This is a genomic window from Paenibacillus campi (assembly GCF_034659835.1).
Lineage (GTDB): Bacteria > Bacillota > Bacilli > Paenibacillales > Paenibacillaceae > Saccharibacillus > Saccharibacillus campi.
Genome location: NZ_JAXSQZ010000007.1, coordinates 57,672 through 278,233 on the forward strand (window position 1 = coordinate 57,672; position 220,562 = coordinate 278,233).

At 47.2% G+C, this 220,562-nt stretch carries 159 protein-coding genes, 1 tRNA gene and 1 pseudogene; 113 read left to right on the forward strand and 48 right to left on the reverse strand.

Features of this window, described 5'->3' with window-relative positions; all coding sequences use genetic code 11:
• Nucleotides 1–2: 2 nt before the first annotated feature.
• From U1I11_RS16430 to U1I11_RS16465, 8 genes are all read left to right on the forward strand, one after another.
• Entirely contained in the window at nucleotides 3–1,247 is a 1,245-nt protein-coding gene (locus tag U1I11_RS16430; RefSeq protein WP_322907222.1) for a mechanosensitive ion channel family protein, read from the forward strand.
• A 1,165-nt stretch (nucleotides 1,248–2,412) separates the two neighbouring features.
• Nucleotides 2,413–3,231: a methyl-accepting chemotaxis protein gene (locus U1I11_RS16435; RefSeq protein ID WP_322907223.1), complete on the forward strand. Its 819-nt coding sequence runs from the start codon at nucleotides 2,413–2,415 to the stop codon at nucleotides 3,229–3,231.
• 488 nt (nucleotides 3,232–3,719) lie between these two features.
• Nucleotides 3,720–3,920 (forward strand): cold-shock protein, encoded by a 201-nt coding sequence (locus U1I11_RS16440; protein WP_322907224.1) that lies wholly within the window; start codon nucleotides 3,720–3,722, stop codon nucleotides 3,918–3,920.
• 88 nt (nucleotides 3,921–4,008) lie between these two features.
• Nucleotides 4,009–4,221, forward strand: a complete 213-nt coding sequence (locus U1I11_RS16445; protein ID WP_322907225.1) for a cold-shock protein — start codon at nucleotides 4,009–4,011, stop codon at nucleotides 4,219–4,221.
• 391 nt (nucleotides 4,222–4,612) lie between these two features.
• Nucleotides 4,613–5,284: a PspA/IM30 family protein gene (locus U1I11_RS16450; protein WP_322907226.1), complete on the forward strand. Its 672-nt coding sequence runs from the start codon at nucleotides 4,613–4,615 to the stop codon at nucleotides 5,282–5,284.
• A gap of 435 nt (nucleotides 5,285–5,719) precedes the next feature.
• Nucleotides 5,720–6,754, forward strand: coding sequence for a TFIIB-type zinc ribbon-containing protein (locus U1I11_RS16455; protein ID WP_322907227.1), 1,035 nt, complete (start codon nucleotides 5,720–5,722; stop codon nucleotides 6,752–6,754).
• Complete coding sequence (locus U1I11_RS16460) at nucleotides 6,751–7,779, forward strand: TPM domain-containing protein (protein ID WP_322907228.1); 1,029 nt, start codon at nucleotides 6,751–6,753, stop codon at nucleotides 7,777–7,779. The genes U1I11_RS16455 and U1I11_RS16460 overlap by 4 nt, the downstream gene beginning before the upstream one ends.
• 80 nt (nucleotides 7,780–7,859) lie before the next feature.
• A complete protein-coding gene (locus tag U1I11_RS16465) occupies nucleotides 7,860–8,942 on the forward strand; it encodes an SPFH domain-containing protein (protein WP_322907229.1) in 1,083 nt (360 codons plus the stop codon).
• Between the two features lie 76 nt (nucleotides 8,943–9,018).
• Here the strand turns inward: U1I11_RS16465 and U1I11_RS16470 are convergent, their stop codons facing one another.
• From U1I11_RS16470 to U1I11_RS16490, 5 genes are all read right to left on the reverse strand, one after another.
• Nucleotides 9,019–10,533, reverse strand: a complete 1,515-nt coding sequence (locus U1I11_RS16470) for an HNH endonuclease (RefSeq protein WP_322907230.1) — start codon at nucleotides 10,531–10,533, stop codon at nucleotides 9,019–9,021.
• Nucleotides 10,534–10,552: 19 nt separating this feature from the next.
• Nucleotides 10,553–10,780 carry a helix-turn-helix domain-containing protein gene (locus U1I11_RS16475; protein ID WP_322907231.1) on the reverse strand — a complete coding sequence of 76 codons (228 nt, stop codon included), beginning with the start codon at nucleotides 10,778–10,780 and terminating at the stop codon, nucleotides 10,553–10,555.
• Nucleotides 10,781–10,866: 86 nt separating this feature from the next.
• Nucleotides 10,867–12,033 (reverse strand): TRM11 family methyltransferase, encoded by a 1,167-nt coding sequence (locus U1I11_RS16480; RefSeq protein ID WP_322907232.1) that lies wholly within the window; start codon nucleotides 12,031–12,033, stop codon nucleotides 10,867–10,869.
• The gene (locus U1I11_RS16485; protein WP_322907233.1) at nucleotides 12,033–13,250 is read right to left on the reverse strand and encodes a hypothetical protein; all 1,218 of its coding nucleotides are present in this window, start codon (nucleotides 13,248–13,250) and stop codon (nucleotides 12,033–12,035) included. The genes U1I11_RS16480 and U1I11_RS16485 overlap by 1 nt, the downstream gene beginning before the upstream one ends.
• 26 nt (nucleotides 13,251–13,276) lie before the next feature.
• Nucleotides 13,277–13,534, reverse strand: coding sequence for a DUF1413 domain-containing protein (locus U1I11_RS16490; protein WP_322907234.1), 258 nt, complete (start codon nucleotides 13,532–13,534; stop codon nucleotides 13,277–13,279).
• Between the two features lie 251 nt (nucleotides 13,535–13,785).
• Between U1I11_RS16490 and U1I11_RS16495 the strand changes: the two genes are divergently transcribed.
• The 3 genes from U1I11_RS16495 to U1I11_RS16505 all read left to right on the forward strand — a co-directional run bounded on the left by U1I11_RS16495 (nucleotide 13,786) and on the right by U1I11_RS16505 (nucleotide 19,886).
• Complete coding sequence (locus tag U1I11_RS16495) at nucleotides 13,786–16,200, forward strand: polyprenyl synthetase family protein (RefSeq protein ID WP_416235630.1); 2,415 nt, start codon at nucleotides 13,786–13,788, stop codon at nucleotides 16,198–16,200.
• Nucleotides 16,201–16,397: 197 nt separating this feature from the next.
• The gene (locus U1I11_RS16500; protein ID WP_322907235.1) at nucleotides 16,398–16,631 is read left to right on the forward strand and encodes a hypothetical protein; all 234 of its coding nucleotides are present in this window, start codon (nucleotides 16,398–16,400) and stop codon (nucleotides 16,629–16,631) included.
• 390 nt (nucleotides 16,632–17,021) lie between these two features.
• A complete protein-coding gene (locus tag U1I11_RS16505; protein ID WP_322907365.1) occupies nucleotides 17,022–19,886 on the forward strand; it encodes a glycoside hydrolase family 3 C-terminal domain-containing protein in 2,865 nt (954 codons plus the stop codon).
• A 139-nt stretch (nucleotides 19,887–20,025) separates the two neighbouring features.
• On the opposite strand, the gene U1I11_RS16510 is transcribed toward U1I11_RS16505, so the two are convergent.
• The gene (locus tag U1I11_RS16510; protein ID WP_322907236.1) at nucleotides 20,026–20,787 is read right to left on the reverse strand and encodes a helix-turn-helix domain-containing protein; all 762 of its coding nucleotides are present in this window, start codon (nucleotides 20,785–20,787) and stop codon (nucleotides 20,026–20,028) included.
• A gap of 209 nt (nucleotides 20,788–20,996) precedes the next feature.
• Between U1I11_RS16510 and U1I11_RS16515 the strand changes: the two genes are divergently transcribed.
• Both U1I11_RS16515 and U1I11_RS16520 read left to right on the forward strand, forming a co-directional pair.
• Nucleotides 20,997–21,080, forward strand: a tRNA-Leu gene (locus tag U1I11_RS16515).
• A 314-nt stretch (nucleotides 21,081–21,394) separates the two neighbouring features.
• A complete protein-coding gene (locus tag U1I11_RS16520) occupies nucleotides 21,395–22,783 on the forward strand; it encodes an MATE family efflux transporter (RefSeq protein WP_322907237.1) in 1,389 nt (462 codons plus the stop codon).
• A gap of 79 nt (nucleotides 22,784–22,862) precedes the next feature.
• Here U1I11_RS16520 and U1I11_RS16525 read toward each other — a convergent pair whose 3' ends face one another.
• The 3 genes from U1I11_RS16525 to U1I11_RS16535 form a co-directional block, all read right to left on the reverse strand.
• Complete coding sequence (locus U1I11_RS16525) at nucleotides 22,863–24,110, reverse strand: SpoVR family protein (protein WP_322907238.1); 1,248 nt, start codon at nucleotides 24,108–24,110, stop codon at nucleotides 22,863–22,865.
• A 312-nt stretch (nucleotides 24,111–24,422) separates the two neighbouring features.
• Entirely contained in the window at nucleotides 24,423–25,676 is a 1,254-nt protein-coding gene (gene yhbH / locus U1I11_RS16530; RefSeq protein ID WP_322907239.1) for a sporulation protein YhbH, read from the reverse strand.
• 22 nt (nucleotides 25,677–25,698) lie between these two features.
• Entirely contained in the window at nucleotides 25,699–27,600 is a 1,902-nt protein-coding gene (locus tag U1I11_RS16535; RefSeq protein ID WP_322907240.1) for a PrkA family serine protein kinase, read from the reverse strand.
• 582 nt (nucleotides 27,601–28,182) lie between these two features.
• Here U1I11_RS16535 and U1I11_RS16540 point away from each other — a divergent pair.
• A complete protein-coding gene (locus tag U1I11_RS16540) occupies nucleotides 28,183–29,760 on the forward strand; it encodes a right-handed parallel beta-helix repeat-containing protein (RefSeq protein ID WP_322907241.1) in 1,578 nt (525 codons plus the stop codon).
• A 264-nt stretch (nucleotides 29,761–30,024) separates the two neighbouring features.
• Here U1I11_RS16540 and U1I11_RS16545 read toward each other — a convergent pair whose 3' ends face one another.
• Nucleotides 30,025–30,384 (reverse strand): DUF1304 domain-containing protein, encoded by a 360-nt coding sequence (locus U1I11_RS16545; protein WP_322907366.1) that lies wholly within the window; start codon nucleotides 30,382–30,384, stop codon nucleotides 30,025–30,027.
• Nucleotides 30,385–30,605: 221 nt separating this feature from the next.
• On the opposite strand from U1I11_RS16545, the gene U1I11_RS16550 reads away from it, so the two are divergent.
• The gene (locus tag U1I11_RS16550; RefSeq protein WP_322907367.1) at nucleotides 30,606–31,547 is read left to right on the forward strand and encodes an NAD(P)-dependent oxidoreductase; all 942 of its coding nucleotides are present in this window, start codon (nucleotides 30,606–30,608) and stop codon (nucleotides 31,545–31,547) included.
• 150 nt (nucleotides 31,548–31,697) lie between these two features.
• Nucleotides 31,698–32,204: a hypothetical protein gene (locus tag U1I11_RS16555; RefSeq protein ID WP_322907242.1), complete on the forward strand. Its 507-nt coding sequence runs from the start codon at nucleotides 31,698–31,700 to the stop codon at nucleotides 32,202–32,204.
• 111 nt (nucleotides 32,205–32,315) lie between these two features.
• Here U1I11_RS16555 and U1I11_RS16560 read toward each other — a convergent pair whose 3' ends face one another.
• Together U1I11_RS16560 and udk are read right to left on the reverse strand one after the other, a co-directional pair.
• The gene (locus tag U1I11_RS16560) at nucleotides 32,316–32,873 is read right to left on the reverse strand and encodes a 5' nucleotidase, NT5C type (protein WP_322907243.1); all 558 of its coding nucleotides are present in this window, start codon (nucleotides 32,871–32,873) and stop codon (nucleotides 32,316–32,318) included.
• Nucleotides 32,874–33,232: 359 nt separating this feature from the next.
• Nucleotides 33,233–33,880 (reverse strand): uridine kinase, encoded by a 648-nt coding sequence (udk, locus tag U1I11_RS16565; protein WP_322907244.1) that lies wholly within the window; start codon nucleotides 33,878–33,880, stop codon nucleotides 33,233–33,235.
• A gap of 554 nt (nucleotides 33,881–34,434) precedes the next feature.
• On the opposite strand from udk, the gene U1I11_RS16570 reads away from it, so the two are divergent.
• On the forward strand, nucleotides 34,435–35,667 hold the full coding sequence (locus U1I11_RS16570; protein ID WP_322907245.1) for a Zn-dependent hydrolase: 1,233 nt from the start codon (nucleotides 34,435–34,437) through the stop codon (nucleotides 35,665–35,667).
• A gap of 313 nt (nucleotides 35,668–35,980) precedes the next feature.
• Here the strand turns inward: U1I11_RS16570 and U1I11_RS16575 are convergent, their stop codons facing one another.
• Both U1I11_RS16575 and U1I11_RS16580 read right to left on the reverse strand, forming a co-directional pair.
• On the reverse strand, nucleotides 35,981–36,517 hold the full coding sequence (locus tag U1I11_RS16575; RefSeq protein ID WP_322907246.1) for a chromate transporter: 537 nt from the start codon (nucleotides 36,515–36,517) through the stop codon (nucleotides 35,981–35,983).
• Nucleotides 36,518–36,732: 215 nt separating this feature from the next.
• Complete coding sequence (locus U1I11_RS16580) at nucleotides 36,733–37,401, reverse strand: chromate transporter (protein ID WP_322907247.1); 669 nt, start codon at nucleotides 37,399–37,401, stop codon at nucleotides 36,733–36,735.
• A 379-nt stretch (nucleotides 37,402–37,780) separates the two neighbouring features.
• Between U1I11_RS16580 and U1I11_RS16585 the strand changes: the two genes are divergently transcribed.
• The 4 genes from U1I11_RS16585 to U1I11_RS16600 all read left to right on the forward strand — a co-directional run bounded on the left by U1I11_RS16585 (nucleotide 37,781) and on the right by U1I11_RS16600 (nucleotide 41,666).
• The gene (locus U1I11_RS16585) at nucleotides 37,781–38,269 is read left to right on the forward strand and encodes a PTS sugar transporter subunit IIA (protein WP_322907248.1); all 489 of its coding nucleotides are present in this window, start codon (nucleotides 37,781–37,783) and stop codon (nucleotides 38,267–38,269) included.
• Between the two features lie 419 nt (nucleotides 38,270–38,688).
• Entirely contained in the window at nucleotides 38,689–39,519 is an 831-nt protein-coding gene (locus tag U1I11_RS16590) for an endonuclease/exonuclease/phosphatase family protein (RefSeq protein WP_322907249.1), read from the forward strand.
• Between the two features lie 51 nt (nucleotides 39,520–39,570).
• Nucleotides 39,571–40,191, forward strand: a complete 621-nt coding sequence (locus tag U1I11_RS16595) for a peptide-methionine (S)-S-oxide reductase (RefSeq protein ID WP_322907250.1) — start codon at nucleotides 39,571–39,573, stop codon at nucleotides 40,189–40,191.
• Nucleotides 40,192–40,676: 485 nt separating this feature from the next.
• On the forward strand, nucleotides 40,677–41,666 hold the full coding sequence (locus U1I11_RS16600; protein WP_322907251.1) for a LacI family DNA-binding transcriptional regulator: 990 nt from the start codon (nucleotides 40,677–40,679) through the stop codon (nucleotides 41,664–41,666).
• Nucleotides 41,667–42,269: 603 nt separating this feature from the next.
• Here the strand turns inward: U1I11_RS16600 and U1I11_RS16605 are convergent.
• Together U1I11_RS16605 and U1I11_RS16610 are read right to left on the reverse strand one after the other, a co-directional pair.
• On the reverse strand, nucleotides 42,270–45,449 hold the full coding sequence (locus U1I11_RS16605) for a DEAD/DEAH box helicase (RefSeq protein WP_322907252.1): 3,180 nt from the start codon (nucleotides 45,447–45,449) through the stop codon (nucleotides 42,270–42,272).
• A complete protein-coding gene (locus U1I11_RS16610) occupies nucleotides 45,446–46,705 on the reverse strand; it encodes a hypothetical protein (RefSeq protein WP_322907253.1) in 1,260 nt (419 codons plus the stop codon). The genes U1I11_RS16605 and U1I11_RS16610 overlap by 4 nt, the downstream gene beginning before the upstream one ends.
• A gap of 373 nt (nucleotides 46,706–47,078) precedes the next feature.
• Here U1I11_RS16610 and U1I11_RS16615 point away from each other — a divergent pair, with 373 nt between their 5' ends.
• Nucleotides 47,079–48,398, forward strand: a complete 1,320-nt coding sequence (locus U1I11_RS16615; protein WP_322907254.1) for a diguanylate cyclase domain-containing protein — start codon at nucleotides 47,079–47,081, stop codon at nucleotides 48,396–48,398.
• Between the two features lie 171 nt (nucleotides 48,399–48,569).
• Here U1I11_RS16615 and U1I11_RS16620 read toward each other — a convergent pair whose 3' ends face one another.
• Nucleotides 48,570–48,929, reverse strand: a complete 360-nt coding sequence (locus U1I11_RS16620) for a YidH family protein (RefSeq protein ID WP_322907255.1) — start codon at nucleotides 48,927–48,929, stop codon at nucleotides 48,570–48,572.
• 347 nt (nucleotides 48,930–49,276) lie between these two features.
• Here U1I11_RS16620 and U1I11_RS16625 point away from each other — a divergent pair, with 347 nt between their 5' ends.
• Both U1I11_RS16625 and U1I11_RS16630 read left to right on the forward strand, forming a co-directional pair.
• Nucleotides 49,277–50,863, forward strand: a complete 1,587-nt coding sequence (locus tag U1I11_RS16625; protein ID WP_322907256.1) for a response regulator transcription factor — start codon at nucleotides 49,277–49,279, stop codon at nucleotides 50,861–50,863.
• 42 nt (nucleotides 50,864–50,905) lie between these two features.
• Nucleotides 50,906–52,720 (forward strand): sensor histidine kinase, encoded by a 1,815-nt coding sequence (locus tag U1I11_RS16630; protein ID WP_322907368.1) that lies wholly within the window; start codon nucleotides 50,906–50,908, stop codon nucleotides 52,718–52,720.
• Nucleotides 52,721–52,955: 235 nt separating this feature from the next.
• Here U1I11_RS16630 and U1I11_RS16635 read toward each other — a convergent pair whose 3' ends face one another.
• Complete coding sequence (locus tag U1I11_RS16635; protein WP_322907257.1) at nucleotides 52,956–53,573, reverse strand: DedA family protein; 618 nt, start codon at nucleotides 53,571–53,573, stop codon at nucleotides 52,956–52,958.
• A 577-nt stretch (nucleotides 53,574–54,150) separates the two neighbouring features.
• On the opposite strand from U1I11_RS16635, the gene U1I11_RS16640 reads away from it, so the two are divergent.
• The 9 genes from U1I11_RS16640 (at nucleotide 54,151) to U1I11_RS16680 (ending at nucleotide 66,492) form a co-directional block, all read left to right on the forward strand.
• Nucleotides 54,151–55,074 (forward strand): copper amine oxidase N-terminal domain-containing protein, encoded by a 924-nt coding sequence (locus U1I11_RS16640; RefSeq protein ID WP_322907258.1) that lies wholly within the window; start codon nucleotides 54,151–54,153, stop codon nucleotides 55,072–55,074.
• Nucleotides 55,075–55,550: 476 nt separating this feature from the next.
• The gene (locus U1I11_RS16645; RefSeq protein ID WP_322907259.1) at nucleotides 55,551–56,840 is read left to right on the forward strand and encodes an ABC transporter substrate-binding protein; all 1,290 of its coding nucleotides are present in this window, start codon (nucleotides 55,551–55,553) and stop codon (nucleotides 56,838–56,840) included.
• A 164-nt stretch (nucleotides 56,841–57,004) separates the two neighbouring features.
• Complete coding sequence (locus tag U1I11_RS16650) at nucleotides 57,005–57,937, forward strand: carbohydrate ABC transporter permease (protein ID WP_416235472.1); 933 nt, start codon at nucleotides 57,005–57,007, stop codon at nucleotides 57,935–57,937.
• On the forward strand, nucleotides 57,930–58,754 hold the full coding sequence (locus U1I11_RS16655) for a carbohydrate ABC transporter permease (RefSeq protein WP_322907260.1): 825 nt from the start codon (nucleotides 57,930–57,932) through the stop codon (nucleotides 58,752–58,754). Before U1I11_RS16650 ends, U1I11_RS16655 begins: the two co-directional genes overlap by 8 nt.
• 428 nt (nucleotides 58,755–59,182) lie before the next feature.
• Complete coding sequence (lacZ, locus tag U1I11_RS16660) at nucleotides 59,183–62,275, forward strand: beta-galactosidase, LacZ type (protein ID WP_322907261.1); 3,093 nt, start codon at nucleotides 59,183–59,185, stop codon at nucleotides 62,273–62,275.
• Nucleotides 62,276–62,598: 323 nt separating this feature from the next.
• Entirely contained in the window at nucleotides 62,599–63,204 is a 606-nt protein-coding gene (locus tag U1I11_RS16665) for an esterase/lipase family protein (protein ID WP_322907370.1), read from the forward strand.
• A 143-nt stretch (nucleotides 63,205–63,347) separates the two neighbouring features.
• Nucleotides 63,348–64,160, forward strand: coding sequence for a helix-turn-helix transcriptional regulator (locus tag U1I11_RS16670; RefSeq protein WP_322907262.1), 813 nt, complete (start codon nucleotides 63,348–63,350; stop codon nucleotides 64,158–64,160).
• Between the two features lie 414 nt (nucleotides 64,161–64,574).
• Complete coding sequence (locus U1I11_RS16675) at nucleotides 64,575–65,582, forward strand: proline dehydrogenase family protein (RefSeq protein ID WP_322907263.1); 1,008 nt, start codon at nucleotides 64,575–64,577, stop codon at nucleotides 65,580–65,582.
• Between the two features lie 280 nt (nucleotides 65,583–65,862).
• Complete coding sequence (locus U1I11_RS16680; RefSeq protein ID WP_322907264.1) at nucleotides 65,863–66,492, forward strand: VC0807 family protein; 630 nt, start codon at nucleotides 65,863–65,865, stop codon at nucleotides 66,490–66,492.
• 146 nt (nucleotides 66,493–66,638) lie between these two features.
• Here U1I11_RS16680 and U1I11_RS16685 read toward each other — a convergent pair whose 3' ends face one another.
• A complete protein-coding gene (locus U1I11_RS16685) occupies nucleotides 66,639–67,127 on the reverse strand; it encodes a PLAT/LH2 domain-containing protein (protein WP_322907265.1) in 489 nt (162 codons plus the stop codon).
• Between the two features lie 521 nt (nucleotides 67,128–67,648).
• Between U1I11_RS16685 and U1I11_RS16690 the strand changes: the two genes are divergently transcribed.
• Nucleotides 67,649–71,434 carry a DEAD/DEAH box helicase gene (locus U1I11_RS16690; RefSeq protein ID WP_322907266.1) on the forward strand — a complete coding sequence of 1,262 codons (3,786 nt, stop codon included), beginning with the start codon at nucleotides 67,649–67,651 and terminating at the stop codon, nucleotides 71,432–71,434.
• Between the two features lie 19 nt (nucleotides 71,435–71,453).
• Here U1I11_RS16690 and U1I11_RS16695 read toward each other — a convergent pair whose 3' ends face one another.
• Nucleotides 71,454–72,572 (reverse strand): HD-GYP domain-containing protein, encoded by a 1,119-nt coding sequence (locus tag U1I11_RS16695; protein ID WP_322907371.1) that lies wholly within the window; start codon nucleotides 72,570–72,572, stop codon nucleotides 71,454–71,456.
• 908 nt (nucleotides 72,573–73,480) lie between these two features.
• On the opposite strand from U1I11_RS16695, the gene U1I11_RS16700 reads away from it, so the two are divergent.
• Nucleotides 73,481–73,798: a cupin domain-containing protein gene (locus tag U1I11_RS16700; protein ID WP_322907267.1), complete on the forward strand. Its 318-nt coding sequence runs from the start codon at nucleotides 73,481–73,483 to the stop codon at nucleotides 73,796–73,798.
• A gap of 273 nt (nucleotides 73,799–74,071) precedes the next feature.
• On the opposite strand, the gene U1I11_RS16705 is transcribed toward U1I11_RS16700, so the two are convergent.
• A complete protein-coding gene (locus tag U1I11_RS16705) occupies nucleotides 74,072–74,395 on the reverse strand; it encodes an MGMT family protein (protein WP_322907268.1) in 324 nt (107 codons plus the stop codon).
• Between the two features lie 387 nt (nucleotides 74,396–74,782).
• Here U1I11_RS16705 and U1I11_RS16710 point away from each other — a divergent pair, with 387 nt between their 5' ends.
• The 5 genes from U1I11_RS16710 (at nucleotide 74,783) to U1I11_RS16730 (ending at nucleotide 83,712) form a co-directional block, all read left to right on the forward strand.
• Complete coding sequence (locus U1I11_RS16710) at nucleotides 74,783–76,288, forward strand: methyl-accepting chemotaxis protein (RefSeq protein ID WP_416235631.1); 1,506 nt, start codon at nucleotides 74,783–74,785, stop codon at nucleotides 76,286–76,288.
• 475 nt (nucleotides 76,289–76,763) lie between these two features.
• A complete protein-coding gene (locus U1I11_RS16715; protein WP_322907270.1) occupies nucleotides 76,764–78,266 on the forward strand; it encodes a PAS domain-containing protein in 1,503 nt (500 codons plus the stop codon).
• A gap of 387 nt (nucleotides 78,267–78,653) precedes the next feature.
• Nucleotides 78,654–80,150: a methyl-accepting chemotaxis protein gene (locus U1I11_RS16720; RefSeq protein WP_416235632.1), complete on the forward strand. Its 1,497-nt coding sequence runs from the start codon at nucleotides 78,654–78,656 to the stop codon at nucleotides 80,148–80,150.
• 125 nt (nucleotides 80,151–80,275) lie between these two features.
• The gene (locus tag U1I11_RS16725; RefSeq protein ID WP_322907272.1) at nucleotides 80,276–81,829 is read left to right on the forward strand and encodes a methyl-accepting chemotaxis protein; all 1,554 of its coding nucleotides are present in this window, start codon (nucleotides 80,276–80,278) and stop codon (nucleotides 81,827–81,829) included.
• A gap of 350 nt (nucleotides 81,830–82,179) precedes the next feature.
• Entirely contained in the window at nucleotides 82,180–83,712 is a 1,533-nt protein-coding gene (locus U1I11_RS16730) for a PAS domain-containing protein (protein WP_322907273.1), read from the forward strand.
• A 357-nt stretch (nucleotides 83,713–84,069) separates the two neighbouring features.
• On the opposite strand, the gene pyk is transcribed toward U1I11_RS16730, so the two are convergent.
• The gene (pyk, locus tag U1I11_RS16735) at nucleotides 84,070–85,485 is read right to left on the reverse strand and encodes a pyruvate kinase (RefSeq protein WP_322907274.1); all 1,416 of its coding nucleotides are present in this window, start codon (nucleotides 85,483–85,485) and stop codon (nucleotides 84,070–84,072) included.
• 280 nt (nucleotides 85,486–85,765) lie between these two features.
• Here pyk and U1I11_RS16740 point away from each other — a divergent pair, with 280 nt between their 5' ends.
• The 3 genes from U1I11_RS16740 (at nucleotide 85,766) to U1I11_RS16750 (ending at nucleotide 88,834) form a co-directional block, all read left to right on the forward strand.
• On the forward strand, nucleotides 85,766–86,806 hold the full coding sequence (locus tag U1I11_RS16740) for an AraC family transcriptional regulator (protein WP_322907275.1): 1,041 nt from the start codon (nucleotides 85,766–85,768) through the stop codon (nucleotides 86,804–86,806).
• A 98-nt stretch (nucleotides 86,807–86,904) separates the two neighbouring features.
• Nucleotides 86,905–88,176: an AAA family ATPase gene (locus U1I11_RS16745; RefSeq protein ID WP_322907276.1), complete on the forward strand. Its 1,272-nt coding sequence runs from the start codon at nucleotides 86,905–86,907 to the stop codon at nucleotides 88,174–88,176.
• The gene (locus tag U1I11_RS16750; RefSeq protein ID WP_322907277.1) at nucleotides 88,160–88,834 is read left to right on the forward strand and encodes a retron system putative HNH endonuclease; all 675 of its coding nucleotides are present in this window, start codon (nucleotides 88,160–88,162) and stop codon (nucleotides 88,832–88,834) included. Before U1I11_RS16745 ends, U1I11_RS16750 begins: the two co-directional genes overlap by 17 nt.
• A gap of 28 nt (nucleotides 88,835–88,862) precedes the next feature.
• Here U1I11_RS16750 and U1I11_RS16755 read toward each other — a convergent pair whose 3' ends face one another.
• Nucleotides 88,863–89,705: an AraC family transcriptional regulator gene (locus U1I11_RS16755; RefSeq protein WP_322907278.1), complete on the reverse strand. Its 843-nt coding sequence runs from the start codon at nucleotides 89,703–89,705 to the stop codon at nucleotides 88,863–88,865.
• A 368-nt stretch (nucleotides 89,706–90,073) separates the two neighbouring features.
• On the opposite strand from U1I11_RS16755, the gene U1I11_RS16760 reads away from it, so the two are divergent.
• From U1I11_RS16760 to U1I11_RS16775, 4 genes are all read left to right on the forward strand, one after another.
• A complete protein-coding gene (locus U1I11_RS16760) occupies nucleotides 90,074–90,595 on the forward strand; it encodes a hypothetical protein (protein WP_322907279.1) in 522 nt (173 codons plus the stop codon).
• A gap of 31 nt (nucleotides 90,596–90,626) precedes the next feature.
• Nucleotides 90,627–91,706 carry a C40 family peptidase gene (locus U1I11_RS16765; protein WP_322907280.1) on the forward strand — a complete coding sequence of 360 codons (1,080 nt, stop codon included), beginning with the start codon at nucleotides 90,627–90,629 and terminating at the stop codon, nucleotides 91,704–91,706.
• 721 nt (nucleotides 91,707–92,427) lie between these two features.
• Entirely contained in the window at nucleotides 92,428–94,935 is a 2,508-nt protein-coding gene (locus U1I11_RS16770) for a LamG-like jellyroll fold domain-containing protein (protein ID WP_322907281.1), read from the forward strand.
• A 311-nt stretch (nucleotides 94,936–95,246) separates the two neighbouring features.
• Nucleotides 95,247–95,594, forward strand: coding sequence for a magnetosome magnetite crystal formation protein family (locus U1I11_RS16775; RefSeq protein WP_322907282.1), 348 nt, complete (start codon nucleotides 95,247–95,249; stop codon nucleotides 95,592–95,594).
• A gap of 221 nt (nucleotides 95,595–95,815) precedes the next feature.
• On the opposite strand, the gene U1I11_RS16780 is transcribed toward U1I11_RS16775, so the two are convergent.
• A complete protein-coding gene (locus U1I11_RS16780; RefSeq protein ID WP_322907372.1) occupies nucleotides 95,816–96,253 on the reverse strand; it encodes a DUF6376 family protein in 438 nt (145 codons plus the stop codon).
• A 170-nt stretch (nucleotides 96,254–96,423) separates the two neighbouring features.
• Between U1I11_RS16780 and U1I11_RS16785 the strand changes: the two genes are divergently transcribed.
• Nucleotides 96,424–96,570, forward strand: coding sequence for a hypothetical protein (locus U1I11_RS16785; RefSeq protein WP_322907283.1), 147 nt, complete (start codon nucleotides 96,424–96,426; stop codon nucleotides 96,568–96,570).
• Between the two features lie 52 nt (nucleotides 96,571–96,622).
• Here the strand turns inward: U1I11_RS16785 and U1I11_RS16790 are convergent, their stop codons facing one another.
• The gene (locus U1I11_RS16790; RefSeq protein ID WP_322907284.1) at nucleotides 96,623–96,811 is read right to left on the reverse strand and encodes a hypothetical protein; all 189 of its coding nucleotides are present in this window, start codon (nucleotides 96,809–96,811) and stop codon (nucleotides 96,623–96,625) included.
• 398 nt (nucleotides 96,812–97,209) lie between these two features.
• On the opposite strand from U1I11_RS16790, the gene U1I11_RS16795 reads away from it, so the two are divergent.
• The 3 genes from U1I11_RS16795 to U1I11_RS16805 all read left to right on the forward strand — a co-directional run bounded on the left by U1I11_RS16795 (nucleotide 97,210) and on the right by U1I11_RS16805 (nucleotide 101,914).
• Nucleotides 97,210–97,917 carry an FHA domain-containing protein gene (locus U1I11_RS16795; protein WP_322907285.1) on the forward strand — a complete coding sequence of 236 codons (708 nt, stop codon included), beginning with the start codon at nucleotides 97,210–97,212 and terminating at the stop codon, nucleotides 97,915–97,917.
• A gap of 138 nt (nucleotides 97,918–98,055) precedes the next feature.
• Nucleotides 98,056–100,083 carry an ABC transporter ATP-binding protein gene (locus U1I11_RS16800; RefSeq protein WP_322907286.1) on the forward strand — a complete coding sequence of 676 codons (2,028 nt, stop codon included), beginning with the start codon at nucleotides 98,056–98,058 and terminating at the stop codon, nucleotides 100,081–100,083.
• The gene (locus U1I11_RS16805; protein WP_322907287.1) at nucleotides 100,064–101,914 is read left to right on the forward strand and encodes an ABC transporter ATP-binding protein; all 1,851 of its coding nucleotides are present in this window, start codon (nucleotides 100,064–100,066) and stop codon (nucleotides 101,912–101,914) included. Before U1I11_RS16800 ends, U1I11_RS16805 begins: the two co-directional genes overlap by 20 nt.
• A gap of 369 nt (nucleotides 101,915–102,283) precedes the next feature.
• On the opposite strand, the gene U1I11_RS16810 is transcribed toward U1I11_RS16805, so the two are convergent.
• The 3 genes from U1I11_RS16810 to U1I11_RS16820 all read right to left on the reverse strand — a co-directional run bounded on the left by U1I11_RS16810 (nucleotide 102,284) and on the right by U1I11_RS16820 (nucleotide 103,859).
• Nucleotides 102,284–102,736: a TM2 domain-containing protein gene (locus U1I11_RS16810; RefSeq protein WP_322907288.1), complete on the reverse strand. Its 453-nt coding sequence runs from the start codon at nucleotides 102,734–102,736 to the stop codon at nucleotides 102,284–102,286.
• Between the two features lie 41 nt (nucleotides 102,737–102,777).
• Nucleotides 102,778–103,128 carry a TM2 domain-containing protein gene (locus U1I11_RS16815; RefSeq protein ID WP_416235473.1) on the reverse strand — a complete coding sequence of 117 codons (351 nt, stop codon included), beginning with the start codon at nucleotides 103,126–103,128 and terminating at the stop codon, nucleotides 102,778–102,780.
• Nucleotides 103,129–103,349: 221 nt separating this feature from the next.
• The gene (locus U1I11_RS16820) at nucleotides 103,350–103,859 is read right to left on the reverse strand and encodes an antibiotic biosynthesis monooxygenase family protein (RefSeq protein WP_322907289.1); all 510 of its coding nucleotides are present in this window, start codon (nucleotides 103,857–103,859) and stop codon (nucleotides 103,350–103,352) included.
• A gap of 173 nt (nucleotides 103,860–104,032) precedes the next feature.
• Between U1I11_RS16820 and U1I11_RS16825 the strand changes: the two genes are divergently transcribed.
• From U1I11_RS16825 to U1I11_RS16875, 11 genes are all read left to right on the forward strand, one after another.
• Nucleotides 104,033–107,149, forward strand: coding sequence for a lantibiotic dehydratase (locus tag U1I11_RS16825; RefSeq protein ID WP_322907290.1), 3,117 nt, complete (start codon nucleotides 104,033–104,035; stop codon nucleotides 107,147–107,149).
• Nucleotides 107,140–108,978 (forward strand): ABC transporter ATP-binding protein, encoded by a 1,839-nt coding sequence (locus U1I11_RS16830; protein ID WP_322907291.1) that lies wholly within the window; start codon nucleotides 107,140–107,142, stop codon nucleotides 108,976–108,978. The genes U1I11_RS16825 and U1I11_RS16830 overlap by 10 nt, the downstream gene beginning before the upstream one ends.
• Nucleotides 108,960–110,297 carry a lanthionine synthetase C family protein gene (locus U1I11_RS16835; RefSeq protein WP_322907292.1) on the forward strand — a complete coding sequence of 446 codons (1,338 nt, stop codon included), beginning with the start codon at nucleotides 108,960–108,962 and terminating at the stop codon, nucleotides 110,295–110,297. The genes U1I11_RS16830 and U1I11_RS16835 overlap by 19 nt, the downstream gene beginning before the upstream one ends.
• Before the next feature lie 188 nt (nucleotides 110,298–110,485).
• A complete protein-coding gene (locus U1I11_RS16840) occupies nucleotides 110,486–110,659 on the forward strand; it encodes a gallidermin/nisin family lantibiotic (protein ID WP_322907293.1) in 174 nt (57 codons plus the stop codon).
• 157 nt (nucleotides 110,660–110,816) lie between these two features.
• Nucleotides 110,817–111,308 carry a NisI/SpaI family lantibiotic immunity lipoprotein gene (locus tag U1I11_RS16845; RefSeq protein WP_322907294.1) on the forward strand — a complete coding sequence of 164 codons (492 nt, stop codon included), beginning with the start codon at nucleotides 110,817–110,819 and terminating at the stop codon, nucleotides 111,306–111,308.
• Between the two features lie 12 nt (nucleotides 111,309–111,320).
• Nucleotides 111,321–112,037 carry a lantibiotic protection ABC transporter ATP-binding protein gene (locus tag U1I11_RS16850; RefSeq protein WP_322907295.1) on the forward strand — a complete coding sequence of 239 codons (717 nt, stop codon included), beginning with the start codon at nucleotides 111,321–111,323 and terminating at the stop codon, nucleotides 112,035–112,037.
• Nucleotides 112,034–112,786, forward strand: coding sequence for a lantibiotic immunity ABC transporter MutE/EpiE family permease subunit (locus U1I11_RS16855; protein WP_322907296.1), 753 nt, complete (start codon nucleotides 112,034–112,036; stop codon nucleotides 112,784–112,786). Before U1I11_RS16850 ends, U1I11_RS16855 begins: the two co-directional genes overlap by 4 nt.
• Nucleotide 112,787: 1 nt before the next feature.
• Nucleotides 112,788–113,558: a lantibiotic immunity ABC transporter MutG family permease subunit gene (locus U1I11_RS16860; RefSeq protein ID WP_322907297.1), complete on the forward strand. Its 771-nt coding sequence runs from the start codon at nucleotides 112,788–112,790 to the stop codon at nucleotides 113,556–113,558.
• A gap of 39 nt (nucleotides 113,559–113,597) precedes the next feature.
• On the forward strand, nucleotides 113,598–114,260 hold the full coding sequence (locus tag U1I11_RS16865; protein ID WP_322907298.1) for a response regulator transcription factor: 663 nt from the start codon (nucleotides 113,598–113,600) through the stop codon (nucleotides 114,258–114,260).
• Nucleotides 114,251–115,666 carry a sensor histidine kinase gene (locus tag U1I11_RS16870; RefSeq protein ID WP_322907299.1) on the forward strand — a complete coding sequence of 472 codons (1,416 nt, stop codon included), beginning with the start codon at nucleotides 114,251–114,253 and terminating at the stop codon, nucleotides 115,664–115,666. The genes U1I11_RS16865 and U1I11_RS16870 overlap by 10 nt, the downstream gene beginning before the upstream one ends.
• Nucleotides 115,667–115,862: 196 nt before the next feature.
• Nucleotides 115,863–117,116: a DUF445 domain-containing protein gene (locus U1I11_RS16875; protein ID WP_322907300.1), complete on the forward strand. Its 1,254-nt coding sequence runs from the start codon at nucleotides 115,863–115,865 to the stop codon at nucleotides 117,114–117,116.
• Between the two features lie 196 nt (nucleotides 117,117–117,312).
• Here the strand turns inward: U1I11_RS16875 and U1I11_RS16880 are convergent, their stop codons facing one another.
• Complete coding sequence (locus tag U1I11_RS16880; RefSeq protein ID WP_322907301.1) at nucleotides 117,313–119,049, reverse strand: glycoside hydrolase family 13 protein; 1,737 nt, start codon at nucleotides 119,047–119,049, stop codon at nucleotides 117,313–117,315.
• Between the two features lie 327 nt (nucleotides 119,050–119,376).
• On the opposite strand from U1I11_RS16880, the gene U1I11_RS16885 reads away from it, so the two are divergent.
• From U1I11_RS16885 to U1I11_RS16895, 3 genes are all read left to right on the forward strand, one after another.
• Nucleotides 119,377–120,330 carry a CorA family divalent cation transporter gene (locus tag U1I11_RS16885; RefSeq protein ID WP_322907302.1) on the forward strand — a complete coding sequence of 318 codons (954 nt, stop codon included), beginning with the start codon at nucleotides 119,377–119,379 and terminating at the stop codon, nucleotides 120,328–120,330.
• A gap of 439 nt (nucleotides 120,331–120,769) precedes the next feature.
• Nucleotides 120,770–123,493, forward strand: a complete 2,724-nt coding sequence (locus tag U1I11_RS16890; RefSeq protein ID WP_322907303.1) for a copper amine oxidase N-terminal domain-containing protein — start codon at nucleotides 120,770–120,772, stop codon at nucleotides 123,491–123,493.
• A gap of 613 nt (nucleotides 123,494–124,106) precedes the next feature.
• Nucleotides 124,107–125,084, forward strand: a complete 978-nt coding sequence (locus U1I11_RS16895) for an aldo/keto reductase (RefSeq protein ID WP_322907304.1) — start codon at nucleotides 124,107–124,109, stop codon at nucleotides 125,082–125,084.
• A 919-nt stretch (nucleotides 125,085–126,003) separates the two neighbouring features.
• Here U1I11_RS16895 and U1I11_RS16900 read toward each other — a convergent pair.
• Nucleotides 126,004–127,128, reverse strand: coding sequence for a GGDEF domain-containing protein (locus tag U1I11_RS16900; RefSeq protein WP_322907305.1), 1,125 nt, complete (start codon nucleotides 127,126–127,128; stop codon nucleotides 126,004–126,006).
• A gap of 601 nt (nucleotides 127,129–127,729) precedes the next feature.
• On the opposite strand from U1I11_RS16900, the gene U1I11_RS16905 reads away from it, so the two are divergent.
• From U1I11_RS16905 to U1I11_RS16970, 14 genes are all read left to right on the forward strand, one after another.
• Entirely contained in the window at nucleotides 127,730–127,930 is a 201-nt protein-coding gene (locus U1I11_RS16905; protein WP_322907374.1) for a cold-shock protein, read from the forward strand.
• Nucleotides 127,931–128,117: 187 nt separating this feature from the next.
• Nucleotides 128,118–129,350, forward strand: a complete 1,233-nt coding sequence (locus tag U1I11_RS16910) for a GntR family transcriptional regulator (protein WP_322907306.1) — start codon at nucleotides 128,118–128,120, stop codon at nucleotides 129,348–129,350.
• Between the two features lie 238 nt (nucleotides 129,351–129,588).
• Entirely contained in the window at nucleotides 129,589–130,899 is a 1,311-nt protein-coding gene (locus U1I11_RS16915; RefSeq protein ID WP_322907307.1) for a glycoside hydrolase family 125 protein, read from the forward strand.
• An 84-nt stretch (nucleotides 130,900–130,983) separates the two neighbouring features.
• Nucleotides 130,984–132,369, forward strand: coding sequence for an extracellular solute-binding protein (locus U1I11_RS16920; protein WP_322907308.1), 1,386 nt, complete (start codon nucleotides 130,984–130,986; stop codon nucleotides 132,367–132,369).
• Between the two features lie 200 nt (nucleotides 132,370–132,569).
• Complete coding sequence (locus U1I11_RS16925; RefSeq protein WP_322907309.1) at nucleotides 132,570–133,478, forward strand: carbohydrate ABC transporter permease; 909 nt, start codon at nucleotides 132,570–132,572, stop codon at nucleotides 133,476–133,478.
• A 14-nt stretch (nucleotides 133,479–133,492) separates the two neighbouring features.
• Complete coding sequence (locus U1I11_RS16930) at nucleotides 133,493–134,365, forward strand: carbohydrate ABC transporter permease (protein ID WP_322907310.1); 873 nt, start codon at nucleotides 133,493–133,495, stop codon at nucleotides 134,363–134,365.
• Between the two features lie 304 nt (nucleotides 134,366–134,669).
• The gene (locus tag U1I11_RS16935) at nucleotides 134,670–135,698 is read left to right on the forward strand and encodes an agmatine deiminase family protein (protein WP_322907311.1); all 1,029 of its coding nucleotides are present in this window, start codon (nucleotides 134,670–134,672) and stop codon (nucleotides 135,696–135,698) included.
• Nucleotides 135,699–136,679: 981 nt separating this feature from the next.
• Nucleotides 136,680–137,558, forward strand: coding sequence for an N-carbamoylputrescine amidase (gene aguB, locus U1I11_RS16940; protein WP_322907312.1), 879 nt, complete (start codon nucleotides 136,680–136,682; stop codon nucleotides 137,556–137,558).
• A 578-nt stretch (nucleotides 137,559–138,136) separates the two neighbouring features.
• Nucleotides 138,137–138,991, forward strand: a complete 855-nt coding sequence (locus U1I11_RS16945; protein ID WP_322907313.1) for an aldo/keto reductase — start codon at nucleotides 138,137–138,139, stop codon at nucleotides 138,989–138,991.
• 839 nt (nucleotides 138,992–139,830) lie between these two features.
• Nucleotides 139,831–140,331 carry an SRPBCC family protein gene (locus tag U1I11_RS16950; RefSeq protein WP_322907314.1) on the forward strand — a complete coding sequence of 167 codons (501 nt, stop codon included), beginning with the start codon at nucleotides 139,831–139,833 and terminating at the stop codon, nucleotides 140,329–140,331.
• A gap of 44 nt (nucleotides 140,332–140,375) precedes the next feature.
• On the forward strand, nucleotides 140,376–140,837 hold the full coding sequence (locus U1I11_RS16955; RefSeq protein ID WP_322907315.1) for an SRPBCC family protein: 462 nt from the start codon (nucleotides 140,376–140,378) through the stop codon (nucleotides 140,835–140,837).
• 137 nt (nucleotides 140,838–140,974) lie between these two features.
• Complete coding sequence (locus tag U1I11_RS16960; RefSeq protein WP_322907316.1) at nucleotides 140,975–141,145, forward strand: hypothetical protein; 171 nt, start codon at nucleotides 140,975–140,977, stop codon at nucleotides 141,143–141,145.
• Nucleotides 141,146–141,614: 469 nt separating this feature from the next.
• On the forward strand, nucleotides 141,615–145,079 hold the full coding sequence (locus tag U1I11_RS16965) for a PAS domain S-box protein (RefSeq protein WP_322907317.1): 3,465 nt from the start codon (nucleotides 141,615–141,617) through the stop codon (nucleotides 145,077–145,079).
• Nucleotides 145,080–145,092: 13 nt separating this feature from the next.
• On the forward strand, nucleotides 145,093–145,269 hold the full coding sequence (locus U1I11_RS16970; RefSeq protein ID WP_322907318.1) for a hypothetical protein: 177 nt from the start codon (nucleotides 145,093–145,095) through the stop codon (nucleotides 145,267–145,269).
• A 643-nt stretch (nucleotides 145,270–145,912) separates the two neighbouring features.
• Here U1I11_RS16970 and U1I11_RS16975 read toward each other — a convergent pair.
• On the reverse strand, nucleotides 145,913–147,508 hold the full coding sequence (locus U1I11_RS16975; RefSeq protein ID WP_322907319.1) for a methyl-accepting chemotaxis protein: 1,596 nt from the start codon (nucleotides 147,506–147,508) through the stop codon (nucleotides 145,913–145,915).
• Nucleotides 147,509–147,982: 474 nt separating this feature from the next.
• Between U1I11_RS16975 and U1I11_RS16980 the strand changes: the two genes are divergently transcribed.
• A complete protein-coding gene (locus U1I11_RS16980) occupies nucleotides 147,983–148,264 on the forward strand; it encodes a GNAT family N-acetyltransferase (protein ID WP_322907375.1) in 282 nt (93 codons plus the stop codon).
• Nucleotides 148,265–148,395: 131 nt separating this feature from the next.
• Nucleotides 148,396–148,962: a DUF420 domain-containing protein gene (locus U1I11_RS16985; RefSeq protein ID WP_322907320.1), complete on the forward strand. Its 567-nt coding sequence runs from the start codon at nucleotides 148,396–148,398 to the stop codon at nucleotides 148,960–148,962.
• 276 nt (nucleotides 148,963–149,238) lie between these two features.
• On the opposite strand, the gene U1I11_RS16990 is transcribed toward U1I11_RS16985, so the two are convergent.
• On the reverse strand, nucleotides 149,239–149,541 hold the full coding sequence (locus U1I11_RS16990; RefSeq protein ID WP_322907321.1) for a restriction endonuclease subunit S domain-containing protein: 303 nt from the start codon (nucleotides 149,539–149,541) through the stop codon (nucleotides 149,239–149,241).
• Between the two features lie 599 nt (nucleotides 149,542–150,140).
• On the opposite strand from U1I11_RS16990, the gene U1I11_RS16995 reads away from it, so the two are divergent.
• A complete protein-coding gene (locus tag U1I11_RS16995; RefSeq protein WP_322907322.1) occupies nucleotides 150,141–150,938 on the forward strand; it encodes a formate/nitrite transporter family protein in 798 nt (265 codons plus the stop codon).
• A gap of 227 nt (nucleotides 150,939–151,165) precedes the next feature.
• Nucleotides 151,166–151,711, forward strand: a complete 546-nt coding sequence (locus tag U1I11_RS17000) for a glutathione peroxidase (protein WP_322907323.1) — start codon at nucleotides 151,166–151,168, stop codon at nucleotides 151,709–151,711.
• A 201-nt stretch (nucleotides 151,712–151,912) separates the two neighbouring features.
• Here the strand turns inward: U1I11_RS17000 and U1I11_RS17005 are convergent, their stop codons facing one another.
• Nucleotides 151,913–152,068: a hypothetical protein gene (locus U1I11_RS17005; protein ID WP_322907324.1), complete on the reverse strand. Its 156-nt coding sequence runs from the start codon at nucleotides 152,066–152,068 to the stop codon at nucleotides 151,913–151,915.
• Nucleotides 152,069–152,457: 389 nt separating this feature from the next.
• Between U1I11_RS17005 and U1I11_RS17010 the strand changes: the two genes are divergently transcribed.
• From U1I11_RS17010 to U1I11_RS17035, 6 genes are all read left to right on the forward strand, one after another.
• Nucleotides 152,458–153,291 (forward strand): sensor histidine kinase, encoded by an 834-nt coding sequence (locus tag U1I11_RS17010; protein ID WP_322907325.1) that lies wholly within the window; start codon nucleotides 152,458–152,460, stop codon nucleotides 153,289–153,291.
• Nucleotides 153,284–153,949, forward strand: a complete 666-nt coding sequence (locus U1I11_RS17015; protein WP_322907326.1) for a response regulator transcription factor — start codon at nucleotides 153,284–153,286, stop codon at nucleotides 153,947–153,949. The genes U1I11_RS17010 and U1I11_RS17015 overlap by 8 nt, the downstream gene beginning before the upstream one ends.
• Nucleotides 153,950–154,201: 252 nt before the next feature.
• A complete protein-coding gene (locus tag U1I11_RS17020; RefSeq protein WP_322907327.1) occupies nucleotides 154,202–155,863 on the forward strand; it encodes a copper resistance CopC/CopD family protein in 1,662 nt (553 codons plus the stop codon).
• Between the two features lie 181 nt (nucleotides 155,864–156,044).
• Complete coding sequence (locus U1I11_RS17025; protein WP_322907328.1) at nucleotides 156,045–156,857, forward strand: YcnI family copper-binding membrane protein; 813 nt, start codon at nucleotides 156,045–156,047, stop codon at nucleotides 156,855–156,857.
• A gap of 744 nt (nucleotides 156,858–157,601) precedes the next feature.
• Nucleotides 157,602–158,915 (forward strand): hypothetical protein, encoded by a 1,314-nt coding sequence (locus tag U1I11_RS17030; RefSeq protein ID WP_322907329.1) that lies wholly within the window; start codon nucleotides 157,602–157,604, stop codon nucleotides 158,913–158,915.
• Nucleotides 158,916–158,953: 38 nt separating this feature from the next.
• Complete coding sequence (locus tag U1I11_RS17035; RefSeq protein ID WP_322907330.1) at nucleotides 158,954–159,295, forward strand: hypothetical protein; 342 nt, start codon at nucleotides 158,954–158,956, stop codon at nucleotides 159,293–159,295.
• Between the two features lie 175 nt (nucleotides 159,296–159,470).
• Here the strand turns inward: U1I11_RS17035 and U1I11_RS17040 are convergent, their stop codons facing one another.
• From U1I11_RS17040 to U1I11_RS17050, 3 genes are read right to left on the reverse strand one after another with little or no spacing between them, the layout of a single operon-like run.
• Nucleotides 159,471–161,465, reverse strand: a complete 1,995-nt coding sequence (locus U1I11_RS17040) for a hypothetical protein (protein ID WP_322907331.1) — start codon at nucleotides 161,463–161,465, stop codon at nucleotides 159,471–159,473.
• On the reverse strand, nucleotides 161,462–162,415 hold the full coding sequence (locus tag U1I11_RS17045; RefSeq protein ID WP_322907332.1) for a hypothetical protein: 954 nt from the start codon (nucleotides 162,413–162,415) through the stop codon (nucleotides 161,462–161,464). Before U1I11_RS17045 ends, U1I11_RS17040 begins: the two co-directional genes overlap by 4 nt.
• Before the next feature lie 39 nt (nucleotides 162,416–162,454).
• Nucleotides 162,455–162,604, reverse strand: a complete 150-nt coding sequence (locus U1I11_RS17050; protein WP_322907333.1) for a hypothetical protein — start codon at nucleotides 162,602–162,604, stop codon at nucleotides 162,455–162,457.
• Nucleotides 162,605–163,081: 477 nt separating this feature from the next.
• Between U1I11_RS17050 and U1I11_RS17055 the strand changes: the two genes are divergently transcribed.
• The 16 genes from U1I11_RS17055 (at nucleotide 163,082) to U1I11_RS17130 (ending at nucleotide 195,035) form a co-directional block, all read left to right on the forward strand.
• Nucleotides 163,082–164,893, forward strand: coding sequence for a VWA domain-containing protein (locus U1I11_RS17055; protein WP_322907376.1), 1,812 nt, complete (start codon nucleotides 163,082–163,084; stop codon nucleotides 164,891–164,893).
• Between the two features lie 581 nt (nucleotides 164,894–165,474).
• A complete protein-coding gene (locus U1I11_RS17060) occupies nucleotides 165,475–168,864 on the forward strand; it encodes a tubulin-like doman-containing protein (protein WP_322907334.1) in 3,390 nt (1,129 codons plus the stop codon).
• Between the two features lies 1 nt (nucleotide 168,865).
• Nucleotides 168,866–171,241, forward strand: a complete 2,376-nt coding sequence (locus U1I11_RS17065) for a transcription initiation factor TFIID (protein ID WP_322907335.1) — start codon at nucleotides 168,866–168,868, stop codon at nucleotides 171,239–171,241.
• Between the two features lie 636 nt (nucleotides 171,242–171,877).
• Nucleotides 171,878–173,170 carry a vWA domain-containing protein gene (locus U1I11_RS17070; RefSeq protein ID WP_322907336.1) on the forward strand — a complete coding sequence of 431 codons (1,293 nt, stop codon included), beginning with the start codon at nucleotides 171,878–171,880 and terminating at the stop codon, nucleotides 173,168–173,170.
• Between the two features lie 251 nt (nucleotides 173,171–173,421).
• Complete coding sequence (locus U1I11_RS17075; RefSeq protein WP_322907377.1) at nucleotides 173,422–174,126, forward strand: beta-mannanase; 705 nt, start codon at nucleotides 173,422–173,424, stop codon at nucleotides 174,124–174,126.
• 16 nt (nucleotides 174,127–174,142) lie between these two features.
• Entirely contained in the window at nucleotides 174,143–175,405 is a 1,263-nt protein-coding gene (locus U1I11_RS17080; protein WP_322907337.1) for a TRAFAC clade GTPase domain-containing protein, read from the forward strand.
• Nucleotides 175,402–178,860 (forward strand): GAP1-N2 domain-containing protein, encoded by a 3,459-nt coding sequence (locus tag U1I11_RS17085; RefSeq protein WP_322907338.1) that lies wholly within the window; start codon nucleotides 175,402–175,404, stop codon nucleotides 178,858–178,860. The genes U1I11_RS17080 and U1I11_RS17085 overlap by 4 nt, the downstream gene beginning before the upstream one ends.
• 240 nt (nucleotides 178,861–179,100) lie before the next feature.
• A complete protein-coding gene (locus U1I11_RS17090) occupies nucleotides 179,101–180,156 on the forward strand; it encodes a YheC/YheD family protein (protein WP_322907339.1) in 1,056 nt (351 codons plus the stop codon).
• A gap of 355 nt (nucleotides 180,157–180,511) precedes the next feature.
• Nucleotides 180,512–181,561 carry a YheC/YheD family protein gene (locus U1I11_RS17095; RefSeq protein WP_322907340.1) on the forward strand — a complete coding sequence of 350 codons (1,050 nt, stop codon included), beginning with the start codon at nucleotides 180,512–180,514 and terminating at the stop codon, nucleotides 181,559–181,561.
• A 309-nt stretch (nucleotides 181,562–181,870) separates the two neighbouring features.
• A complete protein-coding gene (locus U1I11_RS17100; RefSeq protein WP_322907341.1) occupies nucleotides 181,871–183,907 on the forward strand; it encodes an FAD-dependent oxidoreductase in 2,037 nt (678 codons plus the stop codon).
• A 197-nt stretch (nucleotides 183,908–184,104) separates the two neighbouring features.
• Nucleotides 184,105–188,508 (forward strand): TerB N-terminal domain-containing protein, encoded by a 4,404-nt coding sequence (locus U1I11_RS17105; protein ID WP_322907342.1) that lies wholly within the window; start codon nucleotides 184,105–184,107, stop codon nucleotides 188,506–188,508.
• Nucleotides 188,509–188,515: 7 nt separating this feature from the next.
• On the forward strand, nucleotides 188,516–189,925 hold the full coding sequence (locus tag U1I11_RS17110) for an ATP-binding protein (RefSeq protein ID WP_322907343.1): 1,410 nt from the start codon (nucleotides 188,516–188,518) through the stop codon (nucleotides 189,923–189,925).
• A complete protein-coding gene (locus U1I11_RS17115) occupies nucleotides 189,922–192,186 on the forward strand; it encodes a DEAD/DEAH box helicase (protein ID WP_322907344.1) in 2,265 nt (754 codons plus the stop codon). Before U1I11_RS17110 ends, U1I11_RS17115 begins: the two co-directional genes overlap by 4 nt.
• Before the next feature lie 147 nt (nucleotides 192,187–192,333).
• Nucleotides 192,334–193,434, forward strand: a complete 1,101-nt coding sequence (locus U1I11_RS17120; RefSeq protein ID WP_322907345.1) for an FAD-dependent monooxygenase — start codon at nucleotides 192,334–192,336, stop codon at nucleotides 193,432–193,434.
• Between the two features lie 173 nt (nucleotides 193,435–193,607).
• Nucleotides 193,608–194,381 (forward strand): GTP cyclohydrolase II, encoded by a 774-nt coding sequence (locus U1I11_RS17125; protein WP_322907346.1) that lies wholly within the window; start codon nucleotides 193,608–193,610, stop codon nucleotides 194,379–194,381.
• A 459-nt stretch (nucleotides 194,382–194,840) separates the two neighbouring features.
• Complete coding sequence (locus tag U1I11_RS17130) at nucleotides 194,841–195,035, forward strand: aspartyl-phosphate phosphatase Spo0E family protein (RefSeq protein WP_322907347.1); 195 nt, start codon at nucleotides 194,841–194,843, stop codon at nucleotides 195,033–195,035.
• A gap of 161 nt (nucleotides 195,036–195,196) precedes the next feature.
• Here U1I11_RS17130 and U1I11_RS17135 read toward each other — a convergent pair whose 3' ends face one another.
• The 5 genes from U1I11_RS17135 to U1I11_RS17155 form a co-directional block, all read right to left on the reverse strand.
• Entirely contained in the window at nucleotides 195,197–195,937 is a 741-nt protein-coding gene (locus U1I11_RS17135) for a DUF3226 domain-containing protein (RefSeq protein WP_322907378.1), read from the reverse strand.
• 20 nt (nucleotides 195,938–195,957) lie between these two features.
• Entirely contained in the window at nucleotides 195,958–197,127 is a 1,170-nt protein-coding gene (locus tag U1I11_RS17140) for an AAA family ATPase (RefSeq protein WP_322907348.1), read from the reverse strand.
• A 191-nt stretch (nucleotides 197,128–197,318) separates the two neighbouring features.
• Nucleotides 197,319–198,149, reverse strand: coding sequence for an aldo/keto reductase (locus U1I11_RS17145; RefSeq protein WP_322907349.1), 831 nt, complete (start codon nucleotides 198,147–198,149; stop codon nucleotides 197,319–197,321).
• A gap of 70 nt (nucleotides 198,150–198,219) precedes the next feature.
• On the reverse strand, nucleotides 198,220–199,458 hold the full coding sequence (locus U1I11_RS17150; RefSeq protein WP_322907350.1) for a CynX/NimT family MFS transporter: 1,239 nt from the start codon (nucleotides 199,456–199,458) through the stop codon (nucleotides 198,220–198,222).
• Nucleotides 199,455–200,144 carry a FadR/GntR family transcriptional regulator gene (locus U1I11_RS17155; RefSeq protein ID WP_322907379.1) on the reverse strand — a complete coding sequence of 230 codons (690 nt, stop codon included), beginning with the start codon at nucleotides 200,142–200,144 and terminating at the stop codon, nucleotides 199,455–199,457. Before U1I11_RS17155 ends, U1I11_RS17150 begins: the two co-directional genes overlap by 4 nt.
• 262 nt (nucleotides 200,145–200,406) lie before the next feature.
• Here U1I11_RS17155 and U1I11_RS17160 point away from each other — a divergent pair, with 262 nt between their 5' ends.
• Nucleotides 200,407–201,969: a DUF6359 domain-containing protein gene (locus U1I11_RS17160; protein ID WP_322907351.1), complete on the forward strand. Its 1,563-nt coding sequence runs from the start codon at nucleotides 200,407–200,409 to the stop codon at nucleotides 201,967–201,969.
• A gap of 418 nt (nucleotides 201,970–202,387) precedes the next feature.
• On the opposite strand, the gene U1I11_RS17165 is transcribed toward U1I11_RS17160, so the two are convergent.
• The 4 genes from U1I11_RS17165 to U1I11_RS17180 form a co-directional block, all read right to left on the reverse strand.
• Nucleotides 202,388–202,792: a DUF350 domain-containing protein gene (locus U1I11_RS17165; RefSeq protein ID WP_322907352.1), complete on the reverse strand. Its 405-nt coding sequence runs from the start codon at nucleotides 202,790–202,792 to the stop codon at nucleotides 202,388–202,390.
• Nucleotides 202,793–202,895: 103 nt separating this feature from the next.
• Nucleotides 202,896–204,623 (reverse strand): glutathionylspermidine synthase family protein, encoded by a 1,728-nt coding sequence (locus U1I11_RS17170; RefSeq protein WP_322907353.1) that lies wholly within the window; start codon nucleotides 204,621–204,623, stop codon nucleotides 202,896–202,898.
• 4 nt (nucleotides 204,624–204,627) lie between these two features.
• On the reverse strand, nucleotides 204,628–205,014 hold the full coding sequence (locus U1I11_RS17175; RefSeq protein ID WP_322907354.1) for a hypothetical protein: 387 nt from the start codon (nucleotides 205,012–205,014) through the stop codon (nucleotides 204,628–204,630).
• Complete coding sequence (locus tag U1I11_RS17180) at nucleotides 205,015–205,497, reverse strand: hypothetical protein (protein ID WP_322907355.1); 483 nt, start codon at nucleotides 205,495–205,497, stop codon at nucleotides 205,015–205,017.
• Nucleotides 205,498–206,154: 657 nt separating this feature from the next.
• Between U1I11_RS17180 and U1I11_RS17185 the strand changes: the two genes are divergently transcribed.
• On the forward strand, nucleotides 206,155–207,447 hold the full coding sequence (locus U1I11_RS17185; protein ID WP_322907356.1) for a hypothetical protein: 1,293 nt from the start codon (nucleotides 206,155–206,157) through the stop codon (nucleotides 207,445–207,447).
• A gap of 667 nt (nucleotides 207,448–208,114) precedes the next feature.
• Here U1I11_RS17185 and U1I11_RS17190 read toward each other — a convergent pair.
• Nucleotides 208,115–208,306: a CsbD family protein gene (locus U1I11_RS17190; RefSeq protein WP_322907357.1), complete on the reverse strand. Its 192-nt coding sequence runs from the start codon at nucleotides 208,304–208,306 to the stop codon at nucleotides 208,115–208,117.
• Nucleotides 208,307–208,572: 266 nt separating this feature from the next.
• Here U1I11_RS17190 and U1I11_RS17195 point away from each other — a divergent pair, with 266 nt between their 5' ends.
• Nucleotides 208,573–209,229 carry an HAD family hydrolase gene (locus tag U1I11_RS17195; protein WP_322907380.1) on the forward strand — a complete coding sequence of 219 codons (657 nt, stop codon included), beginning with the start codon at nucleotides 208,573–208,575 and terminating at the stop codon, nucleotides 209,227–209,229.
• 274 nt (nucleotides 209,230–209,503) lie between these two features.
• Here the strand turns inward: U1I11_RS17195 and U1I11_RS17200 are convergent, their stop codons facing one another.
• A complete protein-coding gene (locus U1I11_RS17200; RefSeq protein ID WP_322907358.1) occupies nucleotides 209,504–209,650 on the reverse strand; it encodes a hypothetical protein in 147 nt (48 codons plus the stop codon).
• A 34-nt stretch (nucleotides 209,651–209,684) separates the two neighbouring features.
• Here U1I11_RS17200 and U1I11_RS17205 point away from each other — a divergent pair, with 34 nt between their 5' ends.
• Both U1I11_RS17205 and U1I11_RS17210 read left to right on the forward strand, forming a co-directional pair.
• Complete coding sequence (locus U1I11_RS17205; RefSeq protein WP_322907359.1) at nucleotides 209,685–211,013, forward strand: cryptochrome/photolyase family protein; 1,329 nt, start codon at nucleotides 209,685–209,687, stop codon at nucleotides 211,011–211,013.
• Nucleotides 211,014–211,243: 230 nt separating this feature from the next.
• The gene (locus U1I11_RS17210; protein WP_416235633.1) at nucleotides 211,244–212,890 is read left to right on the forward strand and encodes an alkaline phosphatase; all 1,647 of its coding nucleotides are present in this window, start codon (nucleotides 211,244–211,246) and stop codon (nucleotides 212,888–212,890) included.
• A gap of 625 nt (nucleotides 212,891–213,515) precedes the next feature.
• Here the strand turns inward: U1I11_RS17210 and U1I11_RS17215 are convergent.
• On the reverse strand, nucleotides 213,516–214,358 hold the full coding sequence (locus U1I11_RS17215; protein WP_322907360.1) for a DUF72 domain-containing protein: 843 nt from the start codon (nucleotides 214,356–214,358) through the stop codon (nucleotides 213,516–213,518).
• 866 nt (nucleotides 214,359–215,224) lie between these two features.
• On the opposite strand from U1I11_RS17215, the gene U1I11_RS17220 reads away from it, so the two are divergent.
• From U1I11_RS17220 to U1I11_RS17230, 3 genes and pseudogenes are all read left to right on the forward strand, one after another.
• Nucleotides 215,225–217,705 (forward strand): ATP-binding response regulator, encoded by a 2,481-nt coding sequence (locus U1I11_RS17220; protein ID WP_322907361.1) that lies wholly within the window; start codon nucleotides 215,225–215,227, stop codon nucleotides 217,703–217,705.
• 2 nt (nucleotides 217,706–217,707) lie between these two features.
• Nucleotides 217,708–218,592 carry a response regulator gene (locus U1I11_RS17225; protein WP_322907362.1) on the forward strand — a complete coding sequence of 295 codons (885 nt, stop codon included), beginning with the start codon at nucleotides 217,708–217,710 and terminating at the stop codon, nucleotides 218,590–218,592.
• A gap of 356 nt (nucleotides 218,593–218,948) precedes the next feature.
• Nucleotides 218,949–220,562 (forward strand): annotated as a pseudogene (locus tag U1I11_RS17230) (hypothetical protein); the annotation flags it as partial.

The following is a 220,562-nucleotide window of genomic DNA, read 5'->3' on the forward strand; positions in this document are numbered from 1 at the left end:
CAATGAATTTTATCAAATACCAGCTTCAGCATCTAGGTATGCACGAAGCTGTAATCGGTTATGCAGCCAATATCATTATGATTGTATGGATCGCGCTCATCTGTATACTGGCGAATTGGATTACGCAGAAAATTGTACTTCGGACGATTATACATATCGTTAACAACAACCGGTACACATGGGACAATATTATCGTGGAGAAACGGGTGTTTCATAAACTGTCCCAGCTCGTGCCGGCGATTATTATTTATTATGCGGCGCCTGTTTTTCCGGCTTATCAACGGTTGATTGAAAAGGCGGCGATGACGTATACGATTATGGTGGCGATCCTTGTATTGGATGCGCTGCTGAATGCGTTTGATGCGATTTATCGGTCATTTGAAGTTGCCAAAATCCGTCCGATTCGTGGGTACATTCAGGTAGCGAAGATTGTGTTGTTTATTATCGGCGGCATTATTATTATTTCCAATCTGATCGGGCAAAATCCGCTCATTATTTTGAGTGGGTTGGGTGCGCTGTCGGCGGTGTTGATGTTGATTTTTAAAGACTCCATTCTCGGTCTAGTGGCAGGGATTCAGTTGTCATCCAACGATATGGTGCGGGTGGGCGACTGGATTGAGATGCCGAAATATGATGCTAATGGCGATGTAATCGATATTACGCTCAATACGGTCAAAGTGATGAACTTTGATAAAACGATTACGATGATTCCTAGCTATGCGCTGATCTCGGACTCGTTTAAAAACTGGCGTGGGATGCAGGCGGCGGGCGGCAGAAGGATTAAGCGCAGCATTCGCATCGATACGAGCAGTATCCGCTTTTGCACGCCGGAAATGATCAATGAATTTCGCAAAATTCATTATATCACCGATTATGTATCGTCCAGACTGGAAGAAATTGAGGCGTACAATATGGAGCGTCAGATCAATCGGGACAGTAATGTGAATGGCAGACAGTTGACGAATATCGGGGTGTTTCGGGCGTATATTCATCAGTATTTGCAAAATCATCCACAAATTCATCAAGATATGACGCTGATCGTGCGTCAGTTGGAGCCAGGTGATAACGGGTTGCCGCTGGAAATTTATGCGTTTAGCAACAGTATTGCTTGGGCGGTGTATGAAGGGGTGCAGGCGGATATTTTTGATCATATTTTTGCGGTGGCACCGACATTTGGCTTGCGTGTGTTTCAGAATCCGACAGGGCATGATATTGTGCAGTTGAAGGAGCGGGAGTTGGTTAGGTAGGGGGGAGTGGCAGAGTTGCAATCGAGGTTGGTGCTCTGGGCAATGTTTTCAAACCGCTAAACTCATGCTGTCTATCGTTCGAAAAGGTTACGTTTCCAATGAAATGAGCCACATGTACAACACCGTCTGACGCGAACTAACCATATCGAACGACCTGGTTTGTACAGCAGTTTGAAGATACGCCTTAGCAAGATGTGTTTAAAGGCATTGTTTTAAAGATTGTTGTAAAGTAATGCAATAATTCTTCTATATAAATGAATGTTAGCTAATCAATCCTATTTTCATATCAAAAGCTGCATATTCCGAATCTGAATATGCAGCTTTTGTGGCATTATTATCAAACATAGACATCGTTTTAATCTATACACTTTACGATAAAGGTCTAACCTATGCTAAGCCATATGTTCCAGCTGTTAGGAGCGCAGTTTCAGCGCACTTTATCCTCTATTTATTATCCAATTCATCCCACCCACAACAACCTTTCCCACCCACAATTATCCGGCACAAAACCACTATCATTAAAACGAATATGTCAAGTAATTACAGTCATATTTTCCTTATATATTTGTGATGACAACTATATACACAAGCCTGCAATTCAATTAAAATAAGACTAACTTCGTCCCTTTATAAGCTGATCTTTATAAGCTGATATAACGCGCAGAGGACGTTGGTGCAGTTTTAGCATGTAGCCTTATACGAAGCGTTTTTTTGCAAATGATAGCAGTATGTTTTAAATAAAAAATGCCTGTAGATCATATGTTGGCTTACATCTATACTGACGTTTTCCAAAGAAGTTGGATATTGTTCTCGTTTGTGGAATGCTCGTTATTTTAATGAATTAACGCTGAATAGTTGTATGTTTGCAAACGGTTTCTTTCCTTATTTATATTTCGTGAAATCGAATTTGAAAAGTAAGTTTCCTTCTATTTTGCACATCCCCATCCACTCCTAAGCAGAAGGTATGTAATGATATTGGTGGCAACTCGTTTACCCTAATCAACATTATTCAAACTGCCCTATATCGCTATATACTGCTGCAATGTCCACCATGTAAATAGTATTGTCCAACCAACAAATGTCCTACAATGTCCCAGTTAGCAATGGTATTGAATGTACTAATATGGCATCTAATGTATCGAAATACGAGCTGAGGTGAAGTACGATGAGTAGAGCGACTTTACTGAATGAGATGATGAATGTAATTCCGATTATGAAAGCGGCAATTCCGGCTGATCTGTCGATTGCATTATGTGATCTGGAACAATTTATCGGGTATTGGCCGGGGCAAAATATTAATTTGTCGATTGCGGTCGGGCAGAAGTTGGACCCCAATGAACCTTTGTACAAGGCACTGACCGAGAATATATCGTTAAAGGCGGAAGTGCCGGCTCATTTTTATGGATTTGAATTTATCGGTACGGCAATTCCGGTTCATAATGAGGATCGGCAGGTGATCGGTGGTTTGGCGATTCAGTTGCGCAAGCCAACTGAATTAATTACGATTGCTGATAATATCGAGCTGTCCCTTTCCAAAACGAGTGCACAGGTAAACGACATGTCCGGCAGTGCGCTTCAACTCGTCGATACTGCCAAACAATTGCTGGCGCTCGTATTGCAGACGACCGAGCAGGTGGAAGGCATTAATAAAGTGACCGCTACCGTGCGTAGCGTGGCGGATCAGACGCAGCTACTTGGTATTAATGCGGCGATTGAAGCGGCTCATGCAAAAGAGTTTGGGCGCACCTTTGACATTGTCGCTCGTGAAATGCGCAAGCTATCTCATGAAACATCGGATTCAGCGCAATCGATTCAGGCGACGGTAAATATGTTTGCCCATGTGACGACATCGATGCGACAGGCGATTGAATCGATTGCCGGCACATTGGATCATCAGGCGGAAGCGAATCAGCAAATATTGGCACATATCGAGGATATTCATCAAATGTCGGCGCAATTAAATGAGTTTGCCAAAAAGTTATGATGTTGATGTACACACTGGTGTGATTACAAAATGAAGCATGACGGGAATGAGTGGATGGGGTAGAGCGCATGCGTAAAAGAGTATGTGCTCTAGTACATTGACCAGCTTAAATTCACTATCTGATGGATTACATCTTATGAAAATACATTGGAATCGTAGCAGGAGAACATCGCTGCTATGCACGATCACACTGCTTATTTAAGGCGGTCAATGTATGAGTTTGTGCCCATCCGTTACGTTTTCACTGCTAAGCTTCAGCCGCTGCGGGATCGCTTTAGTTTGCACACGCCGTTGTGGATTTATTTTGCGCATTGATAATATACAACTTGTTCATCTGTAATAGGTGTGCTATAATGAATATATTGGAATTTGAACCTGAGTCACATATTGTAGAGGGTTGCAATTTTGATCGTGTAGCCTTGTACAATATGTGATTTTTTTTAAAGTTTGAAGATCATGTAAACTTATTTTTTGGGAGGCAACAAATTATGCAACAAGGAACAGTGAAATGGTTTAACGCGGACAAAGGTTTTGGTTTTATCGAGGTTGAAGGTGGAGACGATGTATTCGTACACTTCAGCGCGATCCAAGGCGACGGCTTCAAATCCCTGGACGAAGGTCAACGTGTACAATTCAACGTTGTTCAAGGCCAACGCGGTCAACAAGCTGAGAACGTTGTAAAACTGTAATACTGCTATATGCTGTAGGAAAGTCCCAACCATCATATTGGGACTTTTTTTTCACTTAAAAACTCCAACGAAGAAAGAAGGATGCTGCTTGTACTATTCACGGAAAAGCCCGATGGATGATCTTCCGGAAGAAATGACGGCGATCTGGTCATGTACGAATGAAAAGTGCAATGGTTGGATGAGAGATAATTTTGTTTTGTCGGTTCAGCCAAGATGCGGTCAATGCAACTCTTTGATGGAAAAAAGTGAAAGACTATTGCCTGTATTAACTAATACAAGCCCAAATCAGAAAAAAAATTAAGCAGGTACCGTACCTGTATCGTATACAATGTTTAGTATATGTTATACATGTTTTAGCCGTTTTCCCTTATCAGGGTAGGAACGGCTATTTGTTTTGTCTATTTTGGCAAGAATGGTGTTTAGTGAGTAGGTAGCTATAGCGTCGATTCACTGCGATCCGTATGCACAGGGTCGTTATAAATACAGACGTGAGCGTCATCATGTGGCAATACGGTTTATTGATGGCTAATGATCGCTAATCTAAATACATAATTTGTACTCGGTAGCACTCAGCACGGTTTATTCACTATTTTATAAACGATAATCTCTGTTTCTATCCAGAAAAATGAGCTTTCCGTATCATGATTCGGGTACAATACTACATATACATTGTACGAAAGGAATGAACGGTGATGAGCATATGGACACGATTTCGAGATGTGATGAAAGCGAATGTGTATAGCTTGCTGCAACGCTCGGATGATCCGGCACGTACGGCAAAACAAGCGCTAGAGCAATTTACGAGTGAACTTGGTCAAGTGAAAGCGGAGACGGCGGCAGTGCTGGCGGAACAAAGTCGGACAGAGCGCGCACTAGCTGAAAGTAGCGCCGAGCTTAGCAAGTTGCAACGGTATGCGGAAAAGTCGGTGCAGCAAGGCGATGAACGGGCAGCGCTGCGTTTTTTGGAAAAAAAGGCGAGCATGGCTGCCACACATGCGGAGCTACAGGCTGCTTATGAGCGCGCAGCTGCCAAGGCGACGGTGATGAAAGAAATGCAGCATAAACTCGTTGCTGATCTGGATACGCTGCAAACGCGTTATGTTGAGCTGCAAAGCAACCAGAATGCGGCAGCAGCCCAGACAGCAGGCGGTTCGGCAGCAGATGCGCTACAGACGATGGAGCAGCGTGCGCAGCAGGCGCTGCATGAAGCGGAAGCATGGGCTGAAGTGCGTAGCGGACAGCAGGAGGAAGACTTGGATGTGCTGATCGCACGTTTGGAAGCAGGCATGAATAAACAGCCGGAGCATACAGCGCTGTCCACACCAGAGCAAGAGCTGGAACAGTTGAAGCAGACTGGGAACTAGCGTAAACATAACGAAAGCGTGAGTATGATGCTGTCTCGTCACTACGATAGTGCAGCGCTTGATTGGCTTGTTGCGCTAATGAGCGCGTCTGTTTACATGTTCGCCATTGTGATTAGTGTTTCATCATCAAATCAGTTTCATTAATGATCCAATCGGCTATTGGTGCGGCAGATGATGATACGATGTGAACGCTCTATACTTTGGAGAGAATGCGCTTGTTTTATGTAGATGTACACGTTTCATAAACAGAATTATGATGTGCATAAATTACGGATCATCCGGCGCTGGATGTATAGTATGAATAAAAGCGATTGCTAATTGGCAGCGAGTTGCTTTGTGAGCTCGTAGTCGATACGTATCCGTTCATCGTGCTGTCTGGCACCATTTAAGCTGTATGTCCACTACACATGTAAAACGATTGAGGTGAATAAAACGATGCCTGTCATTGATTATAAATGTCCAAACTGCGGTAGCAGCAGAATGTTTGATAGCGCTACCGGTATGCTAGCCTGTCCGAGTTGTGGCAGGAAAGATGATATTGAGCAGCTACCTGATCCGATCAACGAGATTCCATTTGTGCCAGGTGCCGTGCAGACGACGTATCAATGTCCAAACTGTGGTGCTGAGCTGGTGATCGAACCGGAGACGAGTGCGACAGCTTGTAGTTTTTGCGCTTCCCCGGTCGTGTTGACTGAGCGCTTGAGCGGTGCATTTGCGCCCAAAACGGTGTTGCCGTTTAAAATCAACGAACAGCAAGCACAGGAAGCGTTTCGCAAATGGTGTAAAGGCGGTCGACTCACACCAGCCGGTTTTATGAGTGCAGACCGGGTTAAAAGTATGATCGGTATGTATGTGCCGTTTTGGTTGTATGAATTACATAATATGGTGGAAGCGCGTGGGCAAGCAACACGGGTACGTACGTATACACAAGGGGATTATGAGTATACAGAGACGAGCTATTATGACATTTACCGCAAAATGCGCCTACATTACGTCAATCTGCCAATCGATGCTTCTGAAAAATTAAATGACGAGTTAATGGACAAATTGGAGCCATTTCCGTATCAGGAGCTAAAATCGTTCAAAACACCGTATCTTGCCGGATATATTGCGGAAAAATACAACTATGACGACGAGCAGCTGCTGCCGCGTGCCAAAGATAAAACGATGGGCTATATCGATGCTGCGATCTCATCGACCGTCAGCGGTTATACGAGCGTTACGTATACCGAGCGCCAGGTGGACACCCATGTGCAGCGTGCCGATTATGCGCTGCTGCCAGTCTGGATGGTCAATTATAATTTTAAACAAAAGTCGTATCTGTTTGCGATGAATGGGCAGACCGGTAAAGTTGTCGGTAAACCGCCGCTAAGTAAAGGCAAAATATTTGCCTGGGGAGCAGGTATTGCGGCGACGACATGGATAGGCATGCGCTTGATTACATGGGCGCTAGGAGGTGATCTGCTGTGAGCGATGGACAGAATGGAAATCGGAATAAAGCTGAATTAGCCAATGTAGAGCGAGCAGCAGATGTACGTGCAACTGATCAGTCTGTTAAAGGCATCGCTAGCCAGCTTAAGTATGAGCAATATTATGATCAATATGTACATACTACACATGGCTGTGACCGAGAGAGGGGCAAATCAAACAAGTATGGGAGCTTCAGCTCTTTGCCAGTGCTGCTTACATCACTTCGTCGGTGCCTGCCGATTGTGCTGCTAGCATCGATCATGTGGCTAGGGATCACGATGGCGACGGGGCAGCAGACGGTATATGCGTCCGCTACCGAACCGGTCGGCAACAAAAAGCTAGTGTATGATGATGCCGGGCTGCTGAGCGAGCAACAACGGCAAGCAGTGAATCGAATGGCGAATGAATACGCGCCGATCCAGGAAACGGATTTTGTCATTTATACGACCGACAATCCGCACAATACGGATGTGCAAATTTTAACCGAGGATTTGTATGATAGTAAAGGTTTTGGGTATGATACAAGCTTTGGCAATGCGGTAGTGTTGACGATGGATATGCGCAACCGTGAGGTGTATCTTGCCGGTTTTGGCAAAGCGAAAACATTGCTCAATGACAGTCGATTGGATTTGATTCGCGACAAAATTACGCCGTATTTGAGCAGTGGCGATTACACGACGGCATTTGAGCTTTATATCCAATTATCGTCAAAGTATATGAATTATAAACTGGGCGTGAATCCGAACAATATTTTGCTAAACGGTTGGTTTCAAGTTTTGGCTTCATTGCTGCTCGGTATTATCATCGTCTGGATTATGGCTGCACGCTCCGGCGGACGTGTCACCGTTAGCCGTGCCACCTATGAAGATACGAACGCTTCCGGTTTGCTTGATCAATATGATCGATTCGTGCGCACATCCGTGTCCAAACGAAAAATCGAGCGTAGCAGTAACAGCGGCAGTAGTGGTGGCGGTGGCACAAGCAGTGGCGGCAATTCGCATAGTGGGAGCAGAGGGTCGTTTTAAAGCGGGTAGGTTGACTATAGCCAAATCGTTTGCGTACAAGACTTGTTTTAATATCGGCATAGCCAAAGGAGGACAATAAAATGGGTTTTTTTAGAAACCAGTTTGCTAATGTAGTGGAATGGGAAGAATTTCGCGATGATATGATCTTTTGGAAATGGAGCAATCGTGAAATTAAAAAAGGCAGCAAGCTGATCATTCGTTCGGGACAGGATGCCATTTTTCTGAATAATGGCAAAATTGAAGGGATTTTTAAAGATGAAGGCTCGTTTAATGTGGAATCGGATATTATTCCGTTTTTGTCGACATTGAAAGGCTTTAAATTTGGTTTTAATAGTGGGATGCGGGTTGAAGTGTTGTTTGTGAACACAAAGGAATTCACCGTACGTTGGGGAACGCAAAGTCCGATTCTCATTCCAGCACCGCAATTGCCAGGTGGGATGCCGATTCGTGCGAACGGTACATTTAATTTTAAAGTGAGCGATTATGTAGCATTGATCGATAAAGTAGCTGGCATTAAGCAGAGCTATCTCGTTGAGGATGTAAAAATTCGCATTACGTCCGTACTGGATCAGTTGCTCATGAAATGGATTACGCGTGAAGGGAAAGATATGTTCAATCTGCAAGCCAATGCAGCGGATATTGCAAACGGCATTCGTGATGATCTGGATATGCAAATGATGGACATCGGGATCGGCATTACCGGTTTCCAGGTGATGAGCTTTAACTACCCGCCCGAAATTCAGGATATGATTACGAAAAATGCTTCTTACGGCATGATTGGCGATATGCAAAAATACCAGCAGGCAAGCATGACCGATGGCATCGCATCCGGCAAAGTGCAAGGTGGCGGCATAGCTTCCGATATGGCAGGCATGATGATGGGCATGAATATGGCGAATGAAATGATGAAAAATATGAATCAGAACAATAACCAGCAAGCCGGGCAAGGGAATAGTAATGGGCAAAATGGAGCAGGTTCCGGCGGTAGTTCGGCTGCGGGTAATTCGTCAGCTAGTGGTGAGGCAAACGGTGCTAATGCTAATGGCGGTAATGCCGATTCGGCTGCTGCATCCAGCGGTTCGCGTCCGAATTTCTGCCCGAACTGTGGCGCGAAAAATGAAGGGGCGAATTTTTGTCCGAATTGTGGGTATAAGTTGGGGTGATCGTTATGTAAATTAAAATATAAAGGAAAAAAAGTGCTGCTATGGCTGCACTTTTTTCTTTATATTTTATTGCTGTTTACGTTAATTTGATTGAGGAAGGATATTTACCTGTTATCAAATGATATTCTTCTAAAAGATTAATACCCGTACTTTTCAAAACTCGTACTAATGACTCATAAATTTTATCAGCTACTACAATCCCATCTTTCTCTTTTTGATGTTCTGTCTCCATTAAGAACTCATCGAAAAACCATACGACATGTTCTTTTAATTTGTTTACTACTTCAGGATTAGCTTCTTGTGAAGTGAGTATATCGATTGGCAAACCCGTAATCTGGCCAAGTTCTTCTAATTTTTGCGGTTCAGAATAATAGTTTATAGGGAAGCTGTCTCTTTTTTGCGAGTTGTGTATAGCGCATAAGCAAGTAGCTGTTTCATCTAAACGATATAAATAAGCTAAAGGCATAGTATGGTCTAGGTGCATTTCATTGATTTTCAGTTTTTCTCCGCATTTAAAGCATCTTTTGTCGAATTTTTTCCATATATATTCAGAAAATTGTTTTTTAGTTCTATGTTCAAATTCGTGATGGATCAGGTCATGATCTAGTAAAGAGTTAACAAGTTTTTCTAAGGCTCTACGGCGTAGACCATCTTCTTTAAATTGTTGCGCATTTCTGAGAGGATTTAAGGCATTGTTCACATAAAATTTTTTGCATGCTCTGCATTCTAATTGGTGCCCATAATATGAAACTACGTTTGCATTTTTGACTACACTATTTAGTCGATCTATAGAACTGCTCTCTAGCGCTTCTTCATAGTTATCAATTTTATACGAAGAAAAGAGAGAATGTGTACAAGGAGCTTTTTTCTTACAATGTAAGGAAAATGCTAATCTATCTTCTTCGTGCAAAATATTAATTGGCAAATATCGGGTACAGCGATTACAGCCTTTTAGAACGATAGATTCTATATTACGAGAAACGGTATTTATACCTTCTGTGGCTACTAAACGAGCATCTAACGCTTTTTCGGTAGCTAAATAATAAATATGGGGTATGTGCTCCTTAGTTTTTTTTGAGAAGGGTTTATAAAAGTCTTTTGATAAATAATCTCTATACGAAACGCAATCAAAATCAATCGAGGCGAAACTTAAAGTTGTTCCTGGCAAACTGTGAATAGTTAATGTTACAGTAGCTTTTTCTACTATAGTTTGTATAGAGGGCTCCATTTGCTGTTCGACATGGTGACCTATTCCATTCCAAGTATTCGATTTCAATTCATTGCTCAATTTCTTAGAAGAATGAATGAGCAGACCATTCTCCAATTGGTAGCTCAAACCTAATTCAAGCGAAATGGGAGCAGTTGATTTTATATATCCTCCAAATGCTATAATGCCTAAATCCATTTCAAATAACGATTCAAGCTGCATGTCATTATTTTCGAAAGTAAGGGTCGCTGTCGAACTTTCCATCACTACGGAATCACAGTCTAAAATAATACACTCTCCACCAGTTTTAATACCCGAAGCTTTAAAACCACTTTTTCTAGTTACAGCTCGACGTTTATAGGTTCTGAATAATTTTTTTTCCAATCCAATCGCCCCTTTAATTTTATAGTTCAGACACTAAATTCTCTAATTTCATGTTTAAGCTAAAGGCAATTTTATAAACGGTATAAATGCTAGGCATCTTTTCTCCTAATTCTATTGATTTAATCGAATTAACGTGTAAAGCTGAATCTTCTGCTAATTGTTCACGCGTCCATCTCTTTTCTTCTCGCAGTTTACGCACTCTTTTACCTACTAATTTCGAAAATGTACTTTTTTGTAATGGAATCATTAACTTACCTCCTAATAATAGTATGATAGCTAAAAAAATAACTCTCCAACAGACGCTAAAGTGTCTGTTCGAGAGTTATTAAGGAATTATTTTTTTTGTAAAAATAAAAATTGGTGATCTGTCGTATTCCCTTTATCAGAAATTCCGTGTTTTTCATGTTGTGAGACATCTTCTGTTCCTAAATGTATAAAGTCAAAATAAGTAGCAGCGTACTTACTTAATTCTGCGCCCATATTACATTTTTCCGATTTTCCTAAATGTAAAATCATTTTCCCTTTAGGCTTTAATACATAATGCAAAACACGAAAAAATTCATTGTATATATCTAAGCTTTTATTTTGTTTGCCTTCTAAAAAGCGATCATTTGCTTCCTTGAAATTATGCGGCTCCCATCCAGAAAGCCACAAACGCATCCAATTATTTTGAAAAAATTTTATAGAGTTTACAAAAGGAGGTGATGTAATGATTACGTCTATTTCTTCAAAAAACTGATGATCTAGATTAAATAAATCACCTAATATAGCTGTCCCGTTTTTAAACTCTGCAAACTCTCCCTTTTTGTAAGACAGTTCGATCTTCTGTTTGATATGCTTCAACACATTTTTATATACAAACTCTCCTGTCGGTGCGTATGGAGTTAATGGATGCGAATTACGTGATAATGCATAAGGGCGATTGCCGTGTAATACATGCAGGAAGCAAGAAAAAATAAAAGCTTCCTCATCTGAAATATCATAAGTTCGATCAATAAAAAAAGAACGTGCCGCCAAGATTTCAGAATACGTATCAGGGTGGAAGTATTCAGGAATAGTTTTGTTTAACCCGAATTTACCGTAAGGAATATGGTCTTGAGCATATTGTCGTTTATTTAATGCGATGAAAAGTTCAAGGTCTTGCAACACTTTATCAACTTCATAATGATTCGGTCTAATTAACTTTGCCCTCGTTACAATATAAGCCAACTCGCTTAAATCATTCCCAATACCTATTCTACCTTGTAAGCTGGCTTCAAAAGGAATTGTTCCAACTCCACTCATTGGATCAAGCACTTTATCGCCTTTTTCCGTGAAATTGCGAATTAAATGGTAAGCAATAGAAGGTTTTAATTTCCCATGATAAGAACAAAGTGAGTGCCAAGCATGCCCCCAATTTCGTCCATCAAAGGGAGGTTGTTTATACGGCAGATTTTCCATAAACTGTTGAGCTTTTAATCGATAACAATCTGTATTAGATATGGATTGAAGCAGCATCATTACCCTCCTTTTTTGTTTAGCTGGTATCGCAACACCTTTTGAGAAAGAATCATTTGATTTTTGGATCTACGAGTTCTTAATGTTTCTTGATCATATAGATTAAAACCGTATTTTTCAGCAATTATAGTTAATAAAGAATCGGTCGGAATATGAATCCCAGCAAATTGAGAATCTCCAATATCCATTACTAAATACCCTTTATGACGGACTGCTTTGGAAGCGTTTAAGAAAAAGTTACTCATATCATTGAAATAGCCTATAACCATTTTGGGAATTCGTACATCGTAAGCAACAGGTTCTAATTTTTGGAGAATAGGAACCAGTTCAGGTATGGAGTTAATGACTTCTCTGCGACTAGAAACGTTGTTTATTCCCGCAATGATGCCATTTGAGTGAAGTATCTTTAATTCGCTTTCCGATTCGACAAAGTCTAAAATATTTAATTCTAATTTGGTATTTCGTATATAATTAGTTCCATTTAAATAGGGTGGCGATGTTATAATACAGTCTACTTGCATAGGCGGTATAGCTGTGCGGGCATCCTCTCCGATACATATGGCTTCGGCATACTCCTCTAATTCTAAAATGGATAAATCCTCAATAATTTGTTCTAATTTGTGCTTATATTGTAATTTTACATTAAAATGTTCTACGTTTTTCTCGCCTTCTTTAGCATAGCGAAGATCGCCTCGTTTGATCATATTAGATACCGGTACTACAATGGCGGCTAATGCAAGATTGGCTAAACTTTGACAGTCGACATCTGATATATTTTTGATTTTATTTTTTATAAATAAAAGCTCCGATAATACGGGGAGTTTATAAAATTTTTCAAAGCCGCCGATCATAATATGTTGGTTAAGTGAAGGGGCAGAATTCATAATTAGATTCGAGAAATTATTTAACGTATCAACTACTTCAAATTTCTTTTTGATTGATTTTCTTACAGCATTAATTTTGGTATCGGTAACAAATCGCATAAAAGGATTCATTTCTGTATAAAAAGATTGAACTCCTATGGAGGAAGCTACTAGAGGCGTTGTTCCAGAGCCAGCAAAAGGCTCAAATAAACTTGTAGGATGTATAGGTAGGTTTTCAATTTCTTTATATATAAACTCACTTGAGTATCCTTCGTCATATTTATACCATCGATGAATAGGTTGTTTTTTATTTAAAATAAACGTTCCTATATTCCCTTTATTTTTTATAATATTCATTATGTTTCCTCTCAGGTTGTTAAATATTACTGTTTTATTTTATACAGTTGTTGATTTTGTGCAGTTTTGCCTAAAGGTATGATGAGGTTTCTGGAATCATTTTTTGCATAATTAAAAAACATACTACCCAGTTTGGTTCTATTTCCTTTAGGTATTCTGTTCCATTCAAAGCCTCTAAACAGGTCTTTTACAACAAATTCTCGATCATTGGAATTTACCTCATGTAAAGTAGAAATTGCCTTTTTAAATAAGTCCTCTAAAGAAGTTTTTTCATCGATCAACATGTCCTCATCCCTTTCGACATACTAGCTACTAGCTTGTAATAGTATATATGAATATTAATAACAATGTAAGGATACGTTTTGTCTAATATAGTTTTGGAATTATGACTGTTTCTCAAAATATTGCGATATCGTTTGGAGTTGTACTTCACTTTTTGTGATTACTTGCTCGATTATTCCGTAACCGTCTCATCGATTAGGCGTATTACCGGATACTAACGACAAATAACGAACAGAATTTGAGGGAATGCCTTATGAATAGATCATTTAGCAAGCGGTTGGACAATAAGCAGATGGCGGCAGAGCAAGCGTATGTGGAAGCGGAGCGGAAGGCGGTTCATTATTTTAACCAGCTTGATCGTCATGTGAGCGAGCGTACGTTTGAAAATGGGCTGATTGAAGATTTTCGGCAGTGGAAAGGTAGGCATTTGTCATTAACGTCGCGTTTGTTGCGCTGGCTACCGATGAAGTGGCAGCCTAATTCAAACGATGATCGTCGTTATATCCAATGGCTGCATACTACAGGCAAGTTGGATCGTTATTTACAGCGTAGTGTGTCGTACATTTATATGCGCGATCTAGGGCGTGCACTTGATGCGCCACATACGCAACAGCGGGTGCAGGAAGTGGTGGACAGTCTGAAAAACAAATTGCTGCGTTCCGATACGGGGGCAGGCAATGATGCGCAATTACCGGAGTTTATAAGTATGGATGGGGTGTATCGCTGGGCACAGCGTGAACGGGTGGAAGATGCGGTCATCTGGGTGCTGGACAAGCTGCAACAGGTAACGGCGCATATTCCGGCAGAGCTAAATGCGGAGCAGGCGCAGCGTAAGCTGATCAAAATTATCGTCGGTGTTGTGCTGCATGCGGTAGAGGAAATGGATGCATCGGTGCCGCAGACCGAGCGTTCGCGCAGACTGGATGAGGCGATTCGACTCGGTTATGCATATGGATTAACGTATCCGTTTATCGACGATCTATTGGATTCGGCATTGTTGTCAGTACAGGAAAAAGAGCATTATGCGCGCCTTATTCGTAGTGCGTTATTAACCGGCTCGGTGCCGAAACTGGGCGATTGGTCGGGCAGTCAGCCGCAGCTAATTCGGTATATTCATAGTGAGCTGCGAGAGGCGTTTGAGTACATTAAGGCAAGGCAGCAGCAGTCAGGTGGGCAGCAGCTCTTTTTCGAGCAGGCGTATGTGTTTTTTCAGGCGCAAGATGTGGATCGCACGCGTACGCTGGAAGATAGTACGTATACGAATGAGCAGCTATATGTGCCGGTCATTTTAAAATCAGCTTGCTCGCGTCTAGTGGCACGGTCGATTATTGGGGCAGAGGAAAATGAAGGCTTTGATCTGCGTACATTTTGCTATGGGATTTATAACCAGCTTGCCGACGACTTTGCCGATATGTTCGATGATCTTGCACATGGTGCGGTAACACCGTATACGTACTATTTGAAATATTACCAACAGCGGAACGATCTGCTCAATCCGTTTGAAATGTATTGGGCGGTCATTCATTATTTGGTGCATGAGGTGTATCGGGCGGATGAGCAGACACGCGAAGTGATTCTCGCGCGGGCGATTAACGGTTTGAAGCGTGCATACGAGCGGCTCGGTGCAGCGCGGTATGCAGAAACGATGGAGCTGCTGACGAGCGGCATGCCACGGCTGAATCGGATCGTCCAGCAGATGGTGCGGCAGGCGGAAGATGTGGATTTCCTCGACAAGCTGCTGCGCGATGAGATGCTAGTGCATTTGCGGCAGGAGCGGGAACAACAGGCGGAGTTTCGCGAGACGATAGAGACGGTACGGCAGCATCTGAACGAAACATTGCCACTCGCTAAGCGCGATGGCTTGCTGCCGATGAATGAGCTGTTGATCGATGCGGTCAATTACAGTTTGCAAGGCTCGGGCAAACGGCTGCGTCCGCTTGTCGCTTGGGTAATGGCGGTACAGCATTATGGGCTGCAACAGGAGGTCGTTATGCCACTGCTGCGCTCGCTGGAATATATGCATACAGCATCGCTTATTTTCGACGATTTGCCATCACAGGACAATGCGTCAACACGGCGTGGGCGAATGACACTGCATGAGCTGCATGATAGCGCGACAGCGGAGTTAAGCGGGCTATTTCTAATTCAGAAAAGTATTCGTGAGCAAGCTTCGTTAAACGGCTTCGCACCAGAAACGGTGCTGCAATTGATCGATTATTCCGCGCAAAAAGCAGAGGAACTATGCACCGGGCAGGCGATGGACTTGCGTGCACGTGGGCAGCGGCTGACGCTTGCGCAATTGAACGATATTTGTTTTTACAAGACAGGCGCAGCGTTTGAAGCATCGCTTGTAATGCCTGCTCTGCTGGCAGGGGCGGAAGCAAGCGAGATTGCGGTGCTGCAAACATTTGCTTACCATGCGGGGATTGCCTTTCAGATTAAGGATGATTTGCTAGATGTGAAAGGCGATGTAGTGCAATTGGGTAAGCCGGTCGGACAGGATGTTAGCAATGACAGTTCGACCTTTGTATCGGTGCTGGGTGAAGCCGGGGCGCGGCGGCAACTGTGGAACCATTATTGTTGTGCATTGGAGGCGCTGCGCAAATTGCCGGTGGGGGTGCCGTTTTTGAAGCATTTGCTTGATTATATAGTGCAGCGCGAGCGGTGAGTGGTCAGTGGTCGAGACAGTAGAATATATGTTGGGTGCGCTCGATTGGATGGGCTGGAATAGGATCGGATGCGTGTAGATGAAAACCGGAATGGTGTTAAGGAAGGTGATTCCTTGAAGCTGTTCTGGTTTTTGTTGTGAAGGGGTATAAATCGTGATTATTTTCATTGCGGTTCGGGTGAGGGGGAATTAAACTTTTGAGTGCAGGTGGTGCAGGTGGTGCAGGTGGTGCAGGTGGTGCAGGTGGTGCAGGTGGTGCAGGTGGTGCAGGTGGTGCAGGTGGTGCAGGTGGTGCAGGTGGTGCAGGTGGTGCAGGTGGTGCAGGTGGTGCAGGTGGTAGTTGGGTCTGCGGCAGGGGAACTTATGGCTGTGCTAGTATATATAGTCGGTCTGGGCTTCATCAAACTTCGAGAATATGCCTTATTTTGTAAATGGATGAATTGTTCGTTATGATATAGAAGTATGTAGGCTGAATGTTGCGCTGAAGTTTAGGTGATGTGCAAATCGATGAAAATGGTGCGTGGAGTGTTATTCTAATCGTAAGTTGGGTACGGAATTTGGCTGTTGGCAGTAAAATGCAACTTGATTTATGGTACATAGTGGTTCGTGCACTGTTGGTTTATGCGTTAGATGTGGAATTGGAATTGGTTTGCAAAGGAGTAGGTAGGGCATAGCGGCGAATGTGAGTAGTAAACAGTCGCTGACTTGGATGCAGTGAGGCATTGTTTTGTAAATGTTCGGTTAGGGTTGATTTTTGTTACTATGTATTAGCCTACGATTATGATCACTACCCGTATTGTGGGAATATAAGGAGGATTATGATGACAACATCGTTAATTGGAGTACCGCTTGCAGGATTTGCCGAATTTAGCCGAAAAGTCGCTGCTGAAGGTGCAGTTTTGCTGAAAAATGATGAACAAATCATTCCGATTCGAAAAAATGAAAGCGTTTCGATTTTTGGGCGTGTGCAGATTGATTATTATCGCAGTGGTACCGGTTCAGGTGGAAGTGTGAATGTGGCGTATACGACCAATTTGCTCGATGGGCTGCGTACGAAGCCGAATCTGCATGTGAATGAACAGTTAGCACGGGTGTATGAGAGCTGGATTGCCGAGCATCCATTTAATAACGGCGGCGGCGGCTGGGCGGCTGAGCCGTGGCATCAGCAGGAAATGCCGCTGACCGATGAGTTAGTAGCCGCGGCAAGGCAGCAATCGGACAAAGCGATTGTAGTCATTGGACGAACTGCTGGTGAAGATAAGGATAATGCAGATGCGCCGGGTAGTTATCGTTTGACTAAGGATGAGCTGGATATGCTGACAACGGTAACCGCCCATTTTCAACAGACAGTGGTAGTGCTGAACACATCCAACATTATCGATATGAGCTGGGTGACGGCAGCAGAGCATAAATATCCGCTCGGCGCGGTGTTGTACGCATGGCATGGCGGGATGGAAGGTGGGCAGGCACTGGCAGATGTGCTTGCTGGAGCGGTGACGCCAAGCGGTAAGCTGACCGATACGATTGCCTATTCGATTGATGATTATCCGTCCACACGCAATTATGGCAATGAGCTGAAAAGTGTGTATGAGGAAGATATTTATGTCGGTTATCGTTATTTTGAAACATTTTGTCCGGAGCGGGTGCAGTATCCGTTTGGATATGGTTTGTCGTATACGACGTTTAGCTGGGCGCAGCAGCCTGCTCGTATACGGATGGCGGACGGTCAGCAGCAGGTGGAACTAGTAGTACAAGTAATAAATACAGGTACAGACTATGCCGGTAAAGAGGTTATACAGCTGTATGTGGAAGCGCCGCAAGGAAAATTGGGGCAGCCTGCACGTTCGCTCGTCGCTTTTGCCAAAACGAATTTGTTGCAGCCAGGCGAATCGGAGACGTTAACGCTGTCTGTGCCGCTCGACCGTCTTGCATCTTATGATGATGCCGGGCTGACCGGGCACCGCTATGCGTATGTGCTGGAAGCAGGGTTGTATCATTTCCATGTTGGCAATAGTGTGCGTGCCACAGAGCCAGTATTATTTGCGACCGAGACGGAAGAAGCACAAGCTATAGATGGTGGAGTTAAACATGCTGTTACACGTGTAGCAACAGATGGGACTGCGCTGGAATTGCCAAAATTATGGCTGGTGGAGCAGTGGGAAGAAGCGCTTGCGCCGGTAGAGCTGTTCCATCGTATAAAGCCTGGCGCACGCAAGCCGGACGGATTGTATGAACTGACGACAGAGCCTGTACCGACACGGCAAATTTCGCTGGCACAGCGGATTCAGGATCGTTTGCCTGCGCCGTTGCCAGAGCCGGAAGCGGTAGATCAGCGTTATACATTACAAGATGTGGGAGCTGGTCGTGTAACGTTGGAACAGTTTGTCGCTCAGCTCAGTAATGACGATCTGGCTGCGCTCGTACGTGCTGAAGGGATGAGCAGCCCACTCGTTACGCCGGGCACGGCATCGGCATTTGGCGGTGTGACGGATCGGCTGCTGGAATTTGGCATTCCGGTGGCATGTACGACCGATGGGCCGTCAGGCATCCGGATGGATAGCGGAGACAAAGCGACACAGGTGCCAATCGGTACATTGTTGGCGGCAACATGGGATGTGGCGCTAGTAGAACAACTGTATGTGCTGGAAGGGCAGGAAATGCGGCGCAATGAGATCGATACGCTGCTCGGGCCGGGACTGAATATACGGCGTAGCCCGCTGAACGGACGGAATTTTGAATATTTCTCTGAAGACCCGTACGTATCCGGCGTCTTTGCGGTAGCTTGTACACGCGGGATTGCACAAAGTGGTGTGTATGCGACATTGAAGCATTTTGCTTGTAACAATCAGGAGCAATATCGGACAAAGGTGAATGCGGTCGTGTCGGAGCGGGCATTGCGGCAAATTTATTTGAAAGGTTTTGAGATTGCAGTGCGTGAAGGTGCTGCGCGTTCGGTAATGACATCATACAATCCGATCAACGGTCACTGGGCAGCATCGAATTATGATCTGAACACGACCGTGTTGCGCGGAGAATGGGGCTTTCGCGGCATTGTAATGACCGACTGGTGGGCAGTAATGAACGATTGTGCGGAGGGTGGTGCTGCCGACCGCAAACATACCGATGCGATGGTGCGTGCGCAAAACGATCTGTATATGGTCGTCGCCAACTATGGAGCCGAGACGAATGTATGGGGCGACCATACGTTAGAGGCGCTGGAAGCGGGCAGACTGACACGCGCGGAGTTGCAGCGCTGTGCGATGAACATTTGCGAATTTATTATGCAGTCGCCTGTATTCCGGCGCGAACAGCTTATGAAAGACCCGATTCCGGCGGTGGCGGCATTGACTGCTGCATCTGCGGCAGGGCAGCAACCGGTGCTGGCTGGTGAGGATGTGCGTATTCCGATTTTGGCAAGTGGGGTGACTCGGTTTGATGTTGCTGAAGCTGGGCAATATCGCTTGTTTTTGCATAGTTCGTCTGAAGGGGATGAATGGGCGCAAAGTGCGACTAATTTGTTGCTGAATGGACAGGTGGTGACGACTGCGCAGAGCAACGGCACCGGCGGGCGCTGGTTGCGGCAGAAGCTGAATAAAGTGCAGTTGGAGCAGGGGCAGTATGAGTTGACGCTTGATTTTGTGAAGCCGGGGATGGCGGTGGAGTGGATGGAGTTGAAGCGGGTGTGAAAGAATGGTTTGAATCGGTACAACATGTATTGCTTATTTGGATCATATGAATAGTCAAAGTCTGTATCCTATGGGTGCAGACTTTGACTTTGTAGATAGGTTTTTGATCGGTATTTAAGCTTTGAGTGTATCGTTGTCCTCATACTTCAACGTGTTTCCGCCCTCCTGCACCGTTGATAATTTCTTCCATTTCTTCGGTAAGGTCTTGCCAACGATACAAATCAATCGGGTCTTCCAATTCACTTTCATGGACGGTAAACGCTTCTTGAAATGTTGTTTTACCGTATTTTAATTGTAGCTCTATAATTTCCTGGTTAATTTCCAGTAGGCGTTGTTCCGGTGTTTGCTGGAGCATTTTTTTCTTTTGGTCATTCATTTGCATGCGTATCGAATAAATAGGATCGCGCATCAATTCGACTGCATGTTTTGGAATCTTATTTTGTGAGCCATTGTCCATACATTCCAAGCCTTGTTTGATATATTTGTGTAACGTTACTTTTGAAATACCTAATAATTCAGCGGCATCTTTTGGTTTTAGCAAGTATTGTTCGTGATACATAAATTCGATGGACGTACCGCCAAGCTCATAATACCAAGTTTCGAAATCGATTTTCAGTTTTCCAAACTCCAAATCACTGGCTGGGAAGGATAGGTTGGACAGGTATGTTAACCATTTTAAAAGATTGTGTTTGTGCGTAATAGAGAACAAATATTCATTAGTATAATTAAGCTCTTGTTTATTTATTTTAATGGCACTAAGTTTATCTGAAAAAAGAGTGGACAATACAACAAGCAGCTTGGTAAAAACATAATCGGTTTCTTTTTCAATGGACAGCTCGTCTTTTTGCTGGAATGCCAATTCAATTTGACGATGGGAATAGTCATAGATTGTCTTGCTCATCGGGATCATCTCCTTGTCTTTCCATTGTACACCTCATTAATGATTTTTCAATATCGTAAACTTCCAATTTTTAAAAATAATAAATATTATTTAAACGTAACAATATAAGAGCTGTAAATATATTATTTCTAAAATAAAACCCTTGCACAATAACTTAATACGTGATATGATCTCTCTTGTGGTTGCGAAATTAATCACTTGTACGATTTGCGGTCGTGGCGGAATTGGCAGACGCGCACGGTTCAGGTCCGTGTGGGCTTACCCCCGTGGAGGTTCGAGTCCTCTCGACCGCATTTTCTTTTAACTGTAATGATTGACCGATATGAAGCGACTGTTCCTTATGATGAGGAACAGTCGTTTTTTGTTTGCATTTAGCATGTAATTTGCGAAATTGTAAATTAAGTCTTCATAAATGCAACCAATCCGCTTAATATAGAAAACAACAACAGCACCGTACGGCATATAGTCCCCTTGGATCAGCATCATAGTGCGTATCATGCAGCCAGGGAACATCGCTAGATACGGTGACGGAAGCAGAAACAGATTCTTGTCGCACAGTCAGCATGACAGCAGCACCCAATCTCATACAAAAAGAAGTGAATGCATAATGGATTACGCAGTACGTTGGAAATGGGGTCACCGGATACTGGAGCGCTATTTTTCCGGAGCTACGATGAATTATAGGCAGATGATCTCGCTATTTATCCCAATTTTGATTGACCAGGCGTTTATTATGGGTTTGAATCTGATCAATACGGCGATGATTAGTGCTGCCGGGGTAGCGGCGATTAGTGCGGTCAATATGATCGACTCGCTGAATATTTTCCTATTCAGCATTTTTATTGCGGTAGCGACCGGGGGGACGGTGGTCGTAGCGCAGTATAAAGGCAGCGGCAATGTGAAAAAGGTGTCCGAAGCGAGCGCCAGCGCGGTATCGGTCGTAACGCTGCTAGGGCTTATCGTCGGTATACTCGGGATTGCGCTGCATATGCCACTGCTGAATGTGCTGTTTGGCTCGGCACAGGCGGATGTGATGAGTTATGCGCGTATTTATTTGATCGGGAGCTGTATTTCGTTTGCCGGGATTGCTATTGTAGAGGCGATCTGTGGCGCGCTGCGTGGTGTCGGCAGTACGCGCGCTTCGCTCGTGCTATCGCTCATTATGAACATATTGTATGTATTGCTGAATTTCCTATTTATTCACGGTTTGAATATGGGTGTGCTTGGCATGACGATTGCGCTAAATATCGCCCGTTATGGCGGCGCGGTCTGTGCGCTCTATTATTTGTTTAAAATGGACGTGAATCTCAAAGTGCGGATGAGAGAACTGTTCCGGGTAAAATGGGAAATGTTCCGCAAAATTTTGTTTATCGGATTCCCGTTTGCAACGGAGCAGATGTTTTTTAATGGCGGCAAAATTTTAACGCAAATTTTTATCGTCTGGATGGGCACGTATGCGATTGCGGTTAATGCGATCTGTTCAGCGCTTGCCGGAGCGATGCAAATTCCCGCCAATGCGCTGTCGCTGACGATTATTACGGTCGTCGGCATTTGTATCGGCAGCGGTAATATCGATGAGGCACGCAAGTTTACGAAGTCGTTTCTCGTGTTATCATCGCTGTCGTTTGTCGTGATGGGCTTGATTATTTTACCGTTGTTCCATCCGCTTATTTCGCTATTTGCTCCGCCGCCGGAAATTGTGGATGAGATTTTTCTTATTTTACTTGTGAATACGATTGTGCAAATTCCGTTGTGGGCGATCTCATTTATTACACCGTCAGCGCTGCGTGCTGCTGGGGATGCGAAGTATACATCGATCGTCTCGATGCTGACGATGTGGCTGTTCCGCGTCGTGATGGGCTATGTGCTCGGCGTTGTGCTCGGCTGGGGTGTACTCGGGGTATGGATCGCGATGGATTTGGAGTGGGGCGTGCGTGGGTTGATTTTCCTGAAACGGTTTTATGGGACGAAATGGTTGCAGCATCGGTTGATTTAGGGAATAGTGAACGCAAAAAGCCAGCGGTAGCGAATATATCGCTGCCGCTGGCTTTGGTTATGATTGACGGTTACGTTATTCAACTCGTCAGCGTCTTCCCATCATACACATACGTGACCGCCTTCTCCCCAACACTCGTCTCCAAATGCACACTGCGCCCCCATAGCTTAAACACAAGCGGCAATGTGCGCTCTACATATTTACGATCCAGCTCCATGCCGTCAAATCGATGATGTAGCAGCAGCTCGCCGCGTCCGTGCAAATCGTCGTCACGCATCGTAATGTACGGGAAACCGCCGTTCGTGCGCGAGCGGATCAATTGCTCCTTAATTTCGTCCACGCTGTTCGTCGTGACGCGATACACCTGTTGCTGCTTCTCATACACAAACAAGTCCATTTCTTCCACTAGCTCACGCGTCAAGTAATTGCGAATAAAGGATACATCCGATTCAAGTTCGCGTATTTCAAACAGCGCTTCGGTGCCTTGCTTGCGCTCGATATGCCGCAGCATCATCAAGCCGAGATAATACGGATTGATGCGTCCAGGTGTAGGTTGGATCACACCAGCATTCATTTTGGCAAATTCCACAATTTCTGCATCGCTTAATTCCAGTTCACGCACGAGCTTAAGATGCCAGTAGCTTGCCCAGCCTTCGTTCATAATTTTCGTTTCCATTTGCGGCCAAAAATAAAGCATTTCCGCACGCAGCATATGCAAAATTTCACGTTGCCATTCTTCCAAATAGCGGCTGTTAGCGGCGATATAACCGATCACATCTTTGATTGAGCCGTCCACTTCGCGAAAGCCACCCTCGTGTCCAAACCGTACATACGGATCGATATGCTCCTGAATGGCAATGCCTGCATCAAGGAACGTTTCCACTTCATCCATCCCGTATTGCTGGCTAAATGTCTCCATCCGGTCGGCAAATACCGCCATTCGATCGACCATATGGCGGTCGGTGCCGCCAAACATAGCATTATTTTTGAAAAAGTCGCTATGTCCAAGGACATGGGCGACGATCAGCTTATTTTGCAGCAATGTGTTGCTATCTAGCAAAAAGGCATAACACGGATCAGAGTTGATTACCAACTCATAAATTTTGCTCAAACCGTGGTCATATTCCGACTTCATCCGGTGATATGCTTTGCCAAAGCTCCAATGTGCGAATCGAGTCGGCATGCCATATGCGCCGATCGAATACAGCACCTCGGACGGGCAAAACTGGTACCGCATTGGGAAAAAGTCGAGCCCATGCGTCAATGCCGCAGCGGTTAGCTGCTCGACCGATTGCTCCAATTGCACGGTGTCGCTTTCAAGTAACATAAGCAGCGCTCCTTTCGACCTATTCAAAGCTTGTTCGATCATAGCTGGATCACGTCTTGATTGCACAGCAGGCTTATATTTATCCGAATATAGTTATGAAAATTATCGAATTTGATCATGATTGTAGGCGGTCAAGATTGTCGTATGATGTTCCGTATCGTCAGTTAAAGTGAGACAATGTGGCAATCAGATCGAGTATGGAATGAGTGTTTGTAACGGTATTATTGGCGTTTGTTAACAGGAAAGAGCGGCTATCGTAAGGCGATAACCTACTCATTCACCGATTAATTTTACCGCATCGATTCGCAGCGCTTAGCTGGCGATCTCATCGCCAAAAAACGCCTTTAACGTCTTAAACACATCCTCTTTCTGCTCCAATACCGCCTGCACAAATGCGGGTGATTCTAGCCGCTGTAACGCATCCCACAGCTGTTTGCTGCTATAGCCGTACGTATGCTGGCGAATTTCACCATAACCGAGCATATTGACCTGTTCCAGCAGCGTACGCACAAGCCGCATCGTATCCGGGTTATCACTGCTCAAATTATCGCCATCCGAGAAATGGAATGCATACGTATTAAACAAATTAGGCGGATATTCCTCGTTAATGATGCGCAAAGCAAGCTCATAGACCGAAGAACAACGCGTACCACCACTCTCGCCTTTGTGAAAAAAGGAATCTTCGTCCACTTCCTTCGCCTCAGTCGTATGCGCCAAAAACCGAATATTTACCTGTTCATACCGTGTACGCAAAAAGCGCACCATCCAGAAAAAAAAGCTACGAGCGACATATTTCTCAAATGTGCCCATCGAGCCGGATGTGTCCATCATCGCGAGTACGACCGCTGATGATTGAGGTTTGTGAATGTCCTCCCAAGTTTTGTAACGTACGTCATCACCGATGATCGGACCAAGCACCGGAGCCGGGGCGGTATCCGCGCCAGGGCTACCGACTGGAATTCCGCTGCTATGCTGCATCGCTGCCGGATAAGCTCCACCATTCAAGTTACCACTGAGCGCCTGCCGTTTGATCGCCTCGAACAATGTACGCCGTTTATCGATATTGGATACCATGCCTTGTCGGCGTACATCGTTAAAGCGAATATCGTCTACGTGCATCTCCTGCGCCGCTTTCGGTTTCAGCCGTGGTAGCTTTAAATCTTCAAATACAAGCTCGGCAAGTTCATCGATCGTCAGTTCGGCTTCATAATAATCGACACCAGGCTGCTCGCCCGCTTCACGTCCGCCTTTGCCTGAACCGCTGCCGGGTTGCGCTTTGTCGTTTGCCTGTCCGACAATATCGCCAACTTGTGTACCGCCTTGTCCTTGTCCGACCTGTGGCTGCTCGCTCGTATTGTAACGAAAACGCGGTTCATCCAAGCTGCGGATCGGAAATTTGATCATTTTGTCACCTTGCGGCATAATGATCGATTCCTCACTGACCAGATCGGCAAGATTGTCGCGAATTGCTGCTTTCACTTTGCGTTTATGCCGCTCTTGATCGATCTCGCCTTTGCGGTGCAGCGACCAGTCATCCCTGGCAATAATAAATGAGCGATTATCCATATCCCTTCACTTCCTTCCTGCTTCAACGATTTAGCAGGCTGCCGACATATTTCATCAGATCGTTGGCGCAGGCAGCGCAGTAACCATGATGCTCAATCAGACGACGGGAAACTTCATTTATGCGTTTGACCTGTGTTTCATCCGGGTTCATCGATGATGTCGTAATTTTGATCACGTCTTTCAGATCGGCAAACAGCTTTTTCTCAATCGCATCTTTGAGCGGCTCATGGGACGTATATTCAAACTTGCGTCCACGGCGAGCAAACGAAGAAATTTTAATCAAAATTTCCTCGCGGAATGCGCGCTTCTGATTTTCGGTAATGCCGATCTGTTCCTCGATTGAGCGCATTAACTTCTCGTCCGGATCACGTTCCTCACTGGTGATCGGGTCGGGCATTTTGTGACCGCTGCAATACGCTTCTACATTATCGAGATAATTGTTTAACATCGTATGCGCCGATTCTTCAAAAGAATACACAAATGCGCGCTGCACTTCAGTTTTGGCGCGGTGATCGTATTCTTTGCGTGCCATCGTAATCAGATTAAGCAGTCGCTCGCGTTCTTCGCGTGAAATGGACGGATGTTGATCCAGCCCTTCCTTAAGCGAGCGCAGCACATCAAGCGCGTTAATGCACGGCTTGTTGCCTTTAATGAGCGCGCTGGAAATACGGTTAATTACATAACGCGGATCGACGCCGGACATCCCTTCATCGCTATATTCGCGTCGTAGCTCATCAACTTCGCCAGACTTGACGCCATCGACTTGAGCGCCGTCGTACAGATACATTTTTTTAATGAGGTCGATGCCTGGTTTTTTCGGTTCTTTGAGCCGGGACAAAACGGTAAAAATAGACGCTGTACCTAGTGCGCCAGGAGCAAGATGCACTTGATTGTTCAACCCGGAGGCATCGACAAGCTTCTGGTAAATGAGTTCTTCCTGCGTTACTTTGAGATTATAGGGAACACGCATGACAATCATGCGGGAATGGAGGGCTTCGTTCTTTTTGTTGGAGATAAAGGTGCGATATTCGGTTTCGTTCGTGTGGGCGATAATTAATTCGTCGGCGGATATGAGGGCGAAACGTCCCGCTTTGAAATTGCCTTCTTGTGTTAGCGACAATAGATTCCAGAGAAACTTTTCATCGCATTTTAAAATTTCCTGAAATTCCATCAGACCGCGATTTGCCTTATTCAGCTCGCCGTCAAAGCGATAGGCACGCGGATCGGATTCGGAACCATATTGGGTAATGGTCGAAAAGTCGATACTGCCGGTCAGATCAGCAATGTCCTGCGATTTAGGATCAGAAGGGGCAAATGTGCCGATACCACGGCGCCCACTTTCGGAAAATAATACCCGTTCGATCGGCATGTCTTCGATGCGTCCACCATAGTCTTGCTCTAAACGCATCCGGCATACCGGGCACAGATCGCCTTCGATATGAATGCCATACTCCCTGCCAAATTCCGCACGCAGCTCGCGTGGGATTAGATGCAGCGGTTCTTCTTGCATCGGGCAGCCCCGGATCGCGTACACAGCGCCGTCGGGCGTACGGGTGAACTGTTCCAGACCGTGCTTGAGCAATGTGACCAGTGTCGATTTACCGCCACTGACCGGGCCCATCAGCAGCAATAATCGTTTGCGTACATCAAGCCGCTGGGCTGCCGGGCGGAAATATTCTTCCACCAACAGCTGAATCGCATCTTCCAAGCCGAACAGCGTATCGCTAAAAAATTGATATTCGCGCCGTCCATCGCCCAGCTCGGTAATGCCTGCACGTTCGATCATACGGTACACACGCTCATGTGCTGTACCTGCAATCTGCGGATGTTCTCGAACGAGCCGGAGATAATCAAGGAATGTTCCTTCCCAATGGAGATCATGTTCCTGATCCCGGTAGGCCATAAGTTTTTCCAGGAATGTCATGCTGACCGCCTCCCTATACATGTCTTTTACGAAAAGTTTGAGGTCACGGAATCATACCGTCCGGCAACAACTTCAACGTCTGACAGAGCTGCAACGACATTCAAGTACATCGATTGAATAAAGTGAGTATTTTGTTGTTTTTAAATTCTAGCACATCTTATGTCATCTATCGACAGTTAAATTAACATAATTCTGGATTCAAAACCGTATTTCTTATGAGTTTTATTAATTAGTAAGCAAAGTCGTATCAAAACTTTCTATATGTGTAAGATTATCTATGAAAAATTCATAATAGCGCCTATCGTTGATATGATGGCAGTTGTGAATATTGGATTCACGCACTGTCCGTGGACAAGGCAAAATAAAATGAATATGGGATTATGGAATATATTGGATGATGAAAGCGGAGGAATGAACGGTATTAAATTTTGCGTATAACCCGATATGTATGTAGAGGGCTTGTACAATGAATCGCCTTCCGTATCGTACGACTCTGCGATGATTATAAGTAGTGCTGTTGATTTTCAAAATATTAATGTTAAACAAATTGAATTTCAGAGAGTTTAGAGAGGTTGCTGCCCGATGTTGAAACAAATCGCGATTTGCACCATTATTATCGGTCTGATGGCAAGTGTAAGTGTGGCAGGAACAAGCCATTGGCAGTCATTAGCGCTTCCACAACAGATTGAAGCTGCCACAATTGCCCCTATTTATTATGTCGCATCTGGTGGCAACGATGAGGCAAACGGCACATTAACCGCGCCGTGGCAGACGCTGCAACATGCCGCAGATCAGGCGCAGCCAGGCAGTACAATTTATGTACGGGGCGGTGTATATCGGCAAAAGCTGCATCTTACACGCTCCGGCAATGCGCAGGCGGGCATGATTACATTTGCTCGCTACAAGCAGGAGACGCCGATTTTGGATGGAACAGGTTTAACTGTTGATGGATTGGAAGGCATGGTGAGCATCGATCAGGCGAGTTATATTACAATCGATGGGCTGGACATTCGCAATTATGGAACAGACCAATCAGGTCATGTGCCAGCCGGCATTAGTGTGATCGGCGCAGGCGGTTATATTCGTTTGCTCAACAATCATATTCATCATATTGCCAACACCGCTGCTCCCCAAGGGGACGAGCTTGCCGGGCGGGACGCACACGGCATTGCGATCTATGGCACCAAAGCACCGTCAGCACTGCATCATCTGACTATTCGTGGCAATGAGCTGGATCATCTCGTGCTCGGTAGCAGTGAAAGTATGGCGCTTAACGGCAATGTGACCGACTTTGAAATTGCAGGCAATCGAATACATGATAACGACAATATCGGGATCGATACGATCGGGTTTGAACATACAGCGCCTGATCCGGCTTATGATCAAGTGCGTAATGGGCGAATTTATGGCAATATTGTCTACAATATTACTTCAAATCGCAATCCGTCGTATGGGCGCAAGTTGCCGAATCAGAGCAATGGAGCTGCCGGTATGTATGTGGATGGAGGGCGTAATATCGTAATCGAGCGCAATCGCAGCTATAACAATGATATCGGTCTGGAAATCGCTTCCGAGCATAAAGGCAAAGCGACGAGCGGTATTACGGCGCGTAGCAATGTCATTTACAGCAATCGCTATACCGGCATCGGTATCGGCGGCTATGATGACCAACGCGGGCTGGCAATCGATTGTGCGATCATCAACAATACATTGCATGGTAATGATACATTATCCGACGAGCCAGGCAATGGTGCTGGGCAGCTATTGATTCAATATGGAACGTCGCGTAATGTGATTGAAAATAATATCGTATCTGCCAGTGCAACCGGTGTGCTGATCTATAACGAATATGCTAGCAGCGGCAATCGACTTCAATCCAATTTGTATTATACGCCGGGTGGAGCGGCGCAAGTTTGGTGGATATGGAACGGGAAAGTGTATGAAAGTTTGGCAGCTTTTCAGGCGGCAAGCAAGCAGGAACAGCACGGAATGTTGGCGAATCCGTTGTTTGTGAATGTTGGAGCGGCGGACTATCGTGTGCGAGCCCATTCCCCTGCACTCGATAGCGGCTTCAATGATACGAAGCGGATCGGCGCGCTCGATATGGCGGGTCAACGACGTTTGTCCGGTAAGGCGGTTAATCGTGGTGCGTATGAATGAGGAGAGGTAAACGAAAAAGGGGGGCGCAGCCAAAGAGTATACAAATTTCATAGTTGTGATTTTCAAATACAAAGTGCAAGTTTACTTCTTTAAACATAGGAAGCTACACTATCATTTCAGCTGTAGATTCCTATGTCTAACGAAGTCTATCGTTTAATTTATTCATGACATACATAGTCTCGAAATACGCCAAGTTTGCACGTACACACTCGCCTTAGCTCCAGCGTATTCCGATGTTGTTGCTGTTGACAAGGCAATCCAGCTTTAATGGCTGAGCAGCACAAGCATGAATGCGATGACTGCCGGCAAACCTTGCATTAGCAAAATCGAGCGTTTTACGCTCAAACCGCCGTACAATGCAGCGACGATCACACAGGCGAGGAAAAATAAGGCAATCTGGTAAGCGACCGCAGCGTCTGGATACAGCAGTGACCAGATCAAACCTGCCGCCAAAAAGCCGTTGTACAAGCCCTGATTCGCTGCCATTGAGCGCGTCAAATGAGCGTGCTCCGGCGTTGTGCCAAATGTTTTCATGACACGCGGCGTCGTCCACAAAAACATTTCCATCACCAAAATGTACAGATGTTCCAATGCGACAACAGCGATCATAATGGAAGCTAACATAGTGAGCATACGAGTTTCGTCCTTTCCGCTTCATAAATGATAAATGCCTGTTTATTTTACCATAGCAGAGCAGAGTGAAAACGGTAATATGTGAAGTGTTGGGATGCAATTTTAGTTGGTGTATGATCATGCTGGCATAACGGTCGATTGGACACATAATGTCGACGATTGGCAGGCGTGCAATGGCTTGCCGCAACGCGCACGGCGAAGCTGCATCAGTCATGCTATACTTTGTGGAGAATGGATCGCTAACAAATAAGGAGGCAATAAGGATGGTAATGGAACCAGCGACAACAGCAGTAGGGTTTATCGGCATCGGGGTCATGGGCAAAAGTATGGCACGTCATCTAAAACAGGCAGGTTATCCGCTGCACGTATACACTCGTACCGCTGCATCGGCGCAGGAATTAGTTGATGAAGGCGCACACTGGCATAACACACCAGGCGCATTGGCAGCGGCATGTAAAATTATAATTACGATGGTCGGTTATCCGCAAGATGTGGAAGATGTATACCTTAGCGCGGACGGTATCATTGCGAATGCACCGGCAGGCGCGTACTTGATCGATATGACCACTTCCAGTCCACAGCTGGCACAACGTATTGCCACAGCAGCGGCAAGCAAAGGATTACATGCACTGGATGCACCGGTATCCGGCGGTGATGTGGGCGCACGTGAAGCACGGCTATCGATTATGGTCGGCGGGGAGCAGGCGGATTTTGCAGCGGTGAAACCGTTGCTGGAAAAGATGGGCACGAACATCGTACTGCAAGGCGCACCAGGTGCAGGTCAGCATACAAAAATGTGCAACCAGATCGCGATCGCTTCCGGCATGCTCGGCGTATGCGAAGCGCTGGCTTATGCCAAATTCGCCGGCTTGGATGCAGAGGTCGTACTGCAAAGCATTTCCACAGGTGCAGCGGGCAGCTGGTCGCTTAGCAATCTCGGCCCACGCATGATCAAAGGCGATTTTGAGCCGGGCTTTTATGTGAAGCATTTTATTAAAGATATGGGCATTGCGCTGGCATCGGCAAAAGCGATGGGACTGAACACACCGGGGCTTGCGCTAGCGGAATCGGTATACCAGCAGCTCGCCGAGCAAGGTTATGATCATAAAGGGACACAGGTGTTGTATCGGTATTTTACAGCGCAGTTGAATTAAATATGATCATCAGAATGTAGTTATTAAAAAATAACTACATTCTGATATCTAAAAAATTAAAATAAAATTTGGGTATATACTTTAAATGGAAAATAATCTATAATATGAATTATATAAATAATTTTACATAATAATTTTGGAGGAAGAATTATGAAGAAATCAACCATCATACTTTTATCAATAGCTTTAGCGACCGCAATCGTTGTTCCTACTATTGTATATGCTAATTCTCCACAGTTTTCTGCAGAAAGCCAAGTAGATTTATCCAATGAAAATATTGAAGAAACGGGACCAATCTTTTCTGGTGACCCAGTAACCCCATCAATTATTGCCAATAATTTTTCTGGCACAGCTTCTGGTAGCAAGCAAACAGCCTCTGCTTTTGTGGTACCTATTAATTATGGACATGTAAAGCTATATTTTTTGAATAACTCATCTGCAGCTACGACAATCTCTGTTACAAATATTAAATCAGGTTTAGTTTACTTTACTAAGCAAGTCAATGCTGGGTCTTCTTACACATGGAGAAGTATAGACAATTATGCTAATGGAATGCAATCTGGTGATTACACAGTAACGTATAGATCATCGGCAGCTAATGTAAATGTTAACTATTCTGGTTTTGCCTCAAATAATGCTAAAGAAGTTGCTAACTAATTATCTGGCTATTGAGTTATTTAAATAATGATTAAAACCTGTACATAAGCTTGAGGATCAAGCTTATGTACAGGTTTTTTTGAAGTTGAATAAAATTTTATTTCGCTTGAATTAATTAGTTTCATCCAGCATCTCATTCACTAGCTCGCTCATGCCCTGCCACGAATCTTTCATCACAAACTCCGATTGCAGCGCAGCATTCCACGGGCGCGGGATGCCGATCGTCTGTTTGCCGGCAGCGCGTGCGGCGAGCAGATTGTGTGGACCATCGTCGATCAACAGATCGAACTCTAGTAAATATTTACGTTTGGCGACAAAGAAATTTTCGTACGAGATGAACGGCAGATGTTGCTGTAACCAGCGCCATTTTTCCGGCACTGAGTCAGGGCGTGACGCGGTCACGATAATTAGATCGTGCTGGGCGTGAATCTTTTCCACTTCGGCAATCGTATGCTGATCAAAAATTTCCAGCTCCTCATATAACCCTGGACGACCGAAAAAAATATCTTCCGAGCATTCACGATGCCAGATTTGACGCAGATCAAAATTAATAATTTGTTCCATCGTCAGCGGCAAATCAGGATATAGCAAATTATGATAATGAATCGCGCGTGGCAATAGATGACATAATGTATCATCCATATCGATGGCGATAATGTTGCGTTCCAAATGAACAGCCTCCTTCGTACGCGAATCGCGAGTGTATGCGTTAGTTGTCGATGCATGTACATCGACGCCAGCGTAGCCTTTATTTATAAATTATGCCATGTACCCACAATATTCAAATTGTAGCGGAGGATGCCGGAAATAGCAAAGCGCTATGTAGGTTGGATCGGCATGGATTGCCGAGCACATAGCATATCGATTCGGATACAGAGCATAGTGCAATTCACACAAATGCAAACAGAGCAAAACCTCGATAACCGGTTTGCTCTGTTTGCATTTGTTATAGTGTAGAGAGGCAGATCATTCTATAACGATTAGCTACCGCCATGCGTATGCTATGACGGTTGCGGTTGTGCGGCGATTTAATCTGTCTTTTTCGCGCCTGTCCATTCCTCGCCAGACAGATATTTTTCCGTCAAAATCGACAGCAACTGAATACCGACTTCATTATGTCCGCCTTCTGGGATGATCAGGTCGGCGTACTTTTTGGAAGGTTCGATAAATGCTTCATGCATCGGCTTTACGGTCGTCAGGTATTGCTGGTGAATCGATTGGATACTGCGTCCGCGTTCCTCGATATCACGCAATACACGGCGCAAAATGCGCACGTCTGGGTCGGTATCGACGAATACTTTAATATCAAGCTGTTCGCGCAGTTTTTCATCGGACAATACGTGCAATCCTTCGATAATGACGATATTGTTTGGCAGCAGCTCCAGCTTTTGGTCGGTAAAACGAGCATGGGTCGTAAAATCATATACGGGTGCATAAGCGGTCTGTCCTTGTTTCAGCTCGCCAAGATGCTCGATCAGCAGCTCATTATCAAATGCAAACGGATGATCATAGTTAATGAGCGCGCGTTCTTCCAGTGTGAGATGAGTATGATCCCTGTAATAATTATCTTGCGAAATAAATGTGACTTCCTTGCCTGCACTTAGACGTTCGATAACCGAGCGTGCGACAGTTGTTTTGCCTGAACCGGTGCCACCGGCAATACCAATAATAAGCATGGCTTGACATAAACCTCCCTGGAATAGACCGCAATATTATAGTTGGGCGTGCGGCAGCGCAGCGACAGTGTAAAACGCTCATTCTAACTGAGCAGTCTTAACCTATGTTGTGCCGTGCTGCCGTGCCTGTAAATGAAGTAATTTTTGCACGACAAAACCAATTTACATTCAGCAGCTGACATTGTAAATCCGGTGAAAAATAATCATGATTTTTACGGGACAAAATTTACACACTACTAATGTTTTAGAATAGCACAGCTACGCGTTTTTTTCACCTGATTTCAAAAGGTTTACATAGGAAATATTACATTTTGTCAAATGACATTTGTCCAGATTGCTTTAGTATAGAACATATGGAGTCCAAAAGGGCAGCTGGAAATTGTATAGACGAGTGGTCGAGTGGTCGGTTCAGGCATATCGTCCATTCGTCTATATGAGCTGTGAGTGAGCATGGCGGGACGGATAGGATGAATAAGTGCAAATTGTAGCAGAGGCATGTAGACGGAACACGACACGGAGTCGGGTTCTCCAATCTGGCGAACGGAGTGGTGACGATGAAGCAGCAGCAACAGCTATTCGTAAATGCAAAGCGACTGGAGCAGACGATTGAGACATTTGCCGATTATGGACGTACTGAACAGAACGGTGTGACCCGGCTGACGTTAAGTGAGCAGGATATCGCGGTACGTACGTATTGGCGTACTTGCTGTGAGGAGCTGGGCATGACGGTGACGATCGATGATCTGGGCTGTATGTACGCGACACTCGCGGGTACGGATGATGTACCGCCGATTGTGATCGGCTCGCATATGGATACGGTCAAACAAGGCGGGCGTTTTGACGGCATTCTTGGCGTACTTGCCGGGCTGGAAATCGTACGCACATTACGCGATTACGGCATTCAGCCACGCATTCCGATCGTAGTTATGAATTTTACGAATGAAGAAGGCGCACGCTTTGAGCCTTCGATGATGGCATCCGGTGTACTCGCGGGTCGTTTTGACAAGCAGAAGATGTTGGCGCAAACTGATGCCGCAGGGATTACCTTTGGCGAGGCGTTGACGGCTAGCGGTTATGCAGGCGATGAACATCAGCGCATTCGTGCAGCGACCGCTTATTTGGAACTGCATATTGAACAGGGTCCAGTACTGGAAAAAGAGCAGCTTGAAATCGGGCTAGTCGATTGTGTAGTCGGTATGGTCTGCTACGAAATCGAAGTTACTGGTGAATCGAATCATGCCGGAACGACACCGATGTCGATGCGGCGCGATGCGCTGTTTGCTGCGAATGAGCTGATGCTGCATTTACATCAGCAGCTTGCCCCGCTGGATGATGAATTAGTGTATACGATCGGGCGGATGAATGTGTATCCGAATATTCATACGGTCATTCCGAACCGGGTTGTGTTTACATTGGAAGCGCGGCATAGGGATGAAGCATGGGTGCGTCAGGTGGAGCAAGTGATCGGCGCATTGCCGGACAGCCACGGCGGTTGTACGGTGCAGGCGACACGGTTATGGAGTCGGGATACGGTTCCATTTAATGCGCGTGTGTGCGAGTTGTTGCAGCAAGCGGTACAGACGCTTGGCTATTCACATAAAACGATGTCTAGCGGCGCCGGGCATGATGCCCAATTTGTGGCTGACTTTTTACCAGCTGCGATGGTATTTGTGCCTAGTGTGCGCGGGAAAAGTCATTGTGAGGAGGAGTTTACGCCGTATGCGCAATGTGCGCAAGGCGTGAATGTATTGCTGGAAACGGTGATGTTGTTGCAGGCGGAAGGATGAATGAAACAATGAAGGAGGGCAGCGGTGACTGCATTTCTTTATTGGATGGATTGGAGTGATGTTAATCCAAGTATGCGATTTGGATATCATATACTTGCTTCATCGGTACGTAAAATGGAGATTCCCCCCACTTTTTCGAGTGTTTTTAAAGTGTAACAACAGTTTAACAAGCTAATTAAAAAGCAGCAGTCATAAGCCTGCTGCTCAACATACATGTACAAATCCGTTATCTTTGCGTTGCGTACAGATGAGCAACAACATTTATATCCAGTATACTATAATTTTACCCAGCTATGGAACGAATCTATTCGATTTAAAACAACACAATACCGATTACTGCCGCCCCGACAATGACGAGCAGTGGATGGGTTTTATAGCGTACGATCGCCCAAAATACGGCGGTACCGATCAATAAGGTGAGCCATGTTTTCGGTTCCCCCAGCGCTGACCAACCGCTCCCAAGTCCGAAATGAATAGCAGCATAAGCGATCAATCCGGTCACAATCGGACGCAGACCGTAAAAGGACGATTTGACGACTTGGCTGCTGTTAAGTCGATAAAATAGCCCAGCGAGCGTAATGACTAGCACAAGTGAAGGCAATACGATACCGAGCGTAGCGATGATCGCGCCGGCAATACCAGCGACATCATAGCCGATCAAAGTCGCACTGTTCGTTGCAATCGAACCAGGCGCCATGCCAGCTAGTGATACCGTCTGGCGAAACGGCTCTGCCGCCATCCAGCCGTATTGTTCGGATTCATGCTGAATAAGCGGAATGACCGCATAACCGCCACCAAAGGAGACAAAGCCGATTTTTAAAAATGAAATAAATAGCTGCCATAACAGCATAAAGCACCTTCTTATTAGATAGATTGTGCAGACGGTTAGCCTATCTACAGGATTGACGAGCTGTAAATAGGCTAAGTGCGTGATTGGATTGACCTTAAGGACTACGTAAGCGTATCTGAACTCGCTGATTGGCAAACGATGCTAATATATACACTCGTTTACTAGGGCGTGTACTTTAATTAGAACAAGCCAAGCTTATACACGCCCAAAGGCATTTAAATATAATATTCAATATACGCCTGTGCGCCATTGCCGGAGCTGCGTTTCTTCTCGGTGCGGATATGCAAACCGAGTGCCTTTTTGACCCGGATGATCAGCAATCCGACTACAAGCCCAGCTAAGATTAGGAAAATCGGGTTTAGCCCGGTTGCTAGCAATAACATTAAAGCGATGGTGGCGACGCTAATTGTGGTGCGATCGAACAGCGAGCTTTTGCCCATACGATAGGCGGCAACGGCGATCAGACCGATGACTGCACCTTTGATGCCTTGAAAGGCAGCTTGTACTTTAGGCTGATCATGAAATAGGGAATAAAACAGACTCAGCCCAAACACGATCAGAAACGTCGGCAGTGTAATGCCGAGTGTCGCTGCAATCGCGCCAGCAATACCAGCCATCCGGTAGCCGACAAAAGCGGAGGCATTTACGCCAACTCCGCCCGGAGCGGAACCGGCTACTGACAGCAGGTCGTTCATCTCCTCTTGCGCGATCCAGCCGCGTCGTTCCACCACTTCACGCTCGATCATCGGAATCATCGCATACCCGCCGCCAAAAGTAGCCGGGCCAATTTTGAAAAATACCCAGAACAGTTCCAACCACATCGACAGCCCGCGTGCAGGCGGTTGTATTTCGGCTGATTCCGCTGAATGTGTAGAAAATATCATGCTTATCCGTCCTTTCTGTATAGTCGTATTATAGCATCTTTTTTTCAAATTGAAATTAACTTAGGAGGGAATCGCAGTAGGATTTATAATTCATAACGAAAAAAATGTTATTTTGTGATCTGATCGTTATTTTAGAGGCGATATCGATCGATGAAAGGTGGCTTTTTTCTGTTTTGATAAAAAGTGGTTGCAATAGTTAGCAAATTTGACAAGAGCTTGTAAGGGCACGTATCATAGAACCCAAAATCCGGTTCATAGCCGGAGCAACTGCGTGAATGAACGGTTACGAAGTCGGCGCTGTCGTCCCTGTGTATGAATGACCTGTATTGGGATGGGAAGTCATCGGCAAGTCATTCATGTAACAGAAGGAGATGAGAAGATGCTGTCATTTTTCAAAAAAGACAAAACAAGCCCGATCGAAGCGGTTGCTCCGCTTACAGGCAAAGCGGTTGATCTGTCCAATGTGCCTGATCCAGCATTTGCGGAAAAGCTGATGGGGCAAGGGATTGCGATTGAGCCGCAGGAAGGCAAAGTGCATGCACCATTTGACGGCAAAATTGCCCAGTTGTTCAAAACAAAGCATGCGTTGCTAATCGAACATAGCTCTGGCATTCAGGTGCTGATCCATGTCGGTGTGGACACCGTATCGCTGAAAGGTACAGGTTTTACTGCTCATATCGCGACCGGCGACAAAGTGAAACAAGGGCAATTACTGCTCGAATTTGATATCGAACAAATTCAAGCGGCGGGTTATCCGATCATTACGCCATTTATCGTGCCGGACGGTCAGGACGGGGTCAAAGGTGTAACCGAGCATCCGGGCGATGTGACGGCAGGGCAACAGCTAGTGCTGACGATCCAGCGTTAACGAATCAAATTAGGCGCTTGCTGCATTGCGATGCAGTATTAAAATTTGGTTGCTCTGTTGGCGGATAGGCGATCCGGTGGAGTTTGTTTACACAAACCGAATCGGTGCTTAACGGACATAGATGAAGCTCATTGTGTCATTCAAATGCGCTTCTTTTTTAGGTATAAATAAAAATATTTCGATATACAATCCTGCTGGAAGGGCTAATTGGCATTCGGCGGGATTTTTTGCTATGCGGTTTCGTGAACGGGAAGCTATGGTATAGTGGGAATAAGCTGTTTTGGTGGTGGGATGATGCAGTGGACGCTGTGTAGCGAGCGCTCTATATGAAGTAGCATAAACGATATGATGTATAACGGATCATTTTGCCTATACAAGCATGGACATGATTTTGCATACAGGACGGGTGGAGTAAAACGATGAAATTGTTAACATTAAATGTGCATGGCTGGCATGAAGAAAACCAGTTGGACAAAATCGAACAACTGGCGGATTTTATTAATAGGGAGCAATTCGATGTCATTGCGATGCAAGAGGTCAACCAGACAGCGGCAGAGCAGCCGCTTGATGCTAATGCACTAGGCAATTATGTCGCTGCCGATGCGGAAGCGGTTATTCGGGCGGACAATTATGCGTATGTGCTGCTAGCACGGCTTCAGTATGCCTATCATTGGACATGGATTCCGGTGCATTCGGCAGCGCGTGGTCGGTTTGATGAAGGGCTGGCGATTTTGTCGCGTACGCCGCTGCAGGAGACGGTATGTGGGCATGTGTCGACACAGCGTATTTATGAGCATTACAAAACACGCAAAGTGTTAGCTGTACGTACCGAGCAGGAAGGGCAAGCGGTCTGGCTAGCTAATGGGCATTTTGGCTGGTGGAATGATGAGGTGGAACCGTTCCGTCCGCAATGGGATCGAGCGGAACAACTGCTGGCACCGTATCAGCAGGAGACGATTTTGTTCCTCGGGGATTTTAACAATGTCGCTGAATTACGGGATGAAGGTTATGACTATATGATGAAGCATATATGGCATGATACGTATACGCTAGCTGTCGACAAAGATGCCGGGCATACGGTAATCAAATCGATCGCAGGCTGGGAAGGCAATGAGCGTCCGCTGCGGATCGATTATATTTATAGCAATCGCCCGCTAGTAGTGGAACGGTCGCATGTGGCGCTGAACGGGGGCAATGGGGCAGTCGTATCGGATCATTTTGGCGTGATGGTGGAGTTAAAGCTGGGCTAGCAGACTGGCTAGCTAGAGGCTGTATAGGCTATAGAACAGGAGGTGACGGTCATGGCAAATGAAATCATCATCCTCGGACTAGGCTGTTTTTGGGGACCGGAGGCGTGGATTGGTGCGATGCCTGGCGTTGTGTATACAACAGCTGGATTAGCAGGCGGAGCGAGCGGGCAGCCGACGTATCGCCAGCCGGGTGATCATTCGGAGACGGTGCAGATCGTTTACGATGAAACGGTATTGCCGCTGGAACGGTTGCTGGAACAATTTTGGCGGCGTCATCGTCCGGCGGCGATTAACGGATATCGGGAAGAACGGCGTTATCGGTCGCTTATTTTGTGTCAGCATACCGAGCAGTTGGAACATGCACTGGAGCTGCAAAAGGTGGACGATGAGCGAGCGGAGACGATGATTCGGCTCGATCAGACCTTTTATCCGGTTGAGGGGCGGCATCAAAAATATTATTTGCAGCGTCAGCCGGACGTGTTAGAGCAGCTTGTAGATGGGGATAATTCGTGGGTGGCAGCGCTAAGCACAACGTTGGCGGCACGATTGAATGGATGGTGTCGCAAGGAGACGACGGCAGAGCATATCCATCAGGAGCTTGACCGTTGGTGTGAACCGCTTCCGTTAGCGGTGCGGCAGCGATATGAGCGCTTGTTAGCGGAGCTGGAATAGCATAGTGTCAGCAGACGGAGTTAGTATGGCTGTCATAGCGAGCTGGAACCGAATGAACTGGCATTGCCATCATAGGAGCTGAACGTGCTACAGGCGGAGTGTAATGTCGTATAAGCCTAAACACATTTATCGTTTGATACAGGTAGATGCGCATACGATGGAGTCGATTAGATCGTACATTTAAGCTGGTCAACCTACTAAAGTGTATAGGATGCCAAAGTCGGTTATGCTATGATCTTGACCGCTGTTAATATGGATATTAAATCTGTTATATGTTGTTATTCATAGCGGCTTTATAGTGGCAACTTGTACAATATCAAACGATTGACAGCGCTCGTCGTAGTTTATGTACAAATGTGGAGGAGACGAGCAGTCCATCGCTGCGTGAACATACCGTTCGCCACATCGGTATACACATCGCAATATCACCGCAAATCCGCTATAAAAATGTATCATTTACAGCGTTACAGATAGGAGTATACGGAATGAAACCGAGCATTTTCGATGTTGCTAGGCAGTCTGGGTTGTCGGTTGTAACCGTATCCCGTGTGTTAAATGGTGTATCAACTGTGCGTGAGAAAAATCGGCTAAAAGTGCTGGAAGCGATTCGTAAGCTCGATTATCGTCCAAATGCAGCCGCACGATCGCTAGCAAGAGGGCGAACCGGCACGATCGGTCTGATCGTTACGACATTACAGGATTCGTTTTTTGATAGTGTGGCGAAGGAGATTAATGATCTGCTGGCTGCTGAGGGGTATTATTTGGCGATATCGGTCTCACGCGGATTGGATGCGGATGGTCAGCATTATATGATTCAAGAAGATCGGCTGGATGGATTAATGTTGTTGGCGCCGCTGGAAGAAGCAGGCTTTGTACGCGAAATGAAGGCGCGTAATATGCCGTATGTGTTGATCGATAATCAGCAGTCTGCTTATGTAGCGGAAGCTGTGCAGATCGATAACTATAGCGGCGGTTATGCAGCAGGTCGGCATTTGCTGGAGCAGGGGCATCAGCGTATTGCCCATCTGTGTGGCGAAGAACTATATCGCAGTACCCGTGAGCGCAGACGCGGTTTTGTGCAGGCGCTGCATGAAGCCGGAATGGAGCCGATGCTCATCGAGCAAGGTGAGTACAGCATCGGTTTTGGGTATGCGGCGGCGCGGCGCTGGTTAGCTGCTGGTGAACTGCCGCAGGCGGTATTTGCCGGAGATGATTATATTGCGCTTGGTCTGATCAATGCGGTACTGGAAGCGGGATTGTCTGTGCCAGGCGACATATCGGTCATCGGTTATGATGATCAGGTGATCGCTGCCGAGCTGCATCCACTGCTGACAACGATTCGCCAGCCAGCCGATATAATCGCTAGTGCGGCGGTCACACAAATATTGCGCAAAATCAACGATCCGACTCAACCGGTGCCAGGCGTATGCATTCGCCCGGAGCTGATCGTGCGTGAATCTACCGCTGTCCGCTGACAGCGGATTTTTGCTGTTGGGGAATTGTAGTGTATGTCTGTATATGGCGAAAGCTCGTTATAGTTGGATGGCTACAGATTGCGTTTGTTTTGTTCAGCTTTTGTTTGGAACGTTGGCAACGTAAATACAAGCAGTGAGGTAGTAGGGCAGACCAGTCGTTTATACATATGCATTGTTGACGCTGTTATATGTGTCTACCGGAGTTTGTGGCGTATGTATTTATGCATATCTGAATATTCAAGTACATAGTCAGTAAATTCGCAAACGTTTGTGGTGGACTATGCCTGTATGCATATGCTCTATTATACAGCGTTCGGTGAGCTATCAATACATAGAGCGACGAGGTTGGAAAGATTGCATGTCCAGCTAGTGATTTGTCTCAAGAAGATGTAAGTTTTCGTTCATCTGAACCCTGCTTGAACCGTGCAGGATTCAGATGAACGCAATCCCTGAATAAATTTGAGACAAGCTACTAGTCGCTCTATTGTATACGTTTTGATTGGAAGGATTTTAGCTGTTATTGTCCCGCATTGTCATCGGTTTACACGTCACTATACTTCAACCATAGACAGCACTGCCTTTGTCTGCCTTTCCCACCCAAAACTAAACATCGCTAAATTCACGCCGCAAGCTAAACAAGCTGTGCAGCTCATCATTAGACAGCTCGGTAATCCAGCCTTCCGAAGTGGCGATAATGTTGTTGCTGAGCTGTTGCTTACTTTCCAGCATTTCGTCGATACGTTCCTCCAATGTGCCAAGTGAGATAAATTTATGCACTTGCACATTGCGCTGCTGACCCATCCGGTACGCACGGTCGGTCGCTTGATTTTCCACTGCCGGGTTCCACCAGCGATCCACGTGGAACACATGGCTAGCTGCGGTCAGATTGAGTCCGACACCGCCCGCTTTAAGTGACAAAATAAATATATTCGGTTCGCCAGGTGCTTGAAATTGCTCGATCATGCGGTCGCGCGCCGTTTTGGACGTGCTGCCGTTCAAATACAATACCGGTTCCTGCAATTCTTCGCTAACAATGCGCTGAATCATTTGCCCCATCCCGATATATTGGGTGAAAATAAGGCATTTCTCGCCTTCCTCACGCAGCTCACGTACCATCTCAAGCAATCGTTCCAACTTGGCGGAGCGATTGATCAGCGCATCATTTTCCATGCTTAGTTGTTCCGGCTCTTGTCCTTCTTCCAGCGTTTGTGGCATATGCACCAGATTAGGATGATCGCAGATGAGCTTAAGCTGGGTGAGTGCGGACAAAATCGCTCCTTTGCGCTTCATACCTTGCAGCTGATTGACTTGCTGCATTAATTGATTGACCGCCTGATCGTACATTACGCCTTGTTCAGGGGTGAGGTTGAGATACGTTTTCATCTCATTTTTCTCCGGCAGATTGAGCTGGATGTTCGGGTCTTTTTTCGTGCGGCGTAGCATAAATGGCTTGACCATACGCTGTAACTCTAGTGTACGTTGTTCGTCCTGCTCCTTTTCGATCGGGGTGGCGAACCGATCTTGAAATCCTTTCATTCCGCCGAGATAGCCGGGTGTAATAAAATCATAGATCGACCACAGCTCGGCAAGCCGATTTTCGATCGGTGTACCGGTTAACGCGACACGATGCAACGCATGCAAGCTGCGTACCGTTTGCGATTGGCGTGTTTGGGCGTTTTTAATATTTTGCGCTTCATCCAGACAGACGGTTGCCCAAGTGATCGTTTGCAGCAGTTCCTGATCGAGCGAGGCGGTGGCGTAGGAAGTGAGAATCACATCATGCCGCTCCACCAGTCGCTGAAAGTCGTCGCCGCTTAAACGTTTGCTGCCATAGTGCAAGGCAACACGCAACGATGGAGCGAAGCGGGCGATTTCCTTTTGCCAGTTGCCGAGTACGGACGTTGGGCAGATGATTAGTGACGTCGGTATGTCCGCATCGGATATCGTATAGACGCCGGGCGGATTATCGTGCACAGAGTTACTATTGCGGCAGGCAATCGGTACGTTCGTATCCGGTATCGATTTGCCAGTCGTTTGCGTAACCGGCGCTTCGGTATTTGGGCGAGCGATTTCATTCGTCTGAACGATCGCTTCGTCCGCATCCGACGCGAAAGTGCCCTCCATGCCTGTACTGGATCGATCCATCTGCATGGCATGCGCCGCATCGTCGCGAATATGCAGCAGATAGGTGATCAACTGAATCGTTTTCCCCAGCCCCATATCGTCGGCAAGGCAAGCGCCCAGACCGAAGCGGCGCAAAAAACTTAGCCAGGAAAAGCCTTCTTGTTGATACGGGCGTAACTGTGCCTGCAATCCGGTAGGGATCGAAAGGAGCGGCAATTCGTTTTGCTGGCTAATCTGACGAATCAATTCCTCCAACTGCGCATTCAGCTCTACCTCGATCTCGATACGTTGCAGTTCCTGTAATTGTTCGTCTTCCGGCTCTGCCGCGGTGCCGGCTGACGACTTGCCTTGCCGCAGCAGATGAAGTTGCAGCACATCTTGAAATGACAATCCACGCCGCCGATCGATCCCGCTCATCGCGCGCCGAATCTGTTCGAGCAGCTCCGGGTCAAGCACGATCCATTGTCCACGGAATAGGGCGAGTCGCTCCTGCTTCTCGGCAAGTTCCAGAAACTCGTCTTCGGTCAGCTCGGTTTCACCAATCGCGACCCGCCAATCGAAGTCGATCAACGCATCCAGACCGAAGAACGATTTGCCGGTGCGTTTGTCTTCTTCCTCGCTTAGCTTTGCCTTGAGCTTTGGACGTTTGCGCCGTGCGGTTTCCCACCAGGCGGGCAGCAACACTAACCAGCCAGCTTGCAGCAGCCGATTGCTATATTGCGATAAAAAACGCCATGCCTGTTCATTGTTTAGACTACGTCCGATCATATCGTCATCGGTGCCAAATTGCCCAATCGGCAGTACTGCGCGCAACTGCTCGCGCCAGTTGGCAGAGCGCTCTTTAATCGCCATGTCCCAGCTAGGCAGCCAATCACCGTGCGCCTGTCCGTCCAACTGCAACCGTACCGGCACGAGATGGGTTTCATCGCTTTTATCCTGCAATACGATCCGCAGCCGCCATCCATCATTATGATCTTCCGGTTCCAGCAACTGTAAGGCAGGGCGAAACGAGGCAGTATCGCTTTTCCAGCCGATTGTGACGAGCCATGTTTGCTCGTCTAGACCGACCGTGCTGTTGTTGCGGTCAAATAAAGCTGGGAACTCACGCCGCAAATCGGCATTTTCAGCTTCTGAATTGTAATATCGCTCCGAGACGGACGCGGAAAATGCTGCTTGCAATCCGGCCATTAGCTCAGGCGATACGTCCGTTTTCAGCGCATTTTGCAGCGCTTGTCGCTGTGCGCGTGGTACGGCGCGTAGCAGCTGCTCTGTATCCCATTTCCATTGCAGCCGTCCGCGTCGGTACGCTGCCAGCGACGGCATATACTTTTGCTCATTCAGGCACGTCAGCAGGGCAGGGGCAAGCTGGCGCAATGTTGCCGCTTCATCTTCCCAGCTCCAATGCACATGATGCAGCAGTTCCGCTTCAGCGAAAAATGCAATGACCTGCTCGGCAGGCAGTATGATCAAGTTCACTTCGGTTGTATGCTCCATCTGTAACTCGCTGCCGTAAAAGGACGGCTCATGCCAGGCGAACAGCAGCTGTTTTAAATACATTGCCGGTACAAGTCCGTACGCTTCTTTGCTGCCATAAATTAGCGCATCACCGTATTCGCTTAAGCTCACATGTACGCTAATATGTTGTAAATGATGACTCATGGAATCAGCTTTCCTTTCCGCAATTCTTCTTGCAGTGCGCGCAACCGACTATGGCGTGTCGCAAACTGTGTAATATAGTACTGCCAGCGCTCCTCCTGTTTCAGGCGTTTATATAGCCTGGACAGACGTTTAAGCAACTTGACTGCCGCTTTGTAAGCATCGCGGTTTTTGTGTGCCATATGGCGCTCGACCGCTTGATGATAAAAAGGCAACAGCAGCTGTGGAGCGTCCGTTTCGATCGGTTTTAGCTCGGTTACTTTGTAGTTGGCAGGATCGCGCCCGGATGAAAGCTGATAATCCATCCAGCGCTCGTATTGGCGATATGCCAGCAGTTTATCCTCATACATACGCCCGCCGAGCGGCAGCAAGCTTTCCAGCGCCGCCCACATTTGTGGCTCGGCATCCGGCACATGATACACCGCTTCGTCCCAGTAATCGGCATACGTTTGCAGTTCGGAATACTGTCTGCGCAAAATCGGCACTAGCGCTGTCAGCCACCATGCGAGCCGCTCCCATTGCTCCGTCTGCGCCAGTTCGTCGCTCACATTCGGCAGCCGTTCCGGGTAAAAGTCATGCCGTGCCGCCGCTTCTTGCGTGCAGCGCAGCGCCTGTTCGTCCTGGGCGAGCGAAAAGTGAATATAGCTCTGCGCCAACAGCAGTGAATGATGGGCGAAGCGTGTCTGTGCCGTACGATCTAGTGGCTGCTTAGCAGGCGCTGTCGCTGCGGTAGCAATCTCGTCCAGTACATGCAGCTCGCGCTCCAGCCGCTCCGTTCCATCTGGCAACGGACGTATCCAGTAACGCCAAAGTGCATAATAACTATTTAACAATGTATACGTATCCCGTACTTCAGCAAGCATATCGCCACGCAGCACAGCGAGCAGCTCGGTCAGTTGCTGACGTTCACTATGCTGTATTAGCGGCTGTAATGGCTCGTGCAGCAGTTTATCGATTCGGCTCTGTACTTCGTCTGCTGCCAGACGGGTATGATAGCCAAGCGAGAGCGGTGACGTACCGGTCGTTTTGTGCAGCGGTTGCATCACTTTACTATAGATCGTCAGCTCCGCCAGCAAACGGTACAGCTGGCGTGAGACAGGCGACAATTCGGTCGGCATCAGCTCCAATACAACCTCTAATGCCTGCTCCGTATAAGCGACATTGCGGATGTTCGTCTCCATCACAATCAGTTGCTCGCGAATATGCTGCTGCCAGACCGCTACCGTCGGCTCCGCCGGGTAGGAAGAATTTGAATTCATGATCTCCATCTCCTGCATCAATCAACTTTAATATCTCTTTATTATACCATTCGTCCCCATTGTCAGCGTACGATTGTACAAATGCACATAGGAATATCGATCGAATTGTCCGCTAAGGCTCTAAATCAGGCTTTGTTCTGCCGATAATAGATCACATAAGTTATTGTTGTCTCATTCACATTTGCCTAAATTATAGGGTGAATCCTGATCGCCTATATGCAAATGCAAACGCCGATGTTAAATCAATGATATGCGTAGATGCGGATTTTGATTGTTTAGGCAAAAATTGAAATTTGTGTTGTTCAGTTCATAAGGCGGTGTATAGTTGTTTACAGTCGCAGCTACATTTATTTTTGCGGAAAGGAGAATTGGAATGGAATTCTCCAATGAATTTTTAACGATGCACGGCAATGGAGCGGAGCTTCGTTTTTTGATCGATATGATCCCGGAGTTGATCGTACTCAAAGATGGGCAAGGACGCTGGTTGCTGTGCAATCGGTTAGTGCAAGAGATTCACCATTTGAATGAATCGCAATATCGCCACAAAACGGATTTGGAGCTTGCCGAGCTGCGTCCGACATTGCGGGATATTTTTGAATATAATCATATGACCGATGAGCAGGCATGGGAAAAAGGGTCAACGCTCGTCGTAGAGAAATCATTTGTCGCCTATAATGGCACGCGGTATATATGGGAAGTGATCAAAACGCCGATCTTTAACAAACAAGGCGGACGCGATCGGCTCGTTGCAGTTAGCCGTAACATTACCGATCGTCGATTGATGGAGCGACAACTGTATGAAAGCCAGGAGCGATTTCGTTTTATTGCGGAAAATATGACCGATATCGTGACCATCTTCACGATGGATGGCAAGATTGATTATTTATCGCCTTCGCTGGAGCATATGCTCGGTTATAAGATTGAAGTGGCGATGAATCAGCCTCGTTTTGTTTTGCTGCATCCGGACGATGTGGCACGGCTTAGCAGCGTCTTAGGAGCGATATTTGCCAGGGAAATGATGCAGGCGAAAGTGGAATGCAGATATCGGCATGCACAGGGGCATTATATTTGGTTTGAGATGAGCATATCCCATGTGAGTCATGATGATGGAGAACAGTATGTGCTTATCGTCGGACGCGATATTACCGAGCGTAAACAGCATGAACAACAATTAAACTCGCTTGCGTATATGGACGCGCTCACAGGTGTGCCGAATCGCCGTTATTTGATGAAGCAATTGGAGCAGGATATCGGGATGGCTCGTGAGCATAAGACGTTGGTCGGTGTGCTGTATCTGGATGTAGATCGTTTTAAGCAGGTCAATGATACGCTCGGACATGAGCAAGGGGATCAGCTGTTAGTCCAGATGGTGGCGCGCATTACCGCTGAGCTTGGTCCGATGGATACGATTGCCCGTATCGGCGGTGATGAATTTATCGTCATTTTGCCGATTATGACCGATCGCAACCAAATTGCTTGGCTGGCGCAGACGTTATGTGATGTATTAAAGCAGCCGTGGCAGCTTGGTGGGCGATCTGTTATGACCAGCTCGTCGATCGGCATTTCGATCTATCCGCACGATTCAGCGAGCGCATTTGAGCTGATTCGTCATGCCGATGTGGCGCTCTATGAATCGAAGCGTACCGGAAAAGCGCGGTTTACCTTTTATGAGGATATGCCCAAATGTGAATGATCGTAGATGTACGGTTAATCGCTAACATGTAATAAGCTATGTCTGACGAAGCATGGGAGCATATGTCTGACTTCATTGCATAGTACAAACGCCGATAGTCAGCGTAAATCATTTCCGTTTGGACGGATGAGATGCGTTGACTATTTTGCTATACGTATATAATGAACTATGCTAAAACATCAACCTAATAATGAGCACAATGAGCAGCAATATAATAAAACCGAGCGCCGCCACGACAAACCAGATCAGAAATTGCGGGGAACGAAATTCGCCACGATTGATCCCGCGCCGTTTATGAAAATAATTATGGGTGGCGATGCCAAATACGCAGCCGCCCATCAATACCGCACCGATGCCGCCAATCGCGGCGATCAGATGTTCCAGTTGTGCTGCGCCTTGCGTGCGAAAAATAATGCCTGGTGCAAGAAAGCCAATCCCGATCATCGCCAGACTCGTACGAATCCAGGCAAGATAGGTCCGTTCATTGGCAAGATGCTGCTGCGTATAGTTGGATTCATCCGGCTGGTGCATATTACTTCCTCCTTACTCACTACGTCTATGATCCGCTTTTTCCAGTGCTATCGTTTCATTAACCGGATCATGCTGCGCTGGAACGCCGCTCGTCAGCTAACAATGTGCATATTTCAAAACATTTTGTGCCGTAAGTCTATTTTTTGTGATAGCATAAAAAGACAAAATCAGACATTTTGGCTTATAATTTTGAAAACGTTATCAAAGTAGATGTGCCTATTGCCTCATTTCCTTACAAACCTATGAAATCCTATCATATATAGCGCATTTGAGCGACCCATCCTAGTGCGCATCCGTTGTTTGCAATGACACCAAACCGAGTATTTTGCCCTATAAGGAGTGTATGAATGAAAGAATTATGCAAAATATTAATCGTAGACGATGAGGTGCTTGTGCGTCAGGGGATCAAGCATTATCTAGTCTGGGAGCAATACGGTTTCCAGATTGTCGGTGAAGCTTCTAACGGGCGCGAAGCGCTAGAGCTAATTACCGAGCTACGTCCGCATATCGTTATTACTGATATCGTAATGCCGATTATGGATGGAGAGGAATTTACACGTATTTTAAAGCAAAACTACCCAGAAATCGAGATTATCGTGCTGAGCAGCTACGGAGAGTTTAATTATGTGCGCTCTACTTTTCAAAATGGGGTTGCCGACTATATTTTGAAGCCTAAGCTGGAAACGCAACAACTGCTGCAAGTGTTGCAAAATACAGCGCGCCGCATCCCGTCAATTCAGTATGACGAGCAGACAGGCAGCGAGCAGATTACGGTCGATCATGTGCTGGAAAAATGGATCGCCGGCTTTGAAGCGGATGTGGAGCCAGAGCTGTTGAACGCGCATTTTCCATATCCGTCCTTTTACCTAGTCGGTGTCCAGCCACGTCTGTCCAGTCAGCGCAGTGGCGAACAAACCGTACAGCCCAAAAGCAGTCCGATCGCTGCCACAAGCGCACGATTGGCGGAAGCGTTGGAGCAAGCGGATGTGCCGCTGGCGTTTCGCCCGGTTGCAGCCGATCCGCAGATTGTCGTTTTCGTGCTTAATTTGAGCACGATTCATTATGACCGCGCGGTAGAACTGCTGCGCGCACTCGCACAGCCTACGTTGCCCGGTACGAATACAGCACAGCTTGCGTGGGCGCTGACCGAGCGCTTTGACGATATGGAGAGCATTGGTAACCTGTATCAGCAGCTGCTCAAGCTGCTTGACTATCGGTTTTATTTTCCGGAGCGTGCGCTCATTATCGGCTCGGAGCTGCCTGCTCCGGTGGAGGTGCGCGGCGCTTTTAATTTGAAGGAATTTGCTGAAGAATTGCGGCGCGACAACTTTGATCTTGCATTTGCGGCGCTACGTCAATATGTAGGGATGCTGGCAAGCAATTACCGGGCGACACCGTTTGAGCTGAAGTCGTTTCTCGGCAACATTATTTTTAATATTATTACGCTGCTTGGCAATCAGGATTACGATATGCGCCAACTGGATGAAGCAAAATACGATTATTTCCGCGATATTAACGATGCGCTCGATGTGCGACAAGCGGCAGCGCTATTGGATGATTTTTTGCACAAGGTCGATCGTTGCATCGCTGAACGTTCCGAACAGAGTCAAGGCAGCACGAATATGAAAATGCTGCTTGAATATATTGAACAGCATTATGCTGAGCCGCTTAGTTTGACCGGTCTGGGACAGCATTTTCATTTTAACCCGTCGTATTTATCGAGTTATTTTACAACCCATAATAAAGAAGGCTTTAGCGAGCATTTGAACAAAATTCGCGTACAAAAAGCGGCTGAAATGTTGAAAGATGATCGTTATTCCATTTCCGAAATTAGCGATCGGGTCGGCTATTCTGATCATAGCTATTTTACAAAAGTGTTTAAAAAATGGACCGGGCTGTCACCGAGCCAATATCGGCGGCAACATGTACGCTAAAACGGTTCAATTATTCCAAAATGAGTGTGAACAAGCATGAACATAAAACATTATATGCATCGGTTTGAGCAGCAAGGTCTGTTTTTTAAGCTATTTATCGTTATGGTCGTGAGCATTATTGCGGTCTGTCTGTTAACATCGCTCGTGACGATTCGTATGTCGGAGCGGCTGTTTACGGAGACGTTTAGCATTACGAATTCCAAAGTGCTCAATCAGATTAAGACGAGCATGGAGTCGTTTAACGATTCGATCGTCAATGCGGTCAGCCATGCGTCTCAAAACGGCACGGTCAAAAATTATTTGGCAGGCGGCGACGGCGATTCGATCAGTACAGGCGCGACTTATTTTAGCATGGGACAGCAGATGAAACAGATTAAGTCGAATGTGGACGCTTATGATGTAGGCGTCACGCTTGTCGGCGTGAACGGACGTAGCTACACATCTGATTGGTCGTATTGGCCAGTGGACACGAGCAAACTGGCGAACAGCCCGATTACGAAGCAGACGGTAGCCCAGCCGCGCCGCTTAATGTACCAATATGATGAGGAAACCGCCAAAGATGGCAAAGCGAATTATATTATCGCCTCCAAAGCGTTGATGGAGCGGACGAGCGATTTTCTGTACGGCACGATCTATATTGCGATTCGTGAAGATCAATTCAAGCGTTTTTATAGCAATTTCACGAGCACAGGCAATGATGTGCTTATTCTCGACGCCAACGGCAGAATCGTATCGTCCAATCAGGAACAATGGATCGGCACCTTTTCACCGCAATTGCTTAAAGACGTTACCGAGATGCAAGGGCGGCAGATGAGCTACAAAAATGCCGATGTGATGGGGAAAAGTCAAATTGTTTTATCCAATTATATTCCGGAGTACGACTTTTATCTCGTCAATCTGATCGATCGCCAGTATGCGGTCGGACAGATTATTAATGTGCGCGATATTGCGCTCATCTGTGGAGCGATCGTAGCGGCGGCATTGCTGACCGTGTTTCTCATTTCACGCCGTTTAACCCAGTCGCTAACCCGCCTTGTCCGGCAAATGTCCACCATTACCGAAAAGGACTTTGGCAACTATGTCCATGTGACCGGCAGCTATGAAGTGCAGGAACTAAGCCGTGCGTTTAACTATATGTTGGACGAACTGAACGATTATATCGCCCGCCTGCTGGAAACGCAAAAGGAACAGCGCAACGCCGAGCTTGCCGCCTTACAGCGACAAATTAATCCGCATTTTCTGTACAATACGCTCGCTTCCATTAAAATGCTCGTGCAAAAAGGCAACAAAGAAACCGCCGCCGAGACGATCAATGCACTCATCTCCTTGCTGCAAAATACGATCAGCAATGTGAGCGAGACGATCACCATCGAGCAGGAACTGGAAAATATGAAAAACTACGTGTTTATTAACCATGTTCGTTATGGCGGCAAAGTGCAAGTGAACTATTTTGTCGCACCGGATTGTATGGACTACCATGTGCCCAAACTGATTATTCAACCGTTTATCGAAAATGCCTTTTTCCATGCCTTTAACGAAAAAGGTGCCGGTGTTATCTACATTATGGTATCACGCCAAGACGATATGCTCGTCTGCGAAGTCGTCGATAACGGAGACGGCATGGACGGCTTCTCTGGTGTTGCCGAAGGCAGCCGCCTCCCTAACCCGAAAAGCAAACGCCAACTTTTCACCGGTATCGGCGTCCAAAACGTCCACAACCGCATCACCTTGTTATACGGTGAACAATACGGCGTCAGCATCTCCAGTCAAAAAGGACAAGGGACGAAGGTGAAAGTGACATTGCCGCTAATTGTGGAACCTGTGATTGAGGATCGACACGATGGAAACCAAGTGTAGCGAGAGGCGTGTCTTCCACTGCTTCATACACCGTTGGATGCGTTTAGTTTGCGTCATACGAAGCTGTACATGCGTCTCATTTTATTTGAAATGTCCCTTTTAGAAACATAAAATGGTAAGTTTAACGATTTGCAGCCTTCACCTAACCGAATCAAATAGCCGCTAAATCGATTAAGATTCAGCGGCTATATTGATTATTGGTTTATTTCCTGCATGCCTCCGCACACTTCCAAGTTCATTTGGCACTCGCTCCACGCTGCCGCTTCACATACCATACAATAAAACCAATCCCTCCTACCGCAATCACAACATAAGCCACACTAGAATAAATATCCATAAACTCCGTAATCCGCTGCCAGTTATCGCCCAGTGTCGCACCGATTATGACCAAAATTGAATTCCAGATCACCGTCCCGATCGTCGTAAACAACAGGAACAGCCCGAACTTCATATTGGACATGCCTGCCGGAATCGAGATCAGACTGCGCACGAGCGGGATCATCCGGCAAAATAGTACCGTCCAGTAGCCGTATTTATCAAACCAGGCGTCTGCGCGATAAATATCTTCTTTTTTAACTCGTAAAATATGCCCCCAGCGCTCAACGATCTTTTCCAACCGCTCCACATCAAGCAGCCTACCTACACCGTACAAAATGACCGCACCTAGCACCGAGCCGATCGTCGCGGCGATAATCACACCGATGATCGTTAGCGATGAGTTCGTCGTCATAAAGCCGCCAAACGGCAGCACAATTTCGGATGGAATCGGTGGAAATACATTTTCCAGTGCAATAATTAGGGCGATACCGACATAACCAAACTGCTCCATAAAATTCGTAATCCAGTTTTGCAAAAGAACCCTCCTCTGTAACGTTTTCACTCCAGCTATCGTCTATTTTATATACCGATGAATTGCCGATTGGAAACAAGCGGATATGACACAGCATACGTGTGAACTGCCGCATAAGCTTCATAAATAAATTGATTTGTACAAAATGACATATAAAAAGCGGCATAAATCATATAACCTATATGATGAACATACCGTATTAACTTCGATCCTATCCTAGAATCGTTGTTACATGGCATTGTAGCAACAATCGTCTGTTGTTCGTCAAGCGATTAGCACTATCGTATTCATTTGCATAAAATATACACTATTTCTTTCATTTATGTAAAATGTACACGCGCTGTAAGCTTGTATTCACTAACCGATTGTATGACAGTTGGCAGCAGCGACGCCTATATCGTTGTAGGAATCGTGAATGTGTAGCTTGCCAGCCTGCTCGCTTAATTAGTAGTCAGGGTATAAAAGATGGTAAGATAGAAACGGCTGGCGTATGATGCCGCTTTGGACTCGGCGCGAACATCTTGTGTAACATCCTGATTGGCCGCATCTGTTTGTATGACGATCAATGGAGGAATAGAATATGATGAAAACATGCTCCAAGTTATTTTTACTTATACTATTGGTGATCGGGTGTGTAGGGGAGACGACGCAAGCGACAGCAGCCAAAACGGTTGCCAAATCTACACCGGACATTCAGGTCATCGTCAACAACTCGACCGTTTATGTAGGCGTGACCGCTTATGTTGAACAGGGAACGACGATGATCCCGATCAAAGCTTTGCAGTACATACCGGGTAATTCTACGATCTGGAACAATATTACCCAGACCGTTACGGTAAGTCAGGACGGCAATGTCATTACATTAATCATTGGGCAAAAAACGGCTACGATCAACGATCGCACCGTACAATTGCCTGTGGCGCCGGAAATTCGTGAAGGGCGGGCGATGGTGCCGCTGCGTTTTGTTGCTGAAGCGGCGCAGGCGACAGTCGTCTGGAATCCGACTGCCCGTACGGTTTATGTAGCCAAAACGCCGGAAACGGCACTTCGTCAGCTTAGCAGTCCTGATCTGGCGACTGCGCGTGCGGCAGCGGTCGGTATTCCGCGTATTAACAAGTTGAAAATATTTACACCGTCCGACAATGCGAGCAGTGGCATTTACAGCTACTATTTCCCGCAAGGACAATCGTTCCCATTTTTTGAACAACGTGGGGATGTCGTATCGTATTACGAAATGAAAGATAATCACAGTGAACTCGTTTGGACAGCGAAGCTGAATCTGAACGAGCCATCGCGTAACAATTTGTTTTTCCTGCCGTATGCGATTGAGCAGGAGGATGGTACAATGCCAACCATTTTGAGCAATGTGGCATTTTATAACACATTAACACCAAATGGGGTCGTGCGTTACGGATATATTGAAAATCCGATCCAGTCTTCCAATGTAAGCAATCGCGAGGAGTTTCCATTCCCGAACATTTCGGGTGAGCAACCAGCCAAGTAGTCCAATTCACCGGTGTCTGCCATGTACAGCAGGCATGCAGTCAAGGATGATCGACCGACAGATCGGCAGCGGATAAATGCAGGGGCTAACGTGATCATGCTTCACTTTAGCGATCGCCTTGTTGTCAAACGATCGATATACTAGCCGAATAGCCGCACAGGAACATACATGCCTGTGCGGCTATTCTATATGCGATTGTTGGGATGGAGCGCTTTTGTTTTCAACATGAAATTTCGAAAAGAAAGATAAAAGCGGATACAATACCAATTTTTTTGCCTATCCTATCTAAATATAATACCAAAAAACAAAAATAATGCTAAATGATAACGCTACCAAAAGAAGCGGTGCCAATAATATCACAAATCCGTACAAATATATTCCTAACGACTGCCTAAAACAGGGTGGTAAGATTAGTTTGTCAATAAGCAAACGCTTTCAAAAGAAAAACACTATACAAGAGCAGGGGTTGAAACAAAATGAAAAAACTGATGTTTCTATTACTGGCAAGCGTGCTGCTGCTGTCCGCATGTTCCAGCGGAGGCGGAAATGCAAGCACAAGTTCTGATCCAGCCGCTAAAGAAATTACGATCTGGGCATGGGATAAAAACTTCAATGTTGCCGCACTCGAACTTGCTAAAGCCAAATATATGCAGTCCCATCCTGATGTAAAAATCAACATCGTTGAAAATGCACAGGCAGATATCGTACAAAAGCTGAACACAGGTTTGAACTCCGGTACAACGAAAGGCTTGCCTAACGTTGTCCTGATCGAAGATTATCGTTCACAAAACTTCCTGCAAGCGTACCCCGATGCATTCCGCGATATGTCCGACAAAATCAAAGCAGCGGACTTTGCAGATTACAAAATCGGGCCGACAAGCTATGAAGGCAAACAATATGGCATTCCATTCGACTCTGGTGTAACAGGTCTATATGTACGCACAGATTATTTGAAACAAGCCGGTTACACACCAGACGATCTGAAAAATATTACTTGGGATCAATATATCGAAATCGGTAAAAAGGTAAAAGCCGCGACCGGTAAAGATATGCTAAGCCAAGACCCTAACGACCTCGGTCTCATTCGTGCGATGATCCAGTCCGCTGGTTCCTGGTACATGAAAGAAGATGGTATGACACCAAATATCGCTGGCAATGCAGCACTGAAAAAAGCGCTGGAAACGTACAAAGCGATGTATGACGCTAATATCGTCAAACCAAACTCCGACTGGAGCCAATTCCTGGCTGCATTCAACAGCGGCGCTGTAGCTAGCGTACCGACAGGGAACTGGATTACACCATCCGTTAAAGCAGAAGCTTCTCAATCTGGCAAATGGGCAGTTGAACCGTTCCCAGTGCTAAGCGATGTGCCGAATTCGGTTCACGCTTCCAACATCGGCGGTAGCTCCTGGTATGTAATGAACGTAGATGGCAAAGATACAGCAGCTGACTTTATGGCTTCCACATTCGGTTCCGACAAAGACCTGTATCAAGAAATGCTGTCCAAAATCGGTATTATCGGCACGCTGAAAGCCGCTTCCGAAGGCGGTGCATACGATAAAGCTGACGAGTTCTTTGGCGGTCAAAAAATCTATGCTGACTTTGCTAAATGGACAACGGAAGTTCCAAAAATCAACTATGGTCTGCATACGTATGCGATCGAAGACATTATGACCGTTGAACTGCAAAACTATCTGAGTGGCAGTAAAGATGTAGACACGATGATGAATGATGTGCAAACACAAGCTGAAGCTCAACTGAAATAATCCGGACATTGTAATGAATGGGGAGATAAAACCTTGGGCGGATCGTTCAAGGTTTTATTTCCTTATTATGACCGGGGCTGCAAACCATACCTGAACTGTGTACGTCGCAGGCTAGCCTAGACAAAAAAACAAGCAAACCGGCGATACGAGGGAGATGAGACGATATGAAAACCGCTGAACCCGCATTGAATCCAAGTCAAAAAACAACACGCCGCCCACGAATGGGCAACTACATGAAAGAAAGCATTACCGGTTGGGTGTTTGTTGGCATCGCTGCCGCATTGATTGCTATTTTCTACTTTTATCCGATGATCCAGGCGCTGATTCTGTCCTTCCAGACAGGTAAAGGCATGAATTTGAAATTTAACGGTCTTGATAACTATGCACGACTGTTTGTCGACAGTACGTTTATCATGGCTGTCAAAAATACATTTATTTATTTACTGTTCCAAGTGCCGCTGATGGTCATTTTGGCACTGTTTATCTCAGTACTGCTCAATGATCGCAATTTGAAATTCAAAGGCTTTTTCCGGACAGCGATTTTTCTGCCGTGTATTACATCGCTCGTTGCCTACTCGGTTGTATTCAAATACTTGTTTGCACCGGATGGTCTCGTGAACTCGATGTTGATGGGCATTCATGTGATCGGCGCACCGATTCAGTGGATTACCGATCCGTTCTGGGCGAAAATTACGATCATTATCGCTATTACATGGCGCTGGACAGGGTACAATATGATTTTCTATCTGTCCGGTTTACAAAATATCGACAGTTCGATTTATGAAGCAGCACGCATTGATGGCGCATCAGCAATTCGTCAATTTTTCAGCATTACCGTTCCGCTGCTCAAACCGATCATCCTGTTCACCTCGATCACATCGACGATCGGTACATTGCAATTGTTCGATGAAGTGGTGAACATTACGAAGGGCGGCCCAGGTAACGCGACGACGACGATCTCGCAATACATTTACAATCTATCGTTTAAATATTCGCCTGACTTCGGTTATGCGGCAACCGTATCGTATTCGATTGTGATTATGGTAATCATTCTTTCCTTTATCCAGTTTAAAGTGGCAGGTGAGCGTAATGGCTAAAACGAAAACAACATTCACATATTTGTTTCTGATTATCGCCGCATTTATCTCGATCTTCCCGTTTTTCTGGATGATCGTTAGCTCGACGAATCTGTCGGTTGACGTTACACAAGGACGCTTGCTGCCAGGGGCTCATCTGCTGGACAATTTGACCAAGCTGACCGGTTCGGTTGACATTTGGACAGCGATGGGCAATTCAGCGAAAATCTCGGTTTCTACAACGATTTTGGCGCTGCTGATCGCTTCGCTGGCAGGGTATGGGTTTGAAATCTATCGCAGTAAAGCGAAAGATATCGTATTTAACATTTTGCTGCTGTCGATGATGATTCCATTTGCCGCTTTGATGGTGCCGCTGTACCGTATGTTCGGACAGCTCACCAACTATGTGTCTTTTATCGGGATCGACACACCGGCAGCGGTCGTGATTCCAACGATGACGACAGCGTTCCTGATCTTCTTTTTCCGTCAAAGCACGAAGATGTTTCCCAAAGATTTGCTGGAAGCGGGACGGATGGACGGGCTGAGCGAGCTTGGATTGTTTTTCCGCATTTATATGCCCACGATGAAAACAACGTATGCGGCAGCCGCGATCATCACGTTTATGTCGAGCTGGAACAATTACTTGTGGCCACTCGTTATTTTGCAAACACCGGAAAATCAAACGATTCCGCTGCTAATTTCCAGTCTCGGTTCCGGTTATGCGCCTGACTACGGTGTCATTATGCTGGCGATTGTAATCTCCACCTTACCAACTGCAATTGTGTTCTTCCTGATGCAAAAGCATTTTGTAGCAGGGATGGTCGGTTCGGTCAAATAATAGCTGTACAGCAAATGAACAGGAAGTGCTGCGGAAGATGGCGAGCTTTGGCACGTCTTGCGCAGCCTTCTTTTTTGGAAACTACGTAGTCGGTTAGGTCGTACGCGCATATGGAAGTGAGCGTGCAACTACCACTGTGCTATGCAATATGAGGATATATAACAATAAGGAAGTTAAACATTTGCTATTTTATTATGTTAAAAAGACAGGTATTCTCGTCATATAATAATAAGAGACTTTATGATATGGGCATGAACGTTTCGATCTGTGTAGGATTAGCTAACGCTTTGTCTGGATGCGGTGCATCCATTTGCATTGTGCGGACAACCTTCAGGTAGCAATGGCAAAGAGTCGTAGCGCCTCTTTTATACAGTTTGACGTGATGTTCATGTACATGCCATATTCAAAGCGAAATGGAGTGAATAGATATGAGCAAGACGGAAGCAGAAGTGACAGCACAACCGGTAACAGAGCCTTCATTAGCATGGCTGACCGATACGAGTGTATTTGCGGTTAATCGACTGCAAGCTTATTCGGATCATAAATATTATGCGACCGCAGCCCAAGCGCAAGCGCGCGGTACACTGGACTGGCGTTATAGCTTAAACGGGAGCTGGAAGTTTAACTATGCGGTCAATCCGGCAAGTCGTCCGCAACACTTTTATGAAAACGGGTTTGCCTGTGCAGGTTGGGGCGATATTGTGGTGCCTGGGCATATTCAGACGCAAGGTTATGGACAGATGCAATATGTGAATACGATGTACCCGTGGGATGGCGCTGAAGATTTGCGTCCGCCATTTATTTCCGCAGATAACAATCCGGTTGGCAGCTATGTAAAAACATTTACCGTGCCACAAGCGTGGACGGGCAGCCCGGTTTACATTTCGTTTCAGGGCGTTGAATCGGCATTTTATGTATGGCTGAATGGCAAATTTGTTGGCTATAGTGAAGACAGCTTTACGCCATCCGATTTTGATCTGACACCGTACATACAGGACGGGCAAAATCGCTTGGCGGTTGAAGTGTATCAACGCAGTACAGGCGCATGGCTGGAAGACCAGGATTTTTGGCGCTTCTCCGGCATTTTCCGCGACGTGTATGTGTATAGCGTACCTGAGCTGCATGTGCGTGATTTGCATGTGAACGCCGGTCTGGACGATAGCTATACAAATGGTGAGTTAGCGGTGAAGCTAACATTGGAGCAAGGGCAAGCGGCAGATGGACGTGCGGTGCTGGAATTGAAAGCGGCGGATGGACAGACGGTCGCATCTGGCGAAGTTTCGTTTGCAGGCGGCACAGATGGTGCAGTGGCAAGCTTTGACGCGACGGTGACGAATGTGGCGTCATGGAGTGCGGAAGACCCGTATTTGTACACATTGTACATTTCCATTTATAACGCAGCTGGTGAACTGACGGAAGTGATCCCGCAGCCCGTCGGATTCCGCCGTTTTGAAATGATGAACAAAGTGATGTGCATTAACGGCAAACGGATCGTATTCAAAGGCGTGAATCGTCACGAATTTAACTGCCGTACCGGACGCACTGTGACCGAAGCGGATATGTTGTGGGATATTCGTACGATTAAACAAAACAATATGAACGCTGTCCGTACATCTCACTATCCGAACCAGACGCGTTGGTATGAGCTATGCGATGAATACGGCATTTATTTGATCGATGAGATGAACTTGGAAACACATGGCTCCTGGCAAAAGCTGGGCGCGGTAGAGCCATCGTGGAACATTCCGGGCGATCTGCCGGAGTGGCAAGACATCGTCATGGATCGTGCGATCTCGATGGTAGAACGCGACAAAAACCATCCGTCAATTCTAATCTGGTCATGTGGTAATGAGTCGTTTGCCGGTCAGGTCATCTTAAACGTTGCTAACTATTTCCGTGAGACCGACCCAACCCGGCTTGTCCATTATGAAGGTGTGTTCCACAATCGTGATTATAACGATTCCAGCGATATGGAAAGCCGTATGTATGCAAAGCCACACGATATTGAGCACTATTTGAACAACAATCCGTCCAAGCCGTACGTTAGCTGCGAATATATGCATGCGATGGGCAACTCGGTTGGTGGTATGCATAAGTATACCGAATTGGAAAATAAATACGAGCTGTACCAGGGCGGTTTTATTTGGGATTATATCGATCAGGCAGTTGTGAAGCAAAACCGCTATGGTGACGAATATCTCGCTTATGGCGGCGACTATGATGATCGGGCGACCGATTATGGCTTCTGTACAGACGGTATCGTATATGCCGATCGTCAAGTATCGCCCAAAATGCAGGAGGTCAAATTCCTGTATCAAAATATTAAACTGACACCGGATCAACAGGGCGTCACCGTACGCAACGAAAATCTGTTTGCCGGTACAGACGCGTATGAACTGGACTATCGCCTGTACCGTGAAGGGGTGCTCGTCGCACAGCAGATGCTGACGGTCGATGTGCCTGCCGGAACGGAGCGTCATATCGAAGTTGCACTGTCACAATCTGCTACCGAAGCGGGAGAATATACGATCGATGCAGCACTCGTGCTGAAGCAAGCGACGCTGTGGGCAGATGCAGGTTATGAAGTATCGTTTGGACAGCATGTATTTATCGTCAATGGCGATAGCTCGGCTTCGGCAGCAGTAAACGTAGGCGAACTGCGCATTGCGGATGGCGATGTGAATGTCGGTGTGCATGGTGAGCAGTTTAGCGTAATGTTCTCCCGTGCGGTGGGCAGTCTGACATCGCTGCGCTATAGTGGACGTGAATACATTTCCGCACCACCAGCGCCACAATTTTGGCGTGCGACGACAGACAATGACCGTGGTGCTGGGCAGCATTTCACCTCGGCTGGCTGGTTAGCGGCAAGTTTGGCACGTCGTTGTACGAAGATGGAGCTGGACAAAGCGACCGATCATGTGACCGTTACGTTCGAATACGAATTTAGCATCCATGCCGATGTGAAAATGACAACTGCCTACACTGTACATGCAGATGGTCGTTTGCATGTACAATCGAGTTATAGCGGTGTAGCCGGTCTGCCGAATGTGCCGACCGTTGCGCTATCGTTTAAAATTCCGGCAGATTATCATCATCTGGACTGGTATGCGATGGGACCGGATGAAAACTATATCGACCGTGCTTTTGGCGCAAGATTAGGTACGTTTAGCAACGATGTTGCCGACAATGTGTCCGGTTATGTCGTCCCGCAGGAATCGGGCAACCGCATCGGTGTGCGCCGCGTCGATCTTACGGATGGAGGGCAGCGTGGACTGCGCATCACCTCTCCGGCAACAGCACCGGTCGAATGCAGCATTTCTCCATATACTGCATTCGAACTGGAAAATGCTGCCCATCTGTATGAGCTGCCGCCTGTGCATTATACCGTCGTCACGGTAGCCGGCAAGCAAATGGGAGTTGGCGGTGACGATAGCTGGGGTGCTCCGGTTCATGACGAGTACCAGATTCCATCCGACTCCAAGCTGACATTTGAATTTACGATCGCTCCATTGCTCGGGTAACGGAAGATTGGACGAGAATACATCGTGTTTCATATGTCAGTAGGTTTATTCTTTATATGTCACTAATGCAGATTAAAATTCAAGCAAACCTTGTTGTACAGGCATCTGTGCAGCAAGGTTTTTTGTGATTATGTATGTAATTATTTGACATTTAAAGCAAGAATATTATATAGTAAAGACGAATTACTATTCCTAAATAATAAGGAGGTATAAATAAGAATCAAAGATTGGAATGGAACTTTATTGACTGCTGCAATCTGATTACCACATAGTGCAATCAAAACAAACACATAATGTTACGGAAAAAGGAGACTATTTTAATGATGAAACGAATGTTTGCACTGCGCCTTACGGCATGTATAGTATTGTTGTTCGCACTCGTTGGCGCGACTGGAGTGACACAACCTGCAAAGGCAGCGACTGCACATACACCAATTATTTTTGTACACGGGCTTGGCGGGTCGGCAAGTAATTTTACATTTATCGAAGGGTTCCTCGCTCGTCAAGGTTGGTCGTCCAATGAGATGTATGCGATTGATCTGCCAACGAAAAATGGTGTGCAAACATTAAACGCTGCCGCGATCCGCAATTTGGTGGATGATGTGCTGGCACGTACAGGCAGTACAAAAGTAAATATCGTGGCGCATAGTATGGGCGGGGCGAACAGCCTGTATTACATTTTAAACTATGGTGGCGCAAACAAAGTGGATAAGCTGATTACACTTGGCGGGGCGAATCGTCTGACGACGAATCGTGCACCGGACGGCGTTAATGTCACTTCAATTTACACGCTGAACGATCAGATCGTTAGCAATTATTTGTCCAATCTCGATGGTGCGAACAATATTCGTATTTACGGTGTGATGCATATCGGATTGCTCGCTAACTCGACTGTAAATGGTCATATTTTGGACGCATTGCAACAGTAATGACTATAATGAATAATGAAGTAGTGATGTTAACGAACATCATATTTTGCGACGGGATCGACCAGGTGATCATTGCCTGTGTCGATCTTTTTTTTCTATACTGGAATGAAGACTCAAGATGATGGGCGAAAGGGGGAGTACGGATGGCGGATGTATCGTTTTATCGCAACCCACAGTTGCCTTTTGTGGAGGGCAAGCGTTGCCGTGCGGATGAACTGGCGTATTATCGGCATTTTCATCAGGAATATTCGATCGGCTGGATTCATAGCGGGCGTACGAATGCATGGTGTGACGGCAAGTTATGGGAGGTAGAGCAAGGGCGGATGATCAGCTTTCCACCGCAAATGCTACATGCATGCCATCCGCAGCCAGGGCTGGAATGGAGCTATGATATGTTGTTTATCGATCCTGATTGGTTGCAACGGATGGAGCAGCGTGAATTGGAGCAGATCGATATTCCATATTTGCTGTCCGCGCGCAAAAATGCCGTCTGTACCGTCCAGATGGAGGGGACGATGGCTGCGCTCATCCATGAGCAAGAACCGCTTGCTGTGGAAACGGAACTGATTTCGTTATTGCAGTTGCTGACCGATCGTGAACAGGGCGATTGGGAGCATCATGCCAACGGGGGGCAGGCAGATCGTAAATATGTCGGCATCGTGCAGGACTATTTGCAGGCGCATTTTCAGCGTTCGGTATTGTTGGAAGAACTGGAGCAGGTGACAGCGATTAGTCGTTTTCATCTGATTCGCCTGTTTAAACGATGGCAGCATTTGCCCCCACATGCGTATCAAACTTTGCTGCGCATCAATTATGCCAAAACCGAGCTGCACCGTCAGCGTCCGATTGCAGAGGTAGCAACCGAAGCGGGCTTTTATGATCAAAGTCATTTTACCCGTATGTTTACCCGGGTAGTTGGTGTCACGCCACATCGATATAAATTGTCGGTTATATAAATTGGATGTGGGATACCGATGGGGTTATTACGCAAACCCGGATTAATTTGAGTTGTGCAGTCGGCTTAAGCTCTTATTCATAAGAATTTCAGCACAAAATCAAAGTTGGAATTTAACTTGGTTTGCGTACTATTAGGCTGTCTCAAGTAAAAAATTTGTTTGAACGTACGTTAACCGATTCATCATCAAGTGATGGTTAGATCGACAAACTGTAGATATATTTAAGACAAGCTATTATTGTTTTCACCGTTTTAAATAGTGGTTTTGAGAGTTGATATCTACTTGTGTCAATAAGGATATAAAGTAAATTTAAAATAAAGATTATGATACGGTATCGAAAAAAAGCAATAGAGCAATTTTGTACAATATTGAGTCTCTCTGCTGCGCTAATGTATAGGGCAGGAGGGATGGACTATGAATATAATGATCCAACGTCAGCAACAACTGGAGTCAGGCGCGGCAGCGGCGTTAAAGGCGCTGGCACGTCGTCCGGATATTAAAATGCAAGTAGAGCACAATCCGCAACTGTATGCGCTGTTGCAACGTGCGGCAGCGCGCTATGTGACCGGAGAACGGCGATCCGAAGCGCTTGAAATCGCGGCGCAACTTATAGACGAACATTATGCGGTGTCGCTCGAATATATCGGGGAAAATACGACATCAGCCGAACACTGCCGGCAAGCAACAGAGGAGCTGGCAGGGCTGTTAAGCGAGCTGGCAGAGCAGGGCATCAACGGTCGTGTATCGTTCGATCTATCGCATATCGGTCTGCTAGTGGACAGTGAGCTGGCACTTCAGCATTTGCTAAAGCTGGGTGAGTTATCGCAACAGCTAGGAATTGAGCTGTTTATCAGTATGGAGGAATCGGCAAAAACCGATGCCATCCTCCATCTGTATCATCAGGCAGCAGCGCTCTATCCGCTCATTGGCATCACCTTGCAGGCGCAACTACATCGTACGTATAACGATGCGTCTGCCTGGCTCGCCAGCGGTACACGTGTACGTCTCGTTAAAGGAGCGTATGAGGAGCCGGAGACGGTAGCATTGCCACGCTCCAATGAGCTGGATCGGCGCTATGTAGAGCTGGTGGAGCTGGCGCTCCAGCGTGGCTGCCATCTCTCGCTTGCCACTCATGATGAGGCGCTGATCGAGCGTCTGCTGCAATTTGACTGGCAAGCGGCAGCATCTGTAGAGCTGGAACTGTTGTACGGTATCCGACCAGAACTATGCGTCAGGCTGCGCAAGCAAGGCGTTCCGGTACGTGTGTATTTGACATATGGACAAGAATGGTATTTGTACTTATGCCATCGCATCGCTGAATATCCGCCCAATTTGTTTCAGGCGTTGATCGATATTGTAGATGGTGGGCAGGCGGCGCCTGTACTGCAATATCGATGGATGAAGCAGGATGAACTAGAGTGAGTGTACTATTTGATGAAAGTAACCGGGCAGAGGACGCTATAGTGGCAAAATTGTATATGCAGCATCGTTAGGCGATGCGAATGCGAAGTGGATAGCTGTTATACAGTTACTTGAATGTTAAACGGTGATCGTGCAAGATCGTTATGTGTGCAAATAAAACGATAAAAATGTTGATGCGATTCAACCTATAGGTGGAGACAGGATCGATCTGGCGGTAGATTCAGCAGTACAGCCTATCTTTTATGATGAATGTACCAACCTTGAACAGGAGCTGACAATCATGTTAAATGTATTGAAAAGCCGTACCCTTTTATTGAATCTGTTGCTGAACGGATTGCTGCCGTGGCTTGGGTATGTGCTGCTCGCGCCGCATATCGGCAGTCTGCCTGCACTGTCGATCGTGACGATGATTCCACTAGTGGACAATCTAGTTCATTTTATGCGTCACCGCAAGCTGGATACGTTTAACGGATTGATGCTGACCGGATTTGTGCTTAGTTTGATTATGGTGCTGTTAGGTGGTAGCGAGAAGTTGCTACTGATGCGCGAATCGCTTATTACCGTAGTGATCGGGCTGGCATTTCTCGGTTCATTATTGCTCCGCCGTCCGCTCATTTTCCATATGGTTCGTCGTTTTAGTCAAGGTGTTGATCCGGAGCAAAATTGGGCTTACCCGTATTTCCGTCAAGTGATGCGCCGTCTGACATTGCTGTGGGGCATAGCGCTCGTGCTGGAAGCCGGACTGAAGCTACTGCTGATCACCGTACTGAGCACATCGCAAATGCTGGCATTGTCCTCGCCATTGTTTTATGCTGTAATCGGGTTGACCGTAGTGTTGACGATTGTATACAAACGCCGTGCTGGTGTGCGGATGCAGCAGCTTAAGCAAACACAGACAGAGGCTGCCTGAGTGTATATCATATGAACGAGCGGTAGATAATATGGACTGGACACCGAGCAAGCATGAACCAAAATGAACATACAAAAAGAGTAGCGTGCGCTACTCTTTTTATAATTTAGTATCTATGCATACGCTATCATACCGTGTGGACAGCGTTATTGGTTCGGTTTAATCGTAATTGTATTGTTATGTTCAGCATCGATCCAGGAATGACCGGTAAAGGAGTACGTTTTGCTGCCTTTTTGTACAAGTACAGTAGATACATACCAGCCCGGTTTATGACCTTTTCCATCATGACGTAAAGTGATCGATTGGATCGTTCCTACATCGATAGCAGAGAATCCTTTGTAAAAGCGCTCATTTTGTTCGAACCCGGAATTGCCTAATGCAAATTCGGTACTGCCTGCTGTACCATTAATTCGGATCGTGACATTAGCGCCAGTTCCGGCATCAGCTACATCCGCCGTTCTAATTGTAATACCGTAAGCTACATTTGCTTGAGGGGTGATAAGGGAAGATGAATCAGAATGAGTCACATCATTGGTAATAACGATTGGTGTGACAACATCGGATGCAGATGCAGGTAGAGCTACACATAAAGCTACAATAGACGCAGTAAGTACAGAAGATAATTTTTTCATCATAATCCTCCATTTGTGTTTTATTTTGGTAAATCATGCTTAGTATAACATTTATCTAACATATAATAAACATATGTTACAATAAAATACATTATATTACATTTTAGAAGATGAAATAACAAACTACATATTTTGTTATTATGATCAAAATGAATAGCAAAACTCCCCACTGGCTATGTTGGCATGACTCTTTTCTGTATTGAATGATGAGCAATGGTATCGCAATGCGTATTCGTTTGCCGGAGGAATTGGCTAATGTTCAACTGCGGGTGCTGTACATGTACTATGGCATAATACAATATACATGTACATTGTTCAGCCTTGTAGGTCGATCGCTACAGACTGCTCGGTTGGAGTTTGGGCATGCGGCTATATTTTTCATTCTGGACTTATTCATACTTAAGTTTAGGAGCATCTAGACGTACTATAAAAGGAAGACAGCTTATGACAAGGAGTGTGCCTATGCTTAACTATAAAATGATAACTTTTATATATCCAACATACGCTTTGGCGCGGAGTGGGCGATGAGTGAACGTATGCAGCCACAGTCGATTCAGCGTCTATGTGGACAGGTGTCATACACAAAAGGGATGACGATGTACCGTACAGGCAAAGTCGGATTTACCCGTTATGATGATCAAACAGGCGATTATGCAGCAGAGGTGCAAAGTCGCCGTGATGTCATAGAGCATGTACAGATTTGTATGCATGCAGAGCAACCATTGCAGGCGATATGCACATGCCCGTCGCTTGCTTCGCATCGTTATCATTGTCAGCATATCGCAGCGGTGCTTATTTATATGTATGAATGTGAGCAGCGCGGAGAGCCGCCATTGCTCGTAACGCCTTCGGCAGCGGTGCGTAATGCAGACGTAAATACGAATGTTACAAATAGCGATGATCGGCAGCAGCATTCGGTACAGCATAAGCGGAATAGCGCCGCTTCCAAACGAGCTGTACCTGCTCCATCGCTATCGGAACGAACGATGAAGGCTGTAACATCGATCGATGACGTTTTTGCGTCGAATGACTACAGTTCACCTGATCCATACGATCACGACGTCTATGCCCAACACGAACAGCTAACCGATGAGTTATTGCAACTGTTTCGTGAACCGCCACGGCGGGCAGCTGTGCGGCGGCGTTATTTGGAGACACGAGATATGTTGGCGCTGGATGTGTTCTGTCATCCGCTGCTGTCTGGCAATGGGCAATATCGCCTCGGCATAGAGCTGCGTATCGGTAAAACACGTACATTTATCGTGCGCCAGCTCCGGCGTTTGCTGGATAGCATCCGTCGTGGGGAAAGTTATGCGGTGACGACCCGCTTCGCGTATGATCCGGAGCTGCACAGCTTTGCGCCAGCGGATGATCGTCTGTTGCGCCAGTTGATTGGCATCGCTGAAGACGAGCTGCCTGCACAGTCGGCAGCGGTGCACGCCCGAGCAGGGCAGCATCCAGAACGGTTACTGTTTGTGCCTCTGTCACACTGGGTCGCTCTGCGCTCTGCACTCCGCCAATGCCGGTCTGTATATATAGTACAGCCGGATCGTACAGAGTTACCGCTGATCTGGTCACAAGAGCGGTTGCCGTTGCAATTTGAGTTGGACAGGGACGGAACCGATTATACAGCCCAGCACGAAACCGCTACGCCGTCTGCCTCGCTACAACGTGCTGAGCGAGGCAAGCTACATGCTGCGACTACACAGGCAGATAGGGTATCCACAGAGGCGATCTATGTACCATTGTCGTCTGCACTACAATCGGTCAGACATAATCCGAATGATCAGCATACCGAGCCGCATTATGTACTGCGTGTACACGGATTGGAGCCGCTCATCATCATGGAAGCTTATGAAGCGGTAGTCAACGGCGCGGAATGGATCGAGCTGGAGAGCGAGCTTTGCCGCCGTTTAAGCGGTCTACAGCAGCTGCTACGTCAAACGGCGGGGCAGGATCAGGATAAGCAGCATAATAGAGCTAATGGAGCGCAGCAACTTCATCTGTCTACGAGGCAGTTGGAGCCGTTCGTACGCGGAGTCGTACCGGAGCTAATGAAGCTGGGACAAGTGCAACTGACTCGCAATGTTTCCGACCGGATCATGCAAACTCCACTACAAGCGAGACTGTATTTGGATCGAGTGCGTGATCGGTTGCTAGCAGGGCTGGAATTTCAATACGGTAGTCTGATCATAAATCCGCTTGAGCCGGAACAGACGGTAGCAGATGAGGAGCGGATCGTATTGCGTGATGGGGAGCGAGAAGCGCAAATTTTGCAGTTGATGGATGAGGCGGATTTTACAGTGACTGAAGGCGGTTATTTCCTGACTGATGAAGATGCAGAATATACATTTTTGTATCATATCGTGCCTCGTCTTGAACCGTTGCTGCATGTGTATGCGACCTCGATCGTCAAAGCGATGTTGCAAAATCCACTGTCTCCGCCAAAGCTGACCGTGCAAACTGATCAGCGGCATGATTGGCTGGAAATTCGGTTTGCAATTGACGGCATTCCCGAAGCGGAAATTCGGCGTGTGCTAGAATCGTTACAAGAGCAGCGGCGGTATCATCGTTTGCCCAATGGTGCTTTTCTGCCACTCGAAGATGAAGCGTTTCGCCAAATTGCCGATTTTATTCGTCGTACCGGTATGGCGGCGCCCGGTGCAGGTGTGAAGGAAACAGGTGTGACGGACACGCATGAGGGGGTATTGTTCCGACTGCCGGTGCTGTATGGGTTGGAGCGGCTTGATGTGCGTGATGAAAATGAAGCGGTACGCTTTGATCGCTCACTGCGCCGTTTACTGGAACGATTGGAGCAGCCTGGACGCCAGCATGAGCCTGTGCCGGTTACGTTGGAAGCGATCTTGCGCGATTACCAGCATGAAGGATATCAATGGATGCGTACGCTGGCAAGCTACGGGTTTGGCGGCATTTTGGCTGATGATATGGGGCTTGGCAAAACATTGCAAACCATCGCCTTTATCGTCTCGATGCAGGAGCAGCTACGCCGGAGCGGCAGACCGGTGCTGATCGTAACGCCAGCTTCACTTATGTACAACTGGCAATACGAGTTGCAGCGCTTTGCGCCAGAGCTACGCGTACTGCTGATCGATGGCAGCAAAGCGGAGCGTAGCGCGCGCTGGCAACAGGTGCTTGCACAGGAGCCGGATATGGAAGCGATGCGGCGTACAGGCATAGGTGCCAATGAACATGCATCGGCTAGCGCTGCCGCCTCAACACCGCTTGATGTCGTGATCACCTCGTATCCGCTGCTGCGTATGGATCGCGAACTGGCTACGACACACGCGTACTATACGCTCATTCTCGATGAAGCGCAAAATGTCAAAAATGCGCTTACCTATACGGCAAGAGCGGTGCGAGATATCGTGGCAAAGCACCGTTTTGCGCTTACCGGTACGCCGATTGAAAATTCACTGTATGAGCTATGGTCGATTATGAGCATCGTGATGCCGGGTCTGCTCGGTACACGGCGCGAATTTGCCGATCTGTTGCCGGATACGGTCGCTCGGCGTGTACGTCCATTTATTTTACGCCGGATGAAAACGGATGTGCTGCACGAACTGCCGGACAAGCAAGAGATGACGCTCGTCTCAGAGCTGTTGCCAGCGCAAAAAGTGCTATATGCCGCTTATCTCGCCCAGTTGCAGCAAGATGCGCTCAAACATCTGTATGAGCGGGATCAATCCGACCAGCAGCTACGCATTTTTGCCGGGCTGACCCGATTGCGTCAACTTTGCTGTGATCCTGGATTGTTTGTCGAGGATTATAACGGCGGCTCAGGCAAGCTCGATCAACTGCTAGAACTAGTGCAGGATTATCGGGATTCCGGGCGCAGAATGCTTGTATTTTCACAGTTTACCGGTATGCTCAAACGGATTGGCAACAAGCTGCACGATCGCCAACTCCCTTTCTTTTATTTGGATGGAAGTACCGCTGCTGCCGAACGTTTGGAACTATGCAATCGATTCAATGCAGGGGAACAGGATGTATTTTTGATATCACTCAAAGCTGGAGGAACCGGGCTGAATTTGACGGGAGCGGACACCGTTATTTTGTACGATCTATGGTGGAATCCGGCAGTGGAGGAGCAGGCGGCAGATCGCGCTTATCGTATGGGACAACAGCGCAAAGTGCAGGTCATTCGTTTGATTACAAGGGGAACGGTGGAGGAGAAAATGCTGGAGTTGCAGCAGAGCAAACGCGAATTGGTCAGCGAGATTATCCAGCCCGGTCAGGCGCAGTTAACGTCACTGACTGAGCAGGATATACGCGAATTGTTGATGCTGTAATGTAGTTGTGTCATTGTCATCATGGGGTTGGGGAAGTCATATGAGCGTTCATGCCTTCCACCTCTGTAATCATGATCGAATGATGGGCAAGCAGATCAATATCAAATGGTGCTGTTAAGCGTTCGCCAGCTTCATTGAACAAAATGCGCACAATCGGTCGCTGTGGAATCGAAGTGTGAATATGTACGACGACACCTTTAAGACCATTGCTAAGCGTCACGGTTACACCGATTGGATAAATGGCAATCCGGCTTTTGAATATTTCTAGCATCGAACGATCGTATAATGTACCGGAACCGGAATAAAGCACATCAAGCGCCTGATGCGGCAGCATCGCAGAGCGATATACACGACTGGTCGTGAGCGCATCGTACGAATCGGCAATACCGATCCATTTGGCGTATTCGTGAATGTCCGGTTCTTTAATTCCACGCGGGTAACCGCTGCCGTTCAAACGTTCATGATGCTGGTACGCACAGTGAGCGGCGAGCAGCGGAATGCCTGGCTCGTCTTTTAAAATTTTGAAGCCATATTCGGTATGCAGCTTGATGATATCATATTCTTCATCGGTCAGACGTCCGGGCTTGAACAAAATCTCGTCCGGAATATACGCTTTCCCGATATCATGCAGCAAGGAGCCGATGCCGAGCACACGCAGTTCATCAACCGAGTACCCGTGCACTTTGCCCAGCAGCAACGTATAAATGCAAACGTTAAGCGAATGATGGTACAAATAATGATCTTTTGTATGCATGCTCATGAGCATTACCATCACTTCCGGGTTCGCACTTAGCTCCGTTAAAATGGAGTCTACGATGCCGGTAAATGATTTGCCGATAATCGGATAGTTGGATTTCTGCACCCGCGGATCGGCAATACTGGAAAATTGAGCGCGCAATTGTTTGAGCGCTTGGCGTTTGACTTCGGCTGAAACAATGTCGTTAGCTACAATATCAGCAGTATCCTTATCCTGAATATAGACATAGTCCAGCCCGTGATTACGCAGTTTTCGGATGATTCCGGCAGACAGCTCCGCACCTTCGGTCAACAGAACGACACCTTCGTCATTGTAGATTTTTTTGGCTAATCGCATTCCGGGTTGGAGCGAAGTAATCGATAACAGCCTCAATAGAGTCACTTCCATCTGTTCAGGAATTATCACCGGTCAGCGTTGAAATTAGATTAGAGGAGCGGTTAACTAGCTGACACAATGATATGTAGGAATGAGGACGATGCATTGGAACATATCGTGTTACATTATGGAGAAAAAACATGTGGGTGAATCTTTAACATATTTACTATATATATCGTCAATTGTAAGTCAATCTATAATGATTATAGGATGTATTTTGAAAATGCGATAGACTTGTAATCTAAAGTTTGCTTTATGAGTAAAAAAAACATTTTCTAAATTATATTTAAGTTACTAAAATGTATAAATAAGGTGAGTAAACAGAGAACGGCTTCATGAATACTATGATAAAGGTAGCATAATATGGATTTTAATTCTTTTTAATGGAATTTAATATGAATGTAAATAAGCGTATGCAGCGTGCAAACCGAACGCCCTGGATACGCTTATTTTTGTATAACATACAAAGAATATGTAGTCAGCGATAGGAGTGCAAAGCGAGTAAATAGTCGATCCGTAATAACAGTATGACATAAAAGTGGAAAAACAATAATTTCTGGACAGTGACTCTAATAATGTGACGATATTGTGTCGTATATGTGACAAGGTGTGATATAAAATACCAGAAAAAACAATATAATGTGCTTTTTTTGTATTTCAAACGCTAAAAATCGACCTTTTATATGGATTATAGTCGAAAATAACTATACTATCTTTTTATTTTTTTTGATTTAATACACTATATCTTTGTTTTCAAACATGTTAATATGGATATCAATCATTGCTTTTACTAAAAAACCAACAAGTTAGCAGATGAGGCTCAAAACAGATACATATTTCCGACGAATAAGTAACTTATTGTGACCTCAACCTAACATTCAGTTGATAAATCTTATAAAAAGGAGCTGGGAAGGATGAGTAATGCAAGCTTGAGTAATAACATTGGAATCTGGGAATTGGTGGAGCCTGGTGTAAGGCGCAAAGTATTCGAGCCAGGACGCGCGATGATGATGATGGAGGTTCACTTTGAAGCCGGTTCCCAAAGTAGCGAGCATTCACTTCCTTACGAGCAGATGAGCTATTGCATGAAAGGGCGATTTGAAGTCGTAATCGGCGGTCAAGTGCATCAGCTTAGCGCTGGCAAAGCGCTCGTCATTCCTGCAGGTGTGCCACACTCCGCCCGTGCGCTTGCGCCAGGCATCTTGCTCGACTCCTTCACCCCGGCGCGCTAAGCGATGTTGGAATCGTGCAGATGAATGGCAATCGATCCATGTTTGTGTGGCTTTGCTTTCCGTGCTTTAGCCATTGCTATGTATACGCTCATCGATTCTATGTAGCATAAAAGCCTGTTCCTTTTAAATGGGGAACAGGCTTTTATTATGACAGCGTCCATATTGTTACGGCGGTATGTGGAATATGCTGTTAAACTCGCTGCCTTCTTGGTGATGCTTTATATAGTACATTGTCACAACACGACTTTAATACCGTCCCGCTTGTTGTCACATTTATTGTTCCGCTGGTAGATCAGGCTCAAAACGATAGCGATCGAGCGGAATACTACCATCCAGCATAAACACAATCCCTTCTTCCTCTAGCCGCAAACGCTGCTCCTCAGCAGCATCAGGGTCACCGAGTGCGATTTGTCCGTATTTGTTCACGACCCGATGCCAAGGCAATTGCTGCGGTGTACTTAGCGTATGTAAAATGCGCACAACCTGTCTTGCGGCGCGCACACTACCTGCACTTGCGGCAACGCTCCCATAAGTCATTACTTTACCAGGCGGAATAGAACGAATAATCATCACGACCCGTTGTGTAAATGGTTGCATAATTATACTCACCCCAACTTATTTTAGACATAAATTCCATATGAAAGTTATATCAGTAACAATCAATAAAGTGTAAAATAATTTAATTTTAATGGAATAAATGTTTTATTTATACATATAATCCATAATATTTAACGAAATTTATCAAAAAATGTTTCATAAAGTCGAATAATAGGTACAAAGACTTATAATATTTTAAAATAAAAGTTCGAATATAAACATAGTGCTACTAAATTACTATCTTAATCATAAGATAATGCTACGTCTTTAGTAGGGCAGGCGTTAGCTACTAAATCATTTTAAACACCAATATATGTAGGCGGCAGTGTTGGAATAACATCAACTCGGCTGTCATGCCGATCAAAGGAGAATGTTAACATCATGTCTATTTTTTCCATTAAACGTAATGCTGCTGAACTTCAACCATTGCTGGACGCTATGCGCAAATTGGTAGAGCAACCAACAAAGGGAGTAAATCGTCTACAATTGCAAACGGAAGACCCAACGATGCTTAGCATTGTAACATATATGAATCAAATGTTGGATGAGGCGCGCGAGCAAAATGAATATCTCGCCATCCGCATGAATCTGGTAAACAAAGCGGTTCATCTTGGCTTATGGGATATGGAAATCATCGCCGGCGATCCGATCAATCCGAACAATGAATTCACTTGGACTGATGAATTCCGCCATATGCTCGGTTTCCAGACTGTACAGGAATTTCCGAATGTACTCGATAGCTGGGCATCACGTCTGCATCCGGATGATCAAGGTTGGGTATTGCAAGCCTTTTCGGATCACTTACTCGATCATAGCGGACGCACTCCGTATGACATTCAATACCGTCTGCAACTGAAAACAGGCGAATATCGCTGGTTCCGTGCCACCGGCACAACGATGCGTGATCCAAAAGGCGTACCGCTGCGCGTAGCCGGTGCATTAATAGATGTGCATGATCGATATATTAGTGACGAGAAACACCAAATGTTGCTTACCCGCTACGATCTGATCAACAAAGCATTAGTGGAAGCGCCGTGGGATATGATTGTCGAAGCGGGCGATCCGATTAATCCGAACAATGAATTTTGGTGGTCGCCTCAATTCCGCCAAACGCTCGGTTTTCAAGATGAGCGTGATTTCCCCAACATACTGAGCAGTTGGAGCGATCGTTTGCATCCGGAAGATAAAGAAATGGCATTGGACGCTTTTGCCGCACACTTGAACGACCATACCGGACGCACGCCATTTGCGGTAGATTATCGTCTGCAACTCAAAAGTGGAGAATACCGCTGGTATCATGCAGGTGGCACGACGAATCGTGATGCACACGGTGTTCCGTTGCGTGTAGCGGGTACGATTCGCGATATTACGTTTGAGAAAACAAAAGATACCGTTGTGACGGCAATGACAAGTCGGATGGAGCAACTATCGCAATCGATTTCTGAAATGACGACAGCGATCACATCCGTTACCGGGCAGGCGCAAGAACTTGCCGGGGCGCAGGAGCATTCAACTGAAGCCGCAAACCGCGCCAAAATCAGCGCCGACGAAACGCAAAACATCTCCAACTTTATCCGCGAAATTGCCAATCAGACGAATATGCTCGGTTTGAATGCCTCCATCGAAGCGGCGCGAGCTGGGGAGATGGGACGAGGCTTCTCGGTCGTGGCGGACGAAGTGCGCAAGCTGGCGATCAACAGTGCCGGTGCGACCGAAAATATTGAGAAAAGCTTGAGCGAAATGAAAGATCAGATTGAGAAAATTTTGTCCCAGATTAGCAATATGACAGTGCTGACACAATCGCAGGCTGCACTGACCGAGCAATTAAATGCATCGATGGACGAAGTGAACTATATGGCACGTTCGATTGCAGATTTGGCAAAACAAATTTAATGCGCGTTTGCTACCAAGCCAATAAGCATACAATCGTATATTAGCTTGTCTCCTTCACAAGCTGAATATGAAGTGAATGGTCGATATGTAGCATTCCTATATGGTTACAGCAGCACCGACATGTACGCCCTTGATAGAGCATACGTGTCGGTGAGTACTTGCTTCTGTATCTTCCCAAGTTGTATTAACATACAAGCAACCGAATCTGTATAACGCTATTTTCGGTATACGCTCAGTCTGATCACATTCCGAGCTTATACTATTATTAAATATAAATGTTTGCGATAATCGCACAAATTACTAAATTACTGTATTAACAAAGAGACAACTTTAGGATGAGTAAAGCAATAACGTCAGGTCTTTCGCAAGGCAAGAAGTATTCACTTGCCAGCTAAGATAAACATTCAAAGAAGCGGCAGCAATGGAACAGAAATGTATTCGCCTGCTGAGCCGTGCAAAGGAGAAGGTCAATATTATGTCCATTTTTTCCGTCAAACGTAACAACTCTGAGCTGCAACCATTGCTTGATGCTGCGAATAAGCTGGCAAAGAACCCTTCAAGTCGTCTGCAACTGCAAACGGAAGACCCGACTATCGTTAGTGTAGTGACCTCTGTCAATGAGGCGCTGGAACGCTTGCACAAACAAAACAAATACATGTCCGTCTGTATGAATCTGATGCATCATTCGATGAATACAGCTTTTTGGGATATGGATATCGAAGATGGCGATCCACTCAATCCTAAAAACGCTTTTTCTTGGACAGACGAATTTCGCCATTTGCTCGGTTATCAAAATGAGCAGGATTTCCCTAATGTGATGAACAGTTGGTCGTCCAGCTTGCATCCGGAAGATCAAGAAGCAACGTTTGCAAAATTTATGGGTCATTTAATGGATCACAGCGGACGGACAGCATTTGATACTCATTACCGTCTGCGGCTGAAAACAGGAGAATATCGCTGGTTCCGTGCAACAGCGGAAACGGATCGCAATGCACAAGGTGTACCGGTGCATACGACAGGCGCGCTAATTGATGTGCACGACAAATATATGCGCGATCAACAGTTGGAACAGCTGGTGGAGCGTTATGATTTGGTCAGCGAAGCACTTGTTGAAGCACCGTGGGATATGACGGTAGAGGCAGGCGATCCGGTCAATCCGAAAAACGAAATCTGGTATTCGTCCCAATTCCGTCAAGCGGCTGGCTTCCAAACTATACAAGAGTTTCCAGATGTACTGAGCAGCTGGAGCGATCGTTTGCATCCGGAAGATAAAGAGCGGGTTGTTAATGAATTTGCGAATCATATGCTTGATCATAGCGGACGGACACCGTTTGATACCGACTACCGTTTGCAGCGTAAAAATGGCGAATATCGCTGGTTCCACGCTAACGGCACGACCAAACGTGATGCGAAAGGCATACCACTGCGTGTAGCAGGCACATTGCGCGATATTACGTTTGAGAAAAATAAAGAAGTGGTCGTGGCGGCGATGACCGAACGGATGCAACATCTGTCACAATCGATCTCCGAAATGACGATAGCGATCCAGTCGGTTACCGGACAGGCGCAAGAACTGGCGGGAGCGCAGGAACATTCGACGGAAGCGGCAAACCGCGCCAAAATCAGCGCTGATGAAACGCAAAACATCTCCAACTTTATCCGTGAAATTGCCAATCAGACGAATATGCTCGGCTTGAACGCATCGATCGAAGCGGCGCGAGCTGGGGAGATGGGACGTGGTTTCTCCGTCGTAGCGGACGAAGTGCGCAAGCTGGCGATTAACAGTGCCGGAGCGACTGAAAATATCGAGAAAAGTTTGAGCGAAATGAAAAACCAGATTGAGAAAATTTTGTTCCAAATTAGCAATATGACGGTGCTGACACAATCACAGGCAGCATTGACTGAGCAATTAAACGCCTCAATGGATGAAGTGAATCATATGGCGCGCTCGATTGCCGAGTTGACGCAGCAGATTTAAACGCTCACTTTTTTGATCTGGGGCGGTTAGCTTTGCAGTAGATAAGTTCATTTCGAGCATAGACGCTATAGCCGTTTTGCCGACGTTGATCTTGGATGGCTCTGCCCTGTTGTTCATCGTCCCTATCTGCCTTGGCATGGTGGGGACGATTATCTATGTGCGATTGTTCACCTCATAAATTTGCCGAAATGTATGTATCCTTATCACGCCTATACTAGCTATAATCATACTTATGAATAATTTATTATCTTAAATAAAAATGAAACTAGGTCTTGCGCAGGGCAGTTTTCTTGCCAACTAAGGTAAACATTCAAAGAAGCGGCAGCAATAGAACAAAAAGGCATTCGCCTGCTGAGCCATTCAAAGGAGAAGGTCAATATGATGTCCATTTTTTCCGCCAAACGTAACAACTCTGAGTTGCAACCATTGCTTGATACTGCAAGCAAGCTGACGCAGAACCCTTCCAGTCGTCTGCAACTGCAAACGGAAGACCCGACTATGACCGGGATTGTGACCCATGTTAATGCTGCGCTGGAGCGCTTGCACACACAAAACAAATACATGTCTGTTTGTATGAATTTGATGCACTATTCGATGGGTGCGGCTTTTTGGGATATGGATATCGAAGATGGTGATCCAATCAATCCTAATAATACATTTTTCTGGACGGATGAACTGCGCCATCTGCTCGGTTACCAAAATGAGCACGATTTCCCCAATGTGCTGAATAGCTGGTCGTCCAGCTTGCATCCGGAAGATCAAGAAGCTACGTTTGCAGCATTTATGGGTCATTTGTTAGATCATAGCGGACGGACACTGTTTGATGCTCACTATCGTCTACGGATGAAAACAGGGGAGTACCGCTGGTTTCGTGCCACTACGGAAACGGAGCGCAATGCACAAGGCGAACCGCTGCATGTGACCGGTGTGCTAATTGATGTGCACGACAAATATATGCGCGATCAGCAGTTGGAACAGCTAGTCGAACGTTACGATTTGGTGAGCGAAGCGCTGGTGGAGGCACCGTGGGATATGAGCATCAAAGACGGTGATCTGCTGCATCCGCAAAATCAAAGCTGGTATTCGCCACAATTCCACAAAATATTGGGCTTTGCTAATGAGCATGAATTTTTGAGCGTAATGAGCAACTGGAGCGATCATGTGCACCCGGAAGACAGAGAGCATGTGGATCAATTGTTTGTTAACCATTTGTTCGATTATAGTGGGCGCACACCGTACGATACCGATTATCGCATGCGCCAGAAAGATGGCGAATATCGCTGGTTCCATGTCCACGCTGCAACGAAACGTGATGCGAAAGGCATACCGCTGCGTGTAGCAGGCACATTGCGCGATATTACGTTTGAGAAAAATAAAGAAGTGGTCGTGGCGGCGATGACCGAGCGGATGCAACATCTGTCACAATCGATCTCCGAAATGACGATAGCGATCCAGTCGGTTACTGGACAGGCGCAAGAGCTGGCGGGAGCGCAGGAACATTCGACCGAAGCGGCAAACCGCGCCAAAATCAGCGCCGATGAGACGCAAAACATTTCCAACTTTATCCGTGAAATTGCCAATCAGACGAATATGCTCGGTTTGAACGCATCGATTGAAGCGGCGCGAGCTGGTGAACTGGGACGCGGTTTTTCCGTCGTAGCGGACGAAGTGCGCAAGCTGGCGATTAACAGTGCCGGAGCGACCGAAAATATCGAGAAAAGTTTGAGCGAAATGAAAAACCAGATTGAGAAAATTTTGTTCCAAATTAGCAATATGACGGTGCTGACACAATCACAGGCAGCACTGACCGAGCAATTAAACGCCTCAATGGATGAAGTGAATCATATGGCGCGCTCGATTGCCGAGTTGACGCAGCAGATTTAAACAACTGCATAGCTACTATCGATCCGTATGGCTAGCAATCGGTAATCGTGTATAGCAAAAAGCAATGGTGAAAGCCGTTGCTTTTCGTTTGTATATTCCATTTATTGCAAAGGGGAGCTATTTATATGCCATTTTTTTCAAAAGGTCAGTTACAACTTTCAGCAGGTAATGCACAGTCTTCATCGGTTCAGTGGTTAACTGAACAAACGAACCGGCTTTTACAGCAGGTCAAACAAGGACAGGCTGGCTCCAAACTGAAATATCAACATGCACCGTCAGAGTTGGATAAATTATGCGGTATGCTAAACGGCATCTTTAACGAGTTACAACAGCAGCAAGCGAGCTTGAAGCAGCAGCTAGAGCTTGTATCCGGGGCGATTGGTGTGGGGCTATGGGATGTGTACCTCGTTGATGGAAAGATCGATCATCCTGACAATCGATTTATTTGGTCAAATGAATTTAGAAACATATTAGGAGGCTATACACTACAGCAGTTTCCGAATACGTTCGAAGGGTTTGCACAGTATATTCATCCTAATGATATCGAATATGTAATGCAGCGGATCGTTAACTATGTGAGCGGAAGTACGGAGCAGGACTTTTACGATGATACGTATCGGATCATTGCGCCAGATGGAAGTATTCGCTGGATACGCAGTACCGGTAAAGCGATTTTGGATCATCAAGGCGTACCGATTCGTGTGTCAGGTGCTTCGGTTGATGTGACCGAACGCAAGCATAACGATGAGCAGATGACGATGCTGATCGAGCGCTATGATCTGATTGATGGCGTGATGGTGGAAGGACCGTGGGAAATTAACATTGTGGACGGTAATGTACAGCATCCTGATAATACGATCTGGTATTCTAGCCAATTTCGTAAAGCGCTTGGATTTCAGAATGAACATGATTTCCCGAACCGATTGTCGAGCTGGAATGATTTGATTCATCCGGAGGATGCCGAACGTGCTAATCGAGAATTTGCCAAGCAGCTCAGTAGCGGACATCGCGGAGGAGAACGGATAGCGATCCAATATCGCCTTCGTAATCGTCAGGGACATTATCGTTGGTATGAGTCAAGCGCCAATGCAGCGTTTGACGAGCAGGGAAGAATACGGCGAGTCGCAGGTACATTGCGCGATATTACCCATGAACAGACACGTAGCGAGATTGCACAAGGCATTACCGAACGCATTGGTCAATTATCACAATCGATTGGCGAAATGACGATAGCGATCGGTTCGGTGAGTGAACAGGCGCAGCATATTGCTGAAACGCAAAAGAAATCAACTGCTGCAGCGAATAAAGTGGGCGCAAGCGCGGAAGAAACGAAAAATGTATCTGCCTTTATTCGTGAAATTGCCAATCAGACGAATATGCTCGGTCTAAATGCGGCGATTGAAGCGGCGCGCGCTGGTGAGATGGGACGGGGATTTAGCGTCGTCGCGGATGAAGTGCGCAAGCTGGCGCTGAACAGTGCCCATGCAACCGAAAATATTGAATCTAGCCTGCAAGATATGAAGCAATTGATCGACCAGATTTTGGAGCAGATTGATAATATGACAACGATGACACATACGCAGGCAGCGTTGACCGAGCAGCTTAGCGCTTCGATGGACGATGTGAACGGTATGGCACAATCGCTGGTGACGTTCGCGCAGCAGATTGAGCAGGTATAATGGATGATGGCGCTCGTAGTCAGTCCTTTACGATGCAGGTAACAGAGCTTGTCCGTGCAAGGGAGCAGGTGACCAAAGCGATAAACGATGCTGACGATCCAAGCGAAACGATCCAGCGAAGTTGGAATAGGATGAACAATGAGCACAATACCATTGGTACGGATCAGTAGCATACCGATAATGACGTATTACCGAAAAACAAAGTCGTATGGCGTCTCGATGACACAATGAATGCAACCTATGAATAAACGATGATGCGTGCGACAATGAATCTATAGCTAGAGTATTCGGGAAAAAAAATCGGTACACAGCATTAGTTTTCCCGAATACTTTATAAAGGAGCCTGAAAAATGTCTATTTTTTTATCGCGTAAGACGCAAAGCTCATCGATTCAATGGTTAACTGAACAGAGTAAGCAATTTTTGGGGAAATTGGACGAAGGAGAAAACCAACAACCGTTTGCTTACGCCGATGTTGCTGAGGAGCTTACTGAATTGTGCAGTGTGTTAAACTCCATCTTTGATCGTTTGCAGCGTCGACACACCTACATTAATCAGCGTCTGGAACTTGTAGCCGATTCAGTGCATGTCGGTCTTTGGGATATTATTATCGTTAACGGAGAGTCAGGTAATCCGCAAAATCAATTTATTTGGTCAGATGAAGTAAGGCAGTTGTTCGGCGGTTATACGCGCGAGCAGTTTCCCGATTCTTTTGAAGGTTTTGCCCAGTGTTTGCCTGCGGAAGATTTGCATAACATGCTGGCGGCTGTAGACCGACATATGCAAGATCGCACAGGACAGACTCCATTTGACAGCACGTATCGCATTATGACACCGAGTGGCGACATTCGCTGGATGCGTGGTACCGGTAAAGCGATTCGTGATGAAAAAGGAGTACCGCTTCGTATGGCGGGAGCTATCTTCGATATTACGGCACGCAAGCAGCAGGATGAGCAGATGACAAATTTGATTGAACGTTATAATTTAATCGATGAAGTTATGGTGGAGGGACCGTGGGAAATTACTCTGGTAGAAGGTAATTTGGCGCATCCAGATAATGCGATCTGGTATTCCACTCAATTTCGTAAAGCGCTTGGATTTCGGGATGAACATGATTTTCCGAATAAATTAGCAAGCTGGAATGAGCTGATTCATCCAGAAGATGGGGAACGTGCCAATCGAGAATTTGTGCACTATATGTCCAGTGCTCATAAACAGGAACGACGTTTTAGGGTACAATATCGCCTTCGTAACCGTGACGGACAATATCGCTGGTACGAGTCGACCGCCAATTCAATATGTGATTCAGAAGGCAGATTACGCCGAGTTGCCGGTACGTTGCGAGATATTACGCTTGATCAGACGCGTAGTGAGATTGCACAAGGAATCAACACACGGATCGGTCAATTATCGCAATCGATTGGCGAAATGACGACAGCGATCGGGTCGGTTAGCGAACAGGCGCAGCATATTGCCGAAGCACAGCAACAATCAACCGATGCCGCCAATAAAGTAGGCGCAAGCGCGGAAGAAACGAAAACTGTGTCTGCCTTTATCCGTGAGATTGCCAATCAGACGAATATGCTTGGTTTAAATGCAGCGATTGAAGCGGCGCGCGCCGGTGAGATGGGGCGAGGCTTTAGTGTAGTCGCTGATGAAGTGCGTAAATTGGCGCTAAATAGCGCACATGCCACCGAAAATATCGAATCCAGTTTGCAAGATATGAAGCAATTGATCGACCAGATTTTGAAGCATATTAGCAGTATGACGGCGATGACACATACACAGGCGGCACTGACCGAGCAACTTAGCGCATCGATGGAGGATATGAACGGGATGGCACAATCGCTGGTGACGTTTGCCCAGCAGATTGAGCAAGTATGATCAATGGACTGAAATATCGGAGTCAAACTAATGTATACGACGCACATATTAACGATGAACGAAACCTATATGCACGCTACGGACAAACAATCATAAATTAACAACGAATAGACACGTCGCATTAGACGTATACCAACTGATGAAATGTTGAAGCAACCTGGATAAGGGAAAGGTATACCGGCTATCGTTATTTGTATAAGCAATCAGTTTGCATGTTTTGACAATCGGCATCTGAGCCTATCCATGTTCAGGCATGTTTTACTTTTATCATCAATTAAAAAACCGACCTTGCGCAACATACACAAAGGTCGGTTTTTATGTGTCAGCAGAAGGTTATTAGCCGATCGGTAAGTACGATTACACCTGTTGAATTTTGAGCAGATTCGTATTACCGGATTGCCCGATCGGTACGCCTGCGGACAGTACGACGATATCGCCTGTAGCAATATGACCGGTCGTGATTGCATTGCGGATCGCTGATTCGAACATTTCGTCGGTCGTCGATACCGCTTCACCATGCACCGGAATGACACCGGACAGCAGGCATACTTTGTTCAATACCGCTTCATTGTGCGTCACGGCGATAATCGGCGCATTGGGGCGGTATTTGGAGATCATACGCGCTGTAAAGCCGCTTTCAGTCGAAATAATGATCGCTTTGGCATTCAGTTCCAGCGATGCGCTGACGGCACCTTGACTGATTACTTCGGTAATGTTAGTCGATTGCAGCGCTCTTTTGCGGGAAAATTGTTCCTGATAATCGATCATCGTCTCGGCGCGCCGTGCGACCGCTGCCATCGTTTGTACCGATTGCACCGGGTATTTGCCGGCAGCCGATTCGCCGGATAACATAATGACGTCTGCCCCTTGCAATACCGCATTAGCAACGTCACTCACCTCAGAGCGTGTCGGACGCGGGTTCACTTGCATCGATTCCAGCATATGGGTAGCGACGATAACCGGTTTACCGGCAACATTACATTTGTCGATCATTTCTTTTTGCAGTGCTGGCACGTCTTGAATCGGCACCTCTACCCCGAGATCGCCACGTGCGACCATAATGCCGTCGGACGCTTCGATAATGTCATCGAGATTTTCCATACCTTCGGCATTTTCAATTTTGGAGTAAATCTGAACATGCTCAGCGTGATGTTGGGCAAGAATGCTGCGAATTTCGCGAATATCGTCACCTTTACGGACGAAGGAAGCGGCGATCATCTCGATCTTTTGCTCTAATCCGAAGTGAATATGTGTTACATCACGCTCGGTCACACCTGGTAGCGATGTATGAATGCCTGGCAAATTGACCCCTTTACGCGGTTTAATCGTGCCACCGCTCACGATTTCGCAGACGATTTCGCTGTCTTTAATTTCCAGCACGGTCAAATCGATCAGACCGTCATCAAGCAAAATGCGATCACCTTGATGCACGTCTTGATTTAATTGCGGATAGTTGACGCCAATGCGCTCAGCATCGCCCAAAATTTCTTCTGTCGTCAACACGAGTTTATTGCCGGTACGCAGTTCGAACGAAGTTTCTTTCAGCTTGCCAATCCGCACTTCCGGCCCTTTAATATCCATCATAATCGGGACAAATGTATTCAGTTCAGCCGCCGCCTGACGTACATTGCGGATACGCATCACATGATCTTCCAACTCGCCATGTGCCATATTCAGACGCGCGACGGTCATGCCCGCCTTAATCATGTCTTTTAACATGTCAATCGAATCACAAGCAGGTCCCATTGTACAAATAATTTTTGTTCTCAGCATTCCAACTGTTCCTCCTTAGCATGTATGGGCTGCAATTGATTTGCTCCGGCAGCCTTCTAAAATAGGTGGCTGTCCGCACGCATCCTACGCCCGGGCAGGTAAGGAACGTGAACTGACAACCTGTATTATGTATTTCATTTTAACTGTAATACACACAGATCGCTATGAAATATGGTACGATGAGTTGACTATAGTACGATAAAGATAGGAAATGTACGGATTTATGAGTCTATTGACTTCATAACAATAAGCAAGCAGACAAAAGGAAGGATAAGGAACGATGAACGTGCGCTACGTACAGGAAGATCACCATATGAACTGGTATGAAGAACAGACATTACAGCGGGGTCACTATATGCTTAGTTTGTGCACCTATGGCAATTGTGTGTACTGGGTAAACGGAAATAAATACATTATGGAAAAAGGCGAGTTGTTATTGCTACCGCCAGGATGTTCTTATTACGGCAAAAGCATTCCGACACGTGTGCATACGAAGCAAACGATCGGCTTTGCGTTGTCCAGTATGGAACAGCCGGAGACGGATACGAACAGCATGGTGGAGCGTGAGCTTGGGCAATGCCAACCGGATGATAACAATAGCAAGGAAAAAGCACAGTTTGTCATACGAGCAAGCATGGATGATCGTGAGGCTGAAAACTTGTTAAACGGCTTCACTAAAACGGCTGACGACAACGATGAAGTGTATGCATCGATAGACGATGCCCGCGCAAATGTGTATGCGTATGATCGTGCCAAATCGCAAACGAGCAGCGATATAGCTGAACCGTCAACCGTCTTACCGCTGCTACACCAACGGCAACCTGTGCATATGAAACCGGGCGGCTATGAGCGAATTCACGACATGTTAAAGCAAATTGCGATCCAGTGGGAAGAACGCCCACCGTATTATGAGCTTATGGCACAATCGCTGCTTTTGCAGCTGCTGGTAGAACTAAACCGTGAATATGATCGCGGAATGATCTCAACAGATCGTCATCGACTCGTCGACATGATGAAGCGCCATATTCAGCAACATTACAGCACACGGCTCGGCAAAGAGCAGCTTGCCGAAGTGATCCAACGTACGCCCAACTATGCGGCAACATTGTTCAAAACGATCACCGGGCAGACGATTAGCGAATATATGCATCATGAGCGGATGAAGCGTGCGGTATACTTGCTCACCGAATCGCAATTAACAGTGGCGGAAATCGCTGAATTTCTCGGCTATCAGGATGTGTCTTATTTTTATCGTATTTTCAAAAAGACGATGGGTATGCCACCGACTGGGTTGATGCAAGATCGACCACCGCTATTGTAGGCTAATAATGAAATCAAACAATTTCTGTTTTATTAATTTATTGTTTAAATATATTATAATCAAAAACTGAATAATGTAGAGTTTAAAGGAGGTTCGGCATGAGAATTCATTCTATTAGCATCACTGATTTTCGCGCTATACATCAAACTAAATTTAACTTGCACGGAGACAGCGCGCTATTAATCGGTCTAAATGGAGCTGGAAAATCCAGTGTGTTGGAATGTCTATCTATATTGTTTTCTTACATGAGTGCATCGCTTACGAATAGAAGAATAAATGCTTCAAGAAAACATATGAGCGATAAAGATATTCGAAAAAAAGCATCTTCTTTTACAGCTAATTTAATCATTGAGTTCGAAAATAACTACTATTCTTGGATGATCGGTCAAACTATAAATAAAAAAGAAAAATCCAAATCGCTATTCCATAATAAAGAATTGAAGCATTTAACTGATTTTATATTGACGCAAGTACACCAACATGACAATGCCTATAATATCCCATTAGCTGTATATTATCCTACACATCGTGCAGTTTTAGATATACCGCTACGTATTCGTAATAAGCACGAATTTGATCCCTTTTCTGCATGGGAAGGAGCTTTAAAAAGTGGAGTGGATTTTAGAGTGTTTTTTGAGTGGTTTCGTAATCGGGAAGATTTAGAGAATGAAGTTCGCTTAAGTGAAGATATCCATTATCGTGATATCCAATTAGAAGCAGTCCGAAATGCGATTTATTCTTTTTTACATGGATTCTCACATCTTAGAGTGAAAAGGAATCCTTTAAAAATGGTCATTTCCAAAAAAAATCAAGAGTTTGAAGTTGATATGCTATCAGATGGTGAAAAATGTATGCTCGCTATGGCGGGAGACTTAGCAAGAAGACTGGCTATCGCCAATCCCCAAAGAGTTAATCCCTTAACAGGCGAAGGTATTGTCTTAATCGATGAGGTGGAGCTGCATTTACATCCGCAATGGCAGCGAGAAATTATAGCGGCTTTTAAAACAACATTTCCTAATATTCAATTTATATTTACGACGCATTCCCCTCAAGTTTTAGGAGAAGCTAATGGTTTAAAAACATATCTTTTAGAGGCGAGTGAGGAAGGCACAAAAAGTAAAGATTTACACTATGTATACGGTAAAGATAGCAACCGTATACTGGAAGAAGATATGGGAGCGTCTGAGCGTAATAAAGATATTCAACAAGATTTGGACTTATTGGATGAATCATTGAGTAGAAAAGATATGAATAAGGCATCTATACTTGTTGCCAGCATTAAAGAAAAATTAGGATCAGATACGCCAGAACTAATTCGTGCAAATGTATTATTGGATCGATGGAGGTCTAAAAATGAGGCGAATTTTTAAAAGCAGAGAACCTTCCGAGTTTATTAAATGGAAAAGAAAAGGAGGCAACAAACTTACGTATAAAGATTTAGGAGGAGTTCATTCTCTTAAAAATTTGCTTAAACAGTCATTGATGAAAGAACAATCTAAATTATGTTGTTATTGTGAAAATACATTGCATGATCCAGAGAGTCATATCGAACATTTAAAACCACAATCGGCTTTTCCTCAATACCAGTTAGATTATGAAAATATGCTCGCTTCTTGCAATGGTCATACGACTCAGCGCATGGCACATTGTGGTCAAAAAAAGGACAATTGGTATGAGGCAAATTTATTTATTTCTCCATTAGAATCTTCCTGTGAACATAGATTTATATTTACAGAAGGTGGAGCAATGTTACCTAGAGAAAGTAGCGATGAAAGTGCCAGAGTCACAATTGAACAGCTCGGTTTGAATGTAGACAAACTACGAAATCAGCGCCGAGCTGCCATTGAAGGGGTTAGATGTTATATCGATAACGAATTATTGTACAGGAAGCAAGAAAGTGAAAGCGAATGTATGGAGCGAATTATACAAGAATTTGAGACGAGTTTAGATACAGATTATCCTCAAGCATTTATTTCCGCTATTTTGGATTTTCTAAAGCGGGAGTATGAACATTATTCCCAAATATAATTGTAGTTGTATGCCAATATTACGTGTTTTATTTATTATTTGTGTTGCGCAGCTTTTTCGGTGACATGCCTTTAAGTTTTTTGAACATTTTGGAAAATAAAAACGGGTCATCATATCCGACCGAACGCGATACTTCGCCAACAGACAAGCTTGTGTGATGCAATAGCTCCAGCGCTCGATTCATCCGATATTCCAGCATAAAGGCTTGCAATGATACGCCAAAGCGCTCTTTGAACAGGCTCGACAGATAAGTGCGATCGAGACCGACCGAGCGCGAAATATCAAGGATCGTAATTTTCTGGCTATAGCTGTTTTCGATATATTCGATCGCTTGCCGGATATGCATCTCTTTGGAGCGTGAGCGAGCGGCGCTGCGCTCAGGCATAGGCAAGCGTGCGCTTAGCTCATACATAATGCCATACAAAATGCTCTGCGCACGAATATCACCCGCAGGCTGGGCGGATGTATCTAACAGCAACTCATAAAAATTGCCGAGCGTATGCGGCATTCCTGCCGGCATCCGGTAGACCGGCTCAGTTGGTGTCAACTGGGCACGCTCCATCAATGTGCGGGCATACAGTCCACGAAAACCGATCCATGAATATACCCACGGCTCGGTTGCATCGGCTTCATAATGCACAACCGTATCGGGCGAGATCAGAAAGCCATCACCGGCAGACAGTTGATATTCGGTATCCGCCAGTCGGAACAGACCTGTACCTGCATGAATATAATGCAAAATATAAGCGTCACGTACACCGGGTCCCCAAGCATGTCCAGGCAAACATTCCTCTTTACCGAAAAAGAGCAGATTTAAATCCATCGGTTGCTGGGTTTCAGATTCGATATAAATAGTATGATTTAGCGGCATATCGGTGTACAATCCTTTCCTTACATGATCCTTATATTATGACATGTCAGCGAGCGTATGAAAACAGCCTTACAGTAGCATTATACTTTACACAAAATGGATGATTACAAGTATCATTGACCGGCTATCCGTTCTGTCCGATCGATCAGACTGACACTTGTCCATAAACTCGCCATCATAATGTACTCCATTATTTTACAAAAGGGAAAGCGATTTATATTTATGATAGTATGGAATACATAATCTGTTGGACGAATGGGAACAGTACGGATCGTAGCGGATAGGACGAAGGGAGCGGGAAGCATATCGAGAAAAATCTGCTCGGCACATGTATCATTATTTTTGTATTGATTTGTTTGTTCTCCTATGTGAAATTTGCCCGCTTTCCGCGTGCGAATGATGAGGATAAGGACAATACAGACCCGCTTAGTAGTATGATGCGCCCATCGAGTCTGTTTGATCGGGTATCGATGACTGCATTGCTATCACTTGGACTGTTAATTGTCGTTGCGGCTGCTTCGTTTGCGGCATATGGCTTTTTTTATCTCGCTTCGTGGATCGGTCTGATCGCTTTTGATCATCGTACGACCGCGATCGTATATTCGATCTGGACGAGTGCGGGACTGTTTATGCTGGCGATCTACATTCAACCGGCGGCAGCAGAACTATTTTATCCATTATTGCGGCGTCCGCTTGCGTTCTGGCATACCCAGGTAGTGGCGATTGTACGCAATACGCTGTTGCTGTACACGCTGGCTGAGATGATTCGAGGCGTAGATACACATGGCATCTGGGGGGCGTTAGGATTAGCGTGTATTTTTCAATTGATTCAATGTATTCGGTTTGATGAAGATGTTCAATCCGGGCAACCAAACGATAAACAAGATTAACAGCAGGAGCATACCGAAGGGGGCAAATGGAATGAACGAGCAGAGCAATACACATCTGCGCAGGCAGACAGCGACAGCGCTAATATTGTGGGTGATGAGCTTGCTGCTACTATGGAGCGCATGGCTACCTGCCAGCGCACACGCAGCCGAAGGAGGTCAAACAGTGTCAGATTTGGATTGCCAAACGAATATAGCTGCACGCAAGCATCTCGTAAATGTAGCGGTCGCCACACTATGGACAGAGCCCGGGCTGGCACGTAAATTGGATGCGCCATCGTTGACGAGTCCGGTCGATATGGACGCATGGACAAAAGCGCTGAATACAGCAGACAAGCGCCGCTGGCTGACCGGCAAAACGGAAACACAAGCGCTGTACGGACAGGAGCTGCGGTTGCTACAGTTGAAAGGCGATTGGGCGTATGTTGCGGTCGTCGGTCAAGCGACGCCCAAGAGCAGCTACGGTTATCCAGGCTGGATGCCCAAGTCACAGCTACTCACCGTGACAGACGCTGCCGCCTATCGGTCTTGTCCGGTTGCTATCGTGTCGGATCAGACGACGGTGTTGTACGGACACGATCGCAGCACCAGTCTGCTGACATTGAGTTTTAATACGCGGCTGCCGATCATTGAACGTACCGCTGGTTGGGTCGGTGTGCATGTACCGGATGGTCGTACAGGCTGGCTCAAAGAGAGCGCAGTTGAAGTGATCGATCCAACGAAAGAGCGATCCGAACCGACAGCAGCACAGCTCATTGCGACCGGTAAACGGTTCCTCGGCTTGCCGTATTTGTGGGCAGGGATATCCGCGTATGGGTTTGATTGCTCTGGCTTTACATCGACGATATATAGCTTTCACGGCATCCGTTTGCCACGCGATGCGTCCGCGCAGATCAAACAAGGCAAAGCGGTGAGCTGGAATCAGTTGCAGCCGGGTGATCTGATGTTTTTTGCGCATAAGCAGGGCAAAGGCAGCGTGCACCATGTGTCGATGTATATCGGTGACGGCAACATGATACATTCACCAAAAGCAGGCAAAACGGTGGAGATCATTTCGATCCATACACCAGCCTACAAAACGGAATTTGCCGGAGCAAGACGATATATTCAATAAATTGATCCAGTATATCGATCATCTTATATGCAATAAGATGAGGCTAAACCATGCAATCTATCGATACGCCACTATAAATTAAGGCAATGTTACAAAGTGCAATAACGTGCAATCGAGCGCTATACAGCTATGTTATAACGTGCAATAACATACAATAGAGCACCATAAAGCTATACTACAAAAGGCAGTAAGTTGGCATTATACAATCTTCCGCAATATCCCCTATCTTCACATACGCTATCATACAGACGAAGCATTTCAACTGGCATGATCGCTCACAGATAGGGGATGTTTGCCATGCCGTATAGCGGGCAATGCGATATTGAATGAGCTTCGGTTTTATCCGGATGTATACAGAGGATGGCGATGCATAATTGTATTGCCTTGCAAAAGCAGTCAGCGGAAAACGAGCGCAAGATTGTTATATTAAATAAATACAAAAACATTAATGAATGCATGATACGTTTATATTTTCATTTATAATTCGCATTTTCATAAATTTAATGCTTGAAAAAGAGCAAAATGTTCATGTATGATAGGTCTAACGTCATACAAAAAATAGAACAAAGCCGATTTTACCAAGTTAACAATATTCAATCTCGCATTTATGTAAGCGCTTAAAAAAGCTCGAAAGCAGCATTTGGATCGCTCATCCGCTTCCGAATTGCCCCTGTTTATGTACGAACCCGATCCTATACCGATATGAGAAAGGAAGATAGGTATGACATCCCGTTTCCGTAACAAAGCGAGTAAGACCGTTATTGCCGCCACACTAGTAATACCGATGTTGTTGCCTTCTGCTCCGATCTTTGCCGCTGCTCCGAACGGAGTTGCTGCGCCTCTGCTGGCGAATCAAGTTGCGAATGCCGATAACGTGAAAACAGTAGCGCTGTCGAGTTTATCTACTAACAACTCACATACAACGATGCTGGCAGCGTTAGGCAGTGTAGCGAGCGCTGAGACTGCATCTACTAGCGTCCCAGTATATCAGGAAGCTTCTGTCCATGATCCGTCGGTGATCAAGGTGGGCGATGAATTTTACATATTCGGTTCCCATCTCGCTGCTGCTAAATCGTCTGATTTGATGAATTGGAGTATGATTTCCTCTGGCGTAGCGGATGGCAATCCGTTAATTCCGAATGTAACTACCGAATTGAAAGATGCGCTAAGCTGGGCGCAAACGAACACATTATGGGCAGCCGATGTCATTCAGCTAGCCGACGGCAAATTTTATATGTACTATAACGCTTGCAAAGGCGATTCGCCACGCTCTGCTATGGGCATTGCTGTCGCAGATCACATCGAAGGGCCGTACCGTGATCAAGGGATTTTCCTCAAATCCGGTATGTGGAATCAGGCGAGCGCGGACGGTACGATTTACGACGCACGCATTCATCCGAATACGGTTGACCCGGATGTGTTTTTCGATAAAGAGGGCAAGTTGTGGATGGTCTATGGCTCGTATTCAGGCGGTATTTTCGTTATGCAAATGGACCCGGTGACAGGCAAACCGTTGCCGCAGCAAGGGTATGGCAAAAAGCTAATCGGCGGCAATCATAGCCGGATCGAAGGCGCGTACATGCTGTACAGTCCGCAAACGGATGATTACTACCTGTTCCTATCGTTTGGCGGTTTGGATGCAACTGGCGGTTACAATTTGCGTGTCGTTCGTTCCAAAACGCCGGATGGTCCATTTTACGATGCGGCAGGCAATGATATGACTAATGTAAAGTCAGACCCATCCAAGCCGCTGTTTGACGATGCGTCGATCGAGCCGTATGGTGTGAAAATTATCGGCAACTATCAGTTTGAGCGTCAGATCGGTGATCCGGGTACAGGCACTGGGGCAGGTGCGGTATCACCAGGTCATAACTCCGCTTATTATGATGAGCAAACCGGACGCTATTTCCTCATCTTCCATTCCCGTTTCCCTGGACGCGGTGAGCAGCATCAAGTGCGTACGCATGAGATGTTTATGAACGCAGACGGCTGGCTGACCGTAGCGCCGTACCGTTATGCAGGCGAGCAGAACCCGCAGGCAAAGGTGAGCGCTAATGAAATTCCAGGCGATTACCAGTGGATTATACAGGACAAACACATTAGCGCTGACCTCCACAAAGCCGTATCGGTAACATTAACCGCAGACGGTACTATCACCGGCGCTGTGACTGGCACATGGCAACTGCAAGACAACAATACCGCACGCATAACGGTAGGCAAAACCGCATATACCGGCGTCTTTTTACATGAAATCAATGCTGACTCCGGCAAAACCGTGCTCACACTGACCGCGCTGTCCAAAGACGGAACGAGCGTATGGGGCAGTCAACGCGAAGTGCAAAAGGACAAGCAGCTCGTCTCGGCAGTGGATCAAGATTTGAGTCTGGGCGATACGGATCGTATATTTTATGATCTGAATTTGCCGCTGACTGGAACACGCGGTGTACAAATTAGTTGGCATTCGAACAAACCGGAGATCATTTCTGATACCGGTAAAGTGACCCGTCCGGCAGCAGGTGAAGGCGATGCCCGTGTGACGCTAATCGCCACGATTACTAAAAACGGTGCCAAAAAGCATAAAAACTTCAAAGTTAACGTGCTGGAACAGGCGCAAGGCCCATTGTTAAGCCAGTACACGTTGAACGAGTCCAGCGGTACGACCGTCACCGACAGCACTTATAATCATTATGATGGTACATTGATCGATGGGGTGACGCGCGATGTGTATGGCAAGTCCGGCGCAGGCATTACACTGAACGGTGTGGACGGCTATGTGCAGTTACCGGGTACGATTACCGATGCAGAAGACTACACTTTTGCGAGCTGGGTGAAATGGGATGGCGGCGCGGCTTGGCAGCGCATTTTCGATTTTGGTAACGGGATGAATGGATTTATGTTCCTGACGCCATTTCAAGGCAGAGGCGTACAGTTTACGATTCACCAAAACAATACCGACCAGAGCATTGTCACATCATCCGCATTGCCAACTGGTCAATGGGTGCATATAGCTGTCACGCTGTCCGGCAATACCGGCAAACTGTATATTAACGGCAAGCTGACAGGCAGCAATGAGGGGATGACGTTAAACCCGCATGATCTGATGACCCGCGAAGCTTATTTGGGCAAAAGCCGCTTTGCTGCTGATGCGTATTTGAAAGGCAGTTTGGATGAGGTGAATATTTACAATCGTGCGCTGAGTGAGCAGGAGATTGGAGAGCTGGCGAAGTAAGTGAACCTTATAAGTTAAGCCCAAATAAAAGTAGCAGCAAAAAAGCTGGATGTGCTCATCTCGGAACATCCAGCTTTTGTATATCCAATGACAATCGTTTCTTTATGAACGGGTTTGTTTGATTTACCGCCTTCCAAATTCTTTGTATATTCCTTGCTGAAATCGCCTCACAGACCGTATTCATCTCCGGTAGAGGATGGTATACTCAAGGTGCCTTTTATTAAGATGAAACTTTTACATACCGTCCGTCGTATGCTTCATTATCTCTGCATGAATCGTAGTATATTTTACGAAGGAAAGAGGTTAGAATAATGTCCAATTATCAAGACCCGTCCTATCAACAACAGCAACAAGGCGATCCGAATGATGTACAGGCGAATAAAGTGATGGCAATTCTCGCGTACATTTTGTTTTTCGTCCCCCTGCTTGCTGCGAGAAACTCGCGCTTTGCGATGTATCATGCGAATCAAGGGCTTGTACTGTTCCTGGCTGCGTTAGCTGCTAATATCGTTGCTGCAATTATTCCGTTTGTAGGCTGGATTTTGTCGCCGCTCGTCGCGATTGCTATCTTTGTCTTCATGATCATCGGCATTATTAACGCTGCAAATGGGGTCATGAAGCCGTTGCCGTGGATTGGGAACTTCCAGTTGATTAAGTAAGTACACTTTCATTGGTCCTCAATGTCATTTCGGCTTGTTTGATGTAACACAAAAGCCTCCTCAAACATGGGGAGGCTTTTGTGTTTAGCAAAATTACATTACAGATCATGCAATCTCAGAAAGAGTGATCGTTTGATAAGTTGCACATCCGCCTTCGATATGAAAGAGGATCGTTTGCATTTTATGAGAAGATGAAGTGATGAATGTACAGTTTCAGTAGGCTACTGTCCTAACTGCTGAAACTGATTCAGCAAGCTATTGATCTGATCGATCGTCTGAAAAATGTGCGAGTTGTTTAAGTTTTGTACCGTCAGTTTACCAGCTTGTGCTTGATCGATCAATGTGTTCACTTCGGTATTCAGTGTGTCGCTATAACCGGACAACTGTTGATGCAAATCTTTGGCAAATGCCGGTGGTTCCAGTCCATTAAACGTATTGATCTGCTGCTGTGCATTTTGCAGTTCTTGAGTCAGTTGTTCACGCGCTTTTGGATCGGTTAACGATTGCTGGGTTAACTGTGGAAGCTGCTGTGCTAAAGTGGATGTATTGTTAATATACGTTGTTACGCTACTCACGTAATTCACCGACTGATTTACACTATCCAATGCCGAGCAGCCGGATAACAGACTGACGAGCAGCATGAGTGTAATAATATACATTTTCAAATGAAACACTCCTTTGATGAGGGATATCGTATAGTACTGCGCACACATCGATAAGGTTTCATTTAAACATGCATCAGTATTATGTTTAAAGATGTACATATGCGGTATTCGTCTTAGATTGCTGCTGCTGAATTTATTTTACTTCGACTATGAAATGAATGAATATGCAGACCGAAATAGGCGAGATCGCCGCCACTTCGCATGAGCAAGCCAAGCGGGTAACCGATTTTATGGCGACAATTGACCAACTGAATGATACGAATCGTCTGTTCAAGCAATTTATCGAAAAGTTTATTTCGGTTCATGCTTGAGATCAGATGCTGCTGTAGTAGTCAGCCTGTTAGGGCGTGATCGAGGCGGCATTTATTTTAACTCATACCGAACGCGTTGCTTCAAATCGCTTAGGCTTTCGATCTGAATTTTCTGGGTGTAGTCGGAGGTGCTCGTCTTGTCATATTGCGGCAGACGATGATCGAGATAGACGTACATCGCCAAGCTGCTGGCAATTAGAAAGGATAATAATCCATAGATCACAATTTGTTTTGGTTTCATGATAATATCCCCACTTTTCCCATCGTATTGTATCGTGTAGCCTGCTGCTTTGGCAGGCTTTTTGTCTGTTTGAGCGTTGATCTTGTTTATGGATGTGCTGGCTTGCTGTTTGGCGTAGTGAGCTTGCTCCATTCGTAAAATTGATTATTCCATAAGCGGTGTATAGTATAATGAAAGACAGCCCGTATGAGGGGCTTGCTTGCCGCTGTATACAACTTCTCTCTTTTACACTATAAAAGCCAAACAGCAAGCAAACAATGAAAACAATCTGATGATGCTGTCATTGAGCTACACTATAGTGACTTGTTTCAGCAAGATGTAACCACTGGATGGATTGGGGACAAGCTACTAGATCAAGCTATGTTAACATACAGATTGAAATTACCGGAAAGTGAGCGATGAACATGCCGGACATTATTAAAATTATGGTCGATACCGCCGGCCTAGAAGGTCACGGTACGTTTATTTATTTGGAAAATCATAAATCCGTGCTCGTTGGCAGACATACCGGAACCGGACAAACTGAGCTGCCTATCTACAATCAGCTCGTATCCAAACAGCATTGCCGTTTCAGCCGTGTGCAAAACGATGTGTATGTGGAAGATTTGGGTAGCAAAAATGGCACCGAGCTGAACGGGAAACGGTTGCAGCCGCATCAATCGTATCGGATTGGGGAAGGCGATCAATTGACGCTGGTGAACGGTCTGGTGACACTGCTTGTGGAGCGTGGCAGCGATTTGGAGGAGACGCGTGAATATCGGGTGAGCGATCTGATGGAGCACGAAATTCGCCTGCATGATTATTTGCAAAACATTCAGATCGGCAGCGATAGCATTACATTGTCGAAAAAGGAATACCAGTTGTTCAAGCTGCTGTACAATCGGCTGGATCATTTTGTGACCCGTGAGCAAATCGTGCGCGAAGTATGGCCGGAGCGTTGTATGGACGATGCCGAGCTAGTAGGCGTGGATGAAGTGAATTCGCTCATCTATCGCACCAATAAAAAGCTGGGTGAACACTTTACGATACGTTCAGTTTACAAAAAAGGGGTATATATGAAGAAGCAGGATGATGCGGAACAAGTTAACACGGGCGCTCCATCCTAATGCATGCTTCGCCGCTGTCACCGTTGCTTACGGTGGACAGCGGCGGCTTTGATTATAAATTCGATCATATTGCACGATTGCCAAAGAGTGTAGGTCAGCAGCACAACATTACATATTTTACAGACAAGGGGGAGCACGATGTCATTATTGTTTTCCTTTTTGAAAAAGTACCGGGTTGCCGCTATTCTCGCCTTGTTAATGATGTTGATCGAACTGGCGCTAGAGCTAATACAGCCCTATCTGATCTCCAAAATTATCGATGACGGTATCAGTCGGCAGCATCTGCCTACGGTGCTGTTATGGGGCGGCATATTGCTGGCGGGTACGGTGGTTGCTTTTGGCGCGGGCATATTCAGTTCGTTTTACGCTGCTTATGCCAGTCAAGGGCTAGGTTATGATTTGCGTGAGGCATTGTATCGGAAAGTGCAATCGTTCTCGTATAGCTTGTTTGGACAATTTGCTACTTCATCGCTCATTACACGGCTGACGAATGATGTGACCATTTTGCAGGATATGCTGTTTATGGGGCTGCGTTTTATGTTGCGGGCGCCGTTGCTAGTGATCGGCAGCAGCATTATGGCGCTAATTGTGAACGTGAAGCTTGGTTTGCTGCTCGTCGTTGGGGTACCGATTTTACTGCTGTTTGTAATGGTAATTATGAAGCGTGCGGCAGCGCTGTTTGAACGGGTGCAACGGCGGCTGGATACGGTCAACAATGTGATGCAAGAAAATTTGACCGGGATGCGGCTTATTCGTGTGTTTGTGCGCAAGCAGCATGAACGGCGGCGGTTTGAGCAGCATAGCAGTGAGCTGATGAATGATACCGTGTCCGCACTGCGGCTGACCGAGACGACGATGCCGTTTATTTTGTTTATTATGAATGCAAGCATTATTGCGGTGCTTTGGTTCGGTCATCGCGATATTTTGACCGGTTCGGCTTCGGTGGGTGAGGTGGTAGCGGTCATTAACTATTCGATGCGCACGATGGGCGCGTTATCGATGTTTTCGATGATTGTAGCAGCGTTCTCGCGTGCACGCGCTTCGGCGGGACGGATGGATGAGGTGATGACGGCGCAGGAAGATGATGGCAGAGCAGCACAAATGTCGGCTGCACAACGCAGCGGATCGTCGGCAAAATCGGCGGTTGAAAACGTATTCACATCGTCCGCAGCAGCGCCAGCGGTGCCGACGGATACGCAGCCAACGGAAGTGTCGCAACTGTCCACGACCGATACTATGCTGACAAGAGCTGTAAAGGATGAATTGGCGGAGCAAGGTACGGTTGTGCCGATGGATGCTGTACAGGCGGCTCCATATCGTGATAAACCGACTCGCCTCGTCCCTAGCGCTGATCAGCAGTCGGTAGGGCAGTCTACATCTATATCTACCGGTTCAGCACAAGCGGCAGGAGCGGCAGAGGTGGAGTTACAGCAAGTGCATTTTCGTTACCCGGATACCGAGCGCCTGATTTTGAGCGATATTTCGTTTGTGGCGCGTGCCGGGCGGATGACGGCGATTATGGGCGCGACCGGATCAGGCAAATCGTCGTTAATGCAGTTGATGCTACGTTTGTATGATCCGCATACAGGCAAGATCAGCATCAACGGGCATGATATACGCTCGCTCACAGCGCATGATTTGCGCAGTCGCATCGGTTATGTGCCACAGGAAATTGTACTGTTTACCGGTACGATTCATGAAAATATCGCCTGGGGCAATGAGCAGGCAACGATGGGGGAAATTCAGGAGGCGGCACGGATCGCCCAAATTCATGACACGATTATGAACTTGCCGAGCGGCTATGATACACGGCTCGGTCAGCGCGGCGTCAATTTGTCAGGCGGGCAAAAGCAGCGACTGTCTATCGCGCGCGCATTAGTGCGCAAGCCATCGCTGTTGCTACTGGATGACAGTACAAGTGCACTCGATGTGCGTACCGAAGCGAAGCTGCTGGAACAACTGGCACAGCTATCCTGCACAACCGTGCTGATTACGCAAAAGATCAGTTCGACCATTCGCGCAGACAAAGTATTGCTGTTACAAGACGGTCATCTGATCGCTGAAGGTGATCATCAGCAGCTATTGCAAACGTCAGAGCTATATCGACGCATTTATGCATCCCAGTTTGGAGAGGAGGAGTTGCAGCATGTGGAAGGCGTTTATTGATCCGTTTCGTGTCGCCCGTCCGTCTGCTCCACGTCCTGACGCGCAGCTTGCCGCTTCATCCGCCCAACCGGGCAATCATAAACGCGCCAAAAACTGGCGCAGTACGCTAACACGCATCTGGGCGTATTTGGCGGAACGTCGTTTGAAGCTGTTTATGGTGTTGTTTATGGTATTGCTCACGTCTGCGTTAACACTGCTAGGTCCTTATTTGATCGGGATTGCGATCGATGATTTTCTGGCGCGTGATCGCGGTGGATTATGGATTTGGTTTCTGGCTGGGCTTGCCGCCGTGTATATATTGAACTCGATTACCTCCTGGCTGCAAAATGTATGGATGATTGAGATTGCGCAGGAAACAGTATACCGAATGCGTGCCGATCTGTTTGCTCATTTGCATCGGTTGCCGATTCCGTTTTTTGGCAAACGGCAACAAGGTGAGTTGATGAGCCGGGTGACGAACGATATTGAAAATGTAAGCAGCACGCTGAACAGCTCAGCGATCCAGATTTTCTCGAGCGTATTAACACTGGTCGGTACGCTTGTCGTTATGCTATGGCTAAGCCCGCTGCTGACGCTGCTTACGTTTATCGTCGTGCCGCTAATGGCGTTAGGAATGCGCTGGATTACGCGGCGCACTGGCCCGCTGTTTCGTGAGCGGCAGCGCAATTTGGGCGAGCTGAACGGCTATATCGAAGAAACGCTGTCCGGCGAAAAGATTATTAAAGCGTTCGGACGCGAACAGCAGGTGATCGAGGCGTTTGCCGAGCGCAATGAGCGGATTCGTTTTTCCGGCTTCTGGGCGCAGACGATTTCCGGCTTTATTCCGAAACTGATGAATGGGCTGAACAATTTGAGCTTTGCACTGATCGCCGGTGTGGGCGGTGTGCTCGCTATCCGTGGTGCGATTACGGTCGGGGTCATTGTCATTTTTGTCGAATATGCGCGTCAGTTTACACGTCCGCTTAATGATTTGGCGAACCAGTGGAATACGCTGTTGTCAGCGATTGCAGGCGCTGAGCGTGTGTTTGAAATTATGGATGAGGACGTGGAGGAAGCGGACGAGCATGGGGCGATCGAAGTGGAGCAATTGTCCGGTGCGGTGGAGTTCAAAGATGTATCGTTTGCTTATGATACGGAGCGAAGCGGGGATACATTGCAACATATTTCGTTTGCGGCAGCGCCCGGCGAGATGATTGCGCTGATTGGACCTACCGGTGCGGGCAAAACGACGCTAATTCAGTTGATTTCACGCTTTTACGATGCAGATCAAGGACAGATTACGGTAGATGGGCAAGACATTCGTACGTTGCGACGTTCCAGTCTTAGGCAGCATATGGCGTTTGTATTGCAAGATTCGTTTTTGTTTGAAGGGACGGTGCTGGACAATATCCGGTATGGACGGCTGGAAGCGACCGATGAACAGGTGCGTGCAGCGGCGGAGCTGGCAAATGCGGATACGTTTATTCGCCAGCTACCTGATGGATATGACCATGTATTGAGCCGGGATGGTGGAGGGATTAGTCAAGGACAACGGCAGTTATTGACGATTGCACGCGCGATGCTGGCTGACCCGGCGATTCTCGTATTGGACGAGGCGACGAGCAGCATCGATACCGTCACCGAAATTCGGATTCAGGAAGGTTTACAGCGCTTAATGCAAGGACGAACAAGCTTTGTGATCGCGCATCGACTGAATACGATTCGCTCTGCCGATCAAATTCTCGTGCTGCGCGATGGGCAGATTGTGGAGCGTGGCAATCATGATGAACTGTTGGAGCAGGCAGGCTTTTATAGTGAGTTGTTCCATAGTCAGTTACAAATATCGTCGTAAGTTGGAACGGTGGATAGAGCGTGTGAGCATGAGCTGTTTTACTGTCTACATGACAAATTTGCTACAGCATAGCAGAAGTATAGCAGTATAGCGGTGTAGCAGTGCGATATTGTAGCAGTTTAGCGATAGGCAACCAATGCAAGTAAGATGCACAAATAAGGATAAATACGGCGAACGAGCAAGCAGGCAGTAAGCGTAAAACGCAGTAGAAGGCGCGTAAAAGCATTGCTGATCCGCTCAATTGCACATGCAAGCAAAAAGCCCTTTTCCTAATAGCGGAAAAGGGCTTTTTATGTAAGCAGATGATGTAATAACGAGTGATTAGCTCTATATGATGTAGGTGAAGCTGTAACCAACTGTTTGATCGGTTTACTTTTGCAAATAAGGTGACTGCGGCGCAGAAGGCGGTTGTGATGTGTTGGGCGGTTGTACTGCGCCCGTTCCACGCGCTGTTTGCGGATTGCTGCGCAGCCATTCCAGTTGCTGCATAATTTCGTGTTCAAGCTGTGCATTTATACTGCGTACCATACTCGGAATGAGGAACAGATCGACTACAATCCAGATGAACAATGGCAAGCCGGCGATCGCAAATATAACTAACCCGACAATAGCTGCACTGGTTGGCTCATGTTCACTAAACCCGGAACCAAGTACCATAACAACATATCCAAGCGCAGCAATTAGAAACAGCACAAGCTGCACAATCGCCGTCGCCTTTCGTTTCAAATAAAAGCGATGCACACCAAGATGTCCGCCGATCAGCATAAGATACGCCAGACCGAGCGACTTTTCACGCGGACGCATTTCGGAATTGAGCAACATTAGCTCTTGTGGAGAGAGCTCGTAACGTGTCAGCATCCGAATTAGTAGTGATAATCCGACGAGATTGGTTTTTGCACAAGAATCTGGTCGATCACATTGCTCTCCACATAATCATTGCGCTCTTTGACCCATGTGTGCAATAGAAATGCGTCGACGATCCACCATATCGATGTAACGACCATACCAACGACCGTCAGCGACAAAATCAATTGCGTAACAGCTGAACCGATTTTACCCATGTAAAAGCGATGTCCGCCAAAAATACCGAGGAAATACCATAACACATAGGCAACAACCATGTTTTTGCCATAGGTTTTAACTTCGGATTCCAGCAGCATTAGCTCGCGTGCGTCAAGCTGGCTTTTGCGCTGGAGATTGTAATTCATTCCCATGTCATACCGCTCCATTTCTAAAAGTAGTATAGCAGCCAGTGAGATGGCTCCCAATCGTACTGCCATTTTATCAAGAATAGGCAGTGGAATCTACCATGTTATACGAGGGAAGACGGAATTTGTTACATTTTTCATGTTAACAATGGAATAGGTCAAACGTAAACAGCCTGTTCTCTGTTGGAGAACAGGCTGTTATAGCATAAGTGATCAGCATAGGCTGCTTACAGATCGACCGTAAATGTTTTCACAAAGGAAGGGCGCGGAAAAATCGACGGCTGCTGCACATCGATGCCTTCTTCAGTATGGCGTTTGCGGTGCGCATGGCTGTACGCCTGCGATTGCTGCCATGCTTTGAAATGTTGCTCGTCTTCCCATAGCGTCATAATGACATACGTATCATCATCGAGCGGGCGCAGCACACGAATGCCGACAAAGCCCGGCTCCTCCTCGACTTTGCGCGCACGATTCATAAAGCGCTGCTCAAACGCAGATCGTCCGTCGGCGGTCACCGGAATATTGTTGAGCACCGCAAAATTGCCGCCAACACGCCCGCCGCTGTCCAGTACTTCATAGCTAAACGTATGCTGGGAGCGAATATCTACCGGCAAAATTTCGTCGATCTCCATCACATAGCGAACATCGCCGTCATGCCGCATCGAAATGACCTCTGGCAAATGAGCGGCTTCCGGAAATTGCTCATGAATATTGTGAGAGCTGATGTACATGTACATAAAATATTCCTCCCATCGCTTCCATACGATTCTGATAAAAAATTGATATTTATACCTTAAAATAAATTCCACAGTTTATCAATGCTACACAATTGTTGTTTACATAACACTTCGTGCACATCTAACAAATTCGTGCTGCCTTCAATACATTTATTCGAAAAGAGGTCATACATATGAAGTCACTTTTTCAGCCGGTCGGACAGTATATGGTACGCCTTCCGCTTAGTCCTGTTGCCGATCCAACAGCCCCTCATCCTATGCAAGGAACGGACGAGCAATTGGCACAATGGTGCCGTGATCCGCTATTTCGTGAGCAGATTTTGATTGCAAGTCGTACTTTGTATGACACGATGAATGTGTATTTGAACGATCCAGACAAGTTAACTGGGAAAAAGAAGCGTAACTTTGTGCAAGCGATGTTGAAATATGCTGGACGGCGCGCATGTCGTACGACTCCGTTTGGTCTGTTTACAGCTGTCGGTGTCGGGCAGTTTGCAGCGCATAATCAATGGACATATGATCATCGGCAACTTCGCAAACTGGCGCGCGTTGATCTGGAATGGCTATTTTTGCTCATTAAACGGTTGGAACAGGAGTGCAGCGCACAGCTTTATTTCAAATTAAATTCGGCTTGTTATATGAAAGGGGATCGTGCGTATTTGCTGTATAGTCTGGACGGTCAATCGGAAGATGTGCAAATTCGCGCTACACCTGCATTTCAAATTTTGTATGAACATAGCCGGACAGCATCTTCATTCCCTGCACTCGTGCAGACGTTACTACATCATTACCCCGATACACCGGCAGAGCGCATCCAGCAGTATGTACAGGAGATGGTCAATCAGGAATTTCTGATTTCCAATTTGCGCCCGCCGCTGAATGTTAGCGATCAATTCGCCTTTGTAATTGAGCAATTGGAAAGCTGCCATCTGAATGCTGAACTGATTGCACAACTGCAACAGATTCAGCATATGATCTGTAATTATAATGCTACCGAGCCGGGAGATGGGGAAGCTGCTTACTTGCAACTCGTGCAGGCGATGCAGCATATCCAATCATCCGCCTCCCCATTACAGATTGATACCGGCATACATCATGATGAGCGATTCACCGCTTCCGCATTATGTCTGGACAAGGATATCGCAGAGCAAATGGCACATCTGGCGTCTATGTTATCCGCTGTAGCGATACCACTTGAACAAAGACAAGGCTACTGGGAACAGTATAAACATAAATTTATCGAAAAATACGGCGTCGATCGCGAAGTACCTTTGCTGGAAATGCTCGATACCGCTACTGGGATTGGAGCGCCATATTCGTATACACATCCAGCCAATGATTATTTTGAGCACATTCAGCCGGGCGAGTATGTTACACCTGCATTTAAAAGTTTGCTGTTGCTTCATTACACGGAAGCAGTGCAACAAGGAACGCCGATTGAATGGACGCGGCAGCAGTTTGCGAATCATGTTCATATCGAACCGGATCATAGCGAAGTTCCGGTTTCGCTAGAATTGAACTTCTTATTACGTATGCGAGACGGGCAACCGCTGCTTTATGTGGGACCGAATATCGGTTCCAGACAGGCGGGCAAAACGTTTGGACGCTTTGCGCATCTGTCGTCACGTATACATACAGTATTGGAACAGATTCATAGTCATGAGCATACACTGCGCAGTCAGCACGATGAACAGATGTGTGAACTTAGCTTTATTCCTCACCAGATTCGTTCTGGCAATGTGACGCGCAATGCTAGCGGGCGCGCCAAGGAAATGGCTTTATTTACGAACAGTTCGCGTCATACAGCAGATCAGGTGAGCATAGACGATATCGCGATCGGTATTCATAACAATCGCTTTTATGCCCGGCATCGCCGGAGTGGACAATTGCTCGTATTTGGTGCGAACAATATGCTGAATCCGTTAATGACGGCGAATGCGATTCGGTTTTTGCAAGAAATGGAAGAACATCGTCGGCGCAATTGGAGTTATTTTCCGTGGACAGATGTGTACAAAGCATTTAAATATGTACCGGAAATTCGTTATGAAGGCATTGTGCTGTCCGGTGCACAGTGGCAGATCAATTTATATGATCTGTACGACCATGACAAACCAGATGGAGCCGACTTTGCCGAACGGTTCCAGTCGTTCCGTCTGCGGTATCGTTTGCCGACAAGCTTTTATATTGCAAATTCGGATCATCGACTCGTTGTCGATACGGAAGATGATCGCTCTTTGCACATGTTATTCACTGAACTTCGCAAAGCAGGCAGTCAAAATATACAGCTGGTCGCGCTGGAAGATGGCGAACCCGCCGTTTATGATACGGAAGGACGCGGTTATGTGGCGGAAGTAGTCGTACCGTTCATGCGGATCGCAGCGGAGCCGCCGCAGTTCATTCAGCCGAAACTATGCAGCATGGAGCTAGAACAGCAACGATTGAAAATGCCATTGGACGATTGGCTCTATATTAAGCTGTACGGCAAACAAGCACGCGAGCAAGAATTGATTGCGTTTGAATTATTGGATTTCTGTCGCGAATTGTCTGCCCAGTTGCCGGTTCAGCATTTTTTTATGCGTTATATGGACCCGAAGCCGCATATAAGGCTTCGTTTCTCTGCTGATCCGGCTACGTTGTTACGGATGTTGCCGGATGTGTTGGACTGGTTGAAAGGGCTGCAACAGCAAGGTTTAATTGCGGAGTATGTCATTGCTGCGTACGATCGCGAATTGGAGCGTTATGGTGGTGTCGCTGCGATTGGAGCGGCAGAACGATTGTTTAGTGCCGACAGCTTTGTCGTCGAATCGATTTGGCGTGCACAACGACTAAAACAATTGCCATTGGAGCAGGATACGATTGCGATCGTCTCGATCATACGTCTGCTCCAGCAGTTACAGCTTAATCCGCAGCAGCAACTCGATATTTTAAGTCGTCAGGGCGTATCGAATAGCGAATATCGTACGGAGTTTAAGCAACAGGCAGCCTATTATACCGGGCTTTGCGATCCTGCGGATCGCTGGCAGCAGCTTAGTGCAGAACATGGGGGCAAACAACTGCTCGATCTGCTCGCACTGCGGGATGCACATGCGCACGAATATGCGACTTATTTGCAGCATGATCTGCCGTTGACGGCACATCCGGCTAATATGATCGGCAGTGTGCTCCATCTGCATTGCAACCGTCTGCTTGGCACAGATCGTGCCAAAGAACGCCGGGTGCTGGCATTGACCGCGCATACGCTGCATGCTCTGCATAGCCGCAACCGGGAAGGAAGTTTAGTATGGACGTAAACGAAACTTTTCGCTTGCGTGACTTGTTGTTCACGCTGCGTCAGCTTCCCCAAACATTGCAGCTTGTATTTCGCTTGGAAGGCAGACTGTTTATCGTTATTGCTGCGCTTAGTTTGATTACCGGGCTAGCGCCGATTGCGACATTGTATATTTCGCAGGAATTGATCAACTCATTAGTGCATATCCAGTCGGGACTGCAACCGATTCTATGGCTGTTTGGTACGTATATCGTAGTGACGTTAATCTCGGAATTGATTTCACAAACGATGGATTATTATAATACGCGTTTTCAGTTCAGTATGAATTACAAATTAAATTATATGATTATGGAGAAAAGTGGACGGCTAGCATTAGAAGACTTTGAAAATCCGGAAGTATACGATCGACTGGAACGCATTACGCGTGAAATTTCGTATAAACCGTTTCAGATTTTCCAATCGTTTATTGCGATGATTACAGCAGCGGTGACGTTAGTATCGGCGATTGTTTTTCTGATGACGTGGAACTGGTTTATCGCGGTGCTGCTATTGCTCGTGCCGATGTTGTCGCTGTTTTACTTTTTGCGGATCGGGCAGCAGGAGTTTTTTATACAGTGGAAGCGTACGGGGGAAGAACGGAGAGCATGGTATTTAAATTATATTTTGACGCATGATTTCTCCTTTAAGGAAGTGAAGCTATACGGGTTGAAACGGTATATTTTGGATCATTATTTGCGCATTAAACGCAAATTTCTGGAACAGGATACGGCTGTGCTGCGGCGTAAGACGGCGTTTAACTTTACGTATGAAATTATCGTGCAGATCGTAGGTGCGATTGTGATTTTGCTGGCGATTTTGTCCGCTTATGCCGGTCGGATTATGGTCGGTAACGTGTTAAGCTGCATTCGTTCGGTAGGGATGGTACAGAGCAATTCGCAAATGATCATTAATCAGATTTATGCGATTTATAATAGCAATTTGTATATGAATCAGCTGTTTGAATTTTTGGACTATCGGGAGGAAGTCATTCCCGCGCATTTGCAAGCAGGCGACTATAACGAAGCGATCCGCGAGCTTGAAATTGAACATGTGAGCTTTGCTTATCCAGGCAGTGAACAGCGTAGTTTGGAAAATATTAGCCTTACGTTTCGTGCTGGCGAACGCGTCGCAATTGTCGGACCAAATGGTTCAGGCAAAAGTACATTGATCAAATTGTTGGCAGGTCTGTATCGTTTGCAGCACGGCAGTATTCGGATCAACGGTCAGCCTATCGATCATATTCATCCAGCCGATTATAGCAACCAGCTGGCGGTATTGTTTCAAGATTATATGAAATATGAGATGACGTTGCAGGAAAATATCGGCTTCGGTCAGGTAGAGCGCATACACGATACCGAGCAAATGAAAGTGATATTGGAACGGATGCAAGCTCAGTTTGTGAGTGAAAACGGCGCTTACAATCTAAACATGCAGCTTGGATTATGGTTTGATGAAGGGCATCAACTGTCCGGCGGACAATGGCAAAAGATCGCACTTGCCCGCACTTATTTTCGCAATGCTTCGGTATATATTTTGGATGAGCCGAGTGCCGCGCTTGATCCGATCGCGGAAAAGGAAACGTTTGATACCTTTTTTCGCTTATCCCGGCAAAAGATCGGTATCTTTATCTCACATCGATTGGTAGCCGCCCAACAAGCGCACCGCATTATTGTAATGGATCAGGGACGGGTCGTGGGCGAAGGTGTGCATGAACAGCTATTGCGCGATTGTCTGGTATATCGGCATATGTATGAAGCGGAAAATTACGAAATTGATAGGGGAGGCGAAGCGGAGTGGAAACAAGTGCAATAACGGCAACCGGTTTGCCGATCGTCGATCGGATCAAACAGATCGCGCTCAATATGCAAGATTATGATCGTTTGCTCGCTATCGTCACTCATCCTCATAACGATTTGCAGTTTGGCGATGAGCGGATTCGTCCGTGGAATGTTGCTTCATTGAGCCACGGCATTCCGGGCATCTGTATGTTGTACGCTGAACTGCATGCTCATTTTCCGGAAGAAGGCTGGGATCAACGGGGGCATCATTATCTGTCTATTCTTGTACAGCATATCGCTCAGGAAGGTATACAGCGTTCGTCTTTATTTGCCGGTGCAGCTGGAATCGGCTTGGCTACCGTCTGTCTATCTCAAAATGGGCAGCTGTATGGCAAATTTACGCAGCGTATTCATGAGTACTTGCTCATGCATGTGCCCTTTATGCTGGACAATGCTAGCACAGGCAGTGTACGGAGTGGAGATTATGATGTGATCGAAGGATTGAGCGGCATCGCTGCGTATCTGTTATCGTTCCGGCAAGACGAGCAGATACGGTCATTGCTGGAAAGGGTACTGGATTATTTGATCGAACTGGCGCAGCCGATTCAAGTCGGTCGACTCACTGTACCAGGTTGGCACATTCCAGCCGCCAATCAATTTAGTGAGCGCGAGAAACAGCAGTATCCAGACGGCAATTTCAATCTTGGTTTGTCACATGGTATTCCAGGCCCTTTAGTCGTACTGTGTAAAGCTTGGCAGCAAGGTGTGCGCAGAACAAACCAATTGCAAGCCATCCATGAGATGGGCGCGTTTGTGATCCAATTTGCTAGTACAGACCAACACGGACATCGATTTTGGAAAGGCTGTATCGGTATGGATGAGTTCCAGCAAGGCGAAGCTCATGCACAGACGGAATTTCGGCGTGATGCCTGGTGCTACGGCAGTCCCGGGGTATGTGTGGCACTGTGGCACGCGGGAGAGGTGCTTGCCAGAGCGGAGTGGAAGCAGCTAGCACTCGATACATTGGAGCATACGCTGGAACATATCCATCATATTTATTCACCGACGTTTTGCCACGGGTTTGCCGGTATCGCTCAAATCGCTAGCAACTTTCAGTTATGGAGCGGATCGCCACGTCTGCAAGCCCATATTGATCGTTTAAAAGCGACCATGATGGAGCATGATGATCCACAGTATGCATTTGGATTTGCCAATTTGGAACATTTTGAGCAACGAGGGATGACGGCTGTGCAATATGCCGGCTTGTTGGATGGTACAACCGGTACGGCACTGACATTGTTACATCTGGAATTAGGGCAACGTACACCTTGGCAGCATGCCTTTCTGTTGTGAGCAAAGGAGCAAGGAGGCGCGAGACGGCAGCCCGTCCCTTTATTCCGTCCCGGCGTCGTTACTGCCACAACATCCCTTTTTTAATATATTTACTAATTTGAAAAATATATATTATAAACTCATATTCTGATAAAATCCTGATATTTGCCGTTTACAATGAACTCATCCCGAAGAAAGGAGTGAGTACAATGGCAAAATTCGATGATTTCGATCTGGATTTGGTGAAAAACCCGCAGCAATCTGCTTCGAAAGTAGAGCCGCAATGGCAAAGCAAAAGTCTCTGTACACCAGGTTGTATTACAGGTGTATTGCAAACATGCTTTATCCAAACTGCGACTTGCAACTGTCATATCAGTAAGTAATTAAACGGGTCGTATACATATGTATACTATAAAATCTGGACACGACCTGTGTATGAAATGATTGCAAGCGGGGGACGAAAGCTACCTTTATGGTAAGCGGCGGACTCCGCTTTTTTTATATCGTTTGCAATCTATGCTAGATAAGGGAGGTAAAGCTATGAATGCGGTCAAAGGGATAGCTGTAGTCGTTTGTATGGCGCTTGTTTGTGTATGTACCGGCTGTCAAAGTGTGAATCAATTTAAGCAAAAAGTCATTACCGAAACCGAGAAAACAGCCAGTTATACGGTCGATCCGGATGTAGAGCCTGTGACGATGGAACAATTAATCGATCAAGGTCGTACGGATTGTTTTGTATTTAATGGCGTTGTGTATCAGATGCAACATGAGGTGAAAGCGGATCAAGTCGGGCGTGCGCTTGGATCGGTAGGGGAAATGTATTTTGTCGATCAAAATGGCAAACGGTGGAGCAAACAGGAGTTGAAGCAGCAGTCGTATGTATATGCGAATCCACAAAATGTGCGCGAAAAAAAACCATTAAAATACGGAGTTGTCTATCAGCTCAAACAGACCGCAGCTGACGCTGAACACGAATCGGTTATTATTCGTTTCAATGATCAATATAGGCTGGCTACTAAATCTAAACGATAGAGGATGGATCATATGAGTGAATATATATTGGAAACGCAAAAACTCTCCAAAACATTCGGACGCGAAACCGCTGTTGCCGATGTTAGTTTGCAAGTTCGACGCAATAGCGTATACGGTCTGCTTGGACCGAATGGTGCAGGAAAATCCACTACGTTGAAAATGTTAACCGGGCTGTTGTCGCCGACTTCCGGTAACATTATATTCGATCATCATAAATGGAGCCGACGCGATTTGAGTCAGATCGGAGCATTGATCGAATCACCACCGTTATATGCCAATCTGACGGCGCGTGAAAATTTAAAAGTGCACAGCATTTTACTCGGACTACATGACAAGCGCATTAGCGAAGTGCTGGAAATGGTCGCCCTAACCCATACCGGTCGGAAAAGAGCAGGGCAATTTTCGATGGGCATGAAACAGCGGCTAGGCATCGCGATCGCCTTATTGAATCGTCCGCAGCTGTTAATTTTGGATGAACCGACTAACGGTCTCGACCCGATCGGTATTCAGGAGCTGCGCGAATTGATCCGTTCGTTTCCACAAATGGGGATGACGGTAATTTTATCAAGCCATATTTTGTCCGAAGTGGAGCTGATCGCTGACCATATCGGCATCATTAACAATGGTAAGCTTGGCTATCAGGGCGAAATTCATCCGGATGATGATCTGGAACAGCTGTTTATGAATGTAGTACAAGCCGACCGGATGCGGAAAGGAGTGAGCGTATGATTCGCTATGTGCGTGCAGAACATCTCAAATTCAAAAAGTCTTTTTCACGTAAATTGTTGCTGGTCGCGCCAGTAATGGTGCTGCTATTTTCCTTTTTTATGAATCCGATGTATACGGTGACGAATACGTTTAACTGGTGGTCTATTTTCTTTATGCCGCTCGTCATTGCGCTGCTCAGCGGTTTATCTCATCAAAAAGAGGAACGGTCGATCGGGTATAACCGTATCTTTTCGCTGCCTGTCTCTTTGTCTAAAGTGTGGTATGCCAAAGTGAGCGTAATTGCAATGTATACGTTATGTATGCTGATCTTTTTTGAAATCGTATTGTTGTTGTTTCAAATCGTCATGCCGATCGGTGGACAATGGTCGAATATATCGCTTGCTGTAGGGTTACTCTGGATCGGAACATTATGGCAAATTCCATTTTGTTTATGGCTGGCACGCAAATGGGGATTGATCACTGCCCTACTCGTTAACGCGGTAGGCGGCATGGGCTTAGGTACGTATATGGCACCATTGCCGATATGGTGGCTCAACCCGTGGAGCTGGTCGATTCGGATGATGTGTCCGGCGATTGGGGTACATCCGAACGGCGTACCACTTGCTCCGGGAGATACGCTGTGGAATCCAGCGGTCATTTCAATAGCTACGCCGCTAGCAATTGTGCTGTTTGTGCTGCTGATCGTTTGGACGGGATTCGTATTCGCAGGGGTGGCGCGCTCATCTCGTCTACAAACGGAGGTGAATTAAGATGATCGCGGTCTGGCGTTGTGTTCATGCCGATTGGTACAAAATGAAGCGGACTCCGTTTGTCTGGATGCATGTGGGCTTACCGCTACTCTGGACATTGATCTATTTACTGTATGTACAAGGCAGAACGTATACGATCGTCAATCTGTATACAGGTTATATGGAAGTGCTAGGTGCGATGATGCCGTTACTATCGGGCATCATTTGCGGCATGGTGGCGACTCAGGAAGAACAGGCAGGTCATTTTCAAAATGTATTGACGCGCACTCGTATTAAAGAAACCGGCTATATTAGCAAGCTGCTGCTCGTATGGGGCTGTGGCAGCTTGTCGATTGTATTGTCCGTATTGCTGCTTGGTGGCGGAATCACATTGCTATTGCCGACAGGACAAGTTGCGTATGGAACATTTCTGCTCGGAGCCGTCTATTTGCTGCTCACTAGTGTTATACTGTACGTAATCCAGTTATGGGTAAGTTTTACATTCGGTATCGGAGCGTCTATTTTATTAGGCGGTTCAGGTACGTTAATTGCTGCGATTATGATTACCGGTTTGGGCGATCATATTTGGCATTATATTCCTTGGGCTTGGGGTGTACGTATGACTGATAGTATCGCATTGCTGCGTATGGACGCATTGACCGGCACGGTGCAGTCGTATTTGCAACACGATATGGCAACAGGCTGGTTATGGATCATTACGGCGAGCCTCATTACGCTAATGGGAAGTCTAGTCTGGTTCCGTCACTGGGAAGGAAGACGAGCGTACGAATAAGCAGAACTGGAGACCAATTACGAGGCAGGAGTGATGGTCGTGTTCAAAATACTGGCGATCGATGATGATCGTGATATTCTTACACTGATCTACAATATTTTGCAACTGGATCAGCATCTCGTTAGCGTTCATGATCAAGTTCATCAACTAACGATTGCGGATGTGCAAGGATATGATTTGATTTTGCTTGATGTGATGATGCCGCAGCTCAATGGATTTGATTTTTGCCGTATGATTCGAGATGCGGTCGATTGTCCGATTTTATTTTTGACGGCACGTTCGGAAGAAGAAGCGATCGTACAAGGACTGATGACAGGTGCCGATGATTATATTACGAAACCGTTTGGTGTACAAGAATTAAGAGCGCGTGTGAATGCGCATTTAAGGCGTGAGAAAAGGGAGAAACGACCGTCTCGTCAGCAGATTGGTGAATTCACATTTGATTTTGAGCTCCGGCAAATTTGGATTGGCGATGTGCAGTTGCATGTCACGAAGAACGAATACAAAATATGCGAATGTCTAGCTCGCAATCGCCATCATGTGTTCACGAGGGAAGAAATTTACGAAGAAATTTACGGTATGGACGGCAATGCACTATATTCGACCATCACTGAATTTATCCGGTCGATCCGCAAAAAATGTAAACAACATAACCGGATGCCGATTACAACCGTCTGGGGTGTTGGATACCGGTGGGAATAAAAATACATACACGCAAAACGACGCTGCGCCGAGAATTGTTTAAGTATTTGCTTGCGCTTGGACTTAGTTTTGTGCTGGTTATCGGTCTGTATTTGGCACTCACTACGTTTGCGATTCGTGCAGGCTGGGTTTTTCCTGCCAACTACAATGAACAACTGATCAAGCAAGGGGAAGCGATCATCCGCGAAGCGCCAACGGTTCGTGAAGATATGCTGCCACTTGGCTCCAAATACGTCGTGCTCGATAAACAGACTCATGCGGTGCTATATGGCAATATGGACGATGCAGAAGTCAAGCTGGCGAGTCAACTCGTTAACGGGCGCTCTCCGGCGTATTATGGACAGACCGTGTACACGCTAATTGATCGTCTGCATGATTACTGTGTATTGCAATCCGATCTGCGTCCGCAATTCAGCTCGCCCTTTTTACGCCGTCATCTGCCCAATTATGAGTTGACCGGCAATGTGCTGCTAGGGTTGTCGATCGTAATCATCTCTTTTCTGGTGACGACGGTATTTGCCAGAAGATTTCAAAATAGTCTCAAAACGCTAACACGGATGACCCGGCATATTCAAAATCAGAATTTGGATTTCGCCGAGAAAAAATCGGGCATTCAAGAGTTTGACGATGTAGCACAGGCATTGCTAGAAATGAAAGATGCGTTGCAGCAATCGTTAGCGACGCAATGGAAAATGGAACAGACCAAACAGGAGCAAATTGCCGCGCTTGCCCATGATATTAAAATTCCGGTTACGATTATTCGCGGCAATGCAGAATTGCTCAGTTTGTCCGAGCAAAATCATGAGCAGGATATGTACACAAAGTACATTTTGAATGCGAGTGACAAAATTGATCAACATGTGCGGATGTTAATTATGATGTCACGCACTGACAGTGGTGTGACGCTGCACAAAGAGAATATTATGATCCAAGAATGGCTGCATGAACTGTTGAATGATACCCGTGCATACGCCGGCTGCAAGCATATTAGCATTGAACAGCAAGCGCAATGTAACGATATGGTCATACCGCTCGATAAGCAGTTGTTTCATCGTGCGCTAATGAATATTGTTGCCAATGCACTCGATCATACGCCGGAAGGTGCCAGTATGCATATTCATATCCATTGTGATCGGCATGGATTAACGATCGTTATTACGGATAGTGGGCCAGGCTTTACAGCCGAGGCGTTGGAAAAGGCGACAGAGCTATTTTACCGAGGGGACAAAGGCAGAAATGCAGACGGTCATTACGGCATGGGGCTTACGTTTGCCGACTATGTTATCAAACTGCATCATGGATCACTACAATTGCAAAACGATCTGAAAGGTGGAGGCGGACAGGTGACGATTCGGATGCCGGTTAAATCGGAACATACGCCTGCCGTGGACAATGGAGCCGTTTAGGACGCATACGCTGCCAGTATAAATAAACGACACCTTTCAGTCCCTGCTCAACGTATCTATAATGGAGCACGACGACCGCTGTTGATTCAGCTTGCGCTGGATTGACTTAATAGTATGTGGGATTTTGAAGTGTGCTATACTATTGCACATCCGGTCACATGGTCGACGTGGAGTGAAGCGTTGGAGGAGGAAAATTATGAACTCAAGGTATTTGGCGAGTATTTCGCTTGCGGTAATGGCAGCCGGATTTATCGTGACGCTGTTTCTGCCGCAAACGACACTCGTTTTGCTCATTCAGGGCGGCTTTGAAGCCGGGCTGGTCGGCGGGATTGCCGACTGGTTTGCGGTAACCGCGTTGTTCCGGCATCCGCTCGGATTGCCGATCCCGCATACATCGCTGTTAACCCGTAATCGCGAGAAGATTATTCGCTCGCTCATCTCAGCGATGGAGAACGAATTGCTCAACAAGGAAAGTATTGAAAATAAACTGCGTCAGTTCAAGCTGTTTCCGTTTGCACTGTCCGCGATTACACGTCAGCTTGGCAAAAAAGCGATTCGGCGCGAATTGATCAATCTGGTCATTCCACCGGTACAGCGGATGGACATGGAGCCGATCGCCCATTTTGTCACATCCGGTCTGGCAGATTATATGCACAAAGCCGATCTGCAAGCGGCAGGCAATAAAGTGTTAACCCATATGTTGACCGAGCGTTATGATGAAAAAGTGCTCGATCATTTGCTCAAACAGGTGCATAACTGGGCAAGCAAGCCGCAAAACCGCGATAAACTCGGTAAAATCGCTTTGGAACAAATGGAAAATATTAATCTTGGCGGCTTCAAAGGGTTTGCTTTTCAAGCGTTTGCCGGCATGATTAACGAAGAAATGGTCGGCGGTATTTTGCAAAATGCGATCATGTCTGCAATGGATAATTTGCAACAACCGAGCAATGAATACCGGGAATCGATGCTGCGCGAGCTGCGTGTACAGATGTTCCAAGTCGTCGATGATGAGAATACATGGGTACGGGTCAAAGACTGGGCAGGCGATATGCTGCGCGGTGAAGCCGCTCAATTGTTCATCATGGAGCGACTGGAAGAAGTACGCGCGATGGCGATTCGCATGCTGGAACGCGAACGTGATACCGGCGCCAAAAATCTGTTCCGGATGTACCGCACCGTCATCCGCGAGCTTGGCAAAGATCAGGAAAAGGTGCGTGGCTGGGAAGATCGCCTGCGTAACGGCATCATTCACGCCGTTAGCCGCAACCATTACCGGCTCGGTCAGCTCGTCAAAGAAAACCTCGATCAGATGGACAACGATACACTCGTTCATATGCTAGAGGAAAAAGTCGGTCAGGATTTACAATGGATTCGCGTGAACGGCGCGATCTGTGGTTTTATCGTCGGTATTATTTTGTCACTCATTCATCTGAGCTTAGGTGCACTGTAATCCGCTCGCTTATACCGCTTCACAACTGTAAACGCCCATCTGTACATCAGGGAGATTTTCCCCCTAATGTAGCGGATGGGCGTTTGTATTTGGCGAGTAAAAAAGATGCGCCAACACGCCAAGTTTGCGTATACGCTTCACAACTTGATCGTCGTTTAAAAAACAGTGCTGCCACAACAAGTACAAATCTGCATTATTAACTGTCCAAAATCGAAATCCCCCGGAACACGAGCGATTCATACGGCTTCATCATCGCCGGCTGCTGCGAAATCAACGCCCGCGCCACATCGCGTGAATGATCCTCATGCGTACACAGGATCAACTCCGCCGTTTCCAAGCGCGCTACCAGTTCCTGCGGAAGCTGTAACTCCGTCTTTGAACGCGAGAAGTTTAGCATAATGAACCAATGCTCATCATTCCATTCACGTGTATAGGCGAAAATATGATCATGTTCGGATAGGATACATTCATATTTGCCGTACAGCAATGCCGCGCTTTGGCGGCGCAGATGGATTAAAGTGCGATACAGATTGAAGATCGAATGCGGATCATCGAGCTGATGCTGCACATGAATCTCATCTTTATTGGCATTGACCGGTATCCACGGTTGCTGCTGCGAAAAGCCAGCGTATTCGCTATCATCCCACTGCATCGGTGTACGTGCATTGTCGCGTGCTTTGGTACGAATCCGTTTCATAATGTGCTCCGGGTTTTCGCCATGTTCGTTGACCATTAGCTCGTAATACATACGCGCTTGCTGCTCGGTCACATCGTCGATCGTATGCAGATGGGCGGCATTGGTCATGCCGATTTCGTCGCCCTGATAAATGTACGGTGTGCCGCGCAATGTCAATTGAAAAATGCCGAGCATTTTGGCGGATTCGACACGATGCTCGCCATCATCGCCCAAATACGACACAAGGCGTGGATGATCATGATTGCTTAAATACGTGCCCATCCAGCCTTCGCCATACAGATCGTTTTGCCATTTGGCGACGATTTGTTTTAGCTCATGCAAATCCCACGGCTTGCTTTTCCACATGTCTTTCGGATCATCGCATATTTTGGACGCTTCGATCATTAGCACCATATTCATTTCTTCGCGCTCCGGGTTCGTATACTCTTTTACATCTTCCAGCGATACGTCAGACGCTTCGCCGGTCGTAAACATATTGTAATGGCAAAACACTTCGGTATACATTTCATGCAAATATTGATGAATATGCGGGCCATTTTTGTAAAATTCGGCTGAGTTGGCTTGCATTTTGTCGGTATCGGTCGCTGGCGGAAAGCTCGTATCTTTGGAGATCGCATTAACCGCATCGATCCGGTAACCATCAACCCCCTTATCCAGCCAAAAGCGCATCACATTGTGCATATCGCGTCTAACTTTACGGTTATCCCAGTTCAAATCAGGCTGATGCACACTGTAGGAATGCAAATAATATTGCCCGGTTGTCTCATCATACTGCCACATGGAATCACCGAGAAATGAAGTCCAATTGTTCGGCGGCCCGCCATCCGCAGCCGGATCACGCCAGAAGTAGTAATCCCGATACGGATTGTCGCGTGAAGTGCGGGCTTGTTTGAACCATTCATGCTGATCGGATGTATGGTTAACGACCAAGTCCATAATCAGCTTCATCTTGCGCTCATGCAGCGCGGCTAATAGCTGTTCCCAATCGTCCATCGTACCGTATTCCGGATTGATTGCACAATGGTCGATCACATCATAACCGTAGTCAACATTCATCGTCGGATAAATCGGTGGCAACCAGATCACATCAATCCCAAGTTCGTGCAAATAATCCAGTCTGGATATAATGCCCGGAATATCACCGATGCCGTCATTGTTGCTATCCTGAAAGCTGCGCGGATAGATTTCATAAATAACGCTTTCTTTCCAAAATTCAGGCTTCATTATTTTTTTCATAAACGGTTCTCCTATCTCTATAATTACGTTTGTGATCTGATGCGTGATCGGTTACAGGTGTGTGTAGCTGTCCAATCGTATAGATGTGCCAACTACCGATATGTCGTCAATACGTATGGATGAGCAGGAAAAACGGAAATGTGCATTCCCGATTGCTGTCCAATGGATTGCGCAAAATGTAATAAAGTCTCTACTTTGTAATACCCGCATCCCGGCTCATACAATCGGTTAGGCTGCATTCGAGCCGTCGCTCCATGTATAAAGGAATGCGTCAGTATAACAATATGGTTAAATAAGAAGGAGACACGATCAGGAAGGATGATCATAATGACCAGTCCGGAGCTTGAATTATTGCATTCCGAACACAAATGGACATGGTATCGGTTGCAGGACAGCAGACAATTTATCGAGCATGACGATTTTGATGACCGCATTAAGGCATGGGCGTCTGAAAGTGTAATGTGCCGTCATAGTCATATTTCGACGATTTCATATGTCGAAGGCAACAATGCGTTAAACGGGACACTGATTGCACGTCTGATGGATAGCCCTGGGGATGGCTGGATTTTTCATTATTATGTGAAAGACGACAAACTAATCACATCCGGCAATACCGATTGGTTGGAGCGAGTCATCGGTATTACAGCGTGGGAAGAATATGTACGTCAGCAGCACAGTCCGATCGAAGGCTTTATTTTTATTATTAATTCGTTTATCCGCGCGCTGTTCTCGCGTATGGACAAGATTGAGCAACATTTGATGGAGATTGAGGATCGGATGCAAGGCAACAATGGCAGTCGTTTGCTGAAGGATATTATCGATTTGCGCAATCAGCTCACCCGTTGGAATTTGCATACGATTGCGTTGCAGGAGATAGAATACGCGATTGAAGAAACATTTCCCGACATATCACAGAACTCCAATACATGCCGCATTATGCAGATTTATTTGAAACGTATCCGCATGTTACAGCAAAACTATGAGCATGAGATCGATTCACTGCTCAAAGTGGACGACAATATCGGCAATTATCGCTCCAACATGATTATGAAGACATTAACCGTATTTACGGTGCTGCTCACACCGATGACTGCGCTCGGCGCGATCTGGGGCATGAACTTTAAAAATATGCCGGAGCTGGACTGGTCATGGGGCTATGCGGGCGCGCTTGGCTTGATCGGTTTGACGACATTGATTACGTACCTGTGGCTCAAAAGTACAGGTCTGACCGACGATATTTTGAAAATCAATATTAAAGACAGCGATGAAGACGGCTTTTGAACGGTTTTCGCCAGCTCGCCATAGGGATATGCCTCAATAGTCTTTCTGCGGAAAGGCTATTTATTTTTAATTTATCGCGCATCGCTGCAACATGTGAGCGATTTGATCTGTCCTTATATTGAAGGTAGTTTAGTAAATGAATTGTTTCTATTTGTAACTTTCCGCTAGTTGTACGCCGATATTAACGATGATAACGTACATCGGTCGGGTAAAGGTCATAAAATGAGTTCGATTCGAGCATTGCATAGTGGCAGTATGTAATCCAGATCAGCGATCGATTTGATCATTTACCGGCTCTAGCTTGGCGAGCAGCGCATCCGTACATACAGAAAGATAGACAGGAGCGTGTGGTCAACAGCATTATCGTAATAAATAGGGCGGACGAAATGAAGCGGAATCCGGAAACAAGTTCATAATCAGGGGACAAGGGGATGACAAAGTGAACAAGAAAATAAGCAAAATAAGTATGGCTGTGTTAGCAACAGCATTAACTGTAAGTGGGGGCGTACATATACCGTACGCGGTTGCAGCGACACCGACGATTCAGATTATAATTGATGGCACAAAGTTGCAGACGGATCAGCCTGCGATTATGTCGGGCAGTCGCACAATGGTACCGCTGCGCGGCGTATTTGAAGCGATGAACACAACTGTAGATTGGAAGCAGAGCACACGCACGATCACCGCAAGCAAAAACGGCTCAAAAGTCATTTTGCCGGTCGGCTCCAAAACAGCGACCATTAACGGCAAAACGACGACGCTGGATGTACCTGCCAAAGTAATCAATGCACGCACGATGGTACCGTTACGCTTTGTCACGGAAGCGCTTGGCAGCAAGATCGATTGGAATACGTCGACCCAAACGGTTACGATTACGACAGCCGATCCGACACCTACACCAACTCCGACACCAACGGGCGCGGTGCTGCCGGTTGCGTTTGTAAATGCAAGCGTAGTCGGACAGCAGGGTAACGGCAGCGATATTCAGGTTATTTTTCCATCGTCGTCCAGCACGACTGCATTGAACCAATATCGTATTTTTGTCGCCAAAACAGGCGATGCGAACGCGTTCACATTAGAGCGTGCACTGACGGTTCCAGCAGCGAACTATCAGGCTGTACCAGCGGGCATTAGCAGCGCCTATACGATCACTCTGACCCCGCAATCGCGCGATATCGACGGTGCCTTTATTCAAAAGGGAGCATCGTATCGTGTATATGTACTGGCGGTCGGCAATACCGGTTACAGTAGTGCCATGACACCGGCACAGTCATCGATTACGCTGGGCGGCATCGTCTCGGCGGCGGCGACACCGAACAATGTGAAAATTACGGATGTGTCGGATTTAAATGACGGACGCGATCTGTCAGTATCGTTTGATAAAGCATCCGATGAAAGTCTTATAGCCGGTTATCGTGTGTTTATCGTCAGAACGAACAGCGCCAGCAGCTTTAACTTATCCCAAGCGATCGCATTGCCTGCTGCCAATTATACAGCTGTCAGCAAAACCGGCTCCAACCAAACGTTACGACTGCAAGCGACGACACGTGATACGTCTGGCATGATCATTCAAAGTGGTGTATCGTATGCCGCTTATGTATTGGCAGTCAATGCGTCAAATGATGGTATCGGCTTGTCAGCGATGTCGAATAATCTGACACTGGGCAATGCCGCACCAGCAGCAACAATTACGAAAGTGGCAGATGTAGGTAATTTTGGAGATGGACGCGATTTGCAAATATCATTTGATAAATCGTCGAATGAATCGGCGGTTAGCGGGTATCGTATTTTTGCCGTGCCGAGCAAAGATGCGAGTAATTTTAATCTGACAACTGCCATTTCGCTCGCCTCTGCCCGTTATTTGGAAGTATCCAAAACAGGCGGCTCGCAAATCGTCACATTGTATGCCGGTCAGAAAGACAGCAATGGCAATGCGATTGTCAACGATGTACCGTATCGTGTGTACGTGATGAGTCGTGGTGCCAGCTCGTACGGTGATTCATTATCATCCGCTTCCTCCACGATCACATTGACCGCCAGCAGCAAAACGGTCGGCACGACTAGCGGTGTGACGTTAACCGATGTGAGCGATTATGGCGATGCACGAGATGCAAAGATTACGTTTACGAAAGCAAGCGATGAAACGCTTGTGAGCCAATACCGCGTCATTATGACCAAAGCATCCGCTTCATTATCACTCAGCCAGGCGCAAGCGCTAACGAGTGCACGGTACACAGCGGTCGCCAAAACCGGTGCTAATCTCACGCTGACGCTGCCCGCAGGTGCGCTCGATAGCGATGGCGATACGATCAAAAACGGCGTAGCCTACCGTGCCTTTGTGATGGCGGTCGGTACAGGTGATGCAGCGGATACGTATACATTGTCAGCCGCTTCAAGCACGGTCACACTGGCAGGTAACACGGCGGTTGCGGCTGTACCGACCGTGACGGCAACGAACAGCGGTGCGCGTGGAGATGCGTCCGATATGACGGTCGGCTTTACCGCAGCCAGTGATACCGGTGTGTCTGAATATCGCGTGATCGCCGTTCGTAGTGATCAGGCAAGTACATTTAATTTGGCGGCAGCCAATGCGGTGACGGCAGCTAACTATACCCGGGTGGCGAAGACCGGAGCGGTAGTAACACAGGCGCTAACGGCAACAACACGCGACAATAACGGCAATGCGATCGTGCGTAATGTTGGCTATCGAATCTATGTATTGACCGTAGCGGATGGACTAGTGCGTTCGGTCAATGCGTTGTCTGCGCCATCCACTGAATGGATGCTGACAGAAAAAGCGGTTGCTGCCGTTGCCTCTGTATCGGCTGATCTTGCCAGCAATAACAGTGCAATTCGTGTCAGCTTCACCCCACCGGCAAACACTACCGGCATTAGCGCATACGCGATTATGCTCGTACCGTCCGGCAATGCGAGCAGCTTCACACTGACCGATGCCAATCGGGTCACAGCGCCTAACTATCAGACAGTAACTGGAGCGACGTATACCGAATGGACGTTTACTACGCTGAACAAAGATGCGTCCGGCAACGCCATTCGTGCCAATGTCGCTTATCGCGCATTCGTGCTGTCGGTTGCCAATGGCAGCACAGCTACCGCAAACGCTCTGTCTGTGGCATCGCGTGAAGCGACGATGACGCCATAAATGACGCGCATCATTATCACATGATCATGATGATGCTAGGGCGAGTATGCTCTAAACTCGCATTATGCACGACTTTGATCGTCGCGTCGCTTGCAGGACGAGTATGCTCTAAACGCTCAATAGAGACGCTTACAAGATGAGCAAGTGCAGCAATAGCAATCGATAAAAAGCAATCGATAAAAATTACAATGCAATATGAAATTACAGCTGTACGATGTAGCATACACATGCGGTTGAGGCAATAAACTTCATTTCAAGCCAGCCAGCTCCTTTGTTGTAAAGGACGGGCTGGCTTTTTGTATAGTATAGCTTTGGCAAGCTGCTTTATTTGTAATAGGGTGTATGAACAAACTTCTGTACATGCGATCGATGGCATTGGTAGGCGATAGATGATACCGCCCTAAATAGGACGTGTTTTCATTCGCGAAAATTTGTAAAGTTACTGTCAGCCTGTATCACGATAGCTGCGCCAGATCGGTTGCATTCATTGCTCCCGTCATGGTGTTATACGCTCGCAGCCGAATCCGGGTCATTGACTTCCAACGCCTGGTAAAGGGTAAAATAAACACAAGCTTCATTATTTTAGCCATGCTGGCGGAAAGTGGGGATACGATTGGAATATGTAAAGTTAGGTCGCACTGGTCTTGAAGTATCGCGTTTATGTCTAGGCTGTATGAGTTATGGCATTCCGGAGCGAGGAACGCATCCGTGGACACTGGATGAGGAGACAAGTCGTCCGTTTATTCGACAGGCGCTGGAACTGGGCATTAACTTTTTCGATACCGCCAATGTGTACTCTGATGGCACGAGCGAAGAAATTGTCGGACGTGCGCTCAAAGACTATGCGCATCGTGACGATGTGGTGATTGCCACCAAAGTACACGGCAAAATGCGCCCTGGTCCCAATGGAGGGGGGTTATCACGGAAAGTGATTATGAACGAGATCGATAATAGCTTACGCCGACTCGGTACAGATTATGTAGACTTGTATCAAATTCATCGGTGGGACCCATTAACGCCGATTGAGGAGACGCTGGAAGCGCTCAATGATGTGGTACGTGCCGGGAAAGCGCGTTATATCGGCGCTTCTTCGATGCCTGCATGGCAATTTATGAAGGCGCTTGAGCTATCACGGCAGCATAGTTGGGCAAGCTTCGTATCGATGCAAAATTATGTGAATTTGATCTATCGCGAAGAAGAACGGGAGATGCTGCCGCTTTGCCTGGAGGAAGGCATTGGCGTCATTCCGTGGAGTCCGCTAGCGCGTGGACGCTTAACGCGCGATTGGGAGCAGCAGAGCGTTCGCTCTGAAAGCGATGAATTTGGCAAAACGCTATATACGGCGGCTGTGGATGCGGATCGTAAAGTGGTGGAATGTGTGGCTGCGATTGCAGCGGAGCAAGGTGTACCACGCGCACAAATTGCCCTCGCCTGGGTGTTGCAGCAATCCGCAGTGACCGCTCCGATTATCGGTGCGACCAAGCTCCATCATTTGGAAGATGCTGTCGCTGCACTTGATATCAAGCTGACCGCCGCTGAAATTGCCCGATTGGAACAACCGTACGTACCGCATCCGGTCACTGGATTTTGAAAGCTTTTCATTGAAACGAATGCCATTCTATCAGCTTGCATCAGGGCGTGTACGCAAACCTGGCGTGCTGGTGCAGACACCATTGCGGTACGGAATAAAGGGACGGACTCCCGTCTCGCACAGCAATCTACGGATGAGTAATACAGTAGATTCCCGTGCTGCTCGCAGCCTACGAGTTTGCGTACACGCTCTAGTAGCTTGTCTCAAATTTATTCAGGGATTGAGTCCATCTGAATCCTGCACGGTTCAAGCAGGGTTCAGATGGACTCAACCTTACATCTTCTTGAGACAAGTCACTAGTAGGCTGTCTCAAATGTAAATTGTGTTTGAACGTACGTTAACCTATTCATCATCAAGCAATGGTTAGATCGACAAACCGTAAATGTATTTGAGACAATCTACTAGTAGTATGTCTCAAATGGAAATTGTGTTTGAACGTACCTTAACCGATTCATCATCAAGCAATGGTTAGATCGATAAACTGTAAATGTATTTGAGACAAGCTACTAGTAGGCTGACCAGCTTAAATTCAGTGTCTCACACTCTATCTTATGAAAATACACTGGAATTGTAGCAGGACAACATCGCTGCTCTGCACGAGCAAACTACTTATTTAACGCGGTCAGCCTACTAGCGAGTTAGGATGTACTCGCTGTGGGTGAATTTATTTATACTTTATCCATAACATGAACATAAATAGACACCAATGACGGATATATGCTACCGATAGCCGATGCGAATCAAATGATGATCGATATGAAAAACCCCCTCTGACAGCAGTGTTAAACTCGTCGTATGAACGGGTTTTTGGCTCACTAGTTGTCATGAGGGGATGATCGTAATTTGGCTGTCATCAGTGCTTGCATTGCTATAATGCGTAAGCTTGCTGCTGTTAAGCGGTATCGTGAAACTGTCCGTTTTAAGCGAGTGTGCCGATGCTGCTTGCTGTAATCGTTTGGTTTTTGCCTGAACGTTTGGCATGATACAAGTATTGATCGACCTGCTCGAACAATTGCTCTTTACTTAGTCCAGGCTCGCAGCTATGCAGTCCGATGCTGATCGTAACGGTTTGGTTGTCCAGCTCTTGCCAGCGCAGTAGTGCCAGATGGCGGCGTATATTTTCGACCAGTGTATAAGCATCCTCAAATGATTTATCAAAAATAAGCAGTGCAAACTCCTCACCGCCATAGCGTGCAGCGATATCGCTTGACGAAATATGTTGCTGAATGATTTGTGCTACTGTTTCAAGCACTTTATCTCCGATCTGATGTCCGTATGTGTCATTAATTAGCTTGAAATTATCGATATCAAGCAAGGCGAGGTGTAATGTAACTCCCCGACTTGCATAATCAAAAGCAGTATCATAATAATCTTTGAATGAAACTTGATTATACAAATTCGTCAGCCCATCAGTTTTGGAAATTTTGCTCATAATCGCATTTTTGACGATCAAATCCTGCTTCGATTGCATCGTATGATGCAAACTGCTTAAAATCTCGCTACCGCTTGAAACGATCACATGCGCGACAAATGTTGCTCCTATTATAAACGCAGGAACAGAGATAACATCAAAGGGAGTTAGAAACGTACGGAAGTGGGGATCAGCGAGATAAAGTGTCACAAACGCCAACATTTGCAAGGCGGCTGGAATCCAGAGCAGCTTTTTGTTGAAAAAAATGACTGCCGAAAAGACGGGCACCAGGCAAAGGGCGGTAATAATGCGGATATCGTAATTTAAATAAATGATCGTCCATGTAATAAATGTACTCGTCACAAACAGAGCAAAAAAGGAGAGTTTAGGTTTGATCCGCTGCATCCAATCCGCCCATACAATCATCAGCATCATACACGCCGTTGGAATGAATAAAATATGAACATAAAAATGATACGCGGTAGCCGGGTAAGGCAAAAATAAAAAAGCCCCCAGCTGCGCAAAAAAATGCAAAAACACAATCACCCAATACGATTTCAGAAAATGGCGAATCCATTTCTGCTGCTTACCGATATATTCAAACAGGTCAAATCCGGAATCTGAGGAATTCATAACATCACCATACTGCCTCAATTAGATAAATTGCTAAATCGATCCATTACGAAACGGTCTACTTATTTACACAGTTATTATAGAGCATTATTTCGACAGAAAGAAGGTAATTTTTAGTACAGTATACAGGATAACAGGTGAACAGCGTCACTTTTTGACAATAATTTTAGAATTTCTTTATCGTCATGTCAGCCTATACATATCGCTGTCCAACCATTGTACCAATTATTGAGCAAATCGTCTGCGAGAAGATGGCGATATCGTTCCGTTGAGCGCTCTGATTGGTGGAATTAGGCTTGTATGCATAGTTCAATAATCCCGATTAGCCGAAAATCGACAAACGCAATAGGGACGCAAGTAAAAGCGGTTTCTTTTTTTCAAATTAAATTACAAAAATTCCCTTCCGGTGATTGTATTTAAGCGAATGATCAGTTATAATGAGTATAACGAAATCGTGACCTGAACTCACATATTGCAGAGGGTTGTTATTTTGTAAATGAATAACTTTGTGCAATATGTGATTTTTCATTTTATCGGATGTTTTTTTCTGAATAAAGAAGGTCATGTAAATTTAATTTTGGAGGTACTCCACATGTCACAAGTGCAACAAGGTACAGTAAAATGGTTTAACGCTGAGAAAGGTTTCGGCTTCATCGAAATTGAAGGCGGCAACGATGTATTCGTACATTTCTCCGCAATCCAAGGCGACGGTTTCAAAACTTTGGACGAAGGTCAACGCGTAGAATTCAGCGTAGTTGAAGGTAACCGTGGACCACAAGCTGAGAACGTTACAAAACTGTAATTTAATTCAGCTTATAAAAACGCCCTTAACGATCGTTAAGGGTGTTTTTTTGTGTTTATAAACACAATTGTCTTGTGGAGGAAACATGCCGGATTCCCAATATTTTTAAAATGATTTACATAAATGATATAACATATTATAATATATGTTACTATTAATCATAAATACGAATCCAAAGGTGATACTTATGTTAGACAGCCCGTTGTCTTTAAAACCGCGCTATGAACAGATGTATATTGAATTACGTTCACGTTTGCAAAAAGGGATTTATCGTGTAGGCGACAAGCTACCGTCGGAAAAAGAACTGATGAAGCAGTTTGACGTCAGCCGGATCACCTCGAAAAAAGCGCTCGATATGCTTGTACAGGAAGGCTATATTGTACGTCAGCCCGGACGGGGTTCGTTTGTGATTCATACGGGCGAAAAGCAGACGGAAGCTCCCGTACAGCCGGTCAAAGCACTGTATGAATATGTGGAGCAGCCGGACGCTCAGCAGCGTCCTGCCAGCAAGCAGATCGTGCTTGGCTTAATTATGGAAGATTTTAGCGACAGTTATGGTAAAGAAATGTTGGCAGAGATGGAGCGTACCGCTCAACGGCTGAATGTGTACTTAATTATGCGCATGTCATTTTCGCAACCGGACATTGAAGAAAATGCGATTCGCAGTCTGCGCGAGTATGGGGTGGACGGACTGATCATTTACCCGACACGCGGACAGAGCTTTAATCCGGAAATTTTGCGGCTCGTTATCGATCGTTTTCCACACATACTCGTTGACCGTTATTTTAAAGGGACAGAATCGGCTTCCATCAGCACGGATAATGTAGAGGCGGCACGGAAAGGAGCGAATCATTTGCTCGATCTCGGTCATCGTCATATCGGTTTACTTGCGTCTAAAGTGATGGATAATGTGGCGATTGAAGAACGGATCGAAGGCTTTGTGCGTGCCCATGCGGAGCGTGGTGTCGTGCTCAATCGTTCTTACTGGCTAACCGATATGACATGGAGCGGTGAGACGGAAGCCGAAGAACAGGCGCATGTGCGCAACAATGTGGATATGATCCAGCGTATGGTGGAACAGCAGCCGCAGATCACCGCTATTTTTGCGATGCAATATGAATTGGCACTGTTTGCCAAAGAAGCGTTAGAGCATGCTGGCGTCAAAATTCCGGAACAAATCTCGTTGATCTGCTTTGATAGCCCGCAGGCGAGTGCGGCTTTGTATCCGTTTACACATTTGCAGCAGGATCAGCATTCGCTCGGTCGGCTTGCGGTGGAAAATGTACTCAAGTTAATTGCCGGAGAAACGTTACCTGGACGCATTTCATTGACTGCCGATCTGATTCACGGTTTGTCGACGGCTCCGGTAAGTGAACTGTCCGAAGCTGCGCAGTCCAATCGTGCGACCGGTACGGACTGAAGGCAAGCGTTATCGTGTATATACAAAAGTTGCATTTACTAAAAGCAAACATAGGCATGGAACGGATACAGAAAATGGATGATCTAATATGATATGACAAATGGCGGATAATAGTGAACTATTATCCGTTTTTTTTCGTAATTTTAATTAAATATTATAATATAATATATTGACATGTTATTTGGGGTGCATTATGATAGCTTTATAAATGAAAGCGCTTTATACAAGGAGGCAATGTATGAACGAACAGGAGCAGGCGATTGTGCCCTTTTCGGTGGAACAACTGATCACCAGTGTCGCTCAAAAGTTAGAGCAACGACCGAAGCTGGCGCATATGTTCGGAAACTGTATTCGCAACACATTAACGACAACACTCAGACCGCAGCAGGATGGTACGGTATTCGTAATCACCGGTGATATTCCGGCGATGTGGTTGCGTGACTCGGCAGCCCAGGTTAGACCGTATCTATTGCTTGCTAATGAGGATACAGCGCTTGGCGATCTTGTAAGCGGTGTCGTAAAGCGGCAAATTCGCTATATTTTACAAGACCCTTATGCTAATGCATTTAACGAAAGTGCAGACGGCAGTGGGCACCAAGACGATAAAACGGAAATGACCCCGTGGATTTGGGAGCGCAAGTACGAAATCGACTCGCTCTGTTATCCGTTACAGCTTGCTTATCTGCTTTGGCAGAAAACGGGACGCACCGATCATTTTGACGATGAATTCCGCCAGGCTTGCCTGACAATTGTTGATCTGTGGCGTACTGAACAAAATCATGATGCTGACTCGACATATCGTTTTGAACGTTTCGATTGCCCGGCTTCCGATACGTTGCCACATGAAGGCAAAGGCAATCCGGTTGCTGTGACCGGGATGACGTGGTCGGGCTTCCGTCCAAGTGATGATGCGTGTGAATACGGTTACCTCGTTCCGGCGAATATGTTTGCCGTCGTGGTGCTCGGTTATATGGAGCAGATGGCGACCGACGTATACGACGATAGCGAGCTGGCACAAGCGGCGGCAGCGCTGCAAGCGGAAATTCGCAATGGCATTCAGCAGTATGGAATCGTTACCCATCCCGAATTTGGCCCGATGTATGCATACGAAACCGATGGCAACGGCAATTACAATCTGATGGACGATGCAAACGTACCAAGCTTGTTGTCTCTACCTTATCTCGGTTATTGCCAGCCGGATGATGAGTATTATTTGAACACAAGACGGTTTATACTGAGCAAGCACAATCCGTATTATTATAGCGGTACCGCCGCTGAAGGGATCGGCAGCCCGCATACGCCTCCGCAATATATATGGCATATTTCGCTGGCGATGCAAGCGCTCACTTCACTGCATGCAGAAGAACAAGAGCAATTGCTTACTTTGCTCGAAAACACCGATGCAGACACTGGATTTTTACATGAAGGCTTCCACGCCGATAATCCGGCACAATATACTCGGGAGTGGTTTTCCTGGGCAAACTCATTATTTAGCGAGCTGATTTTGACCCATTGCGGTTATGATGTGCCAAGCAGCCGACTAAAATAAGATAATGGTTCCCTTAACAAGGAGCTTGGACATGTAGGGAGCGAAATTTACTAGCTTATCATTTATACAAAGGGGCGATTCAGTATGAAAAAGCAAAGCTACAAATGGGCAGCAGGTATGCTACTCAGTCTGTCCTTATTCGCAACAGCTTGTTCTTCCGGCGGTTCGGCAACAAACAGCTCGACTGACAGCAACTCGGCTGCAAGCTCAAGCGGCAACAAAATCGTAAAAGTAGCCTATGGCAAATGGAACGATGCCGATGTATGGGGCAAATGGCTGACCGATGTTAAAACCGAGTTTGAAAAAGAAAATCCGGGTGTGACAGTAGAATTGCAGCCAATCCAAGGTGCGCAATATTCCACTAAAATCCCACTGTTGATGTCTGATCCTACAACAGCGCCTGAAGTGCTCGCTGAAGATTCATTTATGATCAATGCGGACAGCGCAGCTGGTTATTTGGAGCCGCTCGCGGTAGACCAGTGGAGCGACTGGAGCAATTTTAACGAAGGCATCAAAGCAGCCGTTGTCGGTAAAGACGGCAAAAGCTATGGCGTACCGTTCTCCACTGACGTACGCGGTCTGTACTACAATAAAGAACTGTTCAAAAAAGCCGGTCTGCCTGTACCGTGGCAACCGAAAAACTGGCAGGATATTCTAACAGCAGCACAAACATTGAAAGACAAAGAGCCAAGCATCATTCCATTCTGGATGAACTCCAGCAAAGCTGGACAAGAAGCAACGACGATGCAGACGTTTGAAATGCTGTTGTACGGCACACAAAACACACTGTTCGAAAACAACAAATGGGTGACACAAAGCCCTGGCGTACTGAACTCCTTGCAATTTATCAATAACGTATACAGCAAAGGTCTCGGCGCTCCACTTTCCCAAATTATGACTGCACAAGCCGGACAAGTATTGGAAACCGACCTGATGCCAAACCAAAAAGTAGGGATCGTGCTGAACGGCAGCTGGTTGCCATCCACATGGGCATCCACTGGCAGCAAACCGTGGCCGCAAGCATTAGACGTCTATGATTTCATCAAAATGCCAACTGAAAACGGTCAAGCTCCTGGTTACACTTCGATGTCCGGTGGCTGGACACTGGCTGTAGGTGCGAAGTCCGCGCAAAAAGAACTGGGCTGGAAATTTATCCAAATGGCAGTCAACAAGAAATTCAACACAGAATACGCGATTCTGGATAGCGCGCTGACTCCACGTACAGACGTAGCCAAAGAAGCTGAATATTTGGATCAGCCAGGTACACTGTTTGCCAAAGCAGCTGAGTTCCTCAAATACACTCATGTTCGTCCAAGCAACTCCGATTATCCGGTTGTATCGACAGCGATTCAACAAATGGTTGAAGCGGTCGTAACCGGTGGCGCAAGTCCGCAACAGGCGATGCAGCAATTCACACAAAGTGTAACTCGAAGCCTCGGTGCCGATAAAGTGGCGCCAGCGACGAACTAATGACAATACGAATGTAATAATGATGTAACCGATTCAGACAGGTAGCCGGTCGCCGGGGTTGCAGGGCAGCCCGGCTGCCTGATCTGTTTACGGATGAAATCGTACAGGAACGATAGAGAAACCGCGATTGGAAGCAGCAAGCTAGCGTTCATCGCGCTGGTGCAGCGATCCTGATCGCGCAATGGAGGAGGAGACTGCAGATGGAGGCTGTACAAGCGCGCAATACTGCGAGCAAGCGCCGCAATAATGCTGAACAATGGCGGGCATTGGTGTTTTTATCGCCAAGCTTTGTTTTGCTGCTGGCGTTCTTTTTCATACCGACCATTCTGACGTTTTATTTTGCTTTTACGAATATCGCATTAACCGGAGCTGCGGCGGCGAATTCACAATTCGTCGGCTTTGAAAATTTTAAAAATATGTTTCAGGACTCTGCCTTCCGCACTTCCGTCTGGAATACGATCATTTTCCTAATCTTCTCAGCGGTAATCGGGCAGCAGGTGATGGGCTTTATTATCGCGGTATTAATGAACGGACGCAGTCGTGTCTTCCGCAGTGTGATTGGCTCGATCGTCATCGCGGGCTGGGTTGCACCGGAAGTGGTGTGTGCGTTTGTATGGTTCGCCTTTTTGAACGATACAGGTACGGTGAATACATTTCTGCAATCCGCTAATATTACACCGATCGCATGGCTGTACACATTCCCGATGGTATCGGTCATTATCGCCAACATCTGGCACGGTACCGCATTTTCGATGATGGTGTTCCAGGCAGCGCTTGGCGATGTACCGCGTGAAGTGGAAGAATCCGCGATGATCGATGGTGCCAACGCATGGCAACGGCTGACACGCATTACGTTGCCGATGATCGTTAGCTCGGTGACGACCAATATGGTACTCGTTACGCTGCAAACGCTCGGTTCGTTTACATTAATCTATGCGTTGACTGGCGGCGGCCCTGGTCTTGCGACCGAGACGCTCCCAATTTATATGTATCATCAGGCTTTTGTTAACTATCAGTTGGGCTATGGAACAGCGATCTCGCTGATGCTGCTATTGATCGGTATTGTGGCAAGCCTTGTCTATATGCGAATGCTTAAAGTGAAGCTGTAAAAGGAGGAAAACAGATGAGCACAGTACATGATGCCCCTCGTACGACAACCCGCAAGCGCAAGCTAAACCGGTTCGCGGTTGCACGCGTTTTGCCTTATATTATTTTGACGATTATTGGTGTTCTGTTTTTGCTTCCGCTCTTATGGCTGATTTTTGCATCGTTTGACAAGGACGCAACACTTGCACTTAAGTTTCCGGTTCAGTTTACACTCGATAACTATCGGGATACGGTAACGAATCATGAAAATCAGCTTTCCTTTGCCAACGGTCTGATTTTGGCGCTTGGGCAAGCATTGCTCGTCGTCATCGTGGCGGGTCTGGCGTCTTATCCGCTGTCCCGTTACCAGATGCGTTACAAACGCCCATTTATGTACGTCATTTTGTTTGCTACTGGTTTGCCGCTGACAGCGGTAATGGTGCCAGTGTATCAGTTCTTTTTATACTTCGGGATGCAGGATTCGCTCTTTTTCACCATTTTGTTCCTGACCGCTTCGGCATTGCCGTATTCGATCTGGATGATGAAAAACTTTATGGATTCCGTGCCGATTGAACTGGAAGAAGCCGCATGGGTCGACGGTGCATCGATCTGGACAACATTGCGCCTCGTCATCGTGCCGCTGATGTTGCCAGGCATTTTCACCGTCGGAATCTTCGCTTTTTCCGGCAGCTGGGGCAACTTCCTCGTACCGTTTATTTTGCTGCAAAGTGCGGACAAGCTGCCTGCAGCCGTCACGATCTATCAGTATTTTGGACAAAACGGCATGGTACAGTACGGTATGCTCGCTTCGTTCTCGGTGTTGTATACGATTCCGGCGGTAGCGCTGTACATTATCGGTCAGCGTTATATGTCGCAAGGCTTTAGCTTTGGCGGAGCAAGTAAAGGTTAATTTTGCCGGCTGAAGTATGGTTGTAATACGTTATACTGGTACCATTTGTAAAGCAGAATCGCAATAATACAATTTATGTAACAAAAAGTAGCTAATGGAAATCGTTAATTATACAATAGATCAGCCTGTAGTGTATTGCACTGCGGGCTTTTTTATGTTTGCTTGCATAAAATTTACGAAAATCGCTTGGTACAACTGCATTCATATTGTATGATATAGGTTGTTCCGAGGCATACCGTTTGAGCGGTACTTCAATCGTATGCATACGGGAACTATCCTATGATGAATAAGGTGACCCTAAATCATGAAACCAATCGATTTGAAATATATGATGCCTGCCGAATGGGAGCTGCACGAACGAACAATTTTGGGCTGGCCGGTCATCGGCTCGATGTCTTACCCAGAGGATTATGCGGATGTATGTAAAGGCTATCAAGAGCTAATCCGTGCAATTGCCGAGTTCGAGCCGGTCACATTGATTGTGAATCCGGACGATTTGGACAACGTACAAGCGTTATTTACAGGACAAAATGTGGAATTCCTGCTGCTGGAGCATGATGATGCCTGGCTGCGCGATAACGGCCCAACGATCGTCATCAACGAGCAGGGCGAGCGTGCCGGTATCAATTGGGGCTTTAACGCTTGGGGCGGTAAATACAAACATTGGGATTTGGACGATGCGGTCGCTGCTGCGGTGCTAAAGCATCTTAATCTGCGTCAATTTGATGCACCGCTCGTACTGGAAGGTGGTTCCATTCATGTGGATGGCGAAGGAACGCTGCTGACGACCGAGGAATGCTTGCTGAATGTAAACCGCAATCCACAGCTAAGCCGTGAGCAAATTGAGCAGCTTGTGAAAGATTATACGAATGTACAGCAGATCATTTGGCTAAAACGCGGTCTGTCCGGCGACGAAACCGATGGTCATGTGGACAATGTGGCATGTTTTGCTGCGCCTGGTAAAATTATGTTGCAGGTATGTCATGATCCTGCTGACGATAACTATGAGATCACTCAGGAAAATCTGCGTATTTTGGCGGAAGCGACCGATGCCAAAGGACGGAAGCTGGAAGTGATCGAAATCGAACAACCGCCGCTTGTGATGCATGGTGAACAGCGTTTGACGCTTAGCTATCTAAACTTCTACTTCGTCAATGGCGGCATCATTTTGCCGGTATTTGGCGGTACAGCGGAAGCAACGGATCGCCAAGCGATTGCAGTGCTGCAACAAACATTCCCGGATCGCCGCATCCGTACGATTAACGGCATGGCAATTATCCGCGAAGGCGGTAATGTACACTGTACAACTCAGCAAATCCCAGCGGGTAAGTGAACGTAGGGCTTTAGTGCATGACTGAAGTAGTCGTGCATTCCCACTGCGGTACGGAATAAAGGGACGGACTTTCGTCTCGTATGGGAATCTACGGAGTAGGAGAGAAGGTAGATTCCCACGTTCAAAAAAGGTAGGGTACAGTTTATTGTTATGCCCCCCCCTTTTTTCATACGGTATAGTCCATCAGACATTGAGTGTAAGCTGGTCAGCCTACTAGAGGTCTGTCCTTACCCTTTATTCCTTCCGTTCTGTGCGGCTTGCAGACGATACAACTCATCCGTTTATGATGTGAAAAGGATGGACGTTTCCAATGAAACGAGTCTCCTATTATAGTGTAATCTGACGCAAACGAATCGCATCAAACGGTCTGTAAACAGTTTAAAGACACGCTGATTTTGACCGATGTTCATTTGGATTTTAAAGCGGGATGAAGCTGTTACATATAGAAATGTCCGTACATAATCAAAATTAATATTTAATGTGATCACGCTTTGATGCGGTATTTTCAAATCGCCAACCTTGTTATCGTATCGGTCGAACGGATGAAGTTTAAAGTAAAATAAGTCGTATTATAGCTTAATCTAACACGAATTAATGGCATTAAAAGATATATAAAGCAGTTTGAAGATACATCCTACCAGGATTGAAAATAAAGGTCTATACGCAGTTTGGCGAAAAGCGACGACTTCTATACGTTCATACGTCTGTCTTGTGCTATGCTATTCACTTCATAGCAGTCGGAGACGATATACATTCATAGTAGCTTGTTCATCGTTGCTCAGTCTGCCACAATAGAGAAGGCGCAACGATTGAATGGCTCTATTTTGGCGTGTATAGCAATGGAATACATGGTATATTGGACGTATAGATGTGCAAAAAAGCTGCTATTTTATCTAATGAAGCGAACGTTGTGCTCGGATGAAGACAATCCAATACCGGCACCGGTGCTGTCATTTATACAGGAAGGATGAATTAGACGAAATGAGAAACGTAAAAGTGGCAGCTACCCAAATGAGCTGCTCTTGGGATATTGAAGATAACATCCGTAAAGCGGATAAACTTGTACGTGAAGCTGCGGCACAAGGCGCGCAGATTATTTTGCTGCAAGAGCTGTTCGAAACACCTTATTTCTGCCAAAAGGAAAAGGCGGAATATTATCAGTACGCAACCGAGCTGGAACAAAACAAAGCGATTCACCATTTCCGCCAAGTCGCAAAAGAATTGCAAGTCGTGCTGCCGATCAGTTTTTATGAGAAAAAGAACTATGCACGCTACAACTCGCTTGCTGTCATCGACGCAGACGGCGAAGTGCTGGGCAAATACCGTAAAAGTCATATTCCGGATGGGCCGGGCTATGAAGAAAAGTTTTATTTTAATCCAGGCGATACCGGCTTCCAGGTGTGGAATACCCGTTATGCGAAGATCGGTGTCGGTATTTGTTGGGATCAATGGTATCCTGAAGCCGCACGCTGTATGGCGCTAATGGGTGCTGAGCTGCTGTTCTACCCAACTGCTATCGGTTCCGAACCGGAAGATGCAGGTATGGACTCCAAAGATCACTGGCAAGCGTGCATGCTCGGTCATGCCGGCGCTAACTTGATTCCGGTGATCGCTTCCAACCGTATTGGCAAAGAAGAAGACGAAGATTCCTCGATCAACTTCTACGGTTCTTCGTTTATCGCTGGCCCGCAAGGTAACAAACTACAAGAAGCCGACCGCAGCAGCGAAGGCGTCCTTGTCGCTGAGTTCGATCTGGATCAACTGGAATTACAGCGTCTAGACTGGGGCATCTTCCGCGACCGCCGCCCGGATTTGTACGGTATGATCGCAACGTATGATGGTGAGCGTCGGTTCAAGTGATAGGTTGCAGTGCTGATCAGATCAGTCATAGTTTGAGGTAATCAGTTTGAAATTCAACGTAGTGCACATTCATAACGTATCGTTTAGATAAGCGGTGTACACGATTGGTGTATAGAGGTTAACATGATGCATACGGCGAAGTTTTATAGTGTGTATGCATACGATAATAAACGATACAATGCAGAGCAGGCTCATTCTTTGTTAGAGAAGAATGGGTCTGTTTTTTGCTGTTAATGTGTGGTGGAGATTTCCTTTCGACAATGACGTTCAAGTAGCGTCTTTTTTTGTGTTGGATACATAAATAATGGGCTCCATTCTATTTATTAAGTATTTATTCCATTTCATTTATTCTTACTTCGTCATAGCGGTTAATGGGTAGTTAGAAATACACCAGGCTCATTTATAAAGTACTTGTTGATAAGCGCTGTAAATAATCGATCATAATGCGATTGTGTAGATCACCTTATAAGTAAAGATGCAAACTACATGCCAGTCATTCAATCATCTACTCCTAAATAATCAATATAGCGAAATAGCGAACAATCAACAATGTTAACACCTTGAAAGGAGAACACCAAATGCTACAGCAAACGGTTACACTACTAGACGGAACGGTGCTGCCTGCGATTGGGCAAGGTACATGGAATATGGGCGATGATCATTCCCGCCGAGCCGCAGAAATTGCAGCGCTGCAAGCGGGAATCGAACAAGGTATGACATTAATCGATACGGCGGAAATGTATGGTGAAGGACGATCGGAAGAACTGGTCGGTGCAGCGATTCGCGGGCGCAGAGACGATGTGTTCCTCGTATCCAAAGTATATCCGCATAACGCCGGAGGCGAACGGCTAGTCAACAGCTGTGAGCAAAGTTTGAAACGACTCGGTACAGAGCAAATTGATCTGTACTTGTTGCACTGGCGCGGTCGCATTCCGCTACAGGAGACGGTCGAAGGTATGCAGCGTCTCGTAGCTGACGGCAAAATACGCCGTTGGGGTGTATCCAATTTGGACGTTCATGATATGGATGAACTACTGCGTATTCATGGCGCTGAACAGTGTGCAGTTAACCAAGTGTTATACCACCTCGGCTCGCGTGGAATCGAATACGATCTGCTGCCGTGGCAACAGCAGCAGCATATGCCGGTGATGGCTTATTCGCCACTGGCACAAGCAGGCTCACTGCGCCGTGAATTGATCGAGCATCCGGTCGTACAGCAGATTGCTGACGAACAGCAAGCCGAGCCGTTTCAAATTATGCTGTCATGGTGTATCCGCAGCGGCTCTGTCATCGCGATCCCAAAAGCATCCAGCATCGATCATGCCCGCAGCAATGCGCAAGCAGCAGCCATCCGGCTTAATGAGCAGCAATTACAGCGACTGGATCAGGCATTTCCGCCCCCACAGCATAAAGTTCCACTCGATATCGTCTAAAGTTAGGACTGATCTGAATTTGTTAGTTAGCGATCGATAATGCGATACATCCATTAGAAACAAGATTGAAAGAAACAAGATTAAAAGAAGCAAGATTGAAGAAAACTAGCAGCGCTTGCGTTCAACCTGTTTGCGATCCGATCGAGCCGATTCGTTGTGGTTAGACAGTTACACAAACGCATGCTTCGTTCGAGTCGAGCCAGATTCAGACCTAAATAAAGTTGCGTATAGTAAAAGCCAATCGGATTTCGTGTAATGTAACAGCTTCATCATTTGTATAAATTAAAGTCAAATGACTACTACATTAACGAATTAAAACGGACTAAAGCTTTCGCTTTAATTTCTCACGTCTATTTTTACAATAAAAAATTGAAGTTTATATAAACTGCTACCCTCAACATATGGCTTACACGCAAACTCGTATGCTGCGAGCAGCACTTCACTGCGGGAAGGAAATAAGGGGAAAGGACGACTTCAGTGTTTATGATTTTCAAACACGGGGTGCAATGAAAAAAGGTTTTTGCGCAGCAAAATACCGTACTTCTTCAGTGTTTACGAACTTCAAACACGAGGTGCAATGAAAAAAGGTTTTTGCGCAGCAAAATACCGTACTTCTTCAGTGTTTACGAACTTCAAACACGGGGTGCAATGAAAAAAGGTTTTTGCGCAGCAAAATACCATACTTTTTTGAGACTAGCAATCTACATGTTATCCTCGTCCGTAGATTGCTAGTTGAGACGGGAGCTTGTCCCCTTCTTCCTTCCCGCAATGGTGCCTGCCCCAGCACGAGAATGTGCCTACATGCCAACCTACCAAACTATTAGAAAGGCGGAACCTACATGCAGCATCATTATCTATTCATTAGCAGCTGGACAATAAGCACTGCAAGCGATAGGTTATGGAAGATAGCGGATCAGATTGAAGCGATCGATTGCTGGGATAATGTTGTGTTTGACAAGGTGAAGCACGGACAGGGTGTCGATGGAATCGGCGATGTGTTTCGTTGCACATTTAAAACGAAAATGCTATTCCCGCTGTCGATCTATCTTACCGTGACCGACAAACGCAAGCCAGATCAGTTTACACTGGAAGTGGAAGGGCCGCTTGCGGGTACAGGCACCTGTTTTATGAAACAGTCACCAGATGGAGCACAGACCGAGCTGCGGTGTGAATGGAAAGTACGGCTGCACCATGCCGGTTTGCGATTGATGAATCCGCTGCTGCGTCCGGTATATACATGGAGTCATGATAAAGTAATGGATGAAGGCGTACACGGTGTTGCTGCGAGTCTGGGCGCAGAGGTTAGTGCACCGCATCATGAGACGATCGTTTATCGTTAGACCGCATGAATGCTAGTGATGATGCAAAGGATGGAGGATTTCATATGGGCAAGTACCGGTTTACGCACAGTTGGCGACTGCAAACAACGCCCCAGGCGGTCTGGGCACGCATTAGCGATTTTGAAGCGATTGAAGACTGGAAAGGTGTAACATTTCGCAAAATTGTTCATCATGGACATCCGCATGGGGTAGGCGATCATTACCGAATGCATATTCGTACCCGTTTTGGTTATCGTCTTGCCTTTCAGTTTAGCATCGTGGAGAAGCTGGAATGTGCGTTAATTCGGCTGGAAGCGACCGGTGATTTGCATGGGACAGGTATTTTTCGTTTGGAGCAATGCGGGGAATGGACGATACTGCATTATTACTGGGAAGTGCAGACGACCAAGCCGTGGATGAGATGGTGTGAGCCGTGGTTACGCCCGTTTTTTATTTGGAATCATAATCAGGTGATCTGCCGTGGCATTGAAGGGTTAAGTCAGCATTTAAAATTGCAAATGCCGTAATGAACATTTTGCTGGATGACGGTTTGTGATGATTGTTTATTTTTGGCGGTTACGGGTAATCTGTAAATAAGACACCATCATTACAAATAAGCAAAGCAATTCCATACTACTTACACATCAAGAGGAGGATGAACAACATGACAGGAAGAAAAGCGTTATGGACGACAATTGGACTGGGTGCTGTATATTTGATGCGTAACAAAGGTGCGCGTGATAAAGTGATGACACAGGTGCGCAACATCTCGAACTCACTGCGTCAGCGTAAAAGCGAGGCACCAGGTACAACGATGGATTCGACGCTGCGTTGATCGGCGCTCGCCCCATACGTAGCTCGACATTTGCGTAGTTAAACAGCGATGTACCCTAATAAGTAAGCCGTTTGTGCAGCGGATTCGATATTGTATCGGATTCGATCGAGTGTAACATCCGGCAAGCATCAAACACCGGACTGCAGCTAAGGCAGTTCGGTGTTTTTTTTATAACTATGCGGGTAGGAAAAGGGTAAGACTAGCAGTACGAAAACGCTACATATGTAGATTTTGAAGTAATCTCGTTACGCCCCTATTCGGTCTTTGATTTAACGGGTAATTGGCAGTATAACGAAGGTGGCATGCTAAGAACGAGGTATTTACTATATTGTGTTAACTGAAGGAAAACCTGTATTGGCAATTGATTTTTATTCACATTGTTGTGTTTATGGGATATACGTTTATGATCAAGTAAGGAATAGTGCTACTGCACATAAGGGCAAGTGGGTTGTAATTGGAGGGGAGTAAGATGATTAACCAATCAGGGCATGACCGTATAGTATATGAACATATTTATCGGACTGCCTCTGTCGGGATCGCCGTTATTGAGCCGAAGGAGGGAAGTTGGCTTAGCGTCAATCCGGCGCTTTGTCTGCTGCTCGGCTATGACGAACAACAATTAAAACGAATGGGAGATGCTGGGCTGAATGCACAGCAGGGGACAGCATCTTCTTCCTATATGACGATCGCCGGGCAGGCGCTGCATACACCTGGCGAACATTATTGTATGGAGCGCCGCTGGCGTCATGGCAAAGGTCATACGCTACGGATTGGCATGGAACTGTCGGTCATTCACGATGAGGATGGAGATGTCGCCTATTATATCGTGCAATGTCAACAACTTGACCTGCTGCATCTGCATGAAAACATACCGCATGCGGATCGGGAAATTTACCGTTTAATTACGGAAAATGCCAAAGACCTCGTATCGTATAGCAATGCGGATGGTATTTTGCAATATGTGTCAGAATCGTTTTACACGGTGCTCGGGTATCGACCGGAAGAAATGATCGGGCAAAGTCGGATGCTGTATTACCATCCCGAAGACGCTGAAACGATGATGAATAGCGGACAGGCATATTTGGATCAAGGGACGATTACGCGTCGGTTAAAGCACAAACAAGGGTATTATCTATGGTTTGAAATTTCATTTCAAGTTGTGCGTGATGAGTATGGTCGCATTAGCAAAGTGCTGGGCATCGGGCGTAATGCAAATGATCGGATCAAATATGAAGACAGTCTACGTGAGGTGCAGCGTGTCGCACGTATCGGTTCGTGGGACTGGGACCTTGCGTCCGGAACGATCAGTTCTAGCAAAGAAGCGCAGGAGCTATTCCCGTATCTATTTTGCGATCCGGCGCCAGCTATCGACTGTATAGCGAAGCTGATTCATCCGGCAGATATGGATGGTCTAGTCGCTGCGATCCGGTTATCGTTTGGCGAACAGCGGACAGGTGAGCACATTTTTCGCGTGGCATTGCCGGATGGGGAAGTGCGCTATTTGCAGTCGCATTGGAAAGTCGCTACCGATCATAGTGGTAACCCATTACAGGTCATCGGCATGACACAGGACATTACGTCTCGGATTGAAATGGAAGAACGGTTAAAAGAAAGCGAGCGCCAGTATCGCTTAATCTCGGAGCAATCGCTCGACTTTATTAGCCGTCTGTCAGTAGAGCAGTCGATCTATCTGTACTGCTCACCAGCCTGCCATACGATTCTCGGTTATCGTCCGGAAGAACTGACCGGCACATCGATTATGGATTATGTGCACCCTGACGATGTGGAAGCGATTCGGCGTTATATGACGATTCATAACGCGGATGAACAGCCTAAACCGGTCAGCTATCGTCACCGTCACCGTTCTGGTGGGTATATATGGCTGGAAGCGTCCGGGCGTTTTATCGGCAGTGGAGACGCTGGTGCAGAGCAGTTACTATCGATTGCACGCGATATTCAGGAGCGGCGCCAATCGGCACAACTTATTCAAGAAAGCGAGCAGCGTTATCGCTCACTGTTTGACTATAATCCGGCAAGTGTATTTTCATTTGATACGCAAGGGCGGTATACGACGATTAATGCGGAGATGGAAAATCTGGTCGGACGCAGTGAAGATGAGCTGATTGGACGGTCGTTTGAATGCTTTATTGCGCCGGAAAATGTATACGATACAGTCGAGCATTTCGAACGTGCTTTGCAAGGAGAACCGCAATCGTACGAATCACGTGTCGTCGTCGCCAATGGTGATACACGCGAAGTGAGTGTCGTTAATTTGCCGATTGTCGTAGATGAGCAGATTGTCGGTGTATACGGAATCGCCACCGACATTACGGAAATGAAGCGGCATCTGGAACAGATTGAAAAGCTGAGCAATGAATATACGCTCATCTTAAACTCTGTATCGGAAGGCATTTTCGGGCTGGATAATGAAGGGCGAACGACGTTTATTAATCCGGCAGCTACACGAATGCTAGGCTTTAGCACATCCGAGCTTGCCGGGCAGCCGCTGTTGGAAATGTTCCAGCTCACGCATGCCGATGGCAGCGCTTATTTGCCGCAGGATCATCCGATTGATCGCGCGCTGCGTGAAGGTAGCTCGTATGAGGAGCAAGAGGCGGTATTTTTGCGTAAAGACGGTTCCAGTTTTATGGTATCGTACCGGATTACGCCGATCTGGGATCGCGGCAAGCGTAAGGGCGCAGTCGTTGTATTTAACGATATTACGAATGAAAAGCAGATCATTCGTGCCAAAGAGCTTGCCGAACGTGCTGATCGCGCCAAGTCGGAGTTTCTGGCAATTATGAGCCACGAGATTAGAACGCCGATGAATGGCATTATCGGGATGACCGGGCTGCTTGCCGATACCGAACTGGATGAGGAGCAGCGCAGTTATATTGAGATTATTCGCGATAGCAGTGATGCACTGTTGCATATTTTGAACGAAATTCTTGATTTTAGCCGGATCGAAGCTGGTAAAATGCTATTGGAGCACGCTCCGATTCAGCTTTTGCCGCTGCTTGCCGGGGTGCTTGATCTGTTCACTTCACGTGCAGCCGAAAAAGGAATTGAATTAACATGTCATACGAGTGAACAGGTGCCACAGGCAGTTATTGGCGATGCATCGCGTTTGCGTCAAGTGTTAGTCAATCTGATCAGCAATGCGATCAAATTTACCGATAATGGCAGTGTGTCAGTAACGTTACGGCAGGCAGAACGCCGTGCGACGGAGTGTTTGTTGGAATTTGAGGTGAGTGATACCGGCATCGGCATTTCCAGCGATAAGCAAAGTTTGCTATTTCAGTCGTTTTCCCAGCTACATCCTTCGATCAACCGCAAATATGGCGGCACCGGGCTTGGACTTGCCATTTGCAAAAAGCTGATCGAACTGATGGGGGGGACGATTAGTGTCGATAGCGAGGAAGGCAAAGGGGCGACATTCCGGTTTCTGCTGCCGGTACATTATTTGCCAGATGAGTATACGAACGAAACAGAGCAATCCGAACGCAGAGACGAACCGTCCGCTGAAGGGCTGACCGATGGTAAATACGGGCCATTGCGCATTTTGATTGCCGAAGATCATCCGGTTAATCAAAAACTGCTACGTGAAATGCTGCGTAAGCTCGGCTATCGTGCTGACATTGCGCACAATGGGCAAGAAGCGACGATGATGGCGATGTCGCGTCCGTATGAACTTATATTCATGGATATCCAGATGCCTGAGATGGACGGGATTGAAGCGACGCGTAAGCTGCGCGAACGTCTACCAGAGCATGAGCAACCTGTCATTGTGGCAACGACCGCATTTGCACGCAGTACGGATCGCGATATGTGCCTTGATGCGGGCATGCAGGATTTTATTAGTAAACCGCTGCGATTGCAGGAAGTGGAACGAATTATTAAACAATGTGCGTGCCATCTTCATCCACTAGATTAAAAGGAGAATGAGTATGGCACGTAAACATAGTACGTTAACCAAGATGAATTGGAGTGTTGAAGCTGTTTTAAAATTGCATGGACCAGGACTTCAGTACACAATCAAAATTAACATTGAACTTGGTCGAGGTAGTAGTAGCTTGCCTGCTTTAAATAGTGATTTTAAATCTGCTCGCTGTCCTTATGTATAACGAGAATCTGTACACTATCAAACTATGCATTTACAGCGGTCGTCTAGGGCGTGTCTTCAAACTGCTTTACAGATCGTTCTACCGGTAATTTGCGTCAGAGTAAGCTGTACAGGGTCTTATTTCTGATCTTTGTGAACAATAAAATGATACGTAAGATCGTTTGAAGACACCATCTAGTGCTTTGACCAGCTTAAACATAATAGTGAATGGAAAAGCCTGTACGAATCAGATATCAATGCTGATTTGTACAGGCTTGTATAATGATCAACAACCGATGATACGTCCATCGAATACCGTACGTAAATGATGTCGTTTAATCCAGATGAGCTTACGTTACGGTATGTACAGCCGCATAGGGCTGATACTGTCGTGTGCTCTGTCCCATTTATACTCGGCATGTGTGTAACCGATTGGCGTATTTATAGTATACCGTATCGTTACTACTATTACTTTGCCTGCTTTCAATAGTGGCTTTGAATCCACTTTATGTCCTGATTTATAGCAGTAATCTACCCTGTTTTAAACGATATATTTAAAACGGTCATAGCACTACGCGTTCAGTCTGCTATGTTAGGTCGAGTAGGTATGATGCGATTGGCTACGTTCGATCGAACAGGCATGACTGTCTTCTTCAATGTACTCATTACACTCTAAAGCGAGAGACGGAATCGTTCAATTCTTCGGCAAGCTGGGCAAGCGAGTGCGAGGATGCTGCTGTTTCTTCTGCCGATGCCGCCGCTTGCTGGCTTGCCGCCGCGATATTTTCCACAGACAGCATCACTTGTCCTGCTTGAGCTGCTTCTTCTTCACATGCTGCCGCAATATCGTTCACTTTGAGCGCAGAATCGTTCACCATGCGCAAAATATTTTGGAATGCTTCACTCGTCTGATTAGATTGGGACGTACTTTGCTGCACAGAGCTGACACTGTCCTTCGTATTGCGCTGCATCGTTTTAATAATGCTGGCAATTTGTTTGGTGGCGTCCATACTGCGTTCAGCAAGCTTGCGCACTTCATCGGCAACGACGGCAAAACCTTTGCCTTGCTCACCTGCTCGTGCCGCTTCGATCGCCGCATTTAGCGCTAGCAGATTCGTCTGATCAGCAATATCATCGATCACATCGGTAATTTCGCCAATGCGCAGTGAATCTTGCTCCAGACGATGGATAGAGTCATTTACCGCCTGCATACTGATCATCGATTCGTTAATAATGCCACTTCCTTTTTGCGCCACTTCCATCGTATGGTTGGACAATTCAGCCGCTTCGCTTGCACTGCTTGCCACCGCATCGATCGCAGTCGACAGTTCGCGGAACAGTTCATTGATCGTTGTTGCCGATTCCGCTTGGTTCGTGCTGGCATTGGCGATTTCTTCGGTCGTTGCTGAAATTTCTTGTGAGGAAGCTGCTACACTTTGAGCCGATACGGTAATTTGCGAAATAAGTGTGCGCAGATTATCTGCCATGATGTTAATCGATTGGGATAGCTGTCCCACTTCGTCTCGGCGTGTAATATCGGATTGCCCACTCAAATCGCCATCGGCAAACCGTGCGATTAACGCGGACAATTTTTTGAGCGGTGTTGCAATGCTACGGGTGATGACCAATGCCAAAAATAAGCTAAATAAAATAACGATTCCAAGTATAATGAGTGTAGTTACGCGTGTAGACTGGTAGGAAGACATAGCATTGTCGTTCGCTTGTTTGGCGAGGTTGTTATTGATCGTAATGAGCTGATCGAGTTGATCGGAAGCGAGATCGCCCGCAGGCTTGAGCGTGTTGTCTTTGAACTGGATAAAGGCAGCCCTGCCTTCGGTACCCGGCACTTGGGCAAGACGAAGCGACTCCTTAAAAACGGTTAAGTATTGGGCATACGAGCTGTTAAATTTGGCAAGCTCCTGCTGCTCTGACGGGTCTTGTGCTAGCGGCGTATAAACGGCAAGGCTGTCGTTCATGTCTTTAATTAATGCGTCGATCTTTTCGAGGTAAGGTTTCTGTTCAGCCGTAGTCGGGCTCATATTCACATCGCGCAAATTTACCCGTAGCCGCTGATAATAAATTTGCATTTGCGACAACGTCTGGATTGAAGTGAGATTATTCGTATACACTTTGTTCGTTTGCTGACTGCTATAGTGAAGATTTTGCAGACTGTATAAACCAAAGGCAAGAAAGATCACAATCAGCACAGCGAAGGCAGACACAATCTTAGTTGCAGTTTTTAAATTCAAAAACCATTTCATAGCTTCATCCCCCAATTATTAGCAATAATATAATATATTTCGTCTGCTTTTCGTAAAAAGTAATAGTTTTGCAGATAAATTAGGGATATTTTTTATTTATTAACACTTTATAACAATTAAATTATTTACTTGATAAACAGATAAAGCGAGTCTATATGCTTTGCATAAAGGTGTATTACAGTGCATGATGTTTATGCACTGGGCGTTTGCAAAATGGATGCAACATCGGCAAGCAGAGCAGCGATTTCTATTTTTGTTCTGTACCGCAGCGGTGATTGACTTAATATGCCAAGTTTGTGTACACGCCTTAGGACAGAAGCAATTACATCTAAAGTTTGTATGTATATGTTGGCATCGTCACGCTGTTTCGATGCTTCTTATTGAGGGGATAAAGGAATAGATATACCTGTTTGAACATGTATTTGGCGCAAATATACCGCCTGATTGACTTTAATGAGCAAAGGAGTGAACATGATGCATAACATCGTGGAAAATGATAATGGATTAGCTGTACATGTAGATGGTGCACCAAAAGCGGAAATCGGTTTTAGTAATTATGATGAGCAATCGATCATTATCGATCATACTTTTGTGGCGGAAGAACTGCGTGGGCAAAAAGTGGGCGAGGAGCTAGTGAAACGTGTCGTCGCGATCGCACGTGAGCAAGGGAAAACAGTCGTACCAGCATGTTCGTATGCGTTAGCACAATTTAAACGTCATGAGGAATACCACGATATTTGGCGCAAAGACGCGTAATGGATCGAGCTGCTGCAAAAAGTTCAAACTGTTGTCACCAAAAGCTTGGTACGTGTCCAATATTTAAAATATAATGTACATTGAGGATACACCATATCCTGAGTCTGAATCGCAAGGATGGGAGAATACCTATGGGTAAAGGCACACAAACAGGCAATATGAAGCCGACAACAAATAAAAACTTTGCAGGGCTGATCATTACCGTATCGGTAATTGCCAATGTGATTATTTTGCTGCTATTTTTCGCACCAGGCATTGGTTACAAAGGTACACTGGATTTTGATATTACGATTTTGCCGCGTATGAATGCTATTTTCAATAGCTTTACGTTTATTTTTCTAGTAGCGGCATTGATTGCGATTATTAAAAAGAACATTAAGCTACATCGTGGATTTATTTTGGCGGCATTTTCGACGACATTGTTGTTTTTAGTTACGTATTTGTCGTTCCACTACTTGTCTCCGGAAACGGCACGTTATGGTGGCGAAGGCATTATTCGTCCGATTTATTTCTTTATTCTCATTACGCATAGCTTTTTGGCTGCGGTTGTCGTACCGCTGGCGCTATTTGCACTCGTATGGGGCTGGACGATGCAAATTAATAAACACAAAAAAATCGTCCGCTGGACGATGCCGATTTGGCTGTATGTTAGCTTCACCGGCGTAATCGTATATCTAATGATGGCACCGTATTATTAAGCTTAATGAGTAAGCATGAGTAAGCTCAATACATGAGCGCAATCAACATAAGCAAAAACCCGCAGCGAGTTAGCTGCGGGTTTTTCATAATGGTAGATGTTTAGTTTGATCGTTAAGCGGTTGTTATTCCTAGTGAAAAGAGAGTTGCAAAAGCGATCTATTTGATCTGCTACAGCCTGTGCAGGCAAAAGCAGTTGGCAGGGGAAGGGTCAAGCCGGATGAACTACACGAGACCATTAGAGCGTTTATGCTCGAATGAAGCGTTATGATTGCGATTTATTTAATGCCGTCTTTGTAGTTTTTAGTCCAGTTCTTGTCACCTACATGCGAAAAGTCTTCAACGGTTCTTTCGAGTGTTTCCAGCAGTTGTGCTTTGATTTCGGCAATCGTGTCACGATATACGCGTTCTTCGTTACCGTTAATTTTGTCGCCGTAGATTGCCATTGTTGCGTTGTATTGGCGATGTTTTTCTACCAGTTCATCGATCGATTGCAGTGCATGTTCAACGTAGCGGCTGATCGCTTGTTGTTCTTGTGGCAGTTGTTGGCGCAGTTGAATCAGTTTAGTTTGGTTTGTCATGATCATTCACCTCGTGTTTTGATTGTAAATTTACATTATCACATTTTCACACAATGTTCATTAAATTTAGCTTAAATATGTTAAATTTTTAATATGAACCAAAAGACTCTTGTGAAAATATGCTTGTGCAATCTATATATCATCAAGATCAAGGACAAAAGTCGCTCGATTCTTGTTTGTTGAAAATGATGTGTCTAATTTGTGACTTGTGCTCTATATATTATTTTTCGGTCGGGTCGTTTTTAAACTTTATAGCATTTAAGACTTTTGTCGGGAAATTTCGACAAATAGGTAATTTTTCCTATAAGAACAAAGTGGAACGATGCGAGTACTAGCAGAAGAAGTGATATGAAATGGATGTTAACAGATTTTATTTACCACATCTATTCATAAAAGAAACAGTAGCTAAGTTAATAGGTAGGAACCGAATAGGAAGCTTGCACGCTCTGTTGTCTGTGCGGATGATCACAAATGAGTCGTTTGAACGGCAGGGATTAGCGGCGAAAAAGCGAACAAGGACAAGCAGTAGTCTGCGTCCAGTTTGCCACGGGAAGACGCGAGCGACAGCAATCCAATACGGAACAAACGGAGGGGAACGCATGGAAGTCGATTCCTTACAACAGGTGGAAAAGCTGGCGCTGGAAAAAAGCAGAATTTATAACCAGAGCAAGCTGCGCTATATGTCTCGTTCGATGCTTGCTAGTATGTTTATCGGCTTTGGCGTCATTGTTGCATTCAAGACCGGCAATTTCTTTTATGCGGTCGAATCGCCGGCAGCTTATCCGATGGCGGCGCTCACATTTGGTGCGGCGATCATTTTGATCTCACTCGGTGGAGGTGATCTGTTTACCGGCAATACGTTTTATTATTCGTATGCAGCGCTCATTCGCAAGCTCAGGTGGACACAAGTCGTACGATTGTGGGTGACAAGCTATATCGGCAACATTATGGGGGCGTGTGCGTTTGCGCTGCTGATTTATTTGACCGGGTTATATGCCGATCATACGGTGAATGGATTTTTGCTCGGTGTGGTGGAGCATAAAATGCAAGCGCCGACGATGCAGCTCTTTTTTCGGGCAATTTTATGTAATTGGCTCGTCTGTTTGGCATTTTTTATTCCGATAGGGCTGAAAAATGAAGTTGCCAAGCTATTTTGTATGATGCTGTTTGTGTTTTGCTTTTTTATTTCCGGGTATGAGCACAGCATTGCCAATATGTGTACATTTGCGATTGCACTCGTTGTAGATCATCCGCAGACGATCCATTTTGCCGGTGTCATTCATAATTTGGTACCAGTTACGATCGGTAATCTGATCGGTGGTTCGGTGTTTATGGCGCTGATGTATTATTATGTGAATAAGCCGTTTATGAACGATTCGCAGCATGATCCGTCTTAACTCCATAAAAACGATAGCGAAGGCGCTGGAATATGCAATTCCATTGTTGTTGCTGGATGGTTTGTCTAACCGTTAATTGGAAATGGATTGAAATTTGTGTATTATAAGGACTTTATGCCTACTATTAAACAAATTTAACTAGTTATTTAGTTTCAATAATATCATACTTTGGGTACAATATGATAGGCAACACGATAATTGTGCACAAAGGGGAGAACAGATAAACGATGACTGTATACCAATTTTCTGCTACAGCGATGAATGGACGAGAAGTTTCGTTAGATGACTACCGTGGCAAAGTAATTTTAATCGTAAATACAGCAAGCCAGTGTGGTTTTACTTTTCAATATGCGGATTTGCAACGTTTATATGATCGTTATAAAGATAAGGAGTTTGTCGTACTCGGTTTTCCTTCCAATCAATTTGCGGATCAGGAGCCGAATGGTAATGAGGAGATCGATGCGTTTTGTACGTTGAATTACGGGGTTTCATTCCCGATGTTCCAAAAGGTTAATGTGCGTGATAAGCATGCGCATCCGCTGTTCACGTATTTGGCGGACAGCAAACCGTTTGAAGGCTTTGATACGCGGCACTCGGTTGCCAAAATTTTGCTGCCGCTACTGCATGAACGTCATCCTGAATATTTGCCAGGTAATTCGATCAAATGGAATTTTACTAAATTTCTGATTGACCGCGATGGTAAAGTTGCCCGTCGTTTTGAATCGACAACGGACCCAATTGATATGGAGCAGGATATCGAAGCATTACTGTAAAAGCAATACTTTCATATATCGCTAGCGTTTCGGTGATTACATCAATACCGGCATCGCACAAAAAAACCGACTTCATCCTATGAGGTCGGTTTGTTCTATATGATTAGGATAGGTCGATGATTAAATGTGTTGAAATTGCAAACTGTTGCTTCATCTATGATCATGCTACTCTACTATCGTATATATCGTGTTACTCTATCATTAACGGCTACGGGAAGCGGTGGCACATTGCTTCAAATATTCGAGCTTGCGAATAATTTCCTTTTGCCATTTCTGATCACCGATATGCACAGCTAGGTTGAGCAGATCGAGATAATCGTCTATTTGAAGTGTAGTCTTTTGTGTCATTGCGTTCATCCAGATTCCGTCTCCTTTTGAGGCGCGATTCAGCGCGGCAGTCATATTGTGTTTGTCTAAGATGTTGCATGATTAGCTGTCGTAGCGATGGCTATAAAGCAGCAAGCTAGCGACTATTATCATTCAATTCTCATTTCATCAGGAATGATAATCATTATCATATAATCTCATTGTAAGCATACGGTAAAGGAATTGCAAACGATTTATTGCAATTTTAGCAAAAAATTTTGTCTGTTCACGTATTATTCAAACTTATCGGCTGTGGAGAGGGGACTGCATTTGTAAACGGTAGACCGGATCAACGCTTTGCGGTAGTGTGGTGATGAAATGACAATGACTAGGTTTGTGGACACGTCAGCGGGTATAATTTGGATATAAAGGAGAATACGATGTCTTATCAGCATATTAAGTGGATGATTTTGTTTGTGCCGACATTGACGATTGGTATTTGGGAATATGTGCGCCATCAATTTCTAATGCCTTATTTATCGATGGAGGCAGGGAATTGGCTGTCGCCGTTGATCGTGTATATCGTCAGCATTACGCTGCTGCGCGGTTTGTTCACAATGATGGAAAATACACGCGCAGCGCTCGATCAGGAACGGATCGCCAAAAGTAAGCTAGAGGAGCGGCAGCAGCTAGCAGGTGAGCTGCATGATGGTGTTGCCCAATCGTTGTTTTTGCTTGGCGTGAAGTTGGATCAGGCGAAGCGCAAATTTCATGATCCTGAAGTGATGCAGCTGCTACACGATCTGAGCCGGACGGTCGGTGAAGCAAATCATGATGTACGGCAGGCGATTGCCGATCTAAAGCAGGAACCACGGCAGGAACATACACACCAGAGCACGCTGGAAACGCGCATTCGTGAGATGGTGCCATTAGCGGGTGTGAAGGTGGAAGTGGATTGGCAGCTTGCTGATACATGCTTGTCTGTAGCAGAGCAGACGGAACTGTTCGCTTGTATGCGTGAGGCGCTGCTAAATGTGCATAAACATGCTCGCGCACGCAGCGCAGTGATCCGTGGTCAGGGCGATGAGCAGGAGTGGTGCGTAATCGTGGAGGATGACGGGACAGGTTATGTGGAAGAAGCATTGCAGCAGCCAGGACGCTTCGGATTACGGATTACTGCCGAGCGTGCACAGCAGCGCGGCTGGCGATTTCAATTTCGCCGGGCTGATGGATGGACACAGTTTATACTGACAGGGGGCAAAGATCATGGATAAAGTACGTGTGTTGATTGTGGATGATCATGCGCATGCACGCGAGGCGACGAGTGTTATTTTGTCGGAGGAGCCGCTGTTTGAGTTAGTCGGTACGGCGTCCAGCGGGCAGGAAGCGCTTGAATTTACGGAAAAGTGGATGCCTGATCTGATTTTGATGGACATTTCGATGAAAGGTATGAATGGGCTGGAAGCGACAGGACTGATCAAATTACGCTTTCCGTACGTAAAAATTATTATGATGACCGTGTCGGATGATGCGGCGCATCTGTTTCAGGCGATCAAACAAGGGGCGCAAGGTTATTTGCTCAAAAGCTTACCACCTGCGACATGGCTTGAATATTTGCGCAGTGTGGCGTTTGACCGTGAGGAGATGAGTCAGGAGATTGCGCAGCGCATTTTGCAGGAGTTTCCGTTTGGCAAGACATATAGCGATCCGGCTGTTGATACGCTCACACGTAGAGAACGCGAAATTTTGCAATGGGTGTCTTCCGGCATGACTAATCGTGAGATCGCCGCCGGGCTGGGCATCTCGGCGCAAACGGTGAAAAATCATCTCAAAAACATTTTGCAAAAGTTACAGCTTGAAAATCGTGTTCAATTGACCCGGTATGCATTTGAACAAGGGCTGGCGAGCGAAAATAAGCGGTACCGTCCATAATTCATTCAAATTTGCAGCGTAAATCGGTCATTTATAGCCCGATGTGGTCATGTTCAGCGCAAACGGTTATTTGTATGATGAATGGGAATGTAAGGTGAACGGAACGCATCAATCCAGCCTCGATAGACTACAAACCAACATAAAGCAGGTGAAGATGCCATTATACATCATATTGCTCATTCAACTTGTGCGGCGTTACGTCAGCGATCAAAATGGAAGCGTCCAGCTGTCATTGTAAAGTTCGCACTGGCGGTGTTGCTTGTACTGCTGGCGCTTGGCTTTCCGCAGCAAGTGTTAGCACATGCTACAGTGACCGAATCGTCGCCAGCGCAAAATGAAGTGCTACAGCAGTCGCCCAAGCAGATTATGATTCGCTTTAATGAAGATATTCAGCGTGCCTATTACGGTATACAGCTGAATCGCTCGTCCGGTGCGGAAGTGAGCGGCATCAACGCATATATCGATCCAAAGGACGGAACGCGCTTGCTCGCTAATGTGCCATCGACATTGCCAGACGACATTTACACCATATCATGGAAAGCGATCTCCGGTGACGGTCATCCGGTGGAAGGGGCGATCATTTTCCAAGTCGGTAACGGAGCAGGCAAATCGCTTAAGGATGCAACTAGTGCCGCGCTCGATGACAGTCGTCCGCTTAGCCCGCTATTAATTGCGCTGCGCTGGTTGCAGTATGCGGCGCAGGCGATTGTGCTCGGTGTGCTCTGTTTGCCGCTATTTCTGTTGCCGTTGTCTGCACGGGGGGAGCTAAGCTGGTTGCGGGAGCGGCGCTATACGTGGTTGGCGCTAATCGGTGCCAGCTTGACGGTGATTGCACTGGCAGCACAGTTGCCGCTGCGCATTGCCTGGACCGCTGATATTCCGCTGTCGACTGTAGGTGGCGAACTAGGCAATACGTTTAGCGGTACTGTATTCGGCAAAATCTGGCTGCTACAAATGGCGGCTGCGATCATTGTGCTAGTGATGATGATCATCCATCAGCTTCCAAGCGTGAAGCCTGGCTTGCAGCGTGCGCTCGGTCTGACCGCTTTGATCGTACTGGCGTTAGGACTGCTTGCCAAGGCGTTTGACGGACATGCATATGCGGCGGCAAATGCCGGGGTCGCGATTGCCGCCGACTATTTACATCTGTTGTCCGCGTTGCTCTGGTCAGGTGCGCTGCTGGCATTGGCGTTGTTTTTGCCGCGCATCGTGCGCGATCATACAGGAGAGGAGCGGCGCAAACTGTATTGGGGCGTTGTGCGCCGCTTTTCCTGGCTAGCGATCAGTTCGGTCGCTGCGCTGCTGGTGACTGGCATTTATGGCAGCCTGATTTATTTGCCGACATGGAATTCATTGTTCAATACCGGTTATGGTCTGACTTTATTGTCCAAAATGCTGCTGTTCCTCGTCATGGTTAGTTTTGGCGGAATGAATTATGCCAAAGCGCGCAGCCAGCAAGGCGAGCTTGGCAAGGATATGATCTGGGAAGTGTTGACTGGATTTATTGTGCTCGTGCTTGCTGCACTGCTCGTACATCTGTCGCCATATGCGGCACCGCTTGGCAATGGCGGAACGCCGCGTGAAGTACAGGCACAAGTACAGCAGGTGGACGGCTATGAGATCAGTTTGCGTGTGCCGCCGAGCCGGATGGGTATGAATACGTTTGAAGTGACGGTAAAGGATAGCCAGGGCAAGCCGGTCGATGTGGAGCAGATTGCGATGCAACTGCACCATCTCGATATGGCGATGGCACCGACCGATATTACAATTACCGCCAAAGACGGCAAAAATGGCATGTATGAAACACAGGGCATGATCAGTATGAACGGCAACTGGCAAGTCGATATGACTGTGCTAACATCCAAGCTGGAATCGCTGCAAACGAAGTTTGTGCTCAAAGTGCCTGGTTCGTAAGTTAGAGCGTATACGCAAACTTGTAGGCTGCGAACAGCACTTCACTGCGGGAAGGAACCTACTAGTTGTACCGAGCCTGGTAGTGCCGGTGATTCAGTGACGGCGGTTACGTATAAGCGTTTGCCCGCATAGGTAGTGGCTACAATTTAACTATCCAACATAGAAAAGGGGTATTGGATTTATGAACAAACATTCATTTTGGACACGTATGGGAGCTATCGCTTCGGCGGTCGCTTTAACAGGTATGATCGTATTTGCAGGGGTGGCGAGTGCGCATGTAACTGTCAAACCGGCTGAATCGATGACAGGAGCATGGGAAACGTACACGATGAAAGTACCGTCGGAAAAAGATATTCCAACGATCAAAGTGACATTAAAAGTGCCGGAAAATCTGTCCTTCAAACAATACCAACCCGTACCTGGCTGGAAAGTAACGACCGAGAAAAACGATGCCGGTGAAATTTCAGCTGTAACATGGGAAGCGGAAAATGGCGGCATTCAAGCCGGTCAATTTCAACAATTCGTTTTTGTCGGTCAAAATCCGGACAAAGATAGCGATCTCGTATGGGATGCGTTCCAATATTACAGCGATGGCAGCATCGTCCAATGGACAGGTAATAAAGGCAGTGATACACCGCATTCGATTACGGTTGTGAGTCAAGCAGGCGCTTCCGGCGCAGGCACAACAGCGGCTGCCGATCATGGGCATAATAGTGCAGGTACGGCGGGCAGCACAGACGGCGCGGCAACAAGTGCCGAGTCTGGCACTAGCACAGACAGTGCGGCTACAAGTACGGAAGCAACGGGCAATGCAGGCACTACAACCGAAACGACCGATACGATGGCAGCCGATAATAGTGCAACAGCGCCGGCTATGGCAGCGCCTGCCGCAAGTAACGGTATGCAGACAGCGACGCTCGTTATCGCAATTGTGGCGCTGATCGCGGCGATCGGTGCATGGGTAACAGCTGCACGCAAGCGTGGAACGAAGTAAGTATTGTACGATGAAGCGGTAAGCGGTATATGCGTAGACTGAACTATACGGTAGACGTAAATTGGAATGTGTTTGAGCATGCGCCTCTGCCCATTCCGAGGTGAATACGATTTTCATAAGCACGATGCATCCATTTGTACCTGATTTTGTGCCTGATATGGTGAGGAAACTTTTCCTTATACCGTATCAGGCTTTTTACGTATAGTGTTGTGTTTATAAGTATACATAGCTATGTGAGGATATGAAGTATAGTACTTTGCCTGCTTTCAAGATTGGCTTTGAATTCACTGTATGCCCTTATTTAGGGCGGTAATCTGCATGATTTTAAACGATATATTTAAAATGGTCAGCATCATAATAGGCAGACTACGTTAAAGTTCAACTTTGATTGTGTGCTGTCATCTTTATCAATAGGAACTTGAATCCACTGAAACTTAAAGTTATCTCGATCAAGGGAATAGGTAGAGGTGTAATGATTTTGATTTTGATTGCTAGTGTTATGGTTATAGTTATTGGTTCCCGCTGTGATGGTTGCCTGATCATACAGTGTTTGTATCTTTTGTGCGCACGCTCCAGATGATTCATTGTTGTCGGAATGTGGGCGCTTTTTTTACGCGGGGAACTTGGTATAATAGAGTTTAATACTTGATTTTAGTTAATATATTTTGTAAAGGATGTTTATATTGCCCATGCTCGAAGTGTACCTACGAGTATGCTGACATAAAAGGATAAGCGAAGGAGAATATGATGACGTATCGTTTTGGTGTAATCGGACCTGTACCTTCGGTGCAGCGTATCATGCAGGTTATGGATACGCTACACGAGGATGTTGTGTTTGTGCCACTTGTGTATAATCATCCGCAGGAGATTCCGGAATTGATGGAGCAGCATCGCCACGGGTTAAAAGGATGGTTTTTCTCGGGTCCGATTCCGTTCTCGATTGCGCGTCCCTATCTGAAAGGGCATGAACTGGCGGTATGCTGTAAGCCGTCCGGTTCGGCGTTATACAAAGGTATACTGCAAATGATGCTTTTGCACGGTAGTATAGAGGAGCCGTATTCGATAGATATGATCCGTTCTGAGGAGATGGACGTTCAGGAGTCATTGGCTGAGCTGGAGCCGTCTGCGCATCCGGTGCATATTCATCTGTTTGACGAATGGGAGGAACCGGAACGGATCGTCAGCTTTCATTTGGAACTGTGGAAAGCGGGCAAAAGCAAGGCGGCGCTCACTTGTATGTATTTTGTCTATAATGAGTTGCAAAAGCAAGGCATGCCTGTCCATCGCTTAACGCTGGCGCGCCAGGACATTCGCCAGGCGGCACAACTGCTCATTCAACAGGCGCGCAGTTCCTATTTTCAAGATACCCAGATCGGAATGCAGATGATTGAAGCCGATCTGCTAGGGCAAACGAGACGCGGAGGCGGACGATATTCGGTGCAGCATGCCGAGCTGAATATGCAGCAGCGTATGTTAAAGTTATGCGAGCAGGTGGACGGTATTCTGGTGCATAACGGTGTGGGTAGCTACCAAATTGTGAGCACACGCGGGGCGATCGAACGGAAGCTAGGACGGATCGGTCAGCTTGTCGGACAAATGGAGCTGGAGACAGATATGCGTATTACGGTTGGTATTGGTTATGGCAATACAGCGTTTACAGCGAGCGATCATGCGCTGCGTGCGTTACAGCATGCCCGGCATAACCAGCAGCGTCTGCTCGTTATCGTGCAAGATAATGGGACGATTCGTGAGCTGGATCGCGATGTAGGCGACTGGAGCTATGCTTCGCGTGCACTTGATGCCGAGCTGTTAGAGCGACTGAATGCGGTCAATATTAGCGCCAGAATGTATCGCAAAATTGAAGCGTTGACTCGCCATATGCAATGGGACGGTTTTACTACGGTGCAACTGGCGCAGCATCTGTCGATGACGATTCGTAATGCCCAGCGCATTATGAGCAATTTGTGCCAGATTGGTCTCGCTGAAATAGAAGGTGAGGAACAGCAGACGGTACGCGGACGACCGCGCAAAATTTACCGTTTGCTTATGAATGGCTAGATAGCTGAAGCGATCTTGCCTTGAAAGGATGGACAGCAGTGAACAAAGGGAAATGGAGCAAAATCATAAAATGGTATTATGTGCTGATGGCGGTGTTCGTGATCGGTCTAGTCATCGCCAAGCAGAGTTGGCTAGAACAAGGAGCTGCCGGAGCAGCGGCAGGCTGGATTTTTGATGGCGTGATCGTGGTCGGGTTCCTTATTATCGTGCCGACAATGGTGATATTATGGCTCTGGCTGCGCCGCTGGATGGAGCGTTATGGTGTGGAACGGCAATTGCGGATCATTTTGTTAGTAGTAACGGTGCCGATGATGCTTGTGATCGGGTATATGTTGGAATTGGTGTTTATGATGCTGTTTATCGGGCTTGGGGGAAGATAAGCCGAGCGGCTGAGACGGTTTACAAGGCAGCGATGGGCAAAGAAATGCCTACACAGACAGCAATGAGCAAAAAGTGCATACACAGCGAGCAAGCAGCCCTTTGATATGAAAGGGCTGCTTGCTCGTATTTTATCATTTGTATATACGTATGACATAGCATGATGCCTTTGCTGCATCACTGAAGTTGCTGCACTTCAACGATCGGAATGCGTTCGCTCACGGCAGGGCGGTCACCGGGCAAGCCATTGTTGCCCAATCCGTATTGCGGTTCAAATTGCTCGTTCGGTGTACCGTTTGTACCCGTAGTCTCATCCGTCGCTGCGCTATCGTTAGGATTGCTGTTGGCATCGGGATTTATGCTGCTCGTTAGTGGCGGTAAGCCTAGTGCAGCCGGGCTAAATTGCTCATATTGTCCGTGAAATGTACCGTATATGTTTACTGTACCTGTATAAAAAGACAGATTGCCACGCAAACGTACATAACCGCGATCGGTACGGACAATTGCTCCTTCGTCATCGACCGCTACGATATCGCTTGTAAACTGAATCGGCTCATTGATATACGCTTCAATATCAGTGGCGGCAATCGGCGTATATGCACTGTCATCCGCCCGGCTCTCTGTCTGTACGTATACACCGTCCGCATTGGCGGTGTACGTGTTCAGTTGCCCGGCACCGCTGCCATCCGGTGCGGTGTGTACGATAATGCTGTGATCGGGTAGCACTTCATAGCTGCTGCCGGGCAGTGAGGCGATCGCCTTCAAACCGCTCGCGGTAAAGGCGTAGAGCGAGAACAGGCTATTGCTATTCGAGCCTGCTGCCGCGTCCATGCCCGATTGCACAGCGACGACCGGTTGCTCAGCTGTACTCAATGTCATATCGAGCGATAGTTGTCCGATTTGCGACGAGTTTTGACCGATCTGTCCTGACCAGACGCTCGCTGTTCCATCCCGATCCATCCGTCCGAAAAATAAACGATTGCTGTTGTCCGTAGCGATCGCATAAACCGGGAATGCCTGCCAGTTCGTACCGCCAACCGTATGTTCATACGTCACAGAGGCGTTGGAGCTTTGCAGCACATAGACCGGCTGATCGCTTGCCCAGGCGAGCTTGGTGCGAGCGATATTTGCCGCCATATCGCCTAGCGGTGTTAGCGTTTCATACAGTTGTAGTGCCTGGCTGAACTGCTTGGATGATGTTAGCGCAAAAGCTTGCTCTTGCAAGGTAGCAATTTGCTGATCGATCGTGTTCAACACCGGTGAAGCGGATAGTGCAAGCTGTGTTGCCGCACTGCGGAAACTGACCGCATGACGGACAAAATTGGCGGTCTGTGCGGTTTGAATGTCTTTGGCAATGATCGCTTGGGAACCGGTATTGACTAGTGAGGCGATCCAGCTGGCGCCTGTGTAAGCGTGTTGACTATACGCCTGTGCGGTAGCGACGGCATTGCTCAAAAAGGCGTCAAAATCACCAGCCGCTGCCAGCCGTTTCAGCTTGGTCGTATCGTATTGCTGGAATTGCTGGCGCAGCTCATTTTGCTGACGCTGCTGTTTGGCGGCAAGCGAGTTATTGCCTGCGGAACCGCTCGTCAGCCAATAAGTTGCCGGAATGCGCAGCAGATTCCATTTGGCGGATTCATCGGTATAATTGCGTGTGTCCAGATTATGTTGCAGCGCCGCGGTAAATTCGGTGCGGAAAGCGGCAAATCCCCGTGCTAGCAGTTGTTCCATTCCGTATTGCTGGGTGATTTGGGCATATACGCTTTGGAAACGATCATGGCGGGTCGTTTGCTGTTCCTGTTGTTGCAGCCAAATGGCATAAATGTTCAAATACGTATCGAATTGCCCGGTATCCGCTGCGGCTTGCAGACGGCTTGCCGTGGACGAAATGGTGTTGTTCCAGGCGGTGATCGGCTCCAGCTCGTTCAGTCTGGATCGAATATGGTCTTGCTCGTAATTGACAGCGGTAATGTCGTTTGCTGCCCGGTAGAGCGCTTCTGCCTGCATCCAGTGCTGTTGCTCATAATTACGATCAGCGGCTTTTACCGCTTGCACTTTATGATAGATGCCGCTGCCTTTGAGCATGAGTAGGACGAGCAATACGGCACAGCAGATGAGCAATAAATTGCGCAGCGCAAACCAGTGCAACATCGTTCGGATGACCGTTCTCATGATCGTACAGTCCCATCGCCGCTCAGCGCCGGATCATTGGGATACAGTTCCTGCCGAATCGCCTCCAAATCATGAGCGAGCGCATCTTGCAGCAGTCCTTGATCGGTTTGCACGATTCGATATAACCGTACAAACCGTTCCTTTGGCAAATGGCGTGCATACCGGCGAATAAAGCCCGGATACGTCATAATATAACGCTTCATCCGTACCATCGCGGACGTAACGCCGATCAAAATAGCCCAGCCTTGCTCCAATTGCAAAATTTTCGGTTCATGCTCAATCACATAGCGAATCGAACGCTCTTTGATCAGATCGCGTTTAATGCGTGCCATTTCCCCGATATATTCAGCAACGAGCGGATCGAAGCCGCGTGTGATCAGCGAATCCAGCTCCAAATCCATATCGCTGCGCAGTCGGAAATTTTGCAGCAATGACAGCAGGGCAAGCCGTAACCGATCATTTTGCACAAGTACGGCGGTTTGACGCAACATATGATATCCTTCCACCTCATTGCCACTGCGCACTTCCTCGACCCCGATCCGTTGATCTTCGACCAAGCCATCAAAAATAGCTTGCTGCTGACGGCGAAACAATTTGCCTAATTCGCGAAATGTGTCCCGCTCTAGCAAACGTCGCTGTACGAGCACCAGTCCGACGAGCAGCACTAGCCCGGCAGCTGCAAACAGCACCATTAGCCGTATATCCGGTGTGATCAGCACCGCTGCGATCGTCAGTATGAATGTGATTAGCAGTTCATTAAGCATCCGTCGTCTCGTCTGTGCTTTGGCTTGCCGGATGACCGGAATAAGCTTGGATTTGCCGCAGCTTGGGCAATTTTCATCCATTAAAATGGTAAACCGACCGCATTTGCGACAGACGCGCAGCCGATCATAATTGTGGCGGCTTGGTTCCAGTACCGGAAGTTGTACCGCCTGTTTGGTCATGTTCATGTATGGCATCACTCTCTATTTTGGATTGATCTAACGGAATTAGCTTTGCTTCTGGTTCACGACGTCTAATAACAACTGCTCTAGCTCCTGCTCAGATGGCACATGTTTGCGCCGATACGCGTACAGGATGAAGCGGCTACCGGCAAAAAGAAACGTAGCGCCGATACATACGTATGCAAGTATATCCATAGTCTATTTCTCTCCTAAATCCTGTGACATTTCGGCTGCCGCAAAGCAGACGGTAGATTCAACAGTATGTTTATGCTTTATTGTATGTCAAAATCTATTCCAGAATAAAGGGAGCGATGAGTATTATTCAACTTTTAGCCGATAGTCCAGTCGTTTCCCCCGTCTTAGGGTGGGGAAAAAATTCCGCTTTTTAAGCTATAATAATTCCGGTTCGACTTTTGACATGCGCGAATGGGCGATTTCCAGCCGGTGATGCTCGGGAACAGAGCAGCCGCCATCTTTTTGGAAATGGAGAAGATATGGATTATTATGGATATGGTGGTGAAAATGGTATCAAATTTTTCACTTTATGATTTTTAAGCCGTGTTAAGGTGAAATTAACCGGCGCTTAATCCACAGAGACTATACTAAATGAGATTATGGCCGTGTTGCGCCAGCCACCGATTTACATTTTACGTTGAGTGAAGGAGTAGAATGATGCACGTAAGAACATTCAAATTCATGCATATACTGCTGGCGATGACATTGATCGTCAGCCTGCTGACTGGCGCTGGAACGACGTTTGCCGCCACGAGTGGCAATGCTGCTTCCGGGACGACCGGCTCGAATATCGATGCCGTACTGCTGCTTGATGCTAGCAATTCGATGAAATCAAGCGACCCGCAAAAGCTAGGGAACGAAGCGATGAAGCTGTTTATCGATATGCTGCCAGGGCAGGGCGATCGCGTTGGCGTCGTCTCGTATACCGACCAAATCGAGCGCGAAAAGGCGCTCACCAATATTGACTCCTCTGCGAGCAAAGCGAGTCTGAAACGTTTTATCGACGATCTGAACCGTGGGCCGTATACCGATCTGTCGGTCGGTCTCGGTGAAGCGATTAGCGTATTACAAGATGGCGCTCGTCAAGGTAGCGAGCCGATGATCGTATTGTTTACCGATGGTAATGACGATCTGAACAGCAATGCTGGCAAAACGAACAGCCAAGCAGACCAGCAGCTAAAGGCGGAAGTGGACAACGCCAAAAAGCTCGGGTATCCGATCTATACGGTCGGTCTCAATGCGGACGGAAAGCTTAATCAACAGCGGCTGGCGAACATTGCGAGCGAGACTGGCGGTAAATCTTTTGTAACCAGTTCCGCTGCTGAATTGCCTAAAATTTTGAGCGAAATTTTTGCGGCACATCAGCAAGTGAATGTCGTGCCGGTGAGTTCGATTACAGGTAATGGACAATTTCAAAATGTGAAAATCAACATTCCGAATGCAAGCGTCAAAGAGGCGAATATTTCGATTATGTCTTCACAGCAAGTGGAAGTAAAGCTGGTTGACCCGGACGGTAAAGCGGTAACGGTGCCTTCCAATCAGGTCAGCTTGTCCACATCCAAAACCTACTCGCTCGTCAAGCTGTTAAATCCGCAGCAAGGCGACTGGACGCTACAGGTAAAAGGGGCAGACAAAGATAAGATCGATATCAATCTGATCTTTAACTACAGTCTGGAACTGGCATTGGAGCCAATCCCTAACAAAAGTTATAGCAAAGGCGATCAGATCGATATTTCGGCTTATATGACGAGCAACGGGCAAAAGCTGACCGATGCGTCTCAAGTGGGCAACTTGAAAGCGGTGCTGAATGTGACCGATCTGGATAGCGGCACCAAAAGCCAGTTTCCGTTGACAACGAATGGCACGCAGTTCACCGGCACATTTACGGTGCCAGACAACCATCGTTATGAACTGGTCGTTCGGGCAGAGGAACAGAGCTTTTACCGTGAAACCGCACCGGTCACGATCGATGCAACAGGTAAGGCGGGCAGCAGCGGCAGCGCGACGACGACACCAGCCGCCACCGACGGCAAAGCTGCCGGGCTTGGATGGATGGGCTGGGTAATCATCGCTTTGCTCGTTATTTTGCTCGGCACAGGTATTTGGTTCCTGCTGCGCTTCCTGAAGCAGCGTAATCGTGGCTTTGTCGGACAGATGGTGATCGAGATTCGCGATGAAAATACCGGCGAGAAATCGTATCCACAGTACAAAAAGTTAAACACATTCCGCGGACGCTTCAATCTGCATCAGTTGCTGCAACTGGCACCAGAGCTGAAAGAAACGGAGCAGATCACGTTCACACCGGGCAACAATGACCGCATCATCATCCGCAATCAGGCGGACAGCGGCATTGAGAAGTCAGGACGCTTGCTCGATGCTTCCAAAGGTGTAGAGCTGAAAAGCGGCGACCGCCTCGTCATCGCGTTGCGCCAGGTGGACAAGACGATTTTGCTGGAATATTTGAATTAAGCGGGTTGGCGTTATACGAGTATAGCTAGCGCCTGGACTGCTTTTCATATCGGTTTTGAATCCGCGATCTCTCTATTCGTAGATTCCGGTGCGAGACGGGAGTCTGTCTCCTTATTCCGTACCGCAGTGGTTGATGCGCCAACGCAATAGTTTGCGTACACGCTTTAGTTATTACAAGTTCAGCAACGATAGCGACAGACTATAATGGCACAAGCTCAGGAACAAGGCTGGTGAGTACAACACAGGGCATCCGGAGGCAATCAGGGAACAATTGTGAAGGATGCCCGCCTATTTTTAAGCTATACCATAAAAATGGACGCAATTTGCGGGGGATGTGCACGATGGATCATTTCATTTGTATCCGATTTGTACGGTAGCGCGAATGCAGAGTGAAGCAGGACATATGTGCCTGAATGCTCCCATTTGCAATACGCTCTGCGTCCATTCAGCTCACACTACTATAAATAAACATCCATGCGGACATACAGGCGGCGCTACGCTAGTCTGTGTCTCCAATTAGCACCTGATCATAAGCATCATGAACGAACACCATACTATGAAGGTTACAAGGGGGATCATCCATGAAACCAATTGTTAGAGAACACATCCAACAACTCGACGTATCGCTAGGTGGCGGTATCGTCAGCGAGAAAATCCGGGTCGATACGATCGACAATCCGATTCTCATTATCGGTCTGGGCGGCACAGGGATCGATGCCTTGCTGCGGCTGAAATATCAAATTAACCGTCGCTTCCGTCTGCCGGAAGACCCGGTGACAAAGAAAAAGCAAGACAAGCCGACCAATGTCGAATTTCTCGCCTTTGAAACGAACGAACAAGATCGCAACAAAAAATACAAAGGCATCGGTCTTGATCCGCACAATGAATTTGTGCTGCTGTCCAATCCTGAAATCGGCGGACTGCTGCAAAACCGCAGCCTGCTTGAACCTTATATTACCGAATGGCTATCCCCGGAAATGAGCATTACCGACGGTATGAACGGTGCGGCAGGTGTGCGTCAAGCAGGACGTTTGCTGCTGTTCACCAAAATCAATCAAGTCGTGCAAAGCATCGACAAAAAGATCAAAACATTATCGGTCGGCACGAACAAAAAGCTGATGGTATTTCTGCTGACCGGTCTGTCTGGCGGTACAGGCAGCGGCTCGTTCCTCGATATTTCGTATATCGTGCGCGGCATTGTGGAGCGCGACTTTGGTTCTGCCGGGATCGACCGTTTGACGATGCTCGGCTATCTGTTCACACCGGATGTGAATCTGTCGAACAAAAGTTTGAGCGAGCATACCCGCGAATATATTCGCAAAAACGGCTATGCCGCGCTTAAAGAGCTGGATTACTGGATGAATGTAGACGCCCGTGGCGAACGGTTCAAACAGCAATATGGCAGCATCCTGAACGTTAATTCACCGCTGCCGCCATTCAATCTATGTCACCTCATCTCAGCGACCAATACGGAAGGCAAGCTATTGGAAAATGCGTATGATTACTGCATGAACGTGACTGCCGAAAATATTACGAACTTTATGGCAAGCGAGGAAAAAGCGTCTGGCGAAGAATTTGCGATCCATGACTATATTAGCAATATCCGTACGAATATCGCGCAAATGAACCGCGCTTATCCGGCGAACTATGAATACAACATTATCGGCGCATCGTCCGCCGTATTGCCGATCGAAGAAATGACGACGTATCTGGCATATCGTCTATTCCAGAAAATGGACAAAATGTTCGATAAAGCGCCGGATCAAGAGGCGGTCGAAAACTTTGCCCGCAAGCTTGGCGTCGATCTTGATACGATGACCAAAACATTTGAATCGCGTGTGCCAGAGCCGTTGCCTGGTTTTGAAAATAGCGAGCGTCTAAGCTACAACAATGTAGTCAAAATGCAGGCGGTCAGCCTTGATACCGAGCTGGAACAAACGTTTCTGACCCGTGCGCGCGAAGAATATATTAAAGCAAAGCAGCAATTGCCAGGTGAGATCGTCGGTCAATTTTCCGATCAGATTCGCCGTATGTTTCTGCATCCAGAGCAAGGGCCGTTTTACGTGTCGCGTTTGCTTTACACCGAACAAGGCTTCTGCTTGCTGAAAATGCTGCTGTCATATATCGAAACGCTGCGTGAAAGCTTGACCCGTATTCCGCGTGATATCGAATCCGCATCCGAATATGCCAACGATCGGCTCGGTGATGCCAAAAGTGCATTTGTGTCCAAAGACAAAAAGAAAAATGTATATGTGGAAGCGAAAATCGATGAATACTGGCTGCGTGCAGATATCGAACGTACCCAGCAAATGATCGAGTTTTATGAAGATTTGTATCAATTGCTGAACCGCGAAAACAACCGCATTTACGGTGTGTTCACCGAGGTGCTGAACGCGCTTAGCTCTATTTTTGAGAAAAATGGCGAGCTGTTGACGAGCGGTAGCGAGCAGGAAGACCATCGTGGCAACAAAACGTATTATTGGAATCTCGTGAGCGTGCCGGACATTTCCAAAGCGGTCAGCGACATTATGGACAGCAAAGACGGGGACGATCTGATTCGCGATTTCTCCACCCAATTGCTCGATCATTCCGATCAATGGGTGAAGGAAAACGAAGTCGATATCGTGCGTTCGATCTCCGACTTCCTGAGCGACAAATTCGGCGATCTGATTACCCGTTCGATGGAAGATTTCCTCGTGATGAAATACGGTGAAGACGAACCGATCGAGAAATTTGTCGAGCGTCAAATTGCTGGTCGTCTTGACGATGATGCGGTGCCGGTGTTCCATCTAAGCAATAGCGCTGGTAATTTGCATTTCCCATCATGGGGGTTTGTATCCGTGCCGGTACAAGCGCCAAGCATTTTGCGCGGGATTCGTAATTATCAAAATAACGCGATTGGCAAATCGCATTTTACAATTAAGGAAAGCCAGGTGAAAAACCGTATCTTCTGGCTGAACACACGTAACGGTGTGCCGCTGTTTGTGTACACACCGCTGAAAGTGTATGAAGAAAACTATGAGCGCACGATTCTTGATCGCGAAGGCGTCGGTCGTCACCTTGTGATGAGCGAGAAGGAAAACTGGACGTATTTACCGTCACCGATTCCGGAACGTTCATGGGGCGATACGTATGTGAATGCGCGTGTACAGTCGTACAATGCGCGTGTGCGTCATGACTTTAAGCGCGCTCGTCAGCTTGGTATTATCGTCGAGAAAGATGTCGATCAAAATACGAGCAGCCGGTTCGCGGTGCGCTTTAGCCAGCCGCTCGATCTGGAAGCGGTATTGAGCGGTTACGATCTGCGTCTGGATGCGGCACGTCCGAATTTGGGCGAGGTGAAACGTGCGCTGCTGGAATTGCGTCGTCTGCTGAGCGAAGGGTTGCCGCTGGAAGCGTCGCGCGATATTTTCAACAGTTATAATGAAGAACTGGCGTCCGACAACTTGATTCGTTCGCCGAAAATGATCGATCGTCTGCGTCAAGAACTGGCAAAATACGATTCGATTCAAGCGAAAATGAGCGAGCTGGAAAGTCTGCTCGGTCGTCATGAAGGCGAAGAAAAGCTGATCGACCAGTTTGTGCAAGCATTGTACACCGATACGATTACGAAAAAAGGTGCGTTGTTTGTATATGATCGCGATGAGGAAGAAGAAGCATGGGAACCGTTCGTTAATTTGATGAAAACGAAAAATGTGGTGGAGTTCGAAGTGTTCGAGCATTTCCGTCAATTGGATGAGAAAAGCCGTGCCGTACTGATGCGCAAAGCGGATCGTCGTGACAATGAGCTCACATCGTCCGAAGACGTTACACCATTGTTGAACAAGTTGGATGAGCTGTACGAAACGTATTTGGAAGCACGCGATCGTCTGGAATACGAACGTGTCGAGCTGGTGAACGGTGATGAAGCATACCAGTTCTACAAACAAATGGTGTCCAAATTAAACGATTTGCGCCGGAAGCTGAAATAAGATGAATAAACGGCTGATTTCATTTGCAGACGCATACGCTGCTGCCGAGGAAAAAACAGCCGGACAGGGAGACGGGCGGAGCAGTATTCACTACCCCGCCGTTTTCCTGTTTATCGGGGATCGATTGCACGATGCGGCGGATCATATTCGCAACGTCAATGCACGCAAATGGGACAATGGTGCTGGTGTGATGTATGTGGAGGTGCAGCCGGAACGGTCTGCCTCCTCCTCCATTCACCGGGAGGAGCATCCACAGCTGCTAATTTCCCGTCTGTCTGTACCCGACCCGGAGCGCTCGACTGCGCAAACGCGCCGTCCCGACTGGGCACGGCACTTTCGTGAGGACGCAAGCCATCTGCTGGAACTGAATCGTGTATTTCGGCAGGCGGCACGGCGGCTGGCTGATTTTGGACGGATGTATTCGTCATTTGATCGGTTGCATCTGTCGGTAGTGACAAGGGTGGAAGACCCGATGAATGTGCTTGTGCCGGAAATTGCGCTCTTGGCGCGTTCCATTCTCGGGCAATCGTTTAAATCGGTACAAATGGACTTGTATGTACTCATTCATGAAGGTGAGCAGGAGGAAAACTTCGGTTATGCCAGCTCGGCGGGAATTGCCTTTTTGCATGAGGTGGAGTTAATGCAGCGCGATGATTATAGCTTAAGCGCGCCGCTGCAACGTACCGAGGATGGGCTTGCCGTGATGGTGCATCATATGGCTGCACCGCTGTTTGAATTAGTGTACATGCTGTCGGATCGCAATGAGCGTGGCGTATCCGTTAATGGCGGTGTCGCCAGCAATTACGATATCATTTGCCGGATTAGCTTGCTCAAAAATCGGCAGCGCTCGGATAGCGGGCACGATACGAGTTTATATGGCTCGGATTATAACAATATGGCGTTTCGCAACAATATTCGTACTGCTGATGGTACGCAAGGACTAGTGTCCGCTGGCTTTGCCCGTGTACGCCGTCCGGATGAAGCGATTGCGCTGACCGTGCTGGAGCACTTTTTCCTCGGCATTGTGCAGCGGATGAAACGGGACTCGGCGCTTAGTATACACGAGCGTGAGCAATTGCTCGGTATCGATGAAGCGGCGCTTGAGCGGCGATTGGATGCGCTGATTCCTGACGAATCCAGGCTGGAAGATATGAATGGGCTGATGACGCGTTCGGTAAGTTTTGCGGCGCTGCGGGCGATGAATTTGCGCGAAGCGGAGCTGGCGTTGTTCGAGCAGGGCGGGGATGCGTTTTTCCGGCAAAATTATGAGCGGGAGACGGAGCGTAGATTGGAACAATGGAATGCCGAGCATGAGTTTCGCACCGGGATGGATGAGCGGCTCAAAGGGCGTAGTGATGTGCACTTTTACCAGCTTGCCGCTTGGACGGAGGAACATCATCCGGCAAGTTTGCTGCCTTTGCTGCACGGGCGTATGCGCGATCTCAATCTTGCAATCGAGCAGGCGCGGGCTGATCTGGACGCATGGTATGGTAGCCGTGCGGACGATCTGTCTTTTCAAAAGCTGCCGTTTATGGACAAGCATAATGTGCGCAGCTTGACGCGTGCATTGATCAGTACGATCTATCCGCATAAGCTGTATATTTTACGGCTGCAAACGCGGCTAAAGCTGTATCGGCGCTGGGAAGAACAACTGCTGGCGCTGCATCGCGGCTGTATGACGCTCGTGCAGCAGCTGGATGAACTGGGTGCGGAGCTGCACCGCACTTCTGCCGCTAGTTTGCGGCTAGCGGACGATTATATCGGGCAAAATGTGTCCGATTATTATAGTCGTCTGACCGCTGAAGCGATGCTGGAAGTGGAAGATAAACGCGGACAGAATGCCTTTTTCGAGGAGCGCAGTCTGGGCGATGTGACCGCACTGCTAAGGCAGGGCACGATGACATTGCTGGAACGACTGATCGACGTATGTCGCCGTGAGTTACTACCAAGCCCAGCGCTATCACAAACGTTCGAGCAGGAGCTGCTCAGCCGTGCCAATGTGACGATCGACTACCATAACAAGCAGGCGCTGTCGCAGGAGGAACTGTTTAAAGAGCTGTATCGCACATTGGAAGATCGGGCGACGATTCATATCCGGTTGCTTGATTACACGCATAAACATCGGTATGAGGAAAAGTATATGTTTGGCAATGCAGGCGGTGAATTTGTACGTTATGCCGCTGGGGTCGATCATACGACCCGTATTTACAAAACCGGCTTTGTACATGAGGATCGGACGAGCGGGGTGGAAAAGCTGAACTTGATGGGCGGCTTTGGCATTACCGATCTGATGTATTATCGCAATGGGCGCACGTATTACGATACGTATGTGGCGAATGGTTATCGGTTTCATGTGGAGGATGGGCAAGGGGAGTAGCGATAGTGATAACGGCAATAGTATAAGCTTGATCGCGCTTTATTGTTATTTTAACTCCACTGCCAATCCGTAGTTGCAGCAGTAAACAACAAGGATTAAAAACAATATGGAGAGCGGTTAAAGTACTAGGCGATGTCTGCAAACGATCAGCCTTGTCCGTTTATCGTTCGAATGAGTCACGCTTCAAGTGAGTTGAGCTGCTAATACGACAGTGATCTAACGAAAAAACGCATCGAATTGCTTATGAAGAAGTTTGAAGACACGCCCTAGTAGCTTGAACGCGTTAAATAGGTAGCTTGATCATGCAGAGCAGCGATGTTGTTATGCTACGCTTCCAATGTATTTTTCATAACATGTAGTGAATCAGACATTGAACTTAAGTTGGTCAGCCTACTAGCTGTATAAGCATTGCAGGCGGTATGGACGGTGGAGTGTGTTAATGCAGCGATAGTTCCGGTATAAGCTACAACGGAACGAGGCGAATGCACAGGGCTGCTCCATGCTTGAGCATGAGTACGAATCGATGTTTTGTCCCGTTCGGGTTGTCGCTGGAATGCAGCTATATATCGTTTGTGTGCGTATGTTGTATATGTATATGTTTGACATGTTTATATTCAGAAAGGGGTGAAGCCGCAGATGCAGCGAAAGGTCAATTGGCTTCTTGTATTTTTTAGTCTGATCGGTGGGGCGATCGGGTTTGTGTTAAGTGAATGGCTGCTTCATATTTATATGGATCGTATGCCACGGATCGTGCTGATGGGCATTTATTTTGGCATTATTAGTTTGATGATTGGCATTTTTGGTCTGCTGGCGGAGATGATTTCGCCCAAGCTGAACGGGGCATCATGGCGGCAGCGGTATGCGGATATTTCGTGGAAATTACTCGTCCCGGCGACGCTCGTCTTGATGCTGATCGGCGGTATCGCTGCGCAGGCGCTGTACCAGCTTGATTTTAACGGCGTGCGTACGGTCAAAGATGTCGTAGTCATTATCGACAATTCCGGCAGTATGATGCAAAATGACCCGCAAAATCAGCGCTATCAAGCTGTGAAAAATATGGTCGCTTCCATGCAAAACGGCATGCGGGTCGGGATCGTCGTCTTTAACGATGATGCGCGGGTTGCCTTGCCGCTAACTGAAATTACGTCGACATCAAGGCAACAGATCGATACGGCGATTGACGGGATGCATGAAAGCTCCAACAATACGAATTTTACCGCTGCTTTGAGCACGGCGATGGATGAAATTACGAAGCAAGATCAAGACAACCGTGGCGTGACCGTCATTATGTTGTCTGACGGTTATAGCGATCTGAATATGGATTCGTCTTTGCAACCGTATAAAGAGCGCGGCATCGTTATCAATACGGTCGGGCTTGGCTTGACCCAGTATGGCGGCGAAAATCTGTTGACCGAGATCGCGTCGCAAACGGGCGGGCAATATTACAGTGTAGATCAGGCGACCGATCTGACACCGATTTTCCAAAAAATCTACAACACACTGGATAAACGTACACTCGTAACCGAACGTAGCGAGCCGTTTAATAGCAATCTGTATTATCAGATTTTGCATGTAGTGCTCATTATGCTACTCGGTGGCTTGCTTGGCGTTGGACTAGGGCTGATGTTCGACAATCGCTTTTTGGCGCGCAGCTTTGGTATCGGCGGCGGTGTAGGCGGTTTGCTGGCAGGTTTGTTGCTCGAATGGGGCATCGGCAAAACGGATTGGTCGTGGACGGACAGTGTCGTGCGTTTTTTCGCAATTATGTTGCTTGCACTAATCATCTCGTTGTTTACGCTGATCATACCGATCGGGGAAAATAACAAGCGGATGATTCGCCGCAGTGAAGCACCCCCTCCACCGACAAGTACGTCCGGTTCACCACGCCGCAGACGTCCAGGCGATAGCGGTCGTACGTTTCAGCGCTAATCTGGCTGTTGTCGTGGTGAGCAGTCTAGATGGATGTAAGAACGGACGATAGTTTATACAGGAAAGAAACGAATGATCGCGAATATATAAATACGATGGACACAGGGCAGGGAGCAATCCTGCCCTGCCATTGTATTTGCATAGTGAACGATGAGCGTTATGGCTAACTATAAGCAACAGCAACCTGATCGCATTAGCAGTCGATTGGGGATAACATAGTAGGAACACATATAGAGGAGGGGGAAGGTGTGATGCGTTATGTGGACGCTGAGTCTGGAGATGAGCGGGTAATTCGCGGATTGACCGCCCAGGCGGAGGAAGGCTGGTGTATATTGCGTTGGTTGTGGCCGCGTAATGCGGAGGCGGTCTATATCGAAAAGCTAAGTAACGAACAAAGAAACGGTGCCGCGTCAGCTTTGCTTCAGCCTACACATGCCGATGATTCGGCAGGAGTCACACCTTTCTCCGGCTCATTGCCTCGGCAAGATGCACTTAAGCTGTACACACGTGAAGAATACAAAGCGAGCAACGGTTATCGCGAACGGATCGATCATTTTGGCAAAGTGGCATATCGGGTACATCTCGTAGTGGAGCAAAATGGCGAAATGATGCTCGTCCGCCAACATGATGATAGTAACCGGATCGAGCTGAGCGCTGGCAAAGCCCGTATTCGCTATACGATCCGTCAACAAGCCGGCTGGTTTAGCAAGCGCAAAACGGTACGGATCGAAGTGCATGCCGAAGTTCCGGTGGAACGCGATGTACTCTGTTACGTCAAAAAAGAAGGCGGTTACCCCGCCAGCCGTGACGATGGCATCATCTACCCGTTTGCCGAGCCGTTTCAGGCGGGACGTACCGAGCTACCGGCGATTGAGATCGGCAAAAATGAGTATGTGCGCCTGTTTTTTACCGATGGGCGTACGTATGGACAACTGTATGAATTAATTTTGGAGTAGGGGGAAAATGGGGGTTATGAAAATGTTTGACTGGTTTAAACGCAAGCCGGAATCTGAACCCAGACCGCTATATTACGATATTGTATGCCCGTATTGTTTTAACAAATTTTCGCCAGATGAGGTGGAATTTCGGGCGAGCCATCATCGTGAAGATGATGAGGAGTATGCGCTGCGTGAAGATGCGCGGCTTAACCGTTATCGTGCGCGCTTCGGTCTGGATACGATTCAAGATATGGAGGCGGTGCTCCGTCCGCACGATGTGCCGGAGGAACACCGCATCTATTCCGATTATGTGCTGGTCGGTTTGAACGACCGTTATGGCGAGATTACGCGTCGTCGTCTTTGTCCGCACTGTCATAATGAGCTGCCGGTGACGGCGGGCAAAGTGCCGAGCAATATCATTTCGATTGTCGGTGCTTCGCAAGTCGGCAAATCGGTTTATATGACCGCACTGATCCATACGCTGCAAAACTCGACGGCTGATCGCTTTGATGCTGCTTGTATGCCGCTGACGACCGAGATTAGCCGCAAATTCCGTATGAATTATGAGGAGCCGCTGTTTGAACGCGGCGATCTGCTCGCTTCGACGCAAAAGGAGCGAATGCAGGAACCGTTTATTTTCCAATTTGTGTTCAGGGATGAAACGAAGCCGCCGTTGACGCTCGTCTTTTTTGATGTGGCAGGTGAAGGCATGGTCGATCAAGATTATCTTGGTTTGCATGGGCAGCATATTAAAAACTCGGCAGGCATTTTGTTTATGGTCGATCCGCTGCAAATTCGTTCGATCCGTGATCGTATTCGGCTTAAGCTAGGCGACACCAAAGGCGAGTGGGTATCGCGTTATGATGAGCCGCGCGATGTAGTATTGACGCTGTTTAGCGATTTTATCGCTCATCAGGAAGACAGCAAAACCGATATTCCGACCGCTGTGGTGCTAACGAAAAGCGATATGCTGGAATCGTTGCGTGGCGATGATGGCGAATATATTAAGTCGAACAGCAATATTTTCCACAATGTCGTGCATCGCGGGCATTTTGATCTGGATGAATATGAAAATATCGATGGCGAAATTCGCCGTTTTATCGAGCGTGTCGATCGTCCGTTCAAAGGCACGATGGATGTGTATTTCCGGGACACCGCCTATTTTGCCGTGTCGGCGCTGGGCAGCAATCCGGTCGAGCAGAAGCTGCAAAGCGTAGTCAGCCCGATCCGTGTCGATGAGCCGTTTATTTGGCTGCTTTACAAACTGAATTATATAGAGGGGAGACGACAGACTTGAACCTGGTTTCGGACGCTCGTATTCAGCAGCAGCTGTACACACGTGAGAAAAGCGGCATTTTCCGCACGACGGAAGGCTATGATACTATCGCTCGCTCCCCTGGTCTTGATCTTTCTTTTATTAAAAAAAATATCCATCCGCTATGTGCCTACGATGCGCCTGCTGAGTTGCAAAATCGCGGCGAAAAGGATGCGGCGCTTTATCCGGCAGCATTACAGCTTGTGCGGCTCGATAATCGTGATCTGGTGCTCGGGCAAAGCGTCTATGTGCCGACTGATTTTACCGGGCTGCGCAGCGCGTTTTTTACACATAATTATGTCATTCCCGCGCAGCGTGGCGAGGAATGGGTACATCATTATGAGCGCTGGCTGCAAGCCGACTTTAAGCAGCAGTATGATGCCGAGCAAGGCACCGAGCTGGACGAATTGGAACAGTTGCCAGTACGCGCTGCTGCGCCGACTATCGATGCGCATGCGGTGCTGAAACAACTGGGATTAGATGAGGCATTGTTTCGCCAATTGCTCGGTGCGGTCATGTCAGCGATTCATCGTCACCGCAAAGTGTACATTGCGCTTAATGTGCCGGTGCAGGAGCTGTCGATACAGGCGAATCGGTTGCTGCATGTGCTGATGCTGGCACTGCCGTATGCATTTCGTCGTCGGCTCGGGTTTACGACCTATGCGAAGGAGCCGGAAAGCCGCAAAGGAATGCAATTGTTGTTTGTGGAAAATGGCTCTATTCGCGCCGGTGATCGCAATTTGGAGCGGGAGTACATTTTCGATCTGAGCAGCGGACGTATTCAGGCGGCGCAAGCGGGCAAAGCCGGGCAAATGTATATCGATTATGTATGGCAACATCTGTCCCGCCCGGACGAGTTAAAGCGATTGCAGGCGTTTGCCGATCAAGGGCAGGCGGGTAACGATGCCGCCGCAGAGACGTTGCCTGATCCGGCGCAATATGATGAATGGACGATGTTGTATCGTGTTGAGCAAGGCGAAGAAGCGCTGTATAACAGTCAGCGGGCGCAAATTTTGCAAATTTTAATTCGTCATCTGCGTCCGGAAGGTGCGCTGGAAGCGGCGATGCGCTTGAATGATCTGTTCCTGTCGCGCTTTGATCGTGAATTTGACCGCGTACGTGCAGGCGAAGTGCCGGAAACAGCGGTTGCGGATGTGTTTGCCGAGTATTATGCAATCGATCCGCAGCATACTGGACGCAAAATTATAGAGTATTTTATTTGGGCGATTCGTAATGCCGTCAACCGCAAACAGACAACCGATGTGCAGGCATTGTATGCGTTGCTGGAAAAGTACCCGCCGCTGTATGAAGGCTTTTTGAAGCTGGTAGGCAGTCAGCCTGCATTGGCGACACTGCTGCTTACCCCGCTGATCGAGCGCAAATTCCGTCAAGCAGGCTCGGTGGAAGAAGTGATTCGGCTTACCGCCGAATGGGGCAGTCGTTATCCGCAACTGCTGGAACTGGACGATTACCGTTTACAGGCAGGGCAGGCGTTTATGGAAGCGCTGCGTAGTAGCCGCGATCTGCTGGCAGCAGCAAACGATGTGTTCCAGTTGCTGGATCGGTTGGAGTTGGGGCAACAGGCAGACGTCAATGAGCTAGCCTGGAAGCAGTCCGGCATGGGCGAGCAGATGCGGATGGCGACCGAGCGCATTTTGCTCAATGAACTGGAATGGTCGACGCTCACACGCAGCCGTTTGCAGCAAGCGGAATTTCTCGGTTATCGGTTGCCAAGCGATGAAGACCCGTCCAAAGCGGAGCGGCGTCTAAACGGCAAAAAGCGTGCGCTGCAATTGCTCTATTGCTGGTTTGACGATGGAGCGAGTGGAATCGATGTGGACTGGATCGAAGAAATGGACAAGTTGCCGCCCGCCGAAAAGGACGAAGTGCAAAAGCTTGGACGTTCATGGCTAGGCGACGATATTCGTAGCGGTCGTTTCCAACGATTGCCGATTGCGTTTGCGTATAGCGCCAATGCCAACGATGTCGACTATTCGGCGCTGGTGGAGGAAGTGCGCAAGCAGGCGCCGTCACCGCAGACGATGTATGACTTTTTGGCTTGGTCTGACGGTGAGCGTGCGTTTATGATCGCGGATGATGCGGTAGTTCAAGGAGAGGGGCGCCGTGAACGTAACCATCATACTCGCAGCGACTCTAATCGTACGGACAAACGCGCTAATGAACGCAGCCGCACCGAGGCGACAGGATCACGTGCTCATACGCGCAAGCCGCGTTTTGCGCCCGCTTATGAAGCGGCGATATTAGCGTATTTCCGCAAGCATGATCGTGAAGCATTCCGGCGCAGCCCGCTAAAGCAAGGTGCGCCTGCCAATAAGCCAGCGCTAACGGCGGTATATGATCGCGCCAGAGACGAACTTGCCACACCGCTGCAAAAATGGCTGCGCCGCAATCAGCGTCGGATGCCGCTGTTCATTATTGTCGGGCTACTCGGATTAGGTGCGTTAGCCGGGATATCGGTATATATGGTGAATGTGTTTGGCGGGCATGAGACGGTAGCGACGACACCGACTACACAAACCGAGCCAACGCCAGCGCTTAACCCGGATCAGTTTCCCGATGTACTCGTAACGATCAGCGGCACGAGCGGCACGTCATCCGTCAGCGAGGGACAGTCGGGCACGAGTGATGGAAAGTCAGAGGCGAACAGTGCAGACACTGCCACACACAGCGAAGCTTCCCATACGGTAGCGACTGCATCCACCGCACCAACGGTGACGCTTGTATCATCGTCCGCGAGCAATAGGATAGGCGGTACAGCGAGCGGCGCATCGACTGCTACCGGCAGCAACTCGGGCACCGTTTCTGGTAGCGATGCTTCCGGTACGAATAATAAGGAAAATGATACAACTGGAACGGAGTCGGCACCACGCCTTATTTTCCATTTTAAAATGATGGAGCCTTGCGTTGCATTTGAGCCGAAAAAGGTAACATTGCTGCTTAAAGATGGACGGCAGACGAGTTACGAAAAGCTTGATCCGCAAGTGTCTTGTGGCTCATCGTCATCTGAATCGACAGATGGCTCGTCTACAACTGGCGATGCTTCAGCAAACTCGGGCATGTCGGAACAAGCGGGCAGTGAATCCACTTCATCTGCAACCGATAAAGCTTCCGATACGGCAGCCAAAACGCATTCATCCACGGCAGATCGTTCAGCTACGGATCGCTCGTCTGCTGGAGCGGGCAGCCAAAGTTCAGCATCAGACATAGCGAACACGTCGGAGTCATCCGACATATCCGTTCATAACAGCGAAACCGGCAGCGTGCACACACCAACATCGCTTGAGCTAACCCCTGCCGAGTTACAGCATATTTACCCGTACGAAGTCAGCCTCGCTTTACCTCCCAAAACGAATATCGGCAACTTGCAACGTATTCGGATCGGGGACAAAGAATATATGATCACAACACTGCCTTGATTCGATAGAATGTGAACAGGTACGCGATAGAACAGCCTGCTTTTCTGAACTGGAAAGCAGGCTGTTTCGATCTATGGGTAGGATCGAGCGTAATAGCTTGTCTCGGATATATTTATAGTATGTCGATCTAATCATCGCTTAGTCATGAATACGCCCAAGTATGTTCAAATTTTAGTTTTACTTGAGATAAGCTATTACATCTCTATACATCGATGTATTCATTATGAAAGGATGACTGCAATGCAAGCACAACAGCGTCGACCCGTCATCGCTGTATTGATCGGTTGGGAGATTGGGCTGCCGATGCTGACAGCTTGTGCATTATCGGCAGCCGGTCTGGGGGCGGATTTTTATTATTTTTATCCTGCCGGTGTGGATGAGCAGCGGCAGCGCATTCGTGGGTTTAAGCTTAGGTATGGAGTATGGGAAGCAGGCGAATTTCCGTATCCTGATGTGGTCTATGATCGGATGCGGCGCCGCGAAGTGCAAGGTTTTACCGAGGTGTATCGCAAGCTGGAAGGCGTGTTATTCACCCATACGCTGCGCGGCAGATGGGGACGCAAATCGGTAATTTACAATCTGCTGCGCGAGGATGCACATTTGAAACAGCATTTGATTCCGTTTCAGACATTGCGCGATGCACAAGCTGGATTGGAATTTATATATAGGCATGGCGCAGTCGTTATCAAATCGGACAAAGGCGCTTCCGGTCGCAACATACTGATCGTACAGGTGACGGACAATACGATCGAAGTGCTTGATCAACACTATGTGCATCGATTGAACGAAGCGCAGTTGTTGGAACTGCTAACTACGCTTATTCCGCAAAAATATTGTTTGCAGCGGATGATTCATAGTGAAACGGAAAACGGTTTGCCTTTTCATATTCGTGTGCATTTGACCAAAGATGGGCATGGTAAATGGACAGTGGGCTTTTGCGCGCCTTCCATTTCGCTTGATCCGCACAGGAAGATTACGAATAGTGAACATACCTTTCGGGCGACACCGACTTGGGAACTGTTTTTAAAGCAGCATGTGCACGAGCAGCCGGGCGGTAAGACCGATCGCTATATTCGCCAGTATGCGATCCGGCTGGCACAGTTTATGGACGAACGGTTACAGGGTAGTTTTCATGAAATTGGGCTAGATATCGGGCTGGACGAACAGGGGCAGATATGGATGTTTGAAGCGGGACTGGGGCTGCCGTTTACGTCATTTTATTATGTGGAGATGGCATTGCCGGCGCTTGCGTACAGTTTGTATATGCTCGAGCAAGCTGAAGCAAGTGAACGGTAATACCATCGTCTGTAAAATGATATGGCTGCACGGTAGTCGCTTGATTTATACTGAGCATAATTAGTATCGTACACCAACAGCGCGCTATGCTTGCACGAACAGCGGGCTGTTCGCTGATTGCCTTTTTGCTGTATAGCGTATTGAATTTACGGTGCTTACAGTGAAATGAATCGAAGTCCATCATTGAAACCGAGTCAATGGTGGAACAAGCTTTACCATCGGTCGAAGTATATAAATCACATCCGGTTTAGATTAAAGTGAAGCGGAGCTGGAATATGGTCGCTTCTATGTTCGTTCGTGGATGTTATGCGGATCGGTATATGACGGGAGTGCAGGAGCGAAGGAGTGAACGAATATGTCAACTGAGAAACACCGGATGACGATCGGTTTGCTCATTGGCTGGAAAGTGGAGCCGGAGCTGTTAATGGCGAATGCGCTTGTTGCGGCAAGTTATGGGGCGGACTTTTTTTATTTTTATCCGGCAGGGATTGATGAGGATCGGCGCTGTATTCGCGGCTGGCGGCTGGAACATGGCGATTGGACGGAAGCCGAATTTGCCTATCCCGATGTGATTTATGACCGGATGCGGCGGCGCGGGATTCGCAAGTATGATGAAGTGTATCGCAAACTGGAACGGATTCCATTTACCCATACGCTGCGCGGCATGTCGGTGCATAAAACGGTCGCTTACAATATGCTGCGCAAAGATGATGAGCTGAAACGGTATTTGATCCCGTTTCAGACGTTGCGAGATGCGACGCAAGGGCTTGCGTTTATATATAAGCATGGACAGGTGATCTGTAAACCGGACAAGGGCACGTCCGGCAAAGGCGCGTTTACGATCCGGGTAGCGGGTAATGAATTTGAGGTGTTTGATCAGCAATTGGTGCATCGGATGAACGAAACGCAACTGTTGGCATTTCTGCAGTTGCTGATTGAGGAAAAGTATTGTTTGCAAAAGCTCGTTATGAGCGTGACCCGGCAAGGATTGCCGTTTCATATTCGTGTGCATATTGCCAAAAATGGGCATAATGAATGGATCATCGCTTTCTGTGCAGTCTGGATGTCTGCTGAGCCGCATGTGGCGGTTACGAACAGCAAGCATACGTTTCAGCTCACGACAACGTGGGATCGCTTTGTGAAGTATCAGTTTGATGAAGATGTAGGCGGTGCAACCGAGCAGCGGATTCATGCGTATGCGCTGCAATTGGCGACATATATGGAGCAACAACTGGACGGACGTTTGCATGAAATCGCGCTGGATATCGGGATCGATGAAGACGGGCATATCCGGCTATTCGAAGTTGGGGCGGGCGTGCCGTCAGCGATGTTTCAATTTGTGGAGATGGCGCGTCCGGCAATCGCTTACAGTTTGTATGTGGCAGAGCATCCCGAGTTGCCGTGAGTGCTATGTGAACGCTATGATTGTGTGCATTAGAGACAAGTTGCCGGATCGTGCTTATGCGTGCGTGTGGATGCAAGTGATGCAACCTGCTTTATTTGCGATTGGAAATTCGTAATTTGTACGATGTAACAGGGTACATTGTGGCAAATTTGTCTGTACGCTGGATGTTTTGTCTTTGACTAGAGCGTTACGCAAACTCGTAGGCTGCGAGCTGCACGTACCGCAGTGGTGGCTGCACCAACACGCCAGGTTTGCATACACGCCCTAGCACAACCGAACCAGTTTGCAAGCTGAAAAGGAGAGATTCCGATGTCATTCCGTTCATCCTCGCTTGATTCATTGCCTAATGCAGCTCAAGCTTCTGTGTGTGATGTGTTGATTGTCGGCGCGGGCCCGACCGGTCTGACGTTGGCGCTTGAGCTGGCGCGACGTGGAATTGCGATTCGTATTATCGACCAGGCGGCAGGCCCTTCCCGGTACAGCAAAGCGCTTGGTGTGATGGCGCGTACGCTGGAACTGCTAGAACCGTCCGTAGCGGCGCAGATGGTAGAACAAGGGTTGCCGATCCGGCAGGCGGCGATCTATAGCGGTAACCGCCGGATCGCTAATATTCCGTTTGGCGAGCGTATTCCGAGTCGGTATCCGTATATATTAATGTTGCCACAAAACGAAACGGAGCATATTTTGCTAGAGCGATTGTCTCAGCTTGGTGTGCAGGTGGAATATGGACGTGCACTAGTCGATATGGAAAATTACACGGCGCAGCCTGCTGAAATTGCTGAAGCGCAAGCTGCCACTGCATCTGCTGCGCCGATTGTAGTGCTACCTCCGCATTTGCGGCGTACCGGATCAAGCGGTTCGTCCGCAGCAGCGCCTGCCGGGTCAGCTAGCAGCCGTATGCTGCGTATGACAGCGACGGTGGAGACGGTAGGGATAGCAGAGACAGAGACGATAGCTGTAACAGCGGCTCAAGCCGATCAAACAATTAAAACGGATGTAGCGCCTACGCCATCACCATCGGTCGTCAAGACAGCCACGACTACCGCGAACGCCCATCAGGAGACAGAGCAGCCTTCGTCTACAAGTACACCGAATACCGAACGTATTCACGCAGGCTGGATGATCGGCTGTGATGGTGCCCATAGCAAAGTGCGTCATCTGCTAGGGATGGCATTTCCGGGCACATCGATCATGCAGCAATTTGCGCTGGCGGATGTGCGGATCGAAGGTGAGATCGAGCATGATCGTCTACATGTGCATTTGCATCAAGGACAGATCGCTGCCTTTTTCCCACTGCGTAGCGGACGTCATCGCGTCATTATTGCTGCTCCCGAACGCCAAAGTAGTCAGGGGCAAGCCGCCGCGCACGAAAATGCTAATGAATGGTCAGCAGCAGACGGGCAGGCGCACGATATTACGCTGCCGGAAATTCAGCATATATTGGATGAATGCACAGGTGGACAATTGCGTGCATACGATCCGATCTGGATGACACGCTTTCGTATTAACCAGCGTAAAGTCGAGCATTATCGCGTCGGTGCAGTTATGCTGGCAGGCGATGCGGCGCATATTCACTCTCCGCTAGGTGGGCAAGGCATGAACACAGGCATGCAGGATGCACTTAATTTGGGCTGGAAGCTGGCGCTTGTATGCAGCGGGCGTGCAGATGAGAGTTTGCTGGACAGCTATGATGAAGAACGCGAGCCTGTCGGACGTACATTGCTGCGCTGGACAGGCTTGCTGACACGGCTGTCGCTCAATCGTTTCCCGCTGTTTGCTGTCGCTCGCAATACGGTAGCACCGCTCGTTTCTTCCCGACACTTCATACAGCGTTTACTCGCGCGCTCATTGTCCGAAACGGGAATCCATTATCGTCATAGCGAGCTGGTCATGCAGGGCGATCACTGGAAGCATGGCATGGTCGTGCCTGGTGATCGTGCGCCGCGCGGAGCGGACGGGCTAAGTTGGTGGAGCCGGGACAAGCATCTGTTGCTCGTCTTCCCGGATACAGAGCCGCTGCTGCCGCGCCCTGAAGACCCGCAGCAATGGGATGAGGATGAACGCACCCGTATCCCGCTGCTGAATCGCATTTCGGACAGCTGGCGTCCAGTGCTGGATACGGTGATCGTACTGCCTGATCTGCCGCTTATGTTGCGTGAACCGCGTCCGTCGACGCTTTTGCCTGACCCGGATTCAACATTACGACGGTTATACGGGATGGAGCGTGGCGGTTATGTAGCGCTCCGACCGGATGGTTATGTTGGTTTTGCCGGCGGATTGCCGGATGAAATGGAATTAATTGGATGGATTTACCGCCAATTTCGCATTCCGTCGCCAATCCAGTGAATATTTTTGCACAAAATCATACCGTAAAATAAGCCGGAGCCGCCCTATTGTGACACTTTCATGATAGCGCTTCGGCTTCTTGTCATGTCCGCAAATGACGAAAATATGTTCGTTACCTATACCAATCGGGCAAACGGTTCATGTATAATTGGGATTATTATGTTGACTAAGCTTAAACAGAAAGGCCAGGTTGCATCATGACGTTAACTACTCCCGCATCATTCACGGACAAATCATATATCGCCCTGCTCAGCTTCGAGGAAGACCGAGGCTTTTTCCTGCATATCTCCTATGGCAGTCATGCTATTGAGCCGGAAAAAGCGCGGAATATCCAGCAGCTTGTTATGGGCAGCATGCTGTCTGGCGAGCAGCGTTGGCAGCTTAGCGCTGCCGGTCACAGTGAATGTTTGCTGCGTCCTGATGAAGCGGGCAAACTGTATGCAAGGCTGCTGCGCTTGTTGCCGGGCACGCTGGAAACCGATGAAGGCGCACCGGTGCAGGCGTATTGGGACAAACATGCGGCAGCGGTGCTGGCGGGAAGTGCAGATTCGGCGGCGATGCTGTATGAAGGGGAGATGTGGAGCTATGAGCATGAAGAAGCCGGTTTTATGGCGGATGTGCAGGACGAGTTGCCCGCTACCGTTGCCGCCGTCACACCGTCTGCGGTAGCGCCGCCTATTCCGTATGAAACGGCAGCGTTTCATACCGATGCCCATACGACGGCGCGCTGGGTGCTGGAAGGTCGGCTGGAAGAACGCGATGGCGTCGGGCAAACATTTGTCGTACCGATGATCGAAATTGGCGGTATCCGTTATCCGGCGCTGGAACTTTCACGCCGGATGGGTGCGGCGGGTGCAGCGATCCTATTGGACGATGGCAGCCATATCGAAACCGACTTGCTGCGTGAAATCGGGCTTGGACCGATGGGACGGCTGGCGGACGGAACGCCATTAGAGCGTAATAGCCGTTTGACGCCGCAGGAAATTATCCAGCGTGGTTCAGAGCGACTGCGTGGCCCGTGGGAAGAAATGTTCATTCCCGAGCTGGCATTGCCGGATGGAAATGGCGGATTGGTAGATCATTTTGAATTTTTGTGCCGCTGGGGAATTTCCGGGGCGATGCTCGGTGGCGTGATCGCACAGGCGGATGCGTTAGGACAATTTGTCGCTGAGCGTATCCGGCGGTTTCCGTCATGCCGAATCGCCTTAATCGGACGGAAGGCGCTATTAAACGAGCTGCGCAAACGATGGTCGTCAATGCTGGAACCGTATTGGCAGGAGGCGACCATAGGCAAAGCTGCGGCGCGTGCAGGTAGTGAGGTGGCGCGTCCGTTGATTGCCGTTCCGGTCAGCTTGCTCGGTCAGCGCAGTTCGGTTTTGCCGGGCGGGGTCGATATTGCGATCTATTTGGAACCGGATGAGATGACAGCGGATGTGACTAGCAAAATGTATCGCGCGCTCAACGGCATTAATGCGCGCATCCGTCTGTCCATTTTCACCGAACAGGAGCTACTGGATGATCCGCATTTGCGTACTGCACAGACGAGTCTGCTTAAATTGTTCCATTCGGTCGTACGCGAATATGCGATTGCCGACCCGGAGCATCCGTTAACCGAGCTGCCGTCGCCCTATACGATGGTAGCACGGCGTCCCGCACAACCTGGATTGGCGCAAATGGCGCGTGTTGGCGGCTTTACCGAGCTGGAATTGGGCGCACAGGAGCGCGGTTTACGCATTCCGGCGCGCAATGAACAACCGGATATGCCGTCACCGGAGCGCGATGCAGGCGATCCGGAGCAAGCGGGGTTTTTAGCTCCGCCTTTACATCGTCACGGCGATTCCCGTGCGATGGCATCATTTGCAGCAGCGTCTTCGCAACCGGTGCCGGATAGCAGGAGCAAAGCCGAACGGATGGAAGGGCTATTGCAGGAGCTGTCCCGGCAAGGTATCCATATTCAGCGTCCGCCTGCTTTTGTACAGCCAGAACAGCAGTCGGAATCGACACCGAGCCATTCTGCTGCCGAGTATGTGCCACATACAGCTTATGCAGGCGCTGAATTGGAGCTGCCGCATACCGAAGCGAGCAGTCGGCGGTTGTATGTGCCGCCCGCTTTGCACATCGATGAACAATTGGATGATGGCGGGAATGGGACAACGAAGCAAAATCGGAATGGCGCACACGCATCATTTGGCACCGATGGAGCGGGATGGCTCGAAGTGCCGGATGCGGGAAATGAACAGAGCGAGCCTAATTTCGATAGTGAGGCTAGCCAAATGAGTGAGGCTAGCGAAATCGCTCATGCGGCGATGTTGAACGATATCGATATGGAGTCTATGCAGCAACATAGTTATGGCAAAGCGGCTAGGCGGCATAATATACAAGATGAGCAAAGTTCGCAGCAAGCTAACCATCTGCCATTTGCCGGAGAGGCAGCGGCTGCCTATGCGAAGCATATGGCGGATCGTGTGGATGTCGCTTCTGCGCATCTGAATGCTCATCAGCGTAAAGCCGAGCGCTCTGACGTGCCGATTTTGTTATCACGTACAGACGGCATCTGCTACACGATTCCGGCACCGGATGAACCGCTCCCAAATCATGAGCATACAGACGCAGTGAAACATATGTCCGCTCAAGCTCCGGTATTACCAGATCGGTCGCTGTCTAATGAAGCTTTAACCCGGCACAGTCCGCTAGCGCCTGCCGAGCAGCAAGCGCTAGCGCTTGAGCCGCTGTTCGCTGCGTATCCGCCAGCTGCAACCGGAGCAGCTGCTTTTGAACAGCATCTGTCACAAACTGAAGGGCGCTCGTTGTCAGCGATTCAGAGTGCGGAATATGTGTTTGCGCTGCGTGCACAGGAGATGGCGGAGCAGACGGAAACGGAAGCCGAATTTGTGCCGTTTATGAGCTATTGGCCGACCTATGAGAGCATGACATGGCGGCAAAAACGTTGGTATTTTTACTGGCGTGGCGAGGTGCGCCAGCAGCGTTATCCGGCGACCGATCTGTCGTATATTTTCCTGCTCTGTTATGAGGTGATTAACGGAGCAGGCTGGCAAGAGCCGCTGGACGGGTATCGTCTGCTGCTAAATGTGTGGCGGCAGTATCGGCATCGTTTTGGCAAGTTGGATCGGTATGTGCCGTCGTGGATTGTAGACTTTGCACAGGTGCACAGTCTGGACGAACCGCTGCTTGAACTGTTGCTGGAAGCGCCGCGACATGTGCCGTCCGAGCTGGTCGATTTGGAGTGGCAGCGATTGTTCACCGCTTCACCTATCGTCATGCCGATGGAATTGTTGCCGTCACTGCTTGATTACGATTTGGAACGAAGTCGCTTTTATGTCGATGAAGGGCGGGCAGCGCTGAATGAATATATACCGAAAGTACTGGCAGCGGTGGATGCGTTTTTGGAGCGGCAGCAAGGCAGTCGGTTGCTCGGGCTGTTTCGCCCTCCGGTCTATCGGGAAAGTGAACGTTATTTGTTCCGCAGTGCGGTATATGATTCGACGCGTCATGGACGTACTTGTACCGTACGCCGTTTGCCGCTAACCGAACATGCACCACTGCGTGAATTTTTGACCGGTATCGTTAAGCTGACTGAAAATGAACTGCGTCGCCAGCTTAACGTCAACGGTCGGTTGCGCATTCAGCCGCCGGTGGAACCGGAAATCGCCCGTCTGATCGAGCGTTATATTCGCCGGGCATTTCATCCACCTGAACAACAGGCAGCGCCGCGCCGCGTGGAGATCGACCCGACACTGTTGGAACGGTTGCAGGCGGATTCGGCGGTTGTGCGGGATATGTTAACACTGCGTGAGGAAGACAAAGAAATGATCCGCCAGGAACAGCAGGCTGAACAGGCTTACGCCGATTGGGCAGCCGCTACCGGTCAAGCTAAGGGAATCGACCCGAGCGAAGTACAGGTGGATGAAGATCACAACAGACGGGTGGAAAATCGTCCTATTGTTGATGATGAATATGTTATTATGCAAGCGAACGTTAGCGATGACATGCGTGCAAGCGAAGATGATTATGCAGCAGAGAACGAGCATACATTAGACCATCAACATATGCATATGCAAATTGGAGCTGTAGCGTCAGCGAATACCGTATATGACTTCTCCACGCATGTTGAACCGATATACGAGGAACTGGATGAGCTCATCGTGCCTGGTGCGATGCAAATGTCGGATGAACTGGATGAAACCGCGCCCATGCCGCTTCCATCGGAGTCATCAGCGCAAGTCGAGCATACGATCGTCCAGCATATGACCGTCGCTCAAAGTGATCTCGAGCCTGTTATCAATACCGCAGCAGCGGTAGGCACAAATGTAACTTTGCTCGATATGTCGGAGCTGGAACAAGAATGGCAAGATTGTCTGCAAGCGATGCAGCCGCAGCATATCGAGCTGCTAGCTGCGATGCTGGAATATGCGGATGATCATGCTTTGCAAGCTGTAGCCGCGCGTTATGGTACGATGGCAGCGTTGCTGGCGGACGAGATCAATGAGCTGGCGATGGATCAGCTTGGTGATCTGTTGCTGGATGATGGTACGGTTATGGAAGAATACAGATCATTGCTAGATGCAATCATCATGAGGTGAACTGGAAATGAATGATGTGAAAATACCAAAACGCGTCACGACCGCACTGGTAAACTCGTTTGCCGCAGGTGTGGTGCCGAGAATCGGACTGGAGCATATCGCGGTCGGACGCAAATATGAGATTGAGTCCATTTTACGTGAGCTGGACAATGTTGCTGATGGCGGCGCTGCGTTCAAACTCATTACTGGACGCTATGGTAGCGGGAAAAGCTTTCTGCTGCAAATGGTGCGCAATTATGCGATGGATCGCGGTTTTATCGTTGCCGATGGCGATCTGTCGCCCGAACGCCGGCTGACTGGTGCCAAAGGGCAAGGGTTAGCGACGTATCGCGAACTGATGACCAATTTGTCCACTCGTACCCGTCCAGACGGTGGTGCGCTGGAATCGATGCTGCAAAAATGGATTTCTACACTGCAACAGCAGGTGATGGATGAGCAGCGTATCGGTGCGGATGATCCGACGATTGGTAGCGAAGTGCAGCGCCGTATCCATGCGGTGACCGCGGAGATGGAAGGCTGGGTACATGGGTTTGATTTTGCCAAAGTATTGTCGGCTTACTGGCAAGGCATCCGACTAAGCGAAGATGCGCTCAAACAAGCGGCATTGCGCTGGCTGCGCGGTGAATACCAGACGCGTACCGAAGCGAAGCGTGAGCTGAATGTAGGCGTCATTATTGACGATGACGGCTGGTACGACTATATGAAGCTGTGGGCAGAGTTTGCGGCACGGATCGGGTACAAAGGATTGCTGCTGTTTGTCGACGAAGGCGTTAATTTGTACAAAATTTCCAATAGTGTGGCACGTCAGAGCAACTATGAGAAACTGCTGACGATTTTTAACGATACGATGCAAGGAAAAGCGGGGCATTTAGGTGTGTTTGTCGGCGGTACGCCGCAGTTTGTCGAAGACCCGCGCCGTGGCTTGTACAGCTATGAAGCGCTGCGTTCACGGCTGGCGGAAAGTCGGTTTATGACGAGTGGCACGAAAAATTTTGCCGGCCCGGTCATACGGCTGGACATGCTGTCTCCTGAAGAAATATTGCTAATGCTGCAAAAGCTGCGCGATATTCATAGCCAGCATTATAAATATGACGCTGTGCTAGAACAAGGGCAACTAGTCGCTTTTATGCAGACTGCGGTCGGGCGGCTCGGTGCGGATGAGCTGCTTACGCCGCGCGAAGTTGTGCGCGATTTTGTCGATCTGCTGAATACGCTCCATTTTAACGAGGAATTGAGCTTTGAACTGTTGCTAGGTGAACTGGCGGCAGCTCCGACAGCACCTGCGATGACGGATGATCGTCCAGGGACTACCCCAGGGCATGTGGCGAATGCAAATACCAATCATACGACTGCACGCGGAGTAGCACCGGCGCAAGCGGATGAAGTGGATGATTTTCTGGCGGAGTTTGACCTGTGAGCGGGCATCCGTTTTATCGGCTCGCACCGTTTATTCAGGAATACATTTATCGCAGCGGTTGGAAGGAGCTGCGTGAGGCGCAGGTGGAAGCGTGCCGTGTGTTGTTAGATACGCCACATCATCTGTTGATCGCCTCCGGCACCGCGTCCGGCAAAACGGAAGCGGCGTTTTTTCCGGCGTTGACGGCGCTGTATGAGCAGCCTTCCAGCTCGGTCGGCATTTTGTACATCGGGCCGCTGAAGGCGCTTATTAATGATCAGTACGAACGGTTGAAAGGCGTGCTGCGCGATGCCGACATTCCGGTCTGGCATTGGCATGGCGATGTGCCGCAATCGCACAAAACAAAGCTGGTGCAAAACCCGTCTGGCATTTTGCAAATTACGCCGGAATCGCTGGAAGGGCTATTGATGAACAAGCCGAATGCGATTCCGGCGCTGTTCGGTGATTTGCGTTATATCGTCGTCGATGAAGTGCATGCGTTTATGGGTGTCGATCGCGGCGTACAAGTGCTGGCGCAGCTATCGCGCATTCAGCGTATGGCAGGTTGCCGTCCGCAGCGGATTGGTCTGTCAGCGACGCTAAGCGATTACGACAGTGCATGCGCATGGCTTAGTTCGGATACAGGGCAACCGGTAGAAGTCGTATCGCCGCAAGGCTCGCGCCGTCTGCGTCTCAGTGTGGAACATTTCTCCTTCCCTGATGCGCGCAATGAGGAGCAGGCGCAGCAGCTGGAATATGCGCAGCAGGCGTACCATAACTTCATTTACGACCAGACGCATCGCAAAAAGGCGCTTATTTTCACTAACAGCCGCTCGGATGCGGAATATTTAACATTGGAAATGCGGCGCGTCGCTGCCAAACGACAAGAGCCGGACATTTTCCATGTGCATCATGGCAGCATTTCAGCGATGTTGCGTGAGGAAGCGGAAGCAGCTTTACGTGAAGGTTATGGCCCGGCGGTCGCAGCGGCAACGCTGACGCTAGAACTCGGGATCGATCTAGGGGAGTTGGAACGGGTCATCCAACTCGGCGCGCCGTACTCATGCTCCAGCTTTGTGCAGCGGCTCGGACGTTCCGGGCGACGTGAAGGTGCGGTATCGGAAATGATCTTCGTCTGCCCGGAGGAAGAAGATGAAGAAGCTCAGCTTCCGGCGCGCATGCCGTGGATGATGCTGCGCGCGATTGCAGTCATTGAGCTGTATGTGCGCGATCGCTGGGTGGAGCCGTTTCAGGCGCGTCGGTTGCCGATCGGCATTTTGTATCATCAGACGATGAGTACGCTCAAAAGTATGGGCGAAGCCGAACCTGCCGAGCTGGCGCGTGCGATTATGACGCTGCCGCCATTTCGCGCATTTACGGTCGAGCAGTATCAACAGTTTTTGCGTTATTTGTTGCAATTGGATCATATTGAGCAGACCGAGGAAGGCACGCTCATTATCGGCATGGCAGGCGAGAAAATCGTCAACAATTTCCGCTTTTATGCGGTGTTCAAAGACGATGAGGAACACGTCGTCTACAACGGCTCCGAGGAAATCGGTTCGATTACGACCGTACCGCCGCCGGGTTATTGCTTTTCGCTCGCCGGTAAGCTTTGGAAAGTGGAGGAGATCGATAGCCGCCATAAAGCGGTCTATGTGAAATCGTCGCAAGGTAAAGTCGATACGCTCTGGCTCGGTGCAGGCGGCGATGTGGACACTCGAGTTATGCAAAAAATTCGCGATATTCTCGCTTCGACCGAGCTGTATGCGTATCTCGCTCCGAATGCGGCGGCACGTCTGGAACGTGCGCGCAGATTGGCACGCGAAACAGGGCTGCTGCAAACGCCGGTATTGCCTGCTGGCGGCGATTCCTGCTTTGTGTTGCCGTGGATGGGCAGCAAGCCGTTTCGTACGCTGGAACGTTTGCTCAAGCACAATTTGGCGGAGCGGCTTGGACTGCGCGCAGTGACGCCGATGGAGCCGTATTATTTGGTCGTCTCCGGTCGTGCGGATGCGTATGAATTGCTCGCTGAGATGATTGCCGAATGCCAGCGCATCGATTTTGCGGAGCAATTGCTTGGTGATGAAGAAGCGCCTTATCTGGGCAAATATGATGAATTTGTACAGCCAGGGCTCGTGCGCCAGGCATTTGCTGCGGATGGTCTTGATCTGGAAGGGATGAGAGAAGCGCTGCTGCATATTGGCAATATACCGATTCATTTGCAGCCGCAAGCTGATCCGGAAACCGATCCAGAAGCCGATATGGAAGTCAGGGACACGTAATTCCCTGGCTTTTTGGCACGTTGCTGACGATATTGACAAAGGAATTGTTATTTCATATACTTTACTTATTAAAAGTAAGTAATATTCATTTAAATATGTTGCTACTACAAATAAAGATACTAAAAACGAGGTGGAAAGGAGAAACCGATGAGCTTATATGCAGACGTAACGATTGTCGGTGCAGGGCCAGGTGGAGCGCTGCTTGGCTATTTGCTTGCTGCCAGCGGTGTAGACGTGATCTTGCTGGAACGGCATGCTGGCATCGATAAAGAGTTTCGTGGCGAGCATTTAAATGCGCAGGGCGAACAGATTTTAAGAGAGCATGGTCTGTATGCACATGTACAGCAAGCAGGACTTTTGCTGATGGAACGTGTAGAATATTTTCAGCAGGGACGCATCGTCAAAACGATCTTGCCAGCTCCCGGCGAGCGGCATACCGGTATCCATGTTCCGCAAAAAAATTTGCTGCAGGTGCTGATCGGTCAATCCGTCCCCTATTCTAATTATCGTCTGATGATGGACAGCAGTGTGACTGAGCTGCTGCATGATCCGGTTAGCGGTGCGGTAAACGGGGTAAAAGTGCGTCATCAAGGTGAAGAAATGCATATTCGCAGCAAACTGGTCATCGGTGCGGACGGACGTTATTCCACCGTGCGCAAGCTGGCAGGTATTAGCGCGCAAATTTTGAAACATGGCTTCGATCTGCTCTGGGCGCGCATTCCGGCACCGACCGGTTGGCCTGCTACCGTGCGTATGGCATTTACCCAGCAATCACAGTTGGCGCTATTCAGCCAGCAGGGAGGCTATATTCAGATTGGCTGGAATATCGAACAAGACAGCTTTCCCATGTTGCGCAAGACACCGGTTGAACCGTTTACCGAAGCGCTGATCGAATCGTTTCCCGAATTGGAACAGACTGTACGGCGTCATCTGCGGGCATGGAACGACTTTGTGTTGCTCAAAGTACAGAGCTGTCTATGTGACACATGGGTACAGCCTGGTCTCGTCATTATGGGTGATGCGGCGCATACGTTCAGCCCGACCGGCGCGATCGGTGTGAACAGCGCGATGAAAGATGCGCATGTGTTGGCGCCGCTGCTGCTGGATGCATTACAGGCAGGTGACACTGGGCTAGCACGGTTGAAGCCATTTGAACAACTGCGTCGTCAGGAAACACGCGCTGAGCTGGACAGCCAATTTGCCCGTGAATCCAGCTTTAGCGGTCAATTCCCGGCGTATCAGCTCTGAATATGAATCCGGCACATCGTCGTTAGCTAGTTCATTTAGGCAGCTCTTATATCGGTTTTAATGGATCGGTAGCAGAGGTGTACTGGATTGCAGTCATCATGTACTATCATCCAATTTGCCCTATTACACGTATGTATCACTGACAAGATACACATAACCGGAGGTAATTTACAATGATTAATCCCCAAATCACCGAAGCGCTTAAAGATCGCATTCAAATCGTACCGAGTCAGGACAAATCGATCTATTTGGTCGGCCCGATTCGGTTGCCTGTTAATTTAGATGGAGAAACGGTGATCTTTCAATGGTATTGCTGGCTGCGCTGTGACAGTATGCCGGGTGCGGAATGCGGCAATCCGAATATGGATCATGCGGCGATTATCGATATGCTGTCTTCGTCTAATCTGGCGGAAGCACAGCAATCGAGTGTGCTCGTCTACGGCGATTTCCAAGGCGCGCCGGATGCGCTTATTCGGATGCATAGCATTTGCCATACCGGCGATATTTTTGGCAGCAAGCGCTGTGACTGTGGCTACCAGTTGAAACAATCGATGAAAATGATCGCTGCGCACGGTACAGGTGCATTGTTCTATCTTGCCAATCATGAAGGACGCGGGATCGGACTGTTTAGCAAAGCGATGGCATATGTATTGCAGGAGCAAGGCTTGGATACAGTCGAAGCCAATTTGGAGCTCGGTTTTGAAGACGATATGCGCAACTATGACGATGCGATCGCCGTACTCAATCAGCTGCGCCAGTTGCCGGTTACGTTGATCACGAACAATCCGCGCAAGCTGGACGCATTAAAACGTTCCGGTGCAGGTGTAAGCGGTCGTATCCCACTCTGGGGTGACATTTCCGAATTCAACGAAAAATATTTAAAAACGAAGGTGAATCGCTCCGGTCATCTGGGCAGCGGGCCGCTGACGAATACGATTGTCGAATAAGCGGCGGTTTGTTGACGAAGCGCGTAGATGTAGCGAATATAATGATGCGCAAACAGCCGATCTAGACAAAGCAACGTTACGCATGCATTGTACAACGATCATAGCCGGTGATGCGGCGGCTCATTGTCGTTCGTGTCGCCGGTGTTTTTAATGATCACGGATTTTTTGCATGAGTCGCCTTGATTATTTCTGCTAGTGATCATCGTTAGTGTGCACTATGTTTACTTCATCATTAAATTGACAACAGAGAGTGAAATATACGTCTGCGCGTAGTTACTACCTGGTCACAACTTACTTTAAAAGTTAAAGTGTATGTAAATCTGATATGGTAGAATTAGGAATCGTTTGGTAAAATTCGTAGACAGAGTAACAGATACAAGCAAAGGAAATAAAGAGAAAACCGACTTGATGCATCCGTACTTCTGTTCCTTTTAAATATCGCGGCAGGAGGTGAGTTTCTTGACAGAGCTTAAGCAGATGGAAGAATATATCGAAATTGAGCGCCGGGAACTTAATGACATGGTACAATGTTATGATCTTCATGACCACCGCGTATTGGACCAGTCGAGAAGAGTGGACTCTATACTTAATCAGTACAATCATTTAAAACAAACATTACTAGGCACTCGCAGTTCAATCGTAGGTTCGATGTAAGCGCAAATGTAAACGATTATCCATCAGCACGACCGATAAGATTCAATGATGGACACATACTTGAATAGCATGAATGATAGCTTCCGCAGGCGACGGGAGCTTTTTTTATTGGCTCGTTTCTGACAAAGGTTAGTTGTTAACCTGGTTATCCAATTAGTTGATTACAATTGCAGTAAAGATTTCAAGAAATCGTCAAGGCTTTTTACCGATGCCAATTGCCTGGTCATTGTTGATATCCAATCATTGTCTTGGATCGATACTTGATTGGCTTTCCCCGGCTTCAAAATATTGGCGATACAGCCGACTATAATTTTGGAGCGATCAGTTATGCCCCATTTATGTTTGTATATATCATGCGTATGATCGACATAGTTTGTCGCGCTGTTCAAAATATCCGAGTATACGACTTCAGCTGCTTGAAGTAACATATCTTCCAATGTACCTTTATGGATGTTGTCCGGGAAAATATGGACGCCAATATTAGGTGCAGTATGTTTAACCTGACCAGGGGAGGTTAATTCGGCAAAATGTTCATGCGCATCGATTAAGCCAGGCAATATTTTACTAAAGCTTTGCACAGCATCTAATGTGTCTGCATCGATAATTACACCAATCGAATTCAAAAACTCGTTTTCTTTGCTTAATATATTCAGCAGTGTTAATCGTAACAGTTTCGGAATTTTTGAAATACCGCCCGCTGAATGGATCGCTATAGAATAATGGTCATTTTGAAAAAAGATCGGAATCGGCACTCTAGCCAAAAGATTTCCTTGATGAGGAAATTTATTCGGTATAACATCTTGCCAGTACGATTGTAAATCGTCGATATGTTTAACACGATCCAAGCCATAAAATTTTAAAATTCTGCCAACTACTTCAATATCGTGCGGACCCTCAACCATTATATAAGAATAGTGCAACGTTATCTCACATCCTGACCTAATTCATATCTTAACGCATACATATCTTCTCCAATAAATCGTTTTGCCACGGTTTTGTCTCTGTCTTTTGATCTTTCTAATCTATACGTTGTCATTTCGTTCAAATGTGCTTGATCGGCAGAAAGAATAGCATCGATAGCTTCTAAACTGTGCGTCGTAATAAATAGCTGTATGTTATATACTTTACAGTTCGTTACGAGCCAATTGAAAAATTTCTTTAATAATTTGGAGTGAATCGCTGTTTCCACCTCGTCAATTAATAACAGCCCATTACGTGCTCTAATCATGGCAGTAGCAATCGTTAAAATTCTTCTTACACCGTCACCATATACGGTAATAGGTACAAACCCCATTGTACGATGCTTGAAATAAGGAACGGTACTATTTACAGATGGAGCAAGCAATTCGATGCCTTCGATGTCTGCGTCAAATTGTTGCAATAGTTGAATAATGCTATTTTCCTCACCAGATATAATACTTTCAGTGATGAATGTTGGAGAAACGGGCAGTATGCGATGATCGATTGGAGAGACTGATTTATATTTAAATAACGGACTTTTCTTCTGACTAGGCACTTTTGCTACTTGGATCGTATTTTGATTAGACATTCGCAGATTGTCGGTAATTGTACTTTGTTCTTCTTCCCAAATATTATCTTTTTTTAGGCTGAAATATAATTCCAATACTCGATTTTCTTCAAATTCTCCTAGGGCAAGATCATAATCATCGATATCCATTGTTTTGTCTATCTGTTCATGAGTAGGAAAGGCTGAGGACTGTTCATAGTTTATCGTATATTCGATGTTTTGATATCCACTATGTCCTAATTTACCATTTGCTCGCAAACGTATTGGATTTCTTATGATCTGATTAAAAGAAAGATGGGATTGGATCGGAAATGTCCACAGAACGTGATCTATTACAGGCAGTCTATTTTTAGAAAGCATAACCGTCATTCGATCTCGGCTTCTCGAGGTGGAAATGAACTGCGATACATCGCCCGGTCTGGATAACAGTTCGATACTTTCTAAAATGGACGTTTTACCGAGATTATTTTGACCGATAATGAGATTGATTTGGCTGAATTGTTTTAATTCTAATTGTTGGATACCACGGTATCCGTCTATATATAAATCCCGAATTGGATTCAATGGGTTACCTCCTTCATAAGCTTAGATAACAAATATTGAACTGGTTTAGCACTTGATTTTTGCCATGCTTATTTCAAACTCATCATAACATAATTCATTCCTAATATAATCTTTCATATCAATAGTAAATTACCATCAAAAAGAGCAGACTCCCGCTTAACGGAGCCTGCTCCTTGCATCCAATCATCCCATCAAAAATTAAAATTATCCGGGTCTGGGCCGGTACGTTCATTTTTGTTCAGTGCGCTTAGCTGGTCGATCTCGTCGATCGTCAACTGGAAGTCGAAAATATCGGCGTTGTCCGCGATGCGCTCTGGTTTGACCGAACGGGTTAGCACGACGACACCTTTGTCGAGTACCCAGCGCAATAGCACTTGGGCAGGGCTTTTGCCGTATTTGTCCGCGATCGTTTTCACCACTTCATTGTCGAACAGCTTGCCGCGTGCGAGCGGTGACCATGCCTCCACTTGAATGCCTTTTTGCACACAGTAGTCGAGCAGTTCGTTTTGCGTCAGCAGCGGATGGAATTCCACCTGATTGACCGCAGGTGTCACTTCGGCATCCGCGAGCAGATCGTCCAGATGATGCGGCTGGAAATTACTTACGCCGATCGCCCGAATGCGACCATCTTTGTACAGCTTTTCCATCGCACGCCAGGAGTCTTTATATTTGCCTTTAACTGGCCAATGGATTAGATACAGATCGAGTACATCCAATCCAAGCTTGTCCATCGTGGCATCAAACGCCGCCAATGTCGAGTCATAGCCTTGATCGGCATTCCACAGCTTGGACGTAATAAACAATTGCTCGCGTGGGATGTCGGATTCGCGAATCGCTTTGCCGACACTTTCTTCATTTTTGTAAGCGGCAGCCGTATCGATCGAAATATAGCCTGCTTTTAGCGCGGCATGCACCGATTGGGTTGCATCCTCGCCTTCTTCTACCTGCCATACGCCCAATCCGAACCACGGCATTTCCACACCGTTGTTCAGCTTGGCGGTTGCTTTGATATGTGTTGTCATGGATGATTCCTCCTTCGGTTTTACATAAACAGCTCACTTATACAACATACCCTATTTTATAGTTATTAATCTATAGTTGTGTACTTTTTACATCTGTACGGTGATCGATATAACCTGGGCTGGCTGCGCCAATTCCTGTATAGAGCAGTGTAAGCGCCGCGATGACGAGTAGAAATAGCGGTGCTGTCCAGCTCCCGGACAGATCATGCAAAATACCGAACAATGTCGGCCCGCACGCCGCCAGCAAATAGCCGATCGATTGCGCCATCCCGGACACTTCGGTCGCCTGCTCTGGCGTACGGGTACGCAAATTGAAAAACATCATCGACAGACTGAATGAGGCGGCACCCGCGATGCCGATTAGAATGAGGCTGATCGCAATGAACACCATATGACCGCCACCCCAAATCAGCCCGGCAAGTCCGATCAAATATAGCACGACCGTCACCAGCACGAGCAAGCGCTGCGTGGCAAGACGTGCCGCCAGAATCGGCACCATAAAATTAAACGGCAACATCGAAAATTGCATCAGTGACAGCATATAACCTGCCTGCAATCGGGTTAGCCCTTGCTGCTGCAAAATATCTGGCAACCAGGCGATCGATACGTAAAAGATCAACGACTGCATGCCCATAAAAAACGTAATTTTCCACGCCAGCGGTGAACGCCATACACTTTGTCCAGCATGTTTGGCGCGTGCAGCAAGGCGAGCGACCCGGTTATGACGTAACTGTGTCGTCCAGAGCAGCAGCGCCACCGTAGCAAGCACCGTCCACGTCAAAATCGATCCTTTCCAGCCTAACCCACCATTCAGTGCCAATGGTAAACTGACCGCAGACGCTAGCGCGGCAAACACATTCGTACAGATCGAATAAATGCTCGTCATCAAACCGATCCGATGCGGAAATTCACGTTTAATCAGCCCCGGCAAAATGACGTTTACGACCGCAATCGCCAGCCCTGTCAAAAATGTACCGAGGATCAGCATGGTCAACCCGCCAAACGGACGCAGCCAGCCGCCGATCACAAGCACGATCAACGAGCCGAAAATAATTTTCTCCATCCCATAACTGCCTGCCATTTTCGCCACAAACGGCGATAATAGTGCAAACGCCAGCAACGGAATCGTCGTCAAAAAGCCTGCCATCGTATTGGAAATCGGGAAATCGCCGCGAATTAGATCAAGCAGCGGACTTAGCCCGGTAATCGGACTGCGCATATTAAACGAAACGAACAAAATACAAAACAGCAGAAACGCCGGATTGCGCAAATGGGCGGACGTGCCGGGTGGTTGTAACGGATTGTTCATAATGTGTGCTTCCCTTCTGCCAGCTTACTTTTAAAATGCTGAATATAATCGTCGACAATCGCCGCTGCCTGCGCTTCATCGCGCTTGCGAATCGCGGCAATTAAATTGCGATGCCCGGTATGATCATGCCCGTTATCATCGACTTCGGTCGTGCTCATAATCGACATTTGAATACGTTCAAACAGATGTTGATACAGATCGACCAACAACGGATTACCCGCTGCCGCTACAATCGTTTGATGAAGCTGCATATCGACATCGACAAAGCGCTCAATCTGCCTGTTCGCTCGATATTGCTCACATCGCTCTGCATAACGATCCATCGTGGCAAGCTGTTGTTCCGTACGCCGCTCACACGCCAGCATTACCGCTTCCCGCTCAAGCGCATGACGCACTTCCAACATCTCAATCGCACTTGAGCTGCTAAGTCGCTTTTGCAACACAGGTCCTAGCGGGCTGTCGGCAACGACAAATGTACCGTCGCCCTGGCGTGTCGACAACAGCCCTACATGCACGAGCGCCCGCACCGCTTCGCGCAATGTATTACGGCTGACGCCGAATTGCTCCATCAGATCGGCTTCTTTCGGAATGCGCATGCCTACTTTCCAAACACCGCTGCGAATTTGTTGTTCCAGTCGTTCGCAAAGCTGCTCTACGAGTGACTTTTTCTCTAATTTATCAAAAATATAAATCGCCTCCGTGTAGATGTGGTACGTAAATGATGAAATTCGCCGTTAATCGGCTATGTTTCGATGGTTTAGTTGAAAGGTAGGATGATTGACACATTGGACATTTTAGCGAAATTCACGCGATTTGTCCACTTTCCACTATTACAAAAGTAAATTTTATTAAATTTTTACATAAAAGAGGAATTTGCTAGATAAAAAAGAATTATCTTTATTAAAGAATCACATTTTGCCCATACATGCGGGTACAGGAGGCGTGCTTATGAAGCATCAGATGAACAAAAGACTGTCAGCAATCGTACTGACAGCATTGCTGGCGGTCACCTCGTTATTGACGATTGTGCCACAGCAGGTAAAGGCAGCAGACGCATTAACGGTAGCACAGGCAATTCAAGCGCAAAATGGCGGTACAATTACAGTCACCGGTATTATAGTCGGTCATGCAAGCGGCTCGCAGACGGCGAATTTCAAAAGTCCATTTGCCAATGACTTTAACGTCCTATTGGCAGATAGCAGCAGCGAAACGAATACAAGCAAGCTGCTGGACGTACAAATCACATCGTCGTATCGCTCCCAATTCGGACTGCAAACGAATCCGGGTCTAGTCGGCAAAACGGTTACCGTTACCGGCACAGCGGGTACATATAACAATTTTGCAGGCGTAAAAAGCCCAACCGCAATCACATTAGGCGGCGACAGCACAACGCCAACACCAAATCCTGATCCAGGTACCACACCGCCGAATGGATCAGGCAAAAAAGTATTGTTCGACAACTCCCATGCGCAAACTGCCGGTGCGGCGGACTGGGTCATTGACGGCGGTTTCTCCGACTTTGCCAGCGCACTGCGCGCTGACGGCTTTACAGTAGACGCATTGGAGCGCTCGATTCCGTATACATTTGGCGAACAGGCGATCACCTATGACAAACTGAAAAACTATGACGTATTCGTGCTCGCTGAGCCAAACGTGCCATTCAAAACGAGCGAGCAAGCAGCGATGTTGCAATATGTGAAAGCAGGCGGCAGCATTTTCTTCATCGGTGACCATTACAATGCCGATCGCAACAAAAACCGCTGGGATGGTTCTGAAGCGATGAACGGCTATCGTCGTGGCGCTTACAACAATCCAGCACTCGGCATGAGCAGCGAAGAAGCGAACTCGCCGGCGATGCAAAATGTGAGCAGCTCTGACTGGCTTGGCAGCAATTTTGGTATTCGTTTCCGTTACAATGCACTTGGCGATGTGAACGCGACCGATATCGTAGCGCCAGCCCAATCGTTTGGCATTACACAAGGCGTTAGCTCGGTAGCGATGCATGCCGGTTCGACACTGGCGATTATCGATCCGAATAAGGCAAAAGGGATCGTTTACATCCCAACAGGCGTATCCAAATGGGGCAATGCGGTTGACCAAGGCGTATACAATGGCGGCGGACGTGCCGAAGGGCCATATGCGGCAATCTCCAAGCTGGGCAGCGGCAAAGCAGCTTTTATCGGTGATTCCTCGCCGGTGGAAGATGCGACACCAAAGTACAAACGCGAAGAAAACGGACAGACGAAAAAAACGTACGATGGCTTCAAAGAAGTGGACGATTCCACACTGCTCGTAAACACGGTACGCTGGCTGGCACAAAAGGAAAGCTATACCGATTTCACCCAAGTGAGCGGTCTGACACTGGACAGCAAAACATCACTGCTATCGATCGAAAACCCATCCACATCGACCGAACCACAAAAAGAACCGTGGGCAGCACCGGATGCAGGCTACAAATGGTATGATCCAAAAACATTCAAATTCGGCTCGTACGGATATGTAGCGTCCTGATTGGAGCGTAGTACAATACAGAGCGTGTCTTATGTCAGGCATACGATGTGATGCAGTGTGCAACTGTATAGTATGTAGAGTATAAGATACAGTCATTACCGGATCGGTTGTCGTTAGCTTAGTACGAAGATCAAGTTAAAGGTTAACTTTGATTATCTACTGAAATCTTCATCACTAAGAGCTTGAGCCAGCTTCAAAAATCAAATTAATCTCGGTCAAGGTAGTAGATTGTCTCAACTAAATTCATAGTATGCCTATGTTATGATCGCTTCATCATGAACACGTTGAAATGCGTTCGAACCTGCTTGTTCATGGAGACATCTTACTAAGTGCCGCTGCAATTGCTGTTAAATAAATAAACAGGCTCTCTAATCCTTACACGGGGATAGAGAGCCTGTTTGTTTATGTGCGGTGCAATTTACATCACAAACGTGCCAATGACAAACGAAATACCGATAATAAGTGAACGCAGCAATTGAGCAACCGCCATATTGCCATTTTCAATCTGTTGACATACTTTAGTACGCGGCGTAACGAGATCAAAAATAACATACACGAGACAAAGCACAACGATCCCAACCGCCGACCAGACGATCACATCGAGCCAGTTATTAGAGTTGATCGAAACGAGTCCGACAATAATACATAGACCGAGCAGCTTACTGCCCATATACATACCTGCCGCTTCATTGCCCTCGGCAATTTGCTTATTGTCGTTATAACGAGTGAGCAGGCTAAAAATATAATACCCTACCAGCAAAACAGCGAATAAGATGACTAGCCCGATCCCTACATGTATCAGATCATTGGCAAAGTTTTTCAATGGAATGTCCTCCTCAAAATAAATGGTTCAAATCAATAGTTTGCACGCAGATGTCCTTTTCAGGGGCGGCAGTTTTGGACACGCTAGTCAAGTGGGGAGCGGTTTATGTATCCGCCGCATCCGTATGTTTGCCAGTGTCGTGGTCGGTACCTGCATCCGGGCGCACGGCTGCGGCACAATAATACGCCAGATTGTCGGTCACTTTGCTGCCGATGCGCGGCAATAGCCCGGCAAATCGTCCGCCGATTACAAATGCTCCGGTCAGCAAATAACCTTCGTACATACCATCCGCCGTTTCGACACAAACCTGCTCCATCGGCTGTAGCTGCTGGTAAATCTTCGGCTGTTCGGCATAATAGGCGGCGGTTGCTGCCAGCTCGAGTTGCTCCAGCTCGGCGGGCGATAATGACTCCCAATCCACTGCTGCGGCATCGCCGTTCAGTAGCGATGAATGGGAGGCGCCAAGCGAATATGGATTGGATAAATAGGATAACGCGTTTGAAGTTTCATCACCCTGCGCTGTATACTCCGATGTTTGGTACTGGGACGCATTGTGCCGGGACGTATTTTGCTCAGACGCATTATGCTCATACGTCTTGTGTTCAGACGCATTGCGCTCAGATGTATTGTACTCAGACGCATTATGCTGGGACGCATTATGCTCAGGCACTTTATACTCAGTTTCTTGCTGTTCAGCGGCTTTCTGTTCCAGCGCTCCATGCTCAGGTGCTGCTTGTTGCGCTGTCGCCGTCACTTCTTTTTGGTCGGACACGGTGATCATCCCCGGCTGTTCCACAAGCTCTGTGCCTTGCCCTTCACGCCCAAAATAACTTTTGCTGACATAAGGGATGCCTGTTTGTATAAATGGCTCTGGTGTAAAATAAGTCGGCAGCATATACCGTTCGATCCAGCTGCATTCCTCGGGCGTAAACAGCCGAAAGCCAGCATAATCGACTAACTCGTCATTGCGTTCATACAGCGACCAGAGCGTGGCGACAAAGCCTTTGCTCTGCGTAATAATATGCTGTACCGGATTGATCAAACCAAGCTTGCCTGCTTCGATCAATTCCAACAGATCAAGCCCGACTAGGCGTCCGCTGTTTTGTTCGCGATCCTCTACCAAATATTCCAGCGGGTACAGTCGATATAACAGCTCAATCCGCGCATCACCGCTATACAGTCCTTCATGGGGCACGATACGGAGCTGCTCTAGCGGTACAAATTCCGCTTCGATACCAGCAAGTTGACATTGCTCTAACATATACAATGTGTTGATACGATCTTCGTCATGCCAATCATAGCTGGTCATATACAGTTTGCCGCCTAACCCGCGTTGCCGATAATACTGTACAGCGGTCACAAACATCGTTTGCAGACAATCATTCATCTGTGCTGAAGCAGGATGGAATTCACGTGCATAATGGAGCAGTTTGGCTTCCAAATAGGCGGTTTCGGGAATGCCGGTCGGTGTTTCCGTATTGTTTTCGATACATTTGAGTTGTCCATCTGTGCCGATAATCCAGTCCATTCGTGTCAGACCGTCCCAGTTTACCGGCAGACAGGCGATCCGCGCCAGCACGGGATGAATAGCAAGCTGATCGGTCAGATAGCTGTGCGGTAAGTGCTGTTGCACAAATTGCAATGTTTTGCGATACAGTCCATGCACGCGTTCACAGGCAAGCGCAAGCGCCGCATATTCCGCTGCACTATAGATTGTGAGCGCTGGCAAACAATACGGCTTGCCATACATCGTATGATACGGAATCCGCTCTGTCAGTTCATCGACGAACAGTTGGCTATGTGGCACATTCAGATTGTACATCGTGCGCATCACATCACCCTCCAAAAGACGAGAAAAACGAGCCAGAGCTGCCAAAACCGCTATGTGAATCGGACGAGCTGCTATGTTTGTAATAGCGACTGCTGGAAGAACCGCTTGAAGAATGGCTGGAATACGTATTGCAATTGTACGGATTGCCATTCTGATCATACTGACAATTTGCTTCATCATTATCCGCACATGCCGTTAGCGCTACAGGCACAGTCAGTAATAGCGAAAACGCCACCATCCGCGCTCGTTTGCTATGCACATTGTCGGTATGATGTGTATGATCGGCAGCTGGCTCGGACTCCGCTCCATATATGGCAGGTGTGCCGATATGGGCTGCGGTTGGCTGTATTGCCATAGCTTCCGTTTTATCGTGAGAACGATTCGCTTCCATTTACACATCCACCTCGCTCATAAAAATCATTACCTTTTGTCGATCTGCATCCAATGTAATATAGAGCAGCTCGTACGTGATCCCAGCCTCGGTGCGATAATGATCGAGTAATACCTTTGCCATCTCGAGCGTCGACATCCAGCGGGTCGCCTTTTCCCGGCGCTCAAACTGACGACCGTTCCAAAGCCAATATTCCAGCTCCAAACGGGTAGGATAATCTTTTTGCCCGGAAATGGTGCGTGCTAGTTGTTGCTGATACGGGGCAGGCAGCTCGTCTGCGAACGGGCGCACATAAATAGTATGACGTTGATCATCTTCGGTTTCATGCGATACATGCACCCAGATACGGTGGTGCAGCTTAATCGAATCAACTAGCTTGTACAAAAACAGTTCTTCCTGCGCCACAGCAGCATATTCATAAATCATGCCTAACTCGCGTTCTTCCTGTTCTGACCATTCTATGTAACATAGTGGATTGTACATCCGTTTGTGCTCACTCCCTTTTGCTGATCGATAGTATGACTTCCATGTTTACGATACATCGCTAAAAAAAGATGCATAAATTCCATTTTTAGATAAAATAGCAAATTTGACAACTATAAATTACAGCTATAACGTGCATAGTAGTAGCTTGACCGTGTTAAATAAGCAATTTGATATCGCATAGCAGCGCTGTTCTCCTGCTATGATTTCAGTGTGTTTTTCATAAGATGTAGTCGATTAAAGATCGAATGTAAGCTGGTCAAGTTAATAGGCTGTCTCCAGTGAAAATCAGATTCGAATGCACTTCAATATGTTCATAATGAAGCGATTATAAGATTGGCATACTATGAATTTAATGGAGACAAAGTACGAGACCGGAATTTCGTCGTCTGTTTGCTCCAGTTGATCGGTAGAAATAAAAAGATAAATTCGATATTGGTAAATCGTCATCATCCGCTTGTATAATAGGTGCAAGCTACTCACGTTTTTGGCTGTATGCTAATCCGAGCGGAGGCAATGAACCGTTGTGATTGAGGCAATCGATCGGTTTAGTTTACAGCCGCCCTTGGATAAACGTCTGCCGCTTCCGGCGTCTGTAATGTCAGGCGCAGGGTGCAATGAATGATCGTTCCGCACTGCACAGGGAGGTTAGACTGTATGAATAAACGTTTTACACTGCCATCTGTTGGCGCGAATTATCGTAACTCGCGTTCACCACGGCGTCGCTGGACAGACGGAATGATGCCGATTGTGTTGCTGTTATTGATCGGTATCGCGATCCGTATTTGGCTGGGCGGGCGCTATCCGGGCTTTATCGATGATCAGCGTCTATTTGTGCAATGGATGAACGATGTGGGCAATTACGGGCTAGGCAAGGTGTATATGAACAATGGCGGGATTAACTATCCACCGGTATTTTTGCTAATTATGCAAGGTTATGCTGGACTGTTACGGCTGCTCGGTTTGCAGGCGATGGCGGGAACGTTAACGTACAAAAGTTTGCTAATTATGCTCGATATGCTTGCCTTTATCGTCGTGGCGATCTGGTCGCGCAAGGCAGTCCAGCCGCGTACCCGTTTGCCATTATTGGCATGTTTTGCACTCAACCCAGTATTGATTGTGAACGGTGCCGTCTGGGGACAGGTCGATGTGCTGAACGGGATGCTCATGGCAGGTTCGCTATTGCTATTATTGTCGCTACCGCTCGCGGCGGGCATATTGTTCGCATTAGCGCTGCTGACCAAGTTACAGGCGATCGTTATCGCGCCGGTCATTGGCTGGTATGTGTTGCGCTGTTTGCGGGAACGACGCTTGCGTCCAGTGGTGTTACTCATAGTAGGCGCTTTGCTGCCGTCGCTTGTTGCCGGACTGTATTTTGCCGGTCATGGCGGGCTGAATTCGATGATTCGTGGCGCCTATTTAAGCGCGGTTGGCATGTATACACAGGTGACGCTAAATGCGCTAAATATTTGGTATTATCTCGTTGGGGTTGCGCCGGATACGAATGATACGACCCGGTTGTTGGGCATCATCACGCTGCGACATATCGGGTTGTCGTTGCTGATTGTCGCCGTGTTGTATAGCGGCTGGTATATGCTGCGAATTCGTAAGCTGGATACGGCTGCTGTGATGAAGGCAGGCGTATGGCTCTGTTTTGCCTTTTTTATGCTGCCAACTGAAATTCATGAACGTTATAGTGTGCCGGCATTAATTGTACTGCTGTTTGTGGCGATGCTCGATTCACGCTGGATTGTATTGGCGCTGCTGTTAAGCGTAACGATCACCTACAATTTGTGGTCGGTCATGATGAGCACACTTACACCTGCGCCAGGAATTGTAGTGGCATGTCTGCATGTGCTTGCTTTTGCCTGGATGGGGTGGAGGTTGTGGCGTGAGAAGAAGGCTGGCGATGTGTCGACTGGACAGACAAAAGGTTGGCGTAGGCGGTAGGGGAGAGGGTCGTTCGCGTTAGCGATGTAGTTTACCTACCGATATGTTCTAAAAGTAGTTGAACGATTGGAATTGACAGTTGTTTCATAATTGATTATTGGATTGGCTCAAGTAAATTGGCGGTAGTGTTTTCACTGAAGTATTGGTGCAAACACTACTGCGGTTCGCATCCTATGAGGTGGGTTCATCTACTATGTAGTACTTTGAACATGTTAAATTTTAATTTTTCTTGCGTTGTTACATTGTTATAGTTCAGCAACCGACAAACAAGCGCCGCAGCTCTACAGTAGAGATACGGCGCTTATTTATACATGCATATTGTAGTTGAAATTAATCGTATGCATCATGATTGCAATCACTCCTATGATCATAGGAGTAATCAGAAAATATAATGAGCATCATCGGAAAATCGTCGATCTCATACTCCCAACATGTCAGCATATTTCTGAAATCTATTCATGTAATAGCTTAAATTCGATGTTATACGAATATCGTTATCACTTTACATCTTATTTGCAGCGACATTGTACATCGTGATTATAGACGCTACAGCCGAGTAGACAGTGCGTGCTATAACGAGCATAAGCGCTTTAAGTGATGCGTGTATAGTAGTTCCGACTATTTACGATTCCGGCTGCCGATGGCAACTAGACCGAATAAGAATCGATTAGTGATTGTGGTGATCTTTCGCTTCGCCGACTTTTTGCTGAACTTCGCCTTTCGCTTTATCGACTTTACCTTCTGCTTGTAAGGAAGCGTTGTCGGTTGCGTTACCGAATTGGTCTTTGGCTTCACCTTTAATTTTGGAAATTGTACCTTTGATTTTGTCACCTAGTCCGCTATCTTTATGTTCTGTCATTATAAACATCTCCTTTTCGTAAGTTAGTCATGTTCGGTATTCATGTGTCGATTGGAGCATGGTTTCTATTACCCTCGATAACTTGCCTTTAAACAAAAGCTGACACGCCGCCAGTTATATTCATTTTCGATTAGACTGCGGGTAATCATGTTTTGACCAGCGCTAAAGAGGCTGTAGTTGAACAACGGCTGTACATCTGTATAATCGTGCTTATAGTACAGACGCAAGGCAATCGATACACAAAGGAAGGGGCAAATAACTCGATGATTAAGGCGGTTGTGTTTGATTTTGATGGACTAATTCTCGATACGGAAACGGTCTGGTTTGAATGTTATAAAGAGGTGCTGGCTCGTTATCAGTTGGAGCTGACGTTGGAGCAATTTGCGCCAAGCATCGGGACGCATAATGATGATTTCCGCAATTATGTGGAGCATGAATTAGGTAAGCCTGGCATCGGACATACGATTGAGCAGGAAGTGTCGACGATGATTCCGGGGCGTGTCGATTTGATCGAAGCTCGTGCCGGGGTACAATCGTATTTGCAAGAAGCGCGCCAGCTCGGTTTGCGCATTGCGCTGGCGACCAGTTCGGATCGTCAATGGATCGATTATTATTTGCAGCGGCTTCAGCTTCGTTCGTATTTTGAAGTGATCAAAACGAGTGATGATGTGTCAGCGGTTAAACCTGACCCTGAGCTGTATTTGCGGGTCATCGATGAGCTAGGCATTCGTGCTGACGAAGCGGTCGCTTTTGAAGACTCGCTCAACGGATTGCGGGCAGCAAAAGCGGCAGGACTGCATTGTACGATCGTACCGAATCCGGTCACATCGCTGTTGCCGTTTGAGCATTATGATTTGCGTCTGTCTTCGATGGAGGAGATGTCGTTGTCCGATGTGCTCATACGTCTGCGCCCACAGGCGTAAACAGCGGGGTGCTTGACTGAGCTGTCTGCCTGCTTTTGTGCTACGTCTCGACGTAATGAATGGTGTGCTAATTAGTTCTATGTATTCACTTTAAGTTGAAGTATGCGTAGCTCATTACAGCTTTAATTATTGAGCCGCTTGCTGTTGATGTGCACTCGCTGAAATTTTCATTCAGCTTATTTTCATTTGCAAAATAATGATGTGAAACGAAACGACAAAACGATAAGCTGGACGGTTTGAACATGCGCTCTAGGCAAAGATGCGGAAAAAGCGATCAGGCATCTGCTTGCTCACCCTGCTGCTGCCTGCGCTTGCCAGCTGTTGTGAATACAAAAGTATTTGCGCAATTACCGGATTCATATACCGCTACACTGCCGCGTGTAGCGCTCGCCAAATCGGGTATATATTTAGATGGCGGCATGCCATTCACCTATTGCACACAGGAGGATACGGCATTGAAATTGTTTATTCATCGCAAAGACTTGCGCATTCATGATCTGGCAGGTTTTGATTATATTAAAGATACAGGTGCAGACAGTATGCATATGCTCATTATCGATCCATTTTTGCTGCGCAAGCAGCGCGAGCAGGAGCATAGCGGCATTAATTTTCTGCGTCATGTACAGCGGCTGACTCGGCAATATCATCGGCATCAGCGGAAGCTTCAGCTTGCTTACGGGAAGCCGGAGGAAGTGCTGGACTTTATTTTGGAGCAGTATGAAATTGATGAAGTGGTCGCTCATCGTGATTTTACGCCTTATGCGTGTGAGCGTGATCGCAAGCTAGAGCAAGTCGCCAAGCAGCATGGAGCCGAGTTTACGTTGCTGCTGGATCATATGATGATTCACGTGGAACAATTCGCCGCTTTTACAGGTAAAGATGGCTATTACAAAGTGTTTGCCCCCTTTCACCGCAAATGGCTCGATTTTCTAGATGCCCACCCGAATCCGGTGTCTCCGGTATCGTTAAGTGAGCTTAAGGTGAGCAAGCAGCAGTTGGAATTGCCGCAGCGATTTGCGTTGCCATTTGCATTGGATGAGTTCAAGCCTGCAGATGATCCGCAGCCGAAGTTGAAGCAATTTGTGCATAGTAAAATCAAAGATTATGGCGAGGAACGCGATTGTTATGCGATCGATCCGTCGAGCGAGCTAAATCCGCATTTTGTGGCAGGTGCGCTGTCGGTACGGGAAATGTACAGCAGTGCGATTCAGCAGGCACATAGTGAAGAATGGATTCGCCAGCTTGCGTTTCGCGATTTTTATTTGTACCAGGCGATTATGGATGATAACTATTTCCATTATGAGCGAAAGTATGATCTGTCCGCGCTGGATGATCGTCATTTTGCAGCATGGTATCGCGGGGAGACGGGCATTCCAGTCATTGACGCTTCGATGCGGCAGTTAAACGAAACGGGCTGTATGCATAACCGGCTGCGCATACTGTCCGCGATGTTTTTGACCAAAAATTTGCAGTGTCCGTTTACGCTTGGTGAGCAATATTTCCGGCGCAAACTGCTTGATTACGACAATATTATTAACCGGGGCAATTGGATGTGGTGCGCTTCACTCGGCGTAAATGCTGCGCCGTATTTTCGCGTCGTTAATGCGGTCACTCAATCTGCCAAATATGATCCGCAAGGTGATTATATTCGGCAATGGCTGCCACAATTAAAACATTTGTCCGCCAAACAGATTCATCAACCACGCCCGGATGCGATCGTCGATCTGAAAACATCGCGTGCGGCAGCGATCGATGTATACAAAGGAATTGTGAACAGCTTGTAAAAAATGACCCAACCGATATGCATAAAACGCAATAATGAGCCATTTTTGTTAATGTTTAGTTAACAAAATGGCTCTTTTTTTACATTCACCCCCTATTTGTCTGTACATCCCGTTAATTATCGGTTGTTACAATCAATTCGGCACACAAGCCTGTACATAGGATAATTCGAACCAATCGGTATCCAATACAAACGATATGAATAGGAGATGACAATATGATAATGAGTACAATGAAACAACAAATGAAGCGTAAGGGGGCATCTGTAGTTGCAGGTACGCTTGCCGCGGCATTGCTGTTCGGTATGCCTGCAACTATCGGGGATGCAGCGGCAAAGCAGCAGCCGGAGATTAAAGCGAAAAACGTCATTATGCTCATTCCCGACGGCATGGCACAAGATGCGACCGCATTGGCACGCTGGTACAATGGTGGCGAGCTGCTAGCATTGGATGAAATGGCAAGCGGACTGGTACGCACGTATTCTGCGGACGCAGCGATTGCGGATTCCGCTCCGGCAGGTACCGCCTTTGCGACCGGCTACAAATCCCATACCGGTTATGTCGGCGTATTGCCTGACCGCAACACGATGCCAGGTTTGAAAGCGTTGAAAGCTGGTGACGAGAAGCGTCCGGTCGCCAATATTTTGGAAGCGGCAAAGCTGTCGAACAAAGCAACTGGCATTATCGCCACCTCTGAAATTATGCATGCGACCCCAGCCGATTTTAGCGCTCACTATCCGGATCGCAGCAACTATGATGCGCTAAGCGAGCAGCAAGTGTATGCCGGTATCGATGTGGTGCTTGGCGGTGGTGCGCAATATTTTACCGCGGCAGGTCGTAAAGATGGAGAAGATTTGACAGCGGCTATTCATCGGCTTGGCTACAATGTAGTGACCGATACGGCAGGGCTGAAGGCAGCGGGGAATGGCAAAGTATGGGGCATGTTTGCCGATAAAGGAATGGATTACGATATCGATCGTGATCCTGCCAAACAACCGAGTCTGGCGGAGATGACGTCGAAAGCGATCGATATTTTGTCCCAAGATAAAGACGGCTTTTTCCTGATGGTAGAAGGCAGTAAGATCGACTGGGCGGCACATGCCAATGATCCGATCGGCATTATTAGCGATGTGAACGCATTTGACAAAGCGGTAGCGCAAGCGCTGGCATTTGCGAAAAAAGATGGCAATACGCTCGTGATCGCTTCGACTGACCATATGAACGGCGGTCTGACGATCGGTGACCGCGACACTTCCAAAACATACGATAAACTGCCATTGTCCACCTTTATCGATCCGCTCAAAAAAGCCAAAGTGACCGGCGAAGGATTGGAAAAGCTGTTCAATAGTGATCGCAGCAATATCGTACAGGTGATGAGCGACAACTTTGGCATTACCGATCTGACCGCCGATGAAATCGCAGCGATTAAAGATACAAAAGCAGGCAGCATGAACTACACCGTCGGCCCGATGATCAGCAAACGCGCGCATATCGGCTGGACGAGTAACGGTCATACCGGCGGCGACGTCGTACTCTATTCCTACGGCCCTGGCGGCAAACAGCTTACCGGTCTTGTTGAAAATACCGATATCGCCCGCTATATGGAAGCTGCACTCGGTCTGAATTTGGCAGCGGTCACCGAGCAGTTGTTTGTGCCGGCAGAACAAGCTTTTGCCGCCAAAGGAGCAACTGTCACTTGGGATCGCACCGATGAGCGCAATCCGGTAATGGTCGTTACGAAAGCGAGTGATACACTGCGCTTGCCAGTATACAAAAACATCGCCAGCTTAAACGGCAAAACCGTCAATCTGAACGGCACGATCGTCTTCAACGGCGAAAAAACATTCGTACCGCAAGCAGCAATCAACTTGATTAAATAAGCTGTGTCACAATGACCGTGAAACGATAACGAGTCCAACGATTCCGCTATGCTGTAAAGTTTCAACTTAAACACACGTCATACGCTTCCAAATAAGCAGAGCAGCAAATCTAATAAAGTTAATAGCCAATCCAATCAGTATAGCAGCAAAGTGCAGAGCGTATCGATGTTATCTAGGAAAGTATCCATGACTCGTTTGCACGTCTGTCTATGTCCAGACCGCTCTGTCTATAGTTAATGTAGTATAACTAAACCCCCTTCACGCTGATAACAGCAGGAAGGGGGTTTTAGCGATCATGGTGACTCGTTTGTCATGCTTGATCGTGCGTTTTTACGCTGTGTATCCTGATTGATAGTATGTGGATAACTAGAGCGTGTCTGCAAAATTGGCGTGTTGGGGGAGCTACCACTGCGGTATAAAATAAGGGCACGGATTCCCGCCTCGTACCGGAATGTATGAACTGGGAGTACACGGTAGATTTCCATGCTCAAAAGAGGTAGGGTCTTTTGCTACGCCAAAACTTCTGTTCATGACACCCCGTGTTTGAAGAACACAAACACTAGCAGCCGTTCTACCCCTTAATTTCCTTCTCGCAGTGAAGTGCTGCTCGCCACGCTGTGCTTGATTATGAATCTACACGATGGTTGTCGGACAGCGCATGTTGCTCAGCCAACAGCGCGATCAACTCCTGTGCATTCGGAGTCGCATCGCCAGCCGAGTTGTTGTTGAACACGACATAAATATGCTCGCTTTGTTGTTGTAACTCGAGCAGACGATCGCGCCATTCGGTTAATTCTTCGGTGCTATAGCGGTACAAATAGCGCAGCTTGCGCCAGTCGGGATGGTTGCTTTTGTGCCAGCCGTCCACATTTCGTCCATGCATACGCACATACGTCGCTTGTGTGGAAGTCGCTGCGCTAATGATCGGAATCGATCCGATCCCCGCTTGCGGTTCATCGACGATCGTATGAATCCAATTCTCTTGCCGCATAAATTCCAGCGTCCGTTCGCGGAACTCTGGCATATACCATGTCCGATTGCGAAATTCTAGTGCGCAGGGAATGTCTTTCATTAGTTCTCTCGTTTCACGTAAAGTATCCACATTGTCGCGTGTACAATCAAACCAGGGCGGATATTGAAACAATGCCATCCGCAACTTGCCTGCATCAAGCGCTGGCTGCAATGAAACATGAAATGCCGCAAACATTTCTTCCTTTGTATCAAAATAATTTTTCTTGCCACGCAGATGCCCAGTCATGCCTTGATACGCCTTGAAAATAAACCCGAAATGCTCCGGCGTTTGCTCCACCCAGCGGGTTACATTTTTGACAGGTTGTACCGCATAAAAAGAACTATCGATCTCCACGATCGGAAAATGCGTACTATAGGCAGGCAAACGCTCCGGCGCTTTCAACTTCCCATACAGCTCCGGATGATCGCCAAAGCCGGTTAGACCAATCTCGATCATCGTTCATCTCTCCTTTACGTTAGGCGACAACGGGTAGTTCGTTTCATATTCGCCTAGTGTGAGTATAGTGGTGAAAGTAACGAATAGCGCCATCGTTGGATGAATCATCGCGTTGAAATACGGATTGGTTTCATCGTGCAATGAACATCTGCTTCAATTGCTTGATCAATTGCTTAATTAAAGGGGGCTTTCATTTGCAGCGAATGATCTTGTACGAACACTTTTGATTGCACTAATATAAATGGTCTTGAGTGCATATGTATATTGTATTAAACTAATCTGCACTAGCCGAATATCGTAGCGTTTGTACATATGATTATTTTGTATATTGGATGATGCAGTACTCAATCACCTTAATAGCAAATGAAATCAATATATAGCTTACCTTACTGCTGGATCGAAGCTAATATTTTTGGTGAACATCTACCCAAGCGTGATGATGGCATTGCAACTGCACAAATAGGTGAAAAATAAAACTGTACCGCTGATCCTCTATAACAAGCACAGTCGGCTGGATTACAGACGATGCGGATGGAAATGACTGCATCAAGATGGTCATGATCAAACAGCGGCTTGTCTACGAAAAAGTCGCTGTTTTTCGTTGTTGGATGAATTGTTCATTCCCTTAACTATATCTGTTATGCTACAATAGTTCAGCATATGATGTATTTATTGTATGCTTTGAAGCAGTAAACAACAGATGATCTATGCCCATACATACAACAACTACGCGACTACATAAACCAACGACTAACACGACGCCCCCCTATCGTTTCAGCTTGTTTTTCTTCCGACAGTTATACGATCTTGGTTAGCTGAAACCGGACAGATTTATTCAAACCTTAAGCAGGAAGTGATTTTGGCGTATGCCGGTCATCTATTATATTCAAACTTCGGCGATCGGACTTTGCATCAATCTGATTATCGCCCTCCATATGCTTGCGCATCGTGAGCAAAAAAGTCATGCTCGTGCTTACTTCTGGGCACTGCTCTTTTCCAATATGATATTGCTCGTGTTGGAAATGCTGCTGAATATATATACCGGCAATGATGCGCCCATAACCACTATTATTTTGAATGTTATTGTAGCGTTATTTTATACGATGAATCCGGTACCAGAGGCGCTCTGGGTGCTGTATCTTGATTCGATTATTCGGCAAAATACGCGGCGCAGCAGTCGATGGTTGCTCATCGCTGTATGCATTCCGCTCGTCGTTAATATGCTCTTTGCCGTGACCAGTCCATTTACTCATATTTTGTTCGTAATTGACGATAATAATGTGTATAGTCGTGGGCCTTATTTTGGCATGATGCTGCTCTGTTGTTATTGCTATTTGGTGTACTGTTTGCTGATGGTTGTAATTAAACGAAACGAGCTGCAATCCAATGAATTAATGGTAGCGCTATTTGCAGCATTGTTGCCGGTTGTGGCGGGCACGCTGCAAAGTTTATTTTACGGGATGAGTTTGATCTGGATTTCACTATCGTTTTCGCTGCTGATCGCTTATATTAATTTGCAAAATGAGCAGGTATACCGAGAGCTGAAAACATTAGATCGGATGAAAAATGAATTTCTCGCCAATACGTCCCATGAACTGCGCACTCCACTGCACGGCATTATCAATATGACGCAATCCGTATTGGAACATAGCGATGACCGATTGGAACGGGAACAGCGTCAACATTTGCAAATCGTCGTTTCCTCTGCCAAACGACTCACTAATCTGATCAATGACATACTGGATATATCCAGTATGCGCAGTGGCGCGATTTCGTTACAACTCGCCCCGGTTCATTTGCATACGGTTGCCGATACGATTTTGAGTGTGATGGAGCGGCTTAAACATGATCCGGATATTGTGCTGCTGAATACGATCCCTCCCAATTTACCGTATATCGATGCGGATATAGAGCGTATGCAGCAAATTTTATACAATCTCGTCGATAATGCGTTGAAGTTTACCGATCATGGACAGATTGAATTGGGAGCGGAAGCAGGCAGCGGTCAGATTAAAGTCTGGGTACAGGATACCGGTCGGGGCATTCCTGCTGCCCATTTGCATACGATCTTTCATCCTTTTTATCAGATCGATGGCGGGATGAATCGAGAGCGCGGCGGGACAGGGCTTGGGCTGGCAATTACCCAAAATTTGATTGCACTGCATGGCGGTACGATTGAGGTGTCGTCTGTGGAAGGTCAGGGAAGTCGCTTTCTGTTTACGCTGCCGATTCATGCTGGACAGCAGCGACTGCCTGTTAAGAGCGCGCAAACGAATCATTTGCTGCTAACAGCGGATTCATTTGAAGATCGCAGCATCGGCGGATTGGAGTTCACGTCACAGGCGAAGCCAGGCAGTTATAAAATACTCGCTGTTGACGATGATGCGACAGGTCTTAGAGCGCTGTTTCATATTTTGGATCGTGCAGGGTATGAAATGAAAGCTGTATCAAGCGGCGCGGCAGCTTTGGAGCAGTTAACGCCCCATCATCCTTACGATCTGGTCATTCTCGATGTGATGATGCCCAAAGTGTCTGGTTATGACGTGTTAAAACATATTCGGGCACAGTTTGCACTGGTCGATTTGCCGGTGTTACTGCTCACAGCGAAGACTAGAATGGACGATATGCTGCAAGGTTTTGCAGCAGGTGCAAACGATTATTTGCACAAACCGTTTACGACTGAGGAGCTGAAAGCTCGCGTCCACACATTGGCACAGCTTAAAGGGCTCGTACGTGCGCGCTTGGAAAGCGAGCTGTCCTTTTTACAGGCGCAAATCAAGCCGCATTTTCTGTTTAATTCGCTTAGTGTGATCACGGCATTGAGCATTCGGGAGCCCCATCATACACAGCGCTTATTATATGATCTGGCGGATTATTTACGCGGTCGTTTTCAATTCGAACATACGAACGGATTCACATCATTATCGTCCGAGCTGGCGACGATTCGAGCGTACGTATCGATTGAACAAGCGCGATTTAGAGATACATTGCATGTGCAGATCGAGGCGGAGTCTTTGCCAGAACTATCGATTCCGATGTTGCTCATCCAGCCATTGGTTGAAAATGCGATCCGGCATGGCATCGCGCCAAAGCCAGGTGGTGGCACGGTCACATTACGCGTCCGTTCTGCGCCGCAAGCGACGGAAATTCAGATTATCGATGATGGAATCGGAATGTCGGAGCAGCAACTACAGTCGGCATGGCATGAGCGTGAAAGGGGCTCTGGCATCGGACTTTATAATATTCAGCGTCGCCTGTTTCTGTATTACGGTCGTGGTCTGGACATCCAAACTGTGGAAGGAAAAGGAACGACGATAAGTATGATCATTCCTCATATGGAAGGGTGAGCATGATGTTACGTACGATTATTGTGGACGATGAACCGTATATTTTGGAGCATACCGAAATTATGCTGCGCGAGCGCGCCGAAATTGAGATTGTAGCTACGTATAAGGATGCGATTCAGGCGTTACATGATATACCTGTGCTTAAACCAGACTGTGTATTTCTTGATATTGAGATGGCTGGCATTAACGGTATTGAGTTGGCGAACCGGTTGATCGCTTTTTTGCCCGAATTGCTGATTGTGTTTGTAACGTCACATAATCATTTTGCCTCCCAAGCATTTGATGTGAAAGCAGCGGACTACTTGCTCAAACCGGTACGCCCGGAACGGCTGTATCATACGGTCGATCGTTTGCTTGCCAAACGTCCAGTGACAAGCGACCAGCCCGCGCGGCAAAATGAATGTCATATCCAGTGTCTGGACACATTCGAGCTGTCTGTCAATGGAGCATCGGTCAAATGGAGTCGTTCCAAAGCAAGGGAGTTGCTCGCCTATATGCTTTGCTACGAAAATAAATGGATTTCCAAACATAAGCTTTGTGATGAATTATGGCCAGACACTACGCCAGAGCGAGCGTTATCGTATTTGCAAATTTGTATGCATTCATTGCGCAAAACGTTACGGGAAGCGCATTGTCAGCAAATCGAAATCAAGTATGCGAGCAATCGGTATATTGCGATTGTACGTACCGAACAGTGGGATGTGCGGCAATTTGATCAGGCATATGAACGGTTTTTGCGCACTGCTGACGCCAAAGATGCCCGAGCTGCGCTTGCGCTCTATGAAGGCAACTATTTGGATAGTGAAGACTGGTCATGGTCGGTGCTGACGAGGGAAGATTATATATGCAAGGCAGAGAATTTGAAAGAAGCGCTAATGCTCGCATAAATGAACAGTGCGCCGGAAGGTGTAATGCGTACAGACAGATTGTTTTTATAAATAGTTTGTAAATGAAGGGATAATGCTACAGTGATGTGGCATTGTCCCTGTTTGTATTGGAGCGGATTGTTTTTATTTTCAAAAATAGTTTTGGAAAATGACTAAATATGTCATTTGGAGCAGGATTTATGTCGAGTTTGTAAGTGTGTTGTAATTTGTACAGTATACACTGAGCGATAGTTGTGTTGTTTGTGTTATCGGTAAAGGGTAACAGCGGTCATGATGGCACCAGTAGAACAGATGCCGGAGTATTTGGCAACAAACTACAAACAAACAAGAGCTATATTTTATGCGGAGGCGATAGGATGAGACAACAGCAAGTGTGGGGTCGGATTGCGATCATTAGTTTAGTTATTTTGTTAATGACAGGGGTAGTTCCGTTACAGCAAGTGCATGCGGGTAGCGGACCAGTAGCAATAAACGTTACAACTAATCAGTCATATAACGATTTACAAACTGCATTGGACGCAGCAGGAGACGGGGAAACGATTCAGTTATTGGATGACACAAATACGGGCAGTACTAGTGCACCCGGCTATGTATTTAATCATATAAATAAAACGGTCACTTTGGATTTGAATGGATATACGATATTCTTTTACGCTGGAATGAATGGTGCCACGTCGAATGATGGTATCAACGCTACATTACAAATTGTCGCAGGTACTGTAAATGTTGAGGATACAAGCAATGCTCAGACGGGCAAAATTATATCATTCCGGCCTCCTATGGCGATGAGCACTTTAGGTTCTGCAATTAATATTGCCGCTAAAGGTACATTGAATTTGAAGTCTGGGACCGTAGCAGGCCCTGGTCAAGCAATTAATGCCTATGAAGCAGGCGCGCATTTTAATATTAGCGGCGGTTGGGTGTTTGCTGATTGGTCATATGGCGGCGATAGTCAAGCGATTACGGCAACTGCCGGGGTGTATGGCACGATCTCCGGTGGATACATCGGTAGTCTCGATCCTAGCTCAGCCATTATTCAAAGTACGGTTCCGCTTGATCCTGCCTTTTGGAGCATCACAGGCGGCTATTTTACGATGGATTCGTATACGGATACAGCCACTCATAAAATTTCCGACTTTGCTACAAACTCATCCATGAATACACTCGCTTTACCAGCGAGCCAGTCGATTTCGATGTATTCTATTTCGATGTCATTCCCGTATCAATTGGTACCATTTCCAACAGAACAGACTCCGGCAGCATCCATTGATCCGTTCAACGAAGCATTAATCGGCTTAACGGCAAATGCCAGTTATACGGTCAACGGAAACACGTACACGGCGGATGCAAACGGAGTCATTCCGTTGCAACCGAGTTGGATCGGCAGCAAGCTGAGCATTGTCAAAACAGGGATAGCGAAGACAACTATCAACAGCCCGATACAATCACTGACGATTCCTGCATATTCGGCAGCACCGATTGTGACAGCAGATGACACACTGGATCAGATTACAGGTATCACGAGTGCAATGGAAGTGTCAATCGATGGCGGTAAATGGACAACGTATTCCTCAAGCAATCCGCCATCATTGAGCGGTAATCATACGGTGAAGGTACGTTATGCAGCAACGATCCAGCCATTAGCATTGGCAAGTATGGCGACGACATTGACATTTAACGCTGCAACACCAACGCCGACACCGACACCAACGCCGACACCGACACCAACACCAACGCCGACACCAACACCAACGCCGACACCAACACCAACGCCGACACCAACACCAACGCCGACACCAACACCAACACCGTCGGCAGGTTATAACGTAACGGGAACGGTAGTGGAACCGAATGGAAATACAGTCACAGCCGTAACCTATGCGAATGTGCAACTGTATCAAGGCAATATGGCAATCGCCAATACGGTAGTGACCGATGCGTACGGAAATTTCACGATGACCGGTGTAAGC

Bases quoted from the DNA above. Each gene is read 5' to 3' on its own strand.
- U1I11_RS16855 (WP_322907296.1), top strand. From the start codon at position 112,034: ATGATTCGCTATGTGCGTGCAGAACATCTCAAATTCAAAAAGTCTTTT.
- U1I11_RS16850 (WP_322907295.1), top strand. From the start codon at position 111,321: ATGAGTGAATATATATTGGAAACGCAAAAACTCTCCAAAACATTCGGA.
- U1I11_RS16900 (WP_322907305.1), bottom strand. From the start codon at position 127,128: ATGAATTCCTCAGATTCCGGATTTGACCTGTTTGAATATATCGGTAAG.
- U1I11_RS17220 (WP_322907361.1), top strand. From the start codon at position 215,225: ATGCCGGTCATCTATTATATTCAAACTTCGGCGATCGGACTTTGCATC.
- U1I11_RS16655 (WP_322907260.1), top strand. From the start codon at position 57,930: ATGGCTAAAACGAAAACAACATTCACATATTTGTTTCTGATTATCGCC.
- U1I11_RS16795 (WP_322907285.1), top strand. From the start codon at position 97,210: ATGAACATGCCGGACATTATTAAAATTATGGTCGATACCGCCGGCCTA.
- U1I11_RS16730 (WP_322907273.1), top strand. From the start codon at position 82,180: ATGTCTATTTTTTTATCGCGTAAGACGCAAAGCTCATCGATTCAATGG.
- U1I11_RS17190 (WP_322907357.1), bottom strand. From the start codon at position 208,306: ATGACAGAACATAAAGATAGCGGACTAGGTGACAAAATCAAAGGTACA.
- U1I11_RS16920 (WP_322907308.1), top strand. From the start codon at position 130,984: ATGAAAAAGCAAAGCTACAAATGGGCAGCAGGTATGCTACTCAGTCTG.
- U1I11_RS17015 (WP_322907326.1), top strand. From the start codon at position 153,284: ATGGATAAAGTACGTGTGTTGATTGTGGATGATCATGCGCATGCACGC.
- U1I11_RS16555 (WP_322907242.1), top strand. From the start codon at position 31,698: ATGAAGAAATCAACCATCATACTTTTATCAATAGCTTTAGCGACCGCA.
- pyk (WP_322907274.1), bottom strand. From the start codon at position 85,485: ATGCTGAGAACAAAAATTATTTGTACAATGGGACCTGCTTGTGATTCG.
- U1I11_RS16970 (WP_322907318.1), top strand. From the start codon at position 145,093: ATGGCACGTAAACATAGTACGTTAACCAAGATGAATTGGAGTGTTGAA.
- U1I11_RS16775 (WP_322907282.1), top strand. From the start codon at position 95,247: ATGTCCAATTATCAAGACCCGTCCTATCAACAACAGCAACAAGGCGAT.
- U1I11_RS17025 (WP_322907328.1), top strand. From the start codon at position 156,045: ATGAACAAACATTCATTTTGGACACGTATGGGAGCTATCGCTTCGGCG.
- U1I11_RS16965 (WP_322907317.1), top strand. From the start codon at position 141,615: ATGATTAACCAATCAGGGCATGACCGTATAGTATATGAACATATTTAT.
- U1I11_RS17120 (WP_322907345.1), top strand. From the start codon at position 192,334: ATGAGCTTATATGCAGACGTAACGATTGTCGGTGCAGGGCCAGGTGGA.
- U1I11_RS16910 (WP_322907306.1), top strand. From the start codon at position 128,118: ATGTTAGACAGCCCGTTGTCTTTAAAACCGCGCTATGAACAGATGTAT.
- U1I11_RS17090 (WP_322907339.1), top strand. From the start codon at position 179,101: ATGCAAGCACAACAGCGTCGACCCGTCATCGCTGTATTGATCGGTTGG.
- U1I11_RS16980 (WP_322907375.1), top strand. From the start codon at position 147,983: ATGCATAACATCGTGGAAAATGATAATGGATTAGCTGTACATGTAGAT.
- U1I11_RS17075 (WP_322907377.1), top strand. From the start codon at position 173,422: ATGCGTTATGTGGACGCTGAGTCTGGAGATGAGCGGGTAATTCGCGGA.
- U1I11_RS16925 (WP_322907309.1), top strand. From the start codon at position 132,570: ATGGAGGCTGTACAAGCGCGCAATACTGCGAGCAAGCGCCGCAATAAT.
- U1I11_RS16580 (WP_322907247.1), bottom strand. From the start codon at position 37,401: ATGATATTTTCTACACATTCAGCGGAATCAGCCGAAATACAACCGCCT.
- lacZ (WP_322907261.1), top strand. From the start codon at position 59,183: ATGAGCAAGACGGAAGCAGAAGTGACAGCACAACCGGTAACAGAGCCT.
- U1I11_RS16575 (WP_322907246.1), bottom strand. From the start codon at position 36,517: ATGCTGTTATGGCAGCTATTTATTTCATTTTTAAAAATCGGCTTTGTC.
- U1I11_RS16840 (WP_322907293.1), top strand. From the start codon at position 110,486: ATGGCAAAATTCGATGATTTCGATCTGGATTTGGTGAAAAACCCGCAG.
- U1I11_RS16995 (WP_322907322.1), top strand. From the start codon at position 150,141: ATGGAAGTCGATTCCTTACAACAGGTGGAAAAGCTGGCGCTGGAAAAA.
- U1I11_RS16685 (WP_322907265.1), bottom strand. From the start codon at position 67,127: ATGATGAAAAAATTATCTTCTGTACTTACTGCGTCTATTGTAGCTTTA.
- U1I11_RS17185 (WP_322907356.1), top strand. From the start codon at position 206,155: ATGAATAAACGTTTTACACTGCCATCTGTTGGCGCGAATTATCGTAAC.
- U1I11_RS17105 (WP_322907342.1), top strand. From the start codon at position 184,105: ATGACGTTAACTACTCCCGCATCATTCACGGACAAATCATATATCGCC.
- U1I11_RS17145 (WP_322907349.1), bottom strand. From the start codon at position 198,149: ATGACAACACATATCAAAGCAACCGCCAAGCTGAACAACGGTGTGGAA.
- U1I11_RS16765 (WP_322907280.1), top strand. From the start codon at position 90,627: ATGAACGAGCAGAGCAATACACATCTGCGCAGGCAGACAGCGACAGCG.
- U1I11_RS16430 (WP_322907222.1), top strand. From the start codon at position 3: ATGAATTTTATCAAATACCAGCTTCAGCATCTAGGTATGCACGAAGCT.
- U1I11_RS16545 (WP_322907366.1), bottom strand. From the start codon at position 30,384: ATGTTAGCTTCCATTATGATCGCTGTTGTCGCATTGGAACATCTGTAC.
- U1I11_RS16770 (WP_322907281.1), top strand. From the start codon at position 92,428: ATGACATCCCGTTTCCGTAACAAAGCGAGTAAGACCGTTATTGCCGCC.
- U1I11_RS17030 (WP_322907329.1), top strand. From the start codon at position 157,602: ATGATGACGTATCGTTTTGGTGTAATCGGACCTGTACCTTCGGTGCAG.
- U1I11_RS16610 (WP_322907253.1), bottom strand. From the start codon at position 46,705: ATGAATTCAAATTCTTCCTACCCGGCGGAGCCGACGGTAGCGGTCTGG.
- U1I11_RS16805 (WP_322907287.1), top strand. From the start codon at position 100,064: ATGTGGAAGGCGTTTATTGATCCGTTTCGTGTCGCCCGTCCGTCTGCT.
- U1I11_RS16945 (WP_322907313.1), top strand. From the start codon at position 138,137: ATGCTACAGCAAACGGTTACACTACTAGACGGAACGGTGCTGCCTGCG.
- yhbH (WP_322907239.1), bottom strand. From the start codon at position 25,676: ATGGATAATCGCTCATTTATTATTGCCAGGGATGACTGGTCGCTGCAC.
- U1I11_RS16755 (WP_322907278.1), bottom strand. From the start codon at position 89,705: ATGCCGCTAAATCATACTATTTATATCGAATCTGAAACCCAGCAACCG.
- U1I11_RS16490 (WP_322907234.1), bottom strand. From the start codon at position 13,534: ATGTTGATCGATGAAAAAACTTCTTTAGAGGACTTATTTAAAAAGGCA.
- U1I11_RS16525 (WP_322907238.1), bottom strand. From the start codon at position 24,110: ATGTTACTTGAAAGCGACACCGTGCAATTGGAGCAATCGGTCGAGCAG.
- U1I11_RS17040 (WP_322907331.1), bottom strand. From the start codon at position 161,465: ATGAGAACGGTCATCCGAACGATGTTGCACTGGTTTGCGCTGCGCAAT.
- U1I11_RS16930 (WP_322907310.1), top strand. From the start codon at position 133,493: ATGAGCACAGTACATGATGCCCCTCGTACGACAACCCGCAAGCGCAAG.
- U1I11_RS16495 (WP_416235630.1), top strand. From the start codon at position 13,786: ATGAATAGATCATTTAGCAAGCGGTTGGACAATAAGCAGATGGCGGCA.
- U1I11_RS17095 (WP_322907340.1), top strand. From the start codon at position 180,512: ATGTCAACTGAGAAACACCGGATGACGATCGGTTTGCTCATTGGCTGG.
- U1I11_RS17125 (WP_322907346.1), top strand. From the start codon at position 193,608: ATGATTAATCCCCAAATCACCGAAGCGCTTAAAGATCGCATTCAAATC.
- U1I11_RS17080 (WP_322907337.1), top strand. From the start codon at position 174,143: ATGAAAATGTTTGACTGGTTTAAACGCAAGCCGGAATCTGAACCCAGA.
- U1I11_RS16820 (WP_322907289.1), bottom strand. From the start codon at position 103,859: ATGTACATGTACATCAGCTCTCACAATATTCATGAGCAATTTCCGGAA.
- U1I11_RS16585 (WP_322907248.1), top strand. From the start codon at position 37,781: ATGCTGTCATTTTTCAAAAAAGACAAAACAAGCCCGATCGAAGCGGTT.
- aguB (WP_322907312.1), top strand. From the start codon at position 136,680: ATGAGAAACGTAAAAGTGGCAGCTACCCAAATGAGCTGCTCTTGGGAT.
- U1I11_RS17160 (WP_322907351.1), top strand. From the start codon at position 200,407: ATGAAGCATCAGATGAACAAAAGACTGTCAGCAATCGTACTGACAGCA.
- U1I11_RS16990 (WP_322907321.1), bottom strand. From the start codon at position 149,541: ATGACAAACCAAACTAAACTGATTCAACTGCGCCAACAACTGCCACAA.
- U1I11_RS17210 (WP_416235633.1), top strand. From the start codon at position 211,244: ATGAAACAACAAATGAAGCGTAAGGGGGCATCTGTAGTTGCAGGTACG.
- U1I11_RS16740 (WP_322907275.1), top strand. From the start codon at position 85,766: ATGAACGTGCGCTACGTACAGGAAGATCACCATATGAACTGGTATGAA.
- U1I11_RS16700 (WP_322907267.1), top strand. From the start codon at position 73,481: ATGAGTAATGCAAGCTTGAGTAATAACATTGGAATCTGGGAATTGGTG.
- U1I11_RS16715 (WP_322907270.1), top strand. From the start codon at position 76,764: ATGTCCATTTTTTCCGTCAAACGTAACAACTCTGAGCTGCAACCATTG.
- U1I11_RS16705 (WP_322907268.1), bottom strand. From the start codon at position 74,395: ATGCAACCATTTACACAACGGGTCGTGATGATTATTCGTTCTATTCCG.
- U1I11_RS16680 (WP_322907264.1), top strand. From the start codon at position 65,863: ATGTTAAATGTATTGAAAAGCCGTACCCTTTTATTGAATCTGTTGCTG.
- udk (WP_322907244.1), bottom strand. From the start codon at position 33,880: ATGCTTATTATTGGTATTGCCGGTGGCACCGGTTCAGGCAAAACAACT.
- U1I11_RS17225 (WP_322907362.1), top strand. From the start codon at position 217,708: ATGATGTTACGTACGATTATTGTGGACGATGAACCGTATATTTTGGAG.
- U1I11_RS17170 (WP_322907353.1), bottom strand. From the start codon at position 204,623: ATGCGCACGATGTACAATCTGAATGTGCCACATAGCCAACTGTTCGTC.
- U1I11_RS16670 (WP_322907262.1), top strand. From the start codon at position 63,348: ATGGCGGATGTATCGTTTTATCGCAACCCACAGTTGCCTTTTGTGGAG.
- U1I11_RS16800 (WP_322907286.1), top strand. From the start codon at position 98,056: ATGTCATTATTGTTTTCCTTTTTGAAAAAGTACCGGGTTGCCGCTATT.
- U1I11_RS16440 (WP_322907224.1), top strand. From the start codon at position 3,720: ATGCAACAAGGAACAGTGAAATGGTTTAACGCGGACAAAGGTTTTGGT.
- U1I11_RS16640 (WP_322907258.1), top strand. From the start codon at position 54,151: ATGATGAAAACATGCTCCAAGTTATTTTTACTTATACTATTGGTGATC.
- U1I11_RS16605 (WP_322907252.1), bottom strand. From the start codon at position 45,449: ATGAGTCATCATTTACAACATATTAGCGTACATGTGAGCTTAAGCGAA.
- U1I11_RS16625 (WP_322907256.1), top strand. From the start codon at position 49,277: ATGAAAGAATTATGCAAAATATTAATCGTAGACGATGAGGTGCTTGTG.
- U1I11_RS16590 (WP_322907249.1), top strand. From the start codon at position 38,689: ATGAAATTGTTAACATTAAATGTGCATGGCTGGCATGAAGAAAACCAG.
- U1I11_RS16480 (WP_322907232.1), bottom strand. From the start codon at position 12,033: ATGATGCTGCTTCAATCCATATCTAATACAGATTGTTATCGATTAAAA.
- U1I11_RS17100 (WP_322907341.1), top strand. From the start codon at position 181,871: ATGTCATTCCGTTCATCCTCGCTTGATTCATTGCCTAATGCAGCTCAA.
- U1I11_RS16435 (WP_322907223.1), top strand. From the start codon at position 2,413: ATGAGTAGAGCGACTTTACTGAATGAGATGATGAATGTAATTCCGATT.
- U1I11_RS16955 (WP_322907315.1), top strand. From the start codon at position 140,376: ATGGGCAAGTACCGGTTTACGCACAGTTGGCGACTGCAAACAACGCCC.
- U1I11_RS16535 (WP_322907240.1), bottom strand. From the start codon at position 27,600: ATGACATTCCTGGAAAAACTTATGGCCTACCGGGATCAGGAACATGAT.
- U1I11_RS17175 (WP_322907354.1), bottom strand. From the start codon at position 205,014: ATGGAAGCGAATCGTTCTCACGATAAAACGGAAGCTATGGCAATACAG.
- U1I11_RS17150 (WP_322907350.1), bottom strand. From the start codon at position 199,458: ATGAACAATCCGTTACAACCACCCGGCACGTCCGCCCATTTGCGCAAT.
- U1I11_RS17200 (WP_322907358.1), bottom strand. From the start codon at position 209,650: ATGCCGCCATCTAAATATATACCCGATTTGGCGAGCGCTACACGCGGC.
- U1I11_RS16665 (WP_322907370.1), top strand. From the start codon at position 62,599: ATGAAACGAATGTTTGCACTGCGCCTTACGGCATGTATAGTATTGTTG.
- U1I11_RS16880 (WP_322907301.1), bottom strand. From the start codon at position 119,049: ATGAAAAAAATAATGAAGCCTGAATTTTGGAAAGAAAGCGTTATTTAT.
- U1I11_RS17010 (WP_322907325.1), top strand. From the start codon at position 152,458: ATGTCTTATCAGCATATTAAGTGGATGATTTTGTTTGTGCCGACATTG.
- U1I11_RS16825 (WP_322907290.1), top strand. From the start codon at position 104,033: ATGAAGTCACTTTTTCAGCCGGTCGGACAGTATATGGTACGCCTTCCG.
- U1I11_RS16595 (WP_322907250.1), top strand. From the start codon at position 39,571: ATGGCAAATGAAATCATCATCCTCGGACTAGGCTGTTTTTGGGGACCG.
- U1I11_RS16450 (WP_322907226.1), top strand. From the start codon at position 4,613: ATGAGCATATGGACACGATTTCGAGATGTGATGAAAGCGAATGTGTAT.
- U1I11_RS16550 (WP_322907367.1), top strand. From the start codon at position 30,606: ATGCTATACTTTGTGGAGAATGGATCGCTAACAAATAAGGAGGCAATA.
- U1I11_RS16975 (WP_322907319.1), bottom strand. From the start codon at position 147,508: ATGAAATGGTTTTTGAATTTAAAAACTGCAACTAAGATTGTGTCTGCC.
- U1I11_RS16520 (WP_322907237.1), top strand. From the start codon at position 21,395: ATGGATTACGCAGTACGTTGGAAATGGGGTCACCGGATACTGGAGCGC.
- U1I11_RS17215 (WP_322907360.1), bottom strand. From the start codon at position 214,358: ATGATCGAGATTGGTCTAACCGGCTTTGGCGATCATCCGGAGCTGTAT.
- U1I11_RS16620 (WP_322907255.1), bottom strand. From the start codon at position 48,929: ATGCACCAGCCGGATGAATCCAACTATACGCAGCAGCATCTTGCCAAT.
- U1I11_RS16615 (WP_322907254.1), top strand. From the start codon at position 47,079: ATGGAATTCTCCAATGAATTTTTAACGATGCACGGCAATGGAGCGGAG.
- U1I11_RS16510 (WP_322907236.1), bottom strand. From the start codon at position 20,787: ATGAGCAAGACAATCTATGACTATTCCCATCGTCAAATTGAATTGGCA.
- U1I11_RS16650 (WP_416235472.1), top strand. From the start codon at position 57,005: ATGAAAACCGCTGAACCCGCATTGAATCCAAGTCAAAAAACAACACGC.
- U1I11_RS16725 (WP_322907272.1), top strand. From the start codon at position 80,276: ATGCCATTTTTTTCAAAAGGTCAGTTACAACTTTCAGCAGGTAATGCA.
- U1I11_RS16885 (WP_322907302.1), top strand. From the start codon at position 119,377: ATGACCAGTCCGGAGCTTGAATTATTGCATTCCGAACACAAATGGACA.
- U1I11_RS16875 (WP_322907300.1), top strand. From the start codon at position 115,863: ATGAACTCAAGGTATTTGGCGAGTATTTCGCTTGCGGTAATGGCAGCC.
- U1I11_RS16475 (WP_322907231.1), bottom strand. From the start codon at position 10,780: ATGATTCCATTACAAAAAAGTACATTTTCGAAATTAGTAGGTAAAAGA.
- U1I11_RS16810 (WP_322907288.1), bottom strand. From the start codon at position 102,736: ATGTTGCTCAATTCCGAAATGCGTCCGCGTGAAAAGTCGCTCGGTCTG.
- U1I11_RS16455 (WP_322907227.1), top strand. From the start codon at position 5,720: ATGCCTGTCATTGATTATAAATGTCCAAACTGCGGTAGCAGCAGAATG.
- U1I11_RS17005 (WP_322907324.1), bottom strand. From the start codon at position 152,068: ATGAACGCAATGACACAAAAGACTACACTTCAAATAGACGATTATCTC.
- U1I11_RS17060 (WP_322907334.1), top strand. From the start codon at position 165,475: ATGAAACCAATTGTTAGAGAACACATCCAACAACTCGACGTATCGCTA.
- U1I11_RS16750 (WP_322907277.1), top strand. From the start codon at position 88,160: ATGAGGCGAATTTTTAAAAGCAGAGAACCTTCCGAGTTTATTAAATGG.
- U1I11_RS16960 (WP_322907316.1), top strand. From the start codon at position 140,975: ATGACAGGAAGAAAAGCGTTATGGACGACAATTGGACTGGGTGCTGTA.
- U1I11_RS17135 (WP_322907378.1), bottom strand. From the start codon at position 195,937: ATGGTTGAGGGTCCGCACGATATTGAAGTAGTTGGCAGAATTTTAAAA.
- U1I11_RS17065 (WP_322907335.1), top strand. From the start codon at position 168,866: ATGAATAAACGGCTGATTTCATTTGCAGACGCATACGCTGCTGCCGAG.
- U1I11_RS16860 (WP_322907297.1), top strand. From the start codon at position 112,788: ATGATCGCGGTCTGGCGTTGTGTTCATGCCGATTGGTACAAAATGAAG.
- U1I11_RS16600 (WP_322907251.1), top strand. From the start codon at position 40,677: ATGAAACCGAGCATTTTCGATGTTGCTAGGCAGTCTGGGTTGTCGGTT.
- U1I11_RS16645 (WP_322907259.1), top strand. From the start codon at position 55,551: ATGAAAAAACTGATGTTTCTATTACTGGCAAGCGTGCTGCTGCTGTCC.
- U1I11_RS16950 (WP_322907314.1), top strand. From the start codon at position 139,831: ATGCAGCATCATTATCTATTCATTAGCAGCTGGACAATAAGCACTGCA.
- U1I11_RS17070 (WP_322907336.1), top strand. From the start codon at position 171,878: ATGCAGCGAAAGGTCAATTGGCTTCTTGTATTTTTTAGTCTGATCGGT.
- U1I11_RS16505 (WP_322907365.1), top strand. From the start codon at position 17,022: ATGACAACATCGTTAATTGGAGTACCGCTTGCAGGATTTGCCGAATTT.
- U1I11_RS16830 (WP_322907291.1), top strand. From the start codon at position 107,140: ATGGACGTAAACGAAACTTTTCGCTTGCGTGACTTGTTGTTCACGCTG.
- U1I11_RS16790 (WP_322907284.1), bottom strand. From the start codon at position 96,811: ATGAAACCAAAACAAATTGTGATCTATGGATTATTATCCTTTCTAATT.
- U1I11_RS17050 (WP_322907333.1), bottom strand. From the start codon at position 162,604: ATGGATATACTTGCATACGTATGTATCGGCGCTACGTTTCTTTTTGCC.
- U1I11_RS16845 (WP_322907294.1), top strand. From the start codon at position 110,817: ATGAATGCGGTCAAAGGGATAGCTGTAGTCGTTTGTATGGCGCTTGTT.
- U1I11_RS17000 (WP_322907323.1), top strand. From the start codon at position 151,166: ATGACTGTATACCAATTTTCTGCTACAGCGATGAATGGACGAGAAGTT.
- U1I11_RS16540 (WP_322907241.1), top strand. From the start codon at position 28,183: ATGTTGAAACAAATCGCGATTTGCACCATTATTATCGGTCTGATGGCA.
- U1I11_RS16745 (WP_322907276.1), top strand. From the start codon at position 86,905: ATGAGAATTCATTCTATTAGCATCACTGATTTTCGCGCTATACATCAA.
- U1I11_RS16935 (WP_322907311.1), top strand. From the start codon at position 134,670: ATGAAACCAATCGATTTGAAATATATGATGCCTGCCGAATGGGAGCTG.
- U1I11_RS16465 (WP_322907229.1), top strand. From the start codon at position 7,860: ATGGGTTTTTTTAGAAACCAGTTTGCTAATGTAGTGGAATGGGAAGAA.
- U1I11_RS16985 (WP_322907320.1), top strand. From the start codon at position 148,396: ATGGGTAAAGGCACACAAACAGGCAATATGAAGCCGACAACAAATAAA.
- U1I11_RS16815 (WP_416235473.1), bottom strand. From the start codon at position 103,128: ATGGGAATGAATTACAATCTCCAGCGCAAAAGCCAGCTTGACGCACGC.
- U1I11_RS17045 (WP_322907332.1), bottom strand. From the start codon at position 162,415: ATGAACATGACCAAACAGGCGGTACAACTTCCGGTACTGGAACCAAGC.
- U1I11_RS16485 (WP_322907233.1), bottom strand. From the start codon at position 13,250: ATGAATATTATAAAAAATAAAGGGAATATAGGAACGTTTATTTTAAAT.
- U1I11_RS16675 (WP_322907263.1), top strand. From the start codon at position 64,575: ATGAATATAATGATCCAACGTCAGCAACAACTGGAGTCAGGCGCGGCA.
- U1I11_RS17055 (WP_322907376.1), top strand. From the start codon at position 163,082: ATGCACGTAAGAACATTCAAATTCATGCATATACTGCTGGCGATGACA.
- U1I11_RS16570 (WP_322907245.1), top strand. From the start codon at position 34,435: ATGAAGCAGCAGCAACAGCTATTCGTAAATGCAAAGCGACTGGAGCAG.
- U1I11_RS16785 (WP_322907283.1), top strand. From the start codon at position 96,424: ATGCAGACCGAAATAGGCGAGATCGCCGCCACTTCGCATGAGCAAGCC.
- U1I11_RS16915 (WP_322907307.1), top strand. From the start codon at position 129,589: ATGAACGAACAGGAGCAGGCGATTGTGCCCTTTTCGGTGGAACAACTG.
- U1I11_RS16780 (WP_322907372.1), bottom strand. From the start codon at position 96,253: ATGTATATTATTACACTCATGCTGCTCGTCAGTCTGTTATCCGGCTGC.
- U1I11_RS17110 (WP_322907343.1), top strand. From the start codon at position 188,516: ATGAATGATGTGAAAATACCAAAACGCGTCACGACCGCACTGGTAAAC.
- U1I11_RS17180 (WP_322907355.1), bottom strand. From the start codon at position 205,497: ATGTACAATCCACTATGTTACATAGAATGGTCAGAACAGGAAGAACGC.
- U1I11_RS16690 (WP_322907266.1), top strand. From the start codon at position 67,649: ATGAGTGAACGTATGCAGCCACAGTCGATTCAGCGTCTATGTGGACAG.